Origin of the sequence: Cellulosimicrobium marinum (assembly GCF_020551945.1) — a bacterium.
GTDB classification, from domain to species: Bacteria; Actinomycetota; Actinomycetes; order Actinomycetales; family Cellulomonadaceae; genus Cellulosimicrobium; species Cellulosimicrobium marinum.
Genome location: NZ_JAJBZH010000005.1, coordinates 171723 through 398262 on the forward strand (window position 1 = coordinate 171723; position 226540 = coordinate 398262).

Sequence of the window (226540 nt, forward strand, 5' to 3'; positions counted from 1 at the left end):
CCGGCTCCGTGGGGGAGAGGGTCAGCGCCGAGATCGCCGAGCGCACGGGGTTCGACACCCGCCTCACGGTGCTGGGCCACGTGCAGCGCGGCGGCGAGCCGACCCCGACGGACCGGATCCTCGGCAGCCGGTTCGGGGTGGCGGCGGTGGACGCGGTGAGCGCGGGCACGACGGGCGTCATGACGGCGCTGCGCGGCGAGCGCGTCGAGCTGGTCCCGCTGGCCGAGGTCGCCGGCCGGCCCAAGCGCGTCCCGGCCGAGCTCCTGCGGGTCGCGCAGGTCCTCGCCTGAGGACTCCGACCCGCGTTGACCCTGCGGTCGGCGCACGCGTAGGATGGACGGCGGTGCATTGCGCCTGCCGTCTTGCCGTCCGACGTTCGACGCCCCGTCCGCCTGCCCCCGCAGGAGAGGTCCGGGACGTCCTGCGGTCGGGCGACCGTCCCGACGTCCTCGCGATCGCCGCACACCCTATCCGCACGACTTCCCTGTCCGCATCGGAGCATCGAACTCAATGACCATCTCTACCCCCGCGAAGTCCGCACCCCAGGTCGCCGTCAACGACATCGGCACCGAGGAGGACTTCCTCGCCGCCGTCGACGCGACCATCAAGTACTTCAACGACGGCGACATCGTCGAAGGCACGATCGTCAAGGTGGACCGCGACGAGGTCCTCCTCGACATCGGCTACAAGACCGAGGGCGTCATCCCCTCCCGCGAGCTGTCCATCAAGCACGACGTGGACCCCGGTGAGGTCGTCAACGTCGGCGACGCGGTCGAGGCCCTCGTCCTCCAGAAGGAGGACAAGGAAGGCCGTCTGATCCTGTCCAAGAAGCGCGCCCAGTACGAGCGCGCGTGGGGCACGATCGAGAAGATCAAGGAAGAGGACGGCGTCGTCACCGGCACCGTCATCGAGGTCGTCAAGGGTGGCCTCATCCTCGACATCGGCCTGCGCGGCTTCCTCCCGGCCTCCCTCGTGGAGATGCGTCGCGTCCGCGACCTCCAGCCGTACGTCGGCAAGGAGATCGAGGCGAAGATCATCGAGCTCGACAAGAACCGCAACAACGTCGTGCTCTCGCGCCGTGCGTGGCTCGAGCAGACGCAGTCCGAGGTCCGCTCCACCTTCCTGCAGACGCTGCAGAAGGGCCAGGTGCGCCCCGGTGTCGTCTCCTCGATCGTCAACTTCGGTGCGTTCGTGGACCTCGGCGGCGTCGACGGCCTCGTGCACGTCTCCGAGCTGTCCTGGAAGCACATCGACCACCCGTCCGAGGTCGTCGAGGTCGGCCAGGAGGTCACGGTCGAGGTCCTCGACGTCGACTTCGACCGCGAGCGCGTCTCCCTGTCGCTCAAGGCGACGCAGGAGGACCCGTGGCAGACGTTCGCCCGGACCCACGCGATCGGTCAGGTCGTGCCGGGCAAGGTCACCAAGCTCGTCCCGTTCGGTGCGTTCGTGCGCGTCGAGGACGGCATCGAGGGCCTCGTGCACATCTCCGAGCTCGCCGTCCGCCACGTCGAGCTGCCGGAGCAGGTCGTCAACGTCGGTGACGAGGTCTTCGTCAAGGTCATCGACATCGACCTCGAGCGTCGCCGCATCTCGCTGTCGCTCAAGCAGGCCAACGAGGGCGTGGACCCGGAGTCCGAGGACTTCGACCCGGCGCTCTACGGCATGGCCGCCGAGTACGACGAGCAGGGGAACTACAAGTACCCCGAGGGCTTCGACCCCGAGACCAACGAGTGGCTCGAGGGCTTCGAGGCGCAGCGCGAGGCGTGGGAGGCGGAGTACGCCAAGGCGCACGAGCGCTGGGAGGCGCACCGCAAGCAGGTCGCCGAGGCGCTCAAGGCCGACTACGAGTCCGCGTCGGGCGACACCGCCGCGTCGTCGTCCTCGTCGTCGTCGTCCGCGGGCGGCAGCACGTCCTACTCGTCGGCCCCGGCCGCCGAGGCCACGGGCACGCTCGCCTCGGACGAGGCGCTCGCCGCGCTCCGCGAGAAGCTCACCGGCAACTGATCCCGCCGCGGCCCGCACCGGGCCGCGACCGGACAGCACGAAGGCCCGTCACCCCTCGGGGTGGCGGGCCTTCGCCGTGGGTGGCGTTCGGCGCGGCGCGCTCCCTTGCCGCGGCGTCAGGCGGCGGGCAGCGCAGATTCTGCGAACTGCGTGCGGTAGAGCGCGGCGTACCGACCGTCGGCGGCCAGCAGGTCGGCGTGGGTACCGGTCTCCACGACCCGGCCGGCGTCGAGGACGACGATGAGGTCGGCCTCGCGGACCGTCGAGAGGCGGTGGGCGATGACGAGCGAGGTCCGCCCTCGCAGCGCCTCGGCGAGCGCCGCCTGGACGGCCGCCTCCGACCCCGAGTCGAGGTGCGCCGTCGCCTCGTCGAGCACGACCAGGTCCGGGGCCTTGAGGAAGACGCGGGCGATCGCGAGGCGCTGGCGCTCCCCGCCGGAGAGGCGGTACCCCCGGTCGCCGACGACGGTCTCGAGCCCGGCCGGGAGCCTGGCGACGACGTCCCACACGTGCGCGCGACGCAGCGCCGTCTCGATCTCGGCGTCCGTCGCGTCGTGCTTGGCGTAGCGCAGGTTCTCCGCGATCGTGTCGTGGAAGAGGTGGGCCTCCTGCGTGACCACGCCGACGGCGTCGTGCAGGCTCGCCTGGGAGACGTCGCGCAGGTCGCGTCCGGCGATGCGCACGCTGCCGCCCGTCGGGTCGTACATGCGGGTCACGAGCTGGGAGACGGTCGTCTTGCCCGCGCCGGAGGCGCCGACGAGCGCGACCATGGACCCGGCGGGGACGGCGAAGGACACGTCGGTGATCGTGTCGCCCGTCGGCTCGACCCCGTCGAGGGCGACGGACTCGAGGGACGCGAGGGACACCTCGGCCGCGGCGGGGTAGCGGAACGTCACGTGGTCGAGCTCGAGGCTCGCCCCCGCCCGGTCGACGTCGTCGGCGAGGTCGCGAGCGTCCGGCGCGTCGGTCACGGTGGGTTCGAGATCGAGGACCTCGAGGACGCGCTCGAAGCTCACGAGCGCGGTCATGACGTCGACCTGGACGTTGGACATCGCGGTGAGCGGGCCGTAGAGCCGCCCGAGGTAGGCGGTGAGGGCGACCACCGTCCCGACCGTCAGGGAGCCGCCGATCGCCATGACGCCGCCGATGCCGTAGACGATCGCGACGGCGACGGACGCTACGACGGTGAGCCCGACGCGGAAGACGGTCCCGTACATGGCCTGGCGCACGCCGATGTCGCGTACCCGGCCGGCCTGCGAGGCGAAGCGGGCGGACTCGCGGCCCGGGTCGCCGAACACCTTGACGAGGTGGGCGCCCGCGACGTTGAAGCGCTCGTTCATCGTCTGCGCGGCCTCGGCGTTGAGCTCGTAGCTCTCCCGGGTGATCGCGGCGAGGCGTCGGCCGACCCAGCGGGCCGGGAGCACGAACGCGGGGAGGAGCGTGAGCGCGAGGAGCGTGAGCTGCCAGGACATGGTGAGCATGGCGGCGAGCACGAAGACGACCGTGAGGAGGTTGGAGAAGACGTTCGACAGCGTGGAGGTGAACGCCTGCTGCGCGCCGAGCACGTCCCCGTTGAGGCGTTGGACGAGCGCGCCGGTGCGCGTGCGGCTGAAGAAGGCGAGGGGCATGCGCTGGACGTGGTCGAAGACGGCGGTGCGCAGGTCGACGATGAGCCCTTCCCCGATGCGTGCCGAGAACCAGCGCTGGGCGACGCCGAGCGCTCCGGACAGCACGGCGATCCCGGCGGCCACGAGGGCGAGGCGCACGACGACGTCGGTGCGGCCCGGGGTGATGCCGTCGTCGATGATCCGCTGGAAGAGGAGGGGGGTGACCGCGCCGGCGGCCGCGTCGACGGAGATGAGAACGAGGAAGGCGGCGAGAGCGCCCCGGTAGGGTCGGGCGAAGCCGAGCACGCGTCGGACGGTGCCGCGGTGCAGCCGCTGCCGGGCGACGGTGGCGTCCTGGCGGAACGAGCGCATGCCGCGGCCGCCCGGACCGGTTCCTGCCGCCGCGAAGGGGGAGTGGTACGTCATCTGGCCTCCCGGGGGGTGGGAGCGCAGCGTCACCGTCGCGGCGGGGGCGCCGCGACGGGGTGCGGGCAGGGCTCGCAGTGCGCAGATCGATAGTGAGCGTAACTCACTATGAGTGACTATCACAACGGTGACTGATCCCGGTAGGCTCGCGCCGTGAGCGACCACGAGTCCCCGGGCCCGGCGGACACCGCGGTGCCCGCGGCGGAGATCCCGGTGCCGGAGGAGGCCGACGAGTTCCTCGCCCTCCTGCACACCGCGCTGCACGCGGTGCGCCGCGAGGCGAGCGAGCACCTCGGTCCCACGGGGACCACCCCGGGCCAGTACCGGCTCCTGCGCCACCTCGCCCGGTGCGACGCCCCCTGTCGGCTGGGTGCCGTCGCGGCCGCGCTCGACGTCGCACCACGGTCGGTGACCTCGAAGGTGGACGACGCCGAGGCGGCCGGCCTCGTGGAGCGCACCCCGGATCCGGCGGACCGGCGCGCCACGCTCGTCGCGCTCACGTCGCGCGGCCGGGACGTCGTCGCGCAGGTCGGTGCGCGGAGGTCGGACGGCGCGGGGACGCTCCTGGCGCGCCTCGGCCCGGACGACCGGCGCGAGCTGCTCCGCCTCCTGCGGACCGTCGCCGGCACCGCGACCGGCTGACCGGATCCGCCCGGCGTTGCCGCGGGCGCCCCGGCTGGCAGGATGGGTCCATGTTCCGCATCGGCCTGACCGGAGGGATCGCGGCCGGCAAGTCCGTCGCCCTCGCACGCTTCGCCGAGCAGGGTGCGGTCGTGATCGACTACGACCTGCTCTCCCGGGAGGCGGTCGCCCCGGGGAGCGTGGGCCTCGACGAGGTCGTCGAGGCTTTCGGGGCCGACGTGCTCGCCGCCGACGGCTCGCTCGACCGCGCCGCCCTCGGCGACAGGGTCTTCGCCGACGCCGCCGCACGGGAGCGCCTCAACGCGGTCGTGCACCCCGAGGTACGGCGCCTGGCGGCGGAGCGCGAGGCCGCGGCCGCCGCCGCCGACCCCCGCGCCGTCGTCGTGCACGACGTCCCGCTGCTCGTCGAGACGGGTGACCCCGACCACTTCCATCTCGTCGTCGTCGTGCACACGCCAGCGGACCAGCGCGCCGAGCGGCTCGCCGCGCGCGGCCTCGACGAGGACGCGGCGCGGGCTCGCCTCGCCGCCCAGGCCGACGACGACGCGCGCCTCGCGGTCGCGGACGTGACGCTCGACGGCACGGGCTCCCCGGACGACCTGCGCGCGCAGGTCGACGAGCTGTGGGCGAAGGTCTGCCACGAGCTCGACGAGGAGAGCGCGGAGGACGAGGCATGACGGTCCTCGTGAGCGGGTTCGAGCCGTTCGGCGGCGGGACGGCGAACCCGTCCTGGGAGACTGCGCGGGAGCTCGCCGCGCGCGGTCGCGAGCTGGTGGGGGTCGACGTCGCGGCCGTCCGGCTCCCGGTGACGTTCGCCGGGGCGTGGCCCGTGCTCGCGGAGGCGATCCGTGAGCACGGGCCGGACGTCGTGGTGGCGCTCGGGCTCGCCGGAGGCTCGCGGGGGATGCGTCTGGAGCGGGTCGCGATCGACGTGCTCGACGCCCGTATCCCCGACAACGACGGGGCGGCGCCCGTCGACGAACCGGTCGTCCCCGGCGGCCCGGCCGCCTACTGGTCCGGGCTCCCGCTGAAGTCCGCGCTCGCCGCGCTGCGGGCGCTCGACGTCCCGGCCGAGGTGTCGAACACGGCGGGGACGTACGTCTGCAACGCGACGTTCTACCACCTCATGCACCACGCGGCGGGCACCCCGGGGCTGCGTGCCGGGTTCGTCCACGTGCCGCCCGCCGAGGTCCTGGCGGTCGACGCGCAGGTCCTCGCGACCGCCGCGGTCGTCCGTGCGGCACTGGTGGGCGGACGCGAGCCCGTGCTCGCGGCGGGCGCCCTGGACTGAGGTCGCGTCCTCGGCCCGGCACGACGACGGACGGCGCGCCCCCGAGGGAGCGCGCCGTCCGTGCGATCTGCGGAGCCCGTCGCCGGGCGCCGCCGGTGGTGTCAGCCCTGGGCGCGGCGTCGCGCCGCGACGACCAGGAGGACGGCGCCGCCACCGAGGAGGAGCGTGGCGAGCGTCGCGAGCAGGGCGACCGACGCACCGGTCGAGGCCAGGCCGGAGCCCTCCTCGTCCGCGGTCGTGGGGGTCGACTCCTCGGACGGCGTGGTGTCGTCCTCGTCGGCGACCGGCGTCGCGGTCACGCTCTCCTCGGGCGCCGGCGTGGTCTCGGGCTCCTCGACGAGCGGGGTGCTCGGGTCCTCCGGCGTCTCGGTGGGCTCCGTCGGGTCCGGCGTCTCGGTGGGCTCGGTCGGGTCGACCGGCTCCTCGGGCTCGGTGATCTGGGGCTCCGGGGTGCAGTCGAGCTCCTCGGTGCCGGTCCACGGGTAGTTGTGGTGCTCGAGACCGTTGGTGCCCTCGCCGCCGAAGGTCAGGTCGCCGCCGACCCAGAGCCGGCCGTTGGTGTGCGTGCGCTGCGCCACGACGGAGTCCGCCGACGGCACGAGGACGCTGCCGACGAGCTGGCTCGGGGCGGAGGCGAGGCCCAGGTCGACGCTGGTCGCGTCGGCGAAGTTCCACAGGGTGCGCGCGGCGGTGTTGCCGATCCCGTCGGACGCGGGGCCGTCGACCCGGTTCGCGATGTCGTCGACCGCGGTGTGCACGACGCGGTAGTCGACGTCCGTGCCGGAGACGTTGACGACGACCGGGGCGGAGCCCGTGCCGACGAACAGCAGCTCGGTCGCGGTCGCGAGCTGCGCGGCCGTGACGTCGAAGACGTGGAGGTCGGCGCCGGCCGAGGCGCGGAGCGTGAGGCGCGGACGCTCGAAGGTCGTGGTCCCGTTCGCGTCGAGACCGGCGAGGCCGGCGGAGACCGTGCCGAGCGTGTCGACGAGCGCGCCGAGGGAGGCGGCGACGTCCGGGCCCTCCTGCGCATACAGGTCCCCGCCGTTGAGCTCGAACGCCGTGCTGGGCTCGATGGCTCCGCCCGCGACCGCGTTGCCGCCGGACGCGCCGTCCGCGCCGACGATCCCGTGCCCGACGTCGACGCGCGACCCGGTCGCGTCGATCGCTCCGCCCGCGACGAGCATGTCGCTCCCGGCCGGGGGGACGATCTGCGAGCCGCCGCCCGCGCGGCCCACGTTGAGCAGGTCGCCGGTGGCGACGCGGACGTCGCCGAGGACGGCGAGGACGCCCTCGCTCTCCTTCGCGCCGGGGAGCGCGGTGTAGTCGCCGCCGACGAGGACGGCGACGCCGGAGTCGTGGAACAGCGGGTCCGACGTGGAGATGCCGGGGAACGTCCCGTCCGCGGGGCACGTGTCGGCCGGGTTCGCCGGCGCGGCGACGGCGACGGACGGTGCGACGAGAGCGGTGGTCACGAGCGCGATCCCGGTGCCGGCGGCAGCGAGGAGGCGACCGCGACGGTGCGCGGCAGGACGGGGCATGGGTGCTCCAGGGTCACGAGGGGCGGCGGAGGCGCGTCCTCGACCTCGAGGAAGACGGCGCCGTGGTGACTGGACCCTAGGGCTAACGCACCACTCCGTCCAAATTACGGGCGGGTGATTTGCCCGAGCGTGCGCCGACCGCTCGACGACCGCTCCGGGCGGGGTGCGGGGCCGACCGGGCGCCGGTGTGGGCGGCGGGTCGTACGGTGGGACGCATGCGCCCTGTCACCGACCTCCAGCGAGCCGACGCACGGTTCGAGGTGATCTCCGAGTACAGCCCGTCCGGCGACCAGCCGACGGCCATCGCGGACCTGTCGGGGCGGGTCCGCGCGGGGGAGAAGGACGTCGTGCTCCTCGGCGCGACGGGGACCGGCAAGTCGGCGACGACGGCCTGGCTGATCGAGGAGCTGCAGCGTCCGACGCTCGTCATGGCGCCCAACAAGACCCTCGCCGCGCAGCTCGCGACGGAGTTCCGCGAGCTGCTGCCGAACAACGCGGTCGAGTACTTCGTGTCGTACTACGACTACTACCAGCCCGAGGCGTACATCGCGCAGACGGACACCTACATCGAGAAGGACTCGTCGATCAACGACGAGGTCGAGCGGCTGCGGCACTCCGCGACGAGCTCGCTCCTCACGCGGCGCGACGTCGTGGTGGTCGCGTCCGTCTCGTGCATCTACGGCCTGGGGACGCCGCAGGAGTACGTGGACCGCATGGTCCGGCTCGACGTCGGCACGCAGGTCGAGCGTGACGACCTGCTGCGGCAGTTCGTCACCATGCAGTACTCGCGCAACGACCTGGCGTTCACGCGCGGCACCTTCCGGGTCCGCGGCGACACGGTCGAGATCATCCCGGTCTACGAGGAGCTCGCGATCCGGATCGAGTTCTTCGGGGACGAGATCGAGTCCATCCAGACGCTGCACCCCCTCACGGGCGACGTGATCCGTTCGGAGCCGTCGGTCCACGTGTTCCCCGCGACGCACTACGTCGCCGGCCCCGAGCGCATGGAGCGCGCCATCACCTCCATCGAGGCGGAGCTGGCGGAGCGGCTGGACGAGCTGGAGCGCCAGAACAAGCTGCTCGAGGCACAGCGCCTGCGCATGCGCACGACGTACGACATCGAGATGATGCGGCAGATCGGCACCTGCTCGGGGATCGAGAACTACTCGCGGCACATCGACGGGCGCGAGTCCGGCTCGCCGCCGAACACCCTGCTCGACTACTTCCCGGAGGACTTCCTCCTCGTCATCGACGAGTCGCACGTCACGGTGCCGCAGATCGGGGCGATGTTCGAGGGCGACATGTCCCGCAAGCGGAGCCTCGTGGACCACGGGTTCCGGCTGCCGAGCGCGACGGACAACCGCCCGCTGCGCTGGGAGGAGTTCGTCGAGCGCATCGGCCAGACCGTCTACCTCTCCGCGACCCCGGGTCCCTACGAGATGTCGATGTCCGACGGCGTGGTGGAGCAGATCATCCGCCCCACGGGCCTCGTGGACCCCGAGGTCGTCGTCAAGCCGACGACGGGCCAGATCGACGACCTGCTGCACGAGATCCGGGAGCGGGCGGAGCGCGACGAGCGCGTGCTCGTCACGACGCTCACGAAGAAGATGGCCGAGGACCTCACCGACTACCTGCTGGAGAAGGACGTGCGGGTGCGCTACCTGCACTCCGAGGTCGACACGCTGCGCCGCGTCGAGCTCCTGCGCGAGCTGCGCCTCGGGCAGTACGACGTGCTGGTGGGCATCAACCTGCTGCGGGAGGGCCTGGACCTGCCCGAGGTGTCCCTCGTCGCGATCCTCGACGCCGACAAGGAGGGCTTCCTGCGCTCCCCGACGTCGCTCATCCAGACCATCGGTCGCGCGGCCCGCAACGTCTCGGGCGAGGTGCACATGTACGCCGACAAGATCACGCCCGCCATGGCGGCCGCGATCGAGGAGACCGAGCGGCGCCGCGAGAAGCAGGTGGCGTACAACCGCGAGCACGGCATCGACCCGACGCCGCTGCGCAAGAAGATCTCCGACGTCACCGACATGCTGGCGCGCGAGGACGTCGACACCGCCGAGCTCCTCGCGGGCGGCTACCGCCGTCCGGGCAAGGGCGGTCAGGCGAAGGCCCCGGTGCCCGGCGCGCCGAAGGAGGGCGCGACGTCGGGCAACCGGCTCGCGGGTGCCGCGGCGAGCGACCTGGCGCAGCTCATCCAGGAGCTGAGCGACCAGATGCACGCGGCGGCCGGCGAGCTGCAGTTCGAGCTCGCGGCGCGCCTGCGCGACGAGATCTCCGGCCTGAAGAAGGAGCTGCGCCAGATGCAGGCGGCGACGGCCTGACCGTCCGGGCCGGGCCGGGCCGGGTCGGCTCGGGTCGACAGGCACGCGCACCACGGGACGTCGTGCCCTGGCGGACGTGCATGGCCTATGCTGGCACCTCGTTGAAGGGGAGTATTCCTCCGCGGTGATGTCGTCATCACGGCCGGCGTCGTCGTCGGCCCGGTGTCACCGGTCCCGCAACCACCTGCCCGCGCCTCGTGCGGGTGCGCGTGGCGGTGCGTGGCGGAAGAGACCTTCGGTACTCGAACGCACCTACGTACCGGAGGTTCCTGCATGGACGTCCCCGTCTGGGTCTGGGCCATCACCGTCGGCGCCATCCTCGCGATGCTCGCCGTCGACTACGTCGGCCACGTGCGCACGCCGCACGCGCCGAGCCTGCGCGAGGCGACCCGCTGGTCGATCGCGTACGTGGCGATCGCCGTCGTCTTCGGCGGCATCGTCTGGGCCGTCTGGGGCGGCACCTACGGCGGGGAGTACTTCGCCGGGTACATCACGGAGAAGAGCCTGTCGGTCGACAACCTCTTCGTGTTCGTCCTCATCATGTCGAGCTTCCGCGTCCCGCGGGAGTACCAGCAGAAGGTGCTGCTCATCGGCATCACCATCGCGCTGATCCTGCGGACCATCTTCATCTTCCTGGGCGCGGCGATCATCGAGAACTGGGCCTGGGTCTTCTACATCTTCGGGGCGTTCCTCATCTGGACCGCGATCTCCCAGGCGCGCGCCGGGACGTCCCACGACGAGGAGTTCGAGGAGAACGGCGTCCTGCGCCTCACCCGCCGGCTCTTCCCGACGACGGACGACTACGTCGAGGACAAGCTCACGACGAAGATCGACGGGCGACGGTTCATCACGCCGATGCTCATCGTCATGATCGCGATCGGCAGCGCCGACCTCCTCTTCGCGGTCGACTCGATCCCCGCGATCTTCGGCCTCACGCAGGAGACCTACCTCGTCTTCGCCGCGAACGCGTTCTCGCTGCTGGGTCTTCGCCAGCTCTACTTCCTCATCGACGGCCTGCTCGACCGACTCGTCTACCTCAACTACGGCCTCGCGGCGATCCTCGGGTTCATCGGCGTCAAGCTGGTCATCCACGCGCTGCACACCAACGAGGTGCCCTTCATCAACGGTGGCGAGCACATCACCGCGATCCCGGAGATCTCGACGACCGTGTCGCTGAGCTTCATCGTCGTCGTCCTCGCCATCACGACGATCGCGAGCCTCGCGGCCGACCGGCGCCGGCGCGCGCTCGTCGCGAGCGAGGACCGCCGCGAGAGCGCGGGGCCTGACGCCGGATGATCCACGAGCTCCCCCTGTGGTTCGAGTGGGCGTCGCTGGCGGCGCTCGCCGCGCTGCTGGTCGTCGACCTGCTCGTCGTCGGCCGTCGGCCGCACGTCCCGTCGATGCGGGAGAGCGCGCTGTGGGTGGGGTTCTACGTCGCCCTCGCCCTCGTGTTCGGCGCGCTCGTGGGAGCCGTGGGGGGAGCCGCCCCGGCGGGGGAGTTCTACGCGGGCTGGCTCACGGAGTACAGCCTGTCGGTCGACAACCTCTTCGTGTTCGTCATCATCATGTCGAGGTTCGCGGTCCCGCGGGAGCAGCAGCAGCGGGTCCTCATGGTGGGGATCATCGTCGCCCTCGTGCTGCGCGGGGCGTTCATCCTCGCGGGGGCGGCGATCATCGCCGAGTTCGTGTGGGTGTTCTACCTGTTCGGCGCGTTCCTCGTGTACACGGCGGTCAAGCTCGTGACGGGCGACGACGACCCGGAGGAGTACCGCGAGAACCGGGCGGTGCGCGCGCTGCGGCGCGTGCTGCCCATCGGCACGCGGTACGACGGCGGGCGGCTGCGCACGGTCGAGGACGGCCGGACCGTGTTCACGCCGCTCGTCGTCGTCTTCCTCGCGATCGGCAGCACCGACCTGCTGTTCGCGTTCGACTCGATCCCGGCGATCTTCGGCCTCACGCAGGACCCGTTCATCGTGTTCACGACGAACGTCTTCGCGCTCATGGGCCTGCGCCAGCTCTACTTCCTGCTCGGTGGGTTGCTGGAGCGGCTCGTCTACCTGCCGATCGGTCTCGCCGTGATCCTCGGGTTCATCGGCGTCAAGCTCATCCTCGAGGCGCTGCACGAGAACTCCCTGCCGTTCGTGAACGGCGGCGAGCACCTCGCGGCGGTGCCGACGGTCCCCATCTGGCTCTCGCTCGTCGTCATCGTCGGCGCGCTCGCGGTGACGACCGTCGCGAGCCTGCTCCGCACGGGTCGTGGACGACCGGGCACGGAGACGGACGCCGCGTCGCCGCAGACCGTCGACGCGACGGACGGGCCGGACGACGTGGTCGACGAGGTGCACGACGCGGTGCGCGACGAGGTGATCGACGACGCTGCCGACGTGGTCGACGGCACGGGCGGCGACACCCCGACCTGGGGGACGCCGCCCGAGCGCCGCTGACGGGTCAGACCCGGTGCGCCCAGTCGCCGATCACGGGCGACCACGGGCGGACCGACCGCTCGGCGACGAGGCCGGCGCGGGCGAACGGGTCCGCGTCGAGGAGCTCGGCCGCGGCGTCGACGCTCGCGGCGTCGACGATGAGCAGCGCGCCGGCGGGGGCGTCCGCGGTGGCGGCGAGCGGGCCCGACGCGAGGAGCGCGCCCTGCTCGTGCAGGCCGCGCAGGAAGGCCCGGTGCTCGGGGCGGACGGCGTCGAGCTCGGCGGGTCGGTCGGGGTAGACGTAGGTCACGGCGTGGATCGGCATGGCGCCATTGAACCAGCGCCGCTCGGGCCGGGTGGCGTCCGTCCGCGGTGCTCCGCCCGGGTGGGCGACCGCCGTCGAATGACGTGGCGGTCGGCGGAGCGTCCCCCTAGGGTCGCGTCCCATGGGCGACCTCACGATCCTCGCGACCTCGGGCGGGTACGCGCCCGGGCACCGGACCCGTCTGGCGCTCGGCCCGCTCGTGCACCACGCGGCCGAGCTGTCGGGCGCCGCGGGAACGCCGCGCGTCTGCCACCTCGGGACGGCGGGCGGGGACCAGACCTGGTTCCACGCCGAGCTGGACGAGGCCGCGCGGGTCGCCGGGTTCGGTATGTCCCACCTGTCCCTCTTCTCGATGCCGAACGTCAACGACGTCGAGGGGTACCTGCGCGAGCAGGACGTCGTGTGGGTCGGCGGCGGGTCCGTCGTCAACCTCCTCGCCGTGTGGCGCGCGCACGACCTCCCGCGCGTCCTGCGCGCGGTCGGGGAGTCCGGGGTCGTGCTCGCGGGGGTCAGCGCGGGATCGATCTGCTGGCACGTGGGTGGACCCACGGACTCGTTCGGGCCCGATCTGCGGCCGGTGACGGACGCGCTGGCGTTCGTCCCGTTCGGCAACGGCGTCCACTACGACGCCGAGCCCGGGCGGCGTCCGCTGCTGCACCGGCTCGTCGCGGAGGGCGCGCTGCCGACCTCGTACGCGAGCGACGACGGTGTCGGCCTTGTCTACCGCGGCCCCCGTCTGGTCGAGGCCGTGACCGAGCGGCGCGGCGCCGCGGCGTGGCGGGTGACGCGCGCGTCCGGTCCGGACGGCGAGGCGACGGCCGAGGAGGCGCGCGTCGAGCCGAGGGTGCTGCCCGGGGCGCGCTGACGCGCGTCGTCGTGCTCCGCGGTCGGCCGGCGGGTCACCAGCCGCGGGCGGCCCACGCCGGGAGGTGCGGGCGCTCGGCGCCGAGCGTGGTGTCGGGGCCGTGGCCCGGGTAGACCCAGGTGTCGTCGCCGAACCGGTCGAACACGCGGTGGGTGACGTCGTCCAGCAGCCGTGCGAACCGCTCCGGGTCGTGGTCCGTCCTGCCGAGACCGCCGGGGAACAGCGAGTCGCCGGTGAACACGTGCGCCCGGCCGGGGACGGCCCCGGCCTCCCGGACGGCGTCGGGCTCGGAGTAGCGGAGCGCTATCGAGCCGGGCGTGTGGCCGCGCAGGGCGACCACCTCGAGCCCGAGGTGCCCGACACCGACCCGGTCGCCGTGGTGCAGGCGTCGCCCGACCGTGACACCGGTCGCGTGCTCGACGGCGTCCGCGTCCTCCTCCCCGGCGGCGACGGTCGCGCCCGTCGCGGCGACGACCTCGGCGAGGGCGGCGACGTGGTCGCGGTGGCGGTGGGTCGTGACGACCGTCGTGAGCGGCCCGGGGCCGGCGTCCGTGACGAGGTCGAGGAGCCGCGCGGGCTCGGCCGCGGCGTCGACGAGGAGGTGCTCCCCGGAGCGGCGGCAGGTGAGGAGGTAGGCGTCGTTCTCCATCGGCCCCACCGCGAGCTTGCGGATCTCGAGGTCGTCCAGCCGGCGCAGGTCCGCCGGCCCGCCCACCGCGACCGCTCCCGTGTACGTCATGCGGACCAGTGTGACCCGGCCGCGCCGGATGTCGTGCAGGGGCGGGCGACGTCTCGTGGGAGAACGGGGGAGAGACGTCGAACACGTGTGCGAGTGTCGGAGGGCGGTCGTACCATCGTGCGGTGAGCAATCGCCTCGTCATCTCCGGTGCCCGCGAGCACAACCTGCGCGACGTCGACCTCGACCTCCCGCGCGACCGGCTCATCGTCTTCACGGGGCTGTCGGGCTCGGGCAAGTCCTCGCTCGCCTTCGACACGATCTTCGCGGAGGGACAGCGCCGCTACGTGGAGTCCCTGTCCGCCTATGCGCGCCAGTTCCTCGGTCAGATGGACAAGCCCGACGTCGACTTCATCGAGGGCCTGTCGCCGGCGGTCTCGATCGACCAGAAGTCGACGAACCGCAACCCGCGCTCGACCGTCGGCACGATCACCGAGGTCTACGACTACCTGCGCCTGCTGTTCTCGCGCGCGGGGACCCAGCACTGCCCGGTGTGCGGCGAGCGCGTCACCGCGCAGACGCCGCAGCAGATCGTCGACCGTCTCCTCGAGCTCCCCGAGGGCACGCGCTACCAGGTGCTCGCCCCCGTGGTCCGCGGGCGCAAGGGCGAGTACTCCGAGCTGTTCAAGGAGCTCCAGGCCAAGGGCTTCGCGCGCGCCCGCGTCGACGGCGAGGTGCGCACGCTCACCGACCCGCCCGTCCTGGAGAAGAAGCTCAAGCACGACATCGAGGTGGTCGTGGACCGGCTCGTCGCGCGCGAGGGCGTGCAGCGGCGTCTCACCGACTCGGTCGAGACGGCGCTGGGTCTCGCCGGCGGGCTCGTCGTCGTCGAGCTCGTCGACGCGGACGCCGACGACCCGGCGCGCGAGCGCCGCTTCTCCGAGAAGCGTGCGTGCCCCAACGACCACGAGCTCGCGCTCGACGAGGTCGAGCCGCGCACCTTCTCCTTCAACGCCCCGTACGGCGCGTGCCCGGAGTGCACGGGCATCGGGTTCCGGCTCGAGGTCGACCCCGACCTCGTCGTCCCGGACGAGGAGAAGTCCCTGCGCGAGGGTGCGGTGGTGCCGTGGGCGCAGGTCTCCTCGGAGTACTTCGAGCGGGTGCTCACGGCGCTCGCGGACGACCTCGGCTTCTCGATGGACACCCCGTGGCGCGCGCTGCCGGAGCGCGCGCGCAAGGCCGTGCTCCACGGGCAGAACCACGAGGTGCACGTGCGCTACAAGAACCGGTGGGGTCGCGAGCGGCAGTACTCCACGGGGTTCGAGGGCGTGATCACCTTCCTCGAGCGTCGCCACACCGAGACCGAGTCGGACTGGTCGAAGGAGAAGTACGAGGCGTACATGCGCGAGGTGCCGTGCCCGGTGTGCCGCGGCGCGCGCCTCAAGCCCGAGGTGCTCGCGGTCAAGGTCGGCGGGAAGTCGATCTGGGACGTGTGCCGGCTGCCGCTGCGCGAGGCCGCGCAGTTCCTCGGTGCGCTCGAGCTCGGGCAGCGCGAGCGTGCCATCGCGGCCGAGGTGCTCAAGGAGATCGACGCGCGCCTGGGCTTCCTCCTCGACGTCGGCCTCGACTACCTCTCCCTCGAACGGCCGGCGGCGACGCTGTCGGGCGGCGAGGCCCAGCGCATCCGGCTCGCGACGCAGATCGGCTCGGGCCTCGTCGGCGTCCTGTACGTCCTCGACGAGCCGAGCATCGGCCTGCACCAGCGCGACAACCGGCGCCTCATCGAGACGCTGACCCGTCTGCGTGACCTCGGGAACACGCTCATCGTCGTGGAGCACGACGAGGACACGATCCGGACCGCCGACTGGATCGTCGACATCGGCCCCGGCGCGGGGGAGCACGGCGGGCGCGTCGTCCACTCGGGCGACTACGCGGGTCTGCTCGAGGCGCCGGAGTCCGTCACGGGCGCCTACCTGTCCGGGCGTCGCAGCATCCCGCTGCCCGCCGAGCGGCGCCCCACCGACCCGGAGCGGCAGGTGAAGGTCGTCGGGGCGCGCGAGCACAACCTCACGGGGATCGACGTGAGCTTCCCGCTCGGGACGTTCACCGCGGTCACCGGCGTCTCGGGGTCGGGCAAGTCGACGCTGGTGAACTCGATCCTCTACACGGTGCTCGCGAACGAGCTCAACGGCGCCCGCCAGGTCGCCGGCCGCCACACACGGGTGACGGGGCTGGACCACCTCGACAAGGTGGTGCACGTCGACCAGGGGCCGATCGGCCGGACACCGCGCTCGAACCCCGCCACCTACACGGGCGTGTGGGACCACGTGCGCAAGCTCTTCGCGGAGACGACCGAGGCGAAGGTCCGCGGGTACACCCCCGGGCGCTTCTCGTTCAACGTCAAGGGCGGTCGCTGCGAGGCGTGCTCGGGCGACGGCACCTTGAAGATCGAGATGAACTTCCTCCCGGACGTCTACGTCCCGTGCGAGGTGTGCCACGGCGCGCGGTACAACCGCGAGACCCTCGAGGTGCACTTCAAGGGCAAGACGGTCGCGGACGTCCTCGACATGCCGATCGAGGAGGCAGCGGAGTTCTTCGCCGCCGTCCCGGCGATCTCCCGGCACCTCAAGACGCTCGTCGAGGTGGGGCTGGGCTACGTCCGGCTCGGGCAGCCCGCGCCCACCCTCTCGGGCGGCGAGGCGCAGCGCGTCAAGCTCGCGAGCGAGCTGCAGAAGCGTTCCACGGGGCGCACGATCTACGTGCTCGACGAGCCGACCACCGGTCTGCACTTCGAGGACATCCGCAAGCTCCTCGGCGTGCTGCAGTCGCTCGTCGACAAGGGCAACACCGTCCTCGTCATCGAGCACAACCTCGACGTCATCAAGAGCGCGGACTGGGTCGTCGACATGGGTCCGGAGGGCGGCTCCGGGGGTGGCACGGTCGTGGCGCAGGGCACGCCCGAGAAGGTCGCGCGCGTCGCGGCCAGCCACACGGGCCGGTTCCTCGCGGAGATCCTCGACCAGCACCCGGCGGTCCCGGTCGGTGCGTCGACGGAGAAGGCCGCCCCGGCGCCGGGGAAGGCGAGCACCGGGCGGTCGTCGCGCGCGCGGCGTGCGACGGACGAGGGCGGCCGGTCGCCGCGGCGCAAGGCCTCGGCGGCCTGACGGCGCGCCCCGTCAGGCGTCCGGCGTGCGCCGTCGCGCGGGCGCGGGCTCGACGAGCACGCGGAAGTTCACGGAGCGCGCGAGGAAGCAGTGGTCGTGGGCGCGACGGTGCAGGAGGGCCAGGGACGCGTCGTCGGTCCCGGTGCCGTCGTCCACGACGACGCGCGGGTGCAGCGTCACGTCCGTGAACTGGCCCTCGCCGCCTGACTCGACGCGCATCGTGCCGGTGACCGCGTCCTCGTACTCGCGCACGACGACGCCCGCCGCGGCGGCCAGGTGCAGGAACCAGAGCATGTGGCACTGCGAGAGGCTCACGACGAAGAGCTCCTCCGGGCTGTAGCGCGCGGGGTCGCCGCGGAACGCGGGGTCCGCCGACCCGGGGAGCGGCGGGCGGCCGTCGAGCAGCACGTCGTGGTCGCGCCCGTACGCCGTGTAGGAGGTGGTGCCGGTGCGTCCCGCACCGGTCCACCGGACCGTCGCGGAGTAGCCGTGGTGAGCGCCCATGCCGGTCACCCTAGCCACGGGTGGCCCACGTCACAGCCCGAGGCGGCGGTCCGGGTGTCGGTGCGCTGACCTAGGGTGGGAACCATGGCCGACCCCGCGACGTACCGTCCTGCGCCGGGGGAGATCCCGACCTCGCCCGGCGTGTACCGCTTCCGGGACGAGCACGGCCGCGTCGTCTACGTGGGCAAGGCGAAGAACCTCCGGGCGCGCCTGTCGAGCTACTTCCAGGACGTCGCCAACCTGCACCACCGCACGCAGACGATGGTCACCACGGCCGCGTCCGTCGAGTGGACGGTCGTCGGCACGGAGGTCGAGGCGCTCGCGCTCGAGTACACGTGGATCAAAGAGTTCGACCCGCGCTTCAACGTCAAGTACCGCGACGACAAGTCCTACCCCTACCTCGCGGTGACGATGTCCGACGAGTTCCCGCGCGCCCAGGTCATGCGCGGGGCCAAGCGGCCGGGGACGCGGTACTTCGGGCCCTACGGGCACGCCTGGGCGATCCGCGAGACCCTCGACCTGCTGCTGCGCGTGTTCCCGGTCCGCACGTGCTCCGCGGGCGTCTTCAAGCGTGCGCACCAGACCGGTCGGCCGTGCCTGCTCGGGTACATCGACAAGTGCTCCGCGCCGTGCGTCGGGCGGATCACCCCGGAGGACCACACGGCGCTCGCCGAGGACTTCTGCGACTTCATGGCGGGGGACACCCAGCGGTTCGTGCGCCGCCTGGAGCGCAAGATGCGCGAGGCGTCCGCGGCGATGGAGTACGAGGCCGCCGCCCGCCTGCGCGACGACATCGCCGCGCTGCAGCGCGCGACCGAGAAGAACGCCGTCGTCCTCGGCGACGGGACGGACGCCGACGTCTTCGCGCTCGTCGGGGACGAGCTCGAGGCCGCCGTCCAGGTGTTCCACGTGCGGGGCGGGCGCATCCGCGGCCAGCGCGGCTGGATCGTCGAGAAGGTCGAGGACGTCACCGACGGCGAGCTCGTGGAGCACCTGCTCCAGCAGGTGTACGGCGCCGCCGAGGACGCGGCGGCCGTGGACGCGCGCACCGGCGCCGGCGCGCGCGGGGGCGCCCGCGACGTCGTCCCCCGCGAGGTGCTCGTCCCCGTGCTGCCGCCCGACCAGGAGCAGGTGACGACCTGGCTCACCGGTCTCCGGGGCGCGCGGGTCGACGTGCGCGTGCCCCAGCGCGGCGACAAGAAGGAGCTGGCCGCGACCGTGCGGGCCAACGCCGAGCACGCGCTGGCGCTCCACCGCACCCGCCGGGCGGGCGACCTCACGACCCGCAGCCAGGCGCTGCGGGAGATCCAGGAGGCCCTCGACCTCGACACGGCCCCCCTGCGCATCGAGTGCTACGACGTCTCGCACAACCAGGGCACCTTCCAGGTCGCGTCGATGGTCGTGTTCGAGGACGGGCTGGCGCGCAAGAGCGAGTACCGCCACTTCACGGTGCGCGGCCCGGACGGCGACGGCGCGCGCGACGACACCGCGGCGATGCACGAGGTGATCACGCGCCGGTTCTCCCGCTACCTCGCCGACCGCGAACGGCTCGGCGGGCTCGAGGTCGACCTCGACGCGGACACCTCGGACGCGACGGGTGACGCACGCGCCGACGCGCAGGCGGCGGGGTACGTCCCCCGCAGCGGCGAGGTCGACCCCGAGGCGGCGCCCGAGCGGCGCGGACGGTTCGCCTACCCGCCGAACCTCGTCGTGGTCGACGGCGGCCCGCCCCAGGTCGCGGCCGCCGCGCGAGCGCTCGCGGAGCTCGGGATCGACGACGTCGCGCTCTGCGGCCTCGCGAAGCGTCTTGAGGAGGTGTGGGTGCCCGACGACGACCACCCGGTGATCCTGCAGCGCTCGTCCGAGGGGCTCTACCTCCTGCAGCGTGTGCGGGACGAGGCGCACCGGTTCGCGATCGCGCACCACCGCAAGCGGCGGAGCAAGGGGATGACGTCCTCGGCGCTGGACGACGTCCCGGGGCTCGGGCCGGCCCGCCGGACCGCGCTGCTCAAGCACTTCGGCTCGGTCCGGCGCCTGCGCGCCGCCACGGCCGAGGAGATCGCGCAGGTGCCCGGGATGGGGCTGCGCACGGCCCGGAACGTCGTCGCGGCGCTCGCCCCGGCGCCGTCGGACACCGGCACGCCCGCCGCACCCGGCGACGCGTCGGGCGGGTCGACGGGCCCGGCCCGTCCGGACAACACTCCGGAGCCGGACCCGGCGGCGCGGTGAGCGGCTGGCATGCTGGGGGCATGAGCACGGACCCTTCCCCGACCACGGTCCCCCACGGGATCCCCGCGATCGAGGCGGCGACCCACGCGCCGGAGCGCCGCGAGGCGGAGGTGCTCGTCATCACGGGGATGTCGGGGGCGGGGCGCTCGCGTGCGGCCGCCGTCCTGGAGGACCTCGACTGGTACGTCGTCGACAACCTGCCGCCCCGCATGATCGTGCCGCTCGTCGACCTCATGACCCGGTCCGGCTCCACGCTGGAGCGCATCGGGGCGGTCGTCGACGTCCGGGGGCGCGAGTTCTTCACCGACCTCGTCGAGGTGCTCGACCACCTCCGCCAGAGCGGGGTCTTCTACCGCATCCTCTACCTCGACGCGTCCGACGAGGTGCTCGTCCGCCGGTACGAGCAGGTGCGCCGTCCCCATCCGCTGCAGGGCGAGGGGCGCATCCTCGAAGGGCTCGCGGAGGAACGGCGCCTGCTCGCGAGCCTCCAGGAACGCGCCGACGTCGTCATCGACACGTCCGAGCTCACCGTGCACGACCTCGCGCGCGAGGTCCGGTCCGCCGTCGCGGACGGGACGCCGGACACGCTGCGGATCAACGTGGTGTCGTTCGGGTTCAAGTACGGGCTCCCGCTCGACGCGGACCACGTGGTCGACGTGCGCTTCCTCGCCAACCCCTACTGGATAACCGAGCTGCGCCACCTCACGGGCCGCGACGCCCCGGTGCGCGACTACGTGCTGGGCCGGCCGGGCGCGGCCGAGTTCGTGGACCGGTACGCCGCCGCGCTCGAGCCCGTCCTCGCGGGCTATCTGGGCGAGGAGAAGCGGTACGTGACGATCGCCGTGGGGTGCACCGGCGGCAAGCACCGGTCGGTCGCGATCAGCGAGGCGCTCGCCGTCCGGCTGCGCGCCCAGGGCCAGCGCGTCACCGTCACGGCCCGCGACCTGGGCAAGGAGTGACGCCGGCCGTGGTCGCGCGCAGGACCTCGCCCGCCGTCGTCGCCCTGGGTGGCGGCCACGGTCTGTCCGCGAGCCTGTCGGCGCTGCGCCTCATGTCGGACCGCCTCACCGCCGTCGTGACGGTCGCCGACGACGGCGGGTCGTCGGGCCGGCTGCGCGACGAGCTGGGCGTCCTCCCGCCGGGGGACCTGCGCATGGCGCTCGCGGCCCTGTGCGACGACTCCGAGTGGGGCCGCACGTGGAGCTCGCTGCTGCAGCACCGGTTCACCTCCGAGGGCGACCTCGACAACCACGCCGTCGGCAACCTGCTCATCGTGGCGCTGTGGGAGCTCCTCGACGACCCGGTCGCCGGCCTCGACTGGGTAGGCCGTCTGCTCGGGGCGCGCGGACGGGTGCTGCCGATGGCGTCCGTCCCGCTCGGCATCGAGGCCGACGTGCGCACGGGCGACGAGCTCGAGACGGTCGCGGGGCAGAGCCGCGTCGCCGTGACCCACGGGCGCATCGAGCAGCTGCGTCTCCTCCCGCCGGACCCGCCGGCGTGCCCCGAGGCGGTCGCCGCCGTCCGGGAGGCGGACTGGGTGGTCCTCGGGCCCGGGTCGTGGTTCTCGTCGGTCATGCCGCACCTGCTCGTCCCGGAGCTCGCGCGGGCGCTGCACGAGACGCGCGCGCGGCGCTGCGTGACCCTCAACCTGTCGAGCGAGGCGGGGGAGACGTACGGCCTCACCGCGACGGACCACCTCGAGGCGCTGCACAAGCACGCACCCGGCCTGCGGATCGACGCGGTCGTCGCCGACCCGACGGCCGTGGAGGACACCGAGCAGCTGGTGGAGACGGCGCACCGGATGGGCGCGCGCCTGCTGCTGCGCCAGGTCGCGCTCGGCGACGGCACGGCCCGGCACGACGCGCTGCGGCTCGCGGCCGCCTACCGCGACGTGTTCGACGACGTCCTCGGGGACGTCGGCACCCGCAGCCGGTAGGCCCGCCCGGCCCCGGGATCGGTGGCAGGATGGCGCCATGGCGCTCACGGCACAGGTGAAGGACGAGCTGGCACGACTGCGGGTGGACAAGACCTCGTGCCGCAAGGCCGAGGTCTCGGCGATGCTGCGGTTCTCGGGCGGCCTGCACCTCATCTCCGGCCGGATCGTCATCGAGGCGGAGCTCGACACCGCGATCGCCGCACGTCGTCTGCGCGAGACCATCACGGACGTGTACGGCCACACGAGCGAGCTGATCGTGGTCTCCGCCGGGGGGCTGCGCAAGAGCAGCCGGTACGTCGTGCGGGTGGTGCGCGACGGCGAGTCGCTCGCCCGGCAGACCGGCCTCCTCGACCAGCGTGGTCGGCCCGTGCGGGGTCTGCCGCCGCAGGTGGTGTCCGGCGGGGTGGAGGAGGCCGAGGCAGCGTGGCGCGGCGCGTTCCTCGCCCACGGCTCCCTCACGGAGCCGGGCCGGTCCTCCGCGCTGGAGGTCACGTGCCCCGGGCCGGAGGCCGCGCTCGCGCTCGTCGGCGCCGCGCGGCGCCTGGGGGTGTCGGCGAAGTCGCGCGAGGTGCGCGGGGTCGATCGTGTGGTGATCCGCGACGGCGACGCGATCAGCGCACTGCTCGCACGTCTCGGCGCGCACGAGGCGGTGCAGGTGTGGGAGGAGCGGCGTTCGCGCCGCGAGGTGCGCGGCACGGCGAACCGCCTCGCGAACTTCGACGACGCGAACCTGCGCCGGTCGGCGCGGGCGGCGGTCGCGGCCGGCGCGCGGGTCGAGCGGGCGTTCGAGATCCTGGGGCCGGACCTGCCCGAGCACCTGCGCGAGGCGGGCGAGCTGCGTCTCGCCCACAAGCAGGCGTCCCTCGAGGAGCTCGGCCAGCTCGCGGACCCGCCCCTCACGAAGGACGCCGTGGCCGGCCGGATCCGCCGCCTGCTCTCCACCGCCGACAAGCGTGCCGCCGAGCTCGGCATCCCCGACACGGAGGCGGGCCTGAGCCCCGAGCTGCTCGACCTGTGAGGCCCGCAGCGCGGCCGGGCCCGCGCGGACGACACGCAGGCACGGGACCATGGTCCCGAAGCGTGGGATCCAGGTCACACGATGGAGAGGGGTTGGTATAGGCTCGGGTACGTCAGGTGACGACGACGTGCTCCTTCGCTGACACCCCTCGTGGGCGTGGGTGGTCCCGGCAGTCGCCGTGGCCCTCGTGCGGACGGTGGGTGCTGAGCCGGGAACGGGCAGCGGGCACGAGCGTGATCACCACCTGCGTACGCCGTCGTACGTGCTCGTTCGGCATCAACCGTGTGCGTCGGGTCAACCGGCGCGCCCTGAGGAGGGCATTGTGACCATCCGCGTCGGTATCAACGGCTTCGGTCGTATCGGACGGAACTTCTACCGCGCCATCGTCGCGTCGGGCGCTGACATCGAGATCGTGGGCGTCAACGACCTCACCGACAACAAGACGCTCGCGCACCTGCTCAAGTACGACACGGTCCTCGGCCGTTTCCCCCTGAGCGTGGACTTCGACGACGAGAACATCATCGTCGACGGCAAGAAGATCCGTGCGCTGGCCGAGCGTGACCCCGCGAACCTCCCCTGGGGCGAGCTGGGCGCCGACATCGTCATCGAGTCGACCGGCTTCTTCACCGACGCGACCAAGGCGAAGGCCCACATCGACGGCGGCGCCAAGAAGGTCATCATCTCCGCCCCGGCGAAGAACGAGGACGCGACGTTCGTCGTCGGCGTCAACTCGGACCAGTACGACCCGGCCGCGCACCACATCATCTCCAACGCGTCGTGCACCACGAACTGCCTCGCCCCGCTGGCGAAGGCGCTCAACGACTCGATCGGCATCGAGCGCGGTCTCATGACGACGATCCACGCGTACACGGGCGACCAGAACCTGCAGGACGGCCCGCACCGCGACCTGCGCCGCGCCCGCGCCGCCGCGCAGAACATCGTCCCCACCTCGACGGGCGCCGCGAAGGCCGTGTCCCTCGTGCTCCCCGAGCTCAAGGGCAAGCTCGACGGCTTCGCCCTGCGCGTGCCGACGATCACCGGCTCGGCGACGGACCTCACGTTCACCGCCGGCAAGGAGACGACGGTCGAGGAGGTCAACGCCGCGGTCAAGGCCGCCGCCGAGGGGCCGCTCAAGGGCGTCCTGTCCTACGTCGAGGACGAGATCGTCTCGAGCGACATCGTCACGGACCCGCACCAGAGCATCTTCGACTCGAAGCTCACCAAGGTGATCGGCGACCAGGTCAAGGTCGTCTCCTGGTACGACAACGAGTGGGGCTACTCGAACAGCCTCATCGCGCTGACCCAGCTGGTCGGCGAGAAGCTCTGACCCTGCCGCTCCAGCAGCGCCAGACCTGAGCATCATCATGCGTCCGCGTGCGTGTCGTCGGCCACGGCCGGCGACGCGCACGCGGGCGTTCCCATGTGCGGGCGGTCCCGGGCCGGGGACGGCGCGCCGCACGACGGCGACGGAACCGGAGGAGACCTCATGAAGACGATCGACGACCTGGGTGACCTGCGCGGCAAGCGCGTGCTGGTCCGCTCGGACTTCAACGTCCCGCTCGACGGGACGACCATCACGGACGACGGGCGCATCCGCGCCGCGCTCCCGACGCTGAAGAAGCTCACGGACGCGGGCGCGAAGGTCGTCGTCACCGCGCACCTCGGCCGCCCCAAGGGCGAGCCGGACCCGACGTTCTCCCTCGCGCCCGTGGCCGCACGCCTCGGCGAGCTGCTCGGGGTGCCCGTGCACCTCGCGCAGGACACCGTCGGCGCGTCCGCCCAGGAGACCGTCGCGGCCCTCGGCGAGGGCGAGGTGGCGCTGCTCGAGAACATCCGCTTCGACGCCCGCGAGACGTCCAAGGACGAGGCGGAGCGCGCGTCGCTCGCGAACGACCTCGCGGGCCTCGCCGACGCGTTCGTCTCGGACGGCTTCGGCGTCGTGCACCGCAAGCAGGCGTCCGTCTACGACGTCGCGAAGGTGCTCCCCGCCGCGGTCGGCGAGCTCGTCCTCAAGGAGGTCGACTCGCTGCGCAAGGCCACCGAGGACCCCGAGCGCCCGTACGCGGTCGTGCTCGGCGGCTCGAAGGTCTCCGACAAGCTCGGCGTCATCGCGAACCTGCTCACCAAGGCGGACCGCCTGCTCATCGGCGGCGGCATGGTGTTCACGTTCCTCGCCGCGAAGGGCTACGGCGTCGGCAAGTCCCTCCTCGAGGAGGACCAGATCGACACCGTCAAGGGCTACCTCGCGGACGCGGAGAAGAACGGCGTCGAGATCGTCCTGCCGACGGACATCGTCGCGGCGGACGCGTTCGCGGCGGACTCGCCGCACGAGGTCGTGGCCGCGGACGCGATCCCCGCCGACAAGATCGGGCTCGACATCGGCCCGGCCTCGGCGGAGCTCTTCGCGAGCAAGATCGTCGACGCGCGGACCGTCGTCTGGAACGGTCCGGCGGGCGTGTTCGAGTTCGACGCGTTCTCCGGCGGCACCCGCGCAGTGGCGCAGGCACTCGTGGACGCGACGGGGAACGGCGCCTTCACGATCGTCGGTGGCGGCGACTCCGCAGCGGCGGTGCGCATCCTCGGGTTCGACGAGGCGGGCTTCAGCCACATCTCCACCGGTGGCGGCGCCAGCCTCGAGTTCCTCGAGGGCAAGGACCTCCCGGGCATCTCGGTCCTCGAGGCCTGACCACTTCGTAGCACACCCGACGCGCGGCCCCGGGGGACCGGGGCCGCGGTCATGACGAGAGAAGACGACACACCGTGGCGAACCGCACCCCGCTCATGGCGGGCAACTGGAAGATGAACCTGGACCACCACGAGGCGACGCACACCGTGCAGAAGCTCGCGTGGTCCCTCAAGGACGCCAAGCACGACTTCTCGGCCGTCGAGGTCGCCGTGCTGCCTCCCTTCACGGACCTGCGGTCCGTGCAGACCCTCGTCGACGCGGACAAGCTCGAGCTGAAGTACGGCGCGCAGGACGTCTCCGCGCACGCGTCGGGCGCCTACACGGGCGAGATCGCGGCGTCGATGCTCGCGAAGCTCGGCGTCACGTACGTCGCGATCGGCCACTCCGAGCGCCGGCAGTACCACGCGGAGTCGGACGAGCTGGTGAACGCCAAGATCGTCGCGGCCGTGGGCCAGGGCCTCGCGCCGATCCTGTGCGTCGGCGAGGGCCTCGACGTCCGCAAGGCGGGCGAGCAGATCGCGTACACGCTCGCGCAGGTCGAGGGAGCGCTCGCGGGCCTCCCCGCGGCGCAGCTCGCCGACCTCGTCATCGCCTACGAGCCCGTCTGGGCCATCGGCACCGGCGAGGTCGCGACGCCCGAGGACGCGCAGGAGGTCTGCGGGGCCATCCGCGGCGCCCTGGGCGACCTGTACGACGGCGACGTCGCGGCCGCCACGCGCGTGCTCTACGGCGGTTCGGTGAAGTCGTCGAACGTCGCGGCGATCATGGCGCAGCCGGACGTCGACGGTGTGCTCGTCGGCGGCGCGAGCCTCGACCCCGAGGAGTTCGCGAAGATCGCGCGCTACCAGGCGCACACCACCGCGTGACCTCCCGCCCGCGGCCGGCATCCTCCGGCCGCGGGCTCCCGCGCGCCGGCATCACGCCGTGCGCAGGGTCGCTCGACCGGGCGCGGACGGGGTTGGCCCCCGGGTGCCCGTGTCACCTACTCTTGTCCCCTGTGCTGCGGACCACGTCCGCGGCACGACAACCGTGCGGTCGTCCTCGACGTGGTCGAGCCGACCCTGAGCCTCAAGGACGTACTCGTGGACGTGCTGCGCATCATCCTGCAGATCCTCCTGCTGCTGACCAGCGGCTTCCTCACCCTGCTCGTGCTCATGCACAAGGGCAAGGGCGGCGGCCTGTCCGACATGTTCGGCGGCGGGATGTCGACCTCGGTGGGCAGCTCCGGCGTCGCCGAGCGCAACCTCAACCGCATCACGGTGACCTTCGCGATCGTCTGGACGGTCGTCATCGTCCTGCTGGGCCTGATCCAGAAGGTGAGCTGAGCCCCGCGCCCTGACGGGCGCGGGAGGCGGCGCGGGACGGCGTCGCCGGGGACGGTGCCGATGGCGGCACGCAGGACGGGGGAGTGCACGTGGCAGGTGGTAACGCGATCCGCGGGTCGCGCGTCGGAGCGGGGCCGCTCGGCGAGTCCGAGCGGGGCGAGGTCGCCCCCCGGTTCCGGGTGTCGTACTGGTGCGCGAACGGTCACGAGACGCAGCCGAGCTTCTCCTCGGAGGCGGCCATCGAGGCGCCGGAGACCTGGGACTGCCCGCGGTGCGGGTTCCCCGCGGGACAGGACCGGGAGAACCCTCCGACGCCCCTGCGCAACGAGCCGTACAAGACGCATCTCGCGTACGTGAAGGAGCGCCGTTCCGACGAGGACGGCGTCGCGATCCTCGACGAGGCGCTCGCCGCGCTGCGCGCGCGCCGAGGCCGGTGACGTCAGGCCCGTAACGTCAGGCCAGGTGACGTCGGCCCGATGACGTCGGGGCGCTGACGCCCCGACGCCCTCTCTCCTCGAGACCGAGGTCGACTACGTGTCGGTGTGGCCCGCTGCGGCGGCGTCGACCAACCACAGCGTGCGCTCCGTGCCCGCGACCGCGGCCGCGGGGGTCCGGTGCGCGGGTGCAGCGGACAGCGCCGAGGCCACCGCCTCCGCCTTCTCCGCGCCGGCGGCCACGACCCAGACCTGGTGCGCGGCGGCGATCGCCTCGAACGTCAGCGTGACGCGCTCCGGCGGCGGCTTCGGAGAGCCGTGCACGCCGGCCGCGGCGACCCCGGTAACGTCGAGGCCGGGGTGCTGGGGGAAGAGCGACGCGACGTGCCCGTCGGGCCCCATGCCGAGGAGCAGGACGTCGAACTCCGGGACCGCGGCGCCGTCCGCGGCGTGCTCGGCCAGCTCGGCGCGGTACCGGTCGGCCGCCTCCTCGGGGGTGGCGACCTCGTCGGCCGGGGGCATCGGGTGCACGTTCCCGGCCGGGAGCTGGGGCAGGTGGTCGAGCAGCGCGGAGCGCGCCTGCGTCTCGTTGCGGTCCGCGTCGCCGGACGGGAGGAAGCGCTCGTCCCCCCACCACAGGTGCACGCCCGACCAGTCGACCGCGTCCCGGACGGGGTGGCGCGCGAGCGCCGCGAGGCTCGCGATGCCGACGGTGCCCCCGGTGAGCACGACGTGCACGGGCCGGGCGACCGACTGGAGGTCGAGGAGCCGCGTGACGAGCCGCGACGCGACCGCCTCGGCGAGGACGCCCGCGTCGGGGTGGACGACGACGAGCCGCCGGTGCGGGTGCGGCGTCGTCACGGGTCCGAGCCCCTGGGCCGGCGTCGCGCTCATGCGCCGACCTTCCGCAGGCCCTTGGTGAGGACCTCGCCGTAGACCTCGTCGGGGTCCAGGCGGCGCAGCTCCTCGATGAGCGCCTCGCTGAGCTTGCGGATCGGCAGCGCGACCCTGCGGTCCGGCTTGCCGGGCTGGCTGATCGTCACGATGCGCCCGTCGGGCCGGTCGAGGACGATCGGCCCGCTCCTGCGCTCGAGCGTGACGCGCGTGATCGCCTCGGCACCGGGCGTGCGGCGGATCGTCGTGGGGCAGTGCAGCTTCTGGCCGAGCCACGCGGCGAGCAGGTCGATCGACGTGTGCCGGTCCTCGCCCTCCACGACGACCGAGGTCACCGGGTCGTAGGGCGGCTGGTCGAGGGCCGCCGCGATGAGTCCGCGCCACAGCGTGACGCGCGCCCATGCGAGGTCGGAGTCGCCGGGACCGTACGTCGCGGCGAGCTGCGTGAGGGTCGCCCCGGGGTCCTCGGCCGTGACGGAGTCGGTGATGCGGCGCTGCGCCATGGCGCCGACGGGGTCGTCGTCGGGCGACGACGGCGGCTCGCCCGGCCACCAGACGACGATCGGCGCGTCGGGCAGGAGCAGGGGCATGACGAGCGTGTCCGCGTGGTCGAGGAGCGGTCCCGCGGTGCGCAGCACCACGACCTCGGACGCACCGGCGTCGCCGCCGACGCGGATCTGCGCGTCCAGCCGGGTGGCGTCGCCCGCGGCGGGAGCCACGACGACCACCCGGCAGGGGTGCTCGCGGCTCGCGTCGTTCGCGGCCTCGATCGACGTCTCGACCTCGGACTCGCGGGCGATGACGACGAGGGTGAGCACGCGGCCCAGGGCGACGGCGCCGCCCTCGTCCCGCAGGCTGACGAGCCGCTTGTTCACCGCGTTGGTCGTGGTGTCGGGAAGGTCGATGATCATCGCGGGGTCCTCCCCGGTCGCGGGCGGGCGGTGCGGGCGTCGAAGGACGCGGGGCGGGGCACGAGGTGCCTCGGCGGCGTCACGGACGCCGCCAGACGCGGCCGTCGCGCGCGAGCATCTCGTCCGCCGACGTCGGCCCCCATGTGCCGGACCGGTACTGCTCGGGCGCGCCCTTCGCCTCCCAGTGCGCGGTGATCGGGTCGAGGATCTTCCACGACAGCTCGACCTCCTCGCGCGTCGGGAAGAGCGGCGGGTCGCCGAGCAGGACGTCGAGGATGAGCCGCTCGTACGCCTCGGGGGAGGATTCGGTGAACGCGTGGCCGTACCCGAAGTCCATCGTGACGTCGCGGACCTCCATCGCGGTGCCCGGCACCTTCGCGCCGAACCGCATGGTCACGCCCTCGTCGGGCTGCACGCGGATGACCAGGGCGTTGTTGCCGAGGTCGGACGCCTGCGACGTCTCGAACGGCAGGTGCGGCGCCTTCTTGAAGACGACGGCCACCTCGGTGACGCGCCGCCCGAGCCGCTTGCCGGTGCGCAGGTAGAACGGGACGCCGGCCCACCGCCGGTTGTCGACGTCGACGCGGATGGCCGCGTACGTCTCGGTGCGGGACTCGGCGGAGATGCCGTCCTCGTCGAGGAAGCCGATGACCTCCTCGCCGCCCTGCCACCCGGCGGCGTACTGGCCGCGCGCGGTGTGCTTCGACAGGTCGCGGGGCAGCCGCACGGAGGACAGCGCCTTGATCTTCTCGGCGCGCAGCGAGGGGGCGTCGAACGACACGGGCTCCTCCATCGCGACGAGCGCGAGGAGCTGGAGCAGGTGGTTCTGGATGACGTCGCGCGCGGCGCCGATCCCGTCGTAGTAGCCCGCGCGCCCGCCGATGCCGATGTCCTCGGCCATGGTGATCTGGACGTGGTCGACGTAGTGGGAGTTCCACAACGGCTCGAACATCTGGTTCGCGAACCGCAGGGCGAGGAGGTTCTGGACCGTCTCCTTGCCGAGGTAGTGGTCGATGCGGAACACCGAGTCGGGCGGGAAGACCTCGGAGACCACGGCGTCGAGCTCGCGGGCGCTCTCGAGGTCGTGGCCGAACGGCTTCTCGATGACGACGCGCCGCCACGCGTCGCCCTCGGACCGTGACAGGCCCGACTCGGCGAGCTGGCGGCACACGACCGGGAAGGCGCTCGGCGGCACCGAGAGGTAAAAGGCGTGGTTGCCGCCCGTGCCCCGCTCCGCGTCGAGGGTCTCGACGGTCTCGCGCAGGCGCTCGAACGCGGAGTCGTCGTCGAACGAGCCCTGGACGAACCGGATGCCCTCGGAGAGCTGGCGCCAGGTCGCCTCGCGGAACGGGGTGCGCGCGTGCTCCTTCACGGCGTCGTGCACGACCTGGGCGAAGTCCTGGTCCTCCCAGTCGCGCCGGGCGAAGCCCGTGAGGGCGAAGCCGGGGGGCAGGAGCCCGCGGTTGGCGAGGTCGTACACCGCGGGCATGAGCTTCTTGCGCGCGAGGTCGCCCGTGACCCCGAAGATGACGAGCCCGCACGGCCCCGCGATGCGGGGCAGGCGCAGGTCGAGCGGGTCGCGCAGGGGGTTCTGCTCTGCCGTGATCTTGGCCGGTCTCACCTGGTGGCACCGTTCCGTTCGAGGTGGGTCGGGGTGGGGGGAAGGCGGGTCGATCCTACGAGGACGGTGTGCGCGGCGGCACCCCGCGCCCGCGGACCGGACGGGTGTCAACGCTGGTCGGAGGCGCGGCGCAGGCCGTCCGCGGTCGTCTCGAGGAGCTCGGTCCAGCTGTCCTCGAACTTGCGCACGCCCTCGCGCTCGAGATCACGCGTCACCTCGGTCATCGAGATGCCGACCGAGTCGACCGCCTCGAGGGTGCGGCGCGCCGCGTCCACGCCGCCCACGACGGTGTCGCCGGTGACGGTGCCGTGGTCGGCGAAGGCCTGGAGCGTGGCTTCGGGCATCGTGTTGACGACGCCGTCGGTGACCAGCTCGGTCACGTACATCGTGTCGGGGTAGGCCGGGTTCTTCACGCCCGTCGAGGCCCACAGCGGTCGTTGCGGCTGCGCGCCCGCGGCCGCGAGGGAGCGCCAACGATCGGTCGCGCGGAACTCCTGGTACGCCTCGAACGCGAGGCGGGCGTTCGCGATCGCGGCGCGCCCGCGCAGGTCGAGCGCCTGGGGCGTGCCCACCTTCTCCAGCGCCGCGTCCACCGCGGTGTCGACGCGCGAGACGAAGAAGGAGGCGACCGAGCCCACGGGGGCGAGGTCGACGCCGGCGGTGCGTGCCTGCTCCAGCCCGGTCGCGAACGCGTCCATCACCGCGCGATAGCGCTCGAGGGAGAAGATGAGGGTGACGTTCACGCTGATCCCGCGTGCGAGGGTCTGGGTGATGGCGTCGAGCCCCGTGAGCGTGGCCGGGATCTTGATGTAGACGTTGGGCCGGTCGATCGTGCGCCACAGGCGCTCGGCGACCTCGACGGTGGCCCCGGCATCCTGGTCCGCCAGCCGCGGGTCGACCTCGATGGACACGCGGCCGTCCACGCCGTCCGTCGCGTCGTACAGCGGCCGGAGCAGGTCCGCGGCCGCACGGACGTCGTCGGTCGTGATCCGTTCGACCGCGGCCTCGACGGCGGCGGCGTCGGTGCCGGCGGGCGCGAGCTCGGCGAGCTGCGCGTCGTACGCGTCGCCCGTCGACAGCGCGCTCGCGAAGATCGTCGGGTTGGTCGTGACGCCCACGACGCCGCGCGTCGCCACGAGGTCGGCGAGGTTCCCGGAGCGCAGCCGCTCCCGCGAGAGGTCGTCGAGCCAGATCGACACCCCCGCCTGCGTGAGCTGGTCGACGGGACCGGGGACGGTGGGCTGCGTCATGGGAAGTCCTCTCGTGGTGCTCGGCGGTGCCTCACGTGCGCGGGTGCTGCGGCCGACGTCGCGCGCCGGGCCGACGCGCGGCGCGGGGGTGGCGCGCGGCGCGGGGGTGGAGCGGTCCCGAGGTGGGGCGCCGGCGCGCCGGGCCCCACCTCGGAATCTACGGTCGGTCAGTCGACGTCGCCAGTGCCGCCCTCGACGGGCTTCGCGGGACCACCGGGGGCGGCGCCGCCGCGGGCCGCCGCGATGGACTCGTGCGCCGCGGCGGCGACCGCCTCCGCGGTGATGCCGAACTCGCGGTAGAGGACCTTGTAGTCCGCCGACGCGCCGTAGTGCTCGAGGCTGATGGTGCGGCCGGCGTCGCCGACGAGCTCGCGCCAGCCCTGCGCGACGCCCGCCTCGACGGACACACGCGCGCGCACCGCGGCGGGCAGCACCGACTCGCGGTAGGCGTCGTCCTGGAGGTCGTACCACTCGCGGCTCGGCAGCGAGACGACGCGGGCCTGCACGCCCTCGGCCGCGAGGAGCTCGCGCGCCTCGACGGCGAGCTGGACCTCCGAGCCCGTGCCGATGAGGATCACGTCCGGCGTGCCCTCGGCGTCCACGAGGACGTAGCCGCCGCGTGCCGTGCCCGACGCGTCCGCGAACCCGTCGGTGCCGCGCGGGAACGTCGGCACGTTCTGGCGCGTGAGGATCAGGCCGGCCGGGCGCTCGGTCGTCTCGAGGATGGTGCGCCACGCCCAGGCGACCTCGTTCGCGTCGGCGGGGCGGACGACGTCAAGCCCGGGGATCGCCCGCAGCGCGGCGAGGTGCTCGATCGGCTGGTGCGTCGGGCCGTCCTCGCCGAGCCCGATCGAGTCGTGCGTCCAGACGAACGTCGTCGGGATCTGCATGAGCGCGGCGAGGCGCACGGCCGGGCGCATGTAGTCGGAGAACGTGAGGAAGGTGCCGCCGTAGGCGCGGGTGCCGCCGTGCAGCACGATCCCGTTGAGGATCGAGCCCATGGCGTGCTCGCGGATCCCGAAGTGCAGCGTGCGCCCGTACTCGTGCCCGGGGAACTTCTTCGTCGCGTGCTCGACGGGCACGAACGACGGCTCGCCGTCCATGGTGGTGTTGTTCGAGCCGGCGAGGTCGGCGGAGCCGCCCCAGAGCTCGGGCAGCACGTCCTTGAGCGCGGTGAGCACCTTGCCGGACGCGGCGCGCGTCGCGACGTCCTTGCCGGCCTCGAACGCGGGCAGCGCGTCCTCCCAGCCCGCGGGGAGGGTGCGGGTGGTGAGGCGGTCGAGCAGCTCGACGCCGGCGGGGCTCGCGGTGCGCCACGCCTCGAACGCGGTGTCCCACGCGGCGCGCCGGTCGCCGTGGCGCTCGGCGACGGCGCGCGTGTGCGCGAGCACGTCGGCGTCGACCGCGAACGACGCCTCGGGGTCGAGGCCGAGCTCGACCTTGAGGCCGCGGACCTCGTCGGCGCCCATCGCGGAGCCGTGGATGCCGCCGGTGTTCTGCTTGGTGGGCGACGGCCAGCCGATGATGGTGCGCAGGTCGATGATCGACGGCCGGCTCGTCTCGGCCTCGGCGGCGGCGATCGCCGCGGCGAGCGCGTCGACGTCCTCCGCGTAGCCCGTGCCGCCGTTCGTCCAGTCGACGCGCTGGGTGTGCCAGCCGTACGCCTCGTAGCGCGCGAGGACGTCCTCGGTGAAGGCGATGTCGGTGTCGTCCTCGATGGAGATCTTGTTGTCGTCCCAGATGACCACGAGGTTGCCGAGCTGCTGGTGACCTGCGAGGGAGGACGCCTCGGACGTCACGCCCTCCTGCAGGTCGCCGTCGGAGGCGATGACGTAGACGTGGTGGTCGAACGGCGACTCGCCGGGCGCGGCGCTCGGGTCGAGCAGGCCGCGCTCGCGACGGGCGGCGAACGCCATCCCGACGGCCGAGGCGAGGCCCTGGCCGAGCGGGCCGGTCGTGATCTCCACGCCGTCGGTGTGCTTGTACTCCGGGTGCCCGGGGGTCTTCGAGCCCCAGGTGCGCAGTGCCGCGATGTCCTCGATCTCCAGGCCGTAGCCGGCGAGGAAGAGCTGCAGGTAGATCGTCAGGGAGGAGTGCCCCGCCGACAGGACGAAGCGGTCGCGCCCCACCCAGTGGGGGTCCGCCGGGTCGTGCCGCATGACCTTCTGGAAGAGCAGGTAGGCCGCGGGGGCGAGCGAGATCGCGGTGCCGGGGTGGCCGTTGCCGACCTTCTCCACCGCGTCGGCGGCGAGCGCCTTGATCGCCTTGACGGCCCGGTCGTCCAGGTCCGTCCAGTCCAGGGGCGTGTGAGCAGGGGACAACGCGTTCACCGAACCTCATTCCCGTCCGGAGCGCGGCCCCGGATCGTCGCGACATTCTCGAAGCAAACCGTCGAACAATTCCGGTCGGTCCCGACCGCTGCGCCCGGGGGCCCGTGCGGCCGGCCCGGCGCGGTGTCGTGGTTGCGGGAACCAGCCTATACGCGGGCGCCGTCGCCGCCCGTCGGTGCTCACGTCGTGGATTTCGGTCGGATCTCACACAATGTGCCGCGCCGTCGAGTCGGCTCCCGGGCAGGCGGGGACGTACGATGAAGCAGGACGGCCGGCGGTCCGTCCCCGCTCGCCCCCCACCTCAGAACGGAACACCGAAGCGCGTGCACACCACGAGCCAGGCCCCGATCGACGGCACCGGAGTCCCGTCGCGCACCGCGCCCACGACGGGCGCGTCCCCGCAGGCGTCCCGCGGCGCCGCGGTCGCCGCGCGCGGGGTCCGCGAGCGGGTGGGCGCGTACGTCGCCCTGACGAAGCCGCGCATCATCGAGCTGCTGCTCGTCACGACGGTGCCCACGATGATCCTCGCGGCCGGGGGCTTCCCGGACTTCTGGCTGGTGGTGGCGACCCTCGTCGGCGGGACCCTCGCCGCGGCGTCGGCCAACGTCTACAACTGCTACCTCGACCGCGACATCGACGCGGTGATGAACCGCACCAAGCGGCGCCCGCTCGTCACGGGCGAGATCAGCCCCCGGGCGGCGCTCGTCTTCGCGACGGTCCTCGGGGTCGTGTCGCTCGTGTGGTTCGCGACCCTCGTCAACGCCCTGTCGGCGTGGCTGACGTTCGCCGCGATCGCGATCTACGTGGTCGGCTACACGATGATCCTCAAGCGCCGCACCCCGCAGAACATCGTGTGGGGCGGGATCGCGGGGTGCATGCCGGTCTTCATCGGCTGGTCCGCCGTCGCGGACTCCCTGAGCTGGGCCGCTCTCGCCCTGTTCCTCGTGATCTTCTTCTGGACGCCTCCGCACTACTGGCCGCTGTCGATCAAGTTCCGGCACGACTACGCCACGGCGGAGGTGCCGATGCTCCCCGTCGTCGCCGACGACCGCAAGGTCGCGCGCGAGATGATCGTGTACGGCCTCGCGATGGTCGCGTCGTCGCTCGCCCTGTGGCCCCTGGCCGGGATGACGTGGGTGTACGGCGTGGTCGCCACCGGCCTCGGCGTGTGGTTCATGGCCTCGTGCGTGACGATGCTGCGCCGGGCCCAGGACCCGACGCGCGGCAAGATCGGCGCGATGAAGGTCTTCCACGCCTCGATCACCTACCTCACGCTGCTCTTCGTCGCGGTCGCGGTCGACGTCTTCCTGCCCTGGTGACCCCGGTGTCGGCGAGGCGCGGGTGAGCGAGGCCGCAGGACCGGCGACGAGCGTGCCCGACGCGCTCGACCGGGCCGCGCGCGAGTACCTCGCGCACCTCGCCGTCGAGCGCGGCCTCTCCACGAACACCGTCGCGGCGTACCGGCGGGACCTCGCCCGCTACGTCGCCTTCCTCGCCGCGCGGGGGAACCACGCGGTGCGCGAGGTCGCACCCGAGGACGTGACGGCCTACGTGGTCGCGTTGCGCACGGGGGCCGACGGCGGGGCGAGCCTCTCGCCGTCGTCGACCGCCCGGTCCGTGGCCGCCGTGCGCGGGTGGCACCGTTTCTGCACCGCGGAGGGCCTGGCGGAGTCCGACCCCTCGATCGACGTGCGTCCCCCGGCCCAGGGCAAGCGGCTGCCGAAGGCGATCTCCACGGACGAGGTGGAGCGCATCCTCGAGGCGGCCGGCAGCGGCGACGGCCCGGGCCCGCTGCGCGACCGTGCGTTGCTCGAGCTCGTGTACTCCACCGGGGCCCGCATCTCCGAGGCGGTGAACCTCGACGTCGACGACCTGGACCTGACCTCCGGCGCGGTCCGGCTGCTCGGCAAGGGGGGCAAGGAACGGGTCGTCCCCGTGGGGTCGTTCGCCCGTAGGGCGCTGGACGCCTACCTCGTGCGCGCCCGGCCCGAGCTCGCGGCGCACGGGCGCGGCACGCCGGCGACGTTCCTCAACACGCGGGGCGCCCGGCTGTCCCGCCAGAGCGCGTGGGCCGTGCTGCGCACCGCGGCGGAGCGGGCGGGGCTCGCGCACCCGGAGCGGATCTCGCCGCACACCCTGCGGCACTCCTTCGCGACGCACCTGCTCGCCGGGGGCGCCGACGTGCGCGTCGTCCAGGAGCTGCTCGGGCACGCGTCGGTGACGACCACGCAGATCTACACCCTCGTCACCCCGGACACCCTGCGCGAGGTGTACACCTCGGCGCACCCGCGCGCCCTGGGCTGACCCTGGGCCCGACGGCGCGCGGAGGGCAAGTCGCGGCGCGCGGGCGCGTGCGCGCGAGCCGCGGCGGGGGCCTGCGATACCGTGGCCGACGTGAGCAGCCAGGCCGAGACCCACGACGAGACCGGGGGCGTGTACGCCGCGCCCGGTGCCGACGCCTCTCGGGTCGCGCCGCCCGTGGCACCGGGACCCGCCACCGTGACCGAGGCCCCGACGTCGGGCCCGCCGCCCGGGGAGACGGCGCAGGAGCAGCGCACCGACGTCGTCGGGCGACCGCTGCCCGACTTCCCGGAGCCGGCACCGCTCGCGACGCACGGGCCGGGCCGCATCATCGCGATGTGCAACCAGAAGGGCGGCGTCGGCAAGACGACGACCACGATCAACCTCGGTGCCGCGCTCGCCGAGTACGGGCGGCGCGTCCTGCTCGTCGACTTCGACCCGCAGGGCGCGGCGTCCGTCGGCCTCGGCGTCAACCCGCACGAGCTCGACCGGACCGTCTACAACCTCCTCATGGAGCGCTCGGCCGACGTGCACGACGTGCTCGTCCCCACGGAGGTCGAGAACCTCGACCTGCTGCCCGCGAACATCGACCTGTCCGCCGCGGAGGTGCAGCTCGTCGGCGAGGTGGCCCGCGAGTCCGTGCTCGCGCGCGTTCTGCGGCCGGTCGTCGACGACTACGACGTCGTCCTCGTGGACTGCCAGCCCTCGCTCGGGCTCCTCACGGTCAACGCGCTCACGGCCGCGCACGGCGTGCTCATCCCGCTGGAGTGCGAGTTCTTCGCGCTGCGCGGCGTCGCGCTGCTGGTCGAGACGATCGAGAAGGTGCGCGACCGGCTCAACCCGCGGCTCGACGTCGACGGCATCCTCGCGACGATGTTCGACTCCCGCACGCTCCACTCGCGCGAGGTCGTCGCGCGCGTGCACGAGGCGTTCGGCGACAAGCTCTTCCAGACGGTCATCGGTCGCACGGTGAAGTTCCCCGACGCATCCGTCGCCGCCGAGCCCATCACCGCGTACGCGCCCACCCACCCCGGCGCGCAGGCCTACCGGCAGCTCGCCCGGGAGCTGGTCGCCCGTGGCGACGCCGCCTGACGTCGCACCGGCGAGGCCCGTCGACCCGGCCGAGGTCGCCGAGCCGGGCGGCTTCGAGGTCCGGCTGGACAACTTCACGGGACCGTTCGACCTGCTGCTGTCGCTCATCACGAAGCACAAGCTCGACATCACGGAGGTCGCGCTCGGTCGCGTGACCGACGACTTCGTCGCCTACATCCGCACACAGGAACAGGCCGCGCAGGCCGCGCGCGCCGCGGGGGTGGACCACCCGGGGTGGGACCTCGGGACCGCGAGCGAGTTCCTCGTGGTCGCGGCGACGCTCCTCGACCTCAAGGCCGCCCGCCTGCTGCCGTCGGGCAGCGTCGACGACGAGGAGGACCTCGCGCTCCTCGAGGCGCGCGACCTGCTGTTCGTGCGCCTGCTGCAGTACCGCGCGTACAAGGAGGTCTCCGGGGTGCTCGCCGAGCGCCTCGCGAGCCAGGGGCGCCGGTTCCCCCGGGTCGTCCAGCTCGAGCCGCACCTGGCCGCCGCCCTGCCCGAGCTCGTGTGGACGCTCGGCCCGGACCGGCTCGCCGCCCTCGCCGCGGGCGCCCTCGCGCCCAAGCCGCCCCCGCCGGGCGTCGACCTCGCCCACCTGCACGCCCCCGCGGTGAGCGTGCGCGAGCAGGCCGAGCTCGTCGCGGGACGCGTGCGCCGCCAGGGCGTGGCGACGTTCCGCTCGCTCACGGCGGACGCGGGGGAGACCGTCGTGGTCGTCGCCCGCTTCCTCGCGCTCCTGGAGCTCTTCCGCGAGGGCCTGGTCGGGTTCGACCAGGTCTCGCCCCTGGGCGAGCTCACCGTCCGGTGGGCCGGGGCCGACGAGACCGACGACGCGGACCTCGACCACGCGGACCCCGACGACCCGGAGCCCGACGGCGCGCGGCGCGGCGTCCCGGTGCTCGCGGCCGGGGTGGGCGGCGAGTTCGACGAGCAGGACGAGGCCGAGGAGGCGCTCGCGTGACGGACACCGACCAACAGGGGGCGGCGCCGACCGACCCCGCGGCCACGGACGGCCTGGACGGCCCGGACGTCCACGACCTGCCGGGCGGCCTGCCGGCCGCCCTCGAGGCGGTCCTCATGGTCGCCGACGAGCCCGTCCCCGTCGTCGAGCTCGCCGCGGCGCTCGCGGTCGCCACCCCCGAGGTGGAGGCGGCGCTCGTGGCGCTCGCGGCGGAGTACCGCGGCGAGGACGGGGCACGGCCGCGGGGCTTCGAGCTGCGCGAGGCGGCCGGGGGGTGGCGCGTGTACTCGGCGCCGGCCCACGCCGAGGCCGTCGGACGGTTCGTCCAGGGCGGGCAGACGGCCCGTCTCACCCAGGCGGCGTTGGAGACTCTGGCCGTCATCGCGTACCGTCAACCGGTCAGCCGGGGGCAGGTGTCCGCGGTGCGCGGCGTGAACGTCGACGGCGTGGTGCGCACACTGGCCGCCCGCGGGCTCGTGGCCGAGACCGGTCAGGACCCGCACACCGGTGCGAGCCTGTTCGGCACCACGGGGTACTTCCTTGAGCGCATGGGCTTCACCTCGCTCGACGAGCTGCCGCCGCTCGCACCGCACCTGCCCGGCATGGACGACCTCGAGGGCATCGACGGTCTCGCGGACCTCCGGTCGGCGGGCACCGGGCGCCGCCCCGCAGCACAGGCACCCGGTGACGGCGCGTCGGACGACGCACCGCACGACGGGACCACGGACGAAGGACGGGAATGAGCACAGCAGACCGACGCCGGGACGGCGGGGCGCCGCGACGCGGTGGGTCGCAGCGGCCCGGGGCTCAGCGGGGTGGGGCCCAGCGGGGTGGGGCTCAGAGGGGCGGGTCCCAGGGCGGCCGGGGTTCCGGCGCCCGGGACGGCGCCGCGAGCCGCCGCCCTCGGCCGGCGCCCGAGCCCGTCAAGGACGTGCACGTCGAGGACGGCGTGCGCCTGCAGAAGGTGCTCGCCGCCGCGGGCCTCGGCTCGCGCCGCGCCTGCGAGGAGCTCATCGCCACGGGCCGCGTGGAGGTCGACGGCGTGCGCGTGCGCGAGCTGGGCGTGCGGGTCGACCCGGCACGCGCCGTCGTCCACGTGGACGGCATGCGGCTCCAGCTCGACACGTCGCGCGTCACCCTGGCGCTGAACAAGCCCCGCGGCGTCGTGTCCACGATGCACGACCCCGAGGGCCGTCCCAGCCTCGCCGAGCTCGTCGCCGACCGCTCGGAGCGCCTGTTCCACGTCGGCCGGCTCGACGCCGACAGCGAGGGCCTCCTGCTCCTGACCAACGACGGCGAGCTCGCGAACCGCCTCGCGCACCCGTCGCACGAGGTCGCGAAGACGTATCTCGTCACCGTCCAGGGCAAGCTGCCCGGGAACCTCGCGAACCGGTTCCTGCACGGCATCGAGCTCGAGGACGGCGTGGTCCGCGCCGACGCCTACCGCGTCGTCGACCAGGTCGCCGACCGGACCATGGTCGAGCTCGTCCTGCACTCCGGGCGCAACCGGGTCGTGCGCCGCATGTTCGACGAGGTCGGCCACCCCGTGTCGCGGCTGGTGCGCACCCGCATCGGCCCGATCGCGCTCGGCAACCTGCGACCCGGCACGACGCGCGTCCTCGGGCGCACGGAGCTCGGCACTCTCATGTCCGCCGTCGCCCTCTGAGCCGCGCACCGCGCACGAAGGAGCACCACCCATGCCGGTCCGGGCCGTCCGGGGCGCCACCCAGCTCGACGTCGACGAGCGCGACCACCTGTTCGCCCGCACGCGCGAGCTCGTGCAGGCCGTCCTCGACGCGAACAGCGTCGACACCGCCTCGCTCATCTCCGTGATCTTCACCTGCACCCCCGACCTGGTGTCGGACTTCCCCGCGGCCGCCGCGCGCGAGATGGGCCTGGGCGACGTCCCGCTCATGTGCGCGACGGAGATCGCGGTGCCCGGGGCGCTGCCCCGCGTCGTGCGGCTCATGGCGCACGCCGAGCTCGACGTCGAGCGTGCCGACGTGCAGCACGTGTACCTCCACGGCGCGGTGGCCCTGCGCCGGGACCTGGCCCAGTGAGCGCGCGCGAGGCCGCGCAGGACGGAGACGAGATGACGCACGGGACGGCGCACGACGCCGAGGTCGGCACGTCGCTGACGGTCGCGATCGACGGGCCGTCGGGGTCGGGGAAGTCCAGCGTCGCGAAGGGCGTCGCGCGGCGGCTCGGCCTGGCCTACCTCGACACGGGGGCCATGTACCGGGCCGCCACCTGGTGGTGCCTGCGGCGCGAGGAGGACCTCGGCGACGGGGCCGCGGTCGCGCGGGCGGTCCGCGTCATGCCGCTCGTCGTCGGCCTCGACCCGGACGCGCCCACGGTCCACGTCGACGGGACGGACGTGGGCGAGGCGATCCGCACCACCGAGATCTCGACCGCCGTGAGTGCGGTCGCGACGAACCTCGAGGTGCGGGCCGAGCTGCGCCGCCTGCAGCGCGACGTCATCGAGTCCGAGCGGCAGGGCGGATTCTCCGCGGGCCGCGGCGTCGTCGCCGAGGGGCGCGACATCACGACCGTCGTCGCGCCCGACGCCGACGTGCGCGTCCTGCTCACCGCGAGCGAGGAGGCGCGCCTCGCCCGACGCTCGCTCGACGTGCACGGCACGGCCGACGCCGCGGCCGTCGAGGCCACCAAGGACCAGGTGCTGCGCCGCGACCGCGACGACGCCACGGTCTCCCAGTTCCAGGTCGCCGCCGACGGCGTCGTGACCGTCGACTCCTCCGACCTCGACCTGCCGCAGACGATCGACGCGGTGCTGGAGGTCGTCGAGCAGGTGACGGGCCGGACGGCGGGTTCGCCCACGCAGCCGTGAGCGGCACGCCGCGCGTCCCGTCGCCCGCGGGTCCCGCGTGGTCGCGGTGGGTCGGACGGTTCCTCGCGCGCGTCGTGTGGGACACCCGCGTCGAGGGGGCGGAGCACGTGCCCGCCGACGGGCCGGTCGTGCTCGCCGCGAACCACACCGGGTTCGTCGACGGTCCGGTCGTGCTCGGGGTCGCGCCGCGGGCGCTGCACGTGCTCGTCAAGGAGGAGATGTTCGTCGGCCCCGTCGGGTGGGTGCTGCGCGCCGCCGGGCAGATCCCCGTCGACCGGGCCGGGGGACGGCGCGCCCTCGCCACCGGGCTCGCGGTGCTGCGGCGCGGCGGCGGTGTCGGGGTGTTCCCCGAGGGCAACCGCGGCCGGGGCGACGCGACGACCGCGCGCGCGGGTGTCGCGTGGCTGGCGCTCCACGGTCAGGCGCCCGTGGTCCCGGTCGCCGTCCTGGGCACCCGGCGCACGGGGGAGGGCGTGAACCGTCTGCCGGGCCTGCGCCGACGCCTCGTCGTGCGGTTCGGCGAGCCCGTCGCGGTCGTGCGCGCCCCCGGCACGAGCGGCAAGCAGGCGCTCGAGGACGCCAACGAGCGCATCCGGACGGCGCTCGCCGAGCTCGTCGCGGACACGGTCGCGCGGACCGGGATCGCCCTGCCGACCGACGACCCGAACCGCGAGCGTGGTGCCGCCCTCTGACGCCGCACACCTCCCCGCGCGCCGGGTCGGCCGGTGCGCGGTAGGTTCGCGCTAGCCGTGCCGGACCCGGGAGGGGGTGAGCCGATGGCCGGGAAGGCCACCACCGTCGACGAGTACGTCGCCGGGCTCGAGCCGGGTGCGCGCGACGTCGTCGAGCACCTGCGCGGGGTGGTCCACGACGCGGTGGAGGGCCTCGGCGAGCGCATCAGCTACGGGATCCCGACGTTCACGCTCGACGACCGGTACGTCGTGTACCTCGCGGGGTGGGCGCACCACGTGTCCCTCTACCCCGTCCCGGACGACGTGGACGACGACCTCGCCCGGCGCCTCGCACGCTACCGCGACGGGAAGGGGACGCTGCGCTTCCCCCTCGCCGAGCCCGTGCCGGACGACGTCGTGCGCGCGGTCGTCGTGCTCCTCGCGGCGCGTCGCGACGGCACGGCCGGCTGACGAGGGGGCGGCGTGCGCGGCGTCACGGCCCGCGGACGGGCGAGCGTTCGGCGTCGGGCTCTGCGCCTGGGAGAATGGACCTCATGACCACACCCGACCAGGCCCAGCCCGGCGTGCCCACGGACGCCGCGGAGCTCACCGACGACGCGTCGCGGGAGCGCGCCCTGCGCGCGGGCCTCGACGACTACGAGCTGGAGGAGACCGACCTCGCGCTGCTCGACGCCGACGAGCTCGACCTCGAGGACCACGAGGCGGAGGCGCCGCTGCCGGTGCTCGCCGTCGTCGGTCGTCCCAACGTCGGGAAGTCGACGCTCGTCAACCGCATCCTCGGGCGTCGCGAGGCGGTCGTCGAGGACAAGCCGGGGGTGACGCGCGACCGTGTCAGCTACCCGGCGGAGTGGGCGGGGCGCCGGTTCACCCTCGTGGACACGGGCGGCTGGGAGGTCGACGTCGCAGGCATCGAGTCGAAGGTCGCGGAGCAGGCCGAGGTCGCGATCTCGCTCGCCGACGCGGTGCTGTTCGTCGTCGACGCGACGGTCGGGGCGACCTCGACCGACGAACGCGTCGTGCAGCTCCTGCGCTCCTCGGGCAAGCCGGTGGTCCTGTGCGCCAACAAGGTCGACGGGCAGTCCGGCGAGGCCGACGCCGCCTCCCTGTGGAGCCTCGGGCTCGGCGAGCCGCACCCGGTGTCCGCGCTGCACGGCCGCGGGACCGGCGACCTGCTCGACGCCGCGATGCGGGCGCTGCCGACGGAGTCGGAGCACGGCGAGGTGCGCCCCACGGGCCCGCGTCGCGTCGCCCTGATCGGGCGCCCGAACGTCGGCAAGTCGTCGCTGCTCAACAAGATCGCCGGGTCGGAGCGGGTCGTCGTCGACGAGCTCGCGGGCACGACGCGCGACCCGGTCGACGAGCTCGTCGAGATCAAGGGCGTGCCGTACGTGCTCGTCGACACCGCGGGCATCCGCCGTCGCGTGCACCAGACCAAGGGCGCCGACTTCTACGCGTCGCTGCGCACGCAGGCCGCGATCGAGAAGGCAGAGCTGGCCGTGGTGCTCGTCGACGCGTCCGTGCCGCTCACGGAGCAGGACACGCGCGTCATCTCCCAGGTCGTCGACGCCGGGCGCGCCCTCGTGATCGCGTACAACAAGTGGGACCTCATGGACGAGGACCGTCGCCCCTTCCTGGAGCGGGAGATCGAGAAGGACCTCGTGCAGGTGCAGTGGGCGCCGCGCGTCAACGTGTCCGCGCAGACCGGCTGGCACACCGACCGGCTAGTGCCGGCGATGGAGCGCGCGCTCGACGCGTGGGACACGCGCATCCCCACCGGGCGGCTCAACGCGTTCCTCGGCGAGCTCGTCGCGGCGCACCCGCACCCGCTGCGCGGCGGCAAGCAGCCCCGCATCCTCTTCGCGACGCAGGCCTCCACGCGCCCGCCGCGGTTCGTCGTCTTCGCGACCGGGTTCCTCGAGGCGGGGTACCGCCGGTTCATCGAGCGTCGTCTGCGCGAGACGTTCGGGTTCGAGGGCACGCCCATCGAGATCAGCGTGCGCGTGCGGGAGAAGCGCAAGCGGTGACCGACGGCGCGCGCTCGCGCTCCGGGACGGGCGGGGGCGGTGCGCCCGGCCGGGTGGGGCGCGGGCGCGTGCTGCGCCTCGGCGTCGCCCGGGACACGGCGGCGACGCGCCACCTCGTGACGTTCCTCGTCGTGGCCGTCGCGACGGTGCTCGTCACGCGCTTCCTCCTCGCGGCGTCGGGGTACCCGCAGGTGGGCGGCGGTGAGCTGCACGTCGCGCACGTGCTGTGGGGCGGGCTGGGCATGGCGCTCGGCATCGTCGTCCTGCTGTCGTTCGTCGGCCCGACGCTGCGCTCGCTCGGCGCGGTGCTGAGCGGCGTCGGGTTCGGGCTGTTCGTCGACGAGATCGGCAAGTTCGTCACGGCCGACAACGACTACTTCTACGAGCCGACGGCGGCGCTCGTCTACGCGACGGTGGTCGTGCTCGTCCTCGTCGTCGAGGCGCTGCACGGGCGCCGGCGTCACCACCCGGCGGAGTACCTCGCCGTGGCGACCGACCGCGCGGTCGCCGGGGTCGCGGGCGGCTTCACCGACGAGGCGCGCGACGAGGCGCGGGCCCTCGTCGACCTGGGCCGCGGGCAGCCGACGGCCGAGGAGGTCGCGGCGCTCGTCGAGGCCGTGCCGCGCGACGACGCGGACGTGCCCGACCCGGTGCGCGCTCTCGTGCGACGGTCGTCCGCCGGGTTCCGATCTGTGCTGGAGCGCCGCTGGGCGGGTGTTGTCGTGGTCGTCGCCGTGCTCGGCACCGCCGTGGGGTCGCTCGCCGCGGGCGTGCGCGTCCTGGTCGGCGGGATCGACGTCCCGTCGTGGGTCGGGTGGGGGATCGTCGTCGGGGTCGCGGCGACCACCGCGTGCGTCGTCGTGGGCGTGCTGCGGGCCCGGGGCGGGGGAGCCCGGGGACCGTCGGCCCGGGGCGACGGCTCCGGCGACCGCCGGGCGGCGGCGGTGTGGGTGCGCCGCGGCGTGCTCGTCTCGCTGCTGCTCACGCAGCTCCTCGTGTTCCGGGCGCTGCAGTGGGTCGGGGTGGCGGGTCTGGTCGTCGACCTGCTCGTCCTCGCCGCCCTGGGTGCCGCGCTCGGGCGCGACGACGAGCGGCGGCACACGGGGCCGTGACACGCGCCGAACCCCGGGTTGCTCGGCACGTCGGGTCGGACGTGCCGGGCAACCCGGGGTTCGGCAGCGGGACGGTCAGCGCATCGACGTGACGGGGAAGCCGTCCATGTCGTCGAACGACTGGTTCTCGCCGGCCATGGCCCACACGAACGAGTACGCCGCGGTGCCGACGCCCGAGTGCACCGACCAGCTCGGGGAGATGATCGCCTCGCGGTCGCCCACGACGAGGTGCCGGGTCTCGGTCGGCTGCCCGCACAGGTGGATCACGCGCGCCTCGGCCGGGACGTCGAAGTACAGGTAGCACTCGGTGCGCCGGTCGTGCGTGTGCGCCGGCATGGTGTTCCACATGCTGCCCTCGTGCAGCGACGTGACGCCCATGACGATCTGGCAGGACTGCACGCCGTTCTCGTGGATGTACTGGTTGAGCGAGCGGCGGTTCGACGTCACCTGGTCGCCGAGCTCGCGCACCGTTCCCTGGCCCGGCAGCGTGAGGACCGTCGGGTAGGCGGTGTGCGCGGGGGCGGAGAACAGGTAGAACGCCGCGGGACCCTCGTCCCCCGACGCGTCGACGTTCGCGAACACGACCTCGCGCACACCGCGGCCCACGTACAGGCACGCGCCCTTCGGCAGCTCGTGGACCTCGCCGTCGGTCGTCACGGTGCCCGTGCCGCCGACGTTGACGATCCCGACCTCGCGGTGCTCGAGGAAGTACTCGCTGCGGATCTCGTCGTAGGTCGGCAGCGGCAGCGGGCCGTCACCGGGGACGGCGCCCCCGAGGACGACGCGGTCGTGGTGGGTGTAGGTGACGTTCACCTCGCCCGGGACGAACAGGTCCTGGACGAGGAAGCGGTCGCGCAGCTCCTGCGTCGTCGCTCCGGTGATCTGCTCGGGGCTGGTGGCGTAACGCTGTTCCACTGGTCTGCTCTCCTGGTGTCGCCGACCGGTCGTTCCGGCCGGAGGTCTGGGTGCGGGCGGGCGGCGGGTCAGCGCACGAGCCAGCCGCCGTCCACGGGCAGCACGACCCCGTGGACGTACGCGGCGGCGTCGGACGCGAGGAAGACGAGCGCGCCGGCGAGGTCCTCGGGAAGCCCCCACCGTCCGGCCGGGATGCGGTCGGCGATCGACCGCTCGCGCGCCTCGTCGGCGCGGATGGGGGCGGTGTTGTCGGTCGCCATGTAGCCGGGCGCGACCGCGTTGACGTTGACGCCGCGGGCGGCCCACTCGTTGGCGAGCGCCTTGGTCAGGCCCGCGACCGCGTGCTTCGACGCCGCGTAGCCGGGGACGAGGATGCCGCCCTGGAACGACAGCATCGAGGCGACGTTGACGATCTTGCCGCCACCACGCTCGAGCATGCGGCGACCGGCCGCCTGGGACAGGTGGAACACGGCGTCGAGGTTGACCGTCAGGACGGTGTCCCAGTCCTCGGCGGGATGCTCGGCCGCCGGGGCGCGGCGGATCGTGCCCGCGTTGTTCACGAGCACGTCGACGGCGCCCAGCGTCTCGACGACCTCGGCGACCGCGGCGTCGAGCTCGGCGGGCGTCGCGGTCGCGAGGTCGCGCTGGACGCTGTGCACGCGCCGGCCGAGCGCCTCGACCCGCGCGACGGTCTCGGTGGGCACGCTGCGGTCGAGGAGCGCGACGTCGGCGCCCGCCTCGGCGAGCGCGACCGCCGCGCCCTGGCCGAGGCCACGGCTCGTGCCCGTGACGAGGGCGACCTTCCCGTCGAGGCGGAACTGGTCGAGGATCATGCGGGCGCTCCTTCGGTCGAGGGGGTCGTGGGCGGGGCGACGAAGCGGGTCGTGAGCTCGCCGAGCCCCGCGACGCGGACCGTCACGGCGTCGCCCGCGACGAGCGGCCGGTGCGTGTCGAGCGCGTCGGGCAGCTTCTGCGGCGTGCCGGTCGAGACGATGTCGCCGGGCTGCAGGGTCACGACGTGGCTGAGGTAGCTGACGAGCTCCGGCAGGCGGAACACCATCGTCGCGGTGCTCTGCGAGACGGTGACGACGCCGTCGCGCACGACCTCGACGGTCAGGTCGTGGAAGTCGGGCACCTCGTCGGCCGTGACCACGGCGGGGCCGAGCTGCCCGAACCCGTCGAAGCACTTGCCCATCGCCCACTGGCTCTGCCGGCGCTGCCACGCGCGGTCCGAGACGTCGTCGAACAGCGTGTACCCCGCGACGTGGTCCATCGCGTCCTCGACGCGCACGGCGTGGGCGCGGCGGCCGATCACGACGGCGATCTCGCCCTCGTAGTCGACGTCGTCCGCGACCGCCGGCACGACGACCGCGTCGGACGGGCCGCTCAGCGTGTTGGGCGTCTTGACGAAGACGTCGGGGAACTGCGGGTCGTCGGCCGTCGGGTCCTGGCCGTCCGGGACGTGCCCGCGGTAGTTGTACCCGAGGCACAGGATCGTGCCGGGCCGGACCGGCGGCGCCAGCCGGGCGTCGTCGGCCCGGGGGAGGGAGCGCCGGGCCTCCACGTCGGCCGTCGCGTGCTCGACGGCGTCGCGCGCCCGCTGCGTCAGGCGGGCGTCGGCGAGCACGTCGGTGACCGTGACCCCGTCGCCGAGGTGGACCGCGAGGTCGAGGAGGCGCTCGCCGTCGGCGGCGTCCACCAGGGCACCGGGGTGCTCGGGCCCGCCGGGCCCGTGGGGCAGGTGCGTGACGAGCCTCACCAGTACTTCACCCAGCCCGGGCGCGTGTGGCGCACGAGCGCCTCGAGGTAGAAGTAGTCGCCCCACAGGCTGCCCTCGTCGACGCCGATACTCTTCGGCGCGTCGTAGACCGAGTGGAGGAGGAGGGCGTCGGACTCGACGCCCTCGGCCTCCGGCGTGTACTCGGCGACGAGCGCGCGCAGCATGTCGAGCGAGGCGGCCGCGTACCGGTCGCGGCGCTCCGGGTCGGCCTCGACCGACGCGAGCTCGTGCAGCCCGCACGCGGCGATGGCGGCGGACGAGCTGTCGCGCGGCGCGTCGCTGCCGTCGGTGTAGACGAGGTCCCAGTAGGGCACGCCGTCGGACGGCAGGTGCGCGAGGAAGTAGTCGGCGCACCGGCGCGAGGCGTCGAGCAGGGCCGGGTCGCCGGTCACCTGGTGGTTCATCGCGAACCCGTAGATGCCCCAGGCCTGGCCGCGCGCCCAGCACGAGTCGTCGCCCGCGCCCTGCTCGGTCCCGCCGCGCAGCGGCTCGCCCGTCACCGGGTCCCAGTAGAACGTGTGGAACGTCGTGTCGTCGTCGCGGACGATGTGCGTCGCGAGCTGCTTCGTGTGCCGGCGCACGGCGTCGGGGAAGCGCTCGGAGCCCGTCTGCTCGCCGGCCCAGGTGAGCAGCGGCATGTTCATGAGGCTGTCGACGATGGTCCGGCCTCGCTGCGCCGGGTCGGACAGGTCGCCCCACGCCTGGAGGATGCCCGCCGGCTCGAGGAACCGGACCATGAGGTGGTCGGCGGCCGACAGGGCGGCACGCCGCGCGGTCTGGTCGCCGAGCAGGCGCCACGGCGCGACGCAGGACAGCGTGTAGAGGAACCCGAGGTCGTGCGTCTGCAGGTCCTCGCCCTGGTCGACCCGCCGCGCGAAGTCGGCGACATGCCGCTCGCCCGCTGCGCGGAACGCGTCGTCGCCCGTGAGCTCGAACGCGAGCCACTGCAGGCCCGGCCAGAAGCTCGTCGTCCAGCCGCGGTTCGCGCCCTCGGCGAACTCCGGCGTCGCGGGGCGCGGCGGGTACACGTTGCCGGAGGTCGTGTCGTCGGGGTAGAGGTCGCCGAACGCGGCGATGTTGCGCCGGACGGTCGCGAGCGCGGCGTCGACGGCGGGAGCGAGCTCGGTGGAGAGCCCGGGGGCGAGCGTCATCAGGAACATCCTTCGGGTCGGCGCGCGGAGCGGCCGACGGTCGGTGACGAGGTCAGGAGCAGGCGGTCAGCGGGAGGCCGCGACCGGCGCGGGGACGGTGCCGAGGGTCGAGCGCAGCGCGTAGCGGGCACCGCCCCACGCGACGAAGAGGAGCGGGGCGAGCGCCAGGCCGAGCCCGACGGCGGGGCGCGTCGCGATCACGGAGCCGAGCATCGCGAGGACGAGCAGCGACGGGAGCGTGAGGTACCACCGGCGCACGCCCGCGAAGAGCGACGCCCGGAGCACGTCGCGCAGGCGTGCCGTGGGGTGGTCGGCGAGCGAGGCGGCGGCGACGAGCGCCGTCACGAGGGTCAGCACGACGAGGGTGACGAACACGGGGATGGCGACCGCCCCCACGGGGTGGCCCCACACGGCACGCACGTCGACCACGAGCACCACCACCAGAGCGGTGCTCGTGGCCCCGAGCGCGACGGACCGGCGCCAGTGCTGCCGGTAGGTGCGCCAGAACGTGCGCACCACCTGCGCCGACCCGTCCGCGGTGAACGCCCGGAACACGCCGAACGCGGCGACGAGGGCGGGCGTGCACAGCGGCGCGAGGAGAGCCAGGGCCGGCCACGACGCCGCGGTGTCCGTCGTCACGGCGAGCACGACGAGCGGCAGGCAGCCCAGCACGACGAGGAGGTTGGTCGCGAGACCGGTGTAGGCCGTGGTGAAGACGAGCTCGTACGTCTCGTGCGACACGAGGCGTCGGCGGGCCTGCGGCGAGATGGCCATGGGATCAGCCCTTCAGCCCGGTCGACGCGACGCCCTCGACGAAGTACCGCTGGCCGAGGAGGAAGATGATCGCGATCGGCAGGACGGACAGCACCGACCCCGTCATGATCAGGGCGTGCTCGGCGTTGTACTGGCCGATGAAGGACTTGAGCCCGAGCTGCACGGTCCACAGGTCCGGGCTGCGCAGGTAGATGAGCGGTCCGAGGTAGTCGTTCCACGTGTTGACGAACATGAGCAGCGTGAGGCTCGCGATCGCGGGGACGGACAGCGGCATCATGATGCGGCGCCAGATCCCGTACTCGCTCAGGCCGTCGAGGCGTGCGGCCTCGCTCAGCTCCTCGGGGATCGTCTCGAAGAACTGCTTCATGAGGAACACGCCGAAGGCGCTGAAGGTCTGCAGCGCGATGATCGCCCATAGGGTGTTCGACAGCCCGGCCTCGGACAGCATGATGAACTGCGGGATCATGTACGACTGCCACGGCACGGCGATGGTGCCGATGTAGAGCAGGAACAGGGCGTCGCGGCCCCGGAAGCGCATCTTGGAGAAGCCGTACGCCGCGAAGCTGCCGGTGAGCACCTGCAGGACCGTGACCGACACGGACAGGATGAGCGTGTTCTTGAGCCACGTCGTCATGTCCGAGCGGGACCAGATGTCGAGGTAGTTCTGCCACACGACCGGGTCCGGGAACCACTGGATCGGGACGGTGAAGACCTGGTTGTTGGTCTTCAGGGAGGAGATGACCATCCAGAAGAACGGGAGCAGGATCGCGGCGGCGGCGACGATCATGATCGTGTAGCCGGCGACCTTGCCGAGGACCGGGGTCCCGCGGCGCCGCGGGCGCGGGCGGGGGGCCTTCGCGACGGTCGCGGGGACCGGCGCCGGACCGGGGGTGGGGGTGTCGAGCGTGGCCATCAGACCTCCCTCCTCTTGTTCACCACGAACTGGAAGATCGTCACGAGGATGCAGATCGCGAACAGGGCGACCGAGACCGCCGACGCGTAGCCGAACTGGTTCTCGACGAAGCCCTTCTGCCAGATGTACTGGCTGAGGACGAGGGTCGACTGTCCGGGGCCGCCGTTCGTCATGACGAGGATCAGGTCGAAGATCTTGAAGCTCTGGATCGTGAGCATGACGGTGACGAAGAACATCGTCGGGCGCAGTCCCGGCAGCGTGACGTTCCAGAACCGCTGCCACGCGTTCGCGCCGTCCATGCGTGCGGCCTCGTAGAGCTGGGCGGGGACGGTCTGCAGGCCGGCGAGGAGCAGGAGCATGTAGTAGCCCATCTCGCGCCACACGCTCACGAGGATGACGGCGGGCATCGCCCAGGCGCTGGACGTGGTCCAGCCGGGCGGGTCGTCCACGCCGAGGAGACGCAGGAACTGGTTGATCGGCCCGAACTCGGGGCTGAACAGCATGTTCCACACGACCGCGATCGCCACGACGGACGTGATGTACGGGAAGAACGCGACCGTGCGGAAGAACGCGACGCCGCGCAGCTTGCGGTTGAGCAGCAGCGCGAGCCCCAGCGAGGCGGCGAGCGTGAGCGGGATGTGGATCACCGCGTAGTACAGCGTGTTGAGCAGCGCGCGGTGGAAGCTCGCGTCGCCCACGAGCCGCTGGAAGTTCTCCAGGCCGATCCAGTCGGCGACGCCGAAGACGTTCCAGTTCGTGAACGAGATGTAGAAGAGCGTGATCACCGGGACGAGCGTGAGCAGCCCGAACCCGAGGAAGTTCGGCAGGATGAAGCTGTACCCGATGAGGGTGTTGCGCAGCCGGAGGCGGCTCCCGGCGCGGCGGCGGTCCGTCGGGGGCCGGGTCGGCGCGGTCGTGCCGTCCGTCCTGGGCCGCGACTCCTCGTCGGCGGCGATGGTCGACATCGTAGAACTCCTGTGTCTGGGCGGTCGTGGGCTGCCGCCCCCGCCCGGGGCCGCGTCGTCGTGACGCGGTCCCGGGCGCGGGTCCGGCGCGGAGGGTGTCAGCCGATCCCGGCCTCGGACGCGGCACGCGTCTGGGCCTCGGCGATCGCGTCGGCGATCGAGGTCGACTCCGACATCACGGCCGTGTGCAGGTCGTTGAGGATGTTCTGCACGGTCGCGGTGCTCGCGGCGACCGGGTTCTCCGGACGGGTGTCGTGCGTGGAGAACGCGAACCGCGACAGGTCGTCGGTCGGCACGCCGTCCAGACCGAAGAACGTGTCGACGACGGTGTCGGAGAAGAGTGCGGGGGTGATGCCGATCTCGGCCAGCGCCGAGGCGCCGCCCTCGCCCGCCGCGAACGCCACGAAGTCCTTCGCGGCCTGGACCTTCTCCTCGTCGATGGCCGGGTTGATGCCGAGACCCGTCGGGTCGCCGAACGTCACCGGCGTCGCGTCCGTGCCCGTGGTCGACTCGTCGACCTGCGGGATGGGCGCCATGCCCCACGCGAACTCGTCGGCCTCTCCGTTGTCCTGCTGCGCGATGAGGGTCGCGGCGTACCACGTGCCCATCGGGAGCATCGCGCTCTGCTGCGTGCCGAACTGCGCCTGGTAGGTGAGGGAGTTCGTCGTCACGGTGCCGAGGCTCGGCTGCGCGCCGGCCGCCTGCAGGTCGAGCGCGCGCTCGTAGAACGGCTCGAGGTAGGAGTAGTCGCCGCTGTCGAGCGAGGCGCCCTCGCTCTGGGCGAGCGCGAAGCCCTGGACGGTCGACTGCCACGAGTGCTGGTAGGTGCCGGTCGCATCGGAGCCCGAGCCCTCGAGCCCCGTGGTGAGGTCCTTCGCCGCCTGGACGTAGTCGTCCCACGTCCACGAGCCGTCGGGCTGCTCGACGCCGGCCGTGTCGAACATGTCCTGGTTGTAGTAGAGCACCCACGAGTCCTGGCGGTACGGCACCGCGAAGTGCGCGCCGTCGGCCTCGTACGCGTCGAGCCCGCCCGTGCTCGGGTCGAGCTCGGAGGCGACGTCGGACACGTCGAGCAGCTGCTGGCCCGACTGGTAGGTGTAGAAGTTCTTGAGGTTCTTGATCACGTAGACGTCCGGCGCCGTGCCGGCGGCGAGGTCGGCCGTCATCTGCGTGTCGTAGTCGTTGCCCGCCGCGTACTCCTGGACCTCGACGGTGACGTCCGGGTTCTCCTCGTGGAACGCGTCGGCGAGCGTCTGGAACTCCGGCGTCTGGGAGAGGCTCCACCCGGCCAGGGTCAGGGTGACGGGACCCTCCGCGGCGGGGGCGTCGTCGCCGGAGGTGTCGCCGCCGCAGGCGGTCAGGGTGAGGGCGATCGCGGCGGCCGTACCGATCGCGATCGGGGTCGTGCGCTTCATTCCTTGCTCTCCTTCGAGTTCGGTGGCCCGGCGTCGGGCCTGGTCCTCGCGCCGGGGCGGCGGTCGGGTGGGTCAGGGCAGGTCGGTGAGCGTGCGTTCGCCGTCCGGCCAGTGCACGGCGACAGCGCGTCCTGCCGTCGTGAGCTCGGGTGCGTCGACCGTGCGGTGCGGTCCCGAGGGGTTCGTGACGCGGGCGTCGCCCGCGAGGGTGAGGAGCAGGGCGTGCCACCGGCCCGGCTCGACGGGCAGCTCGGCCACGTCGACGACGGAGGCGTCGCCCAGGGGCGAGGCGTCGGTGCGGCGCTCGCGGGCCACGCGCGCCCCGCCCGCGGCGCCGAGCGGGACGACGCCGGCCGCCGGGCCGGGCTCGACGACGGGCCAGCCGCCGACGTGCAGCCGGATCGACGAGGCGTCGACGCCCTCGGCGAGCTCGTCGACGCGCACGAGGCGGACCTCCCAGGGGCCGCGCACGAGCGACACGACGGTGATCGTGCCCGCGTCCGTGGCGACGCCGGGCAGGCCGGACCCGTGGTCGCGCCCGGTCGTGTCGGCGTCGAGCCAGTGCGCCCGCGCGACGGAGCCGGCCACGCCGACGGGCACCTGTCCCGCCGTCTCGTCGACGCGTGCGGGCAGCGCGCGCCATCCGGTGCGGTGGGTCGCGCGGCCCGCGGCGTCGACGAGCGTGACGCTCTGGTCGACGGGCGAGACGCGGCTCGCGAGGTCGGACCAGGGGGCGGTCACGGTCGAGTACCCGAGCCGTGCGTAGAGCGGGGAGTCGCCGACGCGGTCGCCCTCGTGGGCGTGGTCGGTGCCGTGGTTGACGACCCGGACGACGCCGTCGGCGTGCGTGCCGGAGACGAGCCAGCCGGGGGCCGTGACGGCGCGCAGCACGTCGCCGCGCTCGACGGGAAGGGGCTCCTCGGTCGCGGTCCACGCCGGGTGGTCGGCGGGCAGGGCGAGACCGACGAGGCCCTTGCTCGCCCAGTACGGCGACCCGGGACCGGTGTAGGACTGCGAGATCGGCAGCCACTCGTGGTGCCAGCCCTGGGTGAGCAGGCCGCGCTCGTCGGGGGCGCCGCGTCGCACGAAGTGGTCGACGACGCCCGAGGCCGCACGGCGCAGCGCTCCGGGGGAGTGCGAGGGCACCTCGGCGATCGCCCCGACCCAGAAGGGCGCGGCGGCCGCGAAGCGGTAGGTGAGCGAGCGGCCCTGCAGCAGCGGCGACCCGTCGGCGCCGACGAGCGCGAGCGCGTCGTCGAGGAAGCGGTCGAGGAGCGCCGTGTCGTGCTCGCGGCGCGGGGCGGCGAGGTCGTCGGTGCCGCGCATGCGTGCCCAGAGCGTGGGGTAGAGGTGCAGCGCCCAGCCGGCGTAGTGGTCGTAGGAGCGCTCGTCGCCGTCGGCGAGCCAGCCGTCGGCGCGCACGAACGTGTCGTGGGTCGCGAGGTCCGCGACCATCTCGTCGAGGGAGTGCGGGCCGCCGACCGAGCGCAGGAACGTCTGCACGACGAGGCGGAACCAGACCCAGTTGATGCGCGGGTACGTGTCGTCCCCGACGGCCTCGGCGAGGTAGTCGACGAGCTGCTCCTGCACGAGCGGGGAGAGCCCGTCCCAGATCCACTCGCGCGTGAGGTCGAGCACGAGGGCGAGCGAGGCCGCCTCGACCTTGGCCTGGGCGTGCTCGGACAGGCGCAGCCAGCGGTCGGCGGCGTGCGGGTCCGAGCCCGTGGCGAGGCCGCGGGCGTACCACTCGGCGTACCCGTGGGGGTCGGCGCCTCGCTCGCCGGCGAGCCGGAAGCCGGCGAGCAGGAAGGTGCGCGCGAAGCCCTCGAGGCCGTCGACCGCGCGGCCGTAGCCGCCCTCGGGGCCGGGCAGCGTGATGCGGGCGTGGCCGGGGGAGGCGAACGGGACCGCGGAGGCGAGGAGGTGGTCGCCGAGGGCGGCCCACCGCGCACGGTCCCACCCGGTGAGGGGGCTCGTGGCGAGCAGCGGTGCGGTCGACCGCGACCGCGTGCTCTCGAACGTCATGGTTCCTCCGTGCCGTGCGTCGCGCCTCGGTGTGCGACGTCGTCGTGCTCTGTGAACCTGGCGTTCATCGCTCGGTCCCTTCGAACACGTTCGGAGTCAATCGCTCAGAAACGGACGCTGTCAAGCGCGTACCCATTCTGTTACGATCGCTTCTGATCGTTAGAGTGCGACCGTGCTCGGGGTCGAGGGGTGAACGGCACTGCTGCCGTCCCACCCCGCCGACGCGGGCGCGGCCTGGATCCCGCACGACCCGGCACGCCGGGACACGGACCTCGACGGAGAGAGATGCCCACGCCCTTCACCGGACCGCTCGCCGCGTCCTTCGCGCACGCCGTCGCTACGATGGACGACGCCTCCGGACGTCGCGCGGCGCTCGCCGACCTGCTCGTCGAGCCGACCCGCGCGCTGCCGCTCGCTCCCGCGACCGACCGCGCCGTGTGGTCGGCCGTGGACGGCCTCGTCGACGCCGCGACCGTCGACGACCTCGTCGCCCGCGCGGGGAAGGACCTCGGCACGCCGTGGCCGCTGCCGCTCGCGAGCACCACCGCGCGGCTCCACCGCGACGGCAACCGGACCGCGCACGAGGAGCAGGTGTTCGCCCGCCAGCACCGCCTGTCGCGCGCGGTCGTCGCCGCGGCCGTCACGGGCGAGGACCGGTGGGTCGACGAGGTCGCCGACGGCCTCTGGGCGCTGTGCGAGCAGTCGTCGTGGTGCTGGCCGGCGCACGACGACGCGTTCGCGACTCGCGGCTGGGTGCTGCCGGACCCGGACCGCCCGTTCCTCGACCTCGGGGCCGGGGAGGTCGCCGGTCAGCTCGCGTGGACCGACCACCTGCTCGGCGACCTCCTGCGCGTGCGGTACCCGGGCCTGCGCGAACGTGTGCGGGCGGAGGCGCGACGTCGGGTCGTCGAGCCGTTCGTCGAGCGTCGCGACTGGCACTGGATCGGCCTCGACGGCGACGTGCACAACTGGAACCCGTGGATCCACGGCAACGTGCTCGTCGCCGCCCTGCGCCTGCTCGACGACCCGGCCGACGCCGGGCTGCGCGCCCACGTGGTGGACCTCGTGATCGAGGGCCTCGACCGGTACGTCGCGGTGCTGCCGGAGGACGGCGCGATCGACGAGGGCTACGAGTACTGGTGGAACGGCGCGTGCCGCGCGCTGGAGGCCCTCGACGTCCTCGCCCACGCGACCGGCGGCGCGCTCGACGCGCTCGACCCCGCCCACCCGGTCCCCGCGCTGCGCGCGACGGTCGCGTTCCCGCACCGCATGCACCTGGGCGGTCCGTGGTACCTCGACCTCGCCGACGGCCGCGCGCGCCCGCCGGTGGAGCAGCCGTGGCACGCGCTGCACCGCGCCGCGCGCCGCGCCGGCGACGAGGACGCGCGCCGCCACGCGGCGTCGTACCGCGTACCGGGTGCGCCCGTCGCCGACGAGACCGCGGGCCTCGCGCGCCTCCTGCGCGCGCTCACCGACGGCGCGTGGACCAGCGCCGCGCCGGAGGGTTCCCCGCTGCCGCGCGACGTGTGGCTCGCCTCGACGCAGGTGCTCCTCGCGCGCGAGGAGGGCGGGAGCCCGCGCGGCCTCACCCTCGCCGTCAAGGGCGGGCACAACGGCGAGCACCACAACCACAACGACGTCGGGTCGTTCGTCGTCGCCTCCGACGGCGTGCCCGTGCTCGTCGACGCGGGCCGACCCACGTACACCGCGCAGACGTTCGGCCCGGACCGGTACGCGATCTGGACGATGCAGAGCTCCTGGCACAACGTGCCCGAGATCGCGGGCACGCCGCAGGAGGCGGGCGAGGCGTTCGCGGCGCGCGACGTCGTCGCGCACGACGGCGCGCTCTCGCTCGACCTCGCGGGCGCCTACCCGGTCGACGGCCTCGCCTCGTGGCGGCGCGTCGCCCGGATCGAGCGCGACGCCTCGCCCTCGCGGGTCGTGGTCGCCGACGCGTGGGACCTCGGCGACGCGGCGCCCGCCGCGGCCGTGGTGCACCTCCTGCTCGCGGGCGACGTGACGGTCGTCCCCGGCGAGGCACGGGTCGTGCCGCTCGACGGCGCGCCGCCCGTCGTCGTGCGCTGGCCCGCCGACGTCCCGCACGACGCGACGCGGCGCGCCCTCGACGACCCGATGCTCACCGCCGTGTGGGGAGAGCACCTGACGCGGCTCACGCTCGACGTGACCGACCGGACCGACCTGACGCTCGTCGTCGTGCAGGACGACGCGAGAGACCTGGAGGGGGCAGCATGACCACCGAGGAGATGCAGCGTGCGCCGCTCGCCGCCGAGCGGCGGGCGCACCTGCTCGCCTCGCTCAAGCGGGACGGTGTCGTGCGCGTGGCCGACCTCACCGGCGAGCTCGGCGTGACGGCCGTGACGGTGCGTCGCGACATCGCGCAGCTCGAGCGGGAAGGACTGCTCGCGCGCGTGCACGGTGGTGCCGTGCCCGCCGGCGGCACGGGGGGCGGGACGGAACCGGCCGCGCGCGCGACCATCGGCGTGCTCGTCCCGTCGCTCGACTACTACTGGCCCGGCGTCGTGCGGGGCATGGAGGCCGAGGCGCGCAAGCACGGGCTGCGGGTCGTCCTGCGGGGGTCGTCGTACGAGGCGGCGGACGAGCGCCCGGCGCTGGAGCGGCTCGTCGCGACGAGCGACCTGCAGGGGTTGATCCTCGCGCCCCGCACCGACAGCCCGCAGGCCCAGGAGCTCGCGCAGTGGCTCGCGCGCACCGACGTGCCGTCGGTGCTCGTCGAGCGCGAGGCGGCGCTCGCGCCGCACCGGGAGGCCCTGGAGTCGGTGGTGTCCGACCACGCGCTGGGCGCCCTCATGGCCGTCCACCACCTCGCGGACCTCGGCCACCGCCGGGTGGGTCTCGTCATCTCGCGGCAGTCGCCGACGTCGCGCAAGATCGCGGCCGGGTGGCGCGCGGCGTGCGCGGACCTCGGCCTGTCGTCCGAGGAGCACTTCGAGCGACTCGCCCCGGACCGGCACCGCCCCGAGTTCGCCAAGGCCATCTCCGAGGTGGTCGACACCGCGGTCGCGTCCGGCACGACCGCGCTGCTCGCCCACTCGGACCCCGAGGCGTTCGCGATCGTGCAGAACGCGCAGGACCGGGGCATGTCGGTCCCCGGCGACCTGTCCGTCGTCGCGTACGACGACGAGGTCGCGGGTCTGTTCAGCCCGGCGCTCACGGCGGTGCGCCCGCCGCGCGCCGCGGTGGGGCACGCCGCGGTGGACCTGCTCGCGAAGCGGATCGCGGACCCCTCTCGGCCCGTCCACCGCGTGGCGATCAGCCCGACGCTCGTCGTGCGCGAGTCGACGGGACGGGTGGCCCGGCGCCCCTGAGGCGGCGCGTCCTGAGGCGCTCGCCCCGAGGGCTCACCCCCCGTACCGCGGACGGTAGGGGGGGTGAGCCGCGTCGGACTGCCGGACGCCGGGCCCGCGGAGGGGCCCGGCGCCGGGTCTAGCAGGTGGGTGCTGCGTGGGCGATCTCCTCGACGCTCTCGCGCCCCTCCGCGCGCGCGGTCACCGTGACCACGCCCTCGGCCGGGGTGCCGCGCACGACGAACGCCTGGTAGGCGTTCTTCCCGGGCGCGACGTCCTCGAACGTCTTCGTGCCGTAGGCCGTGGCGACCTCGAGGTCGAGGGCGGCCTCGTCGTCGTTGGTCACGCGGACCGCGAGGTACGGCTTGCCGGCGAGGCAGCGCTGCTCGACGACGGCGGTCGTCGCGACGCCCTGCTCCGCCTCGTCGCCCGCGATCGCGACCCACGAGATCACGGGCGCCTCGGTGCCGCCGTCGTTCGCGACGGTGTACGACACGACGGTCTCCTCGGTGAGCGTGAGCTCGCCCGAGAGGACCTCGGAGCGGCCCGAGCTGCCGTTGGGGAAGGCGACCTTGCCGACGGGCACGCTGACCGCCTGGCCGTCCGACCCGGTCCACGAGACCGAGGTCTGCAGGTTCCGTGCCCTGCCGTTGCCGACGTTCCACCACTCGGTGTGCCCGGACGAGACGGTGTACGTGCCCGCCGGGAGGGTGAACCGGTAGACGAGCGGCGTCGAGGCGCCGGCGGTGTACCAGCCGGTCTCGCGCATCTTGTCGTACGGCGTCTGGTTGAGCAGGCCCTTCGCCGAGTAGCTCGCGGCCCGGCCCCAGCCGGCGGCCTCGGACCACAGGGCGTCGGCCTGGGCGTTGCGCAGCGTCCCGCCCTGCGCCGCGACGAACGCCTTGACGGCGGGATGCGCGACGGCGGCGGGCGTCGCCGGCGCGTTGGCGTCGACGAAGTACTGCACGCCGTCGGGGACGACCTCGACCTGCGCGGTGACGGCGAGCGCCTCGTTGTCCGTGAACGTCCCGGTGAGGGTCGTCGTGGCGTACGGGGTGTCGAACGCCCCGGCGGGCACGAACCACTCGACGGGGGCGTCGATGGTGGTGCCGGCCTGCGACGTCGCGCGCACCGTGTCGGGCAGCTCCGGCGCCTGTCCCACGCTGGTGGCGAGGCGCGCGACCGGCTCGGCCACGGTGACCGGCGTGGTCTCCGGGTCGGTGACCACGGGCGGCGCACCGCCGACGAGGACGTCGACGCCGTCGAGCGTGAACGTGCCGCTGCGGACCGTCACCGTGACCGTGTGCGGGGTCGACCCGTCGAGACCCCGCTGCCAGTACGACGTCTGGCGGTCGCCGGTCGAGCCGACGTCCACGGTGCGCACGGGCTGGTCGTTGACCGCGACGTCGATCGTCGCGGCGGCGCTCGCGCCGAACAGGTTGAACCCGGTCCCGTCGACCTCGAACACGGCGGAGCGGCCCGTCGTCAGGACGTGCTGGGTGCGGTTGAGGTGCGCGTAGCCCGACTGGTTGAAGGAGAAGCCGCCGGGGTAGGAGATGCGTGCGTCGGCGTCGTCGATCTTCACCGACTCCCAGGCCTGGTCCTCGATCGGGGTGACGGCGAGGTCGTCGTACTGGGTGTTGTAGTAGCCGCTGACGATCGAGATCCGGCCGGTCATCATGGGGTTGCGGCTCGCGTCGACGTACCGCGTGAGCGGTGCGTCGTCGAGCGTGACCGTGATGACGTTGTCGCGCGCCTCGACGGACAGCGCGTGCCACGCGTCGGCGTCGAACCCGGCGACCGTCCCGGAGGACACGACGGTGTTCAGCTTGCGCAGCTGCCACGTGCCGTCCGCGTGGACGCGGGCCGTGTACGTGGCGAGGTCCTGGCCGGCGGGCACGTGCTGGCGCACGCCGAGGCCGGCGAAGTTCTCCAGGCTCGCGTCGCGCACCTGCGTGTCCAGCCGGAAGTCGACCGACGCGGTGTAGTTCGCCCACGCGTGGTCGCCCAGCACGGTGGCCGGGGGAGCGGTGGACACGCGGTCCTGCTCGTGGCTGCCCCACACGTCCCACGTGTAGCCGCGGTTGTCCGCGTGGATCTGCTGGACCATGACGTTCCCGCGCTCGCCGTCGCCCTCGACGACCTCGAACGCGCCGTTCTGGTCGGCGGTGTACCGCGGCGAGCCGCCGCGGCGCTCGACGTAGCCCATCTCGACGCCGTTGATCTCGGTCGTCGGGTAGTCCGCGTACTCGAAGTCGTCCGTGTACGGCAGCTCGAGCGCGGTGTCCTGCGCCGGGGAGGCGTAGTCGGCGCGGTCGTACGCCTCGGTCGTGCCGTGCACGCCCTGGGGCAGCGTCGACAGGGTCTGGATCGAGTACGGCGCGATCTCGACCTGGTAGACGGCGTACTCGGTGCCGTCCACGGTCTCCGTGCGCACCGGCTCGACGTACCCGGTCGGCCGCAGCCAGTTGGCGTCGTACTCCTCGCCGGCGTCCGGGCCGCGCGTCTCCCACACCGTGAGCGGGCGCGGCTCGCCGAGGTTCGCGACCTTGACCTCGAAGTGGCGCGCGGTGCGCGTGTTGTTGGCGTGCACCTGCGTGACGTCGGGCTCGCCGCCCTCCGCGGCGGGCGTGCGCAGCGTCATGTACGTGCGCGTCGAGGTGTCGACGTTCGTACCGCCGTCACCCTTCGTGCCGTCGCCGTACGTCGCTCCCTCGACGTACTCCCAGCCGCTCTCGGCGAACTGGTGGAAGTGGCGCACCGTCGCGACGCCGACGCCGCCCTCGTAGTAGCCCGACCACGGGTCGGACGCACGGACGAGGTGCTTGGGCGAGTACTGCGTGCCCTCGTACATCGCGCTCACCGCGGGCTGGAACAGGAACGACGTCATGTGCGCCGGGTTCGCCCCCGCACCGCTCCACCGGTAGGCGTTGATGAACCGGTCGGCGATGTCGACGGCGCCCACGGTGCCGCCGATGCCGCCGCGCTCCGGGTCGGCCTCGACGCGGTACTCCGGGTCGATCATCGGGGCGACGCCCTCGGAGTACAGCACCTCCATGCCGTACTCCTTGTTGAGGCGCGTGAGGTTCGGCCCGCCCGCGATGTCGTAGTGGTAGCCGATCGCGTCGATCTGCTCCAGCGCGGCGGGGCTCCCGAGGATCGCGGCCGCGACGGGCTCGACGTTGCGGTACGTGTCGAGCGCGACGATCTTGATGTCGCCGTAGTCGTAGCGCGCGTCGTCGGCCTCGGCGTCCGCCTCGAGACGCTCCGCGAACTCGACCGTCCACGCCAGCTCGGGCGCGATCGACGCCTGGTGGAAGCTGCCGCCCACCTCGTTCTGCGACGGGGACATGTAGTCGAACTCGACGCCGTACGTGTCGTACGCGGCGTCGATCGTCTCCTTGTACCACTGGTAGCGCAGCTCGGGGTCGGTCTGCGTCCACGACGGCTCGCCCCAGCGCAGCGCCTCGGTCTCGATGTCCGGGTTGATGGACAGCGCGTCCGCGATGAAGTGGAAGCCGGCGCCACGGAGCACGTTCGCCGGCTCGTCGGCGCTGCGCTTCGTCGCCGGCTCGGTGCCCGACGACGTGTTCGTGTCCGAGCCCATCTCGACCTTGATGTGCTTGAGACCGGCGCCGGTCTCCGGGTCGAAGATGAGGTGCATGATGCGCCAGTACGCCTCGGGGTTCTCCTCCTTGTAGTCCAGCAGGAGGTTGCCCGTGTTGTTGCACGACACGGACCCGAAGCCGCCGAACACGTTGTACGGCGTGCCGTCCGCACGCCGCTCGACGTCCTCGCCGTCGACGAGGATCTCCTTCCAGTTGATGGACGGGTCGTCGAAGCGCAGCTCCGGCAGGTCGGCCGGGAGCGCGGCGGTCGCGCTCGGGGACGCCGGCGCGGGGGCGGACGCGGCGGGCACCGCGGCGGCGAGGCCGGTCACGGTGAGCGCGAGCGCCGTCGTGACGGCCGTGGCCGTGCGCGCGTGGCGCCTCGTGCCCGGTGGGGCGTGGAGTCTCATGGGTCTGCCTTCCTGCCGCCGTCGTCGGCGGCGTGGGTGGTGGGGCTCGTGCGGTGGGGCTCGTGCGGTAGTACGTGCCTAGAGGTCAGCCGCAGGACGCGGCGGGGGCGACCAGGTCGTGGAGGTCGGTGACGGTCACGCCGTCGACGTCGGCGCTCGCCGTCACCGTGACGGCGACCTCGTCCGCGGCGGCGGCGCGCGTGGCGAAGGACTGGTACGCGCTCGCGCCCGGGGCGAGCTGCGCGACGCTGCGCGACCCGAACGGGGTCGACAGCGTCACCGCGACGGGGACGTCGTCCTCGTTGGTCGCGCGGACGGCGACGTACGCCCGGCCGGCGAGGCAGCGCACCTGCGCCTCGGAGGCGACCGCGAGCTCCGGGTCGGCGGGTTCCTCACCGGGGACCGAGCCCGCGACGGACAGCTCGCTGATCTTCAGGTACGAGCCCGGGGTGTCGAACGTGACCCGCACCGCGTCCGTCGTCACCGCGTCGAAGGGGACCGTCGTCATCGACCCGTTCGGGGCGGGCGCGACGGCGCTCGCGGTCGTGGGCCACCACGTGCCCTCGGCGTCGCGGTGCTCGACCGTGATCCCGGAGATCGTGCCCTCGGTGTTCGTCAGGCGCACGGCGTCGACCGACCAGGCCTCGGCGGACTGGACCGTGAAGGTCACGCGGTCCTTCTTGCCGGTGCCGCCCGCCCAGGTGGACCACGCGGTCGACGTGTTGCCGTCGCACGCCCACGCGGCCGGCATGGTGCCGTACTCGGTCTGGTGGAAGGACGCGCTCACCGTGGTGCCGGGCTCGCGGCAGACGTCGACGGGCCCGTCGACCTCGACCGTCGCGGTGACGTACCGCCCGGCGAGGGGGCCGTCGCCCGCGACGTGCCCGACGAGCGTGTGCGTGCCCCGCGTGGCGAACGCGGCGTCGAGGCTCGCGGTGGACCAGTCGGCGGTGAGGTCGTCGTACCGCTGCCCGTCGACGGTGACGTCGAACGTGGGGGCGAACTCGTCGCGGTCGTCGACGTGGGCCGTGAAATCGAGCGGTGTCACGGGCTCGAGCGGGTGGAACAGGGACGTGTTCTCGGGGTCCCACGCGCCGACGTTCTCGACCGTGACGCGGCCGTCGCGCACCTGGATGGGTGCCCACACGTAGCGCGAGCGCTCGCCGGCGGAGCCGTTGGACTCGGTGATCCAGCGGTCGCCCATGTAGGCGAACCGGCCCGCCTCCTGGTCGAGCGCGATGACGAACGTCGGCTGGGAGTCGAAGCACTCGACGGGGTCGGCGGTCCCGACGCCGGTGCGCGCGGGGTCGCCGACGCACGGGTTGCCCAGGCGCTCCCACTGGCCGTTCGCCGGGTGCCTGTTGTTGTCGCCGACGACGGCCTCCGTGGGCGTGATCATCGACCGTGACCGGTACGCGACGACGGGCGTCGAGGCCCAGCCGTCCGTGCCGGACGTGAGCATGTAGTACCAGCCGTCGTGCTTGAAGACGCTCGACGCCTCGCGCGAGTAGTCGGGCAGGACGCGGTTCGAGAAGTCCTCGCCGAGCGTCGCGTCGCTGCCCGTCTCGAGGGGTCCCGTGTACTCGGCGTTGAGCCGCGACACGTACATCCACGTGTTCATCTCGGAGGAGTAGACGGCGTACGCGTCGTCGGCGACGGCGTCGACCGTGTGCTCACCGGCGTCCTGGAAGATCGTCATGTCGCGCGAGTCGCCCTCGCGGCCGGCGTTCGGCACGCCCGGCGCCCAGTTCATCTTCGTCGTGTTCACGAGCTTGAACGGACCCCACGGGGTGTCGGACGTCGCGAAGCCGATCTCGGCGCGCGAGTACCGCGAGCCGACGTTCTGGTCCGCCGGGTCGCCGCCGTCGCGCACCCAGCGCACGAGGTCGGCGTTGTCCGCGAGCGGGCCGTCGGCGTGGTAGATGATGACGAACTTCTTCGTCCGCGCGTTCCAGAGCATCTTGGGACGCTCCATGATGTTGATGTTGCCGTTGAGGCGGTAGGACGCGTTCGCGAGCGCGGCCTCGTCGTACGTCGCGGCGACGCCCGCCGCCTCGTCGGCCCACGTCTCGACGTAGGGGGCGACGAACGCCTTCGCGGCGTCGATGTCCTCCTGCGTGGACTGCGCGTCCGGCGCGGTCTTGTTCGCGACGTCCTGGAGCGCGTCGAGCTTCGCGGGGTCGACCTCGACGGCGTTCCCCGCGCCGTTGACGCGCAGCGTGAAGTGCTGGTGGCTCGGGAGCACGCGGCCCATGTCGTGCCACGTCGTGAGGTCGGTCGACCAGTAGCCGCGCACCCCGTCGACCGGGCGCGTGGCATGGGTCTTGTCCTCGCCGTACCAGAGCCAGACGTCGTCGTCGGTGTCGCCGTCGCCGGTGATGTCGAGCCCCACCTCGGCCTCGTGCACGGTGACGACCGAGCCGCCGTGGGCCTTGATGGGGTTGCCGTCCACGTCGGTCCAGGCCGTGCCGTCCGGTGCCGGTACGGTGCTCGACGTCGCGGCGGACGCGCCGAGCGTCGCCGCGAGCACGAGCGCGGTCGCGGCGGCGACCGTCGGGGCGACGGCACGGGCGAGGTGTTGGCGGGATCGTGATCGGGTCGGTCGGGCGGGCGCGGCGGCAGCGTCGGGCACGAGGATCTCCTTCGATCATCCGTTGCCCACGCGACGATCTCCTGTGATCGTTTGTGGTTGTTCGCGTGCTGCAACGTTCGTTCGTGTCCGAAAGTAGGCGCCGCCTCTCGGAGAATCAACCGAGGTCAGCAACGTGAAAGGAAACGAACACGGCTCGTCCCGGGCGGTGCCGACGCGGCGGCACGGCGGCACGACGACGGCCGGCCCCCAGGAGGGGACCGGCCGTCGTCGGGCTGCAGCGCGTGGCGGGGGACCGGCGTCGTGCCGGTGCCGCCCGCCGGGTCAGTCGAGCGGGCCGTACAGCGCCGGGCTGGTGCGCGCGTGGGTGGCCTGCTCGAGCGCGTAGGCGAACCCGAGGAGCGGCCCCTCGTCGAAGTCGCGGCCGAGGAGCTCGAGGTTCACCCCCGCGCCGGTGATCGTGGCGTCGGCCTCGACGGCCTGACCCATCGGCACGGAGACCGCGGGCATCCCGGTGTTGGGGCTCAGGCGCAGGTTCGTGCCCTGCGTCCCGTACGGGTTGCCGCTGGGGTAGACGAGCGCGTCGAGCCCCGCGTCGTCGAGCATCGCCGTGACGAGCGTCTTGCCCTCGGCGAGGACGGTCGTGTGCGTGCCGTCAGGGCCCGCCCACGCCTGGTAGGTCTCCTCGGTGATCGCGCCGCGCGACACGTACGTGCCGCGACGCGACGGGACGAACCGGCCCGTCTCGACGATCTCCGCGAGCGTGCGCGCCTCCACGGCGGGGGACAGGTGGTTCGCGACGTACGCGTCGAGGTCGTGCTTGAACTCGTTGGTCGAGCCCGAGCCCTCCGACAGGACGCTGCCGAACCCGTTCGGCAGCGCTCCCGTGGGCGCCGTCGGCGGGGTCACCTCGACGACCGTGGCGCCGAGCGACTCGAGCGTCGCCCGCGTCTCGGCCCACAGGCGGAGCGTCGTGCGGTTGTTCCCGAGCATCGAGGGCACGTACCCGATGCGGGCGCCGTCGAGCGCGTCCGCGTCGAGGTACTGGGTGTACGACGCCGGGACCTCGCCCTCCTGGCGCGCCGTCACCGGGTCGGCGGGGTCGGCTCCGACGACCGCGTCGAGCGCGACGGCCGCGTCCGTGACGCTGCGCGTTATGGGTCCGCCCGTGTCCTGGCTCAGCGCGAGCGGGATGATGCCGTCGCGCGACGCGAGCCCGACCGTGGGTCGCACGCCGACGAGCTGGTTGTACGACGACGGGACGCGGATCGACCCGCCCGTGTCCGTGCCGAACCCGATCCCGGCGAGGTTCGCCGCGATGGCCGCGCCCGTGCCTCCGCTCGACCCGCCCGCGGTGCGGCCCGTCGCGTACGGGCTCGCGACGAGCGTCGACGTGCCGGCCTCCTGGAAGGCGGAGAACTCCGACGCGAAACCGAACGCGAACTCGTCGAGGCTCGCCTTCGCGAGGATGACGGCACCGTCGGCGCGCAGGCCCGCGACCATCGTCGCGTCGGTCGCGGTCTGGTTGTCGTCCCAGCAGCCGCACCCGCCCGTCGTCGGCATGTCGAGGGTGTCGTAGTTGTCCTTCACCGCCACCGGGACGCCGAGCAGCATGCTCGTCATGCCCTGATCCTCGCGGGCGGCGTCGGCGGCCGCGGCGGCGTCGAGCGCCACGTCGCTCGTCGTGATGATCGACGCGAGCGGTCGCCCGCCCTCGGCGGTGTCGACGAGCGTGCGGTCGTACGCCGCGATCCGGTCGAGGTACTCCTGCGTGATCTCCACCGAGGTGGTCACGCCCGCGTTCATCGCCGCCTGCATGTCGACGACCGTCGCCTCGACGATCTCGAACGGGCCGTCGTCGTAGACGACGCGCTGCGACACCGCGGCGAGGTCCGCGACGGTGAGCGTCCCGTCGCCGTCGGCGTCGGCGAGCGCCACGTCCTTCCAGCCCTCGTCCTCGGCGGTCAGCCCGAGGCTCTCGGCGACGACGGCCAGGTCGTCGGCCGTGACCTGCGCGTCGCCCGTGAGGTCGAGCTCGGTGTAGTACGGCGCGAGGAACGCGGCGGTCTCGGTGGAGGCCTCGGGCGCGCCCGTGGCGGTCGGTGCGGCGGCGAGCGTCACGACGAGACCGGTGAGCGTCAGCGCGGCGACGCCCCCGGCCGCGCGGCGGTGCGTGTGGGTCACGGGTCGGTCCTTCCGGGGGTGGTGCGTGGAGCCGGGTGCGGGGTGGGTGCTCATCGGGACGCCACCGCCCGTCGGCGTGCGACGAGGACGCCCACGCCCGTCGCGACCGCGAGGAGCGCGGCGACGACGATCGCGGCGACGCTCGCACCGGTCGACGCGAGCGGTCCGCCCGTCCCGGAGCCCGTGCCTGCCGTCGCGGTCGACGTCGGGTCCGCCGTCGTGTCGTCGTCGGTGACCGGCGCCGTCGTGGCGGGGTCGGTGGGCGCGGCGGTGTCGGTCGAGGTGTCGGTCGGGGCGGCGGTCGGGGCCGGCGCCGCGGTGATCGCCGTCGTCGCGGTGCCCGCGTCCTGCGCCGTCTGCGTCTCGGAGTCCGCGCCGACGAAGGTCACGACCGGGACGTCGAACGTCGCGTCGCCCGCGGCCACGGCGGTGAACGTCAGCGTCGCGAGCGTGACGTCGCCCTCCAGGCCGGGGGACGAGCCGAGGCGCGTGTGCGCGACCGCCACGGTCCCGGTGCCGTCGTCCACGACGTCGGAGAACCCGCCGTCGGGCGTGGTCGCGCCGTCCGCGACGGGCTCGACGAGGTCCGCGTCGTAGGCGACCGCGAGGTCGACGGCGTACAGGTCGACAGCGCCGGTGACGGCGACGGTCACCTCGACCGTGTCGCCGACCTCGACGGACTCCGGCGCGGTGACGGAGAGCTCCGCGACCGACGGCGCGGCGAGCGCCGCAGGGCCGGTGGACACGGCGGTGAGCAGGCCCGCGGCGAGCGCGAGCCCGCCCGTGAGCGTGGCGCGTCGTCGTGCCCGACGGCGTGTGGGTGCGTGGGTCATGGGGGAGCGGTTCCTTCCTGGCGGGCAGGGGCGGTGGGTCCCGTCGCCCGCGGGTCATGGCGGAGCCCCCTGCCGCGAGCGATGCTCACAGGACGCTGTTTCCCGGCGGTTTCGCGGGTGTTAGCGAGAACGTGCACGGTGGTATCGGTTCTGTCGCGGTGGGTCCGCAGCCCGCGCCGCGCGCGGGATCGCGCCGATCAGGGTGTCGGACGCCAGGTGTAGGGTGACGTCCGTCACGCTGCTGCTGCAGCGAGTCGGGACGAGGAGCCGGGTACGAGGAGGCGGTGGCGTGGTCGAGATCGTGTTCCGGGTGCGCGACTGGCACCTGGTCGACGGGACGCTCGACAACACCGGCGCGGTCGAGCGCGTCGGCGGCGACGAGGCGCTCGCCGAGGCGGCAGGTCGTCTGCGGGAGGCGGGCTGGGCCGCGGCCGCGCAGCACCCTCGGGTGCAACCTGGTTGGGGCTGGCCGCCCGAGGACGACGACCTGGCGGTGACGCTCGACCGCGGCGACTGGGCGCTCGTCGTCTCCGAGCTCCACCGCTGGGCGGACGTCGGCGACCTCCAGGGTGACCGGCAGGGCGACCCTCTGGGCGCGGACGACGCCGCGTCGTCGCGCCGGATCGCCCGCGCGATCGAGGCGCGCCTCGCCGACCCGGCCGCGGACGGTACCGCGCCGGGGACGAGCGCCGGCACGGACGCATGAGCGCCCCGCCGCGTGTCTCGTGGCCCCAGGCGCTCGCGTGGCGGCTGGGGCGGCACCTGCTCGACCCCGTCGGCGACGTCGCCGCGGCCGACGTGGTCCGACGGCTGGGCGCGGTCCCCGCCGCGTCCGACGCCGCGCTCGCCGTCCGCAGCCGGCAGAGTCCGACGCGGCGTGACGCCGCCGGGCCCGACGAGATCCCGCGGGCGCTCGCCGACGGCAACCTCCTCGCCGTGTACGCGTTCCGCGGCGCGACGCACCTCGTGACGCCCGAGGACGGCGGCGCCTACCTCGCGCTGCGCGCGGCCGGGCGCATGTGGGAGCGGTCGTCGTGGCGCGAGTACTACCGGCTGGAACCCGACGACTGGCCCGCGCTGCGCGCCGCCGTGCGCGACGCGCTCTCGTCCGGTCCGCTGACGCGCGCCGAGCTCGGTGACGCCGTCGCCCGCGACCCCGCGTACGCGCACCTGCGTGCCGCGTTCGCCGACCCGTCCCACACCTTCCTCAAACCGTTCGGGTGGCAGGGCGACCTGTCCTTCGGGCCGTCGCGCGGCCAGGAACCCACGTTCCAGCGCCTCGACACCCACCCCCGCTGGCGGCCGTGGCCCGACCTCGACGAGGCCGGTCACCACGCCCTGCTCCACTACGTCGGCACCTACGGCCCGGTCACCGAGGCGAACGCCCACTACTGGCTCGGCGAAGGGCTCGGGGCCGGTCGCGCCCGGATCCGGCGCTGGTGGGCCGAGCTCGCCGACCGGTTCGTGGAGGTCGACATCGACGGCGAACCCCGGGTCGTGCTGCACGACGACACCGAGTCCTTGGCGGCGGCCGTGCCGTCGACCGCAGTCCGGCTCCTGCCCGGGCACGACCAGTGGGTGCTCGGCCCCGGCACCGCCGACCCGCACGTCGTGCCCGCGGCGCACCGCCAGGCCGTGAGCCGCGGGGCGAACCTCGTCGTCGCCGGAGGCACCGTCGCGGGCACGTGGGCGCTCGCGGGCGACGAGGCCGCGATCACGTGGTTCGGCGACCCCGCGCCGTCGGACACGGTGTCCGCGGAGGTCGCGCGCCTCGGCGCCGCGCTCGACCGACCGCTGCGCGCCGGGGCGCGCTCGTGAGGCCGGCGCGCGCCGCTTCCACGACCTGACTGGTCCGCCCGTGGTCGCGGTGGCCGAGGACCTGCACCCCGCGTCGTCGTGACGACGTCCCCGTCGGTACATCTGGCACGATCGCCCCGTGGACCTGACGCTGGACGAGATCCGGGCGGTCGCGGGCTACGCGGCGTGGTGCGCGGAGCGGGTGCTCCCGCTCTTCGAGGACGAGCACCCGGACGACGTGCGACCGCGCGCGGCGGTCGACGCCGCGCGTGCCTTCGCCGACGGGGAGCGGCGGACGACCGCGCTGCGGACCGCGGCGTTCGCGGCGCTCCGAGCCGCGTCCGGAGCGCGAACACCCGCAGCGGCCGAGACCGCTCGAGCCGCGGGCCATGCCGCGGGCGCGGCGTTCCTCCACCCGCTCGCGCAGGCCACCCAGGTGAAGCACGTCGTCGGTTCGGCGGCGTACGCGGCCCGCGCCGTGGAGCTCGTCGAGGGTGGCGACCCGGCCGTCGGTGAACGCTCGGTCCAGTGGGCTCGCCAGAACGCCCCCGACACGGTCGTGACGGTTCTCCGTCGGTACCCCGCGGCCCCGCCCGGCGGCGGTCGGGTGGGTGAGCTCGTGCGGCTGCTCGACGACCTGCTGCGCACGTGAGAACGGTCGAGCGCGCCGTCGACGGCTCACGGCCCGCCGACTGACAGCTTCCGCGAAAGTGTGAGTAAGCGCCGCGCGCAGTGACACGTCATCGAGCCGTCGAGAGGGGTGGCGAGGGACACACGTCGGTCGCAGGTGCTCGTGACGAGTGGAGGACGACATGGATGCATCATGTATCTATGCCTCGAACTACCAGCGGCTCCGCCACGGAGCAGGCCTACCGGCACGTCAAGCGGCTCGTCCTCGAAGGGACGTTGCCCGGTGGCTCGATGACGAGCGAGGGGGACGTCGCCGACCAGCTCGGCATGAGCCGCACGCCGGTGCGCGAGGCGTTCCTGCGGCTCGAGACGGAGGGTCTGCTGCGCCTGTACCCGAAGCGCGGGGCGCTCGTCGTGCCGGTCGCGCCCGGTGAGGCGGACGACGTCCTCGACGCCCGCCTGCTCGTCGAGACGCACGCCGCGCTGAGCGTCGTGCGCCTGCCCGACACCGACCTCACCGCCCTCGTGGCACTCCTGCGCGACCTCGTCGTGGCCCAGGAGGCGGCCGTCGCGGACGGCGACGTCGCCGAGTACGCCACGCTCGACGCGCGCTTCCACGCCGAGATCGTCGCCGCGGGCGGCAACGCCCTGCTCACCACCTTCCACGCGACCCTGCGCGAGCGCCAGCAGCGCATGGTCGCCCACAGCGTCCGGTGGGACGCGGGCCGCGCCGCGACGTTCGTCGCCGGGCACCGCGGCCTCGTCGACGCGCTCGAGGCGCGCGACACCCGCACCTACAAGCGCCGCGTCCAGCGCCACCTCGACGACGCGCGGGCCGGGCTGTGAGGCGCCCGACCGCCGCCGGGACCGAGGCGAGCGAGGAGGCGAGCGAGGAGACCGGGCGGGGTTCGCGCGTCGGGCACCGGGCCTGGCTGCCCGTCGCCCTGACGATGTTCGCCGTCGCGTGGGGCGGGAACGAGTTCACGCCCCTGCTCGTCATGTACCGCGAGGTGGGGCACTTCTCGGCCGTCACGGTCGACGCCCTGCTCGCCGCGTACGTGCTCGGCATCGTCCCGGCGCTGCTGCTCGGCGGGCCGCTGTCCGACCGGTACGGACGCCGCCCCCTGCTCCTGCCCGCGGCACCCGTCGCGCTCGCTGGGTCGCTCGTGCTCGCGGCGGGGGAGTCGTCGGCCGCGCTCCTCGCCGTCGGGCGCGTGCTGTGCGGGGTGGCGATCGGGCTCGTCATGGCCGTCGGGACCACCTGGGTCAAGGAGCTCGGCGACGCCACCGCGCGCGCGACCGGCGTTCCCGACGGCGGCTCCGCCCCCCGGCGCGCGGGCCTCGCCCTCACGCTGGGGTTCCTCGTCGGCGCCGGCGTCGCCGCCGTGCTCGCGCAGTGGGCGCACTGGCCCACGCACCTCGCCTACGTGCTGCACGCGGCGCTCGCGGCCGTCGCGGGGGTGTGGGTGCTGCGCGTCCCCGAGACCCGGTTCCCCATGGTGCCCGACGGCGCCCGGCCGGCCCGGCTGCTCGACGACCTCCGCGTCCCCGCGGTCGCACACCGGCGGTTCCTGCGCGTCGTCGTCCCCGTCGCGCCGTGGGTGTTCGGGTGCGCGGGCAGCGCCTATGCCGTGCTCCCCGGACTTGTCGCCGACACCGCCGACGGCGCACCCATCGCCTTCTCCGGGCTCATGACCGTCCTGGGGCTCGGGTGCGGCGTCGGGATCCAGGTGCTCGGCCGGCTCATCGACACCCGGCGCAGCGCGCGGGCATCCGTCGTGGCGATGGTGATCGTCGTCCTCGGCATGGGACTCGGCGCCCTCGCGAGCGCACGCCTCGACCTCCCGACCGCGCTCGCCGCGGCCGCCGTCCTCGGCGCCGGGTACGGGCTCGCGCTCGTCGCCGGGCTCAGCGAGGTCCAGCGCATCGCCACACCCGACGACCTCGCCGGCCTCACCGCCGTGTACTACTCGCTCACCTACCTCGGGTTCTTCGTGCCCGTGGCGCTCGCCGCGCTCTCCGTGCGGTGGGCCTACACGCAGATGTTCCTCGGCGGGCTGGTCGTCGCCGCGCTGTGCCTGGTGGTCGTCGCCTGCGCGTGGCGCGCGCACCTGCCGACGGGGGAGACCGACGTCGCGGTCGATGCCGCCGAGGAGACGGACCGCACAGCCCCGACCGGGGCAAACGGTGCGCTCGACGAGGCGCGGATGGGGTAGAGTATCCGAGGCTTCACGGGGTCCGGACCGCTCGGTTCCGGCCCGGTGATCCAGCCACGGGCTGTGGCGCAGCTTGGTAGCGCACCTGACTGGGGGTCAGGGGGTCGCAGGTTCAAATCCTGTCAGCCCGACAAGCAACTCGATGAGCGTGAGCTCGTCGAGTTGTTGTTTTCTGGGACGATTTCGCAGTTTCTGGGACGATTTCGCAGATTGAAAGATCCTCATTGTAATGACGCTAGGGGATGCGATGGAGCAGGGGTTCTCGCCGTCAGGCCTGCGACGTTTGTGGGACCTTGAGACGCGAAAGGGAAAGGACCTCCTTCCGCTGTTCCCAGTGGTCGAGAAAGAGCAGGCGATCGTACGGGATCTTCGTGCTCAACTCCGCGAGGCCCAGTCTGGCAAACTCGCGCGACCGATACCATTAAGCGTGGAACAGTTGGAAGCCTCTCTCCACGGCGCGAGAGAGGCGGCCGAAAACACTCTTGTCGGAGCGCTCGATGGTACTAGTATAAGCCTGCTAGGAATGCTGGAGAATGGCGCGTTCCCATGGGGCATAGCCCAAAACGGCCACGCAAATGGGCGATCCATATTCAGATACGGTCAATCGGCAGAAGTCTACTTTGCTGATAAGCACCTGCAACGCGTAATCCGCGCTGCCACCGAGTCTCGATCGGTTTCGCGCCACCAATCAACCTCGGGGCTGCTCAGGACGCTTGACAATCGCTTGCCAAAAACGGTCGTCAGATTCGACGTTTCCGCATTCTACGAAAGCGTCGATCACGACGTACTTCGGGCACAACTTGGTCGCACGGCTATGAATGCGACGCCGCGTCGACTAATCGATGGGTTCCTCGATGAATCCGCGGCATTGCTCGGCGTGCCCGTCGGACTTCCCGCAGGTATCGGCATGAGCGCCGCGCTAGGCGACCTTCTGCTAAGCGTCGTGGACACGCGCTTCCGGTCTCTGCCGAACATTCTGTACTATGCGCGATATGTCGATGATGTCGTCATGGTGCTCGCAGACGGCATTCGCGGCTCCTTGAGCGATGATGCTATTCGAGACATGATCGCAAGCGAACTTGGCGCCATAAGACTGAGGTCCCACCCAAAGAAGGAAGCAATCTTGCACCCGTCGCGCGGCGCCGGTGCTACGCAGTTCAATTTTCTCGGCTATGAGATTTCGATGAAGGACAAACTCAGCGTTGACATCACGCATGAGCGCGGACAGCGGCTCCGCAAGCGGATCGACCGCACCTTCGCCGCATGGAGTAATGCTAACTCGTCGAACCATGGGAAGCGCCGACTACTTCTAGACCGATGCCGAATGCTCACGGGAAACGTTCGCCTGACAAACAACAAGCGCAATGCGATGGCCGGCGTGTATTTCACAAATCCCCTGATCACAAGCTTGAAGAAGTACCGCGGTCTCGACAATTACCTCGCGCACAAGGTGTCGCAGGCCAGTCTTCCGGCTGAACTCATGAAAGTGCTCGAGAGCCTCTCCTTCGTTGACGGCTTCCAACATAGAACAGTGTACGTCTTCGAGCCCCGCCACTTAAGTCGAATCAAAGGTGTCTGGAATGGCTAAGGCGCGGCGCAATATCCGTAAACGTGACGCGCGCGTGCTGCTTAGCGAAGTTCTGCCGTACGAGATCCCTCCGAGTTTCTCTAATCGAGGGCTGTACGACTTCTTGAACGCAACCCAGCTGTCCGTCTCGCAAGGCGTGGCAGAGGCGCGTATGGTCGGGGCCGGGACCGAACTGCTGCTGCGGGTAATCATGGGATGGAAGGATGGCCCGAAGCTAGCGAAAGGCCAGGGGACTTCCGGCAAGCAGCGCTTTCTGGGAAACCCGCACCCATTCACGGTGCCGTTCCAGTTCACAATACGGCACAATCGGAACGACTATCGAACCCTCACGGTGCCGCATCCCGCAGCACAATTGGAGATATCTGCATTCTACGCACGTTATGCCGATCTGATCCTCTATCATACGTCGCGTAGCAATTTTTCCCTTCGTCGACCGGCTCGCGTCGCACGTTATAGCGTGGTGCGTGATCGTGTGTTCGAGTCAAAAAGGGGTGGTCTCGATCCTGTAGAGGAGGATCACCGGGAGTACGATTGGATTCGCTCCTATTTCACGTACGAGAAGTATTCAAGTATCTTCAAGTTCTACGATTCGCGGGAGTATCGCGAGCGCGAACGCAGGTACGGCTATCTGGTCCGTGCGGACGTTGCCAAGTGCTTTGACAGCATATACACGCACTCAGTTGCTTGGGCGGTCCACGGACATGACCTCGTCAAGTCCAATCTCAATCGATTGGAGGGCACCTTCGGTGACGATTTCGACCGCCTAATGCAGCGGCTGAATCATCGCGAGACTAGCGGGATCACCATAGGTTCTGAGTTGTCCCGGATCTTCGCTGAGATAGTCCTTCAAGCGGTCGACGTCGACGTCGAAAGAGAACTTGACTCCCACGGGTTACGATTCGGCGTCGACTATGATGTCCTTCGATATGTAGATGACTACTTTATTTTCCTGGCGGATGAACACAACAAGAGCCGCGTGCTCGATACACTCGCGCGGCATCTCCGGCGCTACAAGTTGCACTTGAATGCTGCGAAACAAGAGGGTGAGTACACTCCTTGGCTTTCGCCACTGACGGTGGCAAAGCAACGAGTTGCAAAGCTAGTACGTAAGTCGGTAAAGAGGGGTCGGGGTTCCGCGGGGAAAGACGCTCTTGCGCGTCCTCGCGCCGACGTGGAACGCCTTAGCATTGGCTACAAGGCTGTGCTCATCGACACTGGAGTCGGGCACCACGAGCTCGCGAATTATACTCTTGCGCAGGTCGAGTGGGCGGTGGAGCGGCTTATCAGATTCTCTCAGAGTGAGGTCGAGCGTGCGGCCGGAATGTCGCCCACTGAGCGAGTGGAGCATGTAGGCGCAGTCGTGGATGCGCTCCTTGGAGTGATGGAGTTCGCGTTCTTCGCATACTCGGGTGCTCCTCGTATGAGCCCAACCGTCAAGATCGCGCGGATCATGAGTTCAATTGTTCGCTTCGGCCGTGAAGGGTTTGTTCTTTCGCACGACCGCGAGCGCATCGAAGCGGCTGCGGGTTCCGAGGTGGTGGCGCAGATGAGGCGCCTGGCTGGTTCGGATCCCGACGCCGTAACTGCAACGTTATTGGATTGCGTGTCGTTTCTCGGGTCGGAGCACGTTCTGGACGAGGTAACGATGATCCAACTCCTCGGCTTCAGGGAGGCCGGGACGAGGCTAGAGCCGCCCGGGAGTATGAACGCCTTTCTGCTTTTCAGTATACTGATGCACACTCAAGGCGCTCAGTCATATTCATCGATTGTCGAGTCGTCGCTGCGTTGGGCGACCGGGCTTCTGGAGAGAGAGCCGAATGACGCAGAGCGCGCTATCGTGAGCCTGAACTTGCTCTCGTGCCCTTTCGTGGACGACGAGTTGAAGCAGCGGGTCGCAGGAGCTTACGGGGTGTCGTCGTCCTCGGTGTCGGTAAGCCGCTTCGGAAGCGATGGCCCTCTAGGTAACGTCAGCTGGACGGGGTTTGATCTTTATGATGCGTTGCAGCGGAAGCGTCTGTACGAGGTATACTGACCAAGCGTCCGGGCAACTGTTTCGGCAGACCACACACCAGCGCGGAGCGCGAGGCCCGGTTTAGCGCTCAGTCTCGATGGGGCGTGGCAACACGTCCCATCGAGATCGCGCATTGCCTTCTCGCTCGGTGCTGTTTCGGTTCTGATGAGATGTTGTGCGCGTCGGGCTCGGCTCACCGGTAGCCCGGTCGAGTGGACCGCGTTGCGTTCGGCTGCTTCGAACGTACGGACGTCGCGCAACGTGCGGAGCTTCACCCGCGAGGGCGATCGGCCTTCCCGGACGGGTAGCAAAGAGTGGGAGTCGTCCCCCGCACCGGAGACGCGCTGGGCGCGGCGTCGCACCGCGACGACGGGCACCATGGCCGACACGTAGTACTTCACCTTGTTGGTGCTGATGGCCAGCGCGTCGGCGATCTCGCGGTTGGTCCGCCTTGCGCGATGAGGGTGCGGATCTGGTTCTGCTGGCGTTCAGTTCTGCGCCGATGCTGTCCTTAGCGATCGCCGCCGGGTCGGCGGCGTCGAGCGGGGATCGCAGGTGCAGGTGGCCGCCCCCCGGGGGTCGCCCGACCCTCCAGTCGCCTTGGAGCTGCTCGACCCGTTGCGCGATGGGCCGGAAGCGGTCGTCCTCGCGGCTGGCGCTGCGGTGACGGTTGTCGTGGACGTCGACCAGGAGGTTCGTCCCGTCGCAGCCCCATCTGCCCGAGGAGCGCCACGCGGACGCACGAGCGCGCGCTCTCCGCGATGGAGGTCGGCACGGCGCGCCCGTTGGCGGGCGGCAGCACGAAGCGAATCGTCAGAGAGCCTTAGCGCGTCAGCGTCCGTAGTTCGGAGCGCAGGCGCTCGAACGCCTCGATCGCCGGTTCGAGGGCGCGGGCCCTCCTGAGCGCCGCCCGTCGGGTGTGTTCAGCGCGTCGACGGTGACCTGCTCGGCCCTCATCCGGGCCGAGCGGTCGGTGAGATCGCCCGACCGCAGCACCGCGAGGACCGACCGCAGCGCCACCTCGGCATGCTCGACGTCGCCGCTCTCGTCGATCCTTGGCCCACGCATCCGCAAACCCCATCCAGCGAGCCGGGCAACGAACCGAGCCGTCGCGAGGTCGCGAGAGGACGGCTGGAGGGATCGTCGCCGGTCGGGCGCGCGGCGTCGGACTCGATGCCGTGGGGCGGGCGGCCTAGGCTGAGGTGGAGCAGTCGGTGCCTACCTCGCGGAGGCCTTCATGCCCGGCTCCAGCATCACCGCGTGCCCGCTCCGTGGGCAGGTCGATCCGCGGCTCCTGCGATTCAGCGCTGGGGCGACTACCGGCGTTCTTGCCGTCGCGCTGCTCGTCCTCGACGTCGTTCGGCCGTTGAGCATCGGCCTGCTGGCCTCTCAAGTCGCGGTGTTCGCGTTCACCGCGTCCGTCAGCTTCCAGTGGACGCTGTGGGCACAGATCTACGCCCGCATTATCTGGCCGCGGATGGGACTGCCGGCCAGATTGGAGGACGCTCGGCCGCCGAGGTTCGCTCAGTTCGTCGGCTTCGTGCTCACCGCTGTCGCGCTGTTCCTCTTCATCACCGGCTTCGACGTCGCCGGCCACATCCTGACGCTGGTCGCTCTCGGCGTCTCGGCGATCAACGCGGCCACAAGCGTGTGCCTGGGCTGCAAGGCCTATTTGCTGTTCCGCCGCTCACGACCGGCCTGACCTCGACGGGACGAGCGCCGGTACCGGGCGACGGGCGAACAGCCGCACCTCGCAGGTCGCGGGGAACCCCTACGCTCGCTCCATGCCCACGCTCCTCCTCGTCCGCCATGGCCGCACCACCGCGAACGCGGGAGGGATCCTCGCCGGCCGGGCGGGCGGCGTCCGACTCGACGACGTGGGGCGTGAGCAGGCGCTCCGGGCCGCGGAGCGGCTCGGCGGTGTGCCGCTGGCCCGTGTGGTGACGAGCCCGCTCGAACGGTGCCGGGAGACCGCGCGGACCCTTCTCGACCACCAGGTGGGCGTGCCGGAGACGGTGGCCGAGCACGGCATCACGGAGTGCGACTACGGGCGATGGCAGGGGCGTGAGCTCAAGAACCTGGCGAAGGAGCCGCTCTGGTCGGTCGTGCAGTCGCAGCCGTCGGCGGCGACGTTCCCGGGCGGGGAGTCGCTTGCGGCGATGCAGGCGCGAGGGGTGGAGGCGGTCCGGCGGCACGACGCCGAGGTCGCGAAACGGTACGGGCCCGACGCGGTCTGGGCGGCCGTCTCGCACGGCGACCTCATCAAGTCGATCCTCGCGGACGCGCTGGGCATGCACCTCGACCTGTTCCAGCGCATCGTCGTCGGCCCGGCGTCGGTCTCGATCGTGCGGTACGGCCCGCACCGAACGGACGTCATCGCGACCAACACGGAGGCCGGTGACCTGTCCTGGCTGCGCGCGACCGCGCCGGCCGGGGACGCGCCCGTCGGCGGGGGAGCAGGGCACCCCCAGCCGGGCGATGAGGGCGACGACTCGACGTCGTGACGGGGTGCGCTCGTAGAGTGGGGACATGCCCACCCTCGTGCACGCGTTCGACTGGCCTGACCGCGTCGTGGTCGGCACCGTCGGGGAGCCCGGATCACGCACCTTCTACCTGCAGGCCCGTGAGGGCAGCAGGACGGCGAGCGTCGTCCTGGAGAAGGAGCAGTCCGCCGTCCTCGCCGAGGCGATCGAACGGGTCCTCGACGAGCTGATGGCGGCGCCCGACAACGAGTACAGCATCCCCACCGACGTGCCCGCCGAGCTCGTCGACGACGGCCCCCTCGACCAGCCGGTCGAGGAGGAGTTCCGCACAGGCTCGATGCGGCTCGCCTGGGACCCCCGCACGGCACAGGTCGTCGTCGAGGCGTACCCGCTCGTGGACGACGACGAGGCCACCGACGAGGACGACGCCGAGCCCGCGGAGGTCCTGCTCGTGCGGATGCCCGTCGGGACGGCGCGCGCGTTCGTCCAGCGCACCCGCGCCGTCGTGCAGTCCGGGCGTCCCGCCTGCCCGCTCTGCGGCCGCCCCGTCGACCCCGACGGGCACGAGTGCGCCCCGACCGACGAGGCGTGACGACCCCGCACGACGACCTCGACACGGCACCGCTCGAGGTCGTCGGCCGCATCCGCACGGCGTCCAACGCGACGTTCCTCGCGCGCATCGGCGACGTCGACGTCGTCTACAAGCCGATCGCCGGCGAGCGTCCGCTCTGGGACTTCCCCGACGGCACGCTCGCCGGCCGGGAGGTCGCCGCGTACCTCGTCTCGGAGTCCACGGGCTGGGGCGTCGTCCCGTGTACGTGGCTGCGGGACGGGCCGCACGGCCCCGGCATGGTGCAGTTCTGGCAGGACGTCGACCCGGCGCAGTCGCCCGTCGACGTCGTGCCGACCCCCGAGGTCCCGGACGGCGTGCAGACCGTCCTGGAAGGCGTCGACGAGGACGACCGGCCCGTCACCCTCGTCCACGAGGACTCGGCGGCGCTGCGCCGGATGGCCGTGCTCGACGTCCTGCTCAACAACGCCGACCGCAAGGGCGGGCACGTGCTGCCCCTCGCGGACGGGCGACGCGTCGGCGTCGACCACGGCGTGACGTTCCACGTCGAGCCGAAGGTCCGCACCGTGCTGTGGGGCTGGCTCGGCGCGAGCCTCGACGCCGACGAGCTCGCCGGTGTCGCACGGGTCCGGGACGACCTCGGCACCGGTCTCGACGGGGACCTCGGCGGCCGCCTCAGTGGTCTGCTCACGGCGGACGAGGTCGCCGCGCTCGCGGAACGGTGCGACGGGCTGCTCGCCGCGGCGCGGTTCCCCGCACCGTCGGGAGACATGCCCGCCGTCCCGTGGCCGCTGTTCTGAAATTGTTGCCATTGCATGCGTCGGGCGCAGAACAGACACTTCGGGCGAACAGTGCGCTTCGGGAAGGTCGCGTGCGAGTGGCGAGGCTGATCGTTTGTTGCGGCACCTACTCGGGGATTCTGCGCAAGTCGCGCACAGAGGTCAGCCGGCATCGATGGCTGCGAGCCTGCAGTTGATCGTCGTCCGAAACTCAGCAGCTCGCTACCGGGATGGTCGATCTGTGTCACAATGCCCTACATGACGGCCGGATCTGCGCCACAGCCAGCGGGCGATTCAGAAGTACTACTCGCGATGTACTCCGCACTCGTGGCCCGCCATCAGAGTTCCGATTCGCGCACCTGGCAGTTGGTTGGAATTGCCATTGCGGCGGAGGTGGCGTTATGGATCGGTCTGGGGCAATCGCTCAGTGCCGCCTTCTATCTGTTGATTGGCCTGGGCGCGCTCGCCGTGAGCGTCGTCTCGATCTTGGCAATCCGCTATACGGAACTGAGTTCGATGCTTGATCGACAACTGTTGGGTGCTTATGAGGATCATTTCGGAGTGCCTACCGAACTGCGCCTCCACCATGATCTTCGCCTAGAAGATCGTCTGTGGGAGATGAGCGGACATCTTTCGCCAGAGCGGCGGTCGCGGCTCTTTAAGCGAAGAATCGCGAAGAGGCGCCCGTCTGAACGGCGCGCGGGCGACGCCTGGGTGCTGTGGCGGGTCGACATGGTGCTGAGTGCCCTTGGCCAGCCATCGATTGTATTTACAGCGATTCTTGCCCTGGCAGGATGTCTCGGCCTAGGTCTCGGAGTTTATCAAGCCAGCGCGTCGCATGCCATTGCGATTTCAATTACCGCCCTGTCTCTCGTTGTCCTAGCGCTACCTTGGTTCACGTCGATGGATTCAGTCGTCGGAGGAAGGTTGCGGAACGGAGTTTCGAGAATTCTAGGCTAACGCTCACCGGCCTTCTGCTGATCGAAATTCTGACTCAGCGACCGTTCGGATCCGAGGCGTTGCGCGTGGGACGCCTCGGTTTCGTTGGCGCGCGCCTCGCCGTGGCGCAGGAATTTCACGCGCTCTACAGGGACCTCGCGCCCATCGGGCTGCGTGCGGAGGTACGCGGCCATCTCTATGACGAACTTGTCGATCGGCGTCGTGATGGTGCTCTCGCGCTGCCCCGGTAGTCGAGGTCCGTAGCGACCGGTGGAGTTACGTGCCTGGTGACGGGCACGGACTTGTCGGCGAGCTGCAAGAGCAGTGCTTCGCTGAGCATGACGGTCGCCGCCTTGGATGAGATCGTAACTCTGGGTCGCCCTCCGGGGCGCGTACGCGAGTTCGGACGACACCGTCACGATGATGCAGTCCGAACGCGCTCGACGAAGGCGTCGATGATGCGGATCGGCCCGAGCGCGTTGGTGGTGATCGTCTCCTCAGCCGTGGAGCGAAGCCCTCGGGCTGGTGCGAGTCCTCGACGCACTCGATCTCGGACATGGCGACGAGCGTATCGAGGTCGGGTGCCCCGAGCGCTCGTCCTTCGCTGCGGACGCGTTGCGCTCGGGGGTCGGTCGTGTCGGTGCGACCAGTGTCGATGCCGGGGCGCTTGGCGGCGATCCGCTCGAGCCGCTCGGTGCGGCGCCCGCCGACGATGACCGTGCTGCCCTGGTAGTGGACAGCGACGGCGAGCCGAGGCCGATGGCGCTCGGCGCGCCAGGGAACGAGAACCGTGCTGGTCGGGATATCCATGCCTCGATGCTCGGCGCGTGCGGGCGGCGCAGGAGAGACGGCCGAACAGGGACCGGCAATCCCTGGCACCGCCCGCGGCGAGGCCGGACGATCGACGCATGGACCGTGCCGCGCTTGCGGAACCCCTTCGCCGCCCCACAAGCCCCTGCCGCAGGCGAAGTCGGGCCGGTACTGTCAGGCGCTGCTAACCGAGGACCAACTCTGGGCGCTGCTCGTGCTGACCACCGCCCGGTAGCCGGTCGGTGGAGAAGGCCAGGCTGCTCACGGTGCTCGGCACGCAGGACCGCGCCGACTTGACCGAGACGGTCGGCACTCGCGTAGTGGGAGCGACGAGTTCTGCCTCCCTCGACAGTCTGTGACCTCGTACACGACGACCGAAGGAGAACCACGATGCGTGACGTGACCTACTCGATGAGCACGTCGGCGGACGGCTACATCGCCGGGCCGGACGGGGACTTCGCCTGGGGAGGGCCGTCGCCGGAGGCGTTCCAGCACTGGACGGACGAGATCCGCCGGGTCGGGACGCACCTGCTCGGCCAACGCCTGCACGAGACGATGCTCTACTGGGACGGGCGCGACGACGACCCGGCGCTCAGCGAGGCGGAGCGCGACTGGGCGCGGCTGTGGAACGCGCTGCCGAAGGTCGTGTTCTCCCGCACGCTCACGGAGGTCCAGGGGTCCCACGCCCGGCTGGCGACGGACGGCCTCGCGGAGGAGGTCGCGCGGCTGCGCGCGGAGCCGGGAGAGGGGGAGATCGCGATCGGCGGCGCAGGCCTCGCCGCGGACGCCGCGGCGCTCGACCTCGTCGACGAGTACCGCGCGATGGTCCACCCCGTGCTCGTGGGCGGCGGCACCCCGTTCTTCGCGCAGGCCGGTCGCCAGGTCCGACTGCGCCTCGTCGAGACGCGGCCGTTCCCGGACGGCGTCGTGCTGCACCGGTACCGCGTCGAGAGGTAGCGGCGCCCGGTATGCCGGGGTTGGTAGCGTGCCGTGGGTGTTCTCGAAGAGACGACGCGCCGCGCGGCGGCTCAGACCGGGCGACGGTCACGCCCTCGCCCGCTACCGGTGGTGGCAGCCGCTGTCGCGCGCGCTGCTGCACGTGCGGCTCGTCGGGCCCGACGGTCGCGAGGAGACGTGGTCGGTCGACGTCCGGCTCTGGGGCGACTCCGAGGACGGGGACGTGCGGGCCCGGCTCTACCGGGACGGCCGCCACGACGCGACGTCCAGGCTGCCGGCCGCCTTCCCCGTGCCGGGCGGCACCATCGAGGTCGAGGCGAGCGGGTACGGCCTCAAGCGCTGCCACTACGTGCCCGACGACGGCGGGCCGGCCCGTCAGCTCGTGCCCGACCCGGCGTCCGCCGAGGGGCGGCGGGCGCGCCTCGAGCGCGACCGGCCCGGCGTGAGCCGCGCGGTCGGGGTCGTCTCCTGGGGCGTCCTCGTCGTCGCGCTCGTGCTCGGAGTCCCGCAGATCGTCGAGCAGGTCTCGCAGATCCCGCCCGTGGCGGAGAACCTCGGCACCTTCACGTCACCGGTCCACCTCTCCGGGACGCTCAACGTCGCGCTCGTCGTCGCGACGGTCCTCGCCAGCACCGAGCGCGCGCTGCGCCTGCGCTACCACTGGCTGCTCGACGGCGGTCTGTTCGACGGCGACGAGTGAGCCCGGTGACGGACCCAGGCCACCGGGTTCACACCGGGCTCAGACCGGGTCCAGCGCCGGGACGGCGGTGGGCGCGAGCCCTGCCGACGCGACCGCGGCGGTGCGGCTCGTCGCGCCGAGTCGGGCGTAGACGTGCTCGAGGTGCGTGCGGACCGTCGCTGCGGAGATCCCCAGCGCGGCGCCGATCTCCTTGTTGCTCATGCCGATCTCGACGAGCTGCACGATCTCGCGCTGCCGCCCGGTGAGCGCGTCCGGCGTGCGGGCACGGTCCGTGGACGGTGCGGCGACGGCGGTGAGGACGTCGCGCAGGTGCGGCAGGAGCAGGCGGCAGATCGTGAGCTCCCGCTCGCCGAACGGTGACCCCGACGCGCGGGGAGCGAGGAGGCGCAGTGACCTCGCCCCGCCCAGCGGGTAGCCGAGGATCAGCTCGTCGTCGACCACGAGGTACTCGCGGTGCACGGGGTGCTCGGACCAGCGTCGCTCGCCGTACCAGGAGCGGATGCTCGTGGCGACGGCCGTCCCCGTGCGCTCGATGAGGCTGCACGGGCTCACCCACCAGTGGTCGACCAGCACTCCCATGCCGTCGTCGCCGTCGTCCGGCGACCACTGCTCCACGTCGGACGGGGCGACCTCGTACTCCTGGCCCGCCTCGACGCCCTGCTCGTGCTGGAGGGAGAAGTCACGCGCGTCCATGGCGTGGAACGCGACCCCGTCGCTGTCGAGCAGCCGCTCCAGACGTCGGAGGATCTCGGCGACGACCGCCGTGCTCGGGGCGTGCCGGGACACCTGAGCGAGGTCGAGGACGTCGCGCAGCACGACGATGTCGGCGCTCGACGGCGTGGAACGTGTCATGGGAGCCTCCCGTGTTCCGTCCTTCGACGATAGGACCGCCGAGCCCGCCGAGGAAGGCCGATCCGCCCGCGGGCGCCCACGGACGGCCCGGATACGACGAACGTCGTATGGCCGGGGCCGTCGACCGGGCCGGACGCTGGGAGCACACGCGCCGGACCCCGGCGCCTCGGCGAGAGCGGTGAGAGCGATGACCTCCACGACCTGGTCCCGGACGCGACGCCGCGCGGTCGCCTCCGTGGCGGCAGCAGCCTGCGGCGTCCTGGGCGCGGGGGGAGCGTCGGCGTGGGCCGGCGACCCCGCGCCGTGGGTCGCGGTTACGCCGTGCCCGGCGGGCGGGACCTTCTCCCCGCCGCTCGGCGGACCGGCCGACCTGTGCGTCCCGACGACGTGCGAGGGCACGTCCGCCGACGACGCGGCGTCCGACGGCACGGCCATCGACGGCACGGCGCCCGAGGACACGCTGCCGTCGAGGAGCACCATCCGGCCGTACACGACCGTGTGAGGGCCCAGGCCCGGCCCGGGCGACGTCCCGGTCAGTCCTCGATGGCCTCGACACCCTGCCGGTCGAGCTCGGCGAGGTGGCCGCGCATGCGCTGGAGCACCTCGGGCGGGTGGCCCTCCCAGTCCGCGACCTCGCCGAGCACCCGCAACGGCTCACGGGTGCGGTACGACCGCGTCGGGTTGCCGGGGAAGCGCGTGTCGGTGAGGTTCGGGTCGTCCTCGAACGCCCCGGTCGGCTCGACGCGGTAGACGCGTCCCGGCTCGTCCCCGACGGCGAGCTCGGCGCCCCAGACGGCGGCGTCGAGCGTCGCCGTGAGGTAGACGAAGCGCGCGGTCCTGCGCCGACCGAAGTTCGACCCGTAGCCCGGCCCGAGCAGGTCACCGGGACGCAGGACCGCCTTCGTCCCGTGGAAGAACGGCCCGCGGTCGTCGGGACCGTGGGGGGCGACGTCGTCCGTCATGGTGCTCCTCCTCGACCGTCGGGACGTGCGTCCCCTCATCATGCCGTCGTCCCGGGCGAGCGACGCGGAACGCTGGCACGCTGGCACGACACCGGCGAGAGGGAAGCACACGATGGGCCTGTTCACCCGGCGACCGCACCGCGCCGACGGCGGCGACCCCGAGGGCGCCGAACTCGAGGGCACCGACCACCCCGACGGGACGTCGCGGGACCGTGGGCCCCACGACGCGCGGGGTAGCGCGGAGACCACGCCGCGCGGGGCGTCCGCCCTGTGGTCGGACGGCGTCGGGCGGGCCGGCACCCGGTCGGTGCAGGTCCTCGCGATCCTCGGGCTGCTCGCCGTCGCGGTCTTCGCGATCACGCGCCTCACCCTCATCGTCATCCCCGTGCTCATCGCGCTGGTGCTCGCCGCCGCGATCTCCCCGCTCGTCGTGCTCCTGCGCCGCAAGGGCGTCCCCTCGGGACTCGCGACGATCATCGCGCTGCTCGCGCTCGTCGCGCTCCTCACGGGCGTGGTGTGGCTCGTCGCGGCGGCCGTCGTCAACCAGTGGCCCACGCTGCGCGACCAGGCGATCGACGGCTTCGAGGAGCTGCGGACCTTCGTTGAGGGGCTGCCGTTCGAGATCACCGAGGAACAGCTTCAGTCCGTGCAGGACGCCGTCGTCGGCTTCCTCCAGTCCGACGCTGTGGGCTCCGGGGCGCTCGCGGGCGTGTCCCAGACGGTCGACTTCATCGCCGGGTTCGTCGTGATGATCGTCATCCTGTTCTTCTTCCTCAAGGACGGCCCGCAGATCTGGGAGTTCCTCCTGCGCCCGTTCGAGGGGGAGCGCTACGAACGGGGCAGGCGCATCGGCACGACGACGGTCGCGACCCTCGGCGGGTACGTGCGCGGCACGGCCATCGTGGCGGTGGTCGACGCCGTCGCCATCGGCATCGGCCTCGCGATCGTCGGTGTCCCGCTCGTCATCCCGCTGTCCGTGCTCGTGTTCCTCCTCGCGTTCATCCCGCTCGTCGGCGCGACGCTCGCCGGAATCCTCGCCGCGCTCGTCGCCCTCGTCGCCCTCGGGCCGGTCGAGGCGATCATCGTCGTCGCGATCGTCGTCGCCGTGAACCAGCTCGAGGGTGACCTGCTGCAACCTGTCGTCATGGGTCGGACGCTGCGCCTGCACCCCCTCGTCATCCTCGTCGCGCTCACCGCCGGGACGGTCCTCGCGGGCATCACCGGCGCAGTGCTCGCCGTCCCGATCGCCGCGTCGATCTGGCGCGCCATCCAGGTGTGGGACGGTCCCGAGCTGCCGGCCCGCTTCGCCCGCCCCAAACCACGCCGGGCGGACGAACGCGTCGAGGCCGTGGAGGGCGCCGAGGCTTCCTAGGGGTCGGCGTCGCCTCGCGACGACCGGGCCGTCGTCCCGCAACGACCCGGTCGTCGCCCCGCGGCCGACGCGCGGGAGAGAGCCGCTCCCTAGCGTCGCCCTCATGAGAGACGACAGCAGGTTCGGAAAGGGCGAGCGCGCAGGATGGTTCGCCGCGCTCGGGTACGCGTGGGTCGTCATGATCGTCCTCGGCGCGATCGTGCTCGAGACGCTCATGGTGTACCCGAACGTGTTCCACGACCCGCCCGCGTCGCTCGAGCTGGCGATGGACTTCCTCGCCGTCCGGGGACCGTCCGACGTCTTCCCGCCGCTCGGGTTCACGTCCTGGGTCCTCGGCGCCGCCGCGGTGGTGCTGTGCTGGCGTCGCCGCGACGCGCGGTGGTGGCTCGTGCTCAGCGTCGCGGCGATCGTGGCGGAGGGCGTCGCGTCTGTCGTGTACTTCTGGCCGCGCAACGAGGTGATGTTCGTCGAGGGCCTGGCCCAGCACTCGCCCGAGCACCTCGCGGACGTCGCGCGCGAGTTCGAGACGTGGCACTGGCTGTCACGGATGGTCTTCAACACGGTGGCGGCCGTGGCGGCGTTCGTCGGCTTCCTCCGGGTGGACCGGGCACGGTTCCTCGCCCGTGCCGTGGCGCGGGGCGGCGGGTCGTGACCCCGCACGTGCGTCGGCTGGGGCGGGCCGACCTCAGCGCGGCCGCGTCCCTCGCGGGGCTCGGGATGGCCGACAACCCGCTGCACCGCGTCGTGTACCCCGGCGGGGAGGACGGCGCGGCGCGCGCCCACGCGCGGGTCGTCCGCACCCTCCTGGCGGTGTCACCCGCGCTCCACGTCGACGGCGCCGAGCTCGGTCGGACGCTCGTCGGGTTCGCGGCCGCGGCACCGGTCGGCCGCTGCCGGCCCACGGGCGCCGCACGCGTGCGCCTGCTCGGTACGGCGTCGACCCTCGGGCCCCGCACGACGGCACGCCTCCTCGCCTGGACGAAGGCGTGGGCCGCCCACGACCTCGCGGAGGAGCACGTCCACCTCGGGCCGGTCTCGGTCGCCCGTGGTCTGCGCGGGCGCGGGATCGGCGGGCTGCTCCTCGCGCGGCACACCCGCCGGCTCGACGCCCTCGGTGCGGTGGGCTACCTCGAGACGGACCGTCCCGAGGCGGTCGGCTTCTACCGGCGGCACGGGTACGACGTCGTCCGGACCGCCGAGGTCCTCGGCGTGCCCTGCTGGTTCATGCGGCGCGGGCCGGTCCCGGCGGGCTGAGGGTCAGGACACCTTGCCCTGGAGGAGACGGCGCCAGTAGATCCGCGGCTGGAGGTACCGGTCGAACAGCAGGAGGCTGCGGCGTGGCCTGGCGAGGTCGACCAGGCGCGTCGTCGGCGCGGGCTGACCGTCACGGTCGTGCTCGGCGAGCAGCAGCGCGCGGCGCGACGTCGTCACGGGCGCGACCGTGTAGCCGTCGTAGCGCCGCAGGGGCGCGCCGGTCCGACGTGCCTGGATGTTGCGCGCCACCACCGGGACCTGGCGGCGCAGCGCCCCACCGGACGGCATGGTCCGGACGGTCGCGGCGTCGCCGAGCCCCCACACGCGCTGGTGCCTCACGTGCTGCAGCGTCCGCGGGTCGACGGCGACGAAGCCGTCGCCGTCCTCGGTCGAGAGCCCGCTCGCCGCGACCCACGACGGCGCGCGGTGCGGCGGGGCGAGGAACAGCGCGTCGTAGTGCGTCGTGTCGGGGCCGTGCGGGGTGCGCAGCCGGGCCGTGCGGTCCGTGGCGTCGACGGACTCCACGGTCGTGCCCGTGCGGACGCGCACGCCGGAGGCGCTCGCCGCGTCGAGCAGCTCGGGCTCGGCGCGCGGGTCGTCGACGAGCCGCGGCGCTGCGACGACGAGCTCGACGTCGATCGCGTCGAGCACGCCGGTGCGGCGCCAGTGGTCGAGCGCGACGAACATCGGCTTGAGCCCGACGGGGTAGCAGGGGACGTGCCGGTCCGCGAGGACGAACACGGCCCGCCCGGACGTCAGGGACGACAGCATCGCCCAGGTGTCCGCGGCGTGCTCCGGGAGGTAGCTCGTCGACGCGTACGGTCCGGCGACGGCTTCCTCGGCGCCGGGAACGGCGTCCCAGTCGACCTCCGACCCCGGGCAGACCGCCAGGTCGCCGTAGCCGAGCTCGGTACCGTCGGCGAGGCGGACGACCGAGCGCTCGGCGTCCACCGCGACCACGGCGCTCGCGTACCGGCGCACCCCCTGAGGGAGCACATCCTCCTGCGGGCGCGTCAGGTCGTCGAGCGTCGCCATGCCCGACGCGACGTACGACAGGAGCGGGCGGTACAGGTGCACGTCCCGTGGCTCGATGACGGCGACGTCGCGGCACCCGTCGCGCCGCACCCGTCCCGCGAGAGACAGACCGGCGTTGCCGCCGCCGATGACGAGCACGTCGTGGGTGGGGGGAGAAGCCATGATCGGTCCGTCCGCTCGGTGGGGCGAGGCCGTCCCACCGTAGGGAGCACGACGAGCGCTCGCCGCTCGGGACGGCCTGCGCGCGACGGGTCCGTCCGCGGTGCGCTGCCACGACAGCCGCCTAGGATCGCCGTCATGACGCACGACGCGGCGCCCGGTGCGTCCGAGCGCGCGGTGGTCGACGAGGTCGGGGCCCGCCACGGGCTGTGGGCGCCCGGCACCCCGGCCCGCGTCGAGGCGCGCGGACCCGAGAACACGACGATCGCCGTCGGGCACCACGTGCTGCGGCGCACGGCCGACCTCGACGCGGCGGCCCGGGAGGTCGCGCTGCTGCGTGCTCTCGCGCCCGCGACCGACGTGCCCGTCCCCGTGCCGCTCGTGCACGACGCGGGGCGCGGCCTGGTCGTCTACCGGCGCCTGCCCGGCACGCCGCTGCTGCGGCGCCCCGGGCGCGCGCACCCGTCGGTCGTCGCCGGGCTCGTCGACGTCCTGGCGGCGCTGCGCGCCGTGCGCCCCGACCCACCGCCCGTCGTCGACGACGAGCCGGTCGACGCCTGGCACGCAGAAGCCCTCCGGGTGTTTGAGGCGGTCCGGCGCCACCTGTCGCCCGGACGGGCGGACGTCGTGGCGGCCCGTCTCGCCGCTCTTCCTCCGGAGGGCCCGACCCGGCTCCGGCCGCAGCACGGCGACCTCGGCGCCGAGCACCTGCTCGTCGACGCGGACGGTGCCCTCACGGGCGTCATCGACTGGACCGACGCCGCCGTGACCGACCCCGCGCGCGACCTCGGCCGGATCTACCGCGACCTCGGACCCGAGGCCGCCCGCCAGGTCGCGGACCGTCTCGACGGGAAGCTCGGCACGGCGGACGAGGAACGCGTCCGGTTCCACGCGCGGTGCGCGTGGCTCGAGGACGTCGAGCACGGGCTGCACGACCCGCACGCGCGCCGCGCCTACCTCACCAACGCCGACCGGACCTTCGCGCACGTGTTCGCGGCGCCGTGACCGTCGGCGGCACCGGCTGTCGCGGACGGTGCCCGTGTCAGGACGCCGCGGTCCCCCGGACGGTCCAGCGTGCGCGCCAGCGCTCCCAGGGCGGCGAGACCGCCCAGTTGAGGCGCAGCGTGCGCCAGGCGCGGTCGAGCCGACGGCGACGCTGGTGCCGGCCCCGCAGCGAGCGGGCGGAGACGCCGACGCGCCAGGTCCGGTCGAGTCGCGTGCGCCGTGCCGGCCCGAGCCGGAACGCGAGGTCGAGGTCGTCGTGCACGTCGGCGCCGGTGCGGACGGCCGCGGTCCGCACGGCCTCCCAGGCGGTCGCCCGCAGGGCCATGCACGACCCCCACAGCGCGACGTGCCCGAGCGCGAGGTGGCACAGGACGTAGTACGTGCCCAGGTAGGCGAGCGACGCCGCCGTGCGGGTGCCGCGCGGGAGGTCGTGGAAGCGGCCGGTCCCGGTGAGGGCGTCGAGCGACGGGTCGGCGCCCATGCGCTCCATGAGGGTCTGCACCCACCGCTCGTCGGGGCGCGAGTCCGCGTCGAGACGGCCGATGATCTCGCCCTTCGCGGCGTCGTAGCCCGCCGCGGCGGCGGCCGGGATGCCGACCTCCGGCTCGTGCACGACGACGGCGCCCCACCGGTGCGCGACGGTCGCCGAGCCGTCGGTCGACGCGTTGTCGACGACGACGACCTCGTAGGGCGGGACGGTCTGGCGTGCGAGGAGGGCGAGCAGGTGGTCGAGGTGCTGCGCGTCGTCGCGGACGGGGACCACGACCGAGACGCGCAGGCTCCCCGCGACGCGGGCCGTCACGAGCGGCCCGCCGTCCCGGCCCGGCGACGGGCGAGGAGCGCGCCGGCCAGCAGGGCCCCGGCGACCCCGGCGGCGAGGTCCAGCACCGTGTCGGTGTACCCCACGCCGATGCCGTCGTCGAGGAAGGTGTGCCCCGCCCACTCGCCCACCTCCCACAGCACGGCGACGAGCGCGCCGAGCGCGGTGGTCGTGACGGCGAGCCCCGCACGGGCGCGTGCGGACGGTTCTGCCGGCGCCGGGGGCAGCAGCCGCCAGCGCACGAGCGCGAGGTGCGCGACCGCGGCGATCAGGCCGGTGCAGACGACGTGCGCGACGAGGTCGAGCCCGGGCACGGCGTCGTACCAGCCGAGCTGCGCCGCCCAGCCCGCCGCGAGCAGCGACGTGCCGTACGCGACGTCGAGCGCGGGCGGCAGGTCGAGGCCGCGCGTGAGCGTCACGCCGCCGAGGACGAGGAGGAACAGCGCCCCGGCGACGCCGCCGAGGACGAGCGCGGCGACGACGAGGCTCAGCAGCGCCGCCGCACGCACGGCGTCGGCAGGGACGAGGGCGACGTGGCGCTCGGCGGTGGTGCGGCTCATGCGGTCCTCTGCGACGGTGACGGCGGGCCGTCAGCGTCACATCCGGCGCGTCGGCTCGCACCACGGGCCGTCACCGGCGACGTCAGATCGTGCGGACGGGGACCTCTCCGGCGACCTGCGCCGTCCGGCCGAGGACGTCCACCGGGACGGACTGCACGGTGAGCAGGTCGCCGGGGGCGACGTCGCCGTCGCCGCTGACGTCGACGTGCACGCGCACGGTCGCGCCGACGGGCGCGTCGTCGACGTCGACGGCGAAGGGCACGCGGCCCCCGGGCGCCACGTCGACGCCCGGCAGGACGGCCTCGGCGAGCCGGACGGAGGCGGCGTCCTGGAGGGTGGTGTCCTCGACGGAGACGCGGACGGTCGCGACGGCGCCGGGTGCGTCGTCGGGGAGGGCGACGGTGCCGTACAGGGTGGTCATGCGACCACTGTGACACGGTCCCGGACGGCGAGCGCCTCGACGACGGCGTCGGTCAGGAGCAGTCCCGTGAGCTCCTCGCAGAACAGCCACAGGCCGGCCGGGTTGACCTCGAAGAACACGTGCTCGCCCGCGGGCGTGCGGCGCAGGTCGACGGCGCCGTAGACGAGGCCGAGCCGGTCCATGAGCGCCCGCAGCCGTGCGAGCACGTCGGCGGGGAGCTCGACGGCGCGCACGGCCGCCTCGTCGAGCACCATGCGCATGTCGCTGGGCAGGCTCGTCGCGGTGGCGTCGATCTCGGTCGTGTAGGCGGTGCCGTCGACCATGGTGACGCGCAGGTCGACGCCGGGCACGTACTCCTGGAGGATCGTCGGGGCGTAGCGCACCTGGTCGAGGCGGGCGACGTCGTCGGCGTCGAGCAGGTGGGTCTCGCGCCACGCGTCGAGGCGCGCGATGAACGCCTTCGTCACGACGTGCCCCGGCCCGCCGAGCGCGGCGACGACCTCGCGGGCCCGCTCGGGGTCGCGCGTGACGGCGGTGCGGGGGAGAGCGAGGCCGAGGTCGGCGGCGACGGCCCATTGCCAGGGCTTGTGGTGGGCGTCGGCGTCGGCGCGAGGGTCGTTGACCCAGCGCAGCGGCAGGGACGCGACGACGCCCTCGAACACCTCGGCGAGCTCGCTGCTCACGAACCCGGCGGCCGACGGGTCGGCGACGGCCGGGTCGGGCGGGAGCCCGCGCAGGCGGCGCCACCAGCCCGTGGTGGCGTGCGCGAGGTCGTGCTCGACGCCGTCGACGACGAGCCGCATCCCGGCCGGCTCGCCGGTGCCGTACCCCAGCTCGAGGGAGCTCGTGGTGCCAAGGGTCGAGGTGTCGAGGACGACGACCTCGTGGCCGAGCGCCCGCAGGCGCTCGACCACGACGGCCGTGTGGTCGTCGTCCGGCCAGCTGACGACGAGGATCATCGGCCCGCCCCTCAGAGCCCGGCCTCGGCGGCGGCCTGCTCGGCGAGGCCCGCGACGGTCTCGCGCAGGGCGTCGAGCGCGGTGACGACCTCGGCGAGGACCACGGCGAGGTCGGCCGCGGAGGTGCCCTGCCCGGCGTCGGCCGCCGTGCCGGCCACACCGGCCTGCTGCGCCATCGCCGCCTGGTAGCGGCTGACGAAGTCGCTGTCGCGGCCGAGGACGAACGGGACCGAGCGGCCGAGCGCGGGGTTCACCACGGGGATCTCGGGCCGGACGGGGCCGACCACCTCGCGCAGCGTCGGCTGGGGGTCGCGCGGGCCCTTCACCGGGTCGAGCACGGGCTTGATCGGGTCGCGCAGCTGCTTGATCGGGTCGCGCAGCGGCTTGAGGACCTCGTCGCGGGGCTCCTTGACGATCTCCTTGAACGGCTCCTTGACGTCCTTGAGCGGCTCCTTGATCGTGGTGATCTCCCCGACGTCGCCGACGGGCTCCTTCACGACGTCCTTGATGGCCGTCTTCGGCCACGCCAGGCCCGGGTACATGAGCTTGAGCCCGGCGAGGTCGCCCGCGGACAGCGACGTGCGCTGGCCGATGACGGTCCCGGCGGGGACCGTCCCGATCGGCACGATCGTCGGCTGACCGTTCTTGGAGAACGCCGTCGTCGGGTAGTGCATGATCGAGCCGTAGTCGTACCCGCCGAGGTCGTCGCCGTCGCTGATGTGCTGGGTGAAGTTGTGCTCCTTGCCCGCCTCGATGTTCGCGAAGTTGATCTGCACGAACGCGTCGCGGTCCTCGCGGGACTGCTCGTGCCACAGGCCGACGGCGTGCGCGATCTCGTGGATCGTGTTGCCGACCGTGCAGCCCGGCCCGAGCGTGATGTTCTGCTGCCCGCCGCGGCGACCGACCGCGGAGCTGCACCCGCCGCCGCCCACGAACCGCACGAAGTCCGCCTCGCCGTTGCGGGGGACCAGGCGCAGGGGCGTCTTCGCGTGCCAGTGCGCGATCGCGTTGTGCACGCGCGACGGGTTGTCGAGCGCGCCGTCGATCTCGAACGGCACCACGCCGTTCGGCCAGCGGAACTGCTGGCCGCTGATGCCGACGGCGTGCGCGACCTGGCCGCCGTCCTCGTCGGAGGTGAGGGTCGCGACGTCGCGCGCCTGCGCCTCCTCGACGGTGCCGATGACGATGTCGCCCTCGACGATCGCGAGCCCGTCGACCTCCGCCCACACCACGGGCAGCGACGCGAACCCGTAGCCGTCGACGAGCGCCGTCCCGCCGACAGGCCCGGCAGCCTGCTCGCACGACAGGTGCACGCCCGGCCCGGACGGCTTGCCCGGGGTGGTGCGGCGGTTCCGGGTGGTGCCGGACCGACCGCCCGACGAAGCCTTCTTCTCGACCATGACGTCTCCTCGGGGAGATCCGCGCCGGGGCGTCCCCGGTGCGGGCGGGGCACGGTGTCCCTACCCGGAGAGAGCGCGCGGGGGGCCGCGCGATGCAGGGCCAGGGCGTCGAGTTCGGACGCCCTCCCGCACGCCTCAGCCGCAGCTGTCGCAGACCCCCGTGGCGGGGAGCGTCATGAAGCACGACGGGCACACCGGGGCCGGGCGCTCCGGCTCCTGCGCGCGCCGCGTCGTCGTGCGCGTCCGCGGGGTGGAGCGGGCGGCCGAGGAGGCGGCCGCGCGCCGCGTCGCGGCGGCGGGCGCGGGGGCCGCGGTGATTGGGCCGGACGCCTCGAACCCCCGCTTGCGGAGGATGGTGACCGCGTCGACCTTGCCGCCCGCGAGCTCGTCGGCGGTGGCGACCCGACCCGTGGCGTGCCGGTGCGCGACACCGAGCACCGCCTTCGCGTCGTACTCGCGCCCCTCGTGCTCGAGGACCTCGCGGACCGAGCGGGTGAACCCGTAGACCCCGAGGAAGTTCTCTGCCCCGCGGTCGTCGTACTCGGCGATCGCGGAGAGGATGTGCTGGCGGGTCACGGCGGAGAAGGTAGCCACCCGACGAGCCTAGTCCGCTCCCGGGGCGCCCCCGCCGGAACGACGGCCTCGCCCGTGTGGGGTACGCGACACGAGGTGCCCGGGCCGACCGGGGCCGTCCCGCCGCTGCCGGGCGGCCGGGCTCAGGGCGCGTGGTGCCGCCCGATCGGCACGACCATGGGGGTGCCGGAGACGGGGTCGGGCACGACGCGCGAGCGCATCCCGAACACGTCGAGCACCATCTCCTCCGTCACGACCTCCTCCGGCGCGCCGGCCGCGTACAGGGCGCCCTCGCGCACGGCGACGAGGTGGTCGCTGTAGCGGGCGGCGAGGTTGAGGTCGTGCAGCACCATGACGACCGTGACCGCGCGGCGGCGGTTGAGGTCGACGACGAGGTCGAGGACCTCGACCTGGTGCGCGACGTCGAGGAACGTCGTCGGCTCGTCGAGCAGGAGCACGTCGGTGCGCTGGGCGAGCGCCATCGCGATCCACACGCGCTGGCGCTGGCCGCCGGAGAGCTCGTCGACGGGCCGGTCCGCGAGCTCGTCGACGCCGGTGAGCACCATCGCCTCCGCGACGGCCTCCTCGTCGGCCGCGGTCCAGCGCGACAGGAACCCCTGGTGCGGGTGCCGGCCGCGCGAGACGAGGTCGGCGACGACGATGCCGTCGGGCGCGACCGGGGTCTGGGGGAGCAGGCCGAGGACGCGCGCGAGCTCCTTCGTCGGCGTGCGCGTCACGGCACGCCCGTCGAGCACCACCTGGCCGGAGCGGGGGACGAGCAGGCGCGCCATGGCGCGCAGCAGGGTGGACTTGCCGCAGGCGTTCGCGCCGACGACGCAGGTGATCGCGCCGCTCGGCACGACCATCGACAGGTCGTCGACGACGACGCGCTCGCCGTACGCGAGACGCACGTCCTCGACGGCAAGGGTGTGCCCGGTGGTGGGGGGCGTGCTCACAGGGAGCCTCCGTTCCGGTTGCTGCGCACGAGCAGCACGATGAGGTAGGGCGCGCCGATCGCCGCCGTGACGACGCCCACGGGGAACGTCGTGGAGAACGCGTGCTGACCCACGGCGTCCGCGAGGACGACGAGCAGGGCGCCGACGAGCGCCGACGGGGCGAGGAGCGTCCCGCCGCCGGGCACGAGGCGGTGGGCGATGGGCCCGGCGAGGAACGCGACGAACGCGATGGGTCCCGTCGTGGCCGTGGCCACGGCGGCGAGCGCGACCGCGCCGAGCACGAGGAGCAGACGCGTGGGGGCGACGGGCACGCCGAGCTGGGTCGCGGCGTCGTCCCCGAGCGGCAGGACGCGCAGCCGCCGGGAGACGACGGCGAGCGCGGGCAGGACGACGGCCACGGTGAGCGCGAGCGGGGGCACGCCGGGCCAGAACGCCGTCGACAGGCTGCCGGTGAGCCACCGCATGGCGCCCTGGACCTCCCACTGGTCCGCGCGCAGCAGCTGGTAGGAGACCCAGGCGTCGCACATCGCGGCGATGCCGATGCCGATGAGGATGAGGCGGGTTCCCGCGGTGCGTCCCGTGCCCGCGACCGCCGCGATGAGCCCGGCGACGACGAGACCGGAGACGGTCGCGAAGGCGGACAGGGCGAGGCCGGACAGGCCGAGGACGGTGATGCCGGTGACGGCGGCGGCGCTCGCACCCGCGGTGATGCCGATGATGTCGGGGCTGGCGAGCGCGTTGCGGAGCATGGTCTGGAAGATCACGCCCGAGACGCCGAACGCGGCGCCCGCGAGGACCGCGGTCACCGTGCGCGGCAGGCGCACCTGGCCGACGGTGTAGCTCGCGCCGGGGACGTCCTGCCCGGCGAGGACCCGCAGGACGTCGGGCAGGGGGTGGCTGGGCGTCCCGACGACGAGCGCCGCGCCGGCGGCGACGACGAGGGCGACGGCGAGGGCGGCGACGACCGCGGCCCGGCGGCGGGACCCGTGCCGGCGGACGGCGCGCAGCCGGTCCGTGGCGCGGGCGACGGCGGCCTCGGGGTGAGCCGTGACGGGGGCCGTCACAGCTCGGGGATGCGCGCGCGGCGCACGATCGCGATGAACACGGGAGCTCCGAGGAAGGCGGTGACGATGCCGACGTCGATCTCGGTGGGCCGGGCGACGACCCGGCCGACGACGTCGGCGGCGAGCAGCAGGGTGGCGCCCGCGAGCAGCGAGTAGGGCAGGACCCAGCGCTGGTCGGGTCCGACGAGCGCCCGGACCGCGTTCGGCACGACGAGGCCGACGAACGCGATGGGGCCGGCGAGCGACGTCGCGACGGCGCACAGCAGGACGGCGCCCGCCGCGGAGATCGCGCGCACCCAGCCGACGTGCGCGCCGAGGCCCGTGGCGAGGTCGTCCCCGAGGGCGATGGCGTTGAGCCCGGGCGTGGACAGCAGGCACGCCGCCGCCCCGACGAGCGCGAGGGGCGCGAGCTGGGCCATCGCCGCGGGCTCGGCGCCGGACAGCCCGCCGACCTGCCAGAACCGGAACGTCGTGAGCATCTCGACGCGGGGCAGGAGCACCGCGCTGACGAGGGCGGACAGCGCGGCCGTGGTGGCCGCGCCCGCGAGCGCGAGCTTGAGGGGCGAGGCGCCGCCGCGCCCGAGGGACCCGACGGCGTACACGCCCACCGCCGTGAGGGCGGCACCCGCGAACGCGAACCACACGAACTGACCGGGGCCGGAGATGCCGAGGAACGCGATGCCGCACACGACGGCGAGCGACGCGCCGGTGGTGATGCCGAGGATGCCTGGGTCGGCGAGAGGGTTGCGCGTCACGGCCTGCATCACGGCCCCCGCGAGGCCGAGCGCCGCCCCGATTAGGAGGCCGAGGACGGTGCGGGGCAGGCGCTCGCGCACGGCGATGCTCGCCACGTCCGTGCTCGACGGGTCCGTCAGCCCGGTGACGACCTCGCCGACCGAGACGACCCGCGACCCGAACGCGACCGATGCCGCGACGGCGGCGAGCAGGACGGCGAGCAGGACGACCAGCCCGACGGCGCGCCGTCGGGCCAGCCGTGCCCGCGTGGTCGTCCGCGGCGAGGGGGCGTCCGGGGGACGCACCGCGGTGCTGGTCATGGGACGGCGGCCGCCCCGGTCAGGAGGCGTCGTCGGCGGCGGCGCCGAGCAGCGCGACGTACTCGTCGAGGCCCCAGTCGAGGGACAGGGGGCTCGGCGGGGAGAACGCGCCCGCGAGCGACGAGCCGTCCTCGAGGAGCGCGACGGCACCGCTCTCGATCGCGGGGATCGTGCCGAGCAGCGGGTCGTCCTGCATCGTGGCGAGCAGCGCGTCGTCGCCGTAGGTGACGATCATGTCGACGTCGATGAACAGGTCCGCGTTCTCGGCGCTCACCGTCGTGTAGAAGCCCTCGACGTCCGCCGACGCCTCGACGACGCTCGCGGGCATCTGCAGGCCGAGGTCCTCGAGGAAGGAGACCCGCGGGTCGAGCGGCGTGTAGAACCCGATGGTGCCGAGGTCGGTGGGGTCGACGTAGAAGAACGCGACGGTCCGGCCCTCGAGCGACGGCTGCTCGGCCGCGGCCGCGGCGATGGTCTCCTCCATCTCGGCGACGAGGGCGTCGCCCTCCTCGGGCACGCCCAGCGCCTCGGCGTTGCCCGTGACGATCTCGCGCCACGCCGTGCCCCACGCGACCTCGGGGTACGCGACCGTCGGGGCGATGCCCGTGAGCTGGTCGTACTCCTCCTGGGTGAGCCCCGAGTACGAGCCCAGGACGACGTCGGGCTGCGCCTCCGCGATCGTCGCGAACGCCACGCCGTCCGTGTCGTCGAAGACCACCGGGTAGTCGTCCGCGCCCTCGGTCACGCCGAGGTCCTCCAGGCCCGCCTCGACCCACGGCAGCACGCCGTCGCCGTCGTCGTCGCCGTAGGCCTGGGTGGGCATGACCACGGGCACGACGCCGAGCGCGATCGCGACGTCGTGGTTGATCCAGCCCACCGACGCTGGCCGGTCGGCGGACTCGACCGTCGTGGAGCCGAGCGCGTGCTCGACGGTGACGGGGAGCGCCCCGGCGGTGTCGGCGTCGCCCGACGCCGTCGCGCCGGTGTCGGCGTCCGTGCCGTCGGCGCCGGAGCAGCCGGTGAGGACGAGGGCGGTCGCGGCGGTGGCGGCGACGAGGGAGAGGCGGGTGCGCACGTCGGGTCCTTCGGTCGAAAGGGTGAGGCTTGGCTACCCTAAGCGACGCGGACGCCCGCTGGCGACGGCCAGGGCCGGGCTGCGCTAACCCCGACCCGTCGGACCGGCGCCCGCCCGACACGGCGGCGCCGGTCCGACCTGCGCGCCCGGCGCCGCCCGGCGGTCCATACTGGCGTCCCATACTGGCGTGGCGGCGGGGCAGGTCCCGCCGCCACGCGCAGGTCTCGCGCCCCGGGAGGCAGCATGTCGGACCAGGCATCCCACGACGCCGGGCAGGTCGCCCCGCCCCGGTCGTTCCTCTCGGCCCTCGTCCCCCCGCGCCAGCGCCGCCCGCTCGACGACCTCGTCGACCGGCTCGACCTGGGGTCGGGCGACACCCGCGCCAAGGCGTCGGCGTTCTGGACGATGCTCGTGCTGTCCGGGCTGATCGCCGTCGCCGGCGTGATCACCGACTCCACCGCCACCGTGATCGGGGCCATGATCATCGCGCCGCTGTCCACCCCGATCCTCGGGATCGGCCTGGGCGTCGTCATGGTGAGCGGACGCCTGGTGGCCCGGTCCGCGATCACCGTGGTGCTCGGCCTGAGCGTGGTCGTCGTGCTCGGCTGGGTCGTGGCGCTCGTCCTGCCGGACACCGCGCACGTCATCGCGAACTCCCAGGTCACGGGACGCACGTCGCCCGGCCTGCCGGAGCTCGTCGCGGCGTTCGCGACCGGCTTCGCCGGCGCGATCGCGCTCGCTCGCCGCGACCTCGGCGACGTGCTGCCCGGCATCGCGATCGCCATCTCGCTCGTGCCCCCGCTCGGCGTCGTGGGCGTGTGCCTCGGCGCGGCTGCGCCGTCGCTCGCGCTCGGCGCGCTCCTGCTGTTCGCCTCCAACGCGGTCGCGCTCGTCATCGCCTCGACCGTGGTGTTCACGGGCGCCGGGTACGCCGCCGAGGCGAGCCGCGAGCGCGCCGCCGAGGAGAGGCGGGGGCCGCGGGTGCGGCGCGCCTACGTCGTCGCGGCGCTCGCGCTGGTCGTCGTCGCGATCCCGATGGTCGCCAACACCGTCCAGGCGGCGCTCGCCGAGCTGTGGGCGGGGCAGGCCCGCGCGGTGGCGCAGGACTGGGTGGGCGAGGACGGGCTCGTCGAGGACGTCTCGTGGCACGGGCACGACCTCGTCGTCTCCGTGCGCTCCCCGGACGCCCTCCCGCCGGTCGACCAGCTCGAGGACCGTGTCGACGAGCTCGTCCCGTGGCGGCCGGACGTCGTCGTCGTGCACACCGTCGGCGAACGCGTGGAGGACGCCGGGTGAGCACGGCCCCACGGCTCGCCCGGCCGGTGTCAGGCCACGTCGAGGTCGGCCCACAGCGCCGCGTGGTCGGACGCCGCGTGCACGGGGGACGTCATCGTGTCGTAGTGCGGGAACAGGGTGCCGTTCTTCCCGCCCCACACGCCCTGGCGGAACACCGACCCCCCGACGGTGCGCTCGAACAGCGCCGGCGAGAGCAGCACGTAGTCGATCTTCTGCGAGGCGGTGCCGTTGCCGTACGTGCCGGGCCGGTCGTCCCCCGTGAACGCGGGGTGCTCGCTCACGTCGCGCAGGTCCGTCCCGGCCAGGAGCGGGCGCAGCGGCGTGCTGTCGGGCGTGTCGTTGAGGTCGCCCGCCACGACCACGTGGTCCTGGCCGCTCTCGCGCAGGCGGCGGTAGATGTCTGCGACGCGCCGGGCCTGGCGTCGCCGGGTCGCGTCGCTGTCGGCCTGCGTGCCGTACCCCTTGGACTTGAAGTGGTTGACGAGCACGGTGATCGTCGCGCCCGACGGCAGCCGCACCGTGTACTCGGGGCAGTCGCGCCCGAACACGAGCCGCCCGCTCGAGTCCCGGTCGTCCACGTGGGAGCGGATCTCCCCGATCCCCGCCCGGCGCCCGGTGAGCAGCCCGACGTCGATGCCGCGGTCGTCGTTGCCGTCGATGAGCATGACGTGCGGGTACACCGGCCGGCCCGTGCGGGTCACCACACCGGCGTCGGTGAAGTGCTTGAGCGCGACACGGCTCTCGGCCTCCACGACGGCGAGGACGTCGGCCTCCACGTCCGCGATGACGCGCGCCGCATGCTGCGTCGCGAGCTCGTCGACGCGTTCCTTGACGAGGTCCACCCAGCCGATCCAGTCGGCGCGGCCGGTCGCGACGACCTCGGTGCGGGCCGTCCCTGCGGACAGCGAGCCGGTCCGGCGCAGGAGCCTCCCCCGCACCTGCCGCAGGACGGCGAGCTGCGCCGCGTCGGACCGCAGCAGCCCCAGCGTCTCGAGGTGACCCAGGACCTCGGAGCGCACCGCGTCCGTGTACTCCTCGCGAGCGAGGAGCGCGTTGACGCGCGCGTGCGCCGCGAGGACGTCGTTGCCGCCCGCGTCCATCGGCCCGCGCATGGCGCGCGGGCGCTCGAAGAGGTTCTCGACGTTGAACGCGCCCACCCGCAGCGGCATGACGGCCTCCCTCGCACGGCCCGGCGCGCCGGGCCCGGCAGGACGCCGGGACGTCGGCGCCCTACCAGGGGAGAGGGCCGCGCCCCGCGACCGGGACGTCCCGGTCGCGCCCGACGCCCCGGCGCCTGTACCGGCACCGGCGCGCGGGCGAAGGCCCGGCCGGTGTCACCGCCACCGGCCGAGCCGCTCGTGACCCGTCAGCGCGACCGCGGGGGCGGCGCGCTCGGGTAGATGTCGCGGAACGTCGGCTCGAACGCCGGTCTGCGCAGCCGCATCCCCGCCTCGTCGGGCGTCCGCCCGCCCTTGAGCGCGTTGCACGGCTCGCACGCCGCGACCGCGTTGAGCCACGTCGTCGTCCCGCCCTGGCAGCGCGGCACCACGTGGTCCATCGTCGTCGCCGAGCCCCCGCAGTAGGCGCACCGGTACCGGTCCCGCCGCAGGAGCGCCGCCCGCGAGTACGGCACCCGGCCCTGGCGCTCGTACACCCAGCGCGCGTGCACGTACCGCACGAGCTCGACCGACCGAGGCCGCTGGTACGGCCCGAAGGTCTCGCCCTCGACCGCCTCCAGGACCTCCGCCACACGCCGGTGCAGCATCCGGATGGCGTGCCGCAAGGAGACGCGCCCGATCACCTGGCTGCCGCCGAGGTTGTAGATGACCACCTCGCTCATCGGCGCTCCTCCATGTCGTCGTGTGGTACGGACGACGAGAGCCGCCCCGCAGCGGTGTGCCCCGGGACGGCTCGGCAGGTGGACGACGCACGTCGTCTACCTGGGGAGCGCCCTTCGGGACGGGTCGGTGGACCACTCGTGCGGCACGCGGTCCACCTGCCTCTCGTCGGTCGTCACGGTCGAGCGTCCGGGCGGGTTCGACCGGACGCTCAGCAGGCTATGCCCGTCACGGCCCCGCGTCCACGGTTTAGCGCGGCACGTCGTCGCGGGTCCCGCGAGCGTGGCCGCGCGGGCACGACCGAGAGGTGGGCACGTGGAGCCGTCACGACGGACCCGGTGGCGCTGACGTACCTCCCGAACCGCTGGTTGTCGGGCGTCGCCCGCCCTCCCGAGGCGTGACGGACCGGTCGGGGAGGTCAGGTCGCGTCCGGCGTCGCCGGGTCGAGGGGGAGGCGCACGAGGAAGCGGGTGTCACCGGGGACGGACGTGACGGACAGGTCGCCGTGGTGCTTGTTCACGACGATGCGCCAGGAGATGTCGAGGCCGAGACCGGTGCCCTGCCCCACGGGCTTGGTGGTGAAGAAGGGCTCGAAGATGCGGGGGCGCACGTCGTCGGGGATGCCGGGGCCGGTGTCCGCGACCTCGACCTCGACGGTGTCGCCCGCCCGTCGCGTGGTGAGGGTGAGGGTCCCGGACCGGGCTCCGGGCTCGCCCATGGCCTGCGCGGCGTTCTCGACGAGGTTGGTCCACACCTGGTTGAGCTCGGCCGCGTAGACGGGCACGGGCGGCAGGGACGGGTCGTAGCGTCGGACGACGTCGACCCCGTCGAGCGCGTGGTCGAGCATGACCAGCGTGGAGTCGAGGAGCTCGTGCAGGTCGACGGGGCGGAACGGCGCGCGGTCGAGCTGGGAGTACTGGCGTGCGGCGCCGACGAGGGAGGAGATGCGCACGGTCGCGTCCTCGATCTCGGCCATGAGCTGTTCCGTCTCGATGGTGTAGGCGAGCCAGCTCACGGCCCCCGTGAGGGCGCCGGCGTCGACGCGCTCGGCGACGCGCTCGAGCCACGGCTCGTCGATGCCGGCCTGGACGAGCGCCGGGGCGACGCGCCACCCCTCGGGCATGCCGTGGTCGTCGAGCCAGTCCGTGAGGCGGTCCTCCAGGTCGGAGGTCTCCAGCGCGCCGACGGCGTCGGCCTCGCGCGTGGCGGCGTACCGCTCGAGGGCCTCCTCCTGGAGCCGGACGAGGTCGGCGAGGGTGGCGCGGTCGTAGGGGCCGTCGGCGATGAGGGCGAGCTTGTGCCGCATGGCGGCGACGCGCTCGCGCAGCGTGCCGGTGGCGCGCACGGCGGCGGCGGCGGGGTTGTTGAGCTCGTGCGTGAGGCCCGCGGACAGGGAGCCGAGCGCGAGGAGCCGCTCTCGCTGTCCCACGAGCTGCTGGGCGTCGCGCGTGCCCCAGAACACCCCTTCGAGCAGGTGCACGGCCATGGGGAACCACTCGGTCATGAGCTTGGCGAAGTCGGGCGCGGCGAGGACGAACAGGCGGGACGGCTCGAGGACGCGGACGCTGTGCAGGTAGGTCTGGGGCAGCCGGTCGCCGAGGTAGGCGTTCCACGCGCCCATGTACACCCCGACCTGGCGGGTGCGGTTGATCTCGACGTCGTCGGTGCCGACCCGGCGGTACAGCGCGACGCCGCCGTCGAGCAGGACGACGAAGCGCTCCGCGGGCTCGCCCTCGCGGCACAGCCACCCGGGCTCGGCGTGCTCGACGTGCCCGGTGCGGCACAGCCAGGCGAGCTGGTCGTCGGTGAGGTGCTCGAAGAGGAACAGGGTGCGCAGCTCGTCGACGTCGCAGGGCAGCCACCCGTCGCGGCCGTCCGTGGGAGCGGCGTGGGTGTCGGTACCGGTCATGGCGACCTCCGGGGGTGCGGGGCGGTCCGGTCAGACCTGGTCGAGGTAGCGGTGGACGAGCATGACGGCCATGGCGCCCTCGCCGACGGCGGACGCGACGCGCTTGGCGGACTCGGCGCGCACGTCGCCCGCGACGAACACGCCGGGGACGGACGTCTCCAGGTGGTACGGGGGCCGGTCGAGGGGCCACCCGGCGGGCAGCGGCCCGTCGTGGGGCAGGTCGGGCCCGGCGAGGACGTAGCCGCGCCCGTCGCGCGCCACGACGCCGTCGAGCCAGTCGGTGCGGGGCGCCGCCCCGATGAACACGAACGCCCAGCCGCAGTCGACGCGCGTCGTGCCGCCGGTGTCGAGGTCGCGCAGCTCGAGGTGCTCCAGGTGCTCGTCGCCGACGGCGGCCGCGACCTCGGTGCGCGCGAGGACCCGCACGCGCGGGTGCGCGACGACCTGCTCGACGAGGTAGGCCGACATGGACCGCTCGAGCGCGTCGCCCCGCACGACGAGGGTGACCCGGCGGGCCTCCCGCGCGAGGTAGAGCGCGGCCTGGCCGGCCGAGTTGGCGCCGCCGACGACGTACACCTCCTGGTCGTGGCACGCCACGGCCTCGGTGAGCGCCGAGCCGTAGTAGACGCCGCGCCCGACGAGGTCGCCGAGCCCGGGCCCGTCGAGGAGCCGGTAGGAGACGCCGGACGCGAGGATGACGGTGTGCGCGTCGATCGACGTGCCGTCCGGGAACCGGACGCTGCGGGCCGACCCCGCGACGTCGAGCTCGATCGCGTCGCGCGTGGTGACGATCTCCGCGCCGAACCGCACGGCCTGGCGGCGCGCCCGTTCGGCGAGCTGGGCGCCGGAGATGCCGTCGGGGAACCCGAGGTAGTTGTCGATGCGTGAGCTCTGCCCGGCCTGCCCGCCGGTCGCGGTGCGCTCGACGAGCACCGTGCGCAGCCCTTCCGACGCGCCGTACAGCGCCGCGCTGAGGCCGGCGGGACCGCCGCCGACGACGACGAGGTCGTAGAACTCCTCCGTGGGCGTGGTCGCCAGCCCGACGGTCTCGGCGAGGGTCGCGTCGTCGGGCGCGACGAGGGGCTCGCCGTCGGGGGTGACGACGAGGGGGAGCGTGCCCGGGTCGGCCTGGGCGGCTGCGAGCAGGCGCGCTCCCTGCTCGGAGTCGGACGCGTACCACCGGTAGGGGACGCGGTTGCGGGCGAGGAACTCGCGCACCTGGGAGGAGCGCGCGGACCAGCGGTGCCCGACGACGACCGCCTCGGCCGGGCGGCGCCGGTCGGTGCGCTCCCACGCCTCGAGCTGCGCGTCGACGACGGGGTAGAGCTTCTCCTCGGGCGGGTCCCATGGCTTGAGGAGGTAGTGGTCGAGGTCGACCACGTTGATCGCCTCGATCGCGGCGTCGGTGTCCGCGTAGGCCGTCAGCAGCACGCGCCGGGCCGCGGGGAACAGGTCCATCGCCTGCTCGAGCAGCTCGACGCCCGTCATCTGCGGCATCCGGTGGTCGGCGAGGATCACCGCGACCTCCTCGCCGCGCAGCGCCAGCTCGCGCAGCGCGGCGAGCGTGTCCGCGCCCGACTCGGCCCGCACGATGCGGTACCGGTCGCCGTAGCGTCGGCGCAGGTCGCGCGCGACGGCGCGCGAGACCCCGGGGTCGTCGTCGACGGTGACGATAGCGGGTCGTGACGGCGGTGCGGTGGTGTCCACGCGTCCTCCTCGGCGGGCCCCGGACGGGCCGGGTGCCATCCTCCCGCCGTCGCGCCGCGCCGTCCACGGGTGCCGGGCGGTGGCCGCGGCGTCCACCGTGCGGGACGGCCCCGAGGCGGTCTTGACGCCACGTCGTCGTACGCTAGGTTAGGCAAGCCATACCTCAGGATCCTTGCCGGGCGCTGTGCGGACCCGGCCCTACACCCCTGCCCCGAGGAGCTTCGTCATGCCCTCAGCACGACCCACCGTCGCGACCCGGCCGCCCGCGGCCGGCCACGCGCCGTCGGCCCTGCTCACGAGCGCGAGCGCCGCCACCTACGCCCGCACGCTGCACGGCGTGGTGGACGACGTCGCGGCGCGCCTCGCCGCCGTCACCCAGCCCTGGTCCGGCGCGAGCCGCGACCAGCTCGCCGCGCTCGTCGACGCCGTCGACCTCGACGGCCCCGGCGCCGGGACGGACGCCGCACTGCGCGAGACCGCCGCGCTGTACGCCACGCACGCCGTCTGGTTCCACGACCCCGCGTACGCCGCGCACCTCAACTGCCCCGTCGTGCTGCCCGCCGTCGGCGCCGAGGCGATGCTCGCCGCGGTGAACACCTCCGTCGACACCTACGACCAGTCGACCGTCGCCACCCTCATGGAGCGCCGCCTCGTGGCCTGGACCGCCGCCCGCGTCGGGTACGCGTCGGGCGACGGCGTGTTCACCTCCGGCGGCACCCAGTCCAACCTGCAGGCGCTGTTCCTCGCCCGCGAGCACGCCGTCGCCCGCGAGCGCGCCCGCGGCAGGGCCCGCGCCGACGTCCTGCCCCGCCTGCGCGTCCTCGCGAGCGCGTCGAGCCACTTCAGCGTCGCGCGGTCCGCGTTCCTCCTCGGCCTCGCCGAGGACGCGGTCGTCGCGGTCGGGACCGACGCCGACGGCCGCCTCGACCCCGCGGCGCTCGCGGGCGGCCTCGCCGACGTCACGGCCACCGGCGACGTGGTGATGGCCGTCGTCGCGACCGCCGGGACCACCGACCGTGGCTGCGTCGACCCCCTCGCCGCCGTCGCCGACGCGTGCGACGCCGCCGACGCGTGGCTGCACGTCGACGCCGCCTACGGGTGCGGGCTGCTCGTCTCCCCGACGCGCCGCCACCTGCTCGCCGGGATCGACCGCTCCCGGTCGGTCACCGTCGACTACCACAAGGCGTTCTTCCAGCCCGTGTCCGCCAGCGCCCTGCTCGTGCGCGACGCCGACGACCTGGCGCGGGTCGCGCACCACGCCGACTACCTCAACCCGCTGGAGAACGCCGAGCCGAACCAGGTCGACAAGTCCCTGCAGACCACGCGCCGGTTCGACGCGCTCAAGCTGTGGGCGACGCTGCGCGCCCTCGGGCCGGACGGCGTCGGGACGATGGTCGACACGGTGTGCGACCTCGCGGCGGCGGTGCACGCCGACCTCGCCGACGACCCCGACCTGAGGGTGGTCGGGCGCACCGACCTGTCGACGGTGCTGTTCCGGTACGAGCCCGCGGGGCTCGCCGCGGGCCACGCGGACCGCCTCGTCCCCCTCGTGCGCCGCGTCCTCTTCGAGTCGGGTCGCGCGTCCGTGGCGAAGACCGTCCTCGACGGCGTGCCCTGCCTCAAGCTCACCCTCCTCAACCCCGACACCACCCTCGACGACGTGCGCCGCGTCCTCGACCTCGTGCGCACCACCGCGCAGGCCCTCGTCGACACCGACGAGCTGCTGGCCGACGACGCACCGGCGGTGGCCCGATGACCGCCGTGCACGACGTCGTCGGCGTCGGCATCGGTCCGTTCAACCTCGGCCTCGCCGCCCTGTCGGCACCTCTGCCGGACGTCGACGCCGTGTTCGTCGACCAGGCCCCGGAGTTCCGGTGGCACCCCGGCATGATGATCGAGGGCGCGACGATCCAGGTCCCGTTCCTCGCCGACCTCGTGACGATGGCCGACCCGACGTCGCCCTACTCGTTCCTCGCCTTCCTCAAGGCGACCGGGCGGCTCTACCCCTTCTACATCCGCGAGTCGTTCTACCCGCTGCGCGCCGAGTACGACGCGTACTGCCGGTGGGTGGCCGGCCGGCTCCCGTCCCTGCGGTGGGGCCGGCGCGTGGTCGCCGTGACGCACGACGACGCGGCCGACGCGTTCGTCGTGCGGGCCGAGGTCCTCGGCCCGGACGGCGCCGTCGTCGGGACGGAGGAGCACCGGGGCCGCCACCTCGTGCTCGGCGTCGGGACGAGCCCGGTGCTCCCGCCCGCCCTGCGGGCGCTCGCGGACGAGGTCGACGCGGGCGAGCACCCGGGTGCCGGGCCGCTCGTGCACAGCGCGCGGTACGTGCCGCACCGCGAGGCGCTCGCCGCGAGCGGGTCGGTCACGGTGGTCGGCAGCGGGCAGTCCGCCGCGGAGGTGTACCGCGACCTTCTCGACGGGGTGCACGGAGGCGTGCACGGCGGCCCGGGGGACGCGGGCTACCGCCTCGACTGGGTGACGCGCTCGCCGCGGTTCTTCCCCATGGAGTACACCAAGCTGACGCTCGAGATGACGTCGCCCGAGTACACGGACCACTTCCACGCCCTGCCGCTCGAGCTGCGCCAGCTCCTCGGCCGCGAGCAGCGCGCCCTCTACAAGGGCATCAGCGGCGACCTCGTCGACGAGATCTACGACGCGCTGTACCGGCTGAGCCTCGACGCCCCGGTACCGACGACGCTCCTCACCGACACGGAGGTCGTGGCCGCGCGCTACGCACCCGGGGCGGACGACGCGCCGGGCGAGTACGTGCTGCGGCTGCGGCACGCGCAGCTCGGCCGCGAGGTCGAGCGACGCACGCGCGCGATCGTCGCCGCGACGGGGTACGCCGCGTCCGTGCCCGCGTTCCTCGACCCGGTGCGTCACCTGCTGCGGTTCGACGAGCTCGGTCGCCTCGACGTGGCGCGCGACTACACGGTCGACGCGGCGCGGCGCGTGCACGTGCTCAACGGCGAGGAGCACACGCACGGCGTCACCGCACCCGACCTCGGGTTCGCGGCGTGGCGCAACTCCGTGGTGCTGCGCACGGTCACGGGCCGCGAGGTCTACCCGGTCGAGGAACGGATCGCGTTCCAGCAGTTCGGCCTGCCCGACGACGAGCACACCCGCCCGGCCGACGCGGCGGTCGCCGCGACGTCGGCGCGCGCGGGGGAGGAGCACGGATGAGCACCCCCACCCTGACCACCGCCCGCCCGGCGACGGGCGCGTACGCCCTGCGCGTACGGCTCGGCGCGCGCCACGCCGACGTGACCGTCGAGCCCGTCGACCCGCCGCGCGACGCCGCGCTCGTGCAGGGCTGGCTCGCCCACCCCCGCTCCGCGTTCTGGCAGATGGGCGACCTCGACGTCACCGGCGTGCGCGACTACCTGACCGGGGTGGTGGCCGACCCGCACCAGGACGCCTGGCTCGGCCGCGTCGACGGGGAGCCGCTGTTCCTCGTCGAGACGTACGACCCCGCGCGCGTCACCCTCGCCGACGTGCCGGACGCCGTCGCGCTGCTCGAACCGGGCGACGTCGGCATGCACCTGCTCGTCGCGCCGCCCACCCCCGACGACTCCGGGACGCCCGTCCGGGTGAGCGGCCTCACCTCGGCCGTCATGGGCGCCGTCGTGCGGTTCTGCCTCGACCCGCAGGGCCGTGGCGGGCGCCGCGTCGTCGTCGAGCCCGACGTGCGCAACGCCGCGATCGCGGCGAAGAACGCCGCCGCCGGGTTCCGCGTCCTGCGCGAGCTGGACCTGCCGGACAAGCGCGCGCACCTCGCCGTCGCGACGCGCGCCGACCTCGACGCCAGCCCCCTCGGCGACGGTGTCGACCCCGCGCCGCACCTGCGCCCCGACCTCGCCGACCGCGCGCACCGCCACCTCGTCGCCAAGACCGTCGCCGAGCTCACGCACGAGCGGCTCCTCGCCCCGCGCACCCTCGTCGAGCCGACCGTGCCCGGCGGACCGGGCGAGCACGTCCTCGAGGTCGCCGGAGGGGACGTCGAGTACCGGTTCACCGCGCGGCGGTACGCGCTCGAGCACTGGGTGCTCGACGAGACCTCCATCCGCCGCCTCGTGCGCACCGGGAGCGGTCACGACGACGCGGAGGCCCCCTGGCGCGAGGCCCCCGTGGACGTGCTCGACCTCGTCGTCGAGCTGCAGCCCGACCTGCGCATCCCCGACGACCTCCTCGCGACGTACCTCGAGGAGGTGTCCTCCACCCTCGCCAGCGCCACCGCGAAGCTCGACCGTGCCGAACGGCACGGCGGTCCGAGCGCGACCGACCTGCTCGACGCCACCTTCCAGCAGGTCGAGGCCGCGATGACCGAGGGGCACCCCGGCTTCGTCGCGAACAACGGACGCATCGGCTTCGGCCTCGGCGACTACCGCGCCTACGCACCCGAGAACGGGGGGCGCCTGCGCCTGCTCTGGCTCGCCGCACGGCGCGAGCACACGCACCTCGCGCTCGGCGCCGGCCTCGACGAGGCCGGGCACTACGGCACCGAGCTCACCGCGGACGAGCGGGCGGCGTTCGCCGACCGCCTCGCCGCCCGCGGCCTGGACCCCGCCGACTACCTCTACCTGCCCGTGCACCCCTGGCAGTGGGAGCACCGCGTCCCCATCACGTTCGCGGCCGACGTCGCGCGCGGCGACCTCGTGCCCGTCGGGCTCGGCGCCGACGAGTACCAGCCGCAGCAGTCCATCCGCACCCTGTTCAACCTCACCCGCCCCGAGCGCCACTACGTCAAGGTCGCGCTCGCCATCCAGAACATGGGCTTCCTGCGCGGCCTCTCGCCCGCCTACATGCGCGCGACCCCCCGCATCAACGACTGGGTCGCCGACCTCGTCGCCGACGACCCCGAGCTCGGCGGCAGCGGCTTCACCGTCCTGCGCGAGCTCGCCTCGGTCGGGTACACGGGCGACGTCTACCACCACACCGCCACCCCCTCGGCGCACCGCAAGATGCTCGCCGCCCTGTGGCGCGAGAGCCCCGTGCCACGCACCACGCCCGGCGAACGCCTCGCCACCATGGCGTCCCTGCTGCACCGCGACGCCCACGGCGCCGCCTACGCCACCGCCCTCGTGCGCGCGTCCGGCGTCGACCCGCAGGACTGGGTCCGCGCCTACCTGCGCGCCTACCTGCGCCCCCTCGCGCACGCCCTCCTCGCGCACGACCTCGCCTTCATGCCCCACGGGGAGAACCTCATCCTCGTGCTGCGCGACCACGTCGTGGTGCGCGCGTTCATGAAGGACGTCGGCGAGGAGGTCGCCGTGCTCGGCGAGCGCGCCCTGCCACCCGGCGTCGAACGCGTGCGCGCCGTCGTCGACGACACCGAGAAGGCGCTCGCGATCTTCACCGACGTGTACGACGGCGTGCTGCGCCACCTCGCCGCGATCCTCGCCGGCGACGGCGTGCTCGCCGAGGACCGGTTCTGGGCCCTCGTCGGGGAGTGCCTCGACACCCACCGCGCCGACCACCCCGACCTGGAGACCGGCGTCGACCTGCGCGCCCAGCGGTTCGCGCACTCGTGCCTCAACCGCCTCCAGCTGCGCAACACGCTGCAGATGGTCGACCTCGCCGACCAGTCCGCGTCCCTGCTCTACGCAGGCACCCTCGCCAACCCCGCGGCACGCCGTGCGTGAGGCACCCGGTCCTGCGCCCGGCGGTCCGCCGCCGGGCGGGTTCACGGTGCACCGCGACGCCTGGGGCGTGCCGCACGTGCGGGCCGCCGACGAGCTCACGCTCGCGCGCGGCCAGGGCTACGTCACCGCGCTCGACCGGGGCTGGCAGATCGAGGTCGACCGGTGGCGCGCCGAGGGGCGGCTCGCCGAGCGGATCGGCGCCCCCGGTCTCGCGTGGGACCGCTTCGCCCACCGCGTGCGCCTCGCCGACACCGCGCGGCGCGCCTACGCGGCGCTCGCGGACGACGACCGCGCGTGGGTCGACGCGTACACCGCCGGCGTCGAGGAGGGCCTCGTGCGCGGGCGCGACGTCCCGGAGATGCACGCCCTCGCCGACCCCGCCTTCCCCGGCGGCGGCGACCTGCCCCCGCACGAACCCTGGCCCGCCTGGGCGCCGCTCGGCGTCTTCCTCGTCGCGCACGTCCTGTTCTCCGGCTTCCCGCACCTCCTGTGGCGCGACCACGTGGCCCGCACCCTCGGCGCCGCGGTCCCGCCCGAGCACGCGACCGCGATCCTCGACGTCCTCGCCGTCGACGGCGGGCCCACGTCCGGGTCGAACGCGTGGGCGCTCGCGGGCGCGCGCACGAGCAGCGGAGCCCCGCTGCTCGCCGGGGACCCGCACCGCCTCCTCGAGCTGCCCGGCGTCTACCAGCAGGTCCGGCTCGCGTGCGACGCCTACGACGTCGTGGGACTCGCCTTCCCCGGCGTCCCCGGCGTGCCCCACTTCGGGCACGCCGGGGACGCGGCGTGGGGCATCACCAACGCCATGGCCCACCACGTCGACGTGCTCGCCGAGCGCCTGACCCGCACGGCGGACGGCGGCGTGCAGGCGGACGGTCCCGACGGGCCCGAGCCCGTGGACGTCGTCGAGGCGACCGTGCGCGTCCGCACGGCCGGGGGTCCCGTCGAGCAGCGCGTCGAGACGTTCGAGACGGCGCGCGGCGTCGTCGTGACCGGAGGCCCGGGGGCCGCACCCACCTACGCCGTACGGCTGCCCGCACGCGTCGACGCCGACCTCGGCGTCGGGGCGTGGCGGCGGCTGCTGCACGCCCGCTCGGCGCACGACGTCACCGACGCGTTCACCGGCTGGGTCGACCCCGTCAACCGCGTCCTCGCCGCCGACCGCCGCACCGCCCTGAGCCTCACCGCGGGCCGCGTGCCCCGACGCACGGAGGCGGAGCGGGCGCTGCCCGTGCCGGCGTGGTCGGACGCCGCGCGCCCCCGGCCGCAGACCGACCTGCCCGCACCCGTCGTGGTCGAGGACGTCGCCGTCGACGCGAACGAGCGACCCGCACGCGCCGACATCGCGCTCGGGCACGTCTACGCCCCGCCCCACCGTGCGCGCCGCATCCGCGCCCTGCTCGCGACGACCGACGGCCCGCTCGGCCCCCTCGACCAGCAGCGCGTGCACGGCGACACCCACCTCCTCGGCGCCGAACCGCTCCTCGCCCGGCTCACCGACCCCCCGGACACCGGCGCCACCGGCACCACCGGCACCACGGCACCCCCGGACCCCGACGTCCTGCGCGCCGCAGCTCGCCTGCGCGCCTGGGACCGGCACATGGACGCCGACAGCCCCGACGCCGCGCTCTTCGCCGCCTGGCGCGCCACCCTCGTCCGCCGCGTCGCCGCGCACCCCGCGCTCACGCCCCTCCACGCACCCCACGGCCTCGACGAGATCTTCGCCCCCTGGCTCTCCGTCGTCGCCCGGGTCGGCGACGCGCTCCCCGCGCTCCTCGGAGCAGCGTGGCTCGGCATCGACGGACGGGCCGAGGCGTGGGCGGCGCTCGCGGAGACCGTCACGACCACGCGCACGACAACGGGCTCGCAGGCGGGCGACGGCTCGGTAGGCCGCTCAGGAGACGGGGCGGGCGCCCGGGTACCGACCTGGGGCGACGCGCACCGCGTCCTCGGCCTGCACGTGCTGCTCGACGTCCCGGGCGCCGACGCGCCGCGCGTGCCCGCGGTGCCGCTCTCCGGTGACACCGACACCGTGCGCTGCACCGCCAGCACGCCCGGGGTCACCGACACGTGCGTGCGCGGTTCGGTCGCCCGGTGGGTGTGGGACCTCGCCGACCGGGACGCCAGCCGCTGGGGCGTGCCCTTCGGGGCGAGCGGCGACCCGCGCTCGCCGCACTTCGCCGACCAGCACGCCGCGTGGGCCGACGCCACGACGGTGCCCGTCGTCACCGACTGGACCCGCCTCCGCCTCGAGGAGACCCGATGACCGCCGAACCCACCCGCACCTCGACGACCGACGGCGCCCCGGACGACGTCGTCACGGGGTGGCTGCCCACCGGTGCACCCGGCGAGCTCCTGCGTGCCCACGACCTGCCCGGCGGGGGGCGGGTGACGGTGCGCGTGCTCGACCCGGACCTCGACCTCGACGTGCTGCACGCGTGGGTCACGCAGCCACGGGCACGGTTCTGGGGCCTCGGCGAGCTGTCGCGCACCGAGCTGCGCGACCTCTACGCGTACGTGGGCTCGCTGGCCACGCACCACGCGTTCCTCGTGCGGTGGGACGAGGAGCCCGTGGTGCTGCTGCAGACCTACGAGCCGGCGCACGACCCCGTGGGCGAGGCGTACGCCGTGCTGCCCGGCGACGTCGGCATGCACCTGTTCCTCGGTGGTCGCGGGCCGCGCGGCACGCACCTGTGGGGTGTCCTCGGCGCTGTGCTCGTCGACTTCCTCTTCGCGGACGAGCGGGTACGGCGCGTCGTGGTGGAGCCGGACGTCGCGAACGCGCTCGCGCACGGGCGGATGCGGGCGATGGGCTTCGAGACGACCGAGCCGGTGCGGGTCGGGGAGAAGGACGCGCTCCTCGCGTTCCTCACCCGCGAGCGCGCCGCGGGTGCGCTCGCCGCGGCCCCGTTCCCGGTCGCCCCGCTCACCTGACGCGGGGTCAGGACGGGGCGTCGACGGCGTGACCCGCACCGCGCAGCGCGGCCGTCGCCTCCCCCAGACGCTGCTCGGGCACGAGCACGAGGTCGGCGTGGAACGTCGAGGCGACGAACACCGGGACGCGGGCGTCGGCGAGGGGCACCAGGACGGAGGCGAGGACGCCCGGTTCGTCGAGGGCGTGCGGGTCGCCGTACACCCCGGCCCACCGGTCCCCGTCGCCCCCGAACGGCGACGCGTGCCGCACCACGGTCAGGCCCTCCGGCGCGCGCACCAGCGCGACCCACTCGTCGTCCTCGGGGAACGTCGCCCCGGGGTCGTGGCCGAGGACGAAGCGGTCGGGCAGCACACGCAGGGCGCAGGGAGCAGGCATGGGCGCACGGTAACGCCCGGCGCCCACGCGCGGCCGGGGACACGTCTCAGTCGAGCAGCCCGACGGCGTAGCCGACGAAGAACAGGGCGGTGACGAGCGCGACACCGCCGATGACGGCGATCCACACCCACGGCACGGCGCGGGCCGGGCCGTGCTCCTCGTGGCCCTGCGGGGCACTGACCTGGTCCTCGGCAGGCGGGGTCTCGCCGGGCTGCACGTCGCCGCTCGCGGAGAAGTCGGCGGCGGGGGAGCGGCGCGGGGCGCCGGTGGGGTCGGGGTCCGGGTTCGTCATGCCCTCAGCGTGGGAGCTCGCGGAGCCGCTCGCACCCTGGTCCTCGGCCCTCAGCGGGCGAGACGCTCGACGACCGCGGCGTACAGCGGGGGGACGGCGGCCGCGAGAGGGACGATCGCGCCGCGCGCCGGGCCGGACGCCCAGGCGAGGAGCCCGGTCGTGAGGACCCGGTAGTCGCGCGTGGCCCGCTCCCACGCCCGCTCGTAGGCGTCGGCGTCGTCGAGGTGCCGCACCGCGGCCTCGGCCTGGGCGAGACCGACCCGGACCCCCTCGCCGGTGAGCGCGTCGACGTACCCCGAGGCGTCCCCGACGAGACGCACCCGGCCCGCGGTACGGCGTCGGGCACGGCGCCGCAGGGGGCCGGCGCCGAGGACCCGGCCGACGGTGCCCGCACCCGCGAGACGTGCCGCGAGCTCGGGGAACGCGTCGAGGTCTGCTGCCGGGGCGGACGAACCGCTGCGCCGCCCACCCCGGGAGGCGAGGACCGCGACACCCACGAGGTCCGGCGCGACGGGCGTCACGTACGCCTCCGCGTGGGCGGACCAGTGCACCTCGACGAGGTCCGTCCAGGGCGCCGTGCGGTAGTGCGTCCGCAGGCCGTAGCGGTCGCCGGCCGCACGGTAGGGGGCGCCGTCGAGCCCGGCGAGGCGGCGCACGGTGGAGTGCAGCCCGTCGCAGCCCAGGACGTGGCGCGCGCGCACGCGGACGAGCCCCGCGTCGTCGGGCGCCTCCCCGTGCGTGCGGGGGGAGAGGGCGGCGTCGACGCCGGACGGGTCCTGGTGCAGGTCGCGCAGCGTCGCGTGCCGCACCTGCGCGCCGAGCGCGAGCGCGCGGGCCCGCAGGGCGTCGTGCAGGGCGGTGCGTCGCACGCCGCGCCCGGGGCCCGCGGCGAACGCGTGGTCCGCGTGCCGCACGCCGCCGTGCCGGTCCGCGGCGCGGTAGCTGATCCCGGCGAGCGGGTGGCCGGGCGGGTCGACGCCGAGCGCGCGCACGGCGTCGAGCGCACCGGGGAGGAGGCCCTCGCCGCACGCCTTGTCGAGCGCGCCGTCGAGGACCGCGGCGCGGCGGTCCACGACCAGCACGTGGAGCCCGGCCTCGCGCGCGTGCACGGCGGCCGCCAGCCCGACGGGCCCGCCGCCCACGACGAGCACGTCGACGTGCTCGGTCACGGTGCGCCGCGGGCGACGAGCCCGAGGGCCCGCTCCTCCGCGGGGATGCGGAACCGCACGAGGAGGACGGCGTTGAGCACGGTGAAGACGAGGGCGGTCACCCACGACGTGTGCACGAGGGGGAGCGCGAACCCCTCCACGACCACCGCGACGTAGTTGGGGTGGCGCAGCCACCGGTACGGCCCGCGGTCCACGAGGGGCAGACCCGGCACGACGATGACGCGGGTGTTCCAGCGCTCCCCGAGCGTGGCGATGCACCACCAGCGCAGGCCCTGGCTCGCGAGGACGAGGGCGAGCATGGGCCACCCGAGCCAGGGCAGGAACGGGCGGTCCGCGAGCCACGCCTCCGCGACGCACGCGACGAGCAGACCCGTGTGCAGGGCGACCATCGCGGGGAAGTGGCCCCGGCCCGTCTCGACGCCGCCGCGCGCGAACGACCACCGTGCATGGCGGGCCGAGACCACGAGCTCGGCGAGCCGTTCCGCGGCGGTCGCGCCGACGAGCACGACGTACCAGGCGAGGCTCATCCCACCGCCCCCGCCGTGCGGGCACGCACGGGGCCGGACCGCGGCGGCCCCTCCAGGCGCAGCAGCACGAGCTCGGTGCTCACCCCCGGCCCGAACGCGACGAGCACGGCGGGCGACCCCGGCGGCGCCGTGGACGCCCCGAGCGTCGCGGCGAGCACGTGCAGCACCGACGCCGACGACAGGTTGCCCGCCTCCCGCAGGCTCGCGCGGCTGTGTCGCAGGTCCTGCTCGTCGAGCCCGACGGCGTCGCGCACCGCGTCCAGGACGCGCGGGCCGCCCGCGTGGACCACCCACGTCGGCACCTGCGACGGTGCGAGGTCGTGCTCCGTGAGCAGCGCCTTGACGTCGCCGAGCAGGTGCGCCCCGACGAGCTCCGGGAGCCGCGCCGACAGCACGATCTCGAACCCCGTGTCCCCGACGTGCCAGCCGAGGTCGCCCGTCGTGCCCGGGTGCAGGGTCGAGCGGGAGTCCACGACGCGCGCGGGCCGGTGCTCCGGGGCCGGCGACCCGGGGCGGGGGCGCGCCAGCGGGTGCTCGTCGCCGACGACGACGACCGCCGCGGCGCCGTCGCCGAACAGGCCCGTCGCCGCGAGGTTCGCCGTCGAGTCGTCACCGTGCTGCAGCGTGAGCGAGCACAGCTCGACCGCGACGAGCAGCGCGACGTCGCCCGGGCGCCCGCGCAGCACGTCGTCGGCGCGGGCGAGACCCGCGGCGCCGCCGGCGCACCCCCACCCGAACGAGGGCGTGCGCCGCACGTCGCCCCGCAGGCCGATGCGCTGCGCGAGCAGCACGTCGACCGACGGGGCGCCCAGCCCTGTCACGGACGTGAGGAGCACGTGGTCCACGTCCGACGCCGCGAGCCCCGCCCCGGCCAGCGCCTCCCGCGACGCCTGCTCCGCGAGGTCCGTCGCCACGCGCAGGAACACGTCGTTCGCCGCCCCGAACGTGCGCAGGTCGCCGTACGCGTCGAGCGGCAGGGCGAGGTGGCGCGACCCGACGCCCGCGTGGGCGTGCAGGCGGCGCGCGAGAGCCGCCCGCACCGGGTCGGTCGTGACGAGCGGGGCGATGACGTCGGAGATCTCGGTCTGGGTGTGGCGGCGGTCCGGCAGCGCGGTCCCGACCGCGACGACGCGCGACATGTCCGCATCGTCCCACCGGGGCCGGTCGCCCGCGCGGGGGAGCGGCACCCGTGCCGCGTCCCGTGCCGTGCCCCGTGCCCTGTCTCGGCCCCGCTGCTAGGTTCGCCGCATGCCGTCGCCGTCCGCGCCCGACGCGCCCGGGGGCTCCGCCGGGCCCGAGGGGTCCGGCGGGCCGGGTGCCGCCGCGACCGTGCGCGGGCTCGTCGTCGCCGCGCACGCCGCCCCGGCCGCGCTCGTCACCGGCCTCGCGTGCGCCCTGTCCGTGGGCGTCGGGTCCGGCGCCGGCACGGTCGCGCTCGTGACGGGAGCCGTCCTCGCCGGGCAGCTCTCCGTCGGCTGGTCCAACGACTGGCTCGACGCCGCGCGCGACCGGGCGGTCGGGCGCCCCGACAAGCCGGTCGTGGCGGGTCTCGTCACCGCGCCGACGCTGCGGACGGCCGCGCTCGCCGCTCTCGCCGTGTGCGCCGTGCTGTCCCTCGCCACCGGGCTCCTGCCCGGGCTCGTGCACCTCGCCGCCGTGGGGGGCGCGTGGGCGTACAACGCCCGCCTCAAGTCGACACCCTGGTCCTGGGTGCCCTACGCCGTGTCGTTCGCCCTCCTCGCCGTATTCGTCGTCCTCGCCGCGCCCGGTCCCGCCGTCCCGGCGCCGTGGGCGCTGCTCGCCGCAGCCCTGCTCGGCACGGGAGCGCACGTGGCCAACACCCTGCCCGACCTCGACGACGACGCGGCGACCGGCGTCCGCGGGCTGCCGCACCGGCTCGGGCGTCGCGGTGCGAGCGTCCTCGCCCCGGCGCTGCTCGGCGGGGCCGTCGCCGTCGTCGTCACGGCGCCCGCGGGACCCCCGGGTTCCGTCGCGTGGAGCGTCGGCGCGGCGGCGCTCGTGACCGCTGCGGCGGCCGGCGTGCTCGGCGCGACGCGTCCCGCGTCCCGGGCCCCGTTCGCGCTGTCCATGGCCGTCGCCGCCCTGTGCGTCGTCCTGCTCGTCCTCGCCGCGCCCGAGGTGGCCCTCACGCCATGACCGACGGCGCGTCGTCGTGCCCCTCGCGCGTGCCGCCCGTGGCCACGAGCCCGGCGACGACCGCCCGCGCCCCGGGCGGCGGGCGGCGGCCGTACGTCACCGCCAGCACCCGGCGCGACGCCCCGGGCAGGGGCGACGTCGCCACCCGGGCGTCGCGGTGGGCCCGCAGCGCGAGGTCCGGCAGCAGGGAGACCCCCGCCCCGGCGGCGACCAGCGCCTGCACGGCGACGTAGTCGTCCGTCTCGAACGCGATCCGCGGCGTGAAGCCCGCCCGCTCGCACCGGCCCACCAGGTCGGCGCGGCAGCGCGGGCACCCCGCGATCCACGGCTCGTCGGCGAACCGGGCGAGGTCGACCGCGCCGTCGTCCCCGGCACGCGTCACGACCGACAGCGGCGCGTCGAGCACCGGGACCGCGGCGAGCCCGTCCAGGTCCGCGGGGGAGCGGTCGTGCTCGAACACCAGCGCCACGTCGACCTCCCCGCGGCGCAGGGCACCGAGCGCCTCCGGCGGCTCGGCCTCCACGAGGCCCACCGCCAGACCGGGGTGCTCCGCACCGAGCCGCGCGACGACGTCGGGCACGAGCGTCGCGAGCGCCGACGGGAACGCGGCGAGCCGCACCCGGCCCGCCGCGAGCCCGGCCAGCGCCTCCACCTCCGCACGCGCCGCGCCCACGCGCCCCAGGATCTCCTCCGCCCGCGCCGCCAGCAGCCGGCCCGCCTCCGTCAGACGCACGCCCCGCCCCGCCCGCTCCGTCAGCGGCACCCCCACGTCCGCCTCCAGGCGCGCCAGGTGGTGGCTCACCGACGGCTGCGCGTAGTGCAGCACCCGCGCCGCCCCCGTCACCGATCCCTCCCGCGCCACGGCGGCGAGCACGCGCAACCTCGTCAGGTCCATGCTCCGAGCCTACGCATCGACGAGACCTATCGGTCGGCCGGGAACTGGCATTGGACCGATGCGTGGGCACGCGCCACCGTGGAGGGATGACCGCCACGACGCCCCCCGACCCCCTCGCGCCCCCGACCCTCCGGGACGTCCTCGACGCCCGGCGCCTGATCGCCCCGCACCTCGACCCCACGCCCGTGCGCACCTACGAGCCCCTCGACGCCACCACCGGCGCCCGGCTCGTCGTCAAGCACGAGAACCTCCAGCCCACCGGCGCGTTCAAGGTCCGCGGCGCGCTCAACCTCCTCCTGCGGGCCACGCCCGCCGACCGTGCCCGCGGCGTCGTCGCCTTCTCGACCGGCAACCACGCCCAGGCCGTCGCCCACGCCGCCCGCACCACCGGCACCCCCTGCACCGTCGTCATGCCCACCGACCCCAACCCCGCCAAGGCCCGCGCCGTCCGCGCCCTGGGCGCCGACCTCGTCCTCGCCGGCACCACGTTCGACGACGCCCGCGCGCACGCCGAGGCCCTCGCAGACTCCTCCGGCGCCCGCCTCGTGAGCGCCGCGAACGAGCCGCTCCTCGTCGCGGGCGTCGCGACGGCGTACCTCGAGCTCCTCGAGCAGGCACCGGACCTCGACGCCCTCGTCGTGCCCGTCGGCGGGGGCAGCGGGGCGGCGGCCGCGTGCCTCGTCGCCCGCGCGCTCGCGCCCGACGTCGAGGTGGTCGCGGTGCAGTCGTCCGCGTCGCCCGCGGCGTACGAGTCCTGGCGTACCGGCGAGCTGCGGACCGCCCGGAACACCAGCCGCGCCGAGGGACTGGCGACCGGGTGCGGCTTCGCGCTCACCCAGGCCGTCATGCGCGAGCACCTGGACGACTTCGTCCTCGTCGACGACGACGCCCTCGACCGGGCGTCCGCGCTCCTGCTCACCGGCGCGCGGACCGTCGCCGAGGGCGCCGGCGCCGCCGCCCTCGCCGCGGTCCTCGCCGACCCCGGTCGGTTCGCCGGCCGCCGCGTCGCCGTCGCGTGCACCGGCGGCAACGCGAGCCCCGCCGAGCTGCACCGCGTCCTCGCGACGGTCCCCACCTGACCGCCGGTCCACCCGCACGGCGGGGGACCGCAGCGGCGCCTAGGCTCGGATGATGGCCCGGTACCTGGACGTGCACCCCGACAACCCGCAGCCGCGCGCCGTCGCGCAGGTCGTCGACCTGCTGCGCGAGGGCGGCCTCGTCGCCTACCCGACCGACTCGGGCTACGCGCTCGGGTGCCGCATGGACGCGCGCGACGGCACCGAGCGCATCCGCCGGATCCGCCGGCTGGACGACAAGCACCACTTCACCCTCGTGTGCGCGGACTTCGCCCAGCTCGGCCACTTCGTCATGGTGGACAACGCGGTCTTCCGGGCGATCAAGGCCGCGACCCCCGGCCCGTACACGTTCGTCCTGCGTGCGACGTCCGAGGTGCCGCGCCGCCTCGCGCACCCGAAGAAGAGGACGGTGGGCGTGCGCATCCCCGCGGACCGGGTCGCGCAGGCGATCGTCGCGGAACTCGGCGAGCCCCTCCTGTCGAGCTCCCTCATCCTCCCGGGCGCCACGGAGGCGATGACCGACGGGTGGCAGATCAAGGAGGAGCTCGACCACGTCGTCGACGCCGTGGTGGACGGCGGGGAGCGCGGCAGCGCCCCGACCACCGTCGTCGACGCGTCCGACGGCGTGCCGGAGGTCGTGCGCGAGGGAGCGGGGGACCCGTCGCGCTTCGCGTGATCCCCCGGCCGTCACGCGGCGTGTGACCCGCGTCTCACCGGCCCGGCCGAGCCGCGGGAGCCCGCTCGCCCCTAGCATCGGCTCATGAGCAGCCCGACGCCCGGCACCGGCCTCGCCCTCTCGATCGACCGCATGCGCGCGGCCGGGGTCGCCCCCGCCGCCGTCGACGTCTTCACCCGCTTCTACCGGCTCCTCGAGTCCGGCGAGACGGGCCTCGTCCCCGAGGCGGACGTCGCGCCCCTCACCGACGTCGCCCACCGCGACGCGCTCGACGTCCCCGCCGCCGACGCCCGCGCCGCCCTCGAACGGACCGCGATCATCAAGCTCAACGGCGGTCTCGGCACCTCCATGGGCATGGACCGCGCGAAGTCGCTCCTCACCGTGCGCGACGCCGACCCCGACAGCGGCCGTACCGCGCCCCTGACGTTCCTCGACGTCATCGTGGCCCAGGTTCGCGCCGCCCGGCACGCCACCGGGGCGCGCCTGCCGCTGCTGCTCATGAACAGCTTCCGGACCCGGACGGACACGCTCGCGGCGCTCGCGCCCTACGAGGACCTGCGCGTCGACGGGCTCCCCCTCGACTTCCTGCAGAACCGTGAGCCCAAGCTGCGTGCCGACGACCTCACGCCGGTCGACTGGCCCGCCGACCCCGAGCTCGAGTGGTGCCCGCCCGGTCACGGCGACCTGTACACGGCGCTGCACGCCTCGGGCGTCGTCCGCGCCCTGCTGGACGCCGGGTTCCGGTACGCCAGCGTCTCCAACTCCGACAACCTCGGTGCCGCGCCCGACGCCGCCATGGCTGGCTGGTTAGCCGCCTCCGGCGCCCCGTTCGCCGCCGAGGTCGCCCGGCGCACGCCGGCGGACCGCAAGGGCGGACACCTCGTCGTGCGTCGCTCCGACGGCCGCCTCGTGCTGCGCGAGACGGCCCAGACGCCGGAGGCGGACCTCGACGCCGCCTCCGACATCTCCCGCCACCGGTACTTCAACACCAACAACCTGTGGTTCGACCTCGAGGCGCTGGCCGCCGAGCTCGACCGGACCGGGGGCGTGCTCGAGCTGCCGCTCATCCGGAACACGAAGACGGTCGACCCCACGGACCCGTCGTCCCCCGAGGTGGTGCAGATCGAGTCGGCCATGGGTGCCGCGGTCGAGGTGTTCGACGGCGCGGTGGCGATCGAGGTGGGCCGTGACCGGTTCCTGCCCGTGAAGACCACGAACGACCTGCTGGTGCTGCGCTCGGACGTGTACGACCTGGACGACGCCGCGCGCTTCGTCGCGCGCACGGACGCGCCGCTGGTCGACCTCGACCCGGCGCACTACAAGACCGTCGCCGGGTTCGACGCGCGCTTCGACGGCGGCACGCCGTCGCTCGTCGGGGCCCGGTCCCTCACGGTGCGCGGCGACTGGTCCTTCGGGTCGGGGGTGACGGTGACGGGCGACGCGGTGCTGCCCGACCCGGGCGGGGCTGCGCGGGTCGACGACGGCGCGGTCGTCGGGCCCGACGGCGCGAGCAGCTGACCGCGTCCCGGGCCTCCCGGGGTGTCGCGGCGCGGGTCAGCGGTCGAGGTCGACGACGCGGTCCGCGCCGCGCTCGGCCGTGAGCGACCCTGCGGTGGCCGCGGCGACGTCGGCGTCGAACCGGTCGAGGTCGGTGGGCGCGACGAGGAGGGTGAAGCGTGCGGTGTCCGCGTACCCGACCCCGGCGAGGACGGCGTCGTGGGCGTCCGCCCAGGACTGGAGCACGCCGTGCAGGCGCCCGGCCTCGGCGTGCGGCGCGTCCAGGGTGACCTCGGTCCGGACGGCGCGCCGCACGAGGGGTGCGGTGTCGAGGGCCTCGCTCACGGAGGTGGAGTAGGCGCGCACGAGTCCGCCGGCACCGAGCAGGACCCCGCCGAACCAGCGGGTGACCACGGCGACGACGTCGGTCACGTCGCGCTGGCGCAGCACCTCGAGCATGGGAACGCCCGCCGTCCCCGACGGCTCGCCGTCGTCGGACGAGCGCTGCTGGTCCGCGTGGGTCCCGACGATGAGGGCCACGCAGTGGTGCCGGGCGTCCCAGTGCTCCTTGCGCACGGCGGCGACGGCCGCGTCGGCCGCGGCGACGTCGGGCACCGGGACGAGGCGGGTGAGGAACCGGGACCGCTTGACGGCGAGCTCGTGCTCGACGACGCGGGCGATGGTCGCGGGGAGCGGTCTTCCGGGCGTCGGCACGTCCCGAGCGTACGGCCTGCGTGTCGGGACAGGAAAAGTGTGCCAAGCGCCGTAGGGTCGTCGCGTGACCCAGGACGCACCCCGGCCCACGACGACCGCCACCGCCCGGTACCCCCGCCCGACGGTGACCCTGACGGAGGCGGAGTGGGTGTGGCGGCTCCTCGCGACGGAGGCGCTGACCCAGGCCGCGAAGCCCGAGACCGTGCGGCTCGCCGTCGTCGCCGGTCTCACCCGCGCGACGGGAGCGCGCTACTCGGACCTCCTGCGCTGCACGGCGGACGCGATCGACCTCGGCCCGCGCACCGCGCGGGCGGGGGAGGGGAGGGTCGTGCTCGCGCACGGCAAGCACCGGGTGGTGCGCGAGCACGTGCTGAGCGCGAGCGTCGTCGTGGTGCTCCGACGGTGGATGGAGGTGCGGGAGGAGCTCGCCGCACCCCTGGAGGGCTCGGTGCCCCGGGCGCTGCTGCTCACCGTGCACCACACGCACGACAACGGGGTCACGGTCTCGAGCGGTCTGCCGATCACCAAGCAGGGTCTCGTGCTGTCGTGGCGACGGTTCGTGCACCGGACGAACGCCCGCTACGGCGCGGTGCGCTCGCCGCTGCCCACGCGCTTCGAGCAGGTGCGGCGGGCCTGGGTGGAGGCGTCAGGCCCCGCCGGGCCCGGAGGGTCGATCATCGGGCCCGGACTCGGCGCGGACGCCGGGCGGGACGCCCTCCTCGCCGCCGAGCTCCTCGAACAGGGTCACGTGGAGCCCGGCGGGGGCGTCGAACCGTGAGTTGAGCGAGCCCCAGGGCGTGCGCGTCGGGGGAGCGACGAGGCTCGCTCCGGCGTCGACGAGGCGCGCGGTGGCGGCTGCCGCGTCGTCGACCTCGAACGCGACGCGCAGGTGCGGTGCGACCTGCCGGCCGACCTCGACGTCGTCGATCGCGCGCTTGTGCGCGGGGTTGGCGATCTCGAGCGTGGCCCGACCGACGTCGAGGATCGCCACCCGGTCGTCCTCACCGTCGGCGTAGGCGATGCGCTCGGGCAGCCCGAGGACGTCCCGGTAGAAGGCGAGGGCGGCGTCGTAGTCGTCGGCCTCGACGACCAGGCGGAGCTGCCGGACACGGGGCGGCGTGGGGTCGGCCATCGCCGAAGTCTAGTCACGAGAATTAATAGTGTGCCAAGCGCTTCCAACACATCGCACTCACCCGAGAACATCGACCCACCGCAGCCGCGAGGGACGGGTCGGAGTCTCGGTAGTAACGGAACAGGATTGAGCGTTAGGGCTGGTCCCCGCGCTGGTGGGCAGGGTGTAGGACGTGCCGGTGGAGTACCTCAGTGGTGGGCAGGCGCCCGGGTTCGGGCGGTTCGGGGGTGAGCCGTCGGGTGCTGATCTGGAGCGGTTCTTCTACCTGGACGACTCGGACCGGTGTCTGATCGCGGACCGTCGTGGTGAGCACAACCGGTTGGGATTCGCGGTACAGCTGGGGACGGTGCGGTTTCTGGGGTCGTTTCTGGCCGACCCTCTGGATGTTCCGTGGGGCGTGGTGGACTACCTCGCGGCGCAGCTGGGGATCGCGGACCCGTCGGTCGTCAAGCGGTACGCGGAGCGGGTCGCTACGTCGAACTGAACCGCCCCGGCTTCCATGGAGGCTCTCAATGCACGGAGGATGAGAGTCATGGAAGCACCGAGGAAGTACCCGGACGAGCTCCGGGAGCGGGCGATCCGTTTGGCGGTCGACCTGCGGCGTGACCCGGCGACCCGCAAGGGCGCATTGGCGCGGGTCGGTGAGCAACTCGGGATCAACCCCGAGACGCTGCGCAACTGGGTCACGCAGGCCGAGGTCGACGCCGGTGACAGGCCGGGGACGACCACCTCTGACGCGCAACGGCTGGCCGAGCTTGAGCGCGAGAACCGCGAGCTGCGGCGGTCGAACGCGATCCTGCGCAGTGCTTCGGCTTTCTTCGCGTCAGTACCAGACTGAGGGTGGTCCGGCGGGGCTGGCTCGTTTCTTCGCTGCCCGTGTGGCCTTTCCGCGATGTGCCGCTCCGCCGGACCGGCGTCGGTGGTCGCGGGCGTGGCCTGATAGGAGCCTGCTCGCTCATCCTGCCCGACTGAGGCGTGCCCGCCCTCGATCATCGCCGCCGCCCTGGTAGACGCGATGGAGCTCGGGAGGCCCTAGATGACGGTCGTCGGGATCGACGCCCACAAGAACTGGCACACGCTCGTGGCGGTCGACGATGTCGGCAAGCGGCTGGCGGTCCTGACCGTCGAAGCCCGCGCAGCCGGTCACCGGCAGATTCTGTCCTGGCTGGAGCAGTTCGAGTCCGTGCAGGTGGCCGTCGAGGACTGTCGTCACCTCACTCGCCGCCTCGAGGCGGACCTGATCAACGCCGACCACCGGGTCGTGCGGGTCCACACCCGGTTGATGGCGGGCATGCGTCGCTCGGGCCGTGAACCGGGCAAGTCCGATCCCATCGATGCCGAGGCCGTGGCGCGGGTGGCGTAGCGGGAGGACGACCTTCCGACCGCCAAGTTCCCCGGCCCCATGCGGGAGGTCAAGCTGCTCTCGGACCACCGCCGAACCCTCGTCGCGCGCCGCACCGCGATGCAGTCCAAGGTGCGCTGGTTCCTGCACGAGCTCGACCCTGACCTGCGCGTTCCTTCCCGCGCGCTGCGCCGCTACCAGCTGTTGGACGAGCTGATCGACCACCTCGACGGGCGTCCCGGCGCCGTGGCCGAGATCGCCCGCGACCTGCTCGACGACATCCGATCGCTGACCCGCCGGATCAACGACATCGAGAAGCGCCTGGCCCGCCTCGTCGCAGTGAGCCACCCCAGCCTGCTCGAGGTGCCCGGGATGGGCGTGCTCGGCGCGGCGATGATCGTCGGCGAGACCGCCGGAGCCCGACGCTTCAAGTCCAAGGACTCCTTCGCCCGCTTCAACGGCACCGCCCCGATCCCGGTCTGGTCGGGCAACAAGGTCCGCGTCAGACTCTCGCGCGGCGGCAACCGCACCATCAACACCGCGTTACACATGGCCGCCGTCACCCAGGTCCGGATCGGTGCCGAGGGGTCCGTCTACTACGCCAAGCTCATCGCGGCCGGCAAGACCCGCACCGAGGCCCTGCGGCTACTGCGCAGGCGCATCTCCGACCGGGTAATCATCGCCATGCGCGCCGATGAGACACGACTCGATGCAGGACGCGCAGCAGCCCCAGAGTGCGGACCACGCGACGATAATCACGCGCTCACCGCCCTGCCCGCGGCGGCGTGAGGAGAGGGCAATTGACATAGGAGCATCGCGGAGCTCGACCGCCCGTCCGGCAGGTAGTGGCGTTCATCGACGACCACCGCCGCCGAGCACGCGGCGAACTACGGCGTCTACGGGGCGCGGAAGATGTGGAAGCACCTGCACCGCCTCGGCCACCCGGTCGGGCGCTGCCGCGTCGAACGCCTCATGCGGGCCGCTGACCTGCACGGAGCGGTCCGCGGCCGCGCGAAGCGCACGACGATCCCCGGCAAAGACGGGTGCAGGGCCCAGGACCTGGTCAACCGCGCGTTCACCGCGACGGCGCCGAACCAGCTGTGGGTCGCGGACTTCACCTACGTGCGGACCTGGGCGGGGTTCTGCTACGTCGCGTTCGTCATCGACGTGTTCTCGCGGACGATCATCGGCTGGAAGGCCGACACGAACATGCGCGCGGCACTGGTCACCGCCACCCTGGAGATGGCTGCCTGGACCCGGGGCCGGGCCGGGGTCGCGGACCTGAGCGGGCTCATCCATCACAGCGATGCCGGCGCCCGGCCGACGTCGCCCGCCTGTCCCCGCTCGGCGACACCCACATCAACGTGCTCGGCCGCTACGCCTTCACCCCCACCGTCCGCGAAGGCCTGCGACCACTACGCCAGCCCGACGCCCGGACGGTTGTCGACGACATCTGAGCCCTCGTCCCCCTGGCCGCCGCGGCGTTGCTCAGGGCAGGAGCCAGGTGATCGGCGTGCTCGGGTCCGATGCGGCGAAGGACCTGGTGAGGTATGCCTCGACGGTGATCGTGAGTACGTACTCGCACCACTCGCGGCGGGTGGATGCCGCGTGGTCGGACGCTGCTGCATAGTCCTCGTCCTGGGGAAGTTCGATCTTGATCCCGTAGGGGCCGGCGTTGTCGCCTGGGCGCCCGGCGACGGTGATCTGAAGGTCGTCATCCACGGCCCGCGCGTCGAGGAAGCGGACCTCCTGGCCGGAGGGCATCGTCGTGAACACGTCACGGACCATCTCGACGAGTTCGTCGGCTTCGACCGTCACGGGTACCTCCCACCAATCCTGAACGAGACCCCCGGTGGCGGCCGGGCAGACCCGGCCACCACCGGAGGGTGGCTACACGTTGATCGCGTTCTTGACCCAGCTCTCACACCAGGTGATGCCCTCACAGTAGGCCGTGATGACACCCTTGGGCGCCCCGTCGTTGAGCTTGACCGGGTTCACCACGACCCGCACAGTCCTGGTCGCAGCGACGCTGCAGAACCCGAACACATTGCACTTCACGTTGTGCACCGGCGTCCGTTAGACGTAGGAGCTGGCGCTCTCGACGATCCGCTCCTTCGGGTGCTGGGTCGTCGTCTTGGCCACGGCCGTCGTCAGGTTGTGCTTGTTCGTGACCTTGAGCCAGCCCCAAGTCGAGCTTCCCCAGCGCATCGCGACCGGCTTGCCCTTGTTGTCGTTCCAGCGCGACATCAGCTGGTACGGGTTGTTGGCGCCTGCTGCCTGGAGCTCGCGCCCGGGCAGTGGCACGACGCCGCCCGGCACCTGCCCGTTCTGGATCATCTCGATCTCCGCGCCGGACACCCCGACCTCGGCGAGTTCGGCGACCGGGAACGAGACTCCCTCGGGGACGTCACCGATCACCGAGAACGTCACCTCCTGGGTGCCATCGTCGACACCTTCGCCGGTGTTGGCGGCCGCGGCCGGTGCCCCCACGGCGACCATGGCGAGGACGGCCCCAACCGCTCACACTGCGCGGATCTTCTTGCTCTTCGTGCTCATGCTCGCTCCCTTGCCTCTGAGCTCGCCGCCCCCTGTGAGCTGCGACGCCGGCACCATATCGGGCGCCTCAGACACGACACCGGCACCGACTGCCGAGGCCGTCCTGGGTGAAGACTGGTCCCGCGCGGTCGCGGGCCTGCCGCCCGAGGAGATCTAGCCTCCGGGCTGCGCAGGACCGACGGCTCCCGTGGTCGCGGCGCGCAGGTAGGTGTAGACGGTCTCGCGGCTGATGCCGTACTCGGTCGCGAGGACGGTCTTGGGTTCCCCGGCGCGGGCGCGGGCGACGAGCTCGCTCGCCCGCTCGGGCGTCAGCGCCGGTCGACGGCCGTGGTAGGCGCCGCGGGCTTTCGCCGCGGCGATGCCCTCGGCCTGACGTTCACGGATCAGCGCGCGCTCGAACTCCGCGAACGCGCCCATCACGCTCAGCAGCAGCGTCGCCATCGGGGTGTCCTGCCCGGTGAACGTCAGCCGCTCGGAGACGAACGTGACCGCCACGCCCCTGTCCGTCAGCTGCCGCACGAGTCGGCGCAGGTCGTCCAGGTTCCGCGCCAGGCGGTCCATCGAGTGCACCAGCACCTCGTCGCCCTCGCGCACGAACGCCAGCAGCTCGACCAGCCGGGGCCGGCTCGCGTCCCGGCCGGAGGCCCGGTCCTCGAAGACACGCTCGACCTCGACCCCCTCAAGCTGGCGCGCCGTGCTCTGCTCCACCGTGCTCACCCGCACGTACCCGACTCGCACACCATCCCCCAACGTCCAGAAGAACTCATAGACCCTGCCGGACACGCGTCAGGCAACACCAATCCTGACCCTATCCTGACACGTCAAGCGGCCGCCATGACGCGTGGCGTACGGGTCTACCCCAACCTGACACCAGCCTTGGCGCTCAATCCTGTTCCGCTACTACCGAGACCCCAGGTCCGGCGCAGACGAGCGACGGGCCGTGCGAGGCGAGCCTGCGACGGGAACGACGAAGCCCTCCCGCTCGGGGAGGGCTTCGTCGTCGGGGGAGCGAGGGTGTGGTCAGGGCTGCCCGACGGCGCCCTTCTCGGCGTCCGCGGCGGCGGACGCCTCGCTGTCCGCACCGGCGGTGGACAGGTCGCCGCCGGTGGACTCCAGGTGGGCCCGGACGAACCAGTGGAAGAGCTCGAGGTCGTGCAGGTGGCCGATGAGGAGGTCGTTGGTGACGTCGTCGAGCTCCTCGGTGGCGGCGGCGGCCTCGCGGTGGTCGGTGATGACGCCGACGTACACCTCGTCGAGGGCGCCGAGGTGCGCGATCGTCGTCGCGCGCCCGAGGCCGTAGTCGTCCCACGTGCGGGCCGTGACGAGCGCGCCGGGGGTACCGACCGGGGACACGCCGAGGGTCGCGATGCGCTCGGCGATCGCGTCGACCATCGCCCGGACGGCGTCGACCTGCGGGTCGATCATCTCGTGCACGGCGATGAAGTGGGGGCCCACGACGTTCCAGTGGATGTGCTTGAGCGTGAGCTGGAGGTCGTTGAGGGCGTGCAGGCGCTCCTGGAGGATCGCCGCGACCTTCGCGCCCTCCTCGGGGGTGAGGGACGGGACGGTGTACTTGGGCAGGGACTTCGATGCGGCCATGGGGCGCCTCCTCGGGTCGGTTGCGCACGCCGCTGCGGCGGCGGACGGGCCGACGGCTCCGTCGTCACCCATCCTGGCCGGGCCGCCCTGGCCTCGCAGGTCGAGCGGCCCGGTCCCGGCGTGACGTCGGGCACCCCGGCCGTGCGTCGTGCGGTCAGCGCCGCGGCAGGACGAGCACCGTGAGCGCGGCGAGCGCGACACCGCCGAGGGCGACCCCGACGGGCGCGCCGTCGGTGCCCGCGAGGACGAGCAGGCCAACGCCGGCCACCTGGACGACGCCCTGGATGGTCGCGAAGCGGCGCAGGTCCGGCACGGTGGCCCGCAGCTCGGCGCGGGCCGATGGCGGGACGTGCGCGGACCACCACGCGAGCCGGGTCGTGAGGTGCCCGAGGGCGACGAGGGCGAGCGCGAGGGGGTCGAACGGCGCGTCGCCGTTGAGCAGCGCGAGCCCGCCGGCGACGAGGAGGATCTGGGGGCCGGGCGGCGCGCAGAAGAGGGTCACGGCGGCCCCTGCCGTCGCGGCGACCGCCCACAGGACCTCGGGGGTCCCGCCGACGAGCTCGAGCGCGACCCGGGCGAAGCCGGTCGCCACGAGCGCCAGCAGCGCGCGGACGGCGACGCCGTTGAACGTCCTGCCGGTGTCGACGTCGATGACGGGTTCTCGGGGCCGGGCGGGTGCGTCGGTGCGACGAGGGGCGGGGAGTCTCATCGGTGTCCTCCGTGCGCGGGACGGGGTGCCCGTGAGCGGCGCTGGTCGTGCCGTCGTGCCGCGAGCTCGAGCGCGGTGGCCGGTGACCCGCCCGTGGGGGACGTGGCCCGGAGGGCGGCGGGCTCGGCCCACCGGACGACGTCGACCCCTGCGGCGCGGAGCCGGGCGACGCGGTCGTCGCGCTCGCGCCGCGTGATCCGCCAGGCGAGGTCGACCCGTCGCGTGGCGTCGACGAGGTGGACGGGTGGCAGGGTGTCGACGACCACGACGACGTGGCCGGCGTCGTGCCACTGCCGGGCGAGGCGGGATCCCTCGTCGTCGAGCAGCGTGGAGAACAGGTAGACGGCGGACCCGGCGGGGACCTGGGGTGCGCGGAGCCGTGCGGACGGGTCTCCGACGGGCCGGGCGAGGGCGAGGCCGTGGAGGATGCGGCGCAGGTGGCGGCGTCCGCCGCCGGGGCGGACGGGGCGGCGGAGCTGGCCGAGGTCGTCGAGGGCGACGCGGTCTCCGGCGTCGAGGACGGCGCGGGCGACGGAGGCGGCGGCGTGCCGGGCGAGGTCGAGGGAGGTGGGTTCGTCGCGTCGCTGCCTGCCGACGCCTCCCCAGGTGGTGAGGTCGGGGCCGACCTCGTCGCGGGAGTCGAGGACGAGGACGACGGTGGCCTCGGCGGTGCCGAAGGTGCGGCGGACGTACAGCGTGTCGAGGGCGGGTGACCGGCGGGCGGTGGTGCGCCAGTCGACGCGGCGGGCGGCGTCGCCGGGGGTGATCGCGGCGACGTCGCGCAGCTCGCTCCCGTCGCCGGGGCGTCGGGACGTGTGGGGGCCCGCGAGGCCGCGCAGGCGTGAGGACAGGGGGACGCGGCCGAGCGGGACGGGGCGCGGGAGGACGAGGAGGCGCGGTCCGGTCGTGGTGGCGACGACGAGCTCCTCGACGCCCTCGGGCCCGTAAGCCACGTGGTCGACGCGGTAGGACTCCTGGGGGCCGGTGCGTGACGAGGCGGTGCGGACCGCGAGCTCGCGGTGGCCCGGTGCGAGGTCGACGACGCGTTCGGCGGTGAGGTCTCCGGTGGTCGCGACGCGGAAGCGGGCGAGCTGGGCGCCGGGCGGGCCGTCGAGGCGCAGCCGGGCGCCGAGGGTGCCGGCGGGGGCGTCGGGGTCGATCGTCACGGTGGCGGTGACAGGTGCGGCGGGCCGGTGCGTCCAGCCCCAGGTGGCGCTGAGGAGCGCGGGGAGGCCGAGCAGCGCGACGTCGGCCCGGCGGGCGAGCAGGCCGAGGCCGAGCAGGATCACGCCGACGGCCGTGCCCGCCGTGAGGGCCGTGGTGGTGCGCCACACCACGGGTGGGGCCGCGGTGCGGGTGGTGTCGCTCACCCGTTCCCGCCTGCGCGGGTCGCGACGGTCGCCGGTCCGGGCACGGTCCCGAGCAGGCTGCGGACCACGGACTCGGGGCGCAGGTCGGCGGCCCACGCGGCGGGGGTGAGGGTGAGCCGGTGGGCGAGGACGGGCACGGCGACGCGCTTGACGTCCTCGGGGAGCACGAAGTCGCGGCCGTCGAGGACGGCGACGGCGCGCGCGAGGAGGGCGAGGTTCTGGGACCCGCGGGGGGAGGCGCCGACCTCGAGGGCGTCGTGGGTGCGGGTCGCGGCGGCGAGGTCGACGCAGTAGCCGACGACGTCGAGGTCGATGTCGACGGCCTCGACGCCGGCCTGCATCGCGAGGACGGTCGCGGCGTCGACGACGCGGGCGACGGGCGCGTCCTCGTGGCGGCGGGCGATGCGCCGGGCGAGCACGTCGCGCTCCTCGTCGCGGTCGGGGTACCCGACGGACAGCCGCACCATGAACCGGTCGAGCTGCGCCTCCGGCAGGGGGTAGGTGCCCTCGTACTCGACGGGGTTCGACGTCGCCATGACGTGGAACGGGCGGGGCAGCGGGTGGGTCGTGCCCTCGACGCTGACCTGTCGCTCCGCCATCGACTCGAGGAGCGCGGACTGGGTCTTCGGCGCGGTGCGGTTGATCTCGTCGGCGAGGAAGATGCCGGTGAACACCGGGCCGGGGCGGAACTCGAACGTGCGCGTCGCAGGGTCGAACACGCTCGACCCGGTGATGTCGGACGGCAGCAGGTCGGGCGTGCACTGCAGGCGCGCGAAGTCGAGGCCGAGGGCGCGCGCGAGGCTGCGGGCCGCGAGGGTCTTGCCGAGTCCCGGGACGTCCTCGAGCAGCACGTGCCCCCCCGCGAGGACGGCCGCGAGCGCGAGCGTGAGGGGTTCGCGCATGCCGACGACGGCGGTGGCGACCTCGTCGAGCACGCGCTGGCCGTGGGTCGCGACGTCGGCGACGGGCAGCGCGTCGACCGGGGCGTGGGGGTGGGCGTCCTGGCGGGTGGTCAACGGGCTGTCCCTTCGTCGGGTGGAGTTGTGGCGAGCCGGTCGACGGCGTCGATCCAGGTCTCGAGGTCGTGCGGGGTCGGGCGGTCGCCGCCCTGGGCGAAGGTGTGCAGGGTGCGGGCGGCGTGGGCGCCGAGCAGGGGCGTGAGTCGGGCGACGGCGTCCGGTGCGGCGGCGTCGGTGCGGAGGCCGTGGCGGGCGAGCTGGTGGTCGACGAGGGCGACGGTGCGTCGTGCGGCGCGGTCGTTGACGCGCCCGTCCTTGCCGAGGATGGCCCAGCCGAGGTCGGAGACGTCGCGGCGTGCGCCGTGGCGCTGGGGTGCGGGCAGCCGGGGCCAGGTCGCGTCGCCGGTGTACCCGTTGCCGTACCAGAGCCACACGGCGCTGAGGACGACGGCGCCGTACCCGGCGGCGTGCGCGGGCGAGGCGCCGAGGACGACGGCGGCGATCGTGGCGAGCACGACGACGACGGTGGGGGCGGCGGCGCGGCGCAGGGGTGCGGGCAGGGCGTCGAGGAGCGCCCGGGTGGCGCGCCTCACGGTGCCGGGACCTCGCCGTCGGACGTGGCGCCGTCGGGCAGGACGTCGGGCCTGGCGTCGGCGGTGACGTCGAGGGTCGTCGCGAGGCGGGCGAGCGCCTCGCGGGCGCGGTGCACGTCGTGCGCGCCCACGTCGCCGTCGCGGAAGCGGGCCCGGTGGTAGAGGTCGCGCAGCGCCCGGACGGCGGCGGGGTCGGCCGGGGTGCGGTCGAGGACGGCGACGGTGAACTCCGTGGGGGTCTGGGCGTGGTCGCGCTGCGTGCCCGCGAGCGCCGCGGCGTCCTCGAGGGCGACCCAGGCGGCGACGACGGCGTCGCGTGGGGGGAGGGCGGGGTCGAGGGTGTGGTGGGCGTGGTGGACGGCGTCGCGGAGCCGGGGGAGGAGGGTGTCGTCGTCGGTGGTGGTGAGGGTGTCGCCGGGGGTGGCGTGGGCGGGGTCGTGGGTGGGGCGTCCGCGACGGATGCGGGTGGCGAGGTGGCGGGCGAGGGCGAGGAGGAGGACGAGGAGGGCGACGGCGGCGAGGGCGAGGAGGTAGTCGCCGAGTCCGAAGCCGCTCTGGTCGGTGAGGTCGGGCGGGGGTTCGGTGGGGGTGGGTGCGGGGGTGACGGGGGGTGGCTCGTACGGGTTGCTGGGGTCCTGGGCGAGGCGTCGGAGCCAGGCGGTGGGGGTCCAGGTGAGGGGTGGGGCGGTGGCGGCGGCGAGGAGGGTGAGGGTGGCGAGGGCGGTGGTGGTGAGGAAGCGGCGTGGGCCGGGGTGGGTGGTGCGCGGTGCCTGCTGCGGTGCCCCCTGCGGTGTGGTCATGGTTGGTCGGTCTCCCAGGCGTGGATGCCGGCTGCTGCGGCGGCGAGGAAGGCGGCGGGGTCGTCGTCGAGTCCGCGGCCCATGGTGGACAGGGGCACGGGGGTGGCGCGCAGGGCGTCGAGCAGGGCGGTGTCGGTGGTGACGTCGACGCGCCGGTGGTGCCCGGCGGGGGCGGTGAGGGCGGCGGCCTGGGTGGTGATGCGGTCGGTGAGCGCGGGTCCCCAGCCGGGGAGGTTCTCGACGTCGGGGGTGGGGGCGGGGACGACGAGGTCGGCGGGGGCGAGGGCGACGCGTCCGTAGGCGGTGAGGGAGTGGTGGGAGACGCCGAGGTGGCGGTCCCGGGGGTCGGCTCCGGAGACGCGCAGGGAGGCGACGGGGCGTCCGCGGAGGGCGGCGGTGGCGTTGAGCGCTTCTCCGGCGGCGACGCCGGAGTAGCCCCAGCGGGTGCCGGTGCCGAGGTTGCCGGGGCCCTGGGCGACGACGGCGAGGTCGGCGTCGGTGACGTGGCGGGCGGCGAGGAGGCCGGTGTGGGTGGTGACGGCCTCGTGGTCGCCGCCGTAGGCCTGGCCGACGGTGATGCAGGTGTGGAGCCACCCGGTGTCGCGGAGCGCGGCGACGGTGCGGGAGAACGCGGCGGGCAGGGCACCGCCGTCGGTCATGACGTAGGCGACGCGGGGGGCGGGGCTGCCTGCGCGGGCGGCGGCGTGGCGGGCGCCGGCGACGACGGCGGGCAGGGCGGAGTGGAGGTCGGCGACGACGACGGGCATGCCGTGGAGGGTGTCGGCGTCGCGCAGGGTGTCGTGGTGGGGGGACTCCTGCTCGTCGACGCCGAGGACGAGTGCCTGCAGGGGGGTGTAGCGGGCCTTGACGAGGTGCCCGGGGCCGGGCGCGGGGTCGGGCGGCAGGGGGGTGCCGGGGGTGGCGGGCCCGACGACGAGGGCGTAGCCGCCGGTGCCGAGCCCGCGGGCGAGGGCGGAGACGTTGAGGAGGACGGTGTCGCCGGTGTCGGGGGTGCCGACGAGGTGGGTGTAGGCGAGGGCGCGGACGGTGGTGCGCGGCGGTGCGGTGGGCAGGGGGTGGTCGAGGTCGACCGTGAGCTCCTGCGCGCCGGTCCAGGCCCGGCCGCGCGACACCACCTTGCCGGTTCGCCACGTGATCACGCCGCTCACCCTACAGAGCGCTAGCGTGGTGCCGATGTCCGAGTCCTCCTCCTCCGTGTCCGGTCCCGTCCCTGGTGCGTCGCGTACCGGGGGCGGGTCGTCGTCGTCCTCGGTGGCGAACCCGGCGGCCCGGTTGCTGAACCTGGTGATCGCGCTGGTGAACACGAACGCGTCGATGACGAAGCAGCAGATCCGTGCGGGGGTGGCGGGGTACGGGGACGCGCCGTCGCCGGACGCGTTCGAGCGGATGTTCGAGCGGGACAAGGACACGTTGCGCGACCTGGGGATCCCGATCGTCACGGTGGACGCGGGGGGTCACGCGGACGAGGTGGGGTACCGGATCGACCAGGAGGCGTACGCGCTGGGTGCGGTGGACCTGACGCCGGCGGAGCTGGGGGTGCTGGCGCTGGCGGCGCAGTTCTGGCAGGACAAGTCGTTGCGGACGGACATCTCGCGGGCGTTGACGAAGCTGCGGGCGGCGGGGGCGGGGGAGACGGCGATGGACGCGGTGGCGGGGCTGGTGCCGCGGGTGCGCGCGGTGGGGGACGCGTACTCGACGCTGCTGGACGCGATCTCGGGGCGCCGGGCGGTGTCGTTCACGTACCGGGCGGCGAGCACGGGCGAGGTGCGGGCGCGGCGGGTGCAGCCGTGGCGGATCGCGGCCCGGCGCGGGGGCTGGTACCTCGTGGGGTTCGACGTGGACCGGGGCGCGCCGCGGTCGTACCGGCTGAGCCGGGTCGAGGATCGGGTGCGGGCGACGGGCCCGCGGGACGCGTTCGACGTGCCGGACGAGGTGGACGTGGACGCGTTCCTGGGGGCAGGGGGCGCGGGCGGGACCGCGCGGCTGGCGGTGGTGCCGGAGCGGGCGGCGGCGTTGCGGGCCCGTGGCACCGTCGTCGGGTCGGTGACGCCCGCGGGCGTGTCCGGGGCCGGGCGGGACGTGCTCGAGGTGCCGTTCGAGGCCCGCTCCTCCCTCGCGGACGAGGTCGTGGGGTACGGGGACGCGGTGGTGGTGCTCGACCCGCCCGAGCTGCGGGACGTCGTCGTGCGACGCCTGCGCGAGGCGGCCGGGCTGGGCGGCACGGAGGTGGGGGCCCGTGGCTGAGCGGGCCGACGACCGCCTCGTGCGGCTCCTGGGCATCGTCGCGTACCTCGACGGCGCGGGCCCCGTCCCCGTGGGCGAGCTGGCGCGGCACTTCGGGGTGAGCGAACGGCAGGTCCTGGACGACGTGGACGCCCTGTGGGTCTCCGGCACACCGGGCTACTGGCCGGACGACCTCATCGACTTCGACGCCGACTCGATCGAACGGGGCGTCGTGCGCCTGACCGAGGCGCGCGGCATGACACGCCCCCTGCGCCTCGGCACCCGGGAGGCCGTCGCGCTCGTCGCCGCGCTGCGCGCCATGGCCGAGACGGGCGCCGTGCAGGCGGACCCCGAACGGGCACGCGTGGTCGGGTCCGTCCTGGCGAAGCTCACCGACGCGACCGGCGAGGCCGCCGCGGCCCTGGACGTGCGCCTGGCACCCGAGGGCGACCCGCGCGTCGTCGCCACCCTGTCGAGCGCCCTCGCGGCAGGGCACCGCCTGCGCATCCGCTACGTCACCGCGGCCGACACCGCGACCGAGCGGGAGGTCGACCCCGTGTCCCTGCACACGCAGGACGAGCACGCCTACCTGCTCGCGTGGTGCCACCGCGCCCAGGGGCGGCGCACGTTCCGCGTCGACCGGGTGCTCGACGCCGTCGAGCTCGACGCGCCCGTGGAAGGGCACGACGTCGACCCGGACGTCGACTTCACCCCCGCCGGCGACGCACCCCTCGCGACGCTGGTCCTCGCGAGCCAGGCCCGCGCCGTCGCCGAGCAGGTCCCCGTGGAACAGGTCCGCGACCTGCCCGACGGCGACTTCGAGGTCCGCCTGCGTGTGACCAACCCGGTGTGGTTGCGCCAGCTCCTCCTCGCCCGCGCCCGGCACGTGCGCTCCGTCGCGCCCGCGGACGTCGCGGACGACGTGCGCCGGGCCGCCACCGCCGCCCTCGCCGCCTACGACGCGTTCACCCCCTGACGGTCTCGCGCCAGTGGTTAGGGTGGGCGCCATGTGGTTCTGGGTCTGGGCGCTGCTCGTCGTCGGCACGGTCGTGGGCGCCTTCTTCCTCGCCCGTCGGCTGTGGCGGTCCGTGCGGGAGCTCGGGCGCGAGCTGGGACGGGCGTCGCAGGTCGCCGCCGACCTCGGGGCGAAGGCCGACGAGCTCGCCCGCCGCATCGAGTCCGAGCAGCCGTCCACCGCACCCACTCTGTTCGACGACCCCGACGTGCTGCACGAGCGCGTCGCAGCCCTGCGAGCCGAGCGGGTCGACCGCCGTGCCGCACGCCGCCGACGCGACGAGCAGGTGTGGGCCCGGTGGCGCCGGTTCAACGCGTAGACTCAAGACCTGTCCGACAGTTCCTCGAGGAGGAGTAGCACCATGGGCATGCTCAAGCCCTGGCACATCATCGTGCTCGTCGTCGTGATCCTGCTGCTCTTCGGGGCGCGCCGCCTTCCCGACCTGGCGCGCAGCGTCGGCCAGTCGCTCAAGATCTTCAAGAAGGAGGTCAAGGAGCTGACGGACGACGACAAGACCGAGAACACCCCCGAGCAGGGGCCCGCGACCGGGACCGGGACCAGCACGACCCCGGGTTCGACCACGGTCCCCGGAGGCACGTCGTCGACCGCCCCGGACGACACCTCCCCGAGGTGATCGGTGGCACGCACCACCCGTCGTGACCCCGAGGGGCGCATGGCCCTGCGCGAGCACCTCCTGGAGCTGCGCAAACGACTGTTCCTCGCGGCGTGCGGACTCGTCGTCGGCGCCGTGCTCGGCTGGTTCCTCTACGAACCGCTGCTCGACGCCCTCCAGGCACCCCTGCAGCGGGCCGCGGAGGAGCAGGGCAAGGTCATCAGCCTGAACTTCTCCGGCCTGGCCTCCGCCCTCGACATGAAGGTCAAGGTCGCGCTCTTCCTCGGCGTCATCGTGTCCTGCCCCTGGTGGCTGTACCAGCTGTGGGCGTTCATCACGCCCGGGCTGACGTCGAAGGAGAAGCGGTACGCCGTCGGGTTCCTCGGCGCGTCCGTCCCGCTGTTCCTCGGCGGCGCGTTCCTCGCCTGGTGGGTCCTGCCGCACGCCGTCGACATCCTCGCCGGGTTCGTGCCCGAGGGCGCGACCAACCTCGCCGACGCGCAGGGCTACCTGTCGTTCGTCATGCGCCTGGTCCTCGCGTTCGGCCTCGCGTTCGTCATGCCCGTCGTGCTCGTCGTGCTGAACTCCGCGGGCCTGCTGCGCGCGTCCACCATGGCGAAGGGGTGGCGCTGGGCCGTGCTCATCGCGTTCGTGTTCGCCGCGGTCATGACGCCCACGCCCGACGCCCTGACGATGATCTTCGTCGCCCTGCCCATCTGCGGCCTGTACTTCGGCGCCCTCGGCATCAGCTACCTGCACGACCGGCGCGTCGACAAGCGCGACGCCGCCCGGCTCGCCCTGTGACCCGCCCGGCACCCCCGCGCCCGCCGCGGCGCGAGGACCGGGGGTGAGCACCCTCGGGCTCGTCGTCAACCCCACCGCGGGACGCGGGCGCGGGCGCACCGCGGGGACGCACGTCACGCACGCCCTGCGGGCGGCCGGGCACGACGTGCTCGACCTGTCCGCACCCAGCCTCGCCCTCGCCCAGGAGTCCGCCGCGAGCGCCGTCCGCGGCGACGGCGCCACCGCGGGCGTGGACGCGCTCGTCGTCGTGGGCGGGGACGGGATGGTCCACCTCGGGGTGAACGCCGTCGCGGGCACGGACGTCCCCCTCGCGGTCGTCGCGGTCGGCACGGGCAACGACTTCGCGCACGCCCTAGGCCTGCCCTCGGGTGCGGTCGGGGCGTGCACGGACGCCCTCGTGGGTGCGCTCGACGGCGGTCCGGCGCGGGTGCGTGCCGTGGACGCCGTGCGCGTCACCGGCGACCACGTGGCCGCCCCGCCCGGCGGTCGCACGCGCTGGTATGCGGGGGTGCTGTCCGCGGGGGTCGACGCCGCGGTGAACGCCCACGCCAACGCGGCCACGTGGCCGCGGGGCCGGGCCCGGTACGCCCGGTCCGCGCTGCGTGAGATCTCCCGGTACCGCCCGTACGGGTACCGCGTCACCCTCGACGGTGCCACCCTCCCCGACGACACCGTGCTTCCCGAGGACACCGTGCTTCCCGAGGACACCGTGGTCCGCGACGGCCCCGCTGCGGCACCGCACGGGGACCTGCCGGAGATGCTCGCGGGGGTGCCGGTGGAGCACGGCACGGGCCCGATGGGCCCGCGGGTCGTGTGGCAGACCCCCGGGGCGCTGGTCGCCGTCGCCAACGGGGCCCGCATCGGCGGGGGCATCCGCATCGCGCCGGGGGCCGTCCTCGACGACGGGCTCCTCGACGTCGTCGTCGCGGGGCCGTTTACCCGGTGGGGCGCCACCCGGATCTTCCCCGGCATGTACGCGGGGCGGCACCTGCACCATGCGCGTGTCGGGGTGCTGCGTGCCCGTGCCGTGACCGTCGAGCCGGCCGGTGACGGCGCGGCGCCGCCCCACGCGTTCGCCGACGGCGAGCACCTGGGGGCGCTGCCGCTGCGCGCCGAGGTCGTCCACGGGGCGCTGCGCGTCCTCACCGGCTGACGGGGCCGGCCCCGCCCGGCACGCCCGCGCGGCGGGCACCGTCGCGGACCGTAGGCTGAGCGGCATGACGGCCGCTGACACCCCCGCCGGCAGCCCGGCCGAGCGGTACGCCGCGTCCCGCTCCCGCGCGGCCGCGGCCCGCACCCGCCTCGCCGACTTCCGCCACCTCCTCGACTTCCCCCTCGACGACTTCCAGGAGCGTGCCTGCCAGGCCCTGGAGGAGGGCCGTGGTGTGCTCGTCGCGGCCCCCACGGGCGCCGGGAAGACGGTCGTCGGGGAGTTCGCCGTGCACCTGGCCCTCGCGACGGGGCGCAAGGCGTTCTACACGACCCCCATCAAGGCCCTGTCGAACCAGAAGTACGCCGACCTGGTGCGCCGCCACGGCACCGACGCGGTAGGGCTCCTCACGGGCGACACGACCATCAACTCCGAGGCGCCCGTCGTCGTCATGACGACCGAGGTGCTGCGCAACATGCTGTACGGCGGCTCGGCGACGCTCGACGGTCTCGGGTACGTCGTCATGGACGAGGTGCACTACCTCGCCGACCGGTTCCGCGGGCCGGTGTGGGAGGAGGTGATCATCCACCTGTCCGACGATGTGCAGCTCGTCTCCCTGTCCGCGACGGTGTCCAACGCGGAGGAGTTCGGCGACTGGCTCGAGATGGTGCGCGGCGACACGACGGTCGTCGTCAGCGAGCGCCGACCGGTGCCGTTGTGGCAGCACGTGCTGGTGTCCTCGGGCACGGAGCGGGCGGACGCGCGCCACGGTGGTGTCCGGCACGGTCTGGGGGCGGACCTGCTGGACCTGTACGCGGGGCACGTCGACCCGACGGACCCGGGGGTGAACCCGCCGATCAACCCGGACCTGCTCGCGGCGTTCCGGGCGGCGCCCCGTTCGGGCGGCCCGGGGGGTTCGGGGGGACGGCGCGGGCCGGGTGACCGCGGGTACCGGGGGCGCGGCGGTCGGCGCCCCGGGCCCGACCGCTCGGGCACGGTGCGGCGCACCCCGTCGCGTTTCTCGGTGGTGGACGCGCTGGACGAGGACGGGCTGCTGCCGGCGATCTACTTCATCTTCTCCCGCGCGGGGTGCGAGGGTGCGGTGACGCAGTGCCTGTCGGCGGGGCTGCGGCTGACGACGCCGGAGGAGGAGGCCGAGATCCGTCGGGTCGCGGAGGAGCGCACGGCGACGATCCCGCCGGAGGACCTCGACGTGCTCGGGTACTGGACGTGGAGCGAGTCGCTCGCGCGGGGGGTCGCGGCGCACCACGCGGGCATGCTGCCGGTGTTCAAGGAGACGGTGGAGGACCTGTTCAGCCGGGGGCTGATCAAGGTGGTGTTCGCGACGGAGACGCTGGCGCTGGGCATCAACATGCCCGCACGGTCGGTGGTGCTGGAACGGCTCGTGAAGTGGGACGGGTCGGCGCACGTGGACGTCACCCCGGGGGAGTACACGCAGCTCACGGGGCGGGCGGGGCGGCGCGGCATCGACGTGGAGGGGCACGCCGTCGTGGTGGACCACGCGGGCCTGGACCCGGTGCACCTCGCGGGCCTGGCGTCCAAGCGCCTGTACCCGCTGCGGTCGAGCTTCCGCCCGACGTACAACATGGCCGTCAACCTCGTCGCGCAGGTGGGGCGCGACCGGGCCCGGGAGGTGCTGGAGACGTCGTTCGCGCAGTTCCAGGCCGACCGGGGCGTGGTGGGGCTGGCGAAGCAGGCGCAGGCGCACGCGGAGGCCCTCGAGGGGTACGCGCGGGCGATGACGTGCGACCGGGGCGACTTCGCGGGCTACGCGGCCCTGCGGCGGCGCATCGGGGCGCGGGAGGCGGACCTGTCGCGGGCGGCGAGCCGCTCCCGGCGCGCGGAGGTCGTGGCGGCGTTCGAGCGGCTGCGGCCCGGCGACGTCGTCGAGGTGCCGTCCGGGCGGCGGGCGGGGTACGTCGTCGTCCTCGACCCGGGGGAGGGGGCCGGGTTCGACGGTCCCCGACCGACCGTCCTCACCCAGGACCGGGCCGTGAAGAGGCTGACCGTCGCGGACGCGCCCGGCGGGATCCGCACCGTGGCGAAGGTGAAGATCCCCAAGTCCTTCAACCCGCGAGTGCCCGCGGCGCGCCGCGACCTCGCGTCGTCCCTGCGCAACGCCCTCGGCGCGCTCGAAGAGCCGGGGACCCGTCCGGGCCGGGCCGGGCGCGCCCGCTCGGGCGCGGCCGACGACGCGGAGCTGGCCCGGCTGCGGGCCGAGCTGCGGGCGCACCCGTGCCACGGGTGCCCGGACCGTGAGGACCACGCCCGCTGGGCGGAGCGGTGGGCGCGGCTGAAGAAGGAGCACGACCAGCTCGTGCGCCGTGTCCAGGGCCGCACCGGGTCCATCGCGAAGCTGTTCGACCGCACCTGCGACGTGCTCACCACCCTCGGGTACCTCGCACCCACGCACACCGCGGACGCCGGGGACGCCGGGGACACCGGCGGGGCCGGGCTGCGGGTCACGCGCGACGGGCAGTGGCTGCGCCGCCTGTACGCCGAGAACGACCTGCTGCTCGCCGAGTGCCTGCGCCGCGGCGTGTGGGACGACCTCGACGCGCCCGCGCTCGCCGCGGTCGTGTCGACGTGCGTGTACTCCGGCCGCCGCGACGACGCGACGGACCCGGCCGTGCCGGGCGGTCCGCAGGGGCCGCTCGCGCGCGCCCTCGACGCCACCGTGCGCGTGTGGTCCGAGGTCGACGACCTGGAGAGCGCGCACCGCCTCGACGCCACCGGCGACCTGGACGCCGGCCTGGTCACGGCCGTGCACCGCTGGGCCGTGGGACGCAGCCTCGACACGGTGCTGCGCGGCTCCGAGATCGCCGCGGGCGACTTCGTGCGCTGGTGCAAGCAGGTGATCGACGTCCTCGACCAGCTCGCCACCGCCGCACCCACGCCCGCGCTGCGCCGCACCGCCGTGCAGGCCATCGACCGGCTGCGGCGCGGCGTCGTCGCCTACTCGAGCGTGTGACGCCGCACGACCGCGAGCGCCGGGCGGCCGTGGTGAACGGTGGCGGTATCGTGACGGTCCGTGACCTCGACCTTGTACCGCGGCGGCGTGATCCATTCGGCGACGGACCCGTTCGCGGAGGCGCTGCTCGTCGACGACGGCGTGATCGCGTGGATCGGCGCGGACGATACCGCTGACGGCCTCGCCGCCCGCGCGGACCGGGTGGTCGACCTCGACGGCGCGCTCGTCGCCCCGGGGTTCGTCGACGCGCACGTGCACCTGTTCGAGACGGGGCTGGCGCTCGCCGGGACCGACCTGTCCGTGACCGCGGGGGTGACGTCCCTGGCGTCGGCCCTGGACGCGGTCGCGGCGGCCGCCGCGGCGGCGACGGGCGACGAGGTGGTGCTGGCGTTCGGGTGGGACGAGCGCGCGTGGCCGGAGGGCCGCCCGCCCACGGCGGGCGAGCTCGACGCGGCCGCGGGCGGGCGCGAGGTGTACGCGGCCCGCGCGGACGTGCACTCCGCGGTCGTGTCGACGGCGCTCGCGCGGCGCGCGGGCCTGGAGGGTCGGCCCGGCTGGGCTGAGTCGGGCTGGGTGACGGGCGAGGCGCACCACGTGGCGCGCGACGTCGCCCGGCAGGTGTCGCCCGCGCGGCGCACCGCCCTGTACCGGGCGGCGCTGGACGCCGCGGCACGCCAGGGCATCGTGTCGGTGCACGAGATGAGCGCCCCGCACATCGACACGCGGGCGGGGCTGCGCGAGGTGCTGGACCTCACCCGGGACGCCGGCGGCGCCCTGCCGCACGTCGTGGGGTACCGGGGGGAGCTGTGCGCGTCCGTGGACGACGCGCGTGCCCTGCTGGCCGACGTCCCGGGCCTGGCGGGGATCGCGGGCGACCTCAACGTGGACGGGTCGATCGGGTCGCGCACCGCGGCGCTGCGCCAGCCCTACCAGGACGCGCCGGGGGAGCGAGGGGCGCTGTACCTGTCGGCGGAGCAGGTCGCGAACCACCTGTCGGCCGTCGCGGCGGCCGGCACCCAGGGCGGCTTCCACGTCATCGGGGACCGTGCGATGGACGAGCTCGTGCTGGGGCTCAAGGCGGCCGCGGAGGTGCACGGCGCGGCGTCGGTGCGGGCGGGGCGCCACCGCGTGGAGCACGCCCTGTTCGTCGACGCGACGGCGCTCGCGACGCTGCTGCTGTTCGGGGTGTCGCTGAGCGTGCAGCCCGCGTTCGACGCCGCGTGGGGCGGCCCGGACGGCACGTACGCGGCGCGCGTGGGGGCGACGCGGGCGGCGGGCCTGAGCCCGTTCGCCGACCTCGCCGGGGCGGGCGTGCCGGTGGCGTTCGGGTCGGACGCGCCCGTGACGCGGCTGGACCCGTGGGCGGGGGTGCTGGCCGCGATGTCGCACGCGGACCCGGACCAGCGGGTGTCGGCGCGGGCGGCGTTCCGTGCGCACACGCGCGGCGGGTGGCGCATCGCCGGGCTGGACCACTCGGGGGCGGGCCAGCTGCGGGTCGGTGCCCCCGCGCACCTCGCGGTCTGGCGTGCGGAGCACCTCGTGGTGCAGGGCACGCCCGGTCGGTCCGTGTCCTCGTGGAGCACCGACGCGCGGGCGGGCTCGCCCCTGCTGCCCGAGCTCGGCGGGGACGCGCCCCGGCCGACGTGCCTGCAGACGGTGCGCGACGGCGTCGTCCTGTTCGACACGTTCGCCTGAGACGTCGCCCCGCGTCCGGCCCCGGTGCGCGGGCGGGGCGACCGGTACCGCTTGACAGGCCGGGGCACGGGAGTAGGTTCGACAGGGTGTTCCGGCCCTCGCGGCCGCCCCGGGGGTCAGCCACCGTCGACGACCCCCGCGGCGTGTGTCGCGCCGGGTGGCAGGCCGGACCCGCGCGCTCAGTAGAAAACGTGCCCCGACCGGTGGCGGTGCGGGGACGGGCCGAAGGGCGCGCGGGCCGGCCGTACCCCCGTCGTCACGCCTGACGGGCCGGGCGGTACGGGCAGGTCCGTGGCGTAGTCTGCCCCCGTGCCCGCCCCCGCCCCCACGTCCGACCCGGTCGGCCACCCCGTCCCCGGTCCCGCAGGGCGGGACGTCCCCGCGCGGGCCACGACCCTGCTCCTCGCGGTCGCGGGCGGCCTCCTCACCGACGCCGCGTTCCCGGACCGCGGGTGGTGGCCTGCCGCGTTCGTCGGCGTCGCGCTGCTGCTGTGGGCGCTGCGGCGCGACGACGCCCGGTGGGGCGCGCTCGTCGGGCTCGCGTGGGGCCTCGCGTTCTTCCTGCCGCACCTGTGGTGGGCGAACGAGGCGACGGACACCCTGCCGTGGCTCGCGCTGTCCGTCATGGAGGCGTGCTTCGTCGCCGCGCTCGGCGCGGGCTGGGTGTGGGCGCGCCGCGGCGCGTGGCTGCGCACCCGCCCCTGGGCGCAGGCCGTCACGTTCGCGGTGCTGTTCGTCGGGGCGGAGCAGGCGCGCACCGAGGTGCCGTTCGGCGGGTTCCCCTGGGGCCGGCTCGCGTTCTCCCAGGCGGACGCACCGCTGGGCCGTGCGGCCTGGCTCGGCGGGGAGGTCCTCGTCTCGCTCCTCGTCGCCCTCGTCGGTGCGCTCCTCGCCACCGCCCTGCTCACGCTCCTGCCCGCCCGCACGCCGCGCCCCGCGCACGGCACGGCCCGCGCCCTGCTGCCCGCGGGCACGGCGCTCCTCGCCTGCGGCGCCCTCGTCACAGCACCCGCCCTCCTGCCGCTCGACGTCCGCGCCCAGGCGGGCACCCTCGAGGTCGGGGCCGTCCAGGGCAACGTCGGCGAGCCCGGCCTCGGGTCGTTCGCCAACCGCGCCGAGGTGCTGAACAACCACCTCGACGGCACCCGGGCGCTCCTCGACACCGTCGACCCCGGAGAGCTCGACGTCGTGCTGTGGCCGGAGAACGGGTCCGACCTCGACCCGCAGGAGGCCCCCGACGTCGCCGCCGCCATCGACGCCGCCGCGCAGGACGTCGGCGCCCCGATCCTCGTCGGCGCGCAGGAGTTCCCCGAGACCGGCGGCCGGTACAACGTGTCCCTGCTGTGGGAACCGGGCGTCGGCGTCGTCGACCGGTACGCCAAGCAGCACCCCGCCCCGTTCGGCGAGTACATCCCCCTGCGCTCCTTCGTGCGCCTCTTCTCCGACCAGGTCGACCGCGTCAGCATCGACATGATCCCCGGCGAGGGGACCGGGGTCGTCGACCTCGACTCCGACCGCCTCGGACGCACCGTCCCCCTCGGGGTCGTGATCTGCTTCGAGGTCGCCTACGACGTGCTCGTGCGCGACGCGGTGCAGGCAGGGGCCGAGGTCCTCGTCGTCCCCACGAACAACGCCTCCTTCGGGTACACCGCCGAGTCCACCCAGCAGCTCGCGATGACCCGCCTGCGCGCGATCTCCACCGGCCGCGCCGCCGTGCAGGTCTCCACCGTCGGCGTCAGCGGCATCGTCGCCCCCGACGGCACGCTCCTGCAGGACACCACCCTGTTCACCGCCGACCAGCTCGTCGCGTCCCTGCCCCTGCGCACCGACCTCACCCCCGCCGTGCGGGCCGGCGGCTGGCCCGCCCTGACGATCGGCCTGCTCGCGCTCGCAGCCGTCACGGCCGGCGCGGTCACGACCGTCCGCGAGCGCCGCGCCGTCCGAGGCTGACGCACGAGCGCGCCCCGGAGGGTCCCGGGCGCACGAGAGGCCCGGACCCTGATGGGTCCGGGCCTCCGTGGCTGTCGGGCGTCAGGCCGAGCGCCGCAGCTTGCCGGCGCGCAGCAGGTCGAGGCGCTCGTCGAGGAGCTCCTCGAGCTCGGAGATGGTGCGGCGCTCGAGCAGCATGTCCCAGTGGGTGCGGGCGGGCTTGCCGGCCTTGGGCTCGGGGCGCTCGGCGTCGCGCAGCAGCGCCTCGGCGCCGCAGCGGCACTCCCACACCGGGGGGACCTCGGCGTCGGTGGAGAACGGCAGGATGATGGTGTGGCCGTTCGGGCAGTCGTAGTGCGCCTGGAAGCGGGGGGCGAAGTCGACGCCCTCGTCCGACTCCATGCTCTTCGCACCGATGCTCATACCACGCAGCGAACGGTCGGCCATGGTGTCCTCCAGGGGTCGTCGGGGAGAGGTCGGGCACCGCCGGCGAGGGTGCGCGGGCGCCCGGTCTACGTGTACGGAACGCGTGGTCGTGGCGGGGTGTTCCGGCGCGGGGTGAAGGTCCGGTGAACGTCGGGGACGCGTCCCGCCGGGGCGGGTCGCGCGACGTCGGGGCCGGGGTCCGCCACGGCGCGTCGCCGTCCTAGGCTTCCGGGTTTCGGTGCCCCGCGCAACTCGTCGGGGCGTGACGTTCGCCGCTCCCGGGCGCGGCGGGGGTGGGCGGGAACAAACGGCCGCGACCCCGGGTTGACCCGCCTGTACATGCAAACGCATGAACATCAGGTCGGTTTCAGGACACCGGGAGCGCACCATTCAGTTCGGCATCTTCACCGTCGGCGACGTGACGACGGACCCCACGACGGGCCGGACCCCCGACGACACCGAGCGCGTGCGCTCCATGCTCACCATCGCCCGGCACGCGGACGAGGCGGGCCTGGACGTGTTCGCCACGGGGGAGCACCACAACCCCCCGTTCGTGCCCTCCTCGCCGACCACCATGCTCGGCTACCTCGCGGGCGTGACGAAGAACGTCGTGCTGTCCACCTCGACGACCCTCGTCACGACGAACGACCCGGTGCGCCTCGCCGAGGAGTACGCGATGCTCCAGGTGATCGCGGACGGCCGCATGGACCTCATGATGGGCCGCGGCAACACCGGCCCGGTGTACCCGTGGTTCGGGCAGGACATCCGCAACGGCATCAAGCTCGCCGTGGAGAACTACGCGCTGCTGCGCCGCCTGTGGACCGAGGACGTCGTCGACTGGGAAGGCACGTTCCGCACCCCGCTGCAGGGCTTCACGTCCACGCCGCGCCCCCTGGACGGGGTGCCGCCGTTCGTGTGGCACGGGTCGATCCGCAGCCCCGAGATCGCCGAGCAGGCCGCCTACTACGGCGACGGGTTCTTCCACAACAACATCTTCTGGCCCATGCGCCACACCCAGCAGATGGTGCAGTTCTACCGGCAGCGGTGGGAGCACCACGGGCACGGCCCCGCGGACACCGCGATCGTCGGGCTCGGCGGGCAGGTGTTCATGCGCAAGGACTCCCAGAAGGCGTGGGACGAGTTCCGCCCCTACTTCGACAACGCGCCCGTCTACGGGCACGGCCCGTCCATGGAGGACTTCACGCGCGAGACGCCCCTGACCGTCGGGTCCCCGCAGCAGGTCATCGACCGGTACGGCGCGATGCGCGAGCACGTCGGGGACTACCAGCGCCAGCTGTTCCTCATCGACCACGCCGGCCTGCCGCTGAAGACCGTGCTCGAGCAGATCGACCTCCTCGCGGGCGAGGTCGTGCCGGTCCTGCGCGCCGAGGCCGAGTCCGCCCGGCCCGCGCACGTCCCGGCCGGCCCGCCGAGCCACGCCGAGCGCGTCGCCGCCGCACGTGCCGCGGGCGACGAGCACGCCGGCCACGTCGGTCCCGTCGAGGACCGCTGGACCGGTCGCACCGCCGAGGACGACACCGCCCGCGCCGGCGCCGCGTTCGGCCTCTGACCCGCGAGCACCTGCCCGACGGCGTACGGGCGCCGGGGCGCGAGCGCCGCACCCGGCCCGGCGCCGTCGGGCACCCCGCACCACCCACCCCAGCAGCACACCCGCAGCACGCAGGACCAGGAGCACGTCATGACCCAGCAGACCACCCCCGGCGGCACCGACCGGCACCTCGTCGTCGTGTCCGCGGGGCTGTCCAAGCCGTCCTCCACCCGGCTGCTCGCCGACCGCCTCGGCGAGGCCGCGGTGCGCGAGCTCGGCGCCCTCGGCCTGAGCGCCGACGTCGAGACCGTCGAGCTGCGCGACCACGCGCACGCCGTCGTCGACGCCATGCTCACCGGGTTCCCCACCGGCGACCTCGCCGGTGTCCTCGACCGCCTGTACGCGGCAGACGGGATCGTCGTCGCCACCCCGCTGTTCACCACCACGTACTCCGGGCTCCTCAAGTCCTTCGTCGACGTCCTCGACAAGGACGCCCTCACCGGCACACCGGTGCTGCTCGGCGCCACCGGCGGCACCGCCCGCCACTCGCTCGCGCTCGAGTACTCCCTGCGCCCCCTGTTCACCTACCTGCGGGCCGACGTCGCCACCACGTCCGTGTTCGCCGCGACCGACGACTGGGCGGCGGGGGAGTCCGACGACGGCGGCGCCCTGCCCCGCCGCGTCGCGCGCGCCGGGCGCGAGCTCGCCGAGAAGGTCGCGCTGCGCGCGAACGACGGCCCCGCCGACCCGTTCGCCGGCACCCCCGACTTCACCGCGCTCCTCGGCGGCCTGTGACCTCCGCGCGCGCCTGACCTGCGGCAGCGTCGTCGGAACGACCGTCCCGACGGCCGACCAGGCCCCGCACAGGGCCCTTGCACCGGCCCCGCCCGTCCGCGAGGATCGAGGCGCCGGGACGCGCCGGCCGACGACGCCCGCCGCGCCGGGCAGGACGGGGGAGCAGCCATGACCGCGCCGCACACCGGGCACGCCACCGACCCGACCGACACCGACCCGACCGGCACCGACGCGCTCCGCACATCGGCGCCCGCCACCGGAGCACCCGCCGTCGAGGCGCCCGGGCCCGTGCGTCGCAGCGTCGGCCTGGTGCGCCCGCCCACCGTCACCGCCCCGACGCGTCGCACCACGGACCTGCGCTACCCGGCGATGTTCCACGTCGCCGGAGGGCGACTCGTCTGGGACGGCGCCCACCTGCGCCTCGCCACCCCGCACACCCCCGTCCCCACCACAGCACCACCGGCCGCCGCGCACGTCACCGTGACCGTCACCGACACCGTCGTCGTCCACCTGCACCCACCACGCCCGGCCACCACCGCGCCCGCGAGCGCCACCACCCGCGTCGTCGTCCTCGACCGCTCCGCCACCCGCTTCGTCGACTTCGCCCGCGCCCTGCACGCCGCCCACCCCGGCACCGTCACCCTCGACGACCGCACCGTGCCGTCCCCCCGCACCCCACGGCTGCGACCCGACGCACCGGGCACCCGACGACGCCCCGGCGTGTTCACCCGCACCCTGTGGCGCGTGCGCGCCGCGACCGGCACCGGCCCACGGCACGAGGGAGCCGACCTCGTCGACGCGCTCGAACGCCTCGCCGTGCTGCGCCGGGCCGGCGACCTCACCGCCGCCCAGTTCGAGCAGGCCAAGACCCGCCTGCTCGAGTGACACCGACCGGCACCGTCGCACGCGCCACCTCGCCCGGCACCGCCCGACCCGGGCGGGGGGCGTCACCCCGGCCCGCCCACCCCGCACAGCCGCACAGCACCCTAGGATCGACACCGTGACCAGCGGAACGCACCGCGCCACCGACGACGCCCACCTGCGCGCCCTCGCCCTGCTGCGCCGCGTCCGCGACCGCATCGACCGCGAGCACGCCCGCCCCCTCGACGTCGAGGCCCTCGCCCGCGGCGTCCACATGTCCGCCGGGCACCTCAGCCGCCAGTTCAAGGCCGCCTACGGCGAGTCCCCCTACTCCTACCTCATGACCCGCCGCGTCGAACGCGCCATGACGCTCCTGCGCCACGGCCACCTCACCGTCACCGAGGTGTGCTTCACCGTCGGCTACCAGTCCCTCGGCACCTTCAGCACCCGCTTCACCGAGCTCGTCGGCATGCCGCCCAGCGAGTACGCCCGCCGCGCCCACGACGCCGGCACCGCAGAGCTCCCCTCCTGCGTCACCAAGCAGGCCACCCGACCCGTCAGGAATCGAGAAGCGCCCGCCGTCGGGGTGCACCTAGCGTGAGCCCCATGAACATCACCCTCCACACCACCTTCCTCCCGCACACCGACCCCGACGCGTCCCTCGCGTTCTACCGCGACCTCCTCGGGTTCGACCTGACCCTGGACGTCGGCGAGGGCACCATGCGCTGGCTCACCCTCGTCGCCCCCACCCAGCCCGACGTGCGCCTCGTCCTCACCCCGCCGGCCGCCGACCCCGGCGTCACCGACGACGAACGACGCACCGTCGTCGAGCTCATGGCCAAAGGCGCCTACCAGTCGATCATCCTCGCCACCGACGACCTCGACGACACCTTCGCCCGCCTCCAGGCCGCCGACGCCGAAGTCGTCTCCGAACCCACCGACCAGCCCTGGGGTGTACGCGACTGCGCCTTCCGCGACCCCGCAGGCAACATGGTCCGCATCGACCAGCGCTGACCCACCCGCACCACCACCCCACCCGACAGCCCCGGAAGGACCACCGTGCCCCGAGCGCGCACCACGACCCGCCGCCTCGCCACCGCGGGCACCCTCACCGCGCTCGCCCTCCTCACCACCGGCGCCGTCGCCCTCCTCGCCCCCCTGCCCACCACCCCCGTCACACCACCCCCCGACGACGCCACCCCCACCCAGGTCGTCCACACCTACACCCAGGCGCTCGCCGGCCACGACTGCACCACCGCAGCCGCACTCCGCACCCACCCCGACGACGCCACCTGGTGCGACGCCCTGGCCACCCTCACCGACATCCACATCGGCACCCCCGTCCCCGAGGACCCCGCCCTCAGCGGCCACGCACCCCACCAGCAGGTCGTCCACGTCCCCGTCACCCTCACCCCCACCTGGCGACCCCTCCGCGACGACAGCTCCCTCGACGAAGCCCCCACCACCTGGGGCTACCGACTCGTCCGCGACACCCCCCACACCCCCTGGCGCATCGCCGACGAAGGCGTCGCCTGACCCGCCCACCCCACGCACCACCACCGCGCCACCGGACCGCGACCCCGACCGCACCGCAGACCGACGGAGACCCATGACCACCCCGCCCCCCGGCACCGGCCACCACACCGCCGACACCCACGACGTCATCCGCGTCCACGGCGCTCGCGGGAACAACCTCAAGGACGTCAGCGTCGACATCCCCAAGCGGCGCCTCACCGTGTTCACCGGCGTCTCCGGGTCCGGGAAGAGCTCCCTGGTGTTCGACACCATCGCCGCCGAGTCGCAACGCCTCATCAACGAGACGTACAGCGCGTTCCTCCAGGGCTTCATGCCCACCCTGGAGCGGCCCGACGTCGACCGGCTGGAAGGCCTCACGACGGCGATCGTCGTCGACCAGGAACGTCTCGGCGCCAACCCCCGCTCCACCGTCGGCACCGTCACCGACGCCAACGCCATCCTGCGCATCCTGTTCAGCCGGTTCTCCGAGCCGCAGGTCGGCCCGCCGCCCGCGTTCTCGTTCAACATCCCCGCGCGCAAGGCCAGCGGCGTGATGACGTCCGCCACGGGGGAGAAGACGATCGTGCGCGAGGCGATCTACCACGGCGGCATGTGCCCGCGCTGCGAGGGGAGGGGCACCGTCTCCGACCTCGACCTCACGCAGATCCTCGACGAGGACAAGTCCCTCCTGGACGGCGCCATCACCGTCCCCGGGTACACCCCCGACGGCTGGATGGTCGCCACCTACGTCGAGTCCGGCTTCTTCCCGCCCGACCGGCCGGTCCGCGAGTTCACCGAGCAGCAGCGCGCCGACCTGCTCCACAAGGAGCAGACGAAGATCAAGGCCAAGGGCATCAACGTCACCTACGAGGGCCTGATCCCCAAGATCACCAAGTCGATGTTCTCCAAGGACGTCGACTCCCTCCAGCCTCACGTCCGCGCGTTCGTCGAGCGCGCCGCGACGTTCGCCGCGTGCCCCGACTGCGGCGGCACCCGCCTGTCCGAGTCCGCCCGCTCCGGCAAGATCCGCGGCGTCACCATCGCCGACCTGTGCGCCATGCAGATCACCGACCTCGCCGACTGGATCCGGAACCTCGACGACCCCGCCATGGCCCCCGTCGTGCAGGCGCTCGGCGACAACCTCGCCTCCTTCGTCGAGCTCGGCCTCGGCTACCTCAGCCTCGACCGCCCCTCCGGCACGCTGTCCGGGGGAGAGGCCCAGCGCATCAAGATGCTCCGCCACCTCGGCTCGTCCCTCACCGACGTCACCTACGTCTTCGACGAACCCACCATCGGCCTGCACCCCCACGACATCGCCCGCATGAACGACCTCCTGATCCGCCTGCGCGACAAGGGCAACACCGTCCTCGTCGTCGAGCACAAGCCCGAGGCGATCGCCGTCGCCGACCACGTCGTCGACCTCGGCCCCGGCGCCGGACGAGCCGGGGGAGAGGTGACCTACCAGGGCACCGTCGACGGGCTGCGCACCAGCGGCACCACCACCGGTCGTCATCTCGACGACCGCGCCACCCTCAAGGACGCCGTCCGCACACCCACCGGAACGCTCGAGGTTCGCGGCGCGTCCTCGCACAACCTCCGGGACGTCGACGTGGACGTGCCCCTCGGCGTGCTCGTCGTCGTCACCGGGGTCGCCGGGTCCGGCAAGAGCTCCCTCGTCGAAGGGTCCATCGCCCGCCGCGACGACGTCGTCACGATCGACCAGAGCGCCGTCCGCGGCTCGCGCCGGTCCAACCCCGCCACGTACACGGGCCTCCTCGACCCGATCCGCAAGGCCTTCGCCAAGGCCAACGGCGTCAAGCCCGCCCTGTTCAGCGCCAACTCCGAGGGCGCCTGCCCCACGTGCAAGGGCGCCGGCGTCATCTACACCGAGCTCAGCTTCATGGAGACCGTGTCCACGCCCTGCGAGGACTGCGGCGGCACCCGCTTCCAGGCCGAGGTGCTCGACTACCGCCTCGGCGACCTCAACATCGCCCAGGTACTCGACCTGCCCGTCACCCAGGCGCGCGCCTTCTTCGCCGACGGCCCCGCCAGGACGCCCGCCGCGGCCACGATCCTCGCGCGCCTCGACGACGTCGGCCTCGGCTACCTCAGCCTCGGCCAGCCCCTCACCACCCTGTCCGGGGGAGAGCGGCAACGCCTCAAGCTCGCCACGCACCTGGGGGAGAAGGGCACCGTCCTCGTGCTCGACGAACCCACCACCGGCCTCCACCTCGCCGACGTCGACAACCTCCTCGCCCTCGTCGACCGCATCGTCGACTCCGGCACGTCCGTCATCGTCATCGAGCACCACCAGGCCGTCATGGCGCACGCCGACTGGATCATCGACCTCGGCCCCGGAGCAGGGCACGACGGCGGCCGCGTCGTCTTCGAAGGAACACCCGCCGACCTCGTGGCCGCCCGGTCCACCCTGACCGGCGAGCACCTCGCCGCCTACGTCGCCCCGTGAGCACGAGGAGATGACCGCCGGGGGAGAGGTCCACTCTGCCCACGCTGTGGTCCGACCGTCGACCGCGTAGAGGATCCGGGAGACGTCACCACCGGAGCCGGCCGGCGTCGTCGAACCCTGCTGGGAGCACCGACCTGACGAATGGTGGCTCGATCGGGCCGTAGACGTGCGGGTACAGCTCGCCGTGCCCGCCGTCCTCGTCGACGACGCGCGTGCCGGCCGCCCGGATCGCGGCCGTGTCCAGGACGAGGACGCACAGGTCGGCCTCGTCGCCCGCGTAGACGGCCTCGGCGACCGCGGCGAGCTGGTGCGGGTAGGACGCGTGCACGTAGCCGACGTCGTCCAGGCTCGCCCCGCGGGTCGAGACTCGGTAGGCACCGCCGCGCAGCGCCGCCTCCCAGTCCTCACGATGAGCCAGGTGCAGGATCTCCACCGTCGACACCGTGCCAGACCACCGGTCGTGCATCCACGGGGATCTCGACGGCGAACCGCGGTGCGCTCGCTGCGGCTGGCCTTGATGCGCGCCCGCGGACCGAGGACCATGAACTATTGGAATGCGATGGATCAGGAGCCTGCGCCGTGAAAGCCTTCCACTTCCATGACCTCAAGAGCCATGGCTCAAGTCCAGAGGCATCCACCGGGCATCTGTTCCCCACTGAAGCGGTCGTTGCCGCGGAGAACCTCTCGACGGCAAAACGACACCTCCGGACAGCCGGGCTGTCCGCAAGGTCCTACCGAGTTGCCGGCGCCACGCATTCAGCCCTCGTTGCCGAGCTCGAACCCGGCACCGTCGCGTGGACGACCGCTGACCGCGAGCACGGGAACTGGGTGATCGGGCTCAGCGTCGACGACGTCGTCGAAGGTCCGCTTTGGCCGGCAACGTTCCATGGGTACCCACTGGTCTACGCGGACCGGCGCTGGGCGACCACGGACGACGCCACGAGCGACGGGCGCCGAGCAGGAGTTTCAAACGGAGGGGAACGCCGGCGACGGTGACGGTGTGCGGGGATGGTGCCGTAACGCTCGGGGAGGGGTGACCGCCGTCAGGGTTACGTCGCGGCGCGCCATCGGCGGACGAGCTCCTCACTCGGGTTGCCCCAGTCGCCGTCGACCCAGAGGCTGTCGACGAAGCCGTCGGCGGTGACCAGTGGCGTGCCATCTCGCTCTGTGAATCGGCCGAGCGCGCGAAGATCTGCGAGTGACCATTCGCTCTCCACTCTGCCGAACAGCCCTCCGTAAGTGATCTGGGTGAGGGCAAGGATCGCGCTTCGTACGTCGCTCGGATCCAGCCCGTGTGCGAGGAGCTGATCGTGGACTGCGTTCGGTAGCGGGCCATCGGGCCCGACGTGGACGAGGGGGTGACCGTCGTGCCAGGCATTGAAGGTGTCGGGGGTGACCGTGGCGTACTGCCACAGATGGTCCTCGAGAGTCGCGAGTTCGACGCAGTCCAGGCCGACGGACTCGCGCCAACGACGGAACGTCACCAGGGCGACTGCCTGCCTCGCTCGAATCGAGAGATCCGAGTGTGCCGCCGGCGTCGACCAGGAGAGATTGCCCCGGTCCACCGGATACAGCACGGCAGGATCATCGACTCCCCACGGCGACAGGTCGACGACGTTGAACGTGCGTCGTTCGCGTGGCCGGTAGGCCTGATGGCGGGGCCGGCACGCGATCTGGACCTCGATCGGGAACTTCGCGTGCCGGTTCATTACACCGGCCGCGTCTATGACCGTCGGCTTCTCTTGAAGGTGATGGGTGTGGCCGTCGGCATCGGTGAACTCGATCTGGACAACTCCGGGCTGGGGGTCGTCGCTTACCCATCGGGTGGCCATGGCTCGCAGCAGCAGCACGCTCGCATCCTCCCAGACCGCTCGCCAGTTGAACGCTCGGGCGTGGCTGCCACCAAGTAGAGGACGAGGCTTTCTAGGACGGGAGTTTCTACACTTCCAACTGAAAGCCCTCGACGTGGCTCACCCTCCGTGCGAGCACCCAACGTGCGTACCTGCCTGCTCCGTGTTCGCCTTTCCGGAGGACGAGGCGAAGCGGTTCGTCAGGTGACTGCCAGTTGACCGCAGTGTTCACGATGCCTGAGGTGCTCTATGCCCGAGCCAGGTCGGAGATGTACTTTCCGTAGTCGGCTCCTGAGACGGCAGCGTGACCTGCGGCGAGGCGGAAAGGGTCGATCGGCGTTTGCGCGCCAACGGCGACGGGAAGGTGCCGCTGACCTGCAGCGACGCTGTCATCGCACCTGGGGTGCGAGCTCTTGCATCTGATGCAACTTGCACCACTTGCCCGCCGATAATGTACATTATGTCATTTCGCCCTGGCGACGGGCGCGTGACGCATCACCGGAGCGCCTCGCACCCTCTCCCCGAGACATGACGACAACACTCGCCCTGCAGGCGCCTCGACAGGTCGCGTCGCACCGACGGTCCGTGCACCTGCTCGGCGCACCTACGGTCGAGGCGGTACGGGAACTCCGCACCGTACCGGGCGGCGGCACGAGGTTCCGACGTGCCGGGTCTCGACCTGGCGAGCTCCGGCATGACTGGTCTCGGCACATCCTGGCCGCCGCCCGGCTCGCCGCCTCGGTGCTGCTCGGCACGCTGACCGTGGCCGTCTTCCTCGTCGCCGCCGGCGGCGTCGCCCTGGCGGCCGCTGCGACATGGGCATGGCGCACGACATCCCCCGTCCGCGCCCAACCGCCCGCCGCCCCGCCGTCGACACCGGCGACCCGACCCGGCACCACGAACGAGCGCCCGAGACCTCGGCCGACCGGCGCCCGTCCGAGCCTGGCCAGGGATCGTCAACTCGGCTACGATCTCTAGAATCGGACATAGGGCCCAAACCATTGTGTTTAGGTCAACAGCGTGCTGTCGTACAGTCGTGCAAGCCGTCGCCGACCCCAACCTCGCGGACGTGCGTCCGGGCCTCCTCCCAACCTTCGTTCCCACCTTCCTTCCCGCCCTCCTCCCCACGCAGCCTCCGTGAGCACAGCGCCCGACGAGGTCGCACCGCGACTCTTCCCTCTCCCGGACGCGTCCCACGGCACCCGTCCCCTGTCCTGGCTGCTGCTCCCCCGACGGTGCCCGTCGCCGTCCCCGGCAATCCCTCCCCGACGCCACCCGGACGGACCGCACCCGCTCTGACCTGCGATGTCGGTGCCGCGACCTAGGATCCGGAGGGACGTTACCCGGCATCGAGAGGAGCACGAGAGGGATGGTCGCCCCGCCCCGGCTGGAGCGCGTCACGGTGCAGGAGGCCGCCGACCGGTACCTCGCGAGCGTCGCCGCGCAGACGGTCCGTGGCGTGCTCTCCGCGACCACGCGGCGCAGCTGGGAGCGTGACGTCCGCGAGTTCACCACCCTCGTCGGTCCCTCCCGGATCCTCGACGACGTGACGGGCGAGGACGTGGACGACGTCCTCGTGCGCTACCAGGTCACCCCGGACCGGCGCTACCAGGACCCCGCGCGCAAGCCGGGCGCCGTCGGCCGCTCGACCGCGACCGTGAACCGCTTCCGGCAGTCGGTGACCCGGTTCTTCTCCCACGCCACCCGGGAGGGGTGGGTCCAGGCGGACCCGATGCAGTGGGCCGCTCCCCCCGCGCCGCTGCGCGAGGGTCTGCGCGTGGCCCGCACGGCGCTGTCCGCCGGGTCCGCGGCGTCCCTGCTCTCCGTCGCCACGGACGAGGTCCCCTCGGGGACCGTGGCGCGCCAGGACCACGACCTGCGCGTGCGTGACCGCCTCGTCGTCGCCCTCCTGCTCGTCCTCGGCCCGCGCGTGTCCGAGCTCGTCCGGGCTGACCTCGACGACTTCTCGCGCGAACCCGGGACGACCCGGTGGCGCATCCAGGGCAAGGGGGGCCACGTCCGCACGGTCACCCTCTCCCCTCCTCTGGCCGCCGCGCTGGAGGAGTACGTCACCCGCCAGCGCCCCGGCCTCGCGGCGCGCCGCCCCGACGACGCCGACGCCCGGCGCGCGCTCCTGCTGTCGTGGCGCGGGCGCCGCATCGACGCCCAGGCCGTGCGCGCCCTCCTGCGCCGGTGCGTCGCCCGCATGCCGGACCAGTACCGGCGCGAGGCCACCCCGCACGCGCTGCGCCACACCACCGCGACCCTCCTCGCCGCCGACGGCTGGGACGTCAAGGTCGTCGCCGAGCTCCTCGGGCACGCGTCCATCGCCACCACGGGCGTCTACCTCGACCGGATCGAGGGCGAGCTCGCCGCCGCGATCCGTGCGCACCCGCTCAGCGGCGCCCTCGCCGGCCCCGCCGAGGACCACCGGACGCAGGACGGCCCGGAGTAGTCTGCGCTGCATGGCCGTGAACCGGCACGACGAGGCGTTGCGGCGGCTCGAGCTCGTCGAGGACGAGGACGCCGCACCGGACGACGGCGCCCCGGACCAGGCCGGCCCGGACGACCCGCCCGCGCCCCGCCGTCGGGCACGGCACCCGCGCCGGCGCCACCTGGTCCTCGCCGTCGCGGGCGTCGCCGCGGTGGCGGGCGCGTTCGTGGTCAGCAGCCTCGGCCAGGGATGGTCGGACCGCACGGCGCTGCGCGACGCCGCCGGAGGAGTCACCTCCCTCGCGACCGCCCCCGGCGAGCAGTGGCGCGTGGCCACGACGAGCCCCCAGGTGTGGTCCGTGGGTGACGTCCTCGCCGTCACGGACGGTGAGGACCTCGTCGGGCTGTCCCCCGCGGACGGCACCCGGACCTGGACGACGGCGCTCGCGGACACCCCGCGGTGCGGTCCCGCTCCGGGGACCACCGGCCGTGCCGGGGCGGGGACGCTCGTGTGCCTCACGGGGCCGGAGCACGACCCGGACGCGTGGGTCGTGGACGCGGACGGCCGGGTGGTCGCGCGGGCCACCCTCGGGGACGGGCTGGGCCGGGCGCTGGTGGCGCGCGAGGACGCGGTGCTGCGCTGGGAGCGTGCGGGCGGCGTCGTGTCGGTCGCGGTGCAGGACCCGACCGACGGCACGGTGCGCTGGCGTGCCACCTCCGGGCCGGACGACATCCCAATGGCGGACGTGTGCCGCCCTCAGGTCGCCGGCACGGCCGCGGCGCGCGTCGAGCACGGGCTCGTGGTGCTCGAGGGGTGTCGGGTGAGCGCGGCGTTCACGCTCGACGGGGTGCGCGTCGACGACCCGTCGGAGGCGGTGACCGTCCAGGTGCTGCCCGCCCCCGCGGGCAGGTTCCTGCGCACGACGACGGCGTCGACGTCGGGGACGGTGCTCCTCACCCAGCTCGTGGACCCGGACGGCGCCGTCGAGCGGTTCCTGCCGGGCCGACCTCTGGTCGCGCGCTCGTCGGACGGCACCGCGGACCCGACCCGCCTGCTCGCCGTGCCGAGCGGGCTGCAGGCGGTGGACCCGCGCGGGAACGAGCGGTGGACCCTGAGCGGCAACGTCGGCCAGGTCCTCGTCGTCGCCGACGGCACGGCGGTGCTCGACCGGGGGTACGTCGTCGCGGCTGTGGACCTCGCGTCGGGCCAGGAGAGGTGGACGTGGGCGCGTCACGAGCTCGGCACCCGGGACACCGTCGTGGGCGCGTTCACGGACGGGCAGGTCGCCGCCCTCGTGGTGGCGTCCCCGGCCGACCCGCGGACCTCTCGCGTCGTCGGGCTGCACCTCGACGACGGCAGCGTCGCGTGGGATACACGGGTCGAGGGCGACGGGTCGGGGTTCGTCGCTCTCGACGGGCGCCTGCTGCGGCTCGACACGGTCCAGGGCACGCTCGTCGGCTACGGGTGACGACACCGCGCACCCGGCCGCGCCCGGTCCTCCGCGGGTGCGAGGCCACGGGGGTGCCCCCACGCTGGACGGGTAGGGACGCACGCCACCGTCGCGCGCGTCGTCGTGCACCGGACCACAGGAGGTCGCCATGCCACGCCGTTCCCCCGGGCCCAGCGTCAAGGACCCGGAGCTGTACGAGAAGCTGCGCGACGAGGGCAGCTCGAAGGAGAAGGCTGCACGCGTCGCGAACGCTGCCGCCGGGTCGTCCCGCAAGGCCGTCGGCCGCAAGGGCGGCAAGGCCGGGGACTACGACGACTGGACCGTGGACGAGCTGAGGAAGCGTGCCGCGGAGATCGGCATCGAGGGCCGGTCCTCGATGCGCAAGGCCGAGCTGATCGACGCCCTGCGGTCCCACTGATCGACGCCCTGCGGTCCCACTGATCGGGTCCGGCCGTGGCGCGGGCGCCGCTCGGGTCGCGGCCGCGGGTACGACGGCTACGGTGAGCACGTGCGCTCCCCGAACCACTCCCCCTGGCAGTACGCGCGGCGGGTCCTCGCGCGCGCCGTCGTCGCCGCGGTCGCGGTCCCCGCGACGGTCGCGGCCGCCCTCGTCGTGACGGACGCGATCCGCAAGCGTCGCAACACCGTCGAGGCGTCGTTCCCCCGGTCCTCGCCGGACCCGGTCGAGGTCGCCGGGACCACCACGACGGTCTTCACGTACGGCGACGACGTGTACCGGGAGATGCTCGCCGCGATCCGTGGGGCGCAGCGCTGCATCCTGCTGGAGACCTACATCTGGAAGGCGGACAGCGTCGGGGAGGAGTTCCGGCAGGCGCTCGTGGAGGCGAGCGCGCGCGGCGTGGACGTGTTCGTCGTGTACGACGGGTTCGCGAACCTCGTCGTCCCCCGCGACTTCTACGACCTGCCGCCCGCGGTGCACGTGATCCGCTACCCCGTGTTCCGGCCGGGGATCCTCCTGCTCAACGTCCGCAAGTCGGGGCGGGACCACCGCAAGATCCTCGTCGTGGACGACGAGGTCGGGTTCGTCGGCGGGTACAACATCGGCGCCCTGTACGCGACGCAGTGGCGTGACACGCACGTGCGGGTCGAAGGGCCCGGCGTGTGGGAGCTGCGCAACGCGTTCGTCGACTTCTGGAACGCGAACCGGGCGTCCGGTCAGCCGCTGCTGTCCGACCCAGGGTCGGTGCACTGGGAGCCGAGCCTGCGCGCGGCGCGCAACGCCCCGGCGCACCTCGTGTTCCCCATCCGCGGGATCTACCTCGACGCGATCGACCGTGCGAGCTCGCACGTCTACATCACGCAGGCGTACTTCATCCCCGACCGGGAGATCCTCGCGGCGCTGCTCACGGCGGCGGCGCGCGGCGTCGACGTGCGCGTCCTGGTGCCGGAGCGGTCCAACCACGTCGTCGCGGACTGGCTCTCGCGCGGCCTCTACAGCGCCCTGCTGCGCGGCGGCGTGCGGATCCACCTGTACGAGAACGCCATGGTGCACGCGAAGACCGCGACGATCGACGGCCGGTGGACCACGATCGGCACGGCGAACATCGACCGGCTGTCGCTCACGGGCAACTACGAGGTCAACCTCGAGATCACCGACCGGGGCGTGGCGGAGCAGATGGAGAAGGTGTTCGACGTCGACCTCACCAACACGCGCGAGCTGACGCTCGCCGAGTGGGACGAGCGGTCCGTCGTCGCGAAGCTCGGCGAGGTGCTGCTCACCCCGCTCCGACCGCTGCTGTAGTCCCGCTACTCGCAGACGTGCGGCGACTCCCCGCACACCACGTCCCGCAGCCCGCCGTGGACGTCCTGCACCACCCGCGCGACGAGCACGGTCGTCAGGGCGGCCACGGCGAGCACGAGCACGAGCGCGACGACCGTGAGGAGCACGGCCCGCCCCTGCGGGCGGGGCCCGGTCCTCAGGTGGGGCCTTGTCCTCAGCTGGGGCGTCCACGCGCGGCCGTCGAACCACCGCTCGGAGGGCGAGCCCCACGGGTCGGGGTACCACCCCGGCGGGTGCGCGGGGGTCACGTGTGCCCGACCTCCGTCCGACCGGTCTCCGCCGCCTCCTCCTCGGGCCGTGGGGGCACGCTCTCGTCCTGCTCCAGGTGAGGCGGTTCGGCGTACTCGGGGTGCTCGGCGAGGACGGCGGCGGCCACCGACCCGGCGGTGCCGTCGAGACCGCCGGCCGCCACGTCCAGGGCCTGCCCGACGGCGAGCGGCCGGTACGCGTACGTCCCGCCCGTGCGCCCCTCGCCCAGGAGCCGGTCGACGAGGGCGCGACCGGCCGGGCTCAGCAGGGCGTCGTGGACGGGCACGACGACGTGCGGGTCCACGGCCCGCACGGTGTCGATCGTCTCGCCGAGCCGCAGCCACGGTCCGCTCACGGGCGCGAGGAGCACGTCGAGGCGCGCCTCCTGCGGCGCGGCCGGGACGGTCACGTCGAACGAGTCGCCCGGGTGCAGCAGCGTCGCGCCGTCGCCGCGCACGAGGTAGGTGACGTGGGCGGGCGGGTCGATGTCGGGGTGGATCGCCGCGTGCCGGCCTCCTCCGACGACCACGTCCAGCGCGCCCAGGTGCAGGTGCTCCCCCGGGGCGACCCCCTGGACACGGTCCCCGTCCTCCTCCGGCAGGTGCGTGCGCAGCGTCGCGACCGCCGCCTCGGGCGCCCGCACCGTCAGGCCCGGCCGTCGTGCAAGTGCCGCCCCGATCGCCGCCGGGTCGGCATGGTCCGGGTGCTCGTGGGTGAGGAGCAGGACGTCCGCGCGGTGCAGCGCCGAGGCCGTGTCGCTGAACGTGCCCGGGTCGATCACGACGACCAGGCCGCCGTGCTCCACGCCGACGCAGGCGTGGCCGTGGAAGATGACGCGCATACGAGTCCCTCGCTCTCGTCTCAGCCGACGACCAGGACCAGGTCGCCGCCCTCCAGCTGTTGCACGGCGCCGATCGCCACCCGCTGCACCGTGCCTGCGACGGGCGTCGTGATCGCCGCCTCCATCTTCATCGCCTCGACGGTCGCGACCGTCTGCCCGGCCTCGACGACGTCCCCGGCGGCGACGACGGGCGTCACCGCGCCCGCGAAGGGCGCCGCGACCTGCCCCGGCTGCGTCGGGTCCGCCTTCTCGGCCGCGCGGACGTCCACGTCCACCCCCCGGTCACGCACCTGGATGGGGCGCAGCTGACCGTTGAGGGTGAACATCACCGTCCGCATCCCCCGCTCGTCCGGCGTGCCGATCGCCTCCAGGCCCACGAGCAGCCGCACGCCCCTGTCCAGACCCACCGAGACCTCCTGGCCCGGCTCCAGCCCGTACAGGTACGTCGTGGTGTCGAGGACCGACACGTCGCCGAACGCGGCACGGACCTGCTCGAACTCCTTCGTCGGCCCCGCGAACAGCAGGTGGTTGAGCCGCCGCCGGCGCACCGCACCCTCCTGCGCGAGCTCGGCCTCGTCCTCCGCCCCCAGCGGCGTCACCCCGCCCCGCACCGCACGCCCCTGCAGCGCACGGGACCGGAACGGCTCCGGCCACCCGCCCGGCGGGTCGCCCAGCTCGCCCCCGAGGAACCCGACGACCGAGTCCGGGATGTCGAACGCCTGCGGGTTCGCCGCGAACTCCACCGGGTCCGCACCCGCCGCCACGAGGTGCAGCGCGAGGTCACCCACGACCTTCGACGACGGCGTCACCTTCACCAGCCGCCCGAGGATGCGGTCCGCCGCCGCGTACATCGCCTCGACCTGCTCGAACCGCTCCCCCAGCCCCAGCGCGATCGCCTGCTGACGCAGGTTCGACAGCTGCCCGCCCGGGATCTCGTGCTCGTACACGCGCCCCGTCGGACCCGGCAGGCCCGACTCGAACGGCGCGTACACGCGCCGCACCGACTCCCAGTACGGCTCCAGGTCCGCGACCGCCCGCAACGACAGGCCCGTGTCCCGCTCCGTGTGCTCGAGGGCCGCGACGAGCGCCGACAGCGACGGCTGGCTCGTCGTCCCCGCCATCGCGGCGCTCGCGGCGTCCACCGCGTCGACGCCCGCCGCTGCCGCCGCGAGCAGGGTCGCGGTCTGCCCGCCCGCGGTGTCGTGCGTGTGCAGGTGCACGGGCAGGTCGAACCGCTCCCGCAGCGCCCCGACGAGCCGGGCGGCGGCGGCGGGGCGCAGGAGGCCCGCCATGTCCTTGATGGCGAGCACGTGCGCGCCCGCGTCGACGATCCGGTCGGCGAGCCGCAGGTAGTAGTCCAGCGTGTACAGGTCCTCGGCCGGGTCGAGCAGGTTGCCCGTATAGCACAGCGCCACCTCGGCGACCGTCGTCCCGGTCTCACGGACGGCCTCGATCGCGGGCCGCATCTGGTCGACGTCGTTCAGGGCGTCGAAGACGCGGAAGACGTCGATGCCCGTCGCGGCGGCCTCCGCGACGAACGCCCGCGTGACCTGCGTCGGGTACGGGGTGTACCCGACCGTGTTGCGCCCGCGCAGCAGCATCTGGATCGCGAGGTTCGGCATGGCCTCGCGCAGGGTCGCGAGCCGCTCCCACGGGTCCTCCCCGAGGAACCGCAGCGCGACGTCGTACGTCGCCCCGCCCCACGCCTCGACCGACCACAGGCCCGGCGTGCTGCGCGCCACGTGCGGCGCGACGGCCGCGAGGTCGTGCGTGCGCACGCGCGTGGCCAGCAGCGACTGGTGCGCGTCGCGGAACGTCGTGTCGGTGACGCGCAGGCGCTCCTCGGCGCGCAACGCGCGCGCGAAGCCCTCCGGGCCGAGCGCGAGCAGCTCCTGACGCGTCCCCGGAGGCGGCGCGACCGCCAGGTCGAGTGCGGGGAGCTTGCGCGACGGGTCGGGCACCGCGCGCGGCTCGCCGTGCGGACGGTTCACCGTCACGTCCCCCACGTACGTCAGGAGCCGCGTCCCCCGGTCCGCGCTCTCGCGCGCCGCGAGCAGCTCGGGCCGCTCGTCCACGAACGACGTCGCGACGTTCCCCGCGACGAACTCCGGGTCCGCGAGGACGGCCTGCAGGAACGGGATGTTCGTGCGGATGCCCCGGATGCGGAACTCGGCGAGCGCGCGCCGCGCACGACGCACCGCCGTCGGGAAGTCCCGGCCGCGGCACGTGAGCTTGACGAGCATCGAGTCGAAGTGGCCCGAGACGACCGACCCGGCGGTCGCCGTCGCGCCGTCGAGCCGCACGCCCGCCCCGCCCGGCGACCGGTAGGCGATGATCCGCCCCGTGTCGGGCCGGAAACCGTTCGCCGGGTCCTCCGTCGTGATGCGCGTCTGCAGCGCCGCACCGTTGACGCGCACGTCCTCCTGCCGGATCCCCAGGTCCTCCAGCGTCTCCCCCGCCGCGATCCGCATCTGCGCGGACACCAGGTCGACGTCCGTGACCTCCTCGGTCACCGTGTGCTCCACCTGGATGCGCGGGTTCATCTCGATGAACACGTGCTGCCCGGCACGCTCGCCGACGGTGTCGACGAGGAACTCCACCGTCCCCGCGTTCTGGTACCCGATGTGCCGGGCGAAGCGCACCGCGTCCGCGCACAACGCGTCCCGGACCGCCGGGTCGAGGTTCGGCGCCGGGGCGATCTCCACGACCTTCTGGTGGCGTCGCTGCAACGAGCAGTCCCGCTCGTACAGGTGCACCACGTTCCCCGCGCCGTCGGCGAGGACCTGCACCTCGATGTGCCGCGGCCGCAGGACCGCCTGCTCGAGGAACACCGTCGGGTCGCCGAACGCGCCGTCGGCCTCCCGCATGGCCGCCGCCAGCGCCTCCGGCAGGTCCTCGCGCGTGTCCACGCGACGCATCCCGCGCCCGCCCCCACCCGCCACGGCCTTGACGAACACCGGGAACCCGATCGCGTCGGCGGCGGCGACGAGCTCGTCCGCGTCCGCCGACGGCTCCGACGACGCCAGCACCGGCAGGCCCGCCTCCCGCGCGGCCTTCAGCGCCCGCACCTTGTTCCCCGCGAGCTCCAGCACCTCCGCCGGCGGCCCGACGAACGCCAGGCCGGCGTCCGCGCACGCCCGCGCCAGGTCCGGGTTCTCCGACAGGAACCCGTACCCCGGGTACACCGCGTCCGCGCCCGCCTCGCGCGCCACCCGCACGATCTCCTCGATGTCGAGGTACGCCCGCACCGGGTGCCCCGGCTCCCCCACGAGGTACGCCTCGTCGGCCTTGAGACGGTGCTCGGAGTTGCGGTCCTCGTGCGGGAACACCGCGACGGTGCGCGCCCCCAGCTCGTACGCGGCACGGAACGCCCGGACGGCGATCTCCGCGCGGTTGGCGACCAGGACCTTCGAGAACACGGGGCGACTCCATCCGTCGGGCCGAGCGGTCGCGCCGCGCCCGGGCCGTCAGGTGGGTGACGGCGCTCGCGGGCGGCGAGGCCACGCTTGCGGCCGATCCTCCCACGCGGCGCGCAGGGCGCCTGCTGCAGGGCGTGTGACGAGGTCCACAGCCCCCGCGCGGGGCCGGTCAGCCGGCGGTGCGGGCCTGGCGGCGTCGCGCGAGCTCGTCCTGCGGGTGGGCCTCGGCGGTGTCGTCGTCGAGGCTCTCGGTGGGCAGCTCGGAGAGGGTGCCCTCGACCTCGCGCCACACGCGTCCCACGGCGATGCCGAACACGCCCTGGCCGCCCTGGACGAGGTCGACGACCTCGTCGGGCGACGTGCACTCGTAGACGCTCGCGCCGTCGCTCATCAGCGTGATCTGGGCGAGGTCGTCCACGCCGCGCTCGCGCAGGTGCTCGACGGCGGTGCGGATCTGCTGGAGGGACACCCCGGTGTCGAGGAGGCGCTTGACGACCTTGAGGACGAGGATGTCGCGGAAGCTGTAGAGGCGGTGGGAGCCCGAGCCGGACGCGGGCTTCACGGTGGGCTCGACAAGCCCGGTGCGTGCCCAGTAGTCGAGCTGGCGGTAGGTGATGCCGGCGGCGCGGCACGCGGTGGGTCCGCGGTACCCGGTGGTGGTGTCCTGCTCGGTGATGTCCTCCCCGAAGAGGAGGCCCTGCGCGCCCTGCGGGATCGTCGCACCGGAGCCGACGCTCGCCTCACCGCTGCTGTTCACTGTCGCCTCCTGGTGTGGTGTCGTCGTCCACGCTATGGGCGGGTCGGGGGGTCGTCAACGACCGACGCCGGTGCGGTGCGGGCGTGTCGTGCGCCGTCGGGTGGGCCACGACGCGCTTCACCCTCGACCTGAGGTCGAAGGTCTGTTCTGTCACGGTTCCTCCCGGTGCACGGGGACGGCGGCTGCGGGTCACTCGTCGGTCGAGAAGTCCTCGGGGGTGACGTGATCGAGGAAGTCGCGGAACTTCTCGACCTCCTCCTGCTGGGCGACGTCGACGACCTCGACCCCCGCCGTCGCGACGACCTCGGCCGAGCACAGCACGGGGCTGCCGGTGCGGACCGCGACCGCGATCGCGTCGGACGCACGGGAGTCGAGCCGCACCCCGTTGCTCAGGACGAGCTCGGCGAAGAAGATGCCGCCGTCGAGCGCGACGATCTCCGCGGCCTCGAGCCGCACGTCGACGGCGTCGAGGAGGTCGCGCAGCAGGTCGTGCGTCATGGGTCGTGGCGTGGGCAGCCCCGCCTGGGCCATGGCGATCGCGCTGGCCTCCCGGGGGCCGATGACGATCGGGACGACGAGGTCGGACGCGCCGTCGAGCAGCAGCACGACGATCTCCTGGTCGCGGTGCTGCTGGCGCACGCCGAGAACCTCCACGGGGACCATCGGCACGTCGTCGCCGGTCACCCGTCCACGGTACGACTCGATCCGCGGTTCGGCCGGGCGAGCCGCAGACCCGGGGCGCGGGATGGCGGCGGGCGAGGACCGGGAGGCGCGACCCGGCGGGGGTCAGCGGGTGAGGTCGTCGACGCCCTGGCGCACGAAGACGGTGTGCAGCCGCACGCACAGCTCGCCCACCTCGGCGGCGACGGTGCCGGCGTGCGCCCGCGCGGACGCGGTCTGCTGGCTGCGCCACGGGGCGACGACCTGGTGCACGAGGCTGACGTTGCGCTCCGCGGCGGTCCGCAGGGAGCGCAGGTGCCGGGGTTCGATGCCGTACTCAGCGAGGCCGGCCGCGAGGACGACGACGTCGAGCGCGTGGGCGTCGAGCTGCCCGGCGGGGGTGGGTCGCAGCACGCCGACCTCGACGAGCCCGTCGACGAGGGTCCGGTCCACCCCGGCGGCGCTCGCGAGGGCGTCGACGGTGTACCGCTGCCGGACCGTCGCGGCGCCGGGGGCACCGTCGGTGGTGGCGAGCCGGGGGGCGAGCGGCTCGGCGTCGTCCCCCGCGTCGAGCGCCGCGAGCTTGTCCTTGATGACCTTGAGGGGCAGGTACCGGTCACGCTGCTCGACGAGGACGAAGCGCAGCCGCTCGACGTCCGCCGGGCTGTACTGCCGGTACCCGGACGGGGTGCGCACGGGGTCGATGAGGCCCTGCTCCTCGAGGAAGCGCAGCTTGGAGTGGCTCACCGTGGGGAACTCGGTGCGCAGGGCGCGCAGGACGTCGGAGATGCGCATGGTCGCGCGCCGGGAGATGCCCTGCGGCCACGCCCCCGGGGTCTCGGCCTCGCCCGGCTCCGGTGCGGGCTCCGGGAGGCGGGCTGCGCCGGTCGACGCGTTCACGACCGGGCGGCCGGGCCGTCCGTCGGGGCGCCGGCCTGGCGGCTGGCGTGGAAGGTCAGCCGGTACTTGCCGATCTGGACCTCGTCGCCCGTGCCGAGCGCGGCGGCGTCGATGCGGCTGCGGTTGACGTACGTCCCGTTGAGGGAACCGACGTCCCGCACGACGAACCGGTCGTCCTCGCGCACGAACTCGGCGTGCTTGCGGGACACGGTCACGTCGTCGAGGAAGATGTCCGCGTGCTCGCTGCGACCGGCGACGGTCCGCTCGGAGTCCAGCAGGAACCGGGAGCCCTGGCCGGGGCCGCGCTGCATGATGAGGAGCGCGGAGTGGCGCGGGAGCGCGGCGACGGCGGCCTGCTCCTCGGGGCTCAGACCGCCCGGCTGCACACCTTCCTCGATGGGCGCCTCGATCCGGCCGAAGCTGATCGTCGTGTCGCCCCCCGCCCGGTGCGGCACCTCAGGACCACCTGGGACTGTCATCTCGCCTCCTCGGGCACTCGGCGGGTCGTGCGCACGGCACCGTCGACGGTGCCGTGCGCCCGAACGTCACGCTTCGGGAGCATCTGCTCCTTCTGCGGAAAACTACTACACCCGCAGGTCATGTGGTGCACGCGCCGCGGTCGTCCCAACCTACCCCGGGCCCGGCGCCCGCCGGAAGACGGGTTCACTCGTCCGCGGGCACGGGCGTCGCGTACTGCGGCGTGCCGGGCTCGCGCGTCGTGCCGACGGTCACGGAGTCACGCTGCGTGATGGCCGTGCGCGCCCCGTCGGAGCGCAGCGACGCCATGGCGCCACCGGGGATCTCCAGCGCGGTCTCGATCGTCGACGGGTCACCGATGACGGTCCACCGGAACGGCGAGGAGATCGTCGTGCCGTCGACGACGATCCCGTCGGGCCCGTCCTCGAACGAGCTGCTGGCCACGAGCCGCACCCCGTTGACCTCCATGGCCTCGGCGCCGGCGTTGCGCAGCTCCTCGAGGACGTTGAACTGCGAGAACGCGTCGAGGGGGGTCGAGCCCTCCACGACCTCGACCTCGACCCCGGGCCCCTCGGCGGGCAGCCGTCCGGAGAGGATGCCCTGCGTCTGCTCCTGCTCGCGGGCGACCTCGAGGGCGGCGCGCTCACGGCCCGTGCCGGAGCGCAGCTCGTCGCGGGTGGCCTCGAGGGAGGACACCTGGTCCTCCAGCTCGCCGGAGCGCTGCGTCACCTCGTCGAGAAGACGGACGAGGTCGCTCTGCCGCAGGGAGGACAGCTGGTCCTCCTGGGTCTGGCTGACCTGGGCGACGAGCGCGAAGCCCAGCAGGGCGCACAGCACGCCCACGACGACCTGCGACCGGTTCGCGCGCGGCCGCAGCGCACGGCCGAGCGCGCGCAGACCGCCCGGCTCGGGCACGCCCGGGCTGCCGTGTCGCCCGTACGGCGCCGCACCCGCCGCCGTGCGCTCTGCCGGGGTGGCCGTCGGGGTCTCCGTCTCCGGCTCGGGTCCGGACTCGGGGACGGACTCGGGGACGGACTCGTGCTCGGTGCCCGACGGCGCGGGCGCAACCTGGTCCGGCGCGTCGTCGGGGGCATCGTCCGGCGCCGGGTCGCCAGCCGCGGGGGTGTCCTCGCTCGCGGCGTCGGTGGTGTCGGGCACCTCCGCACCCTCCGCGCCGTCCTTGCCCTCGGAGCGGTCGGGCGAGGGGGCGTCCGTAGCGTCCGGCGTGCTGTCGTCGTCCGGGGCCCCGGCGTCCTCGTGGGCCTCGTCGCGGCCGGCGTGGTCCCGGGGTGCGTCGACCGCGACGTCGCCGACCGCACTGTCCGCGGTCGTGCCGGTCGCGGGGTCGTCCGGGTTCCCCGCGGCGCTCGCGACCTCTCCAGGCACGACGGACTCGGCGGGGTCCTGCCGCGCCGTGGGGGTTGCCTCGGCCTCGGGGGCGTCCTCGGGGTCGTGTGGGTCGCGGGCCATGGTCACGCCTTGAAGATGTGCCGGCGGATCGCGGCGGCGTTGGAGAAGATGCGGATGCCGAGGACGACGACGACCGCGGTCGACAGCTGGGACCCGACGCCGAGCTGGTCGCCGAGGAACACGATGAGCGCGGCGACGACGACGTTCGACAGGAACGACACGAGGAAGACCTTGTCGTCGAACAGCCCGTCGAGCATCGCGCGCAGGCCACCGAAGAGGGCGTCGAGCGCGGCGACGACGGCGATCGGGAGGTACGGCTGCAGGGAGACGGGCACGGTCGGTTGCAGCACGAGACCGGCGACGACCCCGACGACGAGTCCGACGACTGCGATCATTTGACGCTCTCCTGCGGGGTCTCGGGGGTGGACTGCGGCGTGCTGGTGCTGCCCTGGTCGGCGGGCACGTCGTCGGGTGCGACGTCCTCGCCGGTGGACGGCGCCTCGGAGTCTACGGTCGAGCCCGGCACGTGCGCGAAGTACAGGGTGGGGGTGGCCCGGCCGGGCAGGTCGAGGCGGCTCTGCGCGGTCACGGACGACCGGATCCCGTACTGGGTGCCGATGAGGCGCAGGTAGTCGGACGCGCCGCTGCGCACGAGCGCGGTGCGCATCGCGTCCGCGTCGCCGACCGCCTCGACGTGGTAGGGCGGGACGAGGGGCTGCAGGTCGACGAGGATCGCGTCCCCCGCGCTGCGGATCGCGGACAGGCCCGTGAGGCGCTGGTCGTTGATCGCGACCGCCTCGGCGCCGCCGGACCACAGCGCGTTGACGACCCGTTGCAGGTCACGGTCCTGCACGAGGGAGCCCGTCTCGACGTCGGAGTCGAGGCTCGCGGACGCGTCGTCGAGGGTGACGACGACGCCGGGCCCCTCGACGGCCTGCGACCCGGTGAGGACACCCTCCTGCTGCAGGTCGGCGAGGACGTCTCCCCCGAGGTCGCCGAGCGCCTCGTCCTGCAGGCCCTCGATCTCGCCGGAGAGCTCGGTGCTGCGCGTCGCGAGGGCGTCGGCGTCCGCCTGCCGGTCGGTGATCTCCTGCTCGAGCGTCTGGCGGGCGGCGAGGACGGCGGGCTCGGGCGCGCGCAGGTCGACCGCGGCGGCCGTGGTCACGATCCCGAGGCCGGCGGCGACGACCACGAGGAGGACGGTCCCGCCACGCCCGCGCCGGGACGCGCCCGCCTCGGCGCGCCGCGCCGCCGCGGCCGCGTACCCGGGGTCGAGGGGTCGGTGCATGACCTCGTTGAGGAGCGTCATGGAGGCGTCGACGGGACCGCGCCGCGCCATGGTCCGCTCGTCGCCGGCCCGCTCGTCGCCGGCCCGGCCCTCGCTCGTCCGGTCCTCGCTCACGACGCCTGCCGCCCGGGGGTGCGTGCCGACGCCGGCCCGGCACGCCGGTCCGCGGCGACGAGCGCGCGGGCCTGCACCACGTACTGGGCCCCGGCGAGCCAGTACAGGCCGATGCCCCACCAGGTGAACGCCCACCCGGTGACGGCGGCCACGTCGCCCAGCCACCCGGGGGCGCCGGCGAGGAGCAGCAGCGGGAACGCGTACAGCAGCGCGAACGTCCCGGCCTTGCCCGCCAGGCTCACCGGCAGAGGCCCGTACCCGTGCCGGGCGAGCCAGGGCAGGAGGCCGGCGAGCAGCACGTCCCGGGCCACGATGACGACGACCAGCCACACGGGGATGATGTCGCGCCACGCGAGACCGAGGAGCGTGACGAGGATGAACAGCCGGTCCGCGGCCGGGTCGAGCATCTGCCCGACGCGGCTCACCTGGTCCAGGCGTCGCGCCAGCACCCCGTCCAGCCAGTCCGACGCCCCGGACACGGCCAGCACGACCAGTGCCCACACGTCGTGCCCCGCGACGATGAGGAGCGCGAACACGGGTACGAGCAGCAGCCGCAGGAAGCTGATGACGTTCGGGACGGTCAGGACACGAGAGCTGACCTGCTGCCCTGGTGCCACGATCACCGCCCCTGCTCCGTCCCCGCCGGGCGCGCCGACGTGCCGCGGCCCTCGCCGCGTGGGCCCATCCTACGTACGCGGACCGGTCCCCCGGGCGGGCGCCGCGCACCCTCCGCGCCGACCGCGCCCGAAATCACCCGTCCGTCCGGCATGCCCGCCCGTACCCGTCCCGTTCCCAGCCCCGTGACCGCCCCCGTGCCGGTCGGCCGTCGTCCCCGGTGAGGGACGTCACCACCACCCACCCACCGGCCGGCGCGGCCCTCCGCTAGGATGGGGGGACCTGTGGAGTTCGTCGCTCGTCCCGCTGTTCAGCGTGATGTCCTGCGTGAGTTGGCCGGATCACCCGGCCAGGTGTGTTCGGGAGCGCGACCTGCGAGAGCCGACCTGGCGACCGCACGCCACTCCCCACCCCGACACGAAACGGTCCTCACCGCCCCATGACTGCTGACGTCGTCGCGCCCTCGCGCGCCCTCGACCCCTCGACCGCCGACTCCCCCGCCGCCACCCCGGCGCCGACCGGCCCCCTGTTCACCGACCTCGGGCTGCCCACCCCGCTGCAGCGCGCCGTCGCCGACCTCGGGTTCGTCACCCCCTCCGCCATCCAGGCGCAGGCCGTCCCCGCGCTCCTCGCCGGCCGCGACATCACCGGCGTCGCCCAGACCGGGACCGGCAAGACCGCCGCGTTCGGCCTTCCCCTGCTCGCCGCGATCGACCCCGCGCAGCGCCACGTCCAGGCCCTCGTCCTGACCCCCACGCGCGAGCTCGCCATGCAGGTCGCGGACGCGATCGAGTCGTTCGCCAGCCACCTGCCCAAGGTCGACGTCGTCGCCGTGTACGGCGGCTCCCCCTACCAGCCCCAGCAGCGGGCGCTCGCGGGCGGCGCGCAGGTCGTCGTCGGCACCCCGGGCCGCGTCATCGACCACATCGAGCGCGGCACCCTCGTGCTCGACGACGTGCGCTTCCTCGTGCTCGACGAGGCCGACGAGATGCTGCGCATGGGCTTCGCGGAGGACGTCGAGACGATCTTCTCCCGCGCTCCGCGTCAGCGTCAGGTCGCCCTGTTCTCCGCGACGATGCCCGCACCGATCCGCCGCGTCGCCGCCGAGCACCTCGTCGACCCCGTCGAGATCGCCGTCGCCCGCCAGTCCTCCACCGTGACGAGCGTGCGCCAGACGTACGCCGTCGTCCCGTTCCGCCACAAGACCGGTGCGCTCGTGCGCGTCCTCGCCACGTCCGACGCGGACGCCGCGATCGTGTTCACCCGCACGCGCGGCGCCGCCGAGGAGGTGGGCTCCGCCCTCGTCGAGCGCGGCATCTCCGCCGCGACGATCTCTGGCGACGTCGCGCAGAAGGACCGCGAGAAGATCGTCGAGCGGCTGCGCTCCGGCGCCCTGGACGTCCTCGTCGCGACCGACGTCGCCGCCCGCGGCCTCGACGTCGACCGCATCGGCCTCGTCGTCAACTTCGACCTGCCGGGCGAGCCCGAGGCGTACGTGCACCGCATCGGCCGCACCGGTCGCGCGGGCCGCACGGGCGAGGCCCTGAGCTTCGTCACCCCGCACGAGCGCGGACGCCTGCGCGGCATCGAGCGCACCACGCGCACGCCGCTCGAGGAGGTCGAGATCCCCTCGCCCGCGGACGTGTCCGCGCACAAGGCCCGCCGCCTCCTGACGCAGATCCCCGAGCGTCGCGAGGCCGGGCGCCTGGCGATGTACGCCGACATGGTCCGCACGTTCGTCGCCGAGCACGACGTCGACCCGGTCGACCTCGCGTCCGCCCTCGTGGCGCTCGCGGTGGGCGACGACGGTCCGCGCGCCCGGGAGGAGCAGGAGCGGTTCGAGGCGGAGCGGGCGCAGGCCCGTGAGCAGGCGAAGGCGCGTCGTGCGGAGCGTGGGACGGACCGTCCTGCGCGCGAGCGGTCCGGCCGTGACGCGGCTGAGCGCGGGATCCGTCGGGACGCCGTGGGGACGCGGTACCGCGTCGCGGTGGGGCACACGCACGGTGCGCAGCCCGGCGGGATCGTCGGTGCGCTGACGAACGAGGGCGGGCTGAACGGGTCCGACGTCGGCAAGATCGACATCTTCGGGTCGTTCTCCCTCGTGGACATCACGGCGCCGCTCGACGACGCGACGATGGACCGCATCTCCCGTGCGCGGGTCGCCGGGAAGTTCCTGCGCATCCGCGTGGACGAGGGTGCCCCGCCGGCGCGCGGTCGTGGCCCGCGCCCGACGGGTGACCGTCCTCGCGGTGGTCACGGGCCGTCCGGTCGCCACGACGACCGGGGCGACCGCAAGCCCCGGCACCGCGCCGCGTACTGACCACGCCGCCGGCCCTGCCGGTGGTGCACGGGAGGCCCTCGCCCTGTCCGGGCGGGGGCCTCACGTCGTGGAGAGGGTGTGCCCCGCGGCCCCGTGCCCCGCTGCGCCACGGTCCCGTGGCGGGGGTGCGGTCAGGGCAGGGGGTCGTGTCAGGTGCCGGGTGCCGTGTCCGGTGCTTCGCCGTGGGCCTGCACGAGGGCGGCGAGGCGGCGCGCCTCCTCCTCGCCGCGGGCGCCGTCGGCCCGCTGGACCCCCATGACGGCGAGGGTGGAGCCGTCCGCGAGGTCCAGGCGCACCCACGGGTCGTCGCGGCCGAAGCGGACCGAGACGACCTGCGCCCAGTCGAGGTGGCGCGTGTAGATGACGTTGCGCACCCGCAGACCCTCGGGGGACGGGACGGCGTGCACGCCGCCGAGGCGCCACAGCAGCCAGGCGGCGAACAGGGCGAACACCGCGAGCGATCCCCGGTTCACCCACGACGACCCGAGCGGGCCCGTCGCGACGAGCCCCACCACGAGGCACCCGCCCACGACGACGAGCCCCGTACCCCAGGCGGACAACAGTCCGAACTGGGGCCGGAACACCCGGTAGGGGTCGTCCGCGTGCGCCGTCACAGGAGACCTCTCAGAGCCGGCTCGCGTGGATCCTCGTGACGAGGATGGCGCGGGCCCCGACGTCGTACAGCGCGTCCATGACCTGGTTCGTGCGGTCGCGGCGCACCATCGCCCGGACCGCGGCCCAGTCGCGGTCGTGCAGCGGCGACACGGTGGGCGACTCCAGGCCGGGCGTGATCGCGACGGCCGCGTCCACGAGCGACACCGGCACGTCGTAGTCCATGAGGACGTACTGGCGGGCCGTGAGCACCCCCTGGAGGCGACGCGTCAGCACCTCGACACCCGCCGGGACGTCCGCCTCCGCGACGGACCGCGGCCGGATCAGCACGGCCTCCGACACGAGGATCGGGTCGCCGAACACCTCCAGGCCCGCGCCTCGCAGCGTCGTGCCCGTCGACACCACGTCCGCGACGACGTCCGCCACCCCGAGCTGCACCGCGGACTCCACGGCACCGTCCAGGTGCACCACCGTCGCGTCCACGCCGTGCTCGCGCAGGTGCCCCTCGACCAGCACCTCGTACGACGTCGCGACCCGCAGCCCCTGCACCTCGTCCAGGGACGACACCGACCCCACGGGCGCCGCGTACCGGAACGTCGACCCGCCGAACCCGAGCTGCATGTGCTCCACGGCGTCCGCACCGGAGTCCAGCAGCAGGTCACGGCCCGTGATCCCGACGTCCACCGTCCCCGACCCCACGTACACCGCGATGTCGCGCGGCCGCAAGAAGAAGAACTCGACGTCGTTGTCCGGGTCCGCGAGCACCAGCTCACGCGAGTCACGACGCTGGCGGTACCCCGCCTCGCGCAGCATCTCGACGGCAGGCTCGGACAAGGACCCCTTGTTGGGGACGGCGATACGCAGCATGACAGGACCTTCGTTCAGTCGGACGGGCGGTGCGGGGGCGGGACGAGCGGGCAGCGGACCCCACGGCCACCAGGAGGACACCCCTCCCGGCGGCGGGGCCGCTCACAGATGCTCGTACACGTCCTGCAGGCTCAGCCCCTTCGCGAGCATCAGCACCTGCAGGTGGTACAGCAGCTGGGAGATCTCCTCCGCCGTCTTCACGTCGCCCTCGTACTCGGCGGCCATCCACACCTCGGCCGCCTCCTCGACGACCTTCTTCCCGATCGCATGCACCCCGGCGTCCAGCTGGGCGACCGTGCCCGAACCGGCAGGTCGCGTCGTGGCCTTCTCCGACAGCTCGGCGAACAGGGACTCGAACGTCTTCACACCGCCCAGCGTATCCGCCGACCGGCGGACGGCCCGCCCCGGGTCCGCCCACCGGTCACACGCACCACCGCGAGCAGGCCACGAGCCACCCGCCGCACCCGGCCCGCTCACAGCCCGCGCAGCGCGACCGCCGTCGCGACCGCCGCCTCCGCAGCCTCCGCACCCTTGTCCTCCCGCGACCCCTCCAACCCCGCACGGTCCACCGCCTGCGCCTCGTCGTCGCACGTCAGCACACCGAACCCCACCGGCACCCCCGACCGTGTGCTCACCTCCGTCAGACCCAGCGTCGCCGCCTGGCACACGTACTCGAAGTGCGGAGTCCCCCCACGCACCACCACCCCCAGCGCCACCACCGCGTCCGCGCCACGCTCCACCGCACGCGCTGCCGCCACCGGCAGCTCGAACGACCCCGGCACCCGCACCTCCGTCACGTGCGCCACGTTCGCCGCCGCCAACGCCCGACGCGCCCCCGCCAACAACCCGTCCATCACCTTCTCGTGCCAGCTCGCCGCCACCACGACCACCCGCAGCCCCGACCCGTCCACACGGATCGACGGCGCACCCGCCCCGCTCATCCCTCGTCCTCCTTCGTCTCGTCCGACTCCACCACGACCGCCCCGCCCGGGACCGCCACCGTGTCCAACAGATGACCCATCGCCACCTTCTTCGTCACCAGGTACGCCCGGTTGTGCTCACCATGACCCACCTCGATCCGCTCCGACCCCACCACGTCGATCCCCGACGCCACCAGACCCGTCACCTTCGCCGGGTTGTTCGTCAGCACCCGCACCCGCGACAACCCCAGGTCCGCCAGGATCGCCGCCGCCGCCCCGTACTCCCGACGATCCACCGGCCACCCCAGCTCCAGGTTCGCCTGCACCGTGTCCAGACCCGCGTCCTGCAGCTCGTACGCCCCCAGCTTCGCCAACAACCCGATCCCCCGACCCTCGTGCCCCCGCAGATACACCACCGCACCCCCCTCCGCCGCCACACGACCCATCGCCGCCTGCAGCTGCGGACCGCAGTCGCACCGCGACGACCCAAACGCATCCCCCGTCAAGCACTCCGAATGCACCCGCACCACCGGGACACCCCCCGGCCCGACGGCGCTCGCAGCCACCGCGACCGACCCACCCCCGTCCGTCCCGCCAGCCCGAGGGACCGCCGGGACCAGCGCCACGTGCTCCGCCCCCGTCCGCAGGTCCCGGTACCCCACCACACGGAACCGACCGTGCGCCGTCGGCAGGTCCGCCTCCGCCGTCCGGTACACCCGCCGCGCCAGCGCCTCACGATCCGGCACCTCCGCCGCACCCGCCGGCGCCGGGTCGTGCACCAACCGCCACGCCACCAGGTCCGCGATCGTGATCAGCACCAACCCGTCACGCTCCGCCAGCGCCGCCGCATCACCCAGACGCATCATCGACCCGTCGTCACGCACCAGCTCCGCGATGCCCCCCACCTCACCCATCCCCGCCAGCCGCACCAGGTCCACCGCAGCCTCCGTGTGCCCCGCACGGTGCAGCACACCCCCCGGCACCGCCCGCAACGGCAGCACATGACCCGGCCGGATCAGATCCACCGCCCCCGACCCCGGATCAGCCAGCACCCGCAACGTCCGCGCCCGGTCCCCCGCCGAGATCCCCGTCGACACCCCCGCCGCCGCATCCACCGTCACCGTGTACGCCGTCCGCCGCGGATCCTGGCTGTGCGGCACCATCAACGGCAGCTCCAACGCGTCCGCCCGCGCCGCCGGCATCGGCGCGCACAGGTACCCCGACGAGTGCCGAATCGTCCACGCCACCCACTCCGCCGACACCCCCTGCGCCGCGAACACCACGTCCGCCTCGTTCTCGCGGTCCGGCGAGTCCGCCACCAGCACCGGACGACCCGCCCGGAGCGCCGCCAACGCCTCCTCCACCGACCCCAGCCGCACGTCCCCCGCACCGCCCGGCACCGCACCGCCCGGCACCGCGGCGCTCGCGGCCGGCGCGCCCTCGCGCGTCACGACGCGCTCCCCGGCACGACCCCCGCGGCACCCGTCGCGACAAGCAGCCGCTCCACGTACTTCGCGAGGACGTCCACCTCGAGGTTCACGCGCCCACCCGGCACCAGACCGCCGAGGACCGTCGCGTCGAGCGTCGTCGGGATGAGGGACACGCCGAACGTCCCCTCGTCCACGTGCGTCACCGTGAGCGACACCCCGCCCACCGCGATCGACCCCTTCTCCGCCACGTACCGCGTCAGCCCCGCCGGCGCGGAGAACACCAGGTCGTCCCACCTCTCCCCCGGCGCACGGCTCACCAGCACCCCGACCCCGTCCACGTGCCCCTGCACCACGTGACCGCCCAGCCGCGCGTCCGCCCGCACCGCCCGCTCCAAGTTCACCCGCGATCCCGCCACCAGGTCGCCCAGCGCCGTACGACGCAACGACTCCGGCATGACGTCCGCCGTGAACGACCCGTCCCCCCCGAGACCCGTCACCGTCAGGCACACGCCGTCGACCGCGATCGAGTCCCCGAGCCCCGCGTCCGACGTCACCACCGGCCCCTCGACCGTCAGCACCGCGTCCTGCCCGGCACCCCCCGGGAGCTCCACGCCCCGGACCGTCCCGATCTCCTCCACGATCCCCGTGAACATCAGCCGTCCTGCCTCTCCACGAACCTTCTCGACACCACCAGCGCGTCGTCCCCGACACGCCTCACCTCGACCGTGCGGAACCGGTGCGCGTCCCCGATCGTCGACACCCCCAGCCCGTCCACGGCCCGACGACCACCACCCAGCAGCACCGGCGCCACGTACGCGTGCAGCTCGTCCACCGCGCCCGCCGCGAGGAACGCCGTCGCGAGCGTCGGACCTCCCTCCAGCAGCACGTGCCGCACCTCCCGCTCCCCGAGCCGCACCAGCACCTGCCCGACGTCGCGCGTCAGCAGGTGCACCAGCTCCCCGCCCTCGCCGCGCACCCGCGCACCCGGCGGGATCCCCCGCATCCCCACCACCACCCGCACCGGCTGGTGATCCGCGAGGCCCTCGGCGCTCGCGGCGCCGTGCGGCCGCACCCGTGCGGTGAGCGACGGGTCGTCCGTGAGGAGCGTGCCGGTGCCGACGACGATCGCGTCCACCTCGCCACGGACGCGGTGCGCGTGCTCGCGGGCCGCCGGTCCGGTGATCCACCGGCTCGTACCGTCCTCGGCGGCGACGTAGCCGTCGAGGGTCGTCGCGGTCTTGAGCGTGACGTACGGCGTCCCGCGGCGTACCGAGGTGAGCCAGACGCGCAGGAGCTCCTCGCCCTCTGCGGCGCGCAGGCCGCGCACGACCCGGACGCCCGCGGCGCGCAGCCGCCGGGCGCCCCCTGCGGCTGCCGGGTTCGGGTCGTCGACGGCGTGCACGACCTCCGCGACGCCCGCGGCGACGAGCGCGTCGGCGCACGGGCCGGTCCGGCCGGTGTGCGCGCACGGTTCGAGCGTCACGACGGCGGTCGCGCCCGCGACGTCGACCCCCCGCGCGCGGGCGTCGGCGAGTGCGGCCGCCTCCGCGTGGGGCGTCCCGGCGCCGCGGTGGTACCCCTCGGCGAGCGCGCGGCGAGGGTGCGGGTCGAGGGAACCCGGGGCGGCGCCGTCGGGCAGTGCGGGCGCGCCCGTGGGCGGGCCGAGGAGGACGCAGCCGACGCGCGGGTTCGGCCCGTGCGCCGGTCCACGAGCCGCGAGCTCGAGCGCGCGCGACATCGCGTCGTCGATCGTCAGGGTGCGGGGTCGCTCGCCCATCGTCCTCCTCCCGGGCACGGGTGCTCCGGGGTGAGGGTGGGCGGCCTGGACGGGGCAGCCCGACAGGGCTCACCGCGTGCCGCTCACCACGGCGGGGCCGGTCGCCTCGGTGTGCGGGCTCGCCGACGGGTCGGCGGGCGCACGCCGTGGGGACGGCCGCGCCGCACGTGCTTCCTCCCATCCGGACTGTCACCGTCGGTCCTGGAGTTCCACCAGGTCAACCGCGCGTGGGCGCGGGTCGCGGACTGTCACCGCCGGCTCGGAATTGCACCGACCCCGGAGCACGTTCGTGCGTACTGCGTTCTGCAGTGGCCGATGCTACCCGCGCCAGCGGGCGCGAGGCGAGATCGGCGGTCCTGGTCGAGATCGGCAGACCGGTCGTGCCGATCTCGTCCATTGCCGCCGACCTCGCAGCCCCCCCCCCCCGCTGTCTGGGCCGGGTCGCGTGTCCTCGGTGGTGGGTAGGGTGGATGAGCGCTTGGCACACTATTTTAGACGGACGAGCAGCAGGTCTGCAGCGCGTGCTGCCCGGTGCGGTCAGTGCGCGTGGGCCGCCGTGGCGAGCGTGCGCAGCGCCTCGATCTCCCCCGGCACGCTCTCGGCGCCGTACACCGCCGACCCCGCGACGAACACGTTCGCGCCCGCGTCGGCGGCCCGCTCGATCGTCGAGCGCGACACTCCCCCGTCGACCTGGATCCACACGTCCAGGCCCGACTCGCTCACGGCCTCCCGGGCCCTGCGGATCTTCGGCAGCGTCCCCTCGATGAACGACTGACCGCCGAAGCCGGGCTCGACCGTCATGACGAGGATCATGTCCACCTCGGCCAGCAGGTCCAGGAAGGGCTCCACAGGCGTCGCAGGGCGCAGCGCGAGCCCTGCCCGGGCTCCCAGGCGCCGGAGCTCGCGCGCGAGCCGTACAGGGGCAGCAGCGGCCTCCACGTGGAACGTCACCGACGCCGCGCCCGCCTCCGCGTACGCCGGCGCCCACCGGTCCGGGTCCTCGATCATGAGGTGCGCGTCGATCGGGACGGGCGACACCTGCGCGAGCCGCTCGAAGACGGGCAGGCCGAGCGTGAGGTTCGGCACGAAGTGGTTGTCCATGACGTCGACGTGCGCGTAGTCCGCCGTCGCGATCGCGTTCAGGTCGCGCTCCAGGTTCGCGAAGTCGGCGGACAGGATGCTCGGGGCGATGAGGGCTGCCATGAGCCACAGCCTAGGTGCGCGTCCGCGCGGCGCACTCCTAGGCTCGGGCCGTGAACCCGCTCCCCTCCCCCGGCACCGCGCCCTCGTCCCGACCCGAGCGCAGCGCGCAGGCGGGCGTCCGTGTCCGCGCCGCGACCCGGGGCGACCTCGAGCGTGTCGCCGAGGTCGCCGCCCACTACGTGCGCGAGACGTGCGTGACGTTCGAGGAGGAGCCCTGGGACGTCCCCGCGTGGGAGCGCAAGCTCGACGACGTCGCGGCGCGCGGCCTCCCCTTCCTCGTCGCCGAGGTCGACGCCGCGGACGGCACGTCCCCGGCCGGCACCGCCCTCGCCGGGTACGCCTACGCCTCGCCCTGGCGCCCCAAGCCCGCGTACCGCCACACCGTCGAGGACACGATCTACCTCGACCCGCGGCACGCCGGACGCGGCGTCGGGACGGCGCTCCTGCGGGCTCTGCTCGACGCGTGCGCGTCGGTCGGCGTGCGGCAGGTCGTGTCCGTCGTCGCCGACGTCCCCGAGGCCGCCGGGTCCGTGCCCCTGCACCGCCGCTTCGGCTTCACCGAGGCCGGGCGCCTCACCGCCGTCGGCTTCAAGCACGGGCGCTGGGTCGACACGATCCTGCTCCAGCGGACCCTCTGACCGCGCCGAGCACCCCGGAGGTTCAGACGACGAGGCCGCGGCGCAGGTCGGTCGTGCGCTGCTCGACGGTGCGCCACGCGTGCCGGCTCACGCCCGGGTGGGCGTCGCGGTCGATCTCCGCGAGCGCCGTGAGGAGTCCGTCGAGGGTCTGGGCGACGGCGCGCTGGGCGCGGCGGCGTGGGAGTCCCCAGGTGGTGCCTTCGGTGACGAGGTGCTCGGCGGTGAGGTGGTCCATGTCGCGTTCTCCGGCGACGTCCATGGCGAAGGTGCGGGAGGCGTGGGGGTGGTGGAGGTGCATGGAGACGTCGTAGGCGGGGGCGAGGCGGACGGTGCCGTCGTCGTGGCGGAGGAGGGAGATGTTCTTGGCGTGGGCGTCGGTGTTGCCGATGGCGAGGTTGAAGGTGGTGAGGGCGAGGAGGGGGTCGGGGCGGGTGCCGTCGTCGCGCAGGACGCGGGCGATGCGGGCGAGGGAGGGGAGGGCGCGTCCGTGCTGGAACTTGCGTTCGGGGTCGCGGGTGTTGATGCCGAGGGCTTGCGCGGTGTCCTCCTGGTGGAGGCGGGCGGTTCGCGTGGGGTCGGCGGGGTGGGGGACGCGGTCGTAGCGGGTGACGACGATGGCGCGTTCGCCGTCGAACTCGGTGACGTGGGCGTGGACGGTGGTGAGGTCGGTGCGGCGGGCGAGGTCGAGGCTGGCTGCTTCGGTGTTGACGAGGTCGGCGGTGGGTGAGTCGGAGGGGCGGGCGACCTTGAGGATGTGGGTGGTGGGCGCGGAGCCGTGGGGTCGGGCCCAGCCGTACCCGTCGTGGAGGAGGGTGATCTTGGGTTCCATGCCGGGCAGGGAGCTGGTGAGGTGCTCGCTGCGGCCGTGGCCGCCGGCGCGGGAGATGCTGGCGCGCAGGAGGCGTGCGACGTCGGTGTCGTCGAGTCGTTCGGGTGTGCCGGGTGTCGGGGGCGTCTGGTCGTCGGGTGCGAGGAGGACGGCGCCGGCGGTGTCGTGCCCGTAGTGGGCGAGGAAGGTGAGGGTGTCGTCGGGGTCGATGCCTGCGTCGAGGGCGAGGGTGTCGCGTGTGCGGCCTTCGGGCAGGAGTCCGTCGAGCCAGGCGGCGACGCGGGCGGGGTGGGGTGGGGTGTCGCCGGTGGGGGTGATGGGCAGCAGGTGGGAGAGCACCCGTGCGCCGTGGCCCCATCGTGCGAGGGCGTCGTCGGTCCAGGTGAGGTGGACCCGGTGGGCGCCGCTGCCGGTGGGTTGCGGGTCGGGTGCGAGTCGGGCGACGGGCGTGCCGTAGAGCCAGGCGGTGACGGTGGTCGTCATCGTCGGTCGTGGAGCCGGAGGTCGACGTCGAGCGTGTCGAGGAGCTCGAAGAGTCGTTGGACCCAGAGGTTCTCGACGCCGTTCTCGAGCTCGGACAGGTACTGGCGGGTGATGCCGAGCTCGTCGGCGACCTGTGCCTGGGTGAGTCCGCGGGTGCGTCGGACGCGGGCGAGGTAGGTGCCGAGGTCTCGGGGGTTGCGGGGTGCTGTCCAGCCGTCGGTCATGGGGACTCCGCTCGACATCGTGTTTTCCTGACACGGTTCGCTTGTCAGGTTACCACGACACCGAGCCGGGCATCCGGATATCGCGTCACGCGACGTGCGGGTGTTCCCCGTCCGTGCGGCGCAGGAGCGTGAGGTGCATGGCGTCGGTGCCGTGGACGTGCGGCCAGAGCTGGACGTCCCGACGGGTCCCGAGGTCGAGGGTGTCGCGCGCGTCCGGGTGCACGACGTCGCGCACGACCGCGGGGGCGTCGAGGAGCTCGACGTCGTCGCGGCGGCGCAGCACGTCGGAGACGACGACCTGGGTCTCGGCGAGGTGGGGCGAGCAGGTCACGTAGGCGACCACTCCCCCGGGCCGGACGGCGTCCAGCGCGGAGGCGAGGAGCTCGCGCTGCAGGCCGGTGAGCGTGGCGAGGTCGCCGGGGGTGCGGCGCCAGCGGGACTCGGGGCGGCGGCGCAGGGCGCCGAGGCCCGTGCAGGGCGCGTCGAGGAGCACGCGGTCGTACGCGGCGGGCTCGTCCTGCCCGACGGCGCGACCGTCACCCGTGCGCACGGCCTCCACCGCGGCGTCGGGCACGGCGGCGAGGGCCCGCTCGACGAGGCGGGCGCGGTGGGGCTGCACCTCGTTGGCGACGAGGCGGGCGCCCCGTTCGGCCGCGAGCGCCGCGAGGAGCGCGGCCTTGCCGCCGGGGCCGGCGCACAGGTCGAGCCAGCGGGCGTCGGGGCCGGTGAGGGGTGCGGCGGCGAGGGCGAGGGCGACGAGCTGGCTGCCTTCGTCCTGGACGCCGGCGCGGCCGTCGCGGACGGCGGCGAAGGCGGCGGGGTCGCCGCCGTCGAGGCGCAGGGCGGTGGGTGCCCAGCGGGTGGGGGTGACGCGGTCGTCGCCGTCGGCGAGCTCGTGGGGGTCGGCGAGGCCGGGGCGGGCGACGAGGGTGACGCGGGGGGCGTCGTTGTCGGCGGCGAGGAGCGCGTCGAGCTCGGTGACGGGGCGGCCGGTGCCGGCGAGGGCGTCGCGCAGGGCGCGGGTGATCCACAGGGGATGGCTCTGGGTGGCCGCGAGCGCCGTGAGGGGGTCGGGTGCGGTGTCGGCGAGGGTGGTGAGCCAGTCGTCGAGGGGGGTGCGGGCGACGCGGCGCAGGACGGCGTTGACGAGCTGGGCGCTGCCGGCGCCGGTGCGTTCGCGGGCGAGTCCGACGGTCTCGGAGACGGCGGCGTGCTGGGGGACGCGCATGCCGAGGAGCTGGTGGGCACCGAGGCGCAGGACGTCGAGCACGGGGGGGTCGAGGCGGTCGAGGGGGCGGTCGAGGCACTGGGCGAGGACGGCGTCGTAGCGGCCGCGCAGGCGCAGGGTGCCGTAGGCGAGCTCGGTGGCGAACCCGGCGTCGCGTCCGCGGATGCCGCGTTCGCGCAGGAGGGGCGGGAGGACGAGGTTGGCGTAGGCGTCGGAGCCGTCGACCTGGCGCAGGACGTCGAACGCGGCGGCGCGTGCGGGGTCGGTGCCCTTGCGGCGTTGCGAGGGGGCGGTGCTGCTGCGGTGAGTCTCGCCGCGGGAGCGGGCGGCGCCGCGCTGGCGGCCGCGGGCGTCGCGTCGGTCGGGTCGGCGGTCGTCCTGCGCGCCCGTCGAGGCGTCGTTCGACCGTGCGTTCGACCTGCCGCGCGCGACGGAGCCCGTGCGGTTCGAACGGGCGTTCGAACCGGTGTCGTCGCCGGGGTGCTGGTCGGCGGTCACCGGGCCACCTCCGCACCGAGCACGAGCGCCTCGGGCAGGCGCGCGCCGCGGGCCCAGTCGGGCGCGGGCATGGCCTTCTTCCCGACGGGGGCGACGTCGCCGAGCGCGACGGCGTGCGTCGCCGTCCCGACGAGGACCTCCTTCTTGCCCGTGCGGACCTGCCCGGGGGCGAGGTCCGTGACGTCGGGGCGCAGGGTCACGGGGCCGAGGCCCAGGCGCACGGGGGCGTCGTCGGACCCGGGGAGCGTCGTCCAGGCGCCCGGCGCGGGGGTGCAGCCCCGCACGAGGCGGTCGACCGCGAGCGCCGGGTGGTCCCAGCGGACCTCCGCGTCGGGGGGCGTGAGCTTGGCGGCGTGGGAGACGCCGTCGGCGGGCTGGGGCTGCGGGCGCAGCGTGCCGTCCTCGAGCGCGTCGAGGGTGGCGACGAGCAGGCCCGCGCCGGAGACGGCGAGGCGGCCCAGAAGGTCGCCGGACGTGTCGCGCGGCCGGACGGTCTCGGTGGTGGTGCCGAGGGTCGGACCGGAGTCCAGGCCCTCCTCGATGAGGAACGTCGTGGCGCCGGTGACCTCGTCGCCCGCGATGATCGCGCGCTGCACGGGCGCCGCGCCGCGCCAGGCGGGCAGGACGGAGAAGTGCAGGTTGACCCACCCGTGCCGTGGCACCGCGAGGACGTCGGGGCGCAGGATCTCCCCGTAGGCGACGACGGGTGCGGCGTCGACGTCGAGCTCCGTCAGGCGGGCGAGGAAGTCGTCCCCGCGGGGGCGGTCGGTGATCACGGGGATCCCCGCCTCCTCGGCGCGGACCCGCACCGGGCTGGGGGTCAGGCGCCGTCCCCGGCCCGACGGCGCGTCGGCACGCGTGAGGACGGCGACGACCTCGTGGCGGGAGTCGAGGAGGGCGTCGAGGGACGGGACCGCCGCGTCAGGGGTCCCGGCGAACAGCAGGCGCATAGGCCCGAGTCTAGGTGGCGCGTCCCGGGTCGGGCGGCGCCGGGCGTGACCCCGGCGCCGTGGCCGGCACGTCCTGGAGCACGTCGTCCGGGTCAGGTCCGCAGGTCGGCGACCGGGGGGAACTCCGGGTAGGTGGCGTCGTCGAGCGGCGCGAGCTCCAGGCAGGAGGGACGGTCGTCGTCGACGAACAGCAGCACGAGGGCGTCGTCGAGCTCGGCGCCCAGCACGACGCGCGGGCCGCCCGTCGGCGCCGGGCCGGTCGCGTCCCCGAGGTCGACCGTCGGGCAGGACCCGCACCCGCACGTGCCGTGCACGCGCACGTCGGCGACTTGCGCGAGCCACCGCCGCCGGTCCAGCGCGTCACGCTCGGGGTCGACCGGCTCGTCACGGGTCCCGGACCGGATCATGCGGACCAGCACGTCCCGCTCCCGCACGGTCAACGGACGCGGGCTCCCGGTCGTCCCGGAGCCGGTCACGCGCTCGCCGGCGACACCGGCACGCCCAGGTCGCGCAGCGCCGCCCGCAGGCCCGGGGTGTGCTCGAACAGGTGCGTGCGCAGGCCCAGGCGTGCCGCGGCGTCGACGTTCGCCGGGCTGTCGTCGGTGAACAGCGTGCGCGCCGGGTCGAGGCCGAAGCGCGCGATCGCGAGGGAGAAGATCGCCGGGTCCGGCTTGGCGAGGCCCTCGCGCCCCGACACGAGCACGTCCCGCATGAGCGTCGTCGCCGGCGCGGCCGGTGCGGCGTGCGGGTACAGCTCCGCGGACCAGTTCGTCAGCCCGTACAGGCGCACCCCGAGGCCGTCCAGCTCGCGCACGAGCTCCTCCGAACCGTCCACCGGGCCCGTGAGCGTCGCCGGGAACCGGTCCAGGTACCGGTCGAGGAGCGGCACGTGCTGCGGGTGCGTCGCCGCGACCCTGGCGCGCGCGTCGTCCCACGTCGCCCCGGCGTCGCGCTCGTGGTTGAGCGTGCGGAAGTCGACGTCCGCGAAGAACGCGTCGACGACGTCGCGCCCGAGACCGTCGTACGCGCGGTACGGGTCCCAGCCCACGAGGACGTTGCCGAAGTCGTAGAGCACCGCGTCCACGGCGCGGCGCTCCCCCTGGTCGGCGGGAACGGGGTGGGATGTCACACGATCTCCTTCGGGTCGAGCTCCACCCGCACGCTACCCGCCTCGCGGCGCGCCGAGCGCACCGCGAGCGAGCCCGCGAGCTCGCGCGCGAGGCGACGCCCGTCGTGCACCGGGACGCGGACCACCGCCCGCACCGGGGGCGCGTCCACGAGGGACACCCCCGGTTCTCCCGCCGCACCCTCCGGCCCGGCCCCGCGGGCGCGGACGGTCGGCGCGACCTCCACCGGCCCCAGCACCGTGTCCGGGCCCGCGAGCCCGACCCGGCCCAGCACCGCCGCCACCGCCGCCCGGTCCCCCGTCACCGCCGCCACCCGTACCGCCGGGGGCAGCGCGAGCTCCGCCCGCTCGTCCAGCTCCCGGTCCGCGAGCCCCGCCGGGTCCCAGCGCACGAGCGCGTTCGTCGGCGCCGGCGCCGCGTCCCCGACGAGCAGCACCTGCCCGCCCGACGACGCGGGCCGCACCAGGGCCGCCGCCGCGAGCCAGCGCGCGAGCGCGTCCTGCGCGACGTCCAGGCCGACGTGCGCCGTGCTCACCGCCGCGTCGAGGAGCAGCGCGGCCGCGTACCCGCCGTCCGCCACCGGCTCGGCCCCCGGCGTCGCGACCACCAGCGCGGGACGCGACGGCACCGCCGCGAGCACCCCGCCCGCCGCCGCGGCCCCCGACACCAGCACCGGCACCCCCGCGAACGCGCGCCCCAGCTCCTCGGCCGTGCGCGCCGACCCCACCCGCACCGAGCGCAGGCCCGTCCACCCGCACTCGTCGCACGACCAGCCCCCCGCGAGCGCCCCGCACCACGCGCACTGCGGAGCCGCCCCCGGGCCCGCCAGGGCCAGCGGGCCGTGGCACGTGCCGCACCGGGCGGGCGTGCGGCACCGGGCGCACGCCACGACGGGCACGTACCCCGACCGGGGCACCTGCACGAGGACCGGGCCGTCCTCCAGGGCGGACCGCGCGGCACGCCACGCCGCGGTGGGGATGCGCGCCGCGGCCCCCGGCCCCTCGGCCGCGAGCTCGACCGACGTCAGCGCCCGCACCCGGGGCGCGCGCGCCCGCACGACGTCGCGCGGCGCCCCGAGCTCGTGCGCCCACCCACGCCGGACGAGCGCCTGCGCGGCGACGGTGCGCCCGTGCGAGCCGAGGAGGAACGCCGCACCTTCCTGCTCGCTGCGCAGCGCCAGCACGTCCCGCGCGTGCGGGTACGGCGCGCGCGGCTCCGCGAGGGTGGCCTCGCCGTCGTTCCAGCACACGACCAGCCCCAGGTCCGCCACGGGCGCGAACGCCGCCGCGCGCGTCCCCACGACGACGCGCGCGCGCCCGTGCAGCACCGCGAGGAACGCGCGGTACCGGGGCGCCGGGCCCTCGTCCGCGGTGAGGCGCACGACGTCGCCCCCCGCCCCCTGCTCCCACCCCACCAGGCCGACCGCGTCCAGCGCGGCGCACACCTGGTCGACGTCACGGGCATCCGGCACCACGACGAGCGCACCCCGGCCGCCCGACCGCGCGGCCCGCACCGCCTCGGCGACCGCGGCCGCCCAGTGCGTCACGGGAACGGCGTCACGGCGCGTGCGCCGCCCCCGGGCCCGCGCCACGGCAACGGGCGCGGGCGCACCGGCCGCCCTGGCGGAGTCTGTAACAGCGTCGGTAGCCGTGTCGCTCACGGTGCCGCTCACGGTGCCGCTTACGGTGTCGCTCGCAGCGTCGGTGGCTGTGTGGTCGGCTGTGTCGCTGACGCGGTCGGCCTGTGGCGGGGCGAGACCCGGCAGGGCGGTCCACACCGCCCGGGGAGCACCCCCCGCGGCGACGTGCCCGAGGAACGCCGCACCCGCGCGGTACGGGGCCCAGGCCGACCCGCCCGCGGCAGCGCTCCGCGCAGCGTCGGCAGTAGCGGTGGCGGTGGCGGTGGTGGTGGGAAGGGCGGACTCCGGCTCGTCCGGGTCGGGCGTCGCCGCGAGCGCCTGCTCGGCACGGGCGTGACGCGGCGGGACGGCCAGGCGCAGCACGTCGGGCAGGGTGCCCGCCCAGTGGTCGGCGACGGTGCGCGCGAGCCGTGCCACCGCGGGCGACAGGACCTGCTCGGGCGACACCACGCGCCGCAGCGGCAGCAGCCTGCCGTCGTGGTCGGAGCCCGCGGCCCGCTCGAGGACGAACCCGTCCACCTCGCGGCCCGCGAACCGGACCTTGACGCGCACGCCCGGGCGGGCGTCGTCGGCCATCGTCGCCGGCACCGCGTAGTCGAACACCCGGTCGAGGTGCGCGGGTGCCAGGTCGAGCACGAGGCGCGCCACCGGGTCGTGGGCCGCGAGCGCAGGACCCGGACCGGTCTCCCGCGAGGAACGGGTCGAGCGCGACGCGGCGGACCCGTGCGGGACCGTCGGGACGTCCACGCCGGGGAGCATCCCCTGCACCGGGGCAGGCCTGCCGTCGGGACCGCCCGGGCCCGGATCCTCGCTGCTCACGCCCTCATCCCATCACGCGCCACCCGCACCCGGGCACTCCGTGGGCGCCCGGCGGCAGGCGTCACACGACGGACTGCAGCGCCGCGACGCGGTCCGTGCGCTCCCAGGTGAAGTCGGGCAGCTCGCGCCCGAAGTGCCCGTACGCCGCCGTCGCCGCGTACACGGGGCGCAGCAGGTCCAGGTCGCGGATGATCGCGGCCGGGCGCAGGTCGAACACCTCGCGGATCGCCGCCGTGATGCGCTCCACCGGGACCGTGTGCGTCCCGAACGTCTCCACGTACAGGCCCACGGGGTGCGCCTTGCCGATCGCGTACGCCACCTGCACCTCGCAGCGGCGCGCGAGCCCCGCGGCCACGACGTTCTTCGCCACCCAGCGCGTCGCGTACGCCGCGGAGCGGTCCACCTTCGACGGGTCCTTGCCCGAGAACGCCCCGCCGCCGTGCCGCGCCATGCCGCCATACGTGTCGACGATGATCTTGCGGCCCGTCAGGCCCGCGTCCCCCCGCGGGCCACCGATGACGAACGTGCCCGTCGGGTTGACGAACAGGCGCATCCCGCGCGTGTCCAGGTCCACCCCCGCGGCCTCGAGCACCGGCGCGACGACCTCGTCCGCGACGTGCCGGTGCAGCTTCTCCTGCACCACGTCGGGGTCGTGCTGCGTCGACAGGACCACCGTGTCCAGGGACACGGCCCGCTCGCCGTCGTACCCGATCGTCACCTGCGTCTTGCCGTCCGGGCGCAGCCCCGGCACGGTGCCGTCGCGGCGCACCAGCGCGAGCCGCTCCGCGAGGCGGTGCGCGAGCCACACCGGCAGCGGCATGAGGCTCGGCGTGTCGTCGCTCGCGTACCCGAACATGAGGCCCTGGTCGCCCGCGCCCTGCGCGTCCAGCGGGTCGACGCCCGACCCCGCGTCGTCGCGCTCCTCCAGGCTCTTGTCCACGCCCTGCGCGATGTCCGGCGACTGCTGGCCGATCGAGACCGACACGCCGCACGAGTCCGCGTCGAACCCGATCGCGGAGGACGTGTACCCGATGCGCCGCACGACGTCCCGCACGATCTGCGGGATCTCGACGTACGCGTCGGTCGTCACCTCGCCCGCGACGTGCACGAGACCGGTCGTGACCATCGTCTCCACCGCGACGCGCGACGTCGGGTCCTGCGTGAGCAGCGCGTCGAGGATCGAGTCGGAGATCTGGTCGCAGACCTTGTCCGGGTGCCCCTCGGTGACGGACTCGGAGGTGAACAGACGCAGATCAGCCATGCCGCACAGCCTACTGTCCCGCCAGGTGGTCAGCACCATCCGCACCACGAGACGAGACGAGGTTTCACCCGCCGTGCAGACGCGCGACGACGGCGTCCCACACCGCGTCCGCCACCGCGTCCTTCGAGCCCTCCGCCTGCCCGACGACGTCCCCCGCCCCGTCGAGGAGCGTCACCTCGTTCACGTCCACCCCGAACCCGCGCCCGTCGCCCACCGCGTTGACGACGAGCAGGTCCGCGCCCTTGCGCCGGGCCTTCGCCCGGCCGTGCTCGAGCACCGACGCGGTCCCGTCGCCCGTCTCGGCGGCGAACCCGACCACGACCTGACGCGACCGCAGCCGCTCGTGCGCGAGCTCGGCGAGCACGTCCGGGTTCTCCACGAGGACGATCGGCTCCGGACCCTGCCCGGGCGTCTTCTTGATCTTCGTCGTCGGGGCCGACGCCGGGCGGAAGTCCGCCACCGCCGCCGCCATCACCACGACGTCCGCGTCCCGCGCCGCCGCCCGCACCGCGTCCCGCAGCTGCGCCGTCGTCTCCACGGACACCACCTCGGCCACCTCCGGGACGTCCACGTCCCCGGCGAGGTTCGCGGCGACGAGCGTCACGTGCGCCCCCCGGGCGTGCGCCGCGCGCGCGAGCGCCGCGCCCTGCCGACCCGACGACCGGTTGCCGATGAAGCGGACCGGGTCGAGGGGCTCGCGCGTCCCGCCCGCGGACACCACCACGCGGCGCCCCGCGAGATCCTGGCCCGCGGCCGGACCGGCTGCGCCCGCCTCCTGCGCCAGCGCGAGCGCGACCCGCGCGATCTCCTCCGGCTCCGGGAGCCGCCCCGGGCCCGTGTCCGCCCCCGTGAGGCGGCCCGACGCCGGCTCCACCACGTGCACCCCGCGGGCGCGCAGCGTCGCGACGTTCGCGACCGTCGCGGGGTGCTCCCACATCTCCGTGTGCATCGCGGGCGCCAGCACCACGGGGCAGCGCGCCGTCAGCAGCGTCGACGTCAGCAGGTCGTCCGCCCGGCCCGTCGCGGCCCGCGACAGCAGGTCCGCCGTCGCCGGGGCCACCACCACGAGGTCCGCCTCCTGGCCCAGCGCGACGTGCGGCACGTGCTCGACGTCCTCGAACACCCGGTCGGTGGCCGGCTCCCCGGACAGGGCCTCCCACGTCGGGGCGCCGACGAACCGCAGCGCCGCCGCGGTCGGGACCACCCGCACCCGGTGACCCTGCTCGCGCAGCAGCCGCAGCAGCAGCACCGCCTTGTACGCCGCGACCCCGCCGCTGACACCGAGCACGATCCTCATCCGGGCTCCTCACGCACGACGCCCCGCCCGGCGACGGCCGGGCGGGGCGTTCGGTGGCTCAGTCCTGCGCGTCCTCGGCAGGCTCGACGCTCTCGATCGTCAGCAGGCCCGCGTTGATCTCCCGCATGGAGATCGACAGCGGCTTCTCCTGGTTGCGCGTCTCCAGCAGCGGGCCGACGTTCTCCAGCAGGCCCTCGCTGAGCTGCGAGTAGTAGGCGTTGATCTGCCGCGCACGCTTCGCCGAGTAGATGACGAGCGCGTACTTCGAGTCGACGTGCTCCAGCAGGTCGTCGATCGGCGGGTCGGTGATGCCCTCGGGGGCGGCGACGGTTCCGGACACAGTTCGCTCCGTAGGGTTCTCGGGTCCTGCAGCCGGATCGCTGCAGCAGGTTCAGGGGTGGCGGCCCGGCCGGGGCCGCGCGCACCAGCACACCAGTCTACTCGCTGACCCGCACCGCGGGGTCCGCCGGGTGCTCCGAGCTCGCCGGGGACGGACGGTCCCCGGGGTCCGACCCCGCGTCGTCCGGGCCGGCGTCCGCCACCGGGCGCGGCTGCAGCCCCATGACGCGCACGAGCTCGTCGGTCGCGCGGTGCACCTCGTCGTTGACGATCACGTGGTCGAACTCCGACTCGGCCGCGAGCTCGACGCGCGCCGTCGCGAGCCGACGCTCCCGCTCCTCCGCGTCCTCCGTGCCCCGGCCGACCAGCCGGCGCTCCAACTCCTCCCAGCTCGGCGGCGCGAGGAACACGAACCGCGCCTCCGGCATCGACGCCCGCACCTGGCGCGCGCCCTGCAGGTCGATCTCGAGCAGCGCCGGGACCCCCGCCGCGAGCCGCTCGTCGACCGCGCGGCGGGGCGTGCCGTAGCTGTTGCGGCCGTGCACGACCGCCCACTCGAGCAGCTCGCGGTCCGCGACCATGCGGGCGAACTCCTCGGGACCGACGAACAGATAGTGCACCCCGTCCACCTCGCCCGGCCGCGGCCGACGCGTCGTCGCCGACACGGACAACCACACCTCGGGATACCGGGCACGGACGTCCGCGGACACCGTGCCCTTCCCGACGGCGGTCGGCCCGGCGAGGACGGTCAGACGAGCAGGAGCGGGGTCCGGTGCCGGGACGCCCGCAGCGGGCTCCCCCGACGCCGGCTCGGGCGGGTACGCGGAAATGTCAGCCAAACCTCTCGATGAGCGCCGCCGACTGGTGAGGGCCCAGGCCGCGGACACGACGTGTCTCGGCGATCCCGATCTCCTCCATGATCGCGCGAGCCTTCACCTTACCCACGCCGGGGAGGGACTCGAGCAACGAGACCACCTTGAGCTTGCCGATCATGTCGTCCTTCTGCCCGCGCTCGATGACCTCCTTCAACGAGCCCTGGGAGTACTTCAGGCGGTTCTTCACCTCGGCGCGGACCCGGCGGGCCTCCGCGGCCTTCTCGAGCGCCGCCGCGCGCTGTTCTGGGGTCAAGGGTGGAAGTGCCACGCAAGTCACCTACTCGTCGTCAGGCGGATGGGCCCACACACGCGGTCCCTGCACGTGCCCGGGACGGGTCCGGCCACCCGTCCCCGGGCGGCCGACCTGCACCGACGTGCGGGAACCGACCCCTCGAACGTAGCGACCCGGCCCCCGGCAGGCAACGACTGGGGCCCGCGCGTCGCTCACGCACGGCGCTCAGCCGACGAGCCGGGCGACGAGCGCGTCGCGCACGCCGCCGTCCACGCCGCACGCCTCGAGGTACCCGTCGACGCTCCCGAACTGCGTCGCCGCACGCTCCCACGCGCTCGCGAGGTAGTCCGGCTCGACCGTGAGCAGCGGGGCCAGGGCGGCCGCGTCGAGCCCGGGGACGGGCGGGATCGCGGCCGCGAGACCCTCCGCGGCGGCCGCGCTCGCCAGGTACTCCGTCATCCGGTCCTGCTCGTCCACGCCCACGACGTGCTGCACGAGCGCCACCACCCACCCCGTGCGGTCCTTGCCCGCCGAGCAGTGCACGACCGTCGCGCCCGGTGCCGTCGCGACGTCCGCCAGAACCCGGCCCACCGTCGCACGGATCCCGGGGTCCGTGACGAACGTCTCGTAGACGCCGAGCATCATGCGGCGCGCGACGGCCGCCGGGTCCGGGGCCGACACCAGCCCCGCGACCAGGGCGGCGGGGTCCGCCGACCCGCTCCCGCCGACCGGCCGAGCACCCGGCGCACCGTCCGGACCCGCACCGTCGGGATCCTCGCCGTCCGGACCCGCGCCGTCCGGACCCGCGCCGTCCGGACCCGCGCCGGACAGCCCGGCCGCGGGATCCATGGCCCGCCGCAGCACCGCCGCACCGTCCGGGACGACGTCCGCGCCGTCGCGCGCCACCTCGTCCGCACCGCGCAGGTCCAGCACCGTCGTCACCCCGAGCCCGCCGAGCACGGCCCGGCCCTGCGCGGTGAGCCGGGACAGGCTCGCGGTGCGCAGGAGCACCCCGGTCCGCAGCGGCGCCGAGGCGCCCACGGGGACCGCCCGGCCGCCGACGTCGCGCGCGTTCCACGTCCCGTCGACGTCCAGGACCCCCGGGGTCGACGGGACGGCGGACACGGCGTCGTGGCTCGTCATGCGCGCAGTCTCGCAGGTCACGACCCGCGACGACCACCCCGCGCCGGTCAGGGGCGCAGCGCCGCCGCCGCCTCGTCCGAGGCCGAGCACGCCGCCGTGCGCAGCGCCGCGACGTCCGGGCCCGCACGCAGCACGCCGCGCGAGCTCGACGCGAGCACCTGGCGCCGCGCCGCCCCGAAGACCGCGGTCAGCTCGTCCGCCCCGGCACCCTGCGCGCCCACACCAGGCGCGAGGAGCGGGCCGTGCGTCGCGACGAGGTCCGTGCCCGTGCGCGCGGCCGCGTCGCCGACCGTCGCGCCCACGACGAGCCCGACCGGACCGAGCGCCGCGCCCGCCTCTACCGCCGGCGCGTTGAGCAGCGCGGCCTCCCGGGCGACCTGGGCCGCGACGCTCTCCACGCCGGCCCCGGCGCCGCGGCGCGCGTGCTGGACCTCCGGGCCTTCCTCGTTGGACGTCAGGCACAGGACGAACAGTCCGCGGCCCGTGGCGAGCGCCAGGTCGACCGCGGGCCGCAGCGAACCGAACCCGAGGTACGGCGACACGGTCAGCGCGTCCGCGGCCAGCGGCGAGCCGTCACGCAGATACGCCTCGGCGTACGCGGACATCGTCGAGCCGATGTCGCCGCGCTTGGCGTCCATGACCACGAGCGTCCCGGCCGCGCGCGCCGCGGCGAGCACGTCCTCCAGGGCCGCCACGCCGCGCGACCCGTGCCGCTCGAAGAAGGCCGACTGCGGCTTCACCGCGGCGACCCGCCCGCCCACGGCCTCCACGACGCGCAGCCCGAAGTCCCGCAGGCCGCTCGCGTCGTCGGGCAGCCCCCAGGCGTCCAGCAGGCCCGGGTGCGGGTCGATCCCCACGCACAGCGGCCCGTGGTCGTCCATCGCGGCCGCGAGGCGCGCGCCGAACCCGGTCACGCGCCGGCCCCGTGCGCACCCGCCGTTGCGGCGGCCCGCGCCGCGATGCCCTCGCCGGCCATGTGCTCCTGGAGGCTCGCGACGTCGAACGGGCCCGCGAGGACCGCCTCGATGCCCTGCACCGCCGCGGCGAGCTGGTCCACCGTCGTCGCGATCGGCTTGTCCGCCGCCGTCGTCGCGGCACGGATCTCGTAGCCGTCCGCGCGCGCACCCTGGCCGGACGGGGTGTTGATCACCATGTCCACCTCGCCGGCCGAGATGAGGTCGACGATGGTCGGCTCGCCGTCCGCGCCACGCCCCGAGGAGAACTTGCGCACGACCCGCGACGCGATGCCGTTGCGGCGCAGCACGCTCGACGTGCCCGCCGTCGCGAGGATCTCGAAGCCGAGCTCCGCGAGACGCTTCACCGGGAACACGATCGAGCGCTTGTCCCGGTCCGCGACCGACACGAACACGCGGCCCGACGTCGGCAGCCCGCCGAAGGCCGCCGCCTGCGACTTCGCGAACGCGTGCGGGAAGTCGCGGTCGAAGCCCATGACCTCGCCCGTCGAGCGCATCTCCGGGCCGAGGACCGTGTCGACGACCGTGCCGTCCGCGGTGCGGAACCGCTTGAACGGCAGCACGGCCTCCTTGACGGCGATCGGCGCGTCGAGCGGCAGGTCGCCGCCGTCGCCCTCCGCCGGGAGCACGCCCGCGGCCCGCAGGTCCGCGATCGACTCCCCGGCCATGACGCGCGCCGCGGCCTTGGCGAGCGACGTGCCCGTCGCCTTGGACACGAACGGCACGGTACGCGACGCGCGCGGGTTGGCCTCGAGGACGTACAGCACGTCGGACACCAGCGCGTACTGGACGTTGAGCAGCCCGCGCACGCCGACGCCGCGGGCGATCGCCTCCGTGGAGCGGCGGATCCGCTCGATCTCGGCCTCCGACAGCGACACCGGCGGCAGGACGCACGCCGAGTCGCCCGAATGGATGCCCGCCTCCTCGATGTGCTCCATGACGCCGCCGAGGAACAGCTCGGTGCCGTCGTACAGCGCGTCGACGTCGATCTCCATCGCGTCGTCGAGGAACCGGTCGATGAGCAGCGGCGCGGGCAGGAGCCCGCCCGCGGTGCGCTCGTCCGCGGCGGCCGCCGCGAGCGCGCGCTCGACGTACTCGGTGAGCTGGTCGACCGAGTACACGATCTCCATGCCACGGCCGCCCAGCACGTACGACGGACGCACGAGCACCGGGTAGCCGATCCCCGCGGCCACGTCCTTCGCCGCCTCGAGGGTGCGGGCCGTGCCGAACGCCGGCGCGGGCAGGCCGGCCTCGACGAGGACGCGGCCGAACTCCCCGCGGTCCTCCGCGGCGTCGATCGCCTCCGGGCTCGTGCCGAGGATCGGCAGGCCGGCATCGGCGAGGCGCTGCGCGAGCGCGAGGGGCGTCTGCCCGCCGAGCTGCACGATGATGCCCTTGACGGGCCCCGCGGCGAGCTCGGCCTCGTACACCTCCAGCACGTCCTCGAACGTCAGCGGCTCGAAGTACAGGCGGTCCGAGGTGTCGTAGTCCGTCGAGACGGTCTCGGGGTTGCAGTTGACCATGACGGTCTCGTACCGCTCACGCAGCGTCAGGGCCGCGTGCACGCACGAGTAGTCGAACTCGATGCCCTGGCCGATGCGGTTCGGGCCCGACCCGAGGATGATGACGGCCTCGCGCTCGCGCGGCGCGACCTCCGTCTCCAGGTCGTAGGACGAGTAGTGGTACGGCGTGCGCGCCGCGAACTCCGCCGCGCAGGTGTCGACCGTCTTGTAGACGGGGCGCACGCCGAGGGCGCGGCGCACCTCGCGCACCGTCGCCTCGCCGGCCGGGCCCATGCCGCGCAGGCGGGCGACCTGGGCGTCCGAGAGCCCGTGCTTCTTCGCGTCGCGCAGCACGTCCTCGGTGAGCGCGGGCGCCGAGGCGACCGCGGCGGCGACCTCGTTGACGAGCTGGACCTGGTCGAGGAACCACGGGTCGATCTTCGTGGCCTCGAAGACCTGCTCGACGCTCGCCCCGGCGCGCAGCGCCTGCTGCACGCCGATGAGCCGGTTCTCCGTGGGGCGCGCGATCTCGACGAGGAGCGCGTCGAGCGCGTCCCCGGACAGGGGCTCGCCGTCCCAGTGGAACACCGAGCCGCCCTTGTCGATGCTGCGCAGCGCCTTGCCGAGCGCCTCGGTGAAGTTGCGCCCGAGGGCCATCGCCTCACCGACGGACTTCATGGTCGTCGTGAGCGTCGGGTCCGCGGCGGGGAACTTCTCGAACGCGAACCGCGGCACCTTCACCACGACGTAGTCGAGCGTGGGCTCGAACGACGCGGGCGTGACCTGGGTGATGTCGTTGGGGATCTCGTCGAGCGTGTACCCGACGGCGAGCTTCGCCGCGATCTTCGCGATGGGGAAGCCGGTCGCCTTCGACGCGAGCGCGGACGAGCGCGACACGCGCGGGTTCATCTCGATGACGACGACGCGGCCCGTGGCCGGGTCGACCGCGTACTGGATGTTGCAGCCGCCCGTGTCGACGCCGACCTCGCGGATGACGGCGATGCCGATGTCGCGCAGCTTCTGGTACTCGCGGTCGGTGAGCGTGAGCGCGGGGGCGACCGTGATCGAGTCGCCCGTGTGCACGCCGACGGGGTCGACGTTCTCGATCGAGCACACGACGACGACGTTGTCGTTCTTGTCGCGCATGAGCTCGAGCTCGTACTCCTTCCAGCCGAGGATCGACTCCTCGAGGAGCACCTCGGTGGTCGGCGAGTAGTGCAGCCCCTGGCCGACGATCCGGCGCAGGTCCGCCTCGTCGTAGGCGATGCCCGAGCCCAGACCGCCCATCGTGAACGACGGACGCACGACCATCGGGTACCCGAGGTCCTCGGCGGCGACGATCGCCTCGTCGACCGTGTGGATGATCGCCGAGCGGGCGGACTCGCCGCCGCACTTGTCGACGACGTCCTTGAACTGCTGGCGGTCCTCGCCCTTCTGGATGGCGGGGATGTTCGCGCCGATGAGCTCGACGCCGTACTCCTCGAGCACTCCCGCCTCGTCCAGCGCGATCGCCGCGTTGAGGGCGGTCTGACCGCCGAGGGTCGGCAGCAGCGCGTCGGGGCGCTCCTTGGCGATGATGGACGTGAGGACCTCGGTCGTGATCGGCTCGACGTACGTGGCGTCGGCGAACTCCGGGTCGGTCATGATCGTCGCCGGGTTCGAGTTCACGAGGACGACCCGCAGGCCCTCCTCCTTGAGCACCCGGCACGCCTGGGTGCCGGAGTAGTCGAACTCGCAGGCCTGCCCGATGACGATCGGGCCGGACCCGATGACCAGGACGCTCGAGATGTCGGTTCTGCGCGGCACGGGTCAGTTCTCCTTGCTGGTCTGCGGGGCGGCCTCGGAGCCAGGGGCTGCGGAGCCGTCCGCACGGCGGGTGCCCATGAGCTCGACGAAGCGGTCGAAGAGGTAGGCGGCGTCGTGGGGTCCGGCCGCGGCCTCGGGGTGGTACTGGACGGAGAAGGCCGGCAGGTCGAGGCACTCGAGGCCCTCCACGACCTGGTCGTTGAGCCCCACGTGCGACACGCGGACGCGCCCGTAGCGGCCGCCGTCGTGCGGCGCGGTGGACTCGCCCTCGACGGGCGCGTCCACGGCGAACCCGTGGTTGTGCGCGGTGACCTCGACCTTGCCGGTGCGGCGGTCCATCACGGGCTGGTTGATGCCGCGGTGGCCGTACGCGAGCTTGTACGTGCCGTAGCCGAGGGCCCGCCCGAGGATCTGGTTGCCGAAGCAGATCCCGAAGAACGGGGTGCCGCGGTCCAGGACCTCGCGCAGCAGCTCGACCTCGTGGGTCGCCGCGGCGGGGTCGCCGGGCCCGTTGGAGAAGAACACGCCGTCGGGCGCGATCGCCTCGATCTGCTCGATGCCCGTGCTCGCGGGCACGACGTGCACGCGCACGCCCCGCTCGGCCAGTCGCTGCGGCGTCATGGACTTGATGCCCAGGTCGACCGCGACGACCGTCGCGACCGGCTCGTCGCCCGGGGCGGACCCCGCGACGGGCTCCACCACGTACGTCTCGGCGGTGCTGACCTCTCGCGCGAGGTCGGCACCGGCCATCGCGGGCGCGGCCTGCACCTGCGCGACGAGGTCCTCGGTGGTACGCGGGTGACCGTCGCGCAGCAGGTCGTCGCCGGAGAAGATGCCGGCGCGCATCACGCCGAGCTCGCGCAGGTGGCGGGTCAGGGCGCGCGTGTCGACGTCGCTGATCCCGACGACGCCCTGCTCGGCGAGCTCGTCGTCGAGGGTGCGCACCGAGCGCCAGTTCGACGCGCGGCGCGCCGCGTCGCGCACGACGTAGCCGGCGACCCAGATCTGCCGCGACTCCGGGTCCTCGTCGTTGACGCCCGTGTTGCCGATGTGGGGGGCCGTCATGACGACGATCTGCCGGTGGTAGGAGGGGTCGGTGAGGGTCTCCTGGTACCCGGTCATGCCGGTGTTGAAGACGATCTCGCCGACGGTCGTGCCGCGCGCGCCGTAGGCGCGGCCGACCTGCACGGTGCCGTCCTCGAGGACGAGCAGGGCCCGGTCGGACCGCGGGGTGTCAGTGGTGGTCACGAGTCTTCCTTGTCGTTCTGGTCGGCACCGGGAGCCGCGTCGTCGTGCGCGGGCTCCGGGTCGGGAGTCGGGTCGGCGGGGTCGGCAGGCTCCGCACCGGCGGCCTGCGGCCCCTCGGGTCGTCGCCCGGTCCCCGTGGGGGCCAGGTCCTGGACCGCGGCGAGCAGGCGCGCCACGTCCTCGTCGTGGCGCGGCATGAGTCCGGTGTCGAGCGCGACGGGCGCGGGCTCGTCCGCGCCCGGCGTGCCGTCCGCGGGGGCGACGGGCTCGGCCGCCACCGTCCAGGAGACGACGACGATCGCGTCCTTGCCGACGAACTTGCCGGCCATGCCGGGGGTGAGCGCGGCGCCGGTCACGGCTCCCGCGGGGACCCACAGGTCCGGTGCGCCGGTGCGCGCGACGTGCACACCGGCGTCGTGCACGGTGACGACGGCGCGCGACCGGTCCCCGAGCCCGTGCGCACCGACGCGCGCGAGCCAGTCGCCCGCGAGGGTGCTCGACACGTAGAGCGCGTCGACCGGGTCGAGGACGACGGCGCCCCGGTCGTCCGGTGCGGGCGCGGCGGGCGGGGTGGGGACGACGCCGACGGACCGGTCCGCGAGACGGCGGCGGCCGAGCAGGACGAGCGTGAGGAGCACGACGCCGAGGACGACCCAGATGCCCACCGCGACGGGCTGGGGCAGGTTCACGCGTGCACCCCCCGGGCGACGGGCGCGCCGTCGAGCACGGTGGCGCGCCCGCGCAGGAACGTCGCCACGACGCGGCCCGGCAGCTCGGTCCCGCGGAACGGGGTGTTCGTGCTCGCCGTGACCTGCTCGGCGCCGTCCACGACCCGGGTGGCCGCCGGGTCGACGAGCGTGACGTTCGCGGGCTCCCCGACCTCCAGCGGGCGGCCCTGCGCCGTCGGGCCGGTGTCGATGCGCCCGATCCGGGCCGGGTTCGCCGACAGGACGCGCGCGACGTCCGCCCAGGTCATGCGGCCCGTGTCGACCATGGTCTGCTGCACGACGCTCAGCGCCGTCTCCAGGCCCGTCATGCCGAACGCGGCGGCGGCCCACTCGCAGTCCTTGTCCTCGACCGGGTGCGGTGCGTGGTCGGTCGCGACGATGTCGATCGTCCCGTCGGCCAGCCCCTCGCGCACGGCCTCCACGTCGCGCTGCGTGCGCAGCGGCGGGTTGACCTTGAACGTCGGGTCGTAGCCGCGCGCGAGCTCGTCGGTGAGGATCAGGTGGTGCGGCGTCACCTCGGCGGTGACGTCGATCCCCCGGCCCTTCGCCCAGCGCACGATCTCGACCGAGCCCGCCGTGGACAGGTGGCACACGTGCAGCCGCGAGCCGACGTGCTCGGCGAGCAGCACGTCGCGCGCGATGATCGCCTCCTCCGCGACGGCGGGCCAGCCCGCGAGCCCGAGCTCGGCGGACACGACGCCCTCGTTCATCTGCGCGCCCTCGGTGAGGCGCGGCTCCTGCGCGTGCTGGGCGACGACGCCGTCGAACGCCTTGACGTACTCCAGCGCCCGGCGCATGAGGATCGGGTCCGACACGCACTTGCCGTCGTCCGAGAACACGCGCACGCGGGCCGCGGAGTCGGCCATCGCGCCGAGCTCGGCGAGCTGCGCGCCCGCGAGCCCCACCGACACCGCGCCGACGGGGTGGACGTCGACCCAGCCGGCGTCGCGACCGAGCCGCCACACCTGCTCGACGACGCCCGCCGTGTCCGCGACCGGGGTCGTGTTGGCCATCGCGTGCACGGCGGTGAAGCCGCCCGCCGCGGCGGCGCGGGTGCCCGACTCGACGGTCTCGGCGTCCTCGCGGCCCGGCTCGCGCAGGTGCGTGTGCAGGTCGACGAGACCCGGCAGGGCGACGAGCCCGCTCGCGTCGACGACGACCACGTCGGCACCCTCGCGCCTCGCGGCCGCCGTGCCGACCGGCTCGATCGCGGCGATCACCCCGTTGTCGAGGACGAGGTCGACGGGCTCGCCGCCGAGCGGGCGCGCACCGCGCAGGACGTACGTGGTGGTCTCGGTGCTGCTCACGAGGTGGCGACCCTTTCGGCGGGGACGGCGGACGGGACGGGCACGGCCGGTGACGCGACCGCGTCGTCCGAGCCGGCGAGGAGGAGGTAGAGGACCGCCATGCGCACGGCCACGCCGTTCGCGACCTGCTCGACGATGACCGCGCGCGGCGAGTCCGCGGCCTGCGCGGAGATCTCCAGCCCACGGTTCATCGGGCCGGGGTGGAGCACGACGGCGTGCTCGGCCAGCAGGCCGAGGCGTCGCGCGTCGAGCCCGTACTTGCGCGAGTACTCGAGCGGGTTGGGGAAGAACGCGCCCCCGCCGGCACCGGACCCGCTCATGCGCTCGCGCTGGACGCGCAGCATCATCACGGCGTCCGCGGGCCCGTGCTCCCCGTGCCCCGCGAGGGTTGCGTCGAGGTCGTACGACACCGCGCACGGCCACGTCCCGACCCCCACGGGCAGGAGCGTCGGCGGCGCGACGAGCGTCACGCGCGCCCCGAGGGTGTGGAGCAGGTGGACGTTGGAGCGGGCCACGCGCGAGTGCAGGACGTCCCCGACGATCGCGACGTGCCGTCCGGCGAGGTCCGCGCCGCGCGCGGCCGTGTCGTCCGGACCCGAGGCGCCCGGCGCCAGGAGGGCGGCACCGGACAGGTGCCGGCGCAGCGTGTACGCGTCGAGCAGCGCCTGCGTCGGGTGCTGGTGCATGCCGTCGCCCGCGTTGAGCACGGCGGCGTCGAGCCACCCGGCGTGCGCGAGCAGGTGCGGCGCTCCCGAGGCCTGGTGGCGCACCACGACCGCGTCCGCGCCCATCGCCTGGAGCGTCAGGGCCGTGTCCTTGAGCGACTCGCCCTTGGAGACGCTGGACCCCTTGGCCGAGAAGTTGATGACGTCCGCCGACAGCCGCTTGGCGGCCGTCTCGAAGGAGATCCGGGTGCGCGTGGAGTCCTCGTAGAACAGGTTGACGACCGTCCGGCCGCGCAGCGTCGGGAGCTTCTTGATCTCTCGCGACTGCGTCGCGGCCATCTGCGCCGCGGTGTCGAGGATGCGGATCGCGTCCTCGCGCGCGAGGTCCTGGGTGGACAGCAGGTGCCTCATGCGTCCCCCTCCGTCCGCGCGGCGCGGATGACGACGGCGTCCGTCGCCCCCGCCGGACCGTCGCCGTCGACCTCGGCGAGCCGGACGCTCACGCGCTCGCTCGTCGACGTCGGCAGGTTCTTGCCGACGAAGTCGGGGCGGATCGGCAGCTCGCGGTGCCCCCGGTCGACGAGCGCGGCGAGCTGGACCGCACGCGGGCGGCCGAGGTCGCTGATCGCGTCGAGCGCCGCGCGGATGGTCCGCCCGGAAAAGAGGACGTCGTCGACCAGCACGACGACCTTGCCGTCGATCCCCGACGCGGGCAGGCGCGTCGCGCCGATCGTGCGCGTGGGGTGCCGGTGCAGGTCGTCGCGGTACATCGTGACGTCGAGCTCGCCGACGACGTCGCGGGGCTCCCTCGGGGCGTCCGTCCCGGGCGCGTCGATCGCGGCGAGTCGCTCGGCGAGGCGGTCCGCGAGGGGGACGCCGCGCGTCGGGATGCCGAGGAGGACGACGTCGTGCGTTCCCTTGTTCCGCTCGACGATCTCGTGGGCGATCCGGGTCAGGGCGCGGGAGATGTCCGCGGCCGTCATGACGACGGTCCCGTCGGACAGGTCCACGGGGGACGTGTCCGCGGAGGGGTTCTCGGAGGAGAACGGTGTGGGCACAGCAGGGCCAGAGCTCATGTCCGGCGACCTCCTTCCCCGCCTCACGGGACGGGCCTTAAAGGATGTCTGACGGGCACCACCCTACCGGGCCCGCGGGTGCGCGACCGGGCGTCGTCCGCCCGGTGGGACGCGGCGTCCGTCACACCGCGACGACCCGCCCGCGGGACCGGGGTGCGGTCCTGCGGGCGGGTCGTGGGTGTCGCGGGGTGCGCGTCAGGCCGTCGCGGTCGGCTTCATCTCGACGATGCGCGCGAGCAGCCCGTTGACGAACGACGGCGAGTCGTCCGTCGAGAGGGACCGGGCCAGGTCCACGGCCTCGTCGACGGCCACGACGTCCGGGACGTCGTCGTTGAAGAGGATCTCCCAGCCGCCGATGCGCAGGAGCGAACGGTCGACCGCCGGCATGCGGTCCAGGGTCCAGCCGTGCGAGTACGTCTCGAGGAGCTCGTCGATGCGGTCGCGGTGGGCGAGCACGCCCTCGACGATCTCGACGGTGTACTGCGGCACGGGCGACTGCGCGACGCCCGGGTCGGCGACGCGCTCCGCGAGGAGGGTCGCGGGGTCGACCTCGCGCTGCTCCGCCTCGAAGAGGACGTCCAGCGCGCGCTTGCGCGCCTTGGTGCGAGCGGCCACGACGCGGCCGTCAGTCGTTCACGCGGCCGAGGTACGACCCGTCACGCGTGTCGACCTTGACCTTCGTGCCCTGCTCGAGGAAGAGCGGGACCTGGATCTGCGCGCCCGTCTCGAGCGTCGCGGGCTTCGTGCCGCCCGTGGAGCGGTCGCCCTGGAGCCCCGGCTCGGTGTAGGTGATCTCGAGCACGACGGACGCGGGCAGCTCGACGTAGAGCGGCTGGCCGTCGTTCGACGCGATGAGCACGTTCTGGCTCTCGAGGAGGTAGTCCTTGGCGTCGCCCACGACCTCCGCGGGGACGGTGATCTGGTCGTACGTGGACGTGTCCATGAAGACGAAGTCCGTGCCGTCCATGTACAGGTACTGGAAGTCGCGGCGGTCCACGTTGGCCGTCTCGATCTTGATGCCCGCGTTGAACGTCTTGTCGACGGTCTTGCCGGTGAGCACGTTCTTGATCTTCGTGCGGACGAACGCGCCACCCTTGCCGGGCTTGACGTGCTGGAACTCGATGACGCTCCACAGCTGGCCGTCGATCCGGAGCACGGTGCCGTTCTTGATGTCGTTGGTCGTCGCCACGTTCGTCTTCCTGTCGCAGGGTCTTCGGGGGCCGCGGGCCGGTCCGCCGGGGACCGGGCGGTCACGGCCCGGACGACCGCGCGAGCGGCCCGGGCCGCAGACGGGCCTGGACGAGTCTACCGGAGCGCACCGAGCGCGGCGTCGGCGACCACCCCGAGGAGGGCCGCCCACGACATCGACGCGAGGGTGCCCACGACGAACCGCTCGGACGCGACGGGGTGCTCGCGCAGCTCGGGGTACCGGCCCAGGCCCTTGACGGCTACGACGAACGCGATGCCGGACGGGTACCCCGCGAGCAGGCACCCCGTGATGGCGAAGCGTTCGAGGAAACCGATCCACGTCCCGCCGCGCAGCGCCCGGACGGCCTCCGTGCCGATCGTGCCCGCCGCGGGCGGCGGCGGCACCGGGACGGACGCCGGGTCGGCCGCGCGGCCTCGCGCCGGCCGCTGCGGGCGCGCCGCGGCGCGCAGCACCCCCTGCGTCACGGGTGCGCCGCCGAGCACGCTCGCGGCCAGCGCCAGCACCCAGACCGCGACGGTCAGCAGGACCGTCACCGGGTCGATCGTCATGCGTCGCACTCCCCCAGCAGTCTCACGACGACGGGCCGCGCCGCCGCCTCCTCGGGCCAGAGCGCGGAACGCAGCCTCTGGCTCACGGCCTGCTCGCTGATGCCGAGCAGCCCGGCCACATCCTTCTGGGTGCCGCCCACACGCGCGAGGGCGTCGACGGCCTCCCAGCCCGGCCCGCTGCGACGCTCGGCCACGGCCGCGAGGAGCCGGACGAGCGCCTCGACCTCCGCGGCACGCCCGGGCCGCCCTCCGCGCACCGCGACGGGCGCGGTCGCCGCCCGGGACTTGGCCTGCTCGACGGCGTCCCGCGCCCGCACGAACGCCTCGCCGCTCGCCTCGCGGGAGACGGCGGGCAGCGGCTCGTCCACCGCCCCCACCCCGACGCCGACGCTCCAGCCGCCGTCGCGCAGGAGGTCGAGCACGACGTCGAGCACGGTCGCCGGGTCGTCGAGGACGCCCTGCACCTCGTCCCCGACCGTGCGGTCGAAGGGGACGACGACGCCCGGACGGTCCGCGAGGAGAGCCCGCATCCGGCGCAGGAGCTCGGGCACCCGGTCGGGCCGCCCGGTGCTCGCCCGCTGGTCCACCGTGAGCACGAACATCCATCCAGGCTAGGGGCTTGATCTGTTGTGATCAACCCCCCAGGCTTGATAGGCGCCGATCAAGCCTCGGGCGAGCCGGCCCCCAGGCGCGCCCCGACCGCCTCGAGCGCCAGCCGGTAGGAGTCGAAGCCGAAGCCCGCGACCGTCCCCGTCGCGACCGCGCCCACGACGGAGTGGCTGCGGAACGCCTCGCGCGCCGCCGGGTTGCTCAGGTGGACCTCGACGAGCAGCAGGCCCGACGTCGTCACCTGCGCCGCGGCGTCGCGCACGGCGTAGGAGTAGTGCGTGAACGCGGCCGGGTTGAGCACCACGTGCGCCCGCGCGTCGACCGCCTCGTGCAGCCACCCCACGAGCTCGGACTCGTCGTCGGTCTGGCGCACGTCGACCTCCAGCCCGAGGCGCTGCGCCCAGGCCGCCGCCGCGACCCGCAGGTCGGCCATCGACGCCGAGCCGTAGATCTCCGGCTCGCGCACGCCGAGCCGGCCGAGGTTGGGTCCGTTGAGCACGAGCACGCGTTCCATGCGCCCGACCCTAGCCGCCCCGGACCGCCTCGCCGCGCGACGTCCGCGGAACCGGGCCACCCTGAGGGCGTGACGACCACGACGCCCGTCCCCGGCCCCCGGCGCCACCCCTACCTCAGCGCCCCGGCCGGCTTCCTCGCGCTCGCCCACCGCGGCTTCTCGCTCGACGGCCTCGAGAACTCCCTCACGGCCTTCGGCGCCGCGGCCGACCTCGGGTTCCGCTACGTGGAGACCGACGCGCACGCCACCGCCGACGGCGTCGCCGTGGCCCTGCACGACGCGACCCTCGACCGCACCACCGACGGCACGGGCGCGATCGCGGCGCAGCCGTGGCGGCGCGTCCGGCACGCCCGGATCGGCGGCGTCGAACCGGTGCCGACGCTCGAGGACGTCCTCGGCACGTGGCCCGCGCTGCGCGTCAACATCGACGTCAAGTCGGCGGCGGCCGCGGCGCCCGTCGCCGCCGCGATCGAGCGCACGCGCGCGCACGACCGCGTGTGCGTCACGTCGTTCTCGACACGGCGCCGTCGGGCCACGCTCGCGCGGCTGACCCGGCGCGTCGCGACGTCGGCGGGCACCCCCGAGGTGACGGCGGTGGTCCTCGGCGTCCGCGCGGCGCTCCGCCGCCCGGGCGCGGTGCGCGCGGCCCTGCGGTCCGTGGACTGCCTCCAGGTGCCCGAGCGCACCGGTCGCGTGCGGGTCGTCGACGCCCGCACCGTGCGCGCCGTGCACGCGGCGGGCCGCCAGGTCCACGTGTGGACCGTCAACGACGCGGCCGCGATGGAGCGGCTGCTCGACCTCGGCGTCGACGGGATCGTCACCGACCGGGCCGACGTGCTGCGCGACGTCCTCGACCGTCGCGGCCGGTGGAGGCCCGACGACGGTCAGTGAGGCGACAGGTCCGGCGTGACCTTCCGGGGCGCGCGGCGGGCAGGACGGGACTCGTCGGACAGCACGGCGGTGGCGCCCCACGCGACCCGACCTCCCCACGCGACGCGCACCGGTCCGCCCGAGCGTCCGTCCGGCGCCAGCCGGAACACCTCGACGGTCGCAGGCCCGCGGACCGCGCGCGGGTGCGCGAGCGCGACGTGCAGGAACCGCGCGGCGGGGACCGGCACGAGCTCGGCGGCGAGCTCGACCACGGTCTCGCGCGACGTCGTCTCCGGACTTCCCCGCCCCGTCCCGGTCCAGCGCGCGACGGGCACGGTCCCGACCGCGGGCGCCCACCGGCGTCGGACCCGCAGGAGCGCCACGACCGCGCCGACCGCGGCGGCCAGGAGCAGCACGGCGAAGAACGCCGCCGCCCAGCGCGCCGCGCCCGGCACGACCGCCGCCGTCACCGCGGCCGCGCACCCCAGGGCGCCCAGGCCGACGGCCAGCGCACGCGGCAGGCGCTGCTCCGACCGGACGATCAGCGCGAGGTCGGGATCGTGCGGCGGGGCGTCCTCGACGGGACCCGCCGGACCGTCGCCCCGTGGCACGACGCCGCCCCGCGCCTCAGAGCGCGACCGGGCCGCGCCCGGTCGGTGCGTCCGCGCTGATCTCGGCGTACGCCGCGGCGAGCAGCGTCGGGTCGGGGCCCTCGAGGCGCGTGGGGCGCGCGACGCCGTCGAGCACGACGAACCGCAGCAGGTCGCCCCGCGACTTCTTGTCGCGCCGCATCGCGGACACGAGCTGCTCCCAGCGGTCGCCGCGGTACGTCAGGGGCAGGCCGAGCGACCCGAGGATCGCGCGGTGCCGCTCGACGACGTCGTCGTCGAGCTTGCCGGCGAGCCGCGCGAGCTCCGCCGCGAACACCATCCCGACCGACACCGCGGCGCCGTGGCGCCACTGGTAGCGCTCGGTGAGCTCGACCGCGTGGCCCAGCGTGTGCCCGTAGTTGAGGATCTCGCGCAGCCCGGACTCCTTGAGGTCCTCCCCCACGACGCGGGCCTTCACCGCCACCGACCGCTCGACGAGCTCGGCGACGACGTCCCACGTCCGCGGCGTCGTCTCCCGTACCCCCCACTCGCGCAGCGCGGCGGCGTGCTCCTCGACGAGCTCGAGGATGCGCCCGTCGGCGATGAACCCGGTCTTGACGACCTCCGCGAGCCCGGCGACGAAGTCCCACCGGCCGAGCGACTCGAGCGCGGCGAGGTCGCACAGCACGCCCGCGGGCGGGTGGAACGAGCCGACGAGGTTCTTGCCCTCCGCCGTGTTGATACCGGTCTTGCCCCCCACCGCGGCGTCGACCATCGCGAGCAGCGTCGTCGGGACGTGCACGACGCGGATGCCGCGCAGCCACGTCGCCGCGACGAACCCGCCGAGGTCCGTCGTCGCGCCGCCGCCGACGGTGACGATCGCGTCGGACCGCGTGAAGTCCGCCTGGCCGAGCACGCCCCACAGGAACGCGGCGACCTGCGCGGTCTTCGCCTCCTCGGCGTCGGGCACCTCGGCGACGTACGCGTCGTACCCGGAGGCCTTGAGGTCCTCGTGGACCACCTCGGCCGTGGTGGACAGCGCCGCCGGGTAGACGACGAGCACGCGCCGGACCTGGTCGCCCAGCAGCGCGGGCAGCTCGCCCAGGAGGTGCCGGCCGATGACGACGTCGTAGGGCTGGTCCCCAGAGACGCGCACGCGCGACGGGGCGGGACGGGTGGTGTCGTCGGTCACGCGGGGTCCTCCGGGGTACGGGCGCCGTCGTGCGCGCTGGCGTCAGGAGCAATGGCGTCAGGAGCGGTCGCGCCAGGGGCGGTGGCGGCGGGGGTGGTGGCACGCAGCACGCCCAGCAGCTCGTCCGCGACCTGGGCCGGGGTGCGCGCGTCGGTGAGCACGCGCACCGTCGCGACCCGCTCGTACACCGGGCGGCGCGCCTCCATCAGGGAGGCCCACCGGGCGCGCGGGTTGCCGAGCAGGAGCGGTCGCGACTGGTTGAACCCGACCCGCGGAGCCGCGTGCGCGAGGCTGACGTCGAGGAAGACGACGGTCCCACCCTGGGCGGCGTAGGCGGCGAGCGCGGCCTGCGTGTGCTCGTCGAGCACGGCGCCGCCGCCGAGCGCGAGCACGCCGTCGTGGGTGGCGAGCGCCGTGGTCACAGCCTCGCGCTCGAGCGCGCGGAAGTGCGGCTCGCCGTGCTCGACGAAGATGTCCGCGACGGACGTGCCGGCCAGCTGCTCGACGTCGGAGTCGGTGTCGCGCTGCGCCACACCGAGCCGGTCCGCGAGGTGACGCGCGACGGTCGACTTCCCGCTGCCGGGCGGCCCGACGAGGACGACGACCGGGCGCGTGCCGGGAGCGACGGGCGTCATCAGCGCTGCAGCTCCGGGATCGCGGCGAGGTAGGCCTCGACGTTGCGCCGCACCTCGGCGACCGAGTCGCCGCCGAACTTCTCCAGCGCCTGCTCGGCGAGCACGAGCGCGACCATCGCCTCCGCGACGACGGCCGCGGGCGGGACCGCGCACACGTCGGAGCGCTGGTGCTGGGCGTTCGCCTGCTCGCCCGTCGCGACGTCGACGGTCGCGAGCGCGCGCGGGACGGTCGAGATCGGCTTCATCGCGGCGCGCACGCGCACCACCTCGCCGTTGCTCATGCCGCCCTCGACGCCGCCGGCGCGGTTGCTCAGGCGACGGATGCGCCCGTCGGCGTCGCGCTCGATCTCGTCGTGCGCGGCCGACCCACGACGCGCGGCCGTGCGGAAGCCGTCGCCGACCTCGACGCCCTTGATGGCCTGGATGCCCATCAGCACCGCCGCGAGGCGGGCGTCGAGGCGACGGTCGGACTGCGCGTACGTCCCGAGGCCGGACGGCACGCCGTAGGCGAGCACCTCGACGACGCCGCCGAGCGTGTCGCCCGCCTTCTGGCAGTCGTCGATCTCGGCGACCATCGCCGCGGACGTCGCGGGGTCGAAGCAGCGCACCGGGTCGGCGTCGAGCGCGGCGACGTCGTCCGGCCCGGGCGCGGGCGCGCCGTCGGGCACCCGGACGGGCCCGATGGCGACGACGTGCGACACGAGGCGGACGCCGAGCGCCTGCTCGAGGAACTTCGCCGCGGCGGTGCCGAGCGCGACGCGCGTCGCGGTCTCGCGCGCGGACGCCCGCTCGAGGACGGGGCGCGCGTCGTCGAACCCGTACTTGCGCATCCCCACGAGGTCGGCGTGGCCCGGGCGGGGGCGGGTGAGCGGGCGGTTGCGCGCGATCTCGCGCTGGTCGCCCGTGCCCGCGTCCTTGAGCAGCGCCTCCGGGGGCACCGGGTCGGCCGACATGACGTCGACCCACTTCGGCCACTCCGAGTTCGCGATCTCCAGGGCGAGCGGGCCGCCCTGCGTCACGCCGTGGCGCAGCCCGCCGACGACGCGCAGCACGTCCTGCTCGAACTTCTGGCGCGAGCCCCGCCCGTACCCGAGGCGGCGGCGCGCGAGCGCGGCCTGCACGTCGGCCGTCGTGAGCTCGACCCCCGCGGGGAGCCCGTCGAGGATCCCGACCAACGCCTCGCCGTGCGACTCACCCGATGTCAACCAACGCAGCATGGGCGTCATCCTCCCACGTCACGTCCCACCGCCCGGCGGCCGACCGGAGTGCGGACGACGTCGCCCACCCGGCACCACGCCGGCCCGGACGCCGGCCCGGACGCGTCCGGAGGCCCAGGGCCCTGTGGACGACGGCGGCGCGCGCCCGGGACGCCCGGCTACGGTGCGTCCCATGGTCGAGCAGGGGGCGGGACCGGCACGTGACGTGACCACGCGGTCGGAGGCAGCGCGCCCGCCGTGGTGGCGGCGCCTGCCGGGAGAGGTCGCGCTCGCGGGGCGCGCGGGGGTGGTGCTCGCGGTGCTCGCGGGGTGCGCCGCCCTGTGGTGGTCCGCGCCCGCCGCGCACGCCCCGGCGCTGGCGCTCGTGGCCGCCGCGGGCGTGCTGCTCGCCGTGGTCGACGCGCGGACCCACCGCCTGCCCGACGCGATCCTCCTCCCCGCCTGGGCCGCGTGCGCCGTCCTGCTGGGGTGCGCCACGCTCGCGACCGGCGACACCGACGCCCTCGTCCGCGCGACGTGCGGGGCCGCCGCCGGGTTCACGTCCTACGCCCTGCTGCGGCTCGCCCACCCGCCCGGCCTCGGGTTCGGGGACGTCAAGCTCGCCGGCCTGCTGGGCACGGCGCTCGCGTGGCTCGGGTGGTCCGAGCTCGTCGTCGGGCTCGTCGCGCCGTTCGTCCTCGGCGGGTTCTGGGCCGTCGCGCTGCTCGCCCTGCGCCGGGCGACCCGCTCGACCGCCGTCCCGTTCGGGCCGTTCATGGTGGTGGGCGCGGCGCTCGCCGCCGTCGCCGCCGACGTCGTGGTGGGGGCGTACGCCTTCGCCTGAACAGGCGTCAGGCGCGGACGAGCGCGTCCTCGAGAGCGTGGTCCATCGCGCCGAGCGGTGCCGGTCGCCCCGTCATGAGACGGACCTGCTCCGCCGCCTGGTGCAGGAGCATCCGCTCGCCACCCACCGCGGTCCCGCCCGCGGCCGCCCAGGCCGCGGACAGCGCGGTGGGGCGCGGGTCGTAGACGACGTCGAGGAGCACTCCCCCGGGTGCCGCGACGGGTCCGGCGAACGCCGTGGCGAGGGCGTCGGCGACAGGGTCGGCGGCGCGCGACGGCAGGGTCGCGACGACGACGTCGGCCGCGGCGACCCGCTCGAGCACCGTGGCGTCCGCGGGGTCCAGCACCGAGAAGCGCGGCTCGACGCCCATGCGGTGCGCCGCACGCTGCAGACCGCCCGTGCGCCCGAGCGACCGGACCAGCACCGTCGGCGACACGCACCCCAGCTCGGCGAGAGCGGCGAGCGTCGACGCCGCCGTCGCCCCGGCGCCGAGGACGACCGCCGACCGCACGGTCCGCTCCCCGAGGCCCTCGCGCAGCGCCGCGACGAGGCCGTGCACGTCCGTGTTCGTCCCGACGAACGTCGGACGACGCCCGCCCGTCGGCTGCACCACCAGCGTGTTCACCGCGCCCACGACGCTCGCGAGCGGGTCGACGTGGTCGAGCAGCGGGATGACGGCGTGCTTGAGCGGCATGGTCAGGCTCAGGCCCGCCCACGACGCGTCCAGGCCGGAGACGAACGCGGGGAGCTGTTCCTCGGTCGTGTCGACGGCGTCGTAACGCCAGTCGTCGAGCCCCAGCGCCGCGTAGGCGGCCCGGTGCAGCACCGGTGACAACGAGTGCGCGACCGGGTGCCCGAGGACCGCGGCGCGACGGGACGAGGACGTCACCCGTTCTCCGCTTCCCACTGCTTAAACTCCTGCTTGTACTGCTCGAACTCGCTGTAGGTGTCCGTGAACTTGGTCTCGCCGGTGTCGAGATTCACCGTCACGTACCACAACCACGGCCCCTCGGGTGCGTTGAGGACGGCCTCGACGGTTGCCCGACCAGGATTGCCGATCGGCGTCGGGGGCAGCCCCTGATGGACGCGCGAGGCGTACGGGAGGTCGGGATCCTGGAACTCGGCGCGCGTGATCTCTGACGCGGGCTTGCCCAGACCGTAGGAGTCGATGGCGTCCATGCCCAGCGGCATGCCGTCCTCCAGACGGTTGTCGATGACGCGTGCGACCTGCCCGAACTGCTCGGGGTTCTGACCCTCCCGCTCGACGATCGACGCGATCGTGAGAACCCTCTCGCGGTCCTCCCGCGCGACCCCCAGCTCGTCGAGCTCCAGGAGCGTCTGGCTCACCATCCGCTGGATGATGCCGGACGCGGTCGTCTCGTCGGGCTCGAGCACGTACGTGGTCGGGTAGAGCCAGCCCTCGTAGTTGCCCTCGGCCTCGGCAGGGAGACCGGTCGTCTCGGTGTCCTCCATCGCGGCCTCGAACTCGGCCACCGAGATGCCCGTGACCGACGACGCGCGCTCCAGGACCTGGTCGACCGTCCACCCCTCGGGGATGGTGATGCGCGTCTCGACGCGGCTGTCGTTCGCGACGAGCCGCGCGACGGCGTCCTTGGCCGGCATCCCGCGCAGGAGCGTGTGGGTGCCGGCCTGGATCGTGCCGGCCTCGCCGTTCTCCTCGAAGGCCCGCACGAACGCGGCGGTGCTCGCGACGACGCCGGCGTCGTAGAGGGCCGCGCCCATGTCGCGGCCCGTCGAGCCGGGCTCGATGGTCACGTCGACGGGCTCGGTCCCGGGGCCCTCGAAGTCCTTGGCCTCGATCGGGTTGTCGAACCCGAGCAGGCTGGGGGCGTTCGTGTAGACGAGGAGTCCGGCGCCGCCGACGACGAGCAGCGAGACGAGCACGACGAGGGCGGCGCGGCGACGACGCCGCGCCTTGCGCTTCTTCGCGGCGCGCCGGGCTCGCTGCTCGGAGCGCGAGGAGCGCGGGAGCTGCTGGTCGCCGTGGACGGCGGTCCGGTCGAACAGGTCGGTCACGGGCGGTGGTCTCCTGTCGGGTCTACAGGTTCTCCGGCGCGTGCTCCCGCGCCACGCTCGGCGTCGAGAGCAGATTGCAGAATGATAACGGCCGCGGCCTGGTCGACCACGCTCCGGTGCTTGCGCCCGGCGCGTCCCGCCGCGTGGAGGGCCTGGTGGGCGCTCACGGTGGTCATCCGCTCGTCGACGAGGTGCACCGGCACGGGCGCGACGGCCCGGGCCACCGCACCAGCGTACGCCCGCGCGACGTCGGCGGCGGCGCCCTCGGCACCGGACAGGTGCCGGGGCAGGCCCACGTACACGACGCCCGCCCCCCGTTCGGCGACCTCCTGCGCGATCCGGGCGACGTCACGCGGGACCGCACCACCGGGTGCCGTGTCGCGTGCGAGGGTCTCCACCGGCGTGGCGACGAGGCCGTCGGGGTCGCTCGCCGCGACCCCGACGCGCACGCTGCCCACGTCGACGCCGAGGCGCGCGCCCCGAGGGAGCGGAGCGGGCCCGGGCGTCCCCGGCCCGTCGGCGAGGGTCACGCGGCGGCCGCTGCGCCGTCGCGCACGCCGCGCAGCGCCGCGGGCAGCGCGGTCACGTCGGTGCCGCCGCCCTGCGCCATGTCGTCCTTGCCGCCGCCGCCACCGCCGAGGGTCTGCGCGGCGCCCTTGGCGAGCACGCCCGCGCGCAGGCCGGCGGCGCGCGCCGACGCGTTCGTCACGACGACCACCTGGGGCCTGCCCTTCGCGACGCCACCCACGGCGACGACGGCGGCCTCGGCCTCGCCCAGGCGACCGCGCACGTCGAGGGCGAGCGCACGCAGGTCGTCCGCGGAGGAGACCTCGCCGGCGTCGTGCACGACGACGCGCACGTCACCCGCGCGCTCGGCGTCGGCGGCGAGGGTCCCGGCCACCGCGAGCAGCTGGGCCTGACGGAGCTGGGCGAGCTCCTTCTCCGCGTCGCGCAGGCGCGACACGAGCGAGCCGACGCGGTCGGGCAGCTCCTCCGAGCGCACGTTGAGCAGCCCGGTGAGCTGGCCGACGAGTGCGTGCTCCTTGGCCTGGAAGCCGTAGGCGCCGTCCCCGACGAGCGCGTCGACACGACGCACGCCCGAGCCGATCGACGACTCGCCGAGCAGCGTGACGAGACCGAGCTGGCCGGTGCGGGCCACGTGGGTGCCCGCGCACAGCTCGCGCGACCAGTCGCCGCCGATCGACACGACGCGCACGACGTCGCCGTACTTCTCGCCGAACAGCGCCATGGCGCCCATCTCGCGCGCCTCGGCGATCGGCATGAGCTGGTCCGTGACGTCGAGGTTCTCGGCAAGCTGGGTGTTGACCCGCTCCTCGATCTCCGCGAGCGCGCCCGCGGGGACCGCCGACGAGCGGCGGAAGTCGAACCGGATCCGGCTCGGCGCGTTCTCCGACCCGGCCTGCGTCGCGTCCTTGCCGAGCGACTCCTGGAGCGCCTTGTGGATCATGTGCGTCGCGGAGTGGGCACGGCTGATCGCCTTGCGGCGGTCGCGGTCGATCGTCGCGGTGCCGGGGTCGCCGACGGCGGCCGTGCCCTCGACGAGGCGGCCGCGGTGCACGGACAGGCCCTTGACCGGGCGCTGCACGTCGTCCACCTCGATCGTCGCACCGCCGTCGAGCACGATCGTGCCGTGGTCGGCGAGCTGCCCGCCGGCCTCGGCGTAGAACGGGGTGCGGTCGAGCACGACCTCGACGTCGGCGGGCGCGGTGGCCGCCGGTGCGGGGACGCCGTCGACGAGGAGGCCGGCGATCGACACGGCCGCCGTCGACTCGGTGTAGCCGAGGAACTCGACGGGGGCACTGAGCTCGGCGGACAGCGACTCGTACGCCGCCGTGTCCACGCCGCCGGACCGCTTGGCGAGCGCGTCCTCGCGGGCACGACGCCGCTGCTCGGCCATGAGGGACCGGAACGCCTTCTCGTCGACCTGGACGCCCTGCTCCGCGGCCATCTCGAGCGTGAGGTCGATCGGGAAGCCGTACGTGTCGTGCAGGGCGAACGCCTGGTCCCCGCCGAGCACCGGCACGCTCGTCCCCGCCGACGACTTCGCCTTCGACACGGCCGTGTCGAGGATGGTCGTCCCGGCGGTGAGCGTGCGTCGGAACGCGTCCTCCTCCGCGTACGCGATCGAGGAGATGCGCTCGAAGTCGGTCTCGACCTCCGGGTAGGACGCCGCCATGGCGTCGCGGCTCACCGGCAGCAGCGCGGGCAGCGCCTGGTCCTCGACACCGAGCAGGCGCATCGCGCGCACCGAGCGGCGCAGCAGGCGTCGCAGCACGTAGCCGCGGCCCTCGTTGGACGGCCGCACGCCGTCGCTGATGATCATGAGCGCCGAGCGCACGTGGTCCGCCACGACGCGCAGGCGCACGTCGTCCTCGCCGACGGCGCCGTACCGCTTGCCCGACAGCTCCGCGGCGGCAGCGATGACCGGGAAGACCTCGTCGATCTCGTAGAGATTGTCCTTGCCCTGCAGCAGGTAGGCGACGCGCTCGAGACCCATGCCCGTGTCGATGTTCTTGCGCGCGAGCTCGGAGACGATGCGGAACTCCTCCTTGGAGCGCACGTCGTCGATCGCGTACTGCATGAACACGAGGTTCCAGATCTCGAGGTAACGGTCCTCGTCGACGACGGGCCCGCCCTCCTTGCCGTACTCCGGACCGCGGTCGATGTAGATCTCCGAGCAGGGTCCGGCGGGGCCGGGCTGCCCGGTCGACCAGTAGTTGTCCTTCTTCCCCCGCGCCTGGATGCGCTCGTCGGGCAGGCCGGCGATCCGCTTCCACAGCTGCCGTGCCTCGTCGTCGTCGTGGTAGACGGTGACCCACACGGTCTCCGGGTCGAACCCGTACTTCCCCTCGTCGCGCGACCCCGTGACGAGGTCCCACGCGTAGGAGATGGCGCCTTCCTTGAAGTAGTCGCCGAAGGAGAAGTTCCCGTTCATCTGGAAGAACGTGCCGTGCCGCGTCGTCTTGCCGACCTCGTCGATGTCGAGGGTCCGCACGCACTTCTGGACGCTCGTCGCCCGGTCCCACGGCGGCGTCTGCTCGCCCGTCATGTACGGGATGAACGGGACCATGCCCGCGATGGTGAACAGCGTCGACGGGTCCGGGGAGACCAGGGACGCCGACGGGACCACGGAGTGGTCACGGTCGGCGAAGTAGTCGAGCCAGCGCTTGCGGATCTCGGCGGTGCGCATGTTGTCCTTCGGGCTTTCGTGGGGGCGCCGGGTGCGGCGGCCGGGGGCTGTGCGGCCTGCGGGTCCAGGCCGTGCGGGGTGCGGGGCTAGAAGGAGTAGCCGAGGAGGTCCTCGACGTCGTCCGTGTCGTCGGCGGCGTGGCGTCCGGAACGGCGCTCGCGCACCTGGGCCGGGTCCTCCTGACCCTCGGCGAGCAGCGCGGCCATGAGCTCGCGCTCGCGCGCGTCGCGGGCCTCGGCGAACTCGGTGCGGAAGTCGCGCGCGAGGTGCACGACCCGGTCACCGAGCCCGTTGACCTGCGCGGTCGCCTGGTCGACGAGGGAGGCGGGGGCGTAGCGCGCCAGGACGCGGCGGCCGCGCGCCACCACCACGACGGTGATCGCGACGCCGACGCCGACCCAGAACACGCGCCGCATCAGCGCGACCCCGTCGGACCGGTCCCGCGGCGCCCGAACGAGCGCGCGAACGCCTGGCGGACGCCGTACGTGAACGCCGCCACCTTGACCAGCGGGGCGCCGAACGTGGCGGCATAGAGCCCGGTGAGCGCGGAGACGTTCTCGCTCACCTGCGCGGCCGACGTCGTGATGGTGTCGACCTTGACGAGCTGGCTGTTCGTCGTCGCGACGGTCGTCGCGGCCTCGTCGAGGATGGGCACGGAGTGGTCGGTGACCTCCTTGATGCTGGCGCGCGCCTCGTCGAGCACCCGCCCGAGCTTGAGGAGCGGGACCGCGAGCAGGCCCACGAGCAGCACGAACGCGACCGCCGCGATGAGGCCGGCCACATCTCCCAGGGACATTCTTCCTCCTGTGCCTGACGGACGGTGCGCACCACCCGCGTCCGGGACGTTCCGGGCACGGGGGCTGCGCGAAACACTACCCGCACCGGACGCACGAACGCCTCGCTCGCCGACGAAGCGGTGAGCGAGGCGTCCGGAGCGAGACTCAGCGAGCGTAGTACTCGACGACGAGCTGGACCTCGCAGGTCACGGGGACCTCGGCGCGCTTCGGGCGGCGCACGAGGACCGCGCTCAGCTTCTCGAGCTGGACGTCCAGGTAGCCCGGGACGGCCGGCAGCACGTCGCGGTGCGCGCCCGCGGCGGCGACCTGGAACGGCGTGGTCGCCTGGCTCTTCGGCTTGACCTGGATGGTCTGGCCCGGCTTCACGCGGAACGAGGGGCGGTCGACGATCTTGCCGTCCACGAGGATGTGGCGGTGCGTCACGTGCTGGCGCGCCTGGAGGATCGTGCGGCCGAACCCGGCGCGCAGGACGAGCGCGTCGAGGCGCGTCTCGAGGTTCTCGACGAGCGCCTCACCGGTCAGGCCCTTGTCCTTGCGGGCCTCCTCGTACGCACGGGCGAGCTGCTTCTCGCGGAGCATGTACTGCGCGCGCAGACGCTGCTTCTCGCGCAGACGGACCGCGTAGTCCGACTCGGTGCGACGGCGGGCACGGCCGTGCTCACCCGGGGGGTACGGACGCTTCTCGAAGTGCTTGACGGCCTTCGGGGTGAGGGCGATGCCCAGGGCGCGGCTCAGGCGGACCTGGCGGCGCGAACGCTTGACAGCGGTCACAGCGGTATCTCATTCCTGTCGTGTCGTGTGCTGACGTCACACCCGGCGACGCCGCGAGGGCGTCGAGATCCCGGGTGCGGGACCAGCCGAGGGACCGCGTCGCGACGGGGTCGCGAGCGATCGGGGGCCGAGGTCCCAGGTGGTCGCCGAGAAGGCAACCTGAGAAGTCTACCGCACCGCCGGACCGCTCCCCTCGCCCGGTCGGTCGCACGGGCCGGTCGCCCGGGCCGGTCGCACGGGCCGGTCGCCCGGGGCGTTCACACGGGCCGGCCGTCCCGGTCCGCGAGGATCTCCCGCACACGCGCGAGGCGCTCGGCCACCTGCCGCTCGTACCCGCGGTCGGTCGGCTCGTAGTAGCGCGCGCCGTCCAGCGCGTCCGGCAGGTACTGCTGCGGCGCGACGGCGTGCGGTGCGTCGTGCGCGTACCGGTAGCCCGTGCCGTGGCCGAGCTGGCGCGCCCCGGGGTAGTGCGCGTCGCGCAGGTGCGCGGGCACCGACCCCGCCCTGCCCGCCCGCACGTCCGCGAGGGCCGCGTCGATCCCGAGGTAGGCGGCGTTGGACTTCGGCGCGGTGGCGAGGTGGACGACGGCCTCGGCGAGGACGATGCGCCCTTCGGGCATGCCGATGAGCTGGACCGCCTGGGCGGCCGCGACGGCGGTCTGGAGGGCGGACGGGTCGGCCATGCCGACGTCCTCGGCGGCGGAGATGACGATGCGGCGGGCGATGAACCGCGGGTCCTCCCCTGCCGCGATCATGCGGGCGAGGTAGTGCAGGGCGGCGTCGACGTCGGAGCCGCGCACGGACTTGATGAACGCGGAGACGACGTCGTAGTGCTGGTCGCCGTCGCGGTCGTAGCGCACGGCGGCGACGTCGACGGCTCGTTCCACGACGTCGACGTCGACGGTGGCGGTGGCGGTGGCGGTGGCGGTGGCGGTGGCGGTGGCGGTGTCGGTGTCGGTGGCGGTGGTGCTGGCGTCCGCGGCACTCTCGTGCGCGTCCAGCGCGGAGAGCGCGGCGCCGGCGGCGGCCTCGAGGACGGTGAGGGCCTTGCGCGCGTCTCCGCCGGCGAGCCGCACGAGGTGGGCCTCGGCCTCCTCGGTGAGGACGACGTCGCCGCCCAGCCCGCGCTCGTCGGTGACGGCGCGGCGCACGAGGGCGCGGACGTCGTCGTCCCCGAGGGGCTGGAGGGTGAGGAGCAGCGAGCGGGACAGCAGGGGCGAGTTGACGGAGAAGCTGGGGTTCTCGGTCGTGGCGGCGACGAGGGTGACCCACCGGTTCTCGACGCTCGGCAGGAGGGCGTCCTGCTGGGACTTGGAGAACCGGTGCACCTCGTCGATGAACAGGACGGTCTCCTCGCCGCCGGTGGCGAGGCGGCGGCGGGCGTCCTCGACGACGGCGCGCACGTCCTTGACGCCCGCGGTCACCGCGGAGAGCTCGACGAAGCGGCGGGCGGACGCGGTGGCGATGAGGTAGGCGAGGGTGGTCTTGCCGGTCCCGGGCGGGCCCCAGAGGACGACCGACCCGGGTGCGGCGCGTTCGGCGCCGCGGGCGCCGGGCTCGACGAGGCGGCGCAGGGGCGACCCGGGGACGAGGAGGTGCGCCTGGCCGGCGACCTCGTCGAGCGACGCCGGGCGCATCCGGACGGCGAGGGGGGCTCCGGGTCCGGGGCGCGGGGTCCCGGAGGTGCCGGAGGTCGCGGCGCCGAACAGGTCGCCGCCGAACAGGTCGCCGGTGGGCGCGGTGGGCATGGGCCGAGCCTACGCACCGCCGCCCACCCCCTCACCACGCCCCCCGTCACCGGCGGTGCCGCGAGGAGGTCGGGTGAAGGTCGTGACCACGGTGCGGGGTGATCTGACAGGGCGCGAGCGCGGATGGGATGCTGACGCTCGTGTTCTCCAGCCTCGGTCGTCGTGTCGCCCGCCACCCGCGTCTCACGGTCCTCGTGTGGGTCGTGCTCACCGCGCTCGGCCTGGCGCTCGCGCTGTTCGGCGTGGGCGGTCAGGGCGTGTTCGACCGGGTGACGACGGGCGCGCCGACGATCAGCGGCTCGGACAGCGAGCGCGCGGACGAGGTCCTCGCGGCGAACGACACGAGCGGGCCGGAGGTGACGCTCCTCGTCCGGGGCGTCGAGCCGGCCGACGAGCAGGTCGTCGAGGCGATGGGCGGGCTGAGCGCGGACCTCGTCGGGATCGAGGGCGTGGAGAGCGTCATCAACCCGTACGTGCTGCCGGGCGGCGTGGAGGACGAGGCGGCGCAGCCCCTCGTGGCGCAGGACGGGGACGGGTTCCTCACCGTGGTCACGCTGCGGACCGACCTCGACGCGGAGCGCTCCGACGAGGTGGCGGCGCAGGTCGTCGAGGAGCTGCGGGCCGTGCCGGGTGCGCTCGCCGAGGCGGCGCCCGGGGCCGCGGGGGACGCGGAGGGGCTGGTCGGGTCGAACGACCTCATCGTCGAGGCGATCACGGACCAGGTCGAGCAGGACCTGCGCACGGGCGAGGCCGTGGCGCTGCCCGTCGCGCTCGTCGTCATGGTGCTGGTCTTCGGGGGCTTCCTCGCGGCGGCGATGCCGATGGCGGGGGCGATCGCGTCCATCGGCACGGGCCTGGGTGCGCTGCTCGGCCTCACGTACGTGCTCGACGTCGACGCGTCCGTGGTCAACGTCGTCACCGTGCTGGGGCTGGGGCTGTCGATCGACTACGGCCTGCTCGTCGTGTCGCGCTACCGCGAGGAGCTGCACCGGCTGATCGAGGCGGGCGATGACCCGGCGCTGCGGCGCCGGCGCGGGGACGGCGTCGTGCACGCGGCCCTCGTGCGCACCATGGAGACGGCGGGACGCACCGTGGCGTTCTCGGCGCTGACGGTGGGCATCTCGATCGCGGGTCTCATGGTGTTCCGGCCGGACATCCTGCGGGCGATCGGGGCCGGTGCGCTCGCCGTCGTCCTCGTGGCGGTGGCGACGGCGCTCACCCTCGTCCCGGCGCTGCTCGTCTGGTCGGGGCGTCGGCTCGCACGGCCCGGCCTGCTCGGGCGGGTCCCCGGTCTGCGGCGCGTCCTCGCCCGGACCGCGGACGTGCAGTCCGACGTCGGGGTGTTCTCCCGTCTGGCGGGCCGGGTGCAGCGGCACCCGGCGTGGGTGCTCGTCGCGACGTCCGTGGTGCTCGTGGTCCTCGCCCTGCCGGTCCTGGGGCTGCACATGCGCAACTCGGGCATCGAGCTGCTGCCGACGGACTCGCCCCAGCGCGAGTTCGTGGACGTGCTCGCCGCCGAGTACCCCACGAGCGACAGCGCCCAGGTCGTCGCCGTCGTGGACGCGGGCGTCGAGGACGCGCAGGCGTGGGCCGACGACGTCGCAGCGCTCGACGGGGTCGAGAGCGTGGACCCCGCGGCGTCCCTCGACGGGTTCTCGGTCGTCGGGATCCACGTCGAGGGCGGCGAAGCGGGCGGCCCCGAGGCCGCGTCGGTGGTGCGCGAGGTCCGCGCGACCGACGCGCCGTTCGAGGTGTGGGTCACGGGTCAGGCCGCGGGCCAGGTCGACTTCGTCGACGCCCTCGGCGAACGCGTGTGGTGGGCCGTGGGCGTCGTCGTCGTCGCGACGTTCCTCCTGCTGTTCCTCATGACGGGCTCCGTGGTGATCCCCGTCAAGGCCCTCCTCACGAACGCGCTGTCCCTCGCCGCGTCCCTCGGCGTGCTCGTCCTCGTGTTCCAGGACGGCCACCTGGAGGGCCTGCTCGGCTTCACGTCCGTGGGCGGCATCGAGACGTACGTCGTGGCGCTCGTCGTCGCGTTCGCGTTCGGCCTGGCCATGGACTACGAGGTGTTCCTGCTCTCACGCGTCAAGGAGCTGTACGACACCGGGATGTCGAACGACGAGGCCGTGCGGCTCGGCCTGCAACGGTCGGGACGCATCATCACGTCGGCCGCCGCGATCATCGTCGTGGTCTTCGCGGGCTTCGTGCTCGGCGACCTCCTCGTCATCAAGGAGGTCGGGTTCGCGCTCGCCGTCGCCGTGGTCATCGACGCGACGATCGTGCGGCTCCTGCTCGTCCCCGCGACGATGACGCTCCTCGGCCGGTGGAACTGGTGGGCGCCCGGGCCCCTGCGCCGCGTCCACCGGCGGCTCGCGATCACCCACTGACGCCCGCGTCCCGCACGCGCGAGGGCGCGCCGTCCCGGTCTCCCCGGGGCGGCGCGCCCTCGCGCGTCGTACGACCTGTCACTCCGCGGCGGCCGCCGGGAGGTTGCCGGGCTCGCCGGGCGCCGCGGGCTTCGCGTCGACGCCCGCCTCCTTGCGCTGCTCGGGCGTGATCGGTGCGGGCGCCTGCGTGAGGGGGTCGTAGCCGCCGCCCGACTTCGGGAACGCGATGACGTCGCGGATCGAGTCGGACTGCGTGAGCAGCGCGACGATGCGGTCCCAGCCGAACGCGATCCCGCCGTGCGGCGGCGCGCCGAACTTGAACGCGTCGAGGAGGAACCCGAACTTCTCCTGCGCCTCCTCGGGCCCGATGCCCATGACGTCGAAGACCCGCTCCTGCACGTCGCGGCGGTGGATACGGATGGAGCCGCCACCGATCTCGTTGCCGTTGCACACGATGTCGTACGCGTAGGCGAGGGCGTCGCCCGGGTTCTGCTCGAACGTGTCCGCCCAGTCAGGCGTCGGGGACGTGAAGGCGTGGTGCACGGCGGTCCACGCCGAGCTGCCGAGCGTCACGTCGCCCTCGGCCGCGGCCTCGCCGGTCGGCTTGAACAGCGGCGCGTCGACGACCCACACGAACGCCCACGAGCTCTCGTCGATGGCACCCGTGCGCTTCGCGATCTCCTGCCGCGCCGCGCCGAGCAGCGCACGCGAGTCCGACGTCTTGCCCGCGGCGAAGAACACCGCGTCGCCCGGCTGCGCGCCCGTGGCCTCGCGCAGGCCGTCACGCTCAGCGTCGGAGAGGTTCTTGGCGACCGGGCCGCCGAGCTCGCCGTCCTCGCCGAACGTCACGTAGGCGAGGCCGCGAGCGCCGCGCTGCTTGGCCCACTCCTGCCACGCGTCGAACTGGCGGCGGGGCTGGGAGGCCCCGCCGGCCATGACGACGGCGCCGACGTACTCGGCCTGGAAGACGCGGAAGGGCGTGTCGGCGAAGTAGTCGGTGAGCTCGACGAGGGGGTTGCCGAAGCGCAGGTCGGGCTTGTCGGAGCCGTAGAGGCGCATGGCCTCGTGGTAGGTCATGCGCGGGATCGGCGTGGGGACGGTGTACCCGATGAGCTCCCACAGGGCGACGAGGATCTTCTCGGCGAGAGCGATGACGTCGTCCTGCTCGACGAAGCTCATCTCGACGTCGAGCTGGGTGAACTCGGGCTGGCGGTCGGCGCGGAAGTCCTCGTCGCGGTAGCAGCGGGCGATCTGGTAGTAGCGCTCCATGCCGGCGACCATGAGGAGCTGCTTGAAGAGCTGGGGGGACTGCGGCAGGGCGTACCAGGAGCCGGGCGACAGGCGTGCGGGGACGAGGAAGTCGCGCGCGCCCTCGGGCGTGGAGCGGGTGAGGGTGGGCGTCTCGACCTCGACGAAGTCCTCGGCGTCGAGGACGCGTCGCGCGGCCTGGTTGACCTTCGCGCGCAGGCGCAGGGCGTGCGCGGGTGCGGGCCGGCGGAGGTCGAGGTAGCGGTGCTTGAGGCGCGCTTCCTCGCCGATGGTCTCGGTGTCGGCGAGCGCGGTGGAGACCTGGAAGGGCAGCGCGTCGGAGGTGTTGAGGACGACGACGTCGCTCGCGAGGACCTCGATCTCGCCGGTGGGGAGGTTGGGGTTCTCGTTGCCGTCGGGGCGGCGGGAGACCTCGCCGGTGACCTGGAGGACGAACTCGCTGCGCAGCGGGTGGGCGACGGACTCGTCGCGGATGACGACCTGGGCGATACCGGACGCGTCGCGCAGGTCGATGAAGGCCACTCCCCCGTGATCGCGCCGACGGTCGACCCAGCCCGTGAGGGTGACGGTCTGACCGGTGTGCTCGGCTCGCAGTGAGCCGGCCGTGTGGGTGCGGAGCACGGAGTTCGTCCTTCCAGGAGTGCGTGGGGGTCGGGGCG

General features: G+C 74.1%; 209 protein-coding genes, 1 tRNA gene, 5 pseudogenes and 1 riboswitch (1 of these 216 running past the window's edge). Of the genes and pseudogenes, 95 read left to right on the plus strand and 120 right to left on the minus strand.

Annotation, left to right across the window (positions count from 1 at the left end):
- Window positions 1-290, plus strand: the 3' end of a protein-coding gene (locus LGQ04_RS12590; protein WP_229244164.1) for a 6-phosphofructokinase. Its footprint begins 736 nt before the window's first position; only the last 290 of its 1026 coding nucleotides appear in the window; its start codon lies off the left edge, out of view; its stop codon occupies window positions 288-290.
- Between the two features lie 220 nt (window positions 291-510).
- A complete protein-coding gene (gene rpsA / locus LGQ04_RS12595; protein WP_229244165.1) occupies window positions 511-2004 on the plus strand; it encodes a 30S ribosomal protein S1 in 1494 nt (497 codons plus the stop codon).
- A 116-nt stretch (window positions 2005-2120) separates the two neighbouring features.
- On the opposite strand, the gene LGQ04_RS12600 is transcribed toward rpsA, so the two are convergent.
- Window positions 2121-4037, minus strand: a complete 1917-nt coding sequence (locus tag LGQ04_RS12600; protein ID WP_229244167.1) for an ABC transporter ATP-binding protein — start codon at window positions 4035-4037, stop codon at window positions 2121-2123.
- Window positions 4038-4190: 153 nt separating this feature from the next.
- On the opposite strand from LGQ04_RS12600, the gene LGQ04_RS12605 reads away from it, so the two are divergent.
- The 3 genes from LGQ04_RS12605 to LGQ04_RS12615 are packed head-to-tail and all read left to right on the plus strand — an operon-like array spanning window position 4191 to window position 5970.
- Window positions 4191-4679 (plus strand): MarR family winged helix-turn-helix transcriptional regulator, encoded by a 489-nt coding sequence (locus tag LGQ04_RS12605; RefSeq protein ID WP_229244169.1) that lies wholly within the window; start codon window positions 4191-4193, stop codon window positions 4677-4679.
- A 50-nt stretch (window positions 4680-4729) separates the two neighbouring features.
- Entirely contained in the window at window positions 4730-5356 is a 627-nt protein-coding gene (gene coaE / locus LGQ04_RS12610) for a dephospho-CoA kinase (RefSeq protein WP_229244171.1), read from the plus strand.
- The gene (locus LGQ04_RS12615) at window positions 5353-5970 is read left to right on the plus strand and encodes a pyroglutamyl-peptidase I (protein WP_229244173.1); all 618 of its coding nucleotides are present in this window, start codon (window positions 5353-5355) and stop codon (window positions 5968-5970) included. The genes coaE and LGQ04_RS12615 overlap by 4 nt, the downstream gene beginning before the upstream one ends.
- Before the next feature lie 101 nt (window positions 5971-6071).
- Here LGQ04_RS12615 and LGQ04_RS12620 read toward each other — a convergent pair whose 3' ends face one another.
- Window positions 6072-7508: a choice-of-anchor A family protein gene (locus LGQ04_RS12620; protein ID WP_229244175.1), complete on the minus strand. Its 1437-nt coding sequence runs from the start codon at window positions 7506-7508 to the stop codon at window positions 6072-6074.
- Between the two features lie 215 nt (window positions 7509-7723).
- On the opposite strand from LGQ04_RS12620, the gene uvrB reads away from it, so the two are divergent.
- The 3 genes from uvrB to LGQ04_RS12635 all read left to right on the plus strand — a co-directional run bounded on the left by uvrB (window position 7724) and on the right by LGQ04_RS12635 (window position 12276).
- Window positions 7724-9832: an excinuclease ABC subunit UvrB gene (gene uvrB, locus LGQ04_RS12625; protein ID WP_229244177.1), complete on the plus strand. Its 2109-nt coding sequence runs from the start codon at window positions 7724-7726 to the stop codon at window positions 9830-9832.
- Between the two features lie 273 nt (window positions 9833-10105).
- On the plus strand, window positions 10106-11128 hold the full coding sequence (locus LGQ04_RS12630; RefSeq protein WP_229244185.1) for a TerC family protein: 1023 nt from the start codon (window positions 10106-10108) through the stop codon (window positions 11126-11128).
- The gene (locus LGQ04_RS12635) at window positions 11125-12276 is read left to right on the plus strand and encodes a TerC family protein (protein ID WP_229244187.1); all 1152 of its coding nucleotides are present in this window, start codon (window positions 11125-11127) and stop codon (window positions 12274-12276) included. The genes LGQ04_RS12630 and LGQ04_RS12635 overlap by 4 nt, the downstream gene beginning before the upstream one ends.
- 4 nt (window positions 12277-12280) lie before the next feature.
- Here the strand turns inward: LGQ04_RS12635 and LGQ04_RS12640 are convergent, their stop codons facing one another.
- Window positions 12281-12580, minus strand: a complete 300-nt coding sequence (locus LGQ04_RS12640) for a YciI family protein (protein WP_229244189.1) — start codon at window positions 12578-12580, stop codon at window positions 12281-12283.
- A 121-nt stretch (window positions 12581-12701) separates the two neighbouring features.
- On the opposite strand from LGQ04_RS12640, the gene LGQ04_RS12645 reads away from it, so the two are divergent.
- Window positions 12702-13445: a Type 1 glutamine amidotransferase-like domain-containing protein gene (locus tag LGQ04_RS12645; RefSeq protein WP_229244191.1), complete on the plus strand. Its 744-nt coding sequence runs from the start codon at window positions 12702-12704 to the stop codon at window positions 13443-13445.
- A gap of 34 nt (window positions 13446-13479) precedes the next feature.
- Here the strand turns inward: LGQ04_RS12645 and LGQ04_RS12650 are convergent, their stop codons facing one another.
- Window positions 13480-14184, minus strand: a complete 705-nt coding sequence (locus tag LGQ04_RS12650) for an MBL fold metallo-hydrolase (protein ID WP_229244195.1) — start codon at window positions 14182-14184, stop codon at window positions 13480-13482.
- A gap of 122 nt (window positions 14185-14306) precedes the next feature.
- Between LGQ04_RS12650 and uvrA the strand changes: the two genes are divergently transcribed.
- Entirely contained in the window at window positions 14307-17285 is a 2979-nt protein-coding gene (gene uvrA / locus LGQ04_RS12655; protein ID WP_229244203.1) for an excinuclease ABC subunit UvrA, read from the plus strand.
- 12 nt (window positions 17286-17297) lie between these two features.
- On the opposite strand, the gene LGQ04_RS12660 is transcribed toward uvrA, so the two are convergent.
- On the minus strand, window positions 17298-17789 hold the full coding sequence (locus LGQ04_RS12660) for an OsmC family protein (RefSeq protein WP_229244205.1): 492 nt from the start codon (window positions 17787-17789) through the stop codon (window positions 17298-17300).
- A gap of 84 nt (window positions 17790-17873) precedes the next feature.
- Here LGQ04_RS12660 and uvrC point away from each other — a divergent pair, with 84 nt between their 5' ends.
- The 9 genes from uvrC to LGQ04_RS12705 all read left to right on the plus strand — a co-directional run bounded on the left by uvrC (window position 17874) and on the right by LGQ04_RS12705 (window position 27420).
- Entirely contained in the window at window positions 17874-20018 is a 2145-nt protein-coding gene (gene uvrC, locus LGQ04_RS12665) for an excinuclease ABC subunit UvrC (protein ID WP_229244207.1), read from the plus strand.
- A gap of 20 nt (window positions 20019-20038) precedes the next feature.
- Window positions 20039-20977: an RNase adapter RapZ gene (rapZ, locus tag LGQ04_RS12670; protein WP_229244209.1), complete on the plus strand. Its 939-nt coding sequence runs from the start codon at window positions 20039-20041 to the stop codon at window positions 20975-20977.
- A gap of 8 nt (window positions 20978-20985) precedes the next feature.
- Window positions 20986-21954, plus strand: a complete 969-nt coding sequence (locus LGQ04_RS12675) for a gluconeogenesis factor YvcK family protein (RefSeq protein ID WP_229244211.1) — start codon at window positions 20986-20988, stop codon at window positions 21952-21954.
- A 37-nt stretch (window positions 21955-21991) separates the two neighbouring features.
- Window positions 21992-22972 carry a DNA-binding protein WhiA gene (gene whiA, locus LGQ04_RS12680; RefSeq protein ID WP_229244212.1) on the plus strand — a complete coding sequence of 327 codons (981 nt, stop codon included), beginning with the start codon at window positions 21992-21994 and terminating at the stop codon, window positions 22970-22972.
- Window positions 22973-23294: 322 nt separating this feature from the next.
- A complete protein-coding gene (gene gap / locus LGQ04_RS12685) occupies window positions 23295-24299 on the plus strand; it encodes a type I glyceraldehyde-3-phosphate dehydrogenase (protein WP_229244213.1) in 1005 nt (334 codons plus the stop codon).
- A gap of 159 nt (window positions 24300-24458) precedes the next feature.
- Window positions 24459-25658, plus strand: coding sequence for a phosphoglycerate kinase (locus LGQ04_RS12690; RefSeq protein ID WP_229244214.1), 1200 nt, complete (start codon window positions 24459-24461; stop codon window positions 25656-25658).
- Window positions 25659-25732: 74 nt separating this feature from the next.
- On the plus strand, window positions 25733-26524 hold the full coding sequence (tpiA, locus tag LGQ04_RS12695) for a triose-phosphate isomerase (RefSeq protein ID WP_229244215.1): 792 nt from the start codon (window positions 25733-25735) through the stop codon (window positions 26522-26524).
- Window positions 26525-26740: 216 nt separating this feature from the next.
- Window positions 26741-26983 carry a preprotein translocase subunit SecG gene (secG, locus tag LGQ04_RS12700; protein ID WP_229244516.1) on the plus strand — a complete coding sequence of 81 codons (243 nt, stop codon included), beginning with the start codon at window positions 26741-26743 and terminating at the stop codon, window positions 26981-26983.
- A gap of 89 nt (window positions 26984-27072) precedes the next feature.
- Window positions 27073-27420: an RNA polymerase-binding protein RbpA gene (locus LGQ04_RS12705; RefSeq protein WP_229244217.1), complete on the plus strand. Its 348-nt coding sequence runs from the start codon at window positions 27073-27075 to the stop codon at window positions 27418-27420.
- 93 nt (window positions 27421-27513) lie between these two features.
- Here the strand turns inward: LGQ04_RS12705 and pgl are convergent, their stop codons facing one another.
- From pgl to tkt, 5 genes are all read right to left on the minus strand, one after another.
- Window positions 27514-28311, minus strand: a complete 798-nt coding sequence (pgl, locus tag LGQ04_RS12710; protein WP_229244225.1) for a 6-phosphogluconolactonase — start codon at window positions 28309-28311, stop codon at window positions 27514-27516.
- Window positions 28308-29222, minus strand: a complete 915-nt coding sequence (gene opcA / locus LGQ04_RS12715; protein WP_229244227.1) for a glucose-6-phosphate dehydrogenase assembly protein OpcA — start codon at window positions 29220-29222, stop codon at window positions 28308-28310. The genes pgl and opcA overlap by 4 nt, the downstream gene beginning before the upstream one ends.
- A 79-nt stretch (window positions 29223-29301) precedes the next feature.
- On the minus strand, window positions 29302-30843 hold the full coding sequence (gene zwf, locus LGQ04_RS12720; RefSeq protein ID WP_229244229.1) for a glucose-6-phosphate dehydrogenase: 1542 nt from the start codon (window positions 30841-30843) through the stop codon (window positions 29302-29304).
- 107 nt (window positions 30844-30950) lie between these two features.
- Window positions 30951-32093, minus strand: coding sequence for a transaldolase (tal, locus tag LGQ04_RS12725; RefSeq protein ID WP_229244231.1), 1143 nt, complete (start codon window positions 32091-32093; stop codon window positions 30951-30953).
- A gap of 167 nt (window positions 32094-32260) precedes the next feature.
- Complete coding sequence (tkt, locus tag LGQ04_RS12730; protein ID WP_229244234.1) at window positions 32261-34423, minus strand: transketolase; 2163 nt, start codon at window positions 34421-34423, stop codon at window positions 32261-32263.
- 323 nt (window positions 34424-34746) lie between these two features.
- On the opposite strand from tkt, the gene LGQ04_RS12735 reads away from it, so the two are divergent.
- From LGQ04_RS12735 to LGQ04_RS12790, 12 genes are all read left to right on the plus strand, one after another.
- On the plus strand, window positions 34747-35742 hold the full coding sequence (locus LGQ04_RS12735; protein WP_308016404.1) for a heme o synthase: 996 nt from the start codon (window positions 34747-34749) through the stop codon (window positions 35740-35742).
- Between the two features lie 22 nt (window positions 35743-35764).
- Window positions 35765-36727, plus strand: coding sequence for a site-specific tyrosine recombinase XerD (xerD, locus tag LGQ04_RS12740; protein WP_372470063.1), 963 nt, complete (start codon window positions 35765-35767; stop codon window positions 36725-36727).
- A 195-nt stretch (window positions 36728-36922) separates the two neighbouring features.
- Entirely contained in the window at window positions 36923-37816 is an 894-nt protein-coding gene (locus LGQ04_RS12745) for a ParA family protein (protein ID WP_372470075.1), read from the plus strand.
- Window positions 37800-38777, plus strand: coding sequence for a segregation and condensation protein A (locus tag LGQ04_RS12750; protein WP_372470064.1), 978 nt, complete (start codon window positions 37800-37802; stop codon window positions 38775-38777). The genes LGQ04_RS12745 and LGQ04_RS12750 overlap by 17 nt, the downstream gene beginning before the upstream one ends.
- Window positions 38774-39520 (plus strand): SMC-Scp complex subunit ScpB, encoded by a 747-nt coding sequence (scpB, locus tag LGQ04_RS12755; protein WP_372470065.1) that lies wholly within the window; start codon window positions 38774-38776, stop codon window positions 39518-39520. The genes LGQ04_RS12750 and scpB overlap by 4 nt, the downstream gene beginning before the upstream one ends.
- Before the next feature lie 188 nt (window positions 39521-39708).
- Window positions 39709-40443, plus strand: coding sequence for a pseudouridine synthase (locus LGQ04_RS12760; RefSeq protein WP_372470066.1), 735 nt, complete (start codon window positions 39709-39711; stop codon window positions 40441-40443).
- A 31-nt stretch (window positions 40444-40474) separates the two neighbouring features.
- A complete protein-coding gene (gene aroH, locus LGQ04_RS12765) occupies window positions 40475-40837 on the plus strand; it encodes a chorismate mutase (RefSeq protein WP_229244238.1) in 363 nt (120 codons plus the stop codon).
- A 32-nt stretch (window positions 40838-40869) separates the two neighbouring features.
- The gene (cmk, locus tag LGQ04_RS12770) at window positions 40870-41625 is read left to right on the plus strand and encodes a (d)CMP kinase (protein ID WP_229244244.1); all 756 of its coding nucleotides are present in this window, start codon (window positions 40870-40872) and stop codon (window positions 41623-41625) included.
- A complete protein-coding gene (locus LGQ04_RS12775) occupies window positions 41622-42317 on the plus strand; it encodes a lysophospholipid acyltransferase family protein (RefSeq protein WP_229244246.1) in 696 nt (231 codons plus the stop codon). Before cmk ends, LGQ04_RS12775 begins: the two co-directional genes overlap by 4 nt.
- Window positions 42318-42401: 84 nt before the next feature.
- Entirely contained in the window at window positions 42402-42767 is a 366-nt protein-coding gene (locus LGQ04_RS12780) for an iron chaperone (protein ID WP_229244248.1), read from the plus strand.
- Between the two features lie 83 nt (window positions 42768-42850).
- Window positions 42851-44341 (plus strand): ribosome biogenesis GTPase Der, encoded by a 1491-nt coding sequence (der, locus tag LGQ04_RS12785; protein ID WP_229244250.1) that lies wholly within the window; start codon window positions 42851-42853, stop codon window positions 44339-44341.
- Window positions 44338-45453: a hypothetical protein gene (locus LGQ04_RS12790; protein WP_229244252.1), complete on the plus strand. Its 1116-nt coding sequence runs from the start codon at window positions 44338-44340 to the stop codon at window positions 45451-45453. The genes der and LGQ04_RS12790 overlap by 4 nt, the downstream gene beginning before the upstream one ends.
- 75 nt (window positions 45454-45528) lie before the next feature.
- On the opposite strand, the gene kduI is transcribed toward LGQ04_RS12790, so the two are convergent.
- The 9 genes from kduI to LGQ04_RS12835 all read right to left on the minus strand — a co-directional run bounded on the left by kduI (window position 45529) and on the right by LGQ04_RS12835 (window position 55391).
- Window positions 45529-46368, minus strand: coding sequence for a 5-dehydro-4-deoxy-D-glucuronate isomerase (gene kduI / locus LGQ04_RS12795; RefSeq protein WP_229244254.1), 840 nt, complete (start codon window positions 46366-46368; stop codon window positions 45529-45531).
- A gap of 68 nt (window positions 46369-46436) precedes the next feature.
- Window positions 46437-47201 carry a 2-dehydro-3-deoxy-D-gluconate 5-dehydrogenase KduD gene (kduD, locus tag LGQ04_RS12800; protein WP_229244256.1) on the minus strand — a complete coding sequence of 255 codons (765 nt, stop codon included), beginning with the start codon at window positions 47199-47201 and terminating at the stop codon, window positions 46437-46439.
- Entirely contained in the window at window positions 47198-48127 is a 930-nt protein-coding gene (locus LGQ04_RS12805) for a fumarylacetoacetate hydrolase family protein (RefSeq protein WP_229244258.1), read from the minus strand. The genes kduD and LGQ04_RS12805 overlap by 4 nt, the downstream gene beginning before the upstream one ends.
- Window positions 48124-49299 carry a glycoside hydrolase family 88 protein gene (locus LGQ04_RS12810; protein ID WP_229244260.1) on the minus strand — a complete coding sequence of 392 codons (1176 nt, stop codon included), beginning with the start codon at window positions 49297-49299 and terminating at the stop codon, window positions 48124-48126. The genes LGQ04_RS12805 and LGQ04_RS12810 overlap by 4 nt, the downstream gene beginning before the upstream one ends.
- A 66-nt stretch (window positions 49300-49365) precedes the next feature.
- Entirely contained in the window at window positions 49366-50073 is a 708-nt protein-coding gene (locus LGQ04_RS12815) for a YesL family protein (protein ID WP_229244261.1), read from the minus strand.
- Window positions 50074-50077: 4 nt separating this feature from the next.
- Window positions 50078-50986 carry a carbohydrate ABC transporter permease gene (locus LGQ04_RS12820; RefSeq protein ID WP_372470067.1) on the minus strand — a complete coding sequence of 303 codons (909 nt, stop codon included), beginning with the start codon at window positions 50984-50986 and terminating at the stop codon, window positions 50078-50080.
- A complete protein-coding gene (locus LGQ04_RS12825) occupies window positions 50986-51951 on the minus strand; it encodes a carbohydrate ABC transporter permease (RefSeq protein WP_229244262.1) in 966 nt (321 codons plus the stop codon). The genes LGQ04_RS12820 and LGQ04_RS12825 overlap by 1 nt, the downstream gene beginning before the upstream one ends.
- Window positions 51952-52049: 98 nt before the next feature.
- Window positions 52050-53366, minus strand: coding sequence for an ABC transporter substrate-binding protein (locus LGQ04_RS12830; protein WP_229244264.1), 1317 nt, complete (start codon window positions 53364-53366; stop codon window positions 52050-52052).
- A 72-nt stretch (window positions 53367-53438) separates the two neighbouring features.
- Complete coding sequence (locus LGQ04_RS12835; RefSeq protein ID WP_229244265.1) at window positions 53439-55391, minus strand: DUF2264 domain-containing protein; 1953 nt, start codon at window positions 55389-55391, stop codon at window positions 53439-53441.
- 285 nt (window positions 55392-55676) lie between these two features.
- Here LGQ04_RS12835 and LGQ04_RS12840 point away from each other — a divergent pair, with 285 nt between their 5' ends.
- Both LGQ04_RS12840 and LGQ04_RS12845 read left to right on the plus strand, forming a co-directional pair.
- A complete protein-coding gene (locus tag LGQ04_RS12840) occupies window positions 55677-57644 on the plus strand; it encodes a heparinase II/III domain-containing protein (protein WP_229244267.1) in 1968 nt (655 codons plus the stop codon).
- Entirely contained in the window at window positions 57641-58738 is a 1098-nt protein-coding gene (locus LGQ04_RS12845; RefSeq protein ID WP_229244269.1) for a substrate-binding domain-containing protein, read from the plus strand. The genes LGQ04_RS12840 and LGQ04_RS12845 overlap by 4 nt, the downstream gene beginning before the upstream one ends.
- A 118-nt stretch (window positions 58739-58856) precedes the next feature.
- Here LGQ04_RS12845 and LGQ04_RS12850 read toward each other — a convergent pair whose 3' ends face one another.
- The 4 genes from LGQ04_RS12850 to LGQ04_RS12865 form a co-directional block, all read right to left on the minus strand.
- On the minus strand, window positions 58857-62735 hold the full coding sequence (locus LGQ04_RS12850) for a glycoside hydrolase family 30 protein (protein WP_229244271.1): 3879 nt from the start codon (window positions 62733-62735) through the stop codon (window positions 58857-58859).
- An 85-nt stretch (window positions 62736-62820) separates the two neighbouring features.
- Entirely contained in the window at window positions 62821-65367 is a 2547-nt protein-coding gene (locus LGQ04_RS12855) for a glycoside hydrolase family 43 protein (RefSeq protein WP_229244273.1), read from the minus strand.
- Window positions 65368-65649: 282 nt separating this feature from the next.
- Window positions 65650-67509 carry an amidase family protein gene (locus tag LGQ04_RS12860; RefSeq protein WP_229244274.1) on the minus strand — a complete coding sequence of 620 codons (1860 nt, stop codon included), beginning with the start codon at window positions 67507-67509 and terminating at the stop codon, window positions 65650-65652.
- Between the two features lie 50 nt (window positions 67510-67559).
- Window positions 67560-68342 carry a cohesin domain-containing protein gene (locus LGQ04_RS12865; protein ID WP_229244276.1) on the minus strand — a complete coding sequence of 261 codons (783 nt, stop codon included), beginning with the start codon at window positions 68340-68342 and terminating at the stop codon, window positions 67560-67562.
- 289 nt (window positions 68343-68631) lie between these two features.
- On the opposite strand from LGQ04_RS12865, the gene LGQ04_RS12870 reads away from it, so the two are divergent.
- From LGQ04_RS12870 to LGQ04_RS12930, 13 genes are all read left to right on the plus strand, one after another.
- A complete protein-coding gene (locus tag LGQ04_RS12870) occupies window positions 68632-69048 on the plus strand; it encodes a hypothetical protein (protein ID WP_229244279.1) in 417 nt (138 codons plus the stop codon).
- The gene (locus LGQ04_RS12875; RefSeq protein ID WP_229244280.1) at window positions 69045-70160 is read left to right on the plus strand and encodes a DNA glycosylase AlkZ-like family protein; all 1116 of its coding nucleotides are present in this window, start codon (window positions 69045-69047) and stop codon (window positions 70158-70160) included. Before LGQ04_RS12870 ends, LGQ04_RS12875 begins: the two co-directional genes overlap by 4 nt.
- A 118-nt stretch (window positions 70161-70278) precedes the next feature.
- Window positions 70279-70791: a putative immunity protein gene (locus tag LGQ04_RS12880; RefSeq protein ID WP_229244281.1), complete on the plus strand. Its 513-nt coding sequence runs from the start codon at window positions 70279-70281 to the stop codon at window positions 70789-70791.
- A 179-nt stretch (window positions 70792-70970) separates the two neighbouring features.
- Window positions 70971-71615, plus strand: a complete 645-nt coding sequence (locus LGQ04_RS12885; RefSeq protein ID WP_229244283.1) for a GntR family transcriptional regulator — start codon at window positions 70971-70973, stop codon at window positions 71613-71615.
- Window positions 71612-72985, plus strand: coding sequence for an MFS transporter (locus LGQ04_RS12890; protein ID WP_229244285.1), 1374 nt, complete (start codon window positions 71612-71614; stop codon window positions 72983-72985). Before LGQ04_RS12885 ends, LGQ04_RS12890 begins: the two co-directional genes overlap by 4 nt.
- A 57-nt stretch (window positions 72986-73042) precedes the next feature.
- Window positions 73043-73116, plus strand: a tRNA-Pro gene (locus LGQ04_RS12895).
- A 116-nt stretch (window positions 73117-73232) separates the two neighbouring features.
- The gene (gene drt3a, locus LGQ04_RS12900) at window positions 73233-74573 is read left to right on the plus strand and encodes an antiviral reverse transcriptase Drt3a (protein WP_229244287.1); all 1341 of its coding nucleotides are present in this window, start codon (window positions 73233-73235) and stop codon (window positions 74571-74573) included.
- Window positions 74566-76605: an antiviral reverse transcriptase Drt3b gene (gene drt3b / locus LGQ04_RS12905; RefSeq protein WP_229244289.1), complete on the plus strand. Its 2040-nt coding sequence runs from the start codon at window positions 74566-74568 to the stop codon at window positions 76603-76605. The genes drt3a and drt3b overlap by 8 nt, the downstream gene beginning before the upstream one ends.
- A 1216-nt stretch (window positions 76606-77821) precedes the next feature.
- Complete coding sequence (locus LGQ04_RS12910; protein WP_229244290.1) at window positions 77822-78286, plus strand: DUF4395 domain-containing protein; 465 nt, start codon at window positions 77822-77824, stop codon at window positions 78284-78286.
- Between the two features lie 82 nt (window positions 78287-78368).
- Entirely contained in the window at window positions 78369-79088 is a 720-nt protein-coding gene (locus tag LGQ04_RS12915; protein ID WP_229244292.1) for a histidine phosphatase family protein, read from the plus strand.
- A gap of 25 nt (window positions 79089-79113) precedes the next feature.
- Window positions 79114-79659 (plus strand): DUF3090 domain-containing protein, encoded by a 546-nt coding sequence (locus LGQ04_RS12920; RefSeq protein WP_229244294.1) that lies wholly within the window; start codon window positions 79114-79116, stop codon window positions 79657-79659.
- Window positions 79656-80438, plus strand: a complete 783-nt coding sequence (locus LGQ04_RS12925; RefSeq protein WP_229244296.1) for an SCO1664 family protein — start codon at window positions 79656-79658, stop codon at window positions 80436-80438. Before LGQ04_RS12920 ends, LGQ04_RS12925 begins: the two co-directional genes overlap by 4 nt.
- A gap of 237 nt (window positions 80439-80675) precedes the next feature.
- Window positions 80676-81377 (plus strand): hypothetical protein, encoded by a 702-nt coding sequence (locus LGQ04_RS12930; RefSeq protein ID WP_229244297.1) that lies wholly within the window; start codon window positions 80676-80678, stop codon window positions 81375-81377.
- On the opposite strand, the gene LGQ04_RS12935 is transcribed toward LGQ04_RS12930, so the two are convergent.
- The gene (locus LGQ04_RS12935) at window positions 81374-81769 is read right to left on the minus strand and encodes a hypothetical protein (protein WP_229244298.1); all 396 of its coding nucleotides are present in this window, start codon (window positions 81767-81769) and stop codon (window positions 81374-81376) included. The genes LGQ04_RS12930 and LGQ04_RS12935 overlap by 4 nt on opposite strands.
- Window positions 81770-82556: 787 nt before the next feature.
- On the opposite strand from LGQ04_RS12935, the gene LGQ04_RS12940 reads away from it, so the two are divergent.
- Window positions 82557-83123, plus strand: a complete 567-nt coding sequence (locus LGQ04_RS12940) for a dihydrofolate reductase family protein (RefSeq protein ID WP_229244299.1) — start codon at window positions 82557-82559, stop codon at window positions 83121-83123.
- 37 nt (window positions 83124-83160) lie between these two features.
- Window positions 83161-83823 (plus strand): hypothetical protein, encoded by a 663-nt coding sequence (locus LGQ04_RS12945; protein WP_229244301.1) that lies wholly within the window; start codon window positions 83161-83163, stop codon window positions 83821-83823.
- Between the two features lie 39 nt (window positions 83824-83862).
- Here the strand turns inward: LGQ04_RS12945 and LGQ04_RS12950 are convergent, their stop codons facing one another.
- Window positions 83863-84675: a helix-turn-helix transcriptional regulator gene (locus LGQ04_RS12950; protein ID WP_229244303.1), complete on the minus strand. Its 813-nt coding sequence runs from the start codon at window positions 84673-84675 to the stop codon at window positions 83863-83865.
- 187 nt (window positions 84676-84862) lie between these two features.
- Between LGQ04_RS12950 and LGQ04_RS12955 the strand changes: the two genes are divergently transcribed.
- Window positions 84863-85177, plus strand: a complete 315-nt coding sequence (locus tag LGQ04_RS12955; protein WP_229244305.1) for a hypothetical protein — start codon at window positions 84863-84865, stop codon at window positions 85175-85177.
- Between the two features lie 31 nt (window positions 85178-85208).
- Here LGQ04_RS12955 and arr read toward each other — a convergent pair whose 3' ends face one another.
- A complete protein-coding gene (gene arr / locus LGQ04_RS12960; RefSeq protein ID WP_229244307.1) occupies window positions 85209-85637 on the minus strand; it encodes an NAD(+)--rifampin ADP-ribosyltransferase in 429 nt (142 codons plus the stop codon).
- Window positions 85638-85749: 112 nt separating this feature from the next.
- On the opposite strand from arr, the gene LGQ04_RS12965 reads away from it, so the two are divergent.
- The 3 genes from LGQ04_RS12965 to LGQ04_RS12975 all read left to right on the plus strand — a co-directional run bounded on the left by LGQ04_RS12965 (window position 85750) and on the right by LGQ04_RS12975 (window position 88263).
- Complete coding sequence (locus LGQ04_RS12965) at window positions 85750-87009, plus strand: AI-2E family transporter (protein WP_229244309.1); 1260 nt, start codon at window positions 85750-85752, stop codon at window positions 87007-87009.
- Window positions 87010-87112: 103 nt separating this feature from the next.
- Window positions 87113-87661, plus strand: a complete 549-nt coding sequence (locus LGQ04_RS12970; protein WP_229244310.1) for a DUF1772 domain-containing protein — start codon at window positions 87113-87115, stop codon at window positions 87659-87661.
- Window positions 87658-88263 (plus strand): GNAT family N-acetyltransferase, encoded by a 606-nt coding sequence (locus tag LGQ04_RS12975; protein ID WP_229244312.1) that lies wholly within the window; start codon window positions 87658-87660, stop codon window positions 88261-88263. The genes LGQ04_RS12970 and LGQ04_RS12975 overlap by 4 nt, the downstream gene beginning before the upstream one ends.
- Window positions 88264-88266: 3 nt before the next feature.
- Here LGQ04_RS12975 and LGQ04_RS12980 read toward each other — a convergent pair whose 3' ends face one another.
- Window positions 88267-89460 (minus strand): NAD(P)/FAD-dependent oxidoreductase, encoded by a 1194-nt coding sequence (locus tag LGQ04_RS12980; RefSeq protein ID WP_229244313.1) that lies wholly within the window; start codon window positions 89458-89460, stop codon window positions 88267-88269.
- Between the two features lie 135 nt (window positions 89461-89595).
- Between LGQ04_RS12980 and LGQ04_RS12985 the strand changes: the two genes are divergently transcribed.
- On the plus strand, window positions 89596-90462 hold the full coding sequence (locus tag LGQ04_RS12985; RefSeq protein WP_229244314.1) for a phosphotransferase family protein: 867 nt from the start codon (window positions 89596-89598) through the stop codon (window positions 90460-90462).
- 37 nt (window positions 90463-90499) lie between these two features.
- Here the strand turns inward: LGQ04_RS12985 and LGQ04_RS12990 are convergent, their stop codons facing one another.
- From LGQ04_RS12990 to LGQ04_RS13035, 10 genes are all read right to left on the minus strand, one after another.
- Window positions 90500-91264: a glycosyltransferase family A protein gene (locus LGQ04_RS12990; RefSeq protein ID WP_229244316.1), complete on the minus strand. Its 765-nt coding sequence runs from the start codon at window positions 91262-91264 to the stop codon at window positions 90500-90502.
- Window positions 91261-91842 (minus strand): DUF2238 domain-containing protein, encoded by a 582-nt coding sequence (locus LGQ04_RS12995; protein ID WP_229244318.1) that lies wholly within the window; start codon window positions 91840-91842, stop codon window positions 91261-91263. The genes LGQ04_RS12990 and LGQ04_RS12995 overlap by 4 nt, the downstream gene beginning before the upstream one ends.
- An 82-nt stretch (window positions 91843-91924) precedes the next feature.
- A complete protein-coding gene (locus LGQ04_RS13000; protein ID WP_229244320.1) occupies window positions 91925-92263 on the minus strand; it encodes a hypothetical protein in 339 nt (112 codons plus the stop codon).
- Window positions 92260-93222, minus strand: coding sequence for an MvdC/MvdD family ATP grasp protein (locus LGQ04_RS13005; protein ID WP_229244321.1), 963 nt, complete (start codon window positions 93220-93222; stop codon window positions 92260-92262). Before LGQ04_RS13005 ends, LGQ04_RS13000 begins: the two co-directional genes overlap by 4 nt.
- 11 nt (window positions 93223-93233) lie before the next feature.
- The gene (locus LGQ04_RS13010; protein WP_229244323.1) at window positions 93234-94622 is read right to left on the minus strand and encodes a M12 family metallopeptidase; all 1389 of its coding nucleotides are present in this window, start codon (window positions 94620-94622) and stop codon (window positions 93234-93236) included.
- 135 nt (window positions 94623-94757) lie between these two features.
- Complete coding sequence (locus LGQ04_RS13015) at window positions 94758-95216, minus strand: ScoMcrA-related endonuclease (protein WP_229244325.1); 459 nt, start codon at window positions 95214-95216, stop codon at window positions 94758-94760.
- Between the two features lie 122 nt (window positions 95217-95338).
- Window positions 95339-96151 carry an ABC transporter ATP-binding protein gene (locus LGQ04_RS13020; protein ID WP_229244326.1) on the minus strand — a complete coding sequence of 271 codons (813 nt, stop codon included), beginning with the start codon at window positions 96149-96151 and terminating at the stop codon, window positions 95339-95341.
- Entirely contained in the window at window positions 96148-97215 is a 1068-nt protein-coding gene (locus LGQ04_RS13025; RefSeq protein WP_229244328.1) for a FecCD family ABC transporter permease, read from the minus strand. The genes LGQ04_RS13020 and LGQ04_RS13025 overlap by 4 nt, the downstream gene beginning before the upstream one ends.
- Window positions 97212-98270 carry a FecCD family ABC transporter permease gene (locus LGQ04_RS13030; RefSeq protein ID WP_229244330.1) on the minus strand — a complete coding sequence of 353 codons (1059 nt, stop codon included), beginning with the start codon at window positions 98268-98270 and terminating at the stop codon, window positions 97212-97214. Before LGQ04_RS13030 ends, LGQ04_RS13025 begins: the two co-directional genes overlap by 4 nt.
- Before the next feature lie 19 nt (window positions 98271-98289).
- Window positions 98290-99345 carry an ABC transporter substrate-binding protein gene (locus tag LGQ04_RS13035; RefSeq protein WP_229244332.1) on the minus strand — a complete coding sequence of 352 codons (1056 nt, stop codon included), beginning with the start codon at window positions 99343-99345 and terminating at the stop codon, window positions 98290-98292.
- Between the two features lie 243 nt (window positions 99346-99588).
- On the opposite strand from LGQ04_RS13035, the gene LGQ04_RS13040 reads away from it, so the two are divergent.
- The gene (locus LGQ04_RS13040) at window positions 99589-100641 is read left to right on the plus strand and encodes a TIGR00341 family protein (protein WP_229244334.1); all 1053 of its coding nucleotides are present in this window, start codon (window positions 99589-99591) and stop codon (window positions 100639-100641) included.
- A 29-nt stretch (window positions 100642-100670) separates the two neighbouring features.
- Here LGQ04_RS13040 and LGQ04_RS13045 read toward each other — a convergent pair whose 3' ends face one another.
- The 4 genes from LGQ04_RS13045 to LGQ04_RS13060 all read right to left on the minus strand — a co-directional run bounded on the left by LGQ04_RS13045 (window position 100671) and on the right by LGQ04_RS13060 (window position 106095).
- On the minus strand, window positions 100671-101810 hold the full coding sequence (locus tag LGQ04_RS13045) for an endonuclease/exonuclease/phosphatase family protein (protein WP_229244341.1): 1140 nt from the start codon (window positions 101808-101810) through the stop codon (window positions 100671-100673).
- 197 nt (window positions 101811-102007) lie between these two features.
- Window positions 102008-102481 carry an HNH endonuclease gene (locus LGQ04_RS13050; RefSeq protein ID WP_229244343.1) on the minus strand — a complete coding sequence of 158 codons (474 nt, stop codon included), beginning with the start codon at window positions 102479-102481 and terminating at the stop codon, window positions 102008-102010.
- Window positions 102482-102897: 416 nt separating this feature from the next.
- Window positions 102898-104388 carry an ATP-binding protein gene (locus tag LGQ04_RS17805; protein ID WP_308016405.1) on the minus strand — a complete coding sequence of 497 codons (1491 nt, stop codon included), beginning with the start codon at window positions 104386-104388 and terminating at the stop codon, window positions 102898-102900.
- Window positions 104389-104418: 30 nt separating this feature from the next.
- On the minus strand, window positions 104419-106095 hold the full coding sequence (locus LGQ04_RS13060; RefSeq protein ID WP_229244345.1) for an NAD(P)/FAD-dependent oxidoreductase: 1677 nt from the start codon (window positions 106093-106095) through the stop codon (window positions 104419-104421).
- 226 nt (window positions 106096-106321) lie between these two features.
- Here LGQ04_RS13060 and LGQ04_RS13065 point away from each other — a divergent pair, with 226 nt between their 5' ends.
- Genes LGQ04_RS13065 through LGQ04_RS13085 form a run of 5 tightly spaced genes read left to right on the plus strand, consistent with a single transcriptional unit; the run spans window position 106322 to window position 114677 of the window.
- Entirely contained in the window at window positions 106322-107851 is a 1530-nt protein-coding gene (locus LGQ04_RS13065; protein ID WP_229244346.1) for a pyridoxal phosphate-dependent decarboxylase family protein, read from the plus strand.
- Window positions 107848-109284, plus strand: a complete 1437-nt coding sequence (locus LGQ04_RS13070; RefSeq protein WP_229244348.1) for a lysine N(6)-hydroxylase/L-ornithine N(5)-oxygenase family protein — start codon at window positions 107848-107850, stop codon at window positions 109282-109284. The genes LGQ04_RS13065 and LGQ04_RS13070 overlap by 4 nt, the downstream gene beginning before the upstream one ends.
- Window positions 109281-111743: a GNAT family N-acetyltransferase gene (locus LGQ04_RS13075; protein WP_229244349.1), complete on the plus strand. Its 2463-nt coding sequence runs from the start codon at window positions 109281-109283 to the stop codon at window positions 111741-111743. The genes LGQ04_RS13070 and LGQ04_RS13075 overlap by 4 nt, the downstream gene beginning before the upstream one ends.
- A 46-nt stretch (window positions 111744-111789) precedes the next feature.
- Complete coding sequence (locus LGQ04_RS13080; protein ID WP_229244350.1) at window positions 111790-114009, plus strand: penicillin acylase family protein; 2220 nt, start codon at window positions 111790-111792, stop codon at window positions 114007-114009.
- The gene (locus tag LGQ04_RS13085) at window positions 114006-114677 is read left to right on the plus strand and encodes a GNAT family N-acetyltransferase (protein WP_229244352.1); all 672 of its coding nucleotides are present in this window, start codon (window positions 114006-114008) and stop codon (window positions 114675-114677) included. The genes LGQ04_RS13080 and LGQ04_RS13085 overlap by 4 nt, the downstream gene beginning before the upstream one ends.
- A gap of 7 nt (window positions 114678-114684) precedes the next feature.
- On the opposite strand, the gene LGQ04_RS13090 is transcribed toward LGQ04_RS13085, so the two are convergent.
- Genes LGQ04_RS13090 through LGQ04_RS13110 form a run of 5 tightly spaced genes read right to left on the minus strand, consistent with a single transcriptional unit; the run spans window position 114685 to window position 118180 of the window.
- Window positions 114685-115053, minus strand: a complete 369-nt coding sequence (locus LGQ04_RS13090) for an ACT domain-containing protein (RefSeq protein WP_229244354.1) — start codon at window positions 115051-115053, stop codon at window positions 114685-114687.
- Between the two features lie 46 nt (window positions 115054-115099).
- Window positions 115100-115345, minus strand: coding sequence for a DUF6480 family protein (locus LGQ04_RS13095; protein WP_229244356.1), 246 nt, complete (start codon window positions 115343-115345; stop codon window positions 115100-115102).
- Between the two features lie 50 nt (window positions 115346-115395).
- A complete protein-coding gene (locus LGQ04_RS13100; RefSeq protein ID WP_229244358.1) occupies window positions 115396-116514 on the minus strand; it encodes an NAD(P)/FAD-dependent oxidoreductase in 1119 nt (372 codons plus the stop codon).
- Window positions 116511-117041 (minus strand): isoprenylcysteine carboxyl methyltransferase family protein, encoded by a 531-nt coding sequence (locus LGQ04_RS13105; RefSeq protein ID WP_229244360.1) that lies wholly within the window; start codon window positions 117039-117041, stop codon window positions 116511-116513. The genes LGQ04_RS13100 and LGQ04_RS13105 overlap by 4 nt, the downstream gene beginning before the upstream one ends.
- Entirely contained in the window at window positions 117038-118180 is a 1143-nt protein-coding gene (locus tag LGQ04_RS13110) for a type III polyketide synthase (protein ID WP_229244361.1), read from the minus strand. The genes LGQ04_RS13105 and LGQ04_RS13110 overlap by 4 nt, the downstream gene beginning before the upstream one ends.
- A gap of 109 nt (window positions 118181-118289) precedes the next feature.
- On the opposite strand from LGQ04_RS13110, the gene LGQ04_RS13115 reads away from it, so the two are divergent.
- Entirely contained in the window at window positions 118290-119198 is a 909-nt protein-coding gene (locus LGQ04_RS13115; protein WP_229244363.1) for a UbiA family prenyltransferase, read from the plus strand.
- Here LGQ04_RS13115 and LGQ04_RS13120 read toward each other — a convergent pair.
- Window positions 119188-120093 carry a LysR family transcriptional regulator gene (locus LGQ04_RS13120; protein ID WP_229244364.1) on the minus strand — a complete coding sequence of 302 codons (906 nt, stop codon included), beginning with the start codon at window positions 120091-120093 and terminating at the stop codon, window positions 119188-119190. The genes LGQ04_RS13115 and LGQ04_RS13120 overlap by 11 nt on opposite strands.
- Before the next feature lie 86 nt (window positions 120094-120179).
- On the opposite strand from LGQ04_RS13120, the gene LGQ04_RS13125 reads away from it, so the two are divergent.
- The 3 genes from LGQ04_RS13125 (at window position 120180) to LGQ04_RS13135 (ending at window position 123363) form a co-directional block, all read left to right on the plus strand.
- A complete protein-coding gene (locus LGQ04_RS13125; RefSeq protein WP_229244366.1) occupies window positions 120180-121172 on the plus strand; it encodes a threonine ammonia-lyase in 993 nt (330 codons plus the stop codon).
- Window positions 121173-121224: 52 nt separating this feature from the next.
- On the plus strand, window positions 121225-121845 hold the full coding sequence (locus LGQ04_RS13130; RefSeq protein WP_229244367.1) for an L-threonylcarbamoyladenylate synthase: 621 nt from the start codon (window positions 121225-121227) through the stop codon (window positions 121843-121845).
- A gap of 84 nt (window positions 121846-121929) precedes the next feature.
- Complete coding sequence (locus LGQ04_RS13135; protein ID WP_229244369.1) at window positions 121930-123363, plus strand: UTP--glucose-1-phosphate uridylyltransferase; 1434 nt, start codon at window positions 121930-121932, stop codon at window positions 123361-123363.
- 36 nt (window positions 123364-123399) lie between these two features.
- Here the strand turns inward: LGQ04_RS13135 and LGQ04_RS13140 are convergent, their stop codons facing one another.
- A complete protein-coding gene (locus LGQ04_RS13140) occupies window positions 123400-124056 on the minus strand; it encodes an IMPACT family protein (protein WP_229244373.1) in 657 nt (218 codons plus the stop codon).
- A 148-nt stretch (window positions 124057-124204) separates the two neighbouring features.
- Here LGQ04_RS13140 and LGQ04_RS13145 point away from each other — a divergent pair.
- A pseudogene (locus LGQ04_RS13145) lies at window positions 124205-124624 on the plus strand (tyrosine-type recombinase/integrase); the annotation flags it as partial.
- Window positions 124625-124702: 78 nt separating this feature from the next.
- Here the strand turns inward: LGQ04_RS13145 and LGQ04_RS13150 are convergent.
- The gene (locus tag LGQ04_RS13150) at window positions 124703-125188 is read right to left on the minus strand and encodes a VOC family protein (protein ID WP_229244374.1); all 486 of its coding nucleotides are present in this window, start codon (window positions 125186-125188) and stop codon (window positions 124703-124705) included.
- Window positions 125189-125360: 172 nt separating this feature from the next.
- Between LGQ04_RS13150 and LGQ04_RS13155 the strand changes: the two are divergent.
- The 5 genes and pseudogenes from LGQ04_RS13155 to LGQ04_RS13175 all read left to right on the plus strand — a co-directional run.
- Window positions 125361-125663: pseudogene (locus LGQ04_RS13155) on the plus strand (DUF4158 domain-containing protein); the annotation flags it as partial.
- 57 nt (window positions 125664-125720) lie between these two features.
- Window positions 125721-126011: pseudogene (locus LGQ04_RS13160) on the plus strand (transposase); the annotation flags it as partial.
- 213 nt (window positions 126012-126224) lie between these two features.
- Window positions 126225-126551 carry an IS110 family transposase gene (locus LGQ04_RS13165; RefSeq protein WP_229244376.1) on the plus strand — a complete coding sequence of 109 codons (327 nt, stop codon included), beginning with the start codon at window positions 126225-126227 and terminating at the stop codon, window positions 126549-126551.
- Between the two features lie 39 nt (window positions 126552-126590).
- On the plus strand, window positions 126591-127319 hold the full coding sequence (locus LGQ04_RS13170) for a transposase (protein ID WP_229244377.1): 729 nt from the start codon (window positions 126591-126593) through the stop codon (window positions 127317-127319).
- Between the two features lie 99 nt (window positions 127320-127418).
- Window positions 127419-127805 (plus strand): annotated as a pseudogene (locus LGQ04_RS13175) (DDE-type integrase/transposase/recombinase); the annotation flags it as partial.
- Window positions 127806-128018: 213 nt separating this feature from the next.
- Here LGQ04_RS13175 and LGQ04_RS13180 read toward each other — a convergent pair.
- The 10 genes from LGQ04_RS13180 to LGQ04_RS13225 form a co-directional block, all read right to left on the minus strand.
- Window positions 128019-128348 carry a hypothetical protein gene (locus LGQ04_RS13180; RefSeq protein WP_229244378.1) on the minus strand — a complete coding sequence of 110 codons (330 nt, stop codon included), beginning with the start codon at window positions 128346-128348 and terminating at the stop codon, window positions 128019-128021.
- 258 nt (window positions 128349-128606) lie between these two features.
- Window positions 128607-129029, minus strand: coding sequence for a hypothetical protein (locus LGQ04_RS13185; protein WP_229244379.1), 423 nt, complete (start codon window positions 129027-129029; stop codon window positions 128607-128609).
- Between the two features lie 210 nt (window positions 129030-129239).
- Window positions 129240-129824 (minus strand): recombinase family protein, encoded by a 585-nt coding sequence (locus tag LGQ04_RS13190; RefSeq protein WP_443654132.1) that lies wholly within the window; start codon window positions 129822-129824, stop codon window positions 129240-129242.
- 282 nt (window positions 129825-130106) lie between these two features.
- Window positions 130107-130685 carry a Dps family protein gene (locus tag LGQ04_RS13195; protein WP_229244380.1) on the minus strand — a complete coding sequence of 193 codons (579 nt, stop codon included), beginning with the start codon at window positions 130683-130685 and terminating at the stop codon, window positions 130107-130109.
- A gap of 154 nt (window positions 130686-130839) precedes the next feature.
- On the minus strand, window positions 130840-131394 hold the full coding sequence (locus LGQ04_RS13200) for a hypothetical protein (RefSeq protein WP_229244381.1): 555 nt from the start codon (window positions 131392-131394) through the stop codon (window positions 130840-130842).
- Complete coding sequence (locus LGQ04_RS17810; RefSeq protein WP_229244382.1) at window positions 131391-132764, minus strand: DUF58 domain-containing protein; 1374 nt, start codon at window positions 132762-132764, stop codon at window positions 131391-131393. The genes LGQ04_RS13200 and LGQ04_RS17810 overlap by 4 nt, the downstream gene beginning before the upstream one ends.
- Complete coding sequence (locus LGQ04_RS13210; protein ID WP_229244383.1) at window positions 132761-133780, minus strand: AAA family ATPase; 1020 nt, start codon at window positions 133778-133780, stop codon at window positions 132761-132763. Before LGQ04_RS13210 ends, LGQ04_RS17810 begins: the two co-directional genes overlap by 4 nt.
- The gene (locus LGQ04_RS13215; protein ID WP_229244384.1) at window positions 133777-134316 is read right to left on the minus strand and encodes a hypothetical protein; all 540 of its coding nucleotides are present in this window, start codon (window positions 134314-134316) and stop codon (window positions 133777-133779) included. Before LGQ04_RS13215 ends, LGQ04_RS13210 begins: the two co-directional genes overlap by 4 nt.
- Window positions 134313-135116 (minus strand): DUF4129 domain-containing protein, encoded by an 804-nt coding sequence (locus LGQ04_RS13220; RefSeq protein WP_229244385.1) that lies wholly within the window; start codon window positions 135114-135116, stop codon window positions 134313-134315. Before LGQ04_RS13220 ends, LGQ04_RS13215 begins: the two co-directional genes overlap by 4 nt.
- Window positions 135113-136276, minus strand: coding sequence for a DUF3866 family protein (locus LGQ04_RS13225; RefSeq protein WP_229244386.1), 1164 nt, complete (start codon window positions 136274-136276; stop codon window positions 135113-135115). The genes LGQ04_RS13220 and LGQ04_RS13225 overlap by 4 nt, the downstream gene beginning before the upstream one ends.
- Window positions 136277-136310: 34 nt before the next feature.
- On the opposite strand from LGQ04_RS13225, the gene LGQ04_RS13230 reads away from it, so the two are divergent.
- The 9 genes from LGQ04_RS13230 (at window position 136311) to lnt (ending at window position 147579) form a co-directional block, all read left to right on the plus strand.
- The gene (locus LGQ04_RS13230; protein WP_229244387.1) at window positions 136311-137381 is read left to right on the plus strand and encodes a helix-turn-helix transcriptional regulator; all 1071 of its coding nucleotides are present in this window, start codon (window positions 136311-136313) and stop codon (window positions 137379-137381) included.
- The gene (locus tag LGQ04_RS13235) at window positions 137374-138336 is read left to right on the plus strand and encodes a helix-turn-helix transcriptional regulator (RefSeq protein WP_229244388.1); all 963 of its coding nucleotides are present in this window, start codon (window positions 137374-137376) and stop codon (window positions 138334-138336) included. The genes LGQ04_RS13230 and LGQ04_RS13235 overlap by 8 nt, the downstream gene beginning before the upstream one ends.
- 31 nt (window positions 138337-138367) lie before the next feature.
- Window positions 138368-138694, plus strand: a complete 327-nt coding sequence (locus LGQ04_RS13240) for a hypothetical protein (RefSeq protein WP_229244389.1) — start codon at window positions 138368-138370, stop codon at window positions 138692-138694.
- 42 nt (window positions 138695-138736) lie between these two features.
- Window positions 138737-139009, plus strand: coding sequence for a Sec-independent protein translocase subunit TatA (gene tatA / locus LGQ04_RS13245; protein WP_229244390.1), 273 nt, complete (start codon window positions 138737-138739; stop codon window positions 139007-139009).
- Window positions 139010-139048: 39 nt separating this feature from the next.
- On the plus strand, window positions 139049-139792 hold the full coding sequence (gene tatC, locus LGQ04_RS13250; RefSeq protein WP_229244525.1) for a twin-arginine translocase subunit TatC: 744 nt from the start codon (window positions 139049-139051) through the stop codon (window positions 139790-139792).
- 43 nt (window positions 139793-139835) lie between these two features.
- Window positions 139836-140945, plus strand: coding sequence for a diacylglycerol/lipid kinase family protein (locus LGQ04_RS13255; RefSeq protein WP_229244391.1), 1110 nt, complete (start codon window positions 139836-139838; stop codon window positions 140943-140945).
- 64 nt (window positions 140946-141009) lie between these two features.
- The gene (locus LGQ04_RS13260) at window positions 141010-143934 is read left to right on the plus strand and encodes a DEAD/DEAH box helicase (RefSeq protein ID WP_229244392.1); all 2925 of its coding nucleotides are present in this window, start codon (window positions 141010-141012) and stop codon (window positions 143932-143934) included.
- A gap of 60 nt (window positions 143935-143994) precedes the next feature.
- Entirely contained in the window at window positions 143995-145629 is a 1635-nt protein-coding gene (locus LGQ04_RS13265) for an amidohydrolase (RefSeq protein ID WP_229244393.1), read from the plus strand.
- A gap of 309 nt (window positions 145630-145938) precedes the next feature.
- Window positions 145939-147579: an apolipoprotein N-acyltransferase gene (gene lnt / locus LGQ04_RS13270; RefSeq protein ID WP_229244394.1), complete on the plus strand. Its 1641-nt coding sequence runs from the start codon at window positions 145939-145941 to the stop codon at window positions 147577-147579.
- Between the two features lie 81 nt (window positions 147580-147660).
- Here lnt and LGQ04_RS13275 read toward each other — a convergent pair whose 3' ends face one another.
- The gene (locus LGQ04_RS13275) at window positions 147661-148005 is read right to left on the minus strand and encodes an RNA polymerase-binding protein RbpA (RefSeq protein WP_069387551.1); all 345 of its coding nucleotides are present in this window, start codon (window positions 148003-148005) and stop codon (window positions 147661-147663) included.
- A 367-nt stretch (window positions 148006-148372) separates the two neighbouring features.
- Here LGQ04_RS13275 and LGQ04_RS13280 point away from each other — a divergent pair, with 367 nt between their 5' ends.
- The 7 genes from LGQ04_RS13280 to LGQ04_RS13310 all read left to right on the plus strand — a co-directional run bounded on the left by LGQ04_RS13280 (window position 148373) and on the right by LGQ04_RS13310 (window position 155171).
- A complete protein-coding gene (locus LGQ04_RS13280; RefSeq protein WP_229244526.1) occupies window positions 148373-149554 on the plus strand; it encodes an LLM class flavin-dependent oxidoreductase in 1182 nt (393 codons plus the stop codon).
- 129 nt (window positions 149555-149683) lie between these two features.
- Window positions 149684-150328 carry an FMN reductase gene (locus tag LGQ04_RS13285; RefSeq protein WP_229244395.1) on the plus strand — a complete coding sequence of 215 codons (645 nt, stop codon included), beginning with the start codon at window positions 149684-149686 and terminating at the stop codon, window positions 150326-150328.
- A gap of 168 nt (window positions 150329-150496) precedes the next feature.
- The gene (locus LGQ04_RS13290; RefSeq protein ID WP_229244396.1) at window positions 150497-151213 is read left to right on the plus strand and encodes an SHOCT domain-containing protein; all 717 of its coding nucleotides are present in this window, start codon (window positions 150497-150499) and stop codon (window positions 151211-151213) included.
- A 115-nt stretch (window positions 151214-151328) separates the two neighbouring features.
- Window positions 151329-151790 carry a helix-turn-helix transcriptional regulator gene (locus LGQ04_RS13295; RefSeq protein WP_229244397.1) on the plus strand — a complete coding sequence of 154 codons (462 nt, stop codon included), beginning with the start codon at window positions 151329-151331 and terminating at the stop codon, window positions 151788-151790.
- Window positions 151791-151795: 5 nt separating this feature from the next.
- A complete protein-coding gene (locus tag LGQ04_RS13300) occupies window positions 151796-152203 on the plus strand; it encodes a VOC family protein (RefSeq protein WP_229244398.1) in 408 nt (135 codons plus the stop codon).
- A gap of 45 nt (window positions 152204-152248) precedes the next feature.
- Entirely contained in the window at window positions 152249-152725 is a 477-nt protein-coding gene (locus LGQ04_RS13305) for a hypothetical protein (protein WP_229244538.1), read from the plus strand.
- Between the two features lie 73 nt (window positions 152726-152798).
- Window positions 152799-155171, plus strand: coding sequence for an ATP-binding cassette domain-containing protein (locus tag LGQ04_RS13310; protein ID WP_229244527.1), 2373 nt, complete (start codon window positions 152799-152801; stop codon window positions 155169-155171).
- Window positions 155172-155256: 85 nt separating this feature from the next.
- On the opposite strand, the gene LGQ04_RS13315 is transcribed toward LGQ04_RS13310, so the two are convergent.
- On the minus strand, window positions 155257-155604 hold the full coding sequence (locus tag LGQ04_RS13315) for a DUF952 domain-containing protein (RefSeq protein ID WP_229244399.1): 348 nt from the start codon (window positions 155602-155604) through the stop codon (window positions 155257-155259).
- Window positions 155605-155750: 146 nt separating this feature from the next.
- On the opposite strand from LGQ04_RS13315, the gene LGQ04_RS13320 reads away from it, so the two are divergent.
- Entirely contained in the window at window positions 155751-156167 is a 417-nt protein-coding gene (locus LGQ04_RS13320) for a hypothetical protein (RefSeq protein ID WP_229244400.1), read from the plus strand.
- A gap of 53 nt (window positions 156168-156220) precedes the next feature.
- On the opposite strand, the gene LGQ04_RS13325 is transcribed toward LGQ04_RS13320, so the two are convergent.
- On the minus strand, window positions 156221-157021 hold the full coding sequence (locus LGQ04_RS13325) for a hypothetical protein (protein WP_229244401.1): 801 nt from the start codon (window positions 157019-157021) through the stop codon (window positions 156221-156223).
- 1369 nt (window positions 157022-158390) lie between these two features.
- On the opposite strand from LGQ04_RS13325, the gene LGQ04_RS13330 reads away from it, so the two are divergent.
- The 4 genes from LGQ04_RS13330 to LGQ04_RS13345 all read left to right on the plus strand — a co-directional run bounded on the left by LGQ04_RS13330 (window position 158391) and on the right by LGQ04_RS13345 (window position 162667).
- Window positions 158391-159476, plus strand: a complete 1086-nt coding sequence (locus LGQ04_RS13330; protein WP_229244402.1) for a tyrosine-type recombinase/integrase — start codon at window positions 158391-158393, stop codon at window positions 159474-159476.
- Window positions 159477-159486: 10 nt separating this feature from the next.
- Window positions 159487-160923, plus strand: a complete 1437-nt coding sequence (locus LGQ04_RS13335) for an outer membrane protein assembly factor BamB family protein (RefSeq protein ID WP_229244403.1) — start codon at window positions 159487-159489, stop codon at window positions 160921-160923.
- A gap of 130 nt (window positions 160924-161053) precedes the next feature.
- Complete coding sequence (locus LGQ04_RS13340; RefSeq protein ID WP_229244404.1) at window positions 161054-161323, plus strand: DUF7218 family protein; 270 nt, start codon at window positions 161054-161056, stop codon at window positions 161321-161323.
- 90 nt (window positions 161324-161413) lie between these two features.
- Complete coding sequence (locus LGQ04_RS13345) at window positions 161414-162667, plus strand: phospholipase D-like domain-containing protein (protein ID WP_229244405.1); 1254 nt, start codon at window positions 161414-161416, stop codon at window positions 162665-162667.
- 5 nt (window positions 162668-162672) lie between these two features.
- Here LGQ04_RS13345 and LGQ04_RS13350 read toward each other — a convergent pair whose 3' ends face one another.
- The 12 genes and pseudogenes from LGQ04_RS13350 to clsA form a co-directional block, all read right to left on the minus strand.
- Window positions 162673-162813: a hypothetical protein gene (locus LGQ04_RS13350; RefSeq protein ID WP_229244406.1), complete on the minus strand. Its 141-nt coding sequence runs from the start codon at window positions 162811-162813 to the stop codon at window positions 162673-162675.
- Window positions 162814-162861: 48 nt separating this feature from the next.
- Window positions 162862-162954, minus strand: a pseudogene (locus LGQ04_RS17910) (DUF2510 domain-containing protein); the annotation flags it as partial.
- Window positions 162951-163796, minus strand: coding sequence for an MBL fold metallo-hydrolase (locus tag LGQ04_RS13355; RefSeq protein WP_229244407.1), 846 nt, complete (start codon window positions 163794-163796; stop codon window positions 162951-162953). The gene LGQ04_RS13355 and the pseudogene LGQ04_RS17910, both read right to left, overlap by 4 nt.
- A 20-nt stretch (window positions 163797-163816) precedes the next feature.
- Entirely contained in the window at window positions 163817-167215 is a 3399-nt protein-coding gene (locus LGQ04_RS13360) for a pyruvate carboxylase (RefSeq protein ID WP_229244408.1), read from the minus strand.
- 169 nt (window positions 167216-167384) lie between these two features.
- On the minus strand, window positions 167385-167972 hold the full coding sequence (locus LGQ04_RS13365; RefSeq protein WP_229244409.1) for a MerR family transcriptional regulator: 588 nt from the start codon (window positions 167970-167972) through the stop codon (window positions 167385-167387).
- Between the two features lie 189 nt (window positions 167973-168161).
- Entirely contained in the window at window positions 168162-168635 is a 474-nt protein-coding gene (locus LGQ04_RS13370) for a bifunctional nuclease family protein (protein WP_229244528.1), read from the minus strand.
- Window positions 168636-168758: 123 nt separating this feature from the next.
- The gene (gene ftsR / locus LGQ04_RS13375) at window positions 168759-169532 is read right to left on the minus strand and encodes a transcriptional regulator FtsR (RefSeq protein WP_229244410.1); all 774 of its coding nucleotides are present in this window, start codon (window positions 169530-169532) and stop codon (window positions 168759-168761) included.
- On the minus strand, window positions 169529-170011 hold the full coding sequence (locus LGQ04_RS13380; protein WP_229244411.1) for an FHA domain-containing protein: 483 nt from the start codon (window positions 170009-170011) through the stop codon (window positions 169529-169531). Before LGQ04_RS13380 ends, ftsR begins: the two co-directional genes overlap by 4 nt.
- A 184-nt stretch (window positions 170012-170195) precedes the next feature.
- Window positions 170196-171479: a DUF881 domain-containing protein gene (locus tag LGQ04_RS13385; protein WP_229244412.1), complete on the minus strand. Its 1284-nt coding sequence runs from the start codon at window positions 171477-171479 to the stop codon at window positions 170196-170198.
- 2 nt (window positions 171480-171481) lie between these two features.
- Entirely contained in the window at window positions 171482-171814 is a 333-nt protein-coding gene (locus LGQ04_RS13390; protein WP_229244413.1) for a small basic family protein, read from the minus strand.
- Window positions 171811-172821 (minus strand): DUF881 domain-containing protein, encoded by a 1011-nt coding sequence (locus tag LGQ04_RS13395; protein WP_229244414.1) that lies wholly within the window; start codon window positions 172819-172821, stop codon window positions 171811-171813. Before LGQ04_RS13395 ends, LGQ04_RS13390 begins: the two co-directional genes overlap by 4 nt.
- On the minus strand, window positions 172818-173438 hold the full coding sequence (gene clsA / locus LGQ04_RS13400) for a cardiolipin synthase ClsA (protein ID WP_229244529.1): 621 nt from the start codon (window positions 173436-173438) through the stop codon (window positions 172818-172820). The genes LGQ04_RS13395 and clsA overlap by 4 nt, the downstream gene beginning before the upstream one ends.
- Window positions 173439-173875: 437 nt before the next feature.
- On the opposite strand from clsA, the gene LGQ04_RS13405 reads away from it, so the two are divergent.
- Window positions 173876-175756, plus strand: a complete 1881-nt coding sequence (locus LGQ04_RS13405; RefSeq protein WP_229244415.1) for a DEAD/DEAH box helicase — start codon at window positions 173876-173878, stop codon at window positions 175754-175756.
- 149 nt (window positions 175757-175905) lie between these two features.
- Here the strand turns inward: LGQ04_RS13405 and LGQ04_RS13410 are convergent, their stop codons facing one another.
- From LGQ04_RS13410 to rpe, 8 genes are all read right to left on the minus strand, one after another.
- The gene (locus LGQ04_RS13410) at window positions 175906-176370 is read right to left on the minus strand and encodes a PH domain-containing protein (protein ID WP_229244416.1); all 465 of its coding nucleotides are present in this window, start codon (window positions 176368-176370) and stop codon (window positions 175906-175908) included.
- 10 nt (window positions 176371-176380) lie between these two features.
- Window positions 176381-177235, minus strand: coding sequence for an ATP phosphoribosyltransferase (gene hisG, locus LGQ04_RS13415; protein ID WP_229244417.1), 855 nt, complete (start codon window positions 177233-177235; stop codon window positions 176381-176383).
- Between the two features lie 102 nt (window positions 177236-177337).
- Window positions 177338-177601 (minus strand): phosphoribosyl-ATP diphosphatase, encoded by a 264-nt coding sequence (locus LGQ04_RS13420; protein ID WP_229244418.1) that lies wholly within the window; start codon window positions 177599-177601, stop codon window positions 177338-177340.
- Window positions 177602-177708: 107 nt separating this feature from the next.
- Window positions 177709-178176, minus strand: a complete 468-nt coding sequence (gene ribH, locus LGQ04_RS13425; RefSeq protein WP_229244419.1) for a 6,7-dimethyl-8-ribityllumazine synthase — start codon at window positions 178174-178176, stop codon at window positions 177709-177711.
- Window positions 178173-179555, minus strand: a complete 1383-nt coding sequence (gene ribB / locus LGQ04_RS13430) for a 3,4-dihydroxy-2-butanone-4-phosphate synthase (RefSeq protein ID WP_372470076.1) — start codon at window positions 179553-179555, stop codon at window positions 178173-178175. Before ribB ends, ribH begins: the two co-directional genes overlap by 4 nt.
- Before the next feature lie 47 nt (window positions 179556-179602).
- A complete protein-coding gene (locus LGQ04_RS13435) occupies window positions 179603-180238 on the minus strand; it encodes a riboflavin synthase (protein ID WP_229244420.1) in 636 nt (211 codons plus the stop codon).
- Window positions 180238-181362 carry a bifunctional diaminohydroxyphosphoribosylaminopyrimidine deaminase/5-amino-6-(5-phosphoribosylamino)uracil reductase RibD gene (gene ribD / locus LGQ04_RS13440; RefSeq protein WP_229244421.1) on the minus strand — a complete coding sequence of 375 codons (1125 nt, stop codon included), beginning with the start codon at window positions 181360-181362 and terminating at the stop codon, window positions 180238-180240. The genes LGQ04_RS13435 and ribD overlap by 1 nt, the downstream gene beginning before the upstream one ends.
- Before the next feature lie 164 nt (window positions 181363-181526).
- A riboswitch (FMN riboswitch) is annotated at window positions 181527-181650 on the minus strand.
- Window positions 181651-181899: 249 nt separating this feature from the next.
- The gene (rpe, locus tag LGQ04_RS13445) at window positions 181900-182565 is read right to left on the minus strand and encodes a ribulose-phosphate 3-epimerase (protein WP_229244422.1); all 666 of its coding nucleotides are present in this window, start codon (window positions 182563-182565) and stop codon (window positions 181900-181902) included.
- Between the two features lie 50 nt (window positions 182566-182615).
- Between rpe and LGQ04_RS13450 the strand changes: the two genes are divergently transcribed.
- Window positions 182616-183203, plus strand: coding sequence for a GNAT family N-acetyltransferase (locus LGQ04_RS13450; protein ID WP_229244423.1), 588 nt, complete (start codon window positions 182616-182618; stop codon window positions 183201-183203).
- A 22-nt stretch (window positions 183204-183225) separates the two neighbouring features.
- Here the strand turns inward: LGQ04_RS13450 and LGQ04_RS13455 are convergent, their stop codons facing one another.
- From LGQ04_RS13455 to LGQ04_RS13575, 25 genes are all read right to left on the minus strand, one after another.
- Entirely contained in the window at window positions 183226-184515 is a 1290-nt protein-coding gene (locus tag LGQ04_RS13455) for a type II toxin-antitoxin system HipA family toxin (RefSeq protein ID WP_229244424.1), read from the minus strand.
- Window positions 184512-184757 (minus strand): helix-turn-helix domain-containing protein, encoded by a 246-nt coding sequence (locus LGQ04_RS13460; RefSeq protein WP_229244425.1) that lies wholly within the window; start codon window positions 184755-184757, stop codon window positions 184512-184514. Before LGQ04_RS13460 ends, LGQ04_RS13455 begins: the two co-directional genes overlap by 4 nt.
- 67 nt (window positions 184758-184824) lie before the next feature.
- Window positions 184825-186465, minus strand: coding sequence for an RsmB/NOP family class I SAM-dependent RNA methyltransferase (locus LGQ04_RS13465; protein WP_229244426.1), 1641 nt, complete (start codon window positions 186463-186465; stop codon window positions 184825-184827).
- A complete protein-coding gene (gene fmt / locus LGQ04_RS13470) occupies window positions 186462-187415 on the minus strand; it encodes a methionyl-tRNA formyltransferase (protein ID WP_229244427.1) in 954 nt (317 codons plus the stop codon). The genes LGQ04_RS13465 and fmt overlap by 4 nt, the downstream gene beginning before the upstream one ends.
- A 92-nt stretch (window positions 187416-187507) precedes the next feature.
- Window positions 187508-187855: a hypothetical protein gene (locus LGQ04_RS13475; RefSeq protein ID WP_229244428.1), complete on the minus strand. Its 348-nt coding sequence runs from the start codon at window positions 187853-187855 to the stop codon at window positions 187508-187510.
- 32 nt (window positions 187856-187887) lie between these two features.
- Entirely contained in the window at window positions 187888-188544 is a 657-nt protein-coding gene (locus tag LGQ04_RS13480) for an HAD family hydrolase (protein WP_229244429.1), read from the minus strand.
- Window positions 188541-190940, minus strand: coding sequence for a primosomal protein N' family DNA-binding protein (locus tag LGQ04_RS13485; protein ID WP_267494918.1), 2400 nt, complete (start codon window positions 190938-190940; stop codon window positions 188541-188543). The genes LGQ04_RS13480 and LGQ04_RS13485 overlap by 4 nt, the downstream gene beginning before the upstream one ends.
- A 121-nt stretch (window positions 190941-191061) precedes the next feature.
- The gene (gene metK / locus LGQ04_RS13490; protein WP_229244431.1) at window positions 191062-192261 is read right to left on the minus strand and encodes a methionine adenosyltransferase; all 1200 of its coding nucleotides are present in this window, start codon (window positions 192259-192261) and stop codon (window positions 191062-191064) included.
- A 64-nt stretch (window positions 192262-192325) separates the two neighbouring features.
- A complete protein-coding gene (gene coaBC, locus LGQ04_RS13495) occupies window positions 192326-193558 on the minus strand; it encodes a bifunctional phosphopantothenoylcysteine decarboxylase/phosphopantothenate--cysteine ligase CoaBC (RefSeq protein ID WP_229244432.1) in 1233 nt (410 codons plus the stop codon).
- Between the two features lie 58 nt (window positions 193559-193616).
- A complete protein-coding gene (gene rpoZ / locus LGQ04_RS13500) occupies window positions 193617-193898 on the minus strand; it encodes a DNA-directed RNA polymerase subunit omega (RefSeq protein ID WP_229244433.1) in 282 nt (93 codons plus the stop codon).
- A 97-nt stretch (window positions 193899-193995) separates the two neighbouring features.
- Window positions 193996-194736: a guanylate kinase gene (gene gmk, locus LGQ04_RS13505; protein ID WP_372470071.1), complete on the minus strand. Its 741-nt coding sequence runs from the start codon at window positions 194734-194736 to the stop codon at window positions 193996-193998.
- Window positions 194729-195040, minus strand: a complete 312-nt coding sequence (gene mihF / locus LGQ04_RS13510) for an integration host factor, actinobacterial type (protein ID WP_229244434.1) — start codon at window positions 195038-195040, stop codon at window positions 194729-194731. Before mihF ends, gmk begins: the two co-directional genes overlap by 8 nt.
- A gap of 189 nt (window positions 195041-195229) precedes the next feature.
- Window positions 195230-196147 carry a tyrosine-protein phosphatase gene (locus LGQ04_RS13515; RefSeq protein ID WP_229244435.1) on the minus strand — a complete coding sequence of 306 codons (918 nt, stop codon included), beginning with the start codon at window positions 196145-196147 and terminating at the stop codon, window positions 195230-195232.
- Window positions 196148-196194: 47 nt separating this feature from the next.
- The gene (gene pyrF / locus LGQ04_RS13520; protein WP_308016406.1) at window positions 196195-197061 is read right to left on the minus strand and encodes an orotidine-5'-phosphate decarboxylase; all 867 of its coding nucleotides are present in this window, start codon (window positions 197059-197061) and stop codon (window positions 196195-196197) included.
- On the minus strand, window positions 197058-200429 hold the full coding sequence (gene carB, locus LGQ04_RS13525; RefSeq protein ID WP_229244436.1) for a carbamoyl-phosphate synthase large subunit: 3372 nt from the start codon (window positions 200427-200429) through the stop codon (window positions 197058-197060). Before carB ends, pyrF begins: the two co-directional genes overlap by 4 nt.
- Before the next feature lie 3 nt (window positions 200430-200432).
- A complete protein-coding gene (gene carA / locus LGQ04_RS13530; protein WP_229244437.1) occupies window positions 200433-201677 on the minus strand; it encodes a glutamine-hydrolyzing carbamoyl-phosphate synthase small subunit in 1245 nt (414 codons plus the stop codon).
- Window positions 201674-202366, minus strand: coding sequence for a PH-like domain-containing protein (locus LGQ04_RS13535; protein ID WP_229244438.1), 693 nt, complete (start codon window positions 202364-202366; stop codon window positions 201674-201676). The genes carA and LGQ04_RS13535 overlap by 4 nt, the downstream gene beginning before the upstream one ends.
- Entirely contained in the window at window positions 202363-203712 is a 1350-nt protein-coding gene (locus LGQ04_RS13540) for a dihydroorotase (protein ID WP_229244439.1), read from the minus strand. The genes LGQ04_RS13535 and LGQ04_RS13540 overlap by 4 nt, the downstream gene beginning before the upstream one ends.
- On the minus strand, window positions 203709-204788 hold the full coding sequence (locus LGQ04_RS13545; protein WP_229244440.1) for an aspartate carbamoyltransferase catalytic subunit: 1080 nt from the start codon (window positions 204786-204788) through the stop codon (window positions 203709-203711). Before LGQ04_RS13545 ends, LGQ04_RS13540 begins: the two co-directional genes overlap by 4 nt.
- A complete protein-coding gene (pyrR, locus tag LGQ04_RS13550) occupies window positions 204785-205453 on the minus strand; it encodes a bifunctional pyr operon transcriptional regulator/uracil phosphoribosyltransferase PyrR (protein WP_267494848.1) in 669 nt (222 codons plus the stop codon). Before pyrR ends, LGQ04_RS13545 begins: the two co-directional genes overlap by 4 nt.
- A 195-nt stretch (window positions 205454-205648) precedes the next feature.
- Entirely contained in the window at window positions 205649-206068 is a 420-nt protein-coding gene (gene nusB / locus LGQ04_RS13555; RefSeq protein WP_229244441.1) for a transcription antitermination factor NusB, read from the minus strand.
- A gap of 10 nt (window positions 206069-206078) precedes the next feature.
- Window positions 206079-206642, minus strand: coding sequence for an elongation factor P (efp, locus tag LGQ04_RS13560; RefSeq protein ID WP_229244442.1), 564 nt, complete (start codon window positions 206640-206642; stop codon window positions 206079-206081).
- A gap of 116 nt (window positions 206643-206758) precedes the next feature.
- Window positions 206759-207211, minus strand: a complete 453-nt coding sequence (locus LGQ04_RS13565) for a hypothetical protein (protein ID WP_229244443.1) — start codon at window positions 207209-207211, stop codon at window positions 206759-206761.
- Window positions 207208-207813: a hypothetical protein gene (locus LGQ04_RS13570; protein ID WP_229244444.1), complete on the minus strand. Its 606-nt coding sequence runs from the start codon at window positions 207811-207813 to the stop codon at window positions 207208-207210. The genes LGQ04_RS13565 and LGQ04_RS13570 overlap by 4 nt, the downstream gene beginning before the upstream one ends.
- 59 nt (window positions 207814-207872) lie before the next feature.
- Complete coding sequence (locus LGQ04_RS13575) at window positions 207873-208334, minus strand: type II 3-dehydroquinate dehydratase (RefSeq protein WP_229244445.1); 462 nt, start codon at window positions 208332-208334, stop codon at window positions 207873-207875.
- 69 nt (window positions 208335-208403) lie between these two features.
- Between LGQ04_RS13575 and LGQ04_RS13580 the strand changes: the two genes are divergently transcribed.
- The gene (locus tag LGQ04_RS13580; protein ID WP_229244446.1) at window positions 208404-209225 is read left to right on the plus strand and encodes a glycerophosphodiester phosphodiesterase family protein; all 822 of its coding nucleotides are present in this window, start codon (window positions 208404-208406) and stop codon (window positions 209223-209225) included.
- On the opposite strand, the gene LGQ04_RS13585 is transcribed toward LGQ04_RS13580, so the two are convergent.
- From LGQ04_RS13585 to aroC, 4 genes are read right to left on the minus strand one after another with little or no spacing between them, the layout of a single operon-like run.
- A complete protein-coding gene (locus tag LGQ04_RS13585; protein ID WP_229244447.1) occupies window positions 209219-209815 on the minus strand; it encodes a hypothetical protein in 597 nt (198 codons plus the stop codon). The genes LGQ04_RS13580 and LGQ04_RS13585 overlap by 7 nt on opposite strands.
- Window positions 209816-209831: 16 nt before the next feature.
- The gene (gene aroB, locus LGQ04_RS13590) at window positions 209832-210986 is read right to left on the minus strand and encodes a 3-dehydroquinate synthase (RefSeq protein ID WP_229244448.1); all 1155 of its coding nucleotides are present in this window, start codon (window positions 210984-210986) and stop codon (window positions 209832-209834) included.
- Window positions 210983-211621 (minus strand): shikimate kinase, encoded by a 639-nt coding sequence (locus LGQ04_RS13595; protein ID WP_229244449.1) that lies wholly within the window; start codon window positions 211619-211621, stop codon window positions 210983-210985. Before LGQ04_RS13595 ends, aroB begins: the two co-directional genes overlap by 4 nt.
- Window positions 211621-212838, minus strand: a complete 1218-nt coding sequence (aroC, locus tag LGQ04_RS13600) for a chorismate synthase (protein WP_229244450.1) — start codon at window positions 212836-212838, stop codon at window positions 211621-211623. Before aroC ends, LGQ04_RS13595 begins: the two co-directional genes overlap by 1 nt.
- 172 nt (window positions 212839-213010) lie before the next feature.
- On the opposite strand from aroC, the gene LGQ04_RS13605 reads away from it, so the two are divergent.
- A complete protein-coding gene (locus LGQ04_RS13605; protein WP_229244451.1) occupies window positions 213011-213661 on the plus strand; it encodes a prepilin peptidase in 651 nt (216 codons plus the stop codon).
- Window positions 213662-213668: 7 nt separating this feature from the next.
- Here LGQ04_RS13605 and LGQ04_RS13610 read toward each other — a convergent pair whose 3' ends face one another.
- From LGQ04_RS13610 to LGQ04_RS13645, 8 genes are all read right to left on the minus strand, one after another.
- Window positions 213669-214550, minus strand: coding sequence for a shikimate dehydrogenase (locus tag LGQ04_RS13610; RefSeq protein ID WP_229244452.1), 882 nt, complete (start codon window positions 214548-214550; stop codon window positions 213669-213671).
- On the minus strand, window positions 214547-215698 hold the full coding sequence (gene mltG, locus LGQ04_RS13615) for an endolytic transglycosylase MltG (protein ID WP_229244453.1): 1152 nt from the start codon (window positions 215696-215698) through the stop codon (window positions 214547-214549). The genes LGQ04_RS13610 and mltG overlap by 4 nt, the downstream gene beginning before the upstream one ends.
- Entirely contained in the window at window positions 215695-216228 is a 534-nt protein-coding gene (ruvX, locus tag LGQ04_RS13620; protein ID WP_229244454.1) for a Holliday junction resolvase RuvX, read from the minus strand. The genes mltG and ruvX overlap by 4 nt, the downstream gene beginning before the upstream one ends.
- The gene (gene alaS / locus LGQ04_RS13625; RefSeq protein WP_229244455.1) at window positions 216225-218909 is read right to left on the minus strand and encodes an alanine--tRNA ligase; all 2685 of its coding nucleotides are present in this window, start codon (window positions 218907-218909) and stop codon (window positions 216225-216227) included. Before alaS ends, ruvX begins: the two co-directional genes overlap by 4 nt.
- A gap of 86 nt (window positions 218910-218995) precedes the next feature.
- Entirely contained in the window at window positions 218996-219325 is a 330-nt protein-coding gene (locus LGQ04_RS13630) for a hypothetical protein (protein WP_229244456.1), read from the minus strand.
- Entirely contained in the window at window positions 219325-219705 is a 381-nt protein-coding gene (locus LGQ04_RS13635; protein WP_229244457.1) for a DUF948 domain-containing protein, read from the minus strand. The genes LGQ04_RS13630 and LGQ04_RS13635 overlap by 1 nt, the downstream gene beginning before the upstream one ends.
- Window positions 219706-219850: 145 nt before the next feature.
- Window positions 219851-220477, minus strand: coding sequence for a 30S ribosomal protein S4 (gene rpsD, locus LGQ04_RS13640; RefSeq protein ID WP_229244458.1), 627 nt, complete (start codon window positions 220475-220477; stop codon window positions 219851-219853).
- Window positions 220478-220734: 257 nt separating this feature from the next.
- Window positions 220735-222225, minus strand: coding sequence for a replication-associated recombination protein A (locus LGQ04_RS13645; RefSeq protein WP_229244459.1), 1491 nt, complete (start codon window positions 222223-222225; stop codon window positions 220735-220737).
- Between the two features lie 128 nt (window positions 222226-222353).
- Between LGQ04_RS13645 and LGQ04_RS13650 the strand changes: the two genes are divergently transcribed.
- Complete coding sequence (locus LGQ04_RS13650; protein WP_229244460.1) at window positions 222354-224612, plus strand: MMPL family transporter; 2259 nt, start codon at window positions 222354-222356, stop codon at window positions 224610-224612.
- Window positions 224613-224690: 78 nt separating this feature from the next.
- Here LGQ04_RS13650 and aspS read toward each other — a convergent pair whose 3' ends face one another.
- Entirely contained in the window at window positions 224691-226502 is a 1812-nt protein-coding gene (aspS, locus tag LGQ04_RS13655) for an aspartate--tRNA ligase (RefSeq protein ID WP_229244461.1), read from the minus strand.
- Window positions 226503-226540 lie beyond the last annotated feature (38 nt).

What these genes read in the sequence shown, in the direction of transcription:
- LGQ04_RS13405 (WP_229244415.1), top strand. Translation starts at nt 173,876, where the DNA reads ATGACTGCTGACGTCGTCGCGCCCTCGCGCGCCCTCGACCCCTCGACC.
- LGQ04_RS17805 (WP_308016405.1), bottom strand. Translation starts at nt 104,388, where the DNA reads ATGACCGGTACCGACACCCACGCCGCTCCCACGGACGGCCGCGACGGG.
- LGQ04_RS13090 (WP_229244354.1), bottom strand. Translation starts at nt 115,053, where the DNA reads ATGCCTGCTCCCTGCGCCCTGCGTGTGCTGCCCGACCGCTTCGTCCTC.
- drt3a (WP_229244287.1), top strand. Translation starts at nt 73,233, where the DNA reads ATGGAGCAGGGGTTCTCGCCGTCAGGCCTGCGACGTTTGTGGGACCTT.
- LGQ04_RS13460 (WP_229244425.1), bottom strand. Translation starts at nt 184,757, where the DNA reads ATGTCGAGCGGAGTCCCCATGACCGACGGCTGGACAGCACCCCGCAAC.
- LGQ04_RS12620 (WP_229244175.1), bottom strand. Translation starts at nt 7,508, where the DNA reads ATGCCCCGTCCTGCCGCGCACCGTCGCGGTCGCCTCCTCGCTGCCGCC.
- LGQ04_RS13575 (WP_229244445.1), bottom strand. Translation starts at nt 208,334, where the DNA reads ATGGAACGCGTGCTCGTGCTCAACGGACCCAACCTCGGCCGGCTCGGC.
- LGQ04_RS13220 (WP_229244385.1), bottom strand. Translation starts at nt 135,116, where the DNA reads ATGACCACACCGCAGGGGGCACCGCAGCAGGCACCGCGCACCACCCAC.
- LGQ04_RS13185 (WP_229244379.1), bottom strand. Translation starts at nt 129,029, where the DNA reads ATGGTCGCCGTGGGGGCACCGGCCGCGGCCGCCAACACCGGCGAAGGT.
- LGQ04_RS13275 (WP_069387551.1), bottom strand. Translation starts at nt 148,005, where the DNA reads ATGGCCGACCGTTCGCTGCGTGGTATGAGCATCGGTGCGAAGAGCATG.
- LGQ04_RS13635 (WP_229244457.1), bottom strand. Translation starts at nt 219,705, where the DNA reads ATGTCCCTGGGAGATGTGGCCGGCCTCATCGCGGCGGTCGCGTTCGTG.
- tatC (WP_229244525.1), top strand. Translation starts at nt 139,049, where the DNA reads ATGGCCCTGCGCGAGCACCTCCTGGAGCTGCGCAAACGACTGTTCCTC.
- LGQ04_RS13385 (WP_229244412.1), bottom strand. Translation starts at nt 171,479, where the DNA reads ATGGCCCGCGACCCACACGACCCCGAGGACGCCCCCGAGGCCGAGGCA.
- LGQ04_RS13030 (WP_229244330.1), bottom strand. Translation starts at nt 98,270, where the DNA reads ATGACCAGCACCGCGGTGCGTCCCCCGGACGCCCCCTCGCCGCGGACG.
- LGQ04_RS13645 (WP_229244459.1), bottom strand. Translation starts at nt 222,225, where the DNA reads ATGCCCACCGCGCCCACCGGCGACCTGTTCGGCGGCGACCTGTTCGGC.
- rapZ (WP_229244209.1), top strand. Translation starts at nt 20,039, where the DNA reads ATGAGCACGGACCCTTCCCCGACCACGGTCCCCCACGGGATCCCCGCG.
- aroC (WP_229244450.1), bottom strand. Translation starts at nt 212,838, where the DNA reads ATGCTGCGTTGGTTGACATCGGGTGAGTCGCACGGCGAGGCGTTGGTC.
- LGQ04_RS13200 (WP_229244381.1), bottom strand. Translation starts at nt 131,394, where the DNA reads ATGAGACTCCCCGCCCCTCGTCGCACCGACGCACCCGCCCGGCCCCGA.
- LGQ04_RS13455 (WP_229244424.1), bottom strand. Translation starts at nt 184,515, where the DNA reads ATGACGACCACCGTCACCGCCTGGCTCTACGGCACGCCCGTCGCCCGA.
- LGQ04_RS12815 (WP_229244261.1), bottom strand. Translation starts at nt 50,073, where the DNA reads ATGGCCATCTCGCCGCAGGCCCGCCGACGCCTCGTGTCGCACGAGACG.
- LGQ04_RS13260 (WP_229244392.1), top strand. Translation starts at nt 141,010, where the DNA reads ATGACGGCCGCTGACACCCCCGCCGGCAGCCCGGCCGAGCGGTACGCC.
- LGQ04_RS12865 (WP_229244276.1), bottom strand. Translation starts at nt 68,342, where the DNA reads ATGACCCACGCACCCACACGCCGTCGGGCACGACGACGCGCCACGCTC.
- LGQ04_RS12970 (WP_229244310.1), top strand. Translation starts at nt 87,113, where the DNA reads ATGAGAGACGACAGCAGGTTCGGAAAGGGCGAGCGCGCAGGATGGTTC.
- LGQ04_RS13650 (WP_229244460.1), top strand. Translation starts at nt 222,354, where the DNA reads ATGCTGACGCTCGTGTTCTCCAGCCTCGGTCGTCGTGTCGCCCGCCAC.
- LGQ04_RS12820 (WP_372470067.1), bottom strand. Translation starts at nt 50,986, where the DNA reads ATGGCCACGCTCGACACCCCCACCCCCGGTCCGGCGCCGGTCCCCGCG.
- LGQ04_RS13335 (WP_229244403.1), top strand. Translation starts at nt 159,487, where the DNA reads ATGGCCGTGAACCGGCACGACGAGGCGTTGCGGCGGCTCGAGCTCGTC.
- LGQ04_RS13005 (WP_229244321.1), bottom strand. Translation starts at nt 93,222, where the DNA reads ATGATCCTCGTCGTCAGCTGGCCGGACGACGACCACACGGCCGTCGTG.
- LGQ04_RS13240 (WP_229244389.1), top strand. Translation starts at nt 138,368, where the DNA reads ATGTGGTTCTGGGTCTGGGCGCTGCTCGTCGTCGGCACGGTCGTGGGC.
- LGQ04_RS13170 (WP_229244377.1), top strand. Translation starts at nt 126,591, where the DNA reads ATGCGGGAGGTCAAGCTGCTCTCGGACCACCGCCGAACCCTCGTCGCG.
- LGQ04_RS13110 (WP_229244361.1), bottom strand. Translation starts at nt 118,180, where the DNA reads ATGTCGCGCGTCGTCGCGGTCGGGACCGCGCTGCCGGACCGCCGCCAC.
- kduD (WP_229244256.1), bottom strand. Translation starts at nt 47,201, where the DNA reads ATGATCCTCGACCAGTTCCGCCTCGACGGGAAGGTCGCCCTCGTCACG.
- rpe (WP_229244422.1), bottom strand. Translation starts at nt 182,565, where the DNA reads ATGGCAGCCCTCATCGCCCCGAGCATCCTGTCCGCCGACTTCGCGAAC.
- arr (WP_229244307.1), bottom strand. Translation starts at nt 85,637, where the DNA reads ATGACGGACGACGTCGCCCCCCACGGTCCCGACGACCGCGGGCCGTTC.
- LGQ04_RS13370 (WP_229244528.1), bottom strand. Translation starts at nt 168,635, where the DNA reads ATGGTCCCCGTGGAGGTTCTCGGCGTGCGCCAGCAGCACCGCGACCAG.
- LGQ04_RS12980 (WP_229244313.1), bottom strand. Translation starts at nt 89,460, where the DNA reads ATGGCTTCTCCCCCCACCCACGACGTGCTCGTCATCGGCGGCGGCAAC.
- LGQ04_RS13050 (WP_229244343.1), bottom strand. Translation starts at nt 102,481, where the DNA reads ATGAGCGAGGTGGTCATCTACAACCTCGGCGGCAGCCAGGTGATCGGG.
- rpsA (WP_229244165.1), top strand. Translation starts at nt 511, where the DNA reads ATGACCATCTCTACCCCCGCGAAGTCCGCACCCCAGGTCGCCGTCAAC.
- LGQ04_RS12940 (WP_229244299.1), top strand. Translation starts at nt 82,557, where the DNA reads ATGCGTGACGTGACCTACTCGATGAGCACGTCGGCGGACGGCTACATC.
- LGQ04_RS13075 (WP_229244349.1), top strand. Translation starts at nt 109,281, where the DNA reads ATGAGCACCCCCACCCTGACCACCGCCCGCCCGGCGACGGGCGCGTAC.
- LGQ04_RS12635 (WP_229244187.1), top strand. Translation starts at nt 11,125, where the DNA reads ATGATCCACGAGCTCCCCCTGTGGTTCGAGTGGGCGTCGCTGGCGGCG.
- LGQ04_RS13040 (WP_229244334.1), top strand. Translation starts at nt 99,589, where the DNA reads ATGTCGGACCAGGCATCCCACGACGCCGGGCAGGTCGCCCCGCCCCGG.
- LGQ04_RS13545 (WP_229244440.1), bottom strand. Translation starts at nt 204,788, where the DNA reads ATGAGGCACCTGCTGTCCACCCAGGACCTCGCGCGCGAGGACGCGATC.
- LGQ04_RS13130 (WP_229244367.1), top strand. Translation starts at nt 121,225, where the DNA reads ATGGCCCGGTACCTGGACGTGCACCCCGACAACCCGCAGCCGCGCGCC.
- LGQ04_RS12835 (WP_229244265.1), bottom strand. Translation starts at nt 55,391, where the DNA reads ATGACGTTCGAGAGCACGCGGTCGCGGTCGACCGCACCGCTGCTCGCC.
- tal (WP_229244231.1), bottom strand. Translation starts at nt 32,093, where the DNA reads ATGACGCAGCCCACCGTCCCCGGTCCCGTCGACCAGCTCACGCAGGCG.
- LGQ04_RS12985 (WP_229244314.1), top strand. Translation starts at nt 89,596, where the DNA reads ATGACGCACGACGCGGCGCCCGGTGCGTCCGAGCGCGCGGTGGTCGAC.
- LGQ04_RS12910 (WP_229244290.1), top strand. Translation starts at nt 77,822, where the DNA reads ATGCCCGGCTCCAGCATCACCGCGTGCCCGCTCCGTGGGCAGGTCGAT.
- LGQ04_RS13595 (WP_229244449.1), bottom strand. Translation starts at nt 211,621, where the DNA reads ATGACGCCCGTCGCTCCCGGCACGCGCCCGGTCGTCGTCCTCGTCGGG.
- LGQ04_RS13070 (WP_229244348.1), top strand. Translation starts at nt 107,848, where the DNA reads ATGACCGCCGTGCACGACGTCGTCGGCGTCGGCATCGGTCCGTTCAAC.
- LGQ04_RS12995 (WP_229244318.1), bottom strand. Translation starts at nt 91,842, where the DNA reads ATGAGCCGCACCACCGCCGAGCGCCACGTCGCCCTCGTCCCTGCCGAC.
- LGQ04_RS13485 (WP_267494918.1), bottom strand. Translation starts at nt 190,940, where the DNA reads ATGCTCCCCGGCGTGGACGTCCCGACGGTCCCGCACGGGTCCGCCGCG.
- LGQ04_RS12830 (WP_229244264.1), bottom strand. Translation starts at nt 53,366, where the DNA reads ATGAAGCGCACGACCCCGATCGCGATCGGTACGGCCGCCGCGATCGCC.
- LGQ04_RS13230 (WP_229244387.1), top strand. Translation starts at nt 136,311, where the DNA reads ATGTCCGAGTCCTCCTCCTCCGTGTCCGGTCCCGTCCCTGGTGCGTCG.
- LGQ04_RS12850 (WP_229244271.1), bottom strand. Translation starts at nt 62,735, where the DNA reads ATGAGACTCCACGCCCCACCGGGCACGAGGCGCCACGCGCGCACGGCC.
- LGQ04_RS13105 (WP_229244360.1), bottom strand. Translation starts at nt 117,041, where the DNA reads ATGAGCCTCGCCTGGTACGTCGTGCTCGTCGGCGCGACCGCCGCGGAA.
- LGQ04_RS13150 (WP_229244374.1), bottom strand. Translation starts at nt 125,188, where the DNA reads ATGGCCGACCCCACGCCGCCCCGTGTCCGGCAGCTCCGCCTGGTCGTC.
- LGQ04_RS13065 (WP_229244346.1), top strand. Translation starts at nt 106,322, where the DNA reads ATGCCCTCAGCACGACCCACCGTCGCGACCCGGCCGCCCGCGGCCGGC.
- LGQ04_RS12660 (WP_229244205.1), bottom strand. Translation starts at nt 17,789, where the DNA reads ATGGGCGCTCACCACGGCTACTCCGCGACGGTCCGGTGGACCGGTGCG.
- LGQ04_RS13340 (WP_229244404.1), top strand. Translation starts at nt 161,054, where the DNA reads ATGCCACGCCGTTCCCCCGGGCCCAGCGTCAAGGACCCGGAGCTGTAC.
- LGQ04_RS13120 (WP_229244364.1), bottom strand. Translation starts at nt 120,093, where the DNA reads ATGGACCTGACGAGGTTGCGCGTGCTCGCCGCCGTGGCGCGGGAGGGA.
- LGQ04_RS12640 (WP_229244189.1), bottom strand. Translation starts at nt 12,580, where the DNA reads ATGCCGATCCACGCCGTGACCTACGTCTACCCCGACCGACCCGCCGAG.
- tatA (WP_229244390.1), top strand. Translation starts at nt 138,737, where the DNA reads ATGGGCATGCTCAAGCCCTGGCACATCATCGTGCTCGTCGTCGTGATC.
- LGQ04_RS13310 (WP_229244527.1), top strand. Translation starts at nt 152,799, where the DNA reads ATGACCACCCCGCCCCCCGGCACCGGCCACCACACCGCCGACACCCAC.
- coaBC (WP_229244432.1), bottom strand. Translation starts at nt 193,558, where the DNA reads ATGAGGATCGTGCTCGGTGTCAGCGGCGGGGTCGCGGCGTACAAGGCG.
- LGQ04_RS12600 (WP_229244167.1), bottom strand. Translation starts at nt 4,037, where the DNA reads ATGACGTACCACTCCCCCTTCGCGGCGGCAGGAACCGGTCCGGGCGGC.
- LGQ04_RS12915 (WP_229244292.1), top strand. Translation starts at nt 78,369, where the DNA reads ATGCCCACGCTCCTCCTCGTCCGCCATGGCCGCACCACCGCGAACGCG.
- LGQ04_RS12875 (WP_229244280.1), top strand. Translation starts at nt 69,045, where the DNA reads ATGAGCGCCCCGCCGCGTGTCTCGTGGCCCCAGGCGCTCGCGTGGCGG.
- ribH (WP_229244419.1), bottom strand. Translation starts at nt 178,176, where the DNA reads ATGAGCGGGGCGGGTGCGCCGTCGATCCGTGTGGACGGGTCGGGGCTG.
- LGQ04_RS12950 (WP_229244303.1), bottom strand. Translation starts at nt 84,675, where the DNA reads ATGACACGTTCCACGCCGTCGAGCGCCGACATCGTCGTGCTGCGCGAC.
- LGQ04_RS13300 (WP_229244398.1), top strand. Translation starts at nt 151,796, where the DNA reads ATGAACATCACCCTCCACACCACCTTCCTCCCGCACACCGACCCCGAC.
- LGQ04_RS13435 (WP_229244420.1), bottom strand. Translation starts at nt 180,238, where the DNA reads ATGTTCACGGGGATCGTGGAGGAGATCGGGACGGTCCGGGGCGTGGAG.
- der (WP_229244250.1), top strand. Translation starts at nt 42,851, where the DNA reads ATGACCACACCCGACCAGGCCCAGCCCGGCGTGCCCACGGACGCCGCG.
- LGQ04_RS12630 (WP_229244185.1), top strand. Translation starts at nt 10,106, where the DNA reads ATGGACGTCCCCGTCTGGGTCTGGGCCATCACCGTCGGCGCCATCCTC.
- LGQ04_RS12920 (WP_229244294.1), top strand. Translation starts at nt 79,114, where the DNA reads ATGCCCACCCTCGTGCACGCGTTCGACTGGCCTGACCGCGTCGTGGTC.
- LGQ04_RS12780 (WP_229244248.1), top strand. Translation starts at nt 42,402, where the DNA reads ATGGCCGGGAAGGCCACCACCGTCGACGAGTACGTCGCCGGGCTCGAG.
- LGQ04_RS13390 (WP_229244413.1), bottom strand. Translation starts at nt 171,814, where the DNA reads ATGATCGCAGTCGTCGGACTCGTCGTCGGGGTCGTCGCCGGTCTCGTG.
- hisG (WP_229244417.1), bottom strand. Translation starts at nt 177,235, where the DNA reads ATGCTGCGTATCGCCGTCCCCAACAAGGGGTCCTTGTCCGAGCCTGCC.
- LGQ04_RS13355 (WP_229244407.1), bottom strand. Translation starts at nt 163,796, where the DNA reads ATGCGCGTCATCTTCCACGGCCACGCCTGCGTCGGCGTGGAGCACGGC.
- whiA (WP_229244212.1), top strand. Translation starts at nt 21,992, where the DNA reads ATGGCGCTCACGGCACAGGTGAAGGACGAGCTGGCACGACTGCGGGTG.
- metK (WP_229244431.1), bottom strand. Translation starts at nt 192,261, where the DNA reads ATGGCTGATCTGCGTCTGTTCACCTCCGAGTCCGTCACCGAGGGGCAC.
- LGQ04_RS13010 (WP_229244323.1), bottom strand. Translation starts at nt 94,622, where the DNA reads ATGGTCGAGAAGAAGGCTTCGTCGGGCGGTCGGTCCGGCACCACCCGG.
- pyrR (WP_267494848.1), bottom strand. Translation starts at nt 205,453, where the DNA reads ATGAGCTCTGGCCCTGCTGTGCCCACACCGTTCTCCTCCGAGAACCCC.
- opcA (WP_229244227.1), bottom strand. Translation starts at nt 29,222, where the DNA reads ATGATCATCGACCTTCCCGACACCACGACCAACGCGGTGAACAAGCGG.
- pgl (WP_229244225.1), bottom strand. Translation starts at nt 28,311, where the DNA reads ATGAGCGCGACGCCGGCCCAGGGGCTCGGACCCGTGACGACGCCGCAC.
- LGQ04_RS13095 (WP_229244356.1), bottom strand. Translation starts at nt 115,345, where the DNA reads ATGACGAACCCGGACCCCGACCCCACCGGCGCCCCGCGCCGCTCCCCC.
- LGQ04_RS12825 (WP_229244262.1), bottom strand. Translation starts at nt 51,951, where the DNA reads ATGTCGACCATCGCCGCCGACGAGGAGTCGCGGCCCAGGACGGACGGC.
- LGQ04_RS13085 (WP_229244352.1), top strand. Translation starts at nt 114,006, where the DNA reads ATGACCGCCGAACCCACCCGCACCTCGACGACCGACGGCGCCCCGGAC.
- LGQ04_RS13000 (WP_229244320.1), bottom strand. Translation starts at nt 92,263, where the DNA reads ATGACCACCCTGTACGGCACCGTCGCCCTCCCCGACGACGCACCCGGC.
- LGQ04_RS13290 (WP_229244396.1), top strand. Translation starts at nt 150,497, where the DNA reads ATGACCGCGCCGCACACCGGGCACGCCACCGACCCGACCGACACCGAC.
- LGQ04_RS12840 (WP_229244267.1), top strand. Translation starts at nt 55,677, where the DNA reads ATGCCCACGCCCTTCACCGGACCGCTCGCCGCGTCCTTCGCGCACGCC.
- LGQ04_RS12885 (WP_229244283.1), top strand. Translation starts at nt 70,971, where the DNA reads ATGCCTCGAACTACCAGCGGCTCCGCCACGGAGCAGGCCTACCGGCAC.
- LGQ04_RS13380 (WP_229244411.1), bottom strand. Translation starts at nt 170,011, where the DNA reads ATGACAGTCCCAGGTGGTCCTGAGGTGCCGCACCGGGCGGGGGGCGAC.
- drt3b (WP_229244289.1), top strand. Translation starts at nt 74,566, where the DNA reads ATGGCTAAGGCGCGGCGCAATATCCGTAAACGTGACGCGCGCGTGCTG.
- LGQ04_RS13045 (WP_229244341.1), bottom strand. Translation starts at nt 101,810, where the DNA reads ATGCCGCTGCGGGTGGGCGCGTTCAACGTCGAGAACCTCTTCGAGCGC.
- LGQ04_RS13165 (WP_229244376.1), top strand. Translation starts at nt 126,225, where the DNA reads ATGACGGTCGTCGGGATCGACGCCCACAAGAACTGGCACACGCTCGTG.
- alaS (WP_229244455.1), bottom strand. Translation starts at nt 218,909, where the DNA reads ATGCGCACCGCCGAGATCCGCAAGCGCTGGCTCGACTACTTCGCCGAC.
- LGQ04_RS13285 (WP_229244395.1), top strand. Translation starts at nt 149,684, where the DNA reads ATGACCCAGCAGACCACCCCCGGCGGCACCGACCGGCACCTCGTCGTC.
- LGQ04_RS13330 (WP_229244402.1), top strand. Translation starts at nt 158,391, where the DNA reads ATGGTCGCCCCGCCCCGGCTGGAGCGCGTCACGGTGCAGGAGGCCGCC.
- LGQ04_RS12645 (WP_229244191.1), top strand. Translation starts at nt 12,702, where the DNA reads ATGGGCGACCTCACGATCCTCGCGACCTCGGGCGGGTACGCGCCCGGG.
- LGQ04_RS12930 (WP_229244297.1), top strand. Translation starts at nt 80,676, where the DNA reads ATGACGGCCGGATCTGCGCCACAGCCAGCGGGCGATTCAGAAGTACTA.
- aroH (WP_229244238.1), top strand. Translation starts at nt 40,475, where the DNA reads ATGCCGGTCCGGGCCGTCCGGGGCGCCACCCAGCTCGACGTCGACGAG.
- LGQ04_RS12615 (WP_229244173.1), top strand. Translation starts at nt 5,353, where the DNA reads ATGACGGTCCTCGTGAGCGGGTTCGAGCCGTTCGGCGGCGGGACGGCG.
- LGQ04_RS13605 (WP_229244451.1), top strand. Translation starts at nt 213,011, where the DNA reads ATGGTCGAGCAGGGGGCGGGACCGGCACGTGACGTGACCACGCGGTCG.
- LGQ04_RS13125 (WP_229244366.1), top strand. Translation starts at nt 120,180, where the DNA reads ATGACCGCCACGACGCCCCCCGACCCCCTCGCGCCCCCGACCCTCCGG.
- LGQ04_RS13195 (WP_229244380.1), bottom strand. Translation starts at nt 130,685, where the DNA reads ATGGCCGCATCGAAGTCCCTGCCCAAGTACACCGTCCCGTCCCTCACC.
- LGQ04_RS12845 (WP_229244269.1), top strand. Translation starts at nt 57,641, where the DNA reads ATGACCACCGAGGAGATGCAGCGTGCGCCGCTCGCCGCCGAGCGGCGG.
- LGQ04_RS12955 (WP_229244305.1), top strand. Translation starts at nt 84,863, where the DNA reads ATGACCTCCACGACCTGGTCCCGGACGCGACGCCGCGCGGTCGCCTCC.
- ribD (WP_229244421.1), bottom strand. Translation starts at nt 181,362, where the DNA reads ATGGGCGAGCGACCCCGCACCCTGACGATCGACGACGCGATGTCGCGC.
- uvrC (WP_229244207.1), top strand. Translation starts at nt 17,874, where the DNA reads ATGGCCGACCCCGCGACGTACCGTCCTGCGCCGGGGGAGATCCCGACC.
- LGQ04_RS12650 (WP_229244195.1), bottom strand. Translation starts at nt 14,184, where the DNA reads ATGACGTACACGGGAGCGGTCGCGGTGGGCGGGCCGGCGGACCTGCGC.
- LGQ04_RS13630 (WP_229244456.1), bottom strand. Translation starts at nt 219,325, where the DNA reads ATGCGGCGCGTGTTCTGGGTCGGCGTCGGCGTCGCGATCACCGTCGTG.
- LGQ04_RS12965 (WP_229244309.1), top strand. Translation starts at nt 85,750, where the DNA reads ATGGGCCTGTTCACCCGGCGACCGCACCGCGCCGACGGCGGCGACCCC.
- LGQ04_RS12690 (WP_229244214.1), top strand. Translation starts at nt 24,459, where the DNA reads ATGAAGACGATCGACGACCTGGGTGACCTGCGCGGCAAGCGCGTGCTG.
- LGQ04_RS12810 (WP_229244260.1), bottom strand. Translation starts at nt 49,299, where the DNA reads ATGACGCTCGCCCCCGGGCTCTCCACCGAGCTCGCTCCCGCCGTCGAC.
- LGQ04_RS13570 (WP_229244444.1), bottom strand. Translation starts at nt 207,813, where the DNA reads ATGTTCGTGCTCACGGTGGACCAGCGGGCGAGCACCGGGCGGCCCGAC.
- uvrB (WP_229244177.1), top strand. Translation starts at nt 7,724, where the DNA reads ATGCGCCCTGTCACCGACCTCCAGCGAGCCGACGCACGGTTCGAGGTG.
- LGQ04_RS13565 (WP_229244443.1), bottom strand. Translation starts at nt 207,211, where the DNA reads ATGACGATCGACCCGGTGACGGTCCTGCTGACCGTCGCGGTCTGGGTG.
- cmk (WP_229244244.1), top strand. Translation starts at nt 40,870, where the DNA reads ATGACGCACGGGACGGCGCACGACGCCGAGGTCGGCACGTCGCTGACG.
- coaE (WP_229244171.1), top strand. Translation starts at nt 4,730, where the DNA reads ATGTTCCGCATCGGCCTGACCGGAGGGATCGCGGCCGGCAAGTCCGTC.
- LGQ04_RS13515 (WP_229244435.1), bottom strand. Translation starts at nt 196,147, where the DNA reads ATGACGAGCCACGACGCCGTGTCCGCCGTCCCGTCGACCCCGGGGGTC.
- LGQ04_RS13135 (WP_229244369.1), top strand. Translation starts at nt 121,930, where the DNA reads ATGAGCAGCCCGACGCCCGGCACCGGCCTCGCCCTCTCGATCGACCGC.
- LGQ04_RS13115 (WP_229244363.1), top strand. Translation starts at nt 118,290, where the DNA reads ATGCCGTCGCCGTCCGCGCCCGACGCGCCCGGGGGCTCCGCCGGGCCC.
- fmt (WP_229244427.1), bottom strand. Translation starts at nt 187,415, where the DNA reads ATGCGCCTGCTGTTCGCCGGGACCCCTGACGCGGCGGTCCCGTCCCTC.